Below are 230686 nucleotides of genomic sequence, written 5' to 3'. Positions count from 1 at the left end.
GGATAGCTTATCAACGTCCAGAGGAAATAAACAAATCTTACATTGTGAAACTTGAAGATAAAAGCAGATAGCAGTATCAAAATCACAACTGCTAAGCTATGAAGTAACAAATAAATAAAATTAATTTTGCCTCTTAATGCAGATTTCAAAAGTAACAATAGAGAATATAGAATAAATAGCAATACTATACTGCTGCCCAGCACTATCATAAAAACATCTGCACTTTTAGAATAAGCAAATACCATTACACAAAAACTGAAACTTATACCACATACCACTTTTAAGGATAGGTTTACAATCTCTTTCATTTCGCATCCCACTAATTGACTTATAAATATGTTACACCTATCTATTATAAAATTCAAGCCTTTATAAAAAATTTATCTCGAATAGGTGTAAAGATACTTACCACAGCAAAAGAATGTGCAAAAATACTAAGGAGAAGGTTATAAAAAGAATTGAGGCTGCCTCCATCCTGACATGAATATAATTAAAAAATGTAATCTCCCATTCAAAAGAAACATTCAAAAACTGCCAGGATGGGAGGGCAGCCTGCTATGAATATTATACCATATCACGAAATAAGAAAAATATCTCCCGAAAAAGCAAGAGAATTAGTTCGAAAAGTATTTGAGGCAAATAACAAAAACGTATAAAAAACTGCTAAAATATTAGGTGTATCAAGAGCTACTATAAGAAGAGCAATATATGGTCCCCTTGAGGATAAATCAAGAAAACCTAAAACTTGCCCTAAAAAACTTTCTTCTGAACTTGAAAAGCCTATTTCCCAAGAGGCTAAAAGAACAGGATTCAAGAATACAGACGTCTTTCACTTGAACACATGAAAAAATGCAATCTACCGTGTTATGAATGGAACATGATAGATGTTGCAACAAGAGCAAGCTTTACAGCTTACTCCTATGAACTATCATCTACTTTTGGCTTTATGTTTATATCCTTAGTTGCATTATGGTTAAGAACTCATAATGTAAGAAATCAAATAAAGATCCGATTAGATAATGGAGCAGAATTTTGTGGAGGAAGCGAAAAAAAGCTAAAGGAGTAGAATGAGATGCTGTCATTTCTTGGAGTAGAGCTTAATCCTATTCCACCTAAGGCAAAACATCTAATGGGTATAATTGAAAACTCACATGGAGCAGATGACGAGTATTTTTTAATGATTCATGCTGAAAGATGTAAAACAAAAGATGAATTTATGTTAAAAGCCCAGAGATGGCAGGATACATGGAATTTCTTCAGACCTCATAATGGTAAAGGAATGAATGGGAGGACACCATTTGAAAAATTCAAAGATTCTAAGACTTTGGTTTCCTCCCATGTATTTCAATTTCCTACTTTACTTCTTGAAGACTTACTAAAGAAAGTGGGAACTTTTTATTCTCTATTCTGTAATAAATTAGGTGGTAAATATCTCTTCACCATGTGCCTTCTAAAAAAAAAAATTTATAAACATCACTCCCACTCAATTGTAGCAGGAGGTTTAGAAGTGATGTCATAGACAACCCTATTTACTTTTCTTACGGTGTTTACAATCTCATTCGAAACCCTTTCTAACACATCGTAAGGAATCTTTGCCCAGTCGGCTGTCATCCCATCAATGCTTGTAACAGCTCTGAGCGCAACAGTGTAGTCATATGTTCTTTCATCACCCATGACACCCACACTTCTCATGTCAGTGAGTACTGCAAAGTATTGCCAGATGTCTTTGTCAAGTCCACACGCCTCAATCTCTTTTCTGAAAATCCAATCAACCTCTCGAAGTATCTCAAGCTTTTCTTCTGTAACCTCACCAATTATCCTTATTGCAAGACCGGGTCCAGGAAATGGCTGTCTATTCACAATTTTTTCTGGAATTCCTAATTCTATTCCCACCCTTCTTACCTCATCTTTGAAAAGCTCACGCAGCGGTTCAATTATCCTCTCAAACTTCATATGTTCTGGCAATCCACCTACATTGTGATGACTTTTAATCGTTGCAGCCTTTCCGACCCCACTTTCAACAACATCAGGATAGATTGTCCCTTGAACTAAAAATTTTATATCTCCAAGTTTTGAAGCTTCTTCCTCAAAAACGCGTATAAACTCCTCACCTATTATCTTCCTCTTTCTTTCAGGATCTTTGACACCAGAGAGTGCTTTCAAGAATCTATCTTTTGCATCCACCTTGATCACATTCATATCAAACTGTCCTTTGAATGTGTTTATAACTTCCTCCGCCTCTCCTTTTCTCAAAAGTCCATGGTCAACAAAAATACAGAAAAGATTTTTGCCTATTGCTTTGTGAACAAGCACTGCTGCAACAGAGGAATCAACACCGCCAGAAAGTGCACATACAACCTTTTGAGCACCCACAATTTTCCTTATCTCATTTACTTTTTCTTCTATGAACGAAGATGTCTTCCAGTCACCTTTGCATCCACAGACATTGAACAAGAAGTTTTTTATTATCTCTTGTCCATATTCAGTATGAACAACCTCAGGATGGAACTGAACACCATAAATCTTCTTTTCTTTGCTGCCAAATGCAGCAATACCACAATTTTCAGTAGAAGCCAAAACTTCAAATCCTTCTGGAAGTTTCTCTACAAAGTCAGTATGACTCATCCAACAAATTGAATTTTCTGGCAAGCCTGTGAACAAAGGAGAATTTGTATTGTATTTTATATGGGTTTTACCATACTCTCTAAAGAGTGCAGTTGAAACCTTGCCACCTAAAAGATGAGCAATAAGCTGATTTCCGTAGCATATCCCAAGAATTGGAATACCAATTTCAAATATCTTTTTATCCACAACAGGTGCATTCTCTTCATACACGCTTGACGGTCCGCCAGTAAAGATTATGCCTTTTGGATTTTTTTCAATTATCTTATCTAAGGGTGTGTCATATGGCCAAATTTCACAATAAACACCACATTCGCGAACTCTTCTTGCAATTAGTTGATTATACTGTCCACCAAAATCCAGTACAATAACAATTTCATGTTGCAAACTTAACCATCCTCTCTTTTGATTTTCTTAAATGTGATAATATATAAACACGAGTATAGGAATTGTCAACAGAGAAAAAAGTGTTGTAATAAATATTGTACGCGTCGCATATGAACTATCAGCTTTATACCTGTATGAAAGCACTGAACTTATAATTGCTGTTGGCATCCCCGTTTGCAGCACAATAATTAGCCTTGTAAAGTTATCTAAGTGCATATATTTTGTCATAAACATAAATAGCATCGGAAAAATCAGCATTTTAAACGCAACAATTCCATAAGCAGGATAGGTTTTAATTGTATCCTTAAATGAAACCTCTGCTAAAAGGCAGCCTATAAAAAACATGGACAAATAAATGGTTGTCTTTCCAAAAGGATTTAGTGCATCGTAAATAGTAAGAAAAAATTTGTTATAATAACTCAAAACCTCAGTTGGCAAAACTCCTTTTAATAAATACACCACAAATGCTGAGAAAATGGCAATTGAATTTGCGTTTATAAAACCAAATTTAGTTTTCTCACTGCTGTGCTTTGTTATTATCGAAAGTCCCAATGACCAAGCCAAAAAATCGTGCATTATGTTATAACTTGCGGCATAAAATACTCCTTTTTCACCAAAGATAGAATACAACAAAGGAAATGACAAAAAGCCTGTATTTCCAAAAGCTGAACAAAATATATGTGTGTAAAATGTTTTCCCTTGTAGTTTGAAAAGTTTTGCTGTTATGTACCCTGCAACAAGCAGTAGTATTATACCAACAAAAGCTGAGATTATCAAAGCAAGGACGCTTTTAACAACAGATGTTGAATAAGGTCTGCTGCTTATTGTGGTAAACAATAAAATTGGCGCAGTTACCTTTATTATCAGCTCACTAACAGAATCTTTCACTGTTGACGAAAACAGCCTTGTTTTTGTACCAATAAAGCCAATAGATATAACCGCAAATAGGTAAAGGATGTTTTTTAGAAGGATAAATACCTCTTGTTTCATAGTTGTCTAAACCTTTCATGGTTTAAGAAAAGATTTTAAGATGTACAAACTCTATTATATAAAAAAAAAGTGCCATTTTACAAGGCACCTTATTCACTGACTTCTATTTCCTCAATTTCCTGCTGGGCATTTGCAAGTGAATTTAGTTTTGCCTTCATTTTATCCATTACTTCTTTTGCCATCTCAGAAGAATACTTTTCCATTGCAAAAACAGGAGTTGTAGCTGCAGTTGAAGCTTTTACAATTCGAATAACTTTAAGTTGAGGTTTGTCTTGGGTTGTTGGTTTTACCTTTGCATTGAATAGTATATAATCTGCATATTCCTCTTTAAATACACCAATTACTACCTCTTCATAAGGCTGTGATGTAATCCTAAACCTCCAGTTGATTTGATATTCATTGGAATAACCTGTGTTTTTCCGTCTTTACCTGTTGTATATAGCTGGTCTAAGTTAGAAAAAACCACATTTGCTCCTTCAAAAGGTGTACCAGTTTTGCTGTCTACTACCATTATCTGGAGATAACCTTTAAGGTTATCTATTTTTGCAACCTCCTGTGTTTGGGTTTGTATACTTTTTGGTATTTCGGTAGATGTTATCCTGGTATTTTCTAAGCTTTTGTTTGAAATTATACCAACTAAGGCAATTACAAATATAGCCAAGATTGTGACAGCTAAGAACCGATTAGATACTTTGCTTAGCATTTTTCCTTATCTCCTTTGATAATTGTGTTTCTACTACAATATATTACTCAACAAAAATTTATATAACTTAATTTGTTTACAAAAAAATTTCTGGGGTATAAATATCTTTGAATACATTTGAAAAGTCTTTAAAAAGGAGAGTGGATTTTAAAAATGTATTTGAAATTGAAAGATAATGTATATTCTGTAGGAGTACAAAATCCTGATCTTCGCATTTTTGATATTATAATGTATACAAAATACGGGACAACTTACAACTCTTATCTGGTAATAGGTTCTGAAAAGGTTGCACTTATTGAAAATGTAAAGGATAAATTCTTTGAAAAATTTCTAAGTAATATTAAAGAAATAATTGATCCAGCTCAAATTGACTATCTTATAATAAATCACACTGAACCAGATCATTCTGGTTCTATTGGAAAGTTACTCGAAGTAAATCCAAAAATAAAAATATTTGGCAGCAATTCTGCTATAAGATTCTTGAAAAAGATATCAAACAAAGAGTTTGATTATCAAGTAGTAAACGATGGAGATCAAATATCCTTGGGTAACAAAACACTAAGATTTATCTCTGCTCCATTTTTACATTGGCCTGATTCAATTTACACTTACCTTGTAGAGGATAGCATACTCTTTACTTGTGATTCTTTTGGCTGTCATTATAGCACTGAAAACCTTGACATAAACTGGGTAATGGATAATGACAAAGAAGGTTTTATGGATGCGTACAAGTATTATTATGATGTAATCATGTCGCCATTTAAAAACTATGTCCTTCAGGCAATTGAAAAGATAAAAGACTTAAAGATTGACATAATAGCAACAGGTCATGGTCCAATCCTGACAAATTACAAAGATGAACTTATAGGTTTGTATAAATCGTGGTCAGAAGATCTTTTAAAAAAGCCAGAAAAGCCTTATGTTGTAATTGTCTATGTCTCAGCATATGGATATACAAAAATGCTTGCCCAAAAGATTTTTGAAGCAATCGAAAAAAGCGGCATAAATGTTATGTTGTATAATGCAATTGAGCATAAAATAGAAGACATATTGGAAAAGATATATAGAGCAAAAGGTGTGCTGTTTGGATCACCTACCATAAACTCAGATGCTCTTTTACCAATATATGAAATATTGATTAGGCTAAACCCAATAGTTCATGGAGGTAAGATTGCTGCCGCTTTTGGGTCATATGGCTGGAGTGGAGAAGCTGTTCCAAATATTGAAACACGGCTAAAACAGTTAAGGTTCAAAGTAGTTGAACCAGGGCTCAAGGTAAATTTCAAACCAAATGAGGAGGAATTAAAAAAGGCGTACGAATTTGGTATACTATTTGCTGAAAAGATAAAAGAGTAAAAGCTGGTGTAAAGCAATGGAAAAGTTTGACGTGTTGATTATTGGTAGCGGAATCGCTGGGTTAACTGTTGCGGAAGAAATACGAAAAGAGGATTCTAATCTTTCGATAGGCATTTTAAGCAATGAAAAGATCCTGCCTTATTACAGATTAAAGCTACCTTACTATATCTACAATCCTATTGATGAGAAATTCTTTATAAAACCAGAAAACTGGTTTAAAGACAGCAACGTAAAAATTTATTTAAACTCACCTGTAATTGAGGTTGATTTTGACCACAAGATTATATTTTTATCAGACAAGAAAATAGGGTATAAAAAACTTGTAATTGCTTCTGGTGCCAAGCCATATAACGGCGATGATGTGGTTGATATCAGAGCAAGAGATAATGTTTTTTCTTTGAGGACCTATGAAGACCTTATACGATTGAAAGAAATCATTCCCCGAGTCTCTGAAGTTGCCATTATAGGCGCAGGGCTTTTAGGAATAGAACTTGCTTCAACGCTGGAAGGTAAAAGTGTATTTCTGATTGAAATAGCAGAACGACTTTTGACTAAACAATTAGACGAAGTAGGTGCTTTGCTTTTTGAAGAAGAGATAAGAAGAAGAGGAATAAATGTGATTTTTAATAGCAAAGTTGAAAGAATAGAAAAAACAAACAACAAGTTGGTAATTTTTCTTTCAAATAACAAAGAGATTTTATCTGACATTGTGATTTTTTCTGCAGGTGTTGTACCAAATACAGATTTTGTAAATGATAAACGAATACTGAGTCCCAGAAAAGGCATTGGAGTAGATACCAGAATGCAAACCTCAATAGAAGATGTTTTTGCATGTGGAGATGTAGCCTATCTTGACAATCAAAATCCTGGCACATGGGCATTTGCAGTTGAAAGTGGCAAGGTGGTTGGCAAAAACATTCTTGGACAGAATATTGAATATCAAAGAAAACCTATCCCTTATTTTCTAAAGGCATTTGGAATGGAAATAGTCTCTGCTGGAAACATAATCGACGTAAAAGAATCAAATCTTTTTGAGTGTCTTAACAAAGAAAAGATGGTTTATAAAAAATTTGTGCTCAAAAACAAGAAATTAATTGGGTATCTGCTCATAAATGACACAAAAACACACAGTCAGATAAGTAAATTTTTGGGTCAGGAAGTCAATCTAAAATGGATAGAAAAATATCTTGAGATAAAGTAAAAAAGGGGCTTTACACCTTTCACTAAGCGGTGTAAATACCCCCTTTATTTTTTTGCATAAATCCTGTCTTTTAAAATCTCTTTCAAAAACATGCCTGTGTATGACCTTTCACACATTGCAACCTCTTCTGGTGATCCAAAAGCCACAACTTCACCACCTCTGTCTCCACCCTCTGGTCCTAAGTCAATAATATAATCAGCAACCTTTATGACATCTAAGTTGTGTTCAATCACAATAACTGTATTGCCCATATCTACAAGCCGCTGCAAGACATTTATGAGCCTATTTACATCATCCATATGAAGTCCAGTTGTAGGCTCATCCAAGATGTACAAGGTCCTACCTGTTGCTTTTTTAGAAAGCTCTGTTGCAAGTTTTACCCTTTGTGCCTCCCCACCAGAAAGTGTTGTAGACGGCTGGCCAAGTTTGATGTAGCCAAGTCCTACATCATAAAGTGTCTGAAGTTTTGCCCTAATCCGTGGAATGTTTTTGAAAAATTCAAGTGCTTCTTCAACAGTCATCTCTAAAACATCAGCTATTGTTTTGTCTTTGTATTTTACCTCTAATGTTTCTCTATTGTATCTTTTACCCTTGCACACCTCACAAGGGACATATACATCTGGCAAAAAGTGCATCTCAATCTTTATGATTCCGTCTCCACCACAAGCCTCACATCTTCCGCCTTTGAGATTAAAACTAAACCTTCCTGCCTTATATCCTCGCATTTTTGCCTCAGGTGTTTGAGCAAATATTTCTCTTATAAAGTCAAAAACACCCGTATAAGTTGCAGGATTAGAACGTGGAGTTCTTCCAATTGGCGACTGGTCTATATTGATTACCTTATCAAAATGTTCAAGACCAATTATTTCTTTGTACTTACCAGGCTTTTCCTTAGACTTATTTAGTATTGAACTTGCTGCCTTGTAAAGTATCTCATTTACCAGAGTGCTTTTACCAGACCCTGAAACTCCTGTCACACACGTAAAAAGCCCTACAGGAAAACTGACATCAATGTTTTTTAGATTGTTCTCACAAGCTCCTTTTATTGTAAGCCATCTACCATCGGGTTTTCTTCTCTCTTGAGGAATCTCTATCTTCTTTTTACCAGAAAGATACTGTCCTGTAATGGACTCTTCACAGGAAATTATATCTTCTAATGTACCAGCTGCAACAATTCTACCACCATGCTCCCCTGCTCCTGGTCCTATGTCTACTATATAGTCAGCAGCTCTAATCGTATCTTCATCATGCTCAACAACAATCAAGGTATTACCCAAATCCCTAAGTTTTTGTAACGTGTTTATAAGTCTGTGATTGTCACGTTGATGAAGACCAACACTTGGCTCATCAAGGATATACAAAACTCCTACAAGTCCAGAACCAATCTGTGTTGCAAGTCTTATTCTCTGGGCTTCTCCACCTGAAAGAGTACCGGCTGAACGTGAAAGTGTCAGATAGTCAAGTCCAACATCTATCAAAAAGTCCAGCCTTGCCAGAATCTCTTTCAAAATTGGTGCTGCAATAACTTTATCTTTGCCCTGGAGATTTAAGCTTTGTAGAAATTCTTTCGCCTCCAAGATTGTCATATCAGCAACATCTGCAATTGACTTTCCTTCAATTAATACTGACAATGCCTCTTTTTTAAGTCTTTTTCCTAAACAATCAGGGCATGTGAATGTACTCATATATTCTTCAATTTCTTGTTTTACATACTCTGACTGAGTCTCTTTATACCTTCTCTCAAGATTATTTACAAGCCCTTCATACTTTGCATAATAAACCCCTCGTGGAGTGTAAATCTTTATCTTTTCTTCTCCTGTTCCATATAAAAAGATGTCAAGAATCTTTTTGTCAAGTTTATTTACAGGAGTGCTTAAACTAAAATTGTATTCCTTTGCTAACGACTCTAAAACCATTCTGGCATATGAATTTGTTTCACTAAAATTCCATCCATTTATGGCAACCTGACCTATAGGCATTGACTTGTCAGGAATTAAAAGGTCAGGGTCAACCTTTTGCAAGTACCCAAGCCCCATACATGTTGGGCACGCACCATAAGGGGTATTAAAAGAAAAAAGACGTGGAGTTATCTCTTCAAACGAAACTCCACAATCCACACATGCAAAGTTTTGTGAAAATACAATTTCTCTGTCGCCAACAATATCAATAGTCACAATTCCGCCTGAGAGTTCTAACGCTGTTTCAATTGAACCTGTAAGTCTTGACTCTATTCCTTCTTTGATGACGAGCCTGTCAACAATAACATCAATATTATGCTTTTTGTTCTTATCAAGTTTTATCTCTTCTTCAAACTCATAGATTACACCATCAACTCTTACCCGTGCAAACCCACTTTTTCTAAGCTCTTCAAACTGTTTTTGGTACTCCCCTTTTCTCCCCCTTACAATAGGTGACATGACTTGAATCTTTGTTCCTTTTTGCAGCTTCATTATCTCATCTACCATCTGATCAACTGTCTGCTGTGATATGGGTTTGCCACAAATATAACAGTGAGGTTTTCCAATTCTTGCAAACAGAAGTCTTAAATAGTCATAAATTTCAGTAATTGTCCCAACTGTTGAACGAGGATTTTTTGAAGTTGTCTTTTGATCAATAGATATCGCCGGTGACAGCCCTTCTATATGATCTACATCTGGTTTTTCCATCATACCCAAAAATTGTCTTGCATATGATGACAATGATTCAATATATCTTCTTTGTCCTTCTGCATAGATAGTGTCAAAAGCCAAAGATGATTTTCCTGAACCTGAAAGACCTGTAAAGACTATTAGTTTGTCACGAGGCAGTTTTAAGTCAACATTTTTTAGGTTGTGCTCCTTTGCACCTTTTATTACAATGTACTCTTTAGACATTTTAATTTCTCCTCCGAAAATACATTAAAGCAACTTTTTGAGTTCAAAAATTTTATCTCTTATCTTAGCCGCCTTTTCAAATTCAAGTTCTATTGCTAATCTTTTCATCTGTTGTTCAAGTTCTTTTATATACTCTTCTATTTCCTGTTTGGACATGTTCTGTACAATGTCCTTTTCTATATTCTCGTACTTTTCTTCTTCAGCAACAGAGATAGTTGCTTCGATAATCTGTCGTATTCCTTTTCTTACAGTTTGAGGCACTATTCCGTGCTTTTGATTGTACTCTATCTGAATCTTTCTTCGTCTATTTGTCTCATCAATAGCTTTTTGCATAGCCTTAGTAATTTTGTCAGCATACATAATCACTTTACCATCAACATTTCGCGCAGCACGTCCAATTGTCTGAATAAGAGAAGTCTCTGAACGCAAGAAGCCTTCCTTGTCAGCATCCAAAATAGCAACAAGTGATACTTCCGGCAAATCAAGTCCTTCACGCAACAAGTTTATTCCTACTAAGACGTCGAACTTGCCAAGTCTCAAATCCCTTATTATCTGCATGCGTTCTATTGTGTCAATATCAGAGTGCATATATCTTACCCTTATACCAACATCTTTTAAATATTCAGTGAGGCTTTCTGCCATTCTTTTTGTCAATGTAGTAATTAAAACTCTTTGGTTCTTCTCAACTCTTTTTCTAATCTCGCCAATCAGATGGTCAATTTGGCCTTTCACAGGATGAACTTCAATTTCAGGGTCAACAAGCCCAGTAGGTCTTATGATTTGCTCAACAACTCTTGACGATTTCTTGAGTTCATAAGGACCGGGTGTAGCGCTTACAAATATAACTTGGTTGATTTTTTCTTCAAACTCCTCAAAGGTAAGTGGGCGGTTGTCATATGCAGATGGAAGCCTAAAACCGTATTCTACAAGCGCATCTTTTCTTGCCTTGTCTCCATTATACATAGCTCTTAACTGAGGAATTGTAACATGCGACTCATCAATGAACATTATAAAGTCTTTTGGAAAATAATCAAGTAAGGTATAAGGTGGACTACCGGGAGGTCTTCCTGTTAAATGTCTTGAGTAGTTTTCTATTCCTTTGCAAAATCCCATTTCCTGAAGCATCTCTATGTCATATCGTGTCCTTTGCTCAAGCCTTTGCGCTTCGACAAACTTGCCCATGCTTCTGAGTTCTTGAAGCCTTTGTTCAAGCTCCTCTTCAATGCTCTTAATTGCTCTTTTTAGTTTTTCTGAAGTTGTGACATAGTGTGATGCAGGAAATATTGCAACATGATTTCTTCTCCCAATTACCTCACCGGTCAAAACGTCAAACTCGGTAATTCTCTCTATTTCATCTCCAAAGAACTCTACCCTGATTGCTCTGTCTGTATTTGATGCAGGAAATATCTCAAGTACATCGCCTCGTACTCTGAACCTGCCTCTCCTAAAATCAATGTCATTTCTTTCATATTGCATTCTAATAAGTTCTTTTATTACTTCATCTCTATCTTTTATCATCCCAGGTCTTAATGATAATGTTAAATTTAAATAGTCCTCTGGACTACCCAAGCTGTAAATACATGAGACACTTGCTACAATTATTACGTCTCTTCTTTCAAATAAGGCAGAAGTTGCAGAATGTCGAAGTTTATCTATCTCTTCATTAATGGACGAATCTTTTTCAATATACGTATCTGTCTCAGGTATATAAGCCTCTGGCTGGTAATAATCGTAATAGCTTACAAAAAACTCTACAGCGTTTTCAGGAAAGAACTCCCTAAACTCACTACAAAGTTGAGCAGCCAGTGTTTTATTATGAGCTAAAACCAATGTGGGTCTTTGAACATTTTCTATTACTTTAGCCATCGTAAATGTCTTTCCTGAACCAGTAACACCAAGCAATGTCTGAAACTTTTCACCTTTTAAAATTCCTTCCGTGAGCATTTCGATAGCTTTTGGTTGGTCACCTGTTGGCTTGAAGTCTGAAACAAGCTTGAATCTTTTCATATCCTATCACCAAATCTTATTTTATACCATTGAAAATTGAATTTCAAACATATGTTTGGGAAAATTTGTGAGCTTTCTAAGCTCAATAGCTACCATTTTCAAATTCATTTTGATATAGTTTTTTGTATATCTCATAACTTTTAAAGACTCTTCTAACAAAATGGTTTGTCTCTTTAAAAGGAATTTCATCTACCTCAAATGTACTTCTATCTTTTTGATAAAGCCATTTATTTACATTTGTCATACCAGCGTTATAAGCTGCAACTGCAAGTCTTGTATCATTTTTGTAGTAATCTATTAGGTATTTTATATACCATGTACCAATTAAGATATTGTAGTCAGGGTCATATAGCTTCTCTCTACTGTACTCTAACTTGAGCTTATAAGCAACCCATTTAGCAGTAAGAGGTGACAGCTGCATAAGCCCTATTGCACCTTTTTTAGATATAGCAAATTGATTAAAGTTGCTTTCACTTTTTATTATTGCACAAATTAAATATGGGTCTACATTTATCTCTTTGCTATACTTCTTAATACTGTTTGCAAATCTCAAGGGGTACAACTGTTTTAAAATCAAAAAGTAAAATTGCTCAAAAAACAAAAGGAAAATTAGAAGCAGTACAATTATTGCAATCTTTCTTTTCAAACCAAACCATCCTCTTTGAGATATTTTCCTATGATAGTTTTCAAATTCTCAACGTCTACGTTGTTTATAATTACTCTATTTGCCAAGCCCTTGTATTTTTCAATATCTTTCTGCCTTTCTAAAAACTTTTTAACCTCTTCAACATCGTATCCACTTTTTCTAATTACTCGTTCAATTATAATTTCTTTTTCACACTCAATATACCAGATTACCGAACAAAGTTTATCAAGTCCAATCTGGAACAAAAGTGCAGCATCAATAACTACGCGTTTGTCTTTGTATTTTTCGGTAGTCAAAAATTTTACTCTTTCAAAAATAGTTGGGTGAGTAATGTGATTTAGTCGGTCCATATTTAAATCAGAATCCAAAACAATTTTTCTCAATTTAGCTCGGTCAATTTGATTATTTATCAAAATCTCTTCTCCGAATGTCTGCGCTAATTTTAATTTCAGTTCTGAGCTATTTTGTAGTAACCAATGGTATTCCTTATCAACATCTATAACCTCGAAACCATAGTGTTCTCTCAATATGCTACTGACAGTACTCTTGCCAGAGCCCATCTTTCCTGTAATTCCAAGAACTCTACTTTGTTTCATACCAGTTTGAACCTTCTTTCACTTCAACTACCAAGGGAACTTTCAGCGAAACAGCATTTTCCATCTCCGTTTTTACTATTTCTTTTACTACTTCCTTTTCCTCATAGGGTGACTCAATCAAAAGCTCATCATGAACTTGTAAAATAATCCTTGATTTTAAATTGTTCTCTTTTAACCTTCTATAAACCCTTATCATTGCTATTTTCATGATATCTGCAGCACTGCCTTGGATAGGTGAATTCATTGCTATTCTTTCTGCGTAGCTTCTAAGGTTTTTATTAGTAGACTTTATGTCCTTGATATATCTTTTTCTGTTAAAAAGTGTCAATACAAACCCATTTTCACGAGCAAACTTGACAACATTGTCCAGATATTCTTTTACTTTCGGATACTTTTCAAAATAGCGATTAATAAACTCAGCTGCTTCTTTTCTTGATATCTTTATATCCCGTGAAAGTCCGTAGTCTGAAATTCCATATATAATTCCAAAGTTAACAGCTTTTGCTTGGCTTCGCATAGTTGGAGTAACTTGGCTTACATCTACACCAAAAATCTCTGCTGCTGTCTGCGAATGAATGTCAAGGTTATTCTTAAAAGCATTTATTAGTCTTTCATCCTCAGAGATATGAGCAAGTATCCTAAGCTCAATCTGAGAGTAATCAGCATCTATCAGCACATAACCTTCCTCTGGAACGAACGCTTTTCTTATAAGCCTTCCTTCATCATATTTCACGGGAATGTTTTGTAGATTAGGCTCCGCACTTGCGAGTCTTCCGGTTGCTGTACCTGTTTGAATAAAATTTGAATGTACTCTTCCAGTTGTAGGATTGATTGCTTGCATTAGTCCTTGACAGTAAGTTGTCAGTATTTTCGTATACATTCTATAATCCAAGATAAGAGGTATTATCTCATGTTTGTCATATAACTCTTCTAACACCTCAGCGTCTGTTGAATATCCTGTTTTTGTCTTTTTAACAACTGGAAGTTTCAGTTTTTCGAATAATACATATGAGAGTTGTTTTGGTGAGTTTATGTTAAACCACTCACCTGCTATTTGATAAATCTGAAACTCTAATTTTAAAAGCTTGCTCTCAATCTCTTTTGTATATTCCTGTAAGGTATTTTTGTCCACCTTAAAACCAATTTTTTCCATTTCATATAAAATAGGAACAAGTGGGATTTCAATATTTTCATAGACGTATTGGCAGGAATTTAAATCTATGAGTTTGGATAGCTCATCCCAAAGATTTCTTAATAAAACTGTAGCACCAGCACATTTGTTTTCTTTTATTGCAGAGATATCAGTATTGAGATAAGAGATAAACAATGTCTCTAAGTCGTATGAACTACGTGTACTGTCTAAAACATATGAAGCCAACATGACGTCATTACAGTCTTTTATTTGATAAGCTTTATCAAAATCCACTTTATGGAGTATATTTTTTAAATCATACACTACCTTTTGAATACCTTGGACATTTAATAGCTTTTTAACAATTCCTTTGTCAGTAGTTGTAAAAATAGTCGAAGTTTGATGGTCATAGACGTAAAAAAGTCCTTCATCACCTGAGTATAACAAATAAATTTCTTTGCCCTTTATCTCTGAGATATCATACAGTTCTTTCATGTTAAATTTTGGAAGTTGAAGTGTTTGTTTTATCTCCTCAAGCTCCTCTGAGAAGCCCAATCTTTTTATGAAACTTTTGAACTCAAGCTGTAGCAAAAGCTGATATAGTCTTTTCTTGTCCCATTCTCTTGTTTTTAACTCTTCAAGAGTTACCTCAACAGGTAAATCACACACAATAGTTGCCAATCTTTTCGACAAAAATGCCATATCTTTACCTGCTTCTAACTTTTCTCTTAAAGAATCTTTGATGTTTTTCAGATTTTGGTATATATTTTCCAAGGTCTGATATTCTTCTAATAATTTTATGGCCGTTTTATCTCCAATTCCCTTAACACCAGGTATGTTGTCTGATGCATCGCCTACTAAAGCTTTGTAATCAACAACCTGATGTGCAAAGACACCATATTTTTCTTTTACATTTTCAATGGTATACAAATCTTCTGTGGTCTTGTCAAACTTCGTAGTAACTATTTTGACAATTACATTTTTATCAAGTAGCTGAAGAGTATCTCTGTCTCCAGTTATTATTACAATCTCTAAATCACGGTCTTTAAACCTATTCACAAGCGTGCCTATGACGTCATCAGCTTCATATCCTTCGTGTTCTAATATAGGAATGTTAAGAGCATTGAGTATCTCTCTTACATAAGGTATCTGAACTTGTAGAGAATCTGGCATTGGTTTTCGATTGGCTTTGTACTCTTCATATTCACTTTTTCGTGCAGCTCTGCCTTTTTTGTCAAATGCCACTGCCACATAATCAGGTTTTTCTGAATCTAAGTATTTTAAGAGTACATTTAAAAAACCATATATAGCATTTGTAGGGATACCCGTTGATGTTGTAAGTTCCGGCAACGCAAAAAAAGCTCTATAGAGAATACTGTTACCATCAAAAATAACTAACTTCATCTTTTATCTACCCTTTCAACAAGTTTAATTGAGTCCTCTTTTTTATATGAGTAGTTATTCATATAAAAATATCTCTCATTAAAATTATAATTCAAAATCAATAAACTTTTTAAGTCCTCCGCCATTTTCTGATAATCTAATCGTTCATAATATCTAAAAAGCTCTTTATAAAGCTCGTAACAAACATAAATTGTCATTATCTCCTGAGCATATAGCAAATTGTCAAACCTTGTCTCAAAATTTTCAATATTCACTAAGGTACTGTCAGAAAAAAATCTAAAAGGTCTTACAATTTCAAATTCAATCTCTTCTATTATTTTTTCAACCTCTGTAGTCGGTTCTTCTGAACCCAAATAACAAAGCTGAAAATACAAAAGTAAAATATAAGGTAGCTGATAATGTGTTTTTAGTTCAGTTAACATAATATTATTACGGTAAAAGTTATGATAAGCATTTTGACTCAAAATTACTTCTTCTATCTGTTTTTTGAGATAAATCAAGTTGTCTGGTGGTATTTTTTGAGATTTTACAAGGTTTAAATAATACATACTCGATACCTGCAATGTAGAGGTATAGGCAAAATAAAAATTAGTTTGGCTTTTAGGAAAATAAAGAAAAAATAATTTAAATATTCTACTTGGTACCGGTAAAGACATTTTAAATTTTTTCGCAACGTCCTCTTTTGAATATTTTTGAGTATCTATCACTTTAAGTAGATTTTTATATGATAATTGAAAAACTTCATATTTTATATCACAATACTTAACAACACTATTTAATTTCCAAACACAATCGTATAAAGAATTCCCATCAAAAATCTCAACTTCTACCCTAACCTTGGAGTCTTTTGGAACATATACAGATGTTAGTAGATTTTGGTAGTAAAAACACACATCGTTATCGTCTATCGCAAATGAATTAAAAAAACCAATATATAAAAGCTTATCTTTTACTTTTGTACAGAATCTGAGATATTTATTCTCTATATTTGACCATCCTGAAAGTTTTAATAAAAAATACTTTTTTTCTTTTCTAAAAACTACTATCTGAAAATTAGCATGTAAAAAGACAAGACCACTTTGACCCTTTTGAAGTTTTGGCATAAACAGAATTTCAAAATCTTTTATGTCTACTGTCACCACTATGTCATTTACATAGGCAGATTCTTTAAAATTTATATCTACACTCAAACCATTTTGAGAAAACAAAAATTCATATGAAACTTTATCAAGCTTTTCTCCTAATCTCTTTACTTGTCCATTAATTCCTATAAAGCTACGATTTTCAAGTACCATTTTTTTCTTTGTCCTTTTATCTGTTTATATTAACTATTATATACCATAAAAATGCCCTAAGTCATCAAACTTTAAGACGACTTAGGGCACAAGTTTCAAAAGCTTTTTTATTTTTTCTCAAACATATCCTTGCCAACGCCACAAATAGGACAAACCCAATCATCAGGTAAGTCTTCAAACCTTGTTCCTGGTTGAATACCGTTTTCTGGATCACCTTTTTGTGGATCATACTCATAACCGCATATTGAACATACCCAAATGTCCAATTTAGACCTCCACTCCTTGCTTTAAAATTTTTTGACACATTATTTATACCTCATTTCACCTACTTTTAAACAGGGAGGTCTAAAAAATTTCTTTGTCACCTATGTCAGTCCTGTAAAACATATTCTCAAAGTTAATCTTCTTAATTTCCTCATATACTTTTGTCTTTGCATCTTTGAGAGTATTGTCAATCCTCACAATGTTTAGTACTCTACCTCCTGCCGTTTTAATCTTACCATTGTCTAATTTTGTGTTAGCGTGGAATACAATTGTATCACTTTCAAGCTTATCTAAACCCTCGATTACAAAGCCTGTCTCGTACTTTTCAGGGTAGCCTTTTGAGGCAAGTACAACACAAATCGAATACTGGTCCGAAAATTTCGCCTCAACGCTTTTCAAGTTTCCTTCTGTAGCTTTTACCATAATTTCTAAAAGTTCACTTTTCATGCGTGGCAAAATAGCTTGTGCTTCAGGGTCGCCAAATCTGGAGTTGAACTCTAAAACCATTGGTCCTTCTTCTGTCAGAATTAATCCTCCATACAAAACACCCTTAAACGGTCTCCCTTCTTTCCTCATTCCATATATCGCTTTTAGCATGATATTCTCAAGGATGTCTTCAAAAAGCTTTTTATCAACAACCCTTGATGGAGAAAAAGCACCCATGCCACCTGTATTTGGTCCCTTATTCCCATCCAACGCCTTTTTATAGTCTCGTGCAACTGTCAAAGGCACGATGTCTTTACCATCTGAGATGACAAAAACTGATACTTCTTCGCCTTTTAAATAGTCTTCAATGACAATCTTTTCGCCTGCCTTTCCAAATACTCTTTCTTTCATCATAAGATTGATGGCATTTAAAGCCTCACGCTTGTCTTGAGCAATTATCACACCTTTGCCCAATGCAAGACCATCTGCCTTGATTACAAGAGGATACTTGTCGTTCTGATTCACAAATGCTAAAGCCTCTTCATAACTGTAAAACACATTATACCTTGCTGTCTTTATACCATACTTTTTCATCAGCTCCTTTGCAAACACCTTACTACTTTCTATCATTGCAGCATCCTTTGTTGGACCAAATGTTTTTATTCCAAACGATTCAAGATAATCAACAATCCCATCTGCAAGTGGATTGTCCGGGCCAACAATTACAAAGTCTATCCCTTTTTCTATGCAAAAGTCTTTTAGCTTGCTAAATTCATTTACCTTTATATCAACACAAGTTGCAATTTCACAAATCCCTGCATTTCCAGGTGTACAGAACAAATCTTTGTAACCTTCATTATAAATCTTCCATGCAATGGCATGTTCACGCCCACCATTTCCTACAACTAATATTCTCATTACTTAAATCACCTCTTTTCTTTTAATGCCTAAAATGTCTAATACCTGTAAATATCATAGCAATATTATACCTGTTTGCAGCATCAATTGATTCCTTGTCTCTAATAGACCCGCCCGGTTGAATAATAGCTGTAACTCCCGCTTTGCCTGCTGCTTCAACACTATCAGAAAATGGGAAGAAAGCGTCTGACGCAAGTACTGCTCCACTCAAATCAAATCTTGAACGTGAGATTGCATGTTCAACAGCCCAGATTCTATTTGTCTGTCCCATACCTATCCCCAATGTCATTTTGTCCTTTGCAATAACTATTGCATTTGACTTTACATGTTTTACAACTTTCCAAGCAAATATCAGGTCTTCCATTTCCTTTTCTGTCGGTTTTCTTTCTGTTACAATTTGGTAATCTTCATTGAACAACTTTCTGTCCTTTTCCTGTACAAGCATTCCACCATTTACTGATTTGAGATCATAATACACATTTTCCTTATCCAAAGTTGGAAGTTTCAATATCCGAAGGTCCTTTTTTGTAGAAAGCAAAGATAGTGCATCTTCATCAAAGTCCGGAGCAATCACTATCTCAAGGAATATTTTTTTCAGCTCTTCAGCTGTTTGTCTATCTATCTTCCTATTAAATGCTACAATTCCCCCAAATATAGACACTGGGTCGCATTCGTATACCTTCTTATATGCCTCAAAGATATTGTCACCTGATGCAACACCGCATGGATTGTTATGTTTTATTGCAACACATGTTGGCTCATCAAACTCTTTTAAAAGTTCAATAGCACTATCACTGTCAAGAATATTGTTATACGAAAGCTCCTTGCCGTGAAGCTGCTTAGCATTTGGTATATTGGACTTTTCAATAAACGGCAAAGTTATTTTATAAAAACTTGCCTGCTGATGAGGATTCTCACCATATCTAAGTTGCTGAACTTTCTCAAGTGGAACTGTAAGATAATCTGGGAAAGATTTGTCATCCCTCACATACTTGAAATAGTTAAAAATCATAGAATCATAGTATGCAGTATATTCAAATACCTTTGTTGCAAGATAAAACCTTGTATCAAATGAAACATCACCATTTTCCTTTATCTCTTTTAATACAAGTCCATAATCAGCAGGGTCTATTATGACAGTTGTATATTTGAAATTCTTGGCTGCAGCGCGAAGCATGGTAGGACCACCAATGTCAATATTCTCTATCACGTCTTCAAATGCTACATTTTCTTTAAAAATGGTCTCCTTGAAAGGATAGAGATTAACCACCACCATGTCAATTGACGATATGTTCAGCTCGTTTAATGTCTTGACATGCTCCTCGTTGTCCTTTATTGCAAGAATTCCTGCATGGATATTTGGGTGAAGTGTCTTTACTCTTCCATTTAAAATCTCTGGAAAATTTGTAACATCACTTATATTTATCACATCAATGCCGTTTTCCTTTAGGTACTTCATTGTTCCGCCAGTTGAGATGATTTCGTATCCAAGACTTTTTAGTTCTTTAGCAAACTCTAAAATACCATCTTTGTTATAAACACTCACAATAGCCTTCTTGGTCATGCTTCAATTCCCACCTTTTTTAAGATTTCTTTGTCTTTAATAACAACCTTTCTCCCAATGATTTCTATTTTATCCTCACAAAGTAGTTTAATTGCAAGAGGATATATCTTCCACTCCACCTCTTCTAAAACCCTTTTTTGCAAACTTTCAGGGGTGTCATCATATCTTACATATATGGCCTTTTGCAATATTATAGGTCCGCCATCTGTAGTAGAATCAACAAAATGGACTGTAGCACCCGTCACTTTCACTCCGTATTCTATCACACTTTTATGGACATTGAGTCCATACATTCCTTTGCCACCAAAGGCAGGAAGAAGAGATGGATGAATATTTACAATGCGATTTTTGAACTCTTCTACAAAATATTCAGAGAAAATATACAAAAATCCTGCCAAGATGATGTAATCAATTTCTCTTTCCTTCAGAAATTTGACAAGATACTTCTCATATTCAATTTCATTTGGAAAATCCTTTTTAGAGATATAATACGCTTCTATTTGGTTTTGTTTTGCCCTCTCAAGTGCATAGGCATCTTTTTTGTTTGAGATGACACACGATATTGTTGCACAAATCTCTCCATTTTTAATAGCATCTATAATTGCTTGAAGATTAGTACCTGAACCTGATACAAATACAGCTAATTTTTTCATTTTATGACAACTCCGCCTTCGCCTTTTTCAATTGTACCTATTACATATGAATTTATACCTTCTTCATTTAAAATCTCCATAGCAGTCTCGACATTATCTTTAGATACTATTAAAACCATGCCAATACCCATATTAAATGTAGAAAACATTTCATTCTCATCAATTTTACCATACTCCTGAATTAACTTAAATATAGGCAAAATATCCCATGAACCTTTTTCAATTACTGCTACAAACCCTTTTGGAAAAGCCCTTGGTATGTTTTCAAAAAATCCTCCGCCTGTAATATGAGCAATTCCATTCACCTTTACTTTTTCTAACACTTTTAAAACCGGCTTTACATAGATTCTCGTCGGCTTTAAAAGCTCTTCACCAAGGCTTAAACCCAATTCTTCATAGATCTTTGTAAGAATTTTAGGATTCTCATCTACTCCAAAAACCTTTCGCACAAGTGAATAGCCATTGCTGTGAACCCCACTTGAAGCAAGTCCAATCAAAACATCTCCTTGATTTACATCCTGACCACAAATCGCTAAGTCTTTTTTCACAATACCCACTGCAAACCCTGCCAAATCATACTCATCATCCTTATAAAAACCGGGCATTTCAGCCGTTTCTCCCCCAACAAGCGAACAGCCTGCAATTTTGCAGCCATCTGCTATACCTTTTACTATAGTTGCCACCTTTTCACTTTTCAGCTTACCACAAGCAATGTAATCCAAAAAGAAAAGAGGTTTTGCTCCATGGCACAAGATATCATTTACACACATTGCAACACAGTCAATCCCAACAGTATCATGCTTGTCCATGTAAAAAGCAATCTTTAGTTTTGTCCCAACTCCATCTGTCCCTGAAACCAAGATATAATCTGAATTATCTATATTTAACAAATACATACTTCCAAATGATCCAATATCAGTTATAACATTTGAATCAAATGTCTCTTTTGCTAAGTTTTTTATTAGGTCCACTGCTTTATAACCCTCTTCAATATTAACCCCTGCATCTTTGTAAGTTGTCATTTTCAAACACCCTCTTCGAAGATATACTTATTAAAACCCTCTGGTATTTCGGTAATGTACTCTCCACTAAAACAAGCTGTGCAAAAATTTTGCAGCTTATTTTCAAACACGCTATTTAAGCCCTCTAAACTTAGATATTCGAGCGAATCAGCACCTAAGATTTTGGCAATCTCTTGCGTGGTATAGTTTGCTGCAATCAATTCTTTTCTATCTGGTGTGTCAATTCCGTAATAGCAAGGAAATAGAACAGGTGGAGAGCTTATTCTAAGATGTACCTCGCGCGCGCCTGCGTCTCTTAACATTTTTATTATCTTCCTTGAGGTTGTACCCCTGACTATTGAATCGTCAATGAGCACAACTCTTTTTCCGGCTACATTGTTCTTTAGCGGGTTTAGTTTGAGCCTGACAGATATCTCTCTCTGGCTTTGTTCAGGTTTAATAAACGTCCTTCCAATGTACCTATTTTTTACAAAACCTTCTGAGAAAGGTATTTTAGCTTCTTCTGAAAATCCAATAGCAGCGGTTGTACCTGAGTCTGGAACTCCTATTACAATATCACACTCAACATAAGATTCTTTACAAAGTTGTTTCCCAAGTTTCTTCCTGATTTCATAAACACTAATACCGTCAAGATACGAGTCAGCTCTTGCAAAGTAGATAAATTCAAATACACACAAATGTTTGAAACTTTGTCTATATTTTGTACTCTTAATTCCATCCTTAGTTACAGTAACTATTTCACCTGGCTCAACATCTCTTATATATTCAGCGCCTACTGTATCTAAAGCACACGTTTCTGATGCAAAACAAATACTGTTGTTTATTTTACCCATCACCAGCGGTCGTAGCCCATATGGGTCTCTTACTGCAATTAGTTTATTCGGCGTCAAAATCAAAAGTGAATACGCGCCTTTTATCTCATCCATTGTTTTGAGTATGGCCTCTTCTATATTGTCCGATTTTATTCTGTTTCGCGAAATCAAATTAGCAATTACCTCAGAATCAATGGTAGTTTGGAAAATAGCACCTTCTTGTTCAAGCTTTTCTCTAATGATATGTGCATTTACTAAATTTCCATTATGAACAAGTGCCATATGACCTTTTCTGTATTTTACAACAAGTGGTTGGGCATTTTCTCTATCATTCTTTCCAGTTGTTGAGTATCGAACATGCCCAATTGCTGAGTGCCCTTTGAGGTGGTTCAAAACCACCTCATTAAATACTTCATTGACAAGTCCGTTATCCTTATGATACAAAATTGTACCTGTATCATTTACAGCAATTCCACTACTTTCTTGACCTCTATGTTGAAGAGCATAAAGTCCAAAGTAAGTTACTTTTGCTACTTCAAGTTTTTTATCAGGACAGTAAATTCCAAATATCCCACAGTGGTCTTTAAAGGATTCCTCTAACTCTTTAAAGCACATGGTATTGCCTCCTGATATATCCTTTCAACTTCATTTAAATTTAATTTTAATTTTTTGTCATTTATTTGCCCAAGTATTTCAAACTTGTCTGTTACTTCACCAACTATTTCTAATTCAATACCGTTTAAAATTTCCCTTATCTTTGGAAGATTCTCTTCTTTTAATGTGACTAAGAATCGCCCTGGTGTCTCACTAAACAGGTAGAAATCTTCTCTCAAAGAAGTATTTACTTTAATTGCTGCACCTTTTTTACCTCTAAAAGCACTCTCTAAAAGAGCAATTATAAATCCACCATCTGAAATGTCATGAACAGATTTAAACAAACCTTGATTGATACATTCTAACACCTTGTCACATGTTTCTTTGTGCCTTTTCAAATCAAGCTTTGGTACTCTTCCAGAAACAATTCCATGGTAGAAACTTAAATACTCTGAAGCACCTATATCATCTAAAGTCTTGCCTATTACTGCAATGATATCTCCCTCTTCCTTGAAGGATATATCTACAGCCTTCTCAACATCTTCAACAACTCCCACCATTCCAATTACCGGTGTGGGATAAATTGCACCTTCTTCAGATTGGTTGTAAAAAGACACATTTCCGCCTGTAACTGGTGTCCCAAAATATTCACATGCAACTTTTAAACCTTCAATTGTTTTTACAAATTGGTAGTAAATTTCTGGATAGAGTGGATTTCCAAAATTTAACCCATCTGTAATAGCAAGAGGTTTTGCACCAACTGCTACAATATTTCTATAACTTTCTGCCAAGACAAGCTGAACTCCTTCATAAGGATTTAAATAACAATATCGGCCATTACTATCAATTGTAACAGCAATACCTTTTTTAGTACCCTTGACTCTCAACAAACTTGCATCATTACCTGGTCTTATAACTGTATCAGTTCTTACCATGTAATCGTATTGCCTATAAATATATTCCTTGCTTGCAAGATTTGGATTGGAGATCATTTTTATGATTGCATCATTCAAGTCTTGAGGCTGAGGAATAGAATAGACGTCAAACTGTTGAGATACTTTTACAATCTCTGGTTCTTTCGTTTCCCTTACATAAGCTGGGGCGTGTGCAAGTGCTTTTGCAGGAACCTCTGCAACAACTTTTCCATTGTCAAGGATTCTTAACATCCCATCATCTGTCACTCTTCCTATCTTAACAGCATGAAGCCCCCATTTTTCAAATATTTTATAAACTTCTTCTTCCTTTTCTTTTTTTACAATAACAAGCATTCTCTCTTGCGACTCAGAAAGCATAACCTCAATTGGATTCATTCCCTCTTCTCTTTTCGGAACAAGCGCTACATCTATTTCAATTCCTGTTCCCGCTCTTGCAGCTGTCTCACATGTAGATGAGGTCAAACCAGCTGCACCCATGTCTTGAATTCCAACAACAGCATCTGTTTGGAAAAGTTCTAAGCATGCCTCAAGCAGCAGCTTTTCCATAAACGGGTCGCCAACTTGCACAGCAGACCTTTTTTCTTCTGACTCCTGTGTAAGGTCGGTTGATGCAAATGTAGCACCGCCTATACCATCTCTTCCTGTTGTATGCCCAACATAAAAGACAGAATTGCCAACTCCCTCTGCAACACCTTTTAAGATTTTGTCCTTTTTCATAATTCCAACACACATGACATTTACAAGAATGTTGTTCTTGTATACAGGATCAAAAGTTGTCTCTCCACCAACTGTTGGAATACCTACACAGTTACCATAACCTGAAATACCTGAAACAACTCCTTCAAACAAATATTTGGTTCTGGTATCTTCAAGTTTGCCAAACTTTAGCGAGTCCAAAAGTGCAATTGGTCTTGCGCCCATTGTGAATATATCGCGAATTATACCACCAACACCTGTTGCCGCTCCTTCGTATGGTTCGACTGCTGAAGGATGGTTATGGCTCTCAACCTTAAAACACACTGCATATCCATCACCAATGTCAACAATACCCGCATTTTCTCCTGGTCCTTGTAAAATATGTTCCCCTTTTGTAGGAAGATGTTTTAAAAGTGCTTTTGAATTTTTGTATCCACAGTGTTCAGACCACATAACCCCAAAAAGATTAAGTTCTAACTCATTTGGTTCTCTTCCCAAGATATCTATAATCATCTTGTATTCTTCATATGTCAGCCCAACCTCTTCATATAGATTCTTTCTCAAAATATCTCACCTCGACTTCAGATAGTTAATGATACTTAAAAATATTCTCTTTCCGTCCTCACAACCCAAAAGCTTTTCACTACTTCTCTCTGGATGGGGCATGAGTCCAAATACATTCTTTTCCTTGTTGCATATTCCTGCAATGTTCAAGATTGAACCATTCGGGTTTGTATCCTCATTTATATTACCATTTTTGTCACAGTACTGCAGCACTATTTGTTCATTCTTTATCATCTCTTGTAAAGTAGCTTCATCCACTACATAATTTCCTTCACCATGAGCAATTGGCAGGTTTATTACTTCATTCTTCTTATAAAGGTTAGTAAATGGAGTTTTGTTATTAACAACTTTAACATATTGGTCAGAACAAATAAATTTCAAGTTTTTGTTCCTGATTAGAGCTCCCGGTAGAAGATGACTTTCAGTTAAAATCTGAAATCCATTGCAGATTCCTATTACAAGACCTCCATTTTGAGCAAATTCTTCTATTCTCGGCATAACCTTTGAAAACCGTGCTATTGCTCCTGCTCTTAAATAATCTCCATATGAAAAACCACCGGGCAGAATTATGCAGTCAAAATCCAATTTTTCATTATAATCATGCCATATATATTCAACATGTTCGTTTATTACATCTTTGATAACATGATAGCAGTCACTGTCACAATTTGAACCTGGAAAAACAACAACACCAAACTTCATTTCTTACTCCTCCGAAATATTAAACTTGTACTCTTCCATTACAGGGTTGCACAAAAGCTTTTCGCACATAAGTGTTACTTGTTCTTTTGCCTTTTCAATGTCATTTTCATTTAAATACACAACGATATATTTGCCCATCCTTACTTTTTCAACATTTTCAAAGCCCAAGCTTTTTAAAGAGTTCAAAACAGCAATTCCTGGTGGGTCTGATATAGATTTTTTTAAATACACAAAGATCTCTGCTTTAAGCACTTTTTATTGTCTCTCCTTTCTAATAAAATAACTTTTATAATCCAAGTCTTTTCAAAACTTCTTTATAAGCTTCCTCGACATTCCCAAGGTCTCTTCTAAACCTGTCTTTATCTAATTTTTCTTTCGTATTTACATCCCAAAATCTACATGTGTCTGGTGAAATTTCGTCAGCCAAAACGATATTACCTTTATATCTTCCAAACTCAAGTTTAAAGTCAATTAAGTCAATATTTACTTCTTTGAGATACTCCCTTAAAACTTGATTTGTTTTGAAAGAATACTCCACAATCCTATCAACTTCTTCTTCTGTGGCAAGTTCTAAAGCCAAGATGTGATATTGATTTATCTGTGGATCATGAAGTGCATCGTTTTTGTAACAAAACTCTAATATTGGTCTTTTTAATACTATCCCTTCCTCAAGTCCAAGACGATTACAAAGCGAGCCTGCAGCAATGTTTCTTACTATGATTTCAACAGGAACTATCTCAACTTTTTTTACAGCAGTTCTTCTTTCATCAATCTCTTCAACAAAGTGTGTTGGAATACCTTTTGACTCCAAAAGTTTAAAGAAGTGATTTGAAACTTTGTTATTCACTATTCCCTTTTCTCGAATCGTTCCTCTTTTTGTACCGTCAAATGCAGTTGCATCATCTTTATATTCCATTATAACAATGTCTGGGTTGTCTGTTTCATAAATCTTTTTTGCTTTTCCCTCATATAACAATCCTTTTATTTGATAGCTCATAATTATAAAACCTCCTAAAGTTCTGCTGACAAGTGCTAGACTCTGATTAAGAGAATTTTAAAATGTATAATTATTCAAAACTCTGATTTTTAAAAGGGGAGCAAAAATGATGCTCCCCTTTTTTTTCTAATGAGCAATGACCATGAATCTTAAGATGAACAGAATAGCAAGCACGTAAGTAATTGGATGTACCTCTTTTGCCTTTCCTCTTAAAAGTTTAACCAATACATAGAATATAATACCTGCTGAAATACCATTCGCGATACTATAGGTAAATGGCATTATAACAATTGTCAAAAATGCTGGCAGAGCTTCTTCAAAATCGCTGAAATCAATCTTCTTGATTGAGCTAATCATCATAACACCCACAGCAATAAGTGCTGGAGCTGTCGCCTGGGTTGGAACAAGCCCGATAAATGGAGCGATAATAAGCGCAAGGATAAAGAGTATTCCTGTTACAAGTGAAGTAAGACCAGTTCTCCCACCTTCTTCTATACCTGCAGCACTTTCGATATATGTTGTCACAGTAGAGGTACCAAATATAGCTCCAACAATTGTTGCTATCGCATCTGACATAAGTGCTCTGTCCATATTAGGTATATCACCTTTTTCATCAAGCATACCTGCCTTGTCTGCAAGTCCTACAAAGGTACCAATACTATCAAACATGTCAATGAGCGTAAATGTCAGAACTACTGCAAATAAACTCAAAAGGACAGCTCCAATTCCTCCGCCTTGATTATGCGCAGAAAACAGTCCTGCAAAATCAAAGTTGAAAGCTGAAACTTTGAATGCTTCTAAACTAAATTTAAACTTTGAAAGGTCAACAATCTTCAGTGGAAAGCTTATTATTGTGGTAATTATAATCCCAATTATTATTGCACCTTTTACTCTTCTTGCAATCAAAATTCCAATTATCAAAAGTCCAATTACAGCAATAAGTGCACCACGTGAAGCTATTACACTCTTGTTTATATCAGGATTATTTGTAAAAGAATTGAATGCTGCAGTAAAATCACCAAACTTTGGCAGTTTCGAACCCGGGTCAAAAACCACTATCCCACTGTTGATAAACCCTATAAAAGCAATAAACAGTCCTATACCTGCAGTCATCGCATGTTTTAAAGGCTGGGGAATTGACTTTACTATTGCTTGTCGCAGACCTACAGCAGTGATGAGAACAAATATAATACCTGATATAAACACTGCAGCAAGGGCTTGTTGAGGAGTGTATTTCATCTGGAGGCACACTGTATACGTGAAAAATGCATTAAGCCCCATTCCCGGTGCCAAAGCAAATGGAAGATTTGCATAGAGTGCCATTATAAGTGTACCAACAGCAGCCCCAATACATGTTGCAAAAAACACAGCATGTTTGTCAAGCCCCGTTGTGCTTAAAATTGAAGGGTTAACAAATATTATGTAAGCCATTGTTATAAATGTAGTAAATCCTGCTATGACCTCTGTCTTGACATCTGTATGTCTTTCTTTGAGTTTAAATAGATTTTCTAACACAAATCATACCACCTTTCATCGAACATTTTTTTAATTATAAATCCGAATGTTTGGATATTACAAGTACATCTTATCAAAGTAGTTGGCTTTATGTCAATAATTAATTGTAAACAAATTTATAAAAGACAACTTAAATATTCGAAATAATTATCTACAAAAAAAAAGACCCTTGTCCTTTTAAGACGAAGGTCTTTTTTTTTGAAGAATTTGAGCAAAGTTCTAATTCATCTATTAATCGCTTGTATTTATTGGTGTACCAAGGGTTACCTTAAAATCTTTTGTCTGACCATCACGCAACACTCTGATAGTGATTATATCTCCAATCTTATGAGTAGAGAGTATAGATTGAATATCAGAAAATGTAGTTACTTTCTTACCATCTATCTGCAAAATTACATCTCCCTCTTTAAGACCTGCTTTTGCCGCACCTGTGCCTGGATATACTTTTGAAATATATAATCCTACAACATTTCCAGCTCTATCATAATATTCCATAACAGAGATACCTATTGTTGGTCTTAAAACTTTTTTGTATTTGATTAAGTCATTTACGATTGGCTTTACATAGTTGATTGGTATAGCAAATCCCATTCCTTCAACACCAGTTTGAGATATCTTTGCAGTGTTTATACCTATTACTTGTCCACTGCTATTTACAAGTGCTCCACCACTATTTCCAGGATTTATTGCCGCATCGGTTTGTATCAGAGGTATTTGCACACCATTCTCCATATCAAGTTTTCTATTCACAGCACTTACAACACCGAATGTAACAGTACCAGCAAACTCCTGACCCAACGGATTTCCTATTGCAATAACAAACTCACCAACTTTAACCTTTGAAGAGTCTCCAAGTGGTGCAACGGCTGTTACATATTTTGGATCAATCTTTACAACTGCAATGTCGCTGAGTGCATCTGTACCTACGATTGTTGCTGGTACTTCCTTTTCACCAGAGAGAATAACTGAAATGTTTTTTGCACCTGATACAACATGGTTATTTGTTACAATATAGCCGTCCTTGCTTATAATGACACCTGAGCCTTCACCAATTGTAATCTCTTGTTCTTCATCGGTCCACCAGTTGTAGGCTGTGCCTTTGTTCTTGATTCCAACCACAGCCGGACCAACTTTTTTGGCAACATCTGTGACAAATGAATCGTTCCCAGAATTCAAAACAACTGTCCTTGTGACAGGCTCTAAATTATTTGAACTTTCTAAGTTAAGACCGCTTATAGCTGAGTTTACATCGTTTTTGAAATTAGAGAAGCTTACCCCAAAATATCCCATAAATATAATAGAAACTAACAGCGCACCAATTAAGCCTCCTATAAAACTTGCAAGTAAATACTCTTTTATAGATTTCTTTTTCCTTATAGTCTTTGGAATTTCAAAAGTGATAGGGCTATATGATGGTTGATAATTTGGAGTTTCAAAGTCGAATTTATCAGACATCTTATCCTCACTTCTTGCAATTTATTTTTCAATTATAATTCTACCTCTTGAATTTGAAAAAATTATTAACGAACTGTTAACAAATAATAAAAATTATTTCAAATCCAGAGTAAAGGTAAACTTTGTTCCCACACCTTCTTCACTTTCAACCCAGATGTTCTGCTTGTGGAGCTTTATAATTTCCTTCACAATAGAAAGCCCCAAACCTACACCTTTTTCAAGGCTGCGTGACTTATCCACCTTGTAAAATCTTTCCCATATGAGTTTTTGAAGCTTCTCTGGAATGCCAATGCCAGTGTCTTCAATTGTAATATATGCTTTATCGTTTTCAACTTCGGAATAAATATAAATCTTTCCCCCAACTTTATTGTACTTTATCGCATTGTCCAAAAGGTTGTGAACCACCCTACTAATTAAATCCCTATCTGCTTTCACAACAAGATTTTCATCCACCTGTAAAAAGACTTCTATGTTTTTTTCTTCAATTCGCTGTTCAAACTTGATTAACTCCTCTGCCACAACAGAGTAAATCTTAAATGTAGTCAAGTTTAAATTTATCTTTCCCCACTCAAGCCTTGACAATTCTAACAGTTGATTTATTAAATTGTTAAGCTTGATGACCTCTTCTCTTACCAGGTTTAAATAGAAATCTCTCTTGTCATCAGGTATCGTCCTGTCAAGTATACCTTCAATAAACCCTCTTATAGAGGTAAGTGGAGACCTTAGCTCATGAGAGACATTTGATATAAAACTCTTTCTCATCATCTCTAAGTTTTCTAACTTCTCTGTCATGTAATTAAAAGAAGCTATAAGCTCCCCAATCTCATCATTGTTATTAACCGGCAGAGGAATCCTTTCTGAAAAATCTCCTTCTGCGATCTTTCTCGAAATACTTGCAAGCTTTTTTATTGGAGTGATAATTCTTTGTGTAAGAGCATATGTTATAATAAGAACCAATATTACCTCAAACAATGTAATAAGCCATATTATTCTATTATACATTCTTAGGGTCAGACGAATATCATCTGTTGATGTGATAAGCAAAAGCCCAGAGACCACTTGATTATTTATCACAACAGGATAGCCAATTATTAGATATTCTTTTTTTACAATACTTCCTATTAGTGTCTTTTCTACAGCGATATTACCACTGAATACCTTATCCCTAATTCTTTGAAGAATTGGATCATTTAAAAACACCTGTTCGTCTGAATTCAATACAACATTTCCATTTCTGTTTATCAACAATATTGAAGCATTTAAATAGTCACGTAAAAAGTTTATCTCAAATCTAAGCCTGTCCTTTTCTAAAAATCCTGTGATATACCACAGTGCAAGACCTGTGGCAATTTTCTCAGCTTCGCGAACAAGCTGAGTTTGTTTTTGCGAAATAAAATAATTTTCGGTGAGGTTGTTGAGTATTGTTCCAAAGATTAGAAAACCCATGACAATTATAATTGTGTAGATGATGACAAACCTAAAATATATAGATTTCAACTTGATTCACATCCCTAAAAAAAGGATTTAAATCTCAAATTTATAACCCACACCCCAAACAGTTTTAATACGCCAAGGATATTTGTCTTTTTCTATCTTCTCCCTAATCCTTTTTATATGAACATCAACAGTTCTGGTATCTCCCATAAAGTTGTAACCCCATATGTGGTCAAGAAGCTGCTCACGTGTAAATACCTTATTTGGATGAGATGCTAAAAAATATAAAAGTTCTATCTCTTTTGGTGGCATTTCTATAACCTTGTCTTCAAGCTTCACCTCGTATGTAGTTAGATTAATTGTGAGGTTAGGATAAACCACCACTTTTTCGTCGTTTACTTCACCTTGAGTTCTTCTTAACACAGCCTTTATTCTTGCAATAAGCTCTTTGGGGTCAAATGGCTTGACAATATAATCATCTGCTCCAAGCTCCAATCCCAACACTTTGTCAAATGTCTCCCCTTTTGCTGTCAGCATTATAATCGGAATGTTACTAATTTTTCTGATTTCTCTGCACACTTCATATCCATCTTTCTTAGGAAGCATTATATCAAGTATTACCAAATCAGGCATTTCTTGTTTGAACATATTTATACCGTCAGTACCATTATGAGCCATTACAACGTCAAAACCTTCCTTTTCTAAGTATAATTTAATTACCTCACAAATTTTTACATCATCATCAATGACAAGTATCTTCATCTTCTTTTCTACCCCTTTTTATACTACTTTGTAAATCTCATCAATTGGAAGCTTATCTATAAGAATACTCTCTCCATTTGAACTTATAAACTCTATCTTTGTGTCTTCAACAATCTCACCAATAACACAGCATCCAATTCCCTTTTCTTTAAGTTCAGAGATTAGATCATCTTCTTCACTGGTTGTAATTAACATACTTCCACTTGAAATAAGTTTATACGGGTTTAGATTAAAGAAAGAAGAAACTTTTTTAACACTGTTACTTAAAACAATTTTGTCCTCATAGATTTTTGCACCTTTTTTTGAAGCTTTACAAACCTCATAAATTGCACCAAAAAGCCCACCTTCGGTGATATCGTGCATAGAACTTGCATACTTTCTCGCAATCAAACCTTCTTCTATTACACTTAGTCTGTTGATATAATCTTCTATTTCGGATATCTCATGTGGGGTTAAAATTCTCCTAAGTCTCTCTTTTTCTTTATTATAAAGTATAAGTGTACCTTCTATCCCCAATGTTTTTGTAACAATAATTTTATCACCCACTTTTGCACCTTTTGTTGAGATGAGCATGTGCCGTTGTACTTTACCAAAACCTGTTGAGACAATTAAAGGTTTTGTAACAATAGGCGATACCTCACTGTGACCACCTAATAGCTGCACATTGAACCTTTTACAAGCCTCTTTTATCTCTTCCAAGATTTGAACAAACTCATCCTGACTGCTTTCTGGTGGCATGAGAATAGTAGAAAGCACTCCTATTGGCTCGGCACCTGCTGCTGCCAAATCATTGCAAACAACAACTACCGACAGATAGCCCGCCATAGAGCTTGCTGCTGTAATTGGATCGGTTGTAATAACAGCAATGTCACCTTTTATATCTACTGCTGCTGAATCTTCTCCAATATCCGGCCCAAGTAAAACATCGTCTCTTGCTGTTTTTAGCTCAAATATATGTTCATTCAATATCTCAATGGGTATTTTCCCTATTTCCAAACAAAAGACCCCCTTTATAGGAAAATTAAAATACTCTGTCTGGCAGAAAAATATCAAACATTCCAACTACAAATGAAGTTATCAAATTAGCAACAAACGGCACCTTTATTCCTGGGACTGACATATTAGCAAAGTACAGGGCACCAAATGTCACTAAAAAAGCAATAATTCCTCTCCCAATTGGTGTTCTGTAAAGTGTTGTAATCCTTTCGATTATATATGTTATCACAGATATTGCAGCAATTAAAGCTATTCCCATCATCCAGTTGCTAAAAACGAAGTTCGGATAGATTATCTGCATTAAAAGCATCATAAAAGAAGCCCCAACAAACCTCACAATAATACCGAGCCAGCTCGCGTACTTTCTTTCTGTCTTTTCACTCATAACAAAAGCACCTCCTATTTGTATTTTTTCACGTTTAACTATTTCTTATTCATCGGAGGTGCTCCTCAGCCTTCTATATTCGCTTAGATACTTCACAGTATATACTATAAGTGCAAATATTGCAAATATTACTGCTATTACTAAAATATAGAGTGACATTTCTAATTTTAAGAGAAGAGATATTATAGCAATGTAAAACAAAACAGTAGCAATCTTTCCGTATATGTTAGCTGAAACAACAATCTTTATTCTCCCGTATAAAATGGCTGAGCCAACAATCATAAAGAGTTCTTTAAACAGGACAATGTAAAAGATAATAGGAGAAATATAACCCTTATAGACAAAACACCATAAAACGGTAAGTATCATTAGTTTATCAGCTAAAGGATCAAAAAGTTTTCCGAATTTTGTAACAATATTATAACGGCGTGCAATAAAGCCATCCAAGACGTCAGTTAAGCCTGAGAACAAAAATATTCCTATTGCTATCATGTATCTGTATTTAAGGTTTGAAAAAAAGATTAACACAAAAAGAGGAATCAAGAAAAATCTTAAAATCGTAAGTAAATTGGGAAGGTTCAATAAATACACCTCTTTATTCTCTTTTGTCACTTTTTAAGATTTTATCACATTTTTATGAGAATATCTATATCAAAAAGCCTTCTTAAAGAAATTTCAGCTCTTTTGCCGTTCATTTTCAACCTTTTCAAGTTTGAATATAGACACTTCATAAGCAGTTCTTGTTTCAATTTCACCAGTCTCTAATCTCTTCTGATAGTCTCTGCTTTGAACCCTTCCCCATACCTTTATATTATCTCCTATTTGAAAAGTACTTGCATATCTTGCATTTCTACCCCACGCAATACAGGGAATATAATCTGATTTGCCATAAAGCCTGTTTACAGCCAGCAATATGTCAGTTATTTCTCTGCCCAGTGGAGTTGTTCGATACTGAGGCTTTTTACAAATATAACCATTTAAGAAGATCTCATTGATATTCTTGGCAGGGTCAACGCTTTCTGCATTCTTTATATCCCTTGCAAAAATGGTAAGGATAAGCCTATTTCCTATATTTGACGGATTGTTATAAGACCTAAATTGGCCAATGACTTCTATAAAGCTCCCCTCGTCAAGATTGATATTTATCAGAAGTCTATCAGACACTGTGACAACTAATATATCTTTTTGCTGAGAAAGTCTTGGTACTTCAAGTTTAAAGGTAAAAAATTTTTCACCATAACTTTCGTGACTAAAACTAAGAGGGGTTATTACCTTGCCACATAAGTAAACTCTATTATTGTCTAAAGGATTCTGAGGCATGGCAAATACCATCCTTTCGTATTTTTTTGCTTATTCTTATCCTATTCAAAAACTTGCGTTTTTAGACTTTCAAATTAATTGAAACAAAACTTTTAATGTAGTGATGAGAGGATAAACATACAAAAGTTCGGAATCTATTGAAGTACAATACACACCTTCTTCCTTAACCTCTTTTTCAACCACAAGATTTCCCTCAATATCTTCAACAGCTCTTTGGAAAAACAAGTTCATAGTTATTTTATTGTCACTTCCATAGTCTAAATGAGTAACAATCTGAATACAAAATGATATAATCAAAAAGTAATTTGAGCTGAGACTCTAATAACAGAAGATGTCCCTTTTTACCACTGATTTTTACTAAATCTATCTCTAATATTTTTTTACCCTTTTTTTTAATAGCATCAACAAAGCTATTTTTAAATATCTCTTTCAGTTGTTTACTATTAGACAGAACATATAACTTTGTCATAACACTTCACCGTCTAATGTTGAGTGTATATATTAGTGTGACCGGCTTTCTTCTAATTTATTTAACTTTATTTTCTAACTTTTGTTGTACACCCTGGTGGTCAATATAATAGTTGTTTTTGTATATCAATTCAGAGACTGTAACAAATTGATATCCTTGCTTAGAAAGTTCACCTAATATCTTAGGAAGAGCATATTTAGTATTTTTTGCATTGTTGTGAAACAAGATAATTGAACCACTCTTTGCTCTTTTTAGCACTCTTTTAGCTATCTCGTCTGCAGGCAAGTCTTTCCAATCAAGTGAATCAACATCCCATTGGATGACATAATAGCCTAAGGAAGTGAGTGTTTTGATAAGAGTATTGTTATAATCAACATATGGAGGTCTGAAGACAACTGGTCTTTTGCCAATGACCCTTGAAATCTTCTCTTCACAGGCTTTAACGTCTTTTACAATATCCTCTTGAGAGAGTCTTGACATGTGTAGGTGTTTGTCAGAGTGGCTGCCAATCTCATGTCCATTTTTATAAATCTCAACTACATCCTCAGGGTATCTCTCCACCCAAAAACCTACTAGGAAGAATGTAGCTTTTGCATTGTACTGTTTTAATATTCTGAGAAGGTCTTTTGTATCATCATTTCCCCAAGCTGCATCAAATGTAAGTGCAATCTTTTTATCATTCCTTGCAACACAATAAATAGGAAAGAAGTTTTTTTGATTCACAACCTCTATTGCAATTTCTGAATAGATGTAAATACAACTTACAAGAAGACTAAGAAACAAAAAGTAAAGTGATAATTTTACCATCTTTGAAAGATTAAAGATTCTTATCATTTTTAATTTTTTTTTTAAGACAATTTTTCTACAGTAAGTTTATGAAAAGCAGGTAAATAATATGCAAAAGAGGAGAGTCTATAGCTCAATCCAAACTCTCCTCTTCTCTTTCATTTTCGGTTTCATTTTCAAACTTACTTATCACAGACTGAAGTTCGCTTTTTATCCTTTTTATCTCTTCTTTTAAATTCTGTAATGTTTTTTCATGTTGTTCAATTTCCTCAAGCAATGCTTTCTTTTTGTTCTCTCCCTCTTCTATAGCTTTAGAAACAATACTCTCTGCTTTTTCTTGCGCAATAATTAATAGTTCTGCAATTTTAATTTTCTGCTCATTTAACTTTGAAAACTCTTCTTCGAGCTTACTTAGCTTCTTTTTTAACTCTTCATTTTCTTTCTGAAGCTCTGAAATAGCCTCTTGTTTTTCTTTTATTTCTTTTTCATATGTCCTCTCAAGATTATTGATATATTCAATTACAGAACTCGGCTTAAATCCTCTAAATGTTCTTGCAAATTTGTATGTATTCATTCTCCTATATATCCTCCATTTTTCAATCCTTTTTTGATATTTTAACACAAATAAACATCTAATTGTACAACAAATTTTCTACCATCCCAGTATGTCCTTCACAACCTCATAAGCCATCAAAAATCCTGCAACAGGTGGAACAAAAGAAATGCTTCCTGGAACATGCCTTTTTTGAGTTTTTTCTCTTAGAAATCTATAATCTGGCTTAAGTGGCTTTTCTTCTGAGTAGACTACCTTTAACTGTTTTACACCTTCTTTTCTAAGTGCACTTCTTATCTTTTTGGCAAGTGGACAGTTTTTGGTTGAGTAGATATCAGAAATCCTCAGCAAAGTTGGATTTAGTCTGTTCCCCATTCCCATACTACTTATGATTTTAATCCCTTTTGAGGTCCCAAATTTAATTAACGCAACCTTTGCAGCTACATCATCAATTGCATCAACTATGTAATCTATCTTGATATTGCCAAACAATTTTTCAACGTTATCCGGAGTGATTTCTTCTTTAATTTTAACCACATTTACAAAAGGATTTATATCCAAAGCTCTACTGTATGCAATATCAACCTTTGGTTTTCCTATATTCGACATAGTAGCTATCAACTGTCTGTTCAAATTTGAAGCTGACACATTATCTTTGTCCACTATAACAAAGTTTTGTATCCCGCATCTTACAAGTGCTTCAAATGCAAAGCTTCCAACACCACCAAGACCACATATTACAATGCATACTTTCGATAGTTTTTCAAGTTCTTCTTGACCTATCAACATCATTGTCCTTTGAAAGATATCAGTTGTGTTCACTTTGACTCTCCTTCCTGTTAAATTCAAGAGCACAGTTAAAAAAATAAAAGACCCATTTCAACTTTATGGGCCTTTTTGTGCTTCTTTTGCCAGGAACTCCACCATGCCGTCCTCAGGGAGTTTCCCAGACCCTGCCCCAACAGGTGGGTATCCTGCCAATAGCTTTGCATTACTTCCTGTTTGTCACCCAAGCAAAACCTTGGGTGGGAAGCCTATGCGCCACTATTGGACTCCGGATTCCCTTTTATGATGGTGTTGGCCTGGAACTTCACCATCTTGTAACGTACACGGCAGAGTTCCTTTTTAGGCTACTTTCTTTTCTAATTTAAATATATCACAGATTTTTTGACTTTTCAACATGGTAATTTTTGCTACTTGAGTATTTCTGGCATCTATCACCCCATGTTGCAACTAAGTTGTTATTGTTGTAAAATTCTACAACTTCACAATTATTAGAACACTCTTTGCATTCAAATCCTCTCGTTTCAAACTTGCTGCCGTTGATACAGTCAAATCCTTTAAAATTGCTAACAAGCCCTCTTGTTTTTTCTTTTGATAAAAGTGCTATACCTATGGCACACATAACATTAAAATATTTTGGCACAACAATCTCTTTTTGCAATACCTGCTCAAAAGCCTTTTTCATTGCATTGTTTGCGGCAACTCCTCCTTGAAATATGACAGGTTCTTCAATCGTCTTTCCCTTTGCTACATTTGAGATATAGTTTCTTAGGAGTGCCAAACAAAGACCAAAAAGTATATCTTCTGGAAGATGCCCAAGCTGCTGTTTGTGAATCATGTCAGACCCCGCAAATACAGCACATCTTCCTGCAATTCTCACAGGATTTTTAGATTTTATGGCTATCTCCTCCATCTTTTCAATCGGAATGTTTAGTCTTTCTGCTTGCCTGTCTAAAAATGAACCTGTTCCAGCAGCACAAATAGTGTTCATTGCAAAATCTACCACAGTTTGGTCTTTTATCAAGATTATCTTGAGTCTTGCACACTTATTTCAATTATTGTTCTCACATTTGGCACAAAGTGGATTGCTGCTTTTACATGTGCTGTAATCTCGTTTTTTACAATGTCTGCTCCAATCATAATAGCTGCAAGATTGCGACCAGACCCTGTTGTCCCAGCACCTGAGATTTTTAGTGTGTCACCATACTTTTGGTAAAGTTGTGTAAGCACCCTTTGCAATGTTTCAATTGGTCTGCCTTCTGTTCTTACGTATATACTTTCTATGACGTTGTTGTTTTTATCTAACAACACCACATTTGTACTAACAGAGCCTATATCAATTCCAAGAAAGCACTCTAAATTGTCCACTTTTATCACTCCTTGATTCAATTAAATCTAAAAATGCTTCCAAACGTGTTTTTAGCCCAACATCGCTCTCTACTTCATCTACCACAATATGCAAAAGAGGAATTCGTAGCTCATTTTTAAGATTAACAAGGACAGATTTTGCTACTATCTCTGGCATGCATGTAAGAGGAAAAACATGAACAACACCAGCAAAATTTCTGTCCTCAAACCATTTTGTGTAGGCAATAGTTTCTCTTGCGTGACCGCCAATTAAGTTCTCCATTACACCTTTCTATTTCTTTACAACAGGATCTTTCTTTTTTATCAAAGGATATATCAGATGATTATCAATCCAGTAGGAAATATACAAATTTCTTTCTACTTCATATCCCATATCTCCAATTATTTTTGCAATGTTGAGACCTGTGAAGTCATCTATGATAGTGTATATTTCTCCTACAATTCAATCTTTTTTATGTTCTCATCCACTACATACACATTGTCTAAAAGTACATCCGTAGTATCTAATAGCTTCTTCATCTGGTCGATGCCTTCTGTTTTTAAAGCTTCACTTTTAAATCGACTGTATATCTTATCAACACTTCCTTTTACCATCTCCCTTGGCCTCAAGAAATGCACCCTTTTCTCAATCTTGTCCACCATTTTTGCTAAACTATAGATTTTAGGCAAAATACCAATCAGGTTTTTCTTGGCAAAAAACTTCCCTGCCTCAGATAAAAATTTTTCAATTCCATAATAAGGGGGTTCAATAATAATCATCTGAACATCAAACCCAGCGTCTTTTAAAATCTCATTTTGAAGTGCTCCATAGTATCCAAACCTGCAGGGACCACATCCACCAAACATCACAATTGTATCAGCACCCATTTTAATAGCTTGAATAAAATTTCCTATATTGAGTTTAAAAGGCATACATATAAATTCTGGCGAGTATTCTTTACCAATTTCTAAAGTCTTCCTATTATTTAGTGCCGGAATAACTACTTCAAATCCGAGTTCCTCAAAAAGTGGTTTTGCAACTATATAGAGATTACCCATATGTGGAAATGTAATCTTCATCTTTTTCCCTCCATCCAATCATGTCAATGAAAGCTTCTATTCTTGTCTGAATTCCAACATTTGAGGAATGTTCATCTAAAGTAATGCACAGATAAGGTAAATCCAAGACCTTGCATTTTCTTCTGATCAGTTCTTCTAAAATAGAATCTATACCACAACCGAATGTCATAATTATATAACTCCGTCAAGTTTCAGGTTTTTTTGAGCCCACCAGAAGTATTCATATATATTTTGGGCAGTGGACCAAAAGAAAGGTTTTGGTAAGTCGGATACAATAGTATCAATTGAAATGTAGTTGTATGAAGGATAAAGTGGATTATAACCACCTGACTTTATAAGTTGTAAAATCCTCTTGTTGAGATTATTATCAAAGATAACATAACTGTGCCCTAAAATTAAAATATTTTTCTTCTCTTTTATAGTTAGAGGTAAATACTCAAAAAGATTTCTGCCACTAAAGTTTTTTACAATATTTCTCAATCGTCTTATGTCACTTATAAAATGTCTCCCAAGCTCTACTAAAAACTTGTCTATGCAAGAGATCCCATTTCTTAGGTTGAGCTCTGGTGAAATTATTCTCATGTGATTGTAATGTGCTTTTACCAAGTCAGGAATTCCAATAATTTTAGGACATGAATAGGTTTTGTAGCTGATTGAGGCAAGTCTTGGCAGCAAAAGGATATCAATGTCTGTGTTTTTTACCAGGTATTCAATATGGCCGACGAGCAACTTTGCAGGCATGCAAATTTCTTCTATACTATTTTGTATTCCAAGCTCTACCATCTCGTTTGTTGTAGGTCCAGAGAAGATTGCTTCTGTGCTTGCAGAAATTCTTGAGATAAAATCGGCTAAGAACCTTTCCATTCCCATATAACAAAAGCTATTCGGAATTCCAACCCTCATGGTCTTTCTTCTTTTATTGAGATTGGCTATTTACATATTATCTCCAATTTCGTCTTAAAAAATACAAAAAAATAGAGGCTGTCTAAAAAGATGAGGTGACAGTCTCTTTATTTTTACTGTATTTACATTGTAAGATATTTATGATATAATATCTCAGAAATGATTACATAAGGAGGATTAATATGCCACGCAAACATGATAAAATAGTCTTCAAAGAATATAACCCCAACCAATTAATAATGCCAATCGACCCTGAAGCCTTTATCCCTCAAACTCATCTAGTAAGAGCAATCGATAAAATCATTGATAAAATAGATATCTCAACCATAGTAGAGAAATACAAAGGTGGTGGGACTTCCAGCTACCATCCTTTGATGCTTTTGAAAGTACTTATCTATGCTTACATACAGGGGATATACTCTTCAAGAAAGATAGCAAAAGCACTTCAAGAGAATATAACCTTTATGTGGCTTTCAAAACTTCAAACCCCTGATTTCAGAACTATCAATAGATTCAGAAAAGAGATAATAGGTGATTGCATTGAAGAGATTTTCGCACAAGTTATTGAACTTCTTGTAAAACTGGGGTATGTAAACTTTGAGTATTACTACCTTGACGGGACAAAGATTGAAGCAAATGCGAACAAGTATACATTTGTATGGGCAAGAAGTACAAGAACATACAAAAAGAAATTAAGAGAAAAAGTAAGAGAAATTCTTAATGAAATAGAGAGGATAAATGAGGAAGAAGACAGAATTCTTGGCGAGTTGGATGTCAATTTAGAAGCTGATTATGATAGCCAAGAGCTTGAACAAAAAGTTGAAGAACTCTCCCAAAAGATAGCAGAAGCTAACTTTGGGAGCAAAAGGAAAGAAAGGAGAGTGAAAAAGCTTGTAAAAACTCTCCAAAACAACTGCGTATTAAGACTCAAGAAATATGAGTCTTATGAGCAGATCTTAAATGGCAGGAATAGTTTTTCAAAAACAGACAATGATGCCACATTTATGAGGATGAAGGATGACCATATGAAAAATGGGATGCTAAAACCCGGGTATAATGTACAAATCGGCACACAGAACCGATTTGTCATAGGTTTTAGCATCCACCAAAGTCCCACAGACACTGTCTGTCTAAAGGAACACCTTGAGCTTGTGACGAAGATAACAGGTTTCATGCCAAAGAACATTGTAGCAGACAGTGGCTATGGGTCTGAAGAAAACTACCTTCATCTGAAAGAATGTGGCATAAATAGCTACATTAAGTATAACACATTTGACTTGGAACAGACAAGAAGATTTAAGAAGGATATTTTCAATGTAAGGAACTGGGAGTACATAGCTGAAGAAGATGCATATATTTGTCCTGCTGGTAAGAAGGTGAAATACTTATATCCGAAGATAAGTGCAAATGAGAGAGGATTTGTAAGTTATGAGAAGGTATATCAATGTGAAGATATTTGTAATGGTTGTGAACACAGAGAAAAATGTTATAAAGGTAAGAGATGGAAGAAGAGATTTAGTATAAGACCGAGGTTAGAGAAATTGAAGGAAGAGGTGAGGCAAAGGCTGTTAAGTAGAGAAGGCGAAGAGATTTACGAAAAAAGGAAGATAGAAGTTGAGACAGTATTTGGGATAATAAAGAACAATAAAGGGTTTAGGAGATTCCTGCTCAGGGGTATGAAGGGTGTGAAGCTAAAGTAGAGTTTGGTTTGTATTGCCTATAACATAGAAAGATTGGCGAAGATAATAATAGGGGGTTGGGGCAAAATTGCCAGCCAACCCTCTTGCTTTTTACTGCATAGTTCAATATTAACATTAAATACCATCAAATGCTTGATTTTGGTTATTAAAAATTATTGTTTTTGGACAGCCTCTTGTAAAAGTCACATACATTATTGATAATGCACTGACTACAGTTTGGTTTTCTTGCTTTGCATACAGCTCTTCCATGATAAACCATGAGATTACTAAATATAGTGTACATATCCTGAGGAATTATTTTTCTTAATTCAAACTCTATTTTATCAGGGTCTTCGCTATTTACAAAACCAATTCTGTTTGAAAGTCTCATACAATGTGTATCAACAATTATAGAAGGTACTCCAAAGATGTTTGCCATGATAACATTTGCAGTTTTTCTACCAACACCTTTTAGTGTTGTTAGCTCTTCGATATTGTTTGGCAACATGCCATTGTACTTCTCAATAAGAAGTTTTGCTATTTCTTTTATACTTTTTGCTTTGTTTCTATAAAACCCAACAGATTTTATATCTTTTTCTAACTCTTTTAAATCAGCATTTGCAAAATGCTCAAGTGAAGGGTATTTTTTAAAAAGTGTTGGAGTTATTTTATTTACACGCTCGTCCGTGCTTTGTGCTGCTAAAATTGTTGCTATTAAAAGCTCGTATGGTTTATTATATTCTAAGGTACACTTTGGCTCTGGGTAGAGCTCTAAAAGTTTTTCTATTACGTATATCGCTTTTTGTGTCTTTGTAATCTCTATTCACTCCCTATCTGTTTTTTGAATATCTAAAAATAATTAACAAAGAAGGTACTATTTACAAATGATTATAAGAAAAGCAACAATCTCTGACATACCACACATCTTATCAATCTATAACTATGAAGTCTTAAACTCAACTTCAACATTTGACATTAGTCCTAAGTCTACCGAAGATTTTTTGAAATTATTTGATAGGCACAGTTCAAAATACCCAATTTATGTAGTTGAGGATAACTCAAAGCTCATAGTTGGGTATGGGTATCTCTCTCCTTTTTTCAGAAAAAGAAGGATATTTTCTTACTGCTGAAGATTCTCTATATATCCACCATCTTCACAGAGGAAAAGGTATTGGTAAAACGCTTTTAAAATTTTTAATTGAAAAAGCAAAGGAAAACAAAATCAAGAATATAATTGCCAAAATCTGTGCTGAAAACCAACCAAGCCTCAACCTACACAAATCCTTAGGATTTGCAGAGGTTGGAAAGCTGTGTCAAGTAGGCTATAAATTCGGTAGATACTTAGATGTGGTCATTTTGTAACTAAGTCTTTGAACTTGCTAAGCGCAATTTTTGAGTTTTCAAACAGCCATTTGACTTCATTGACTTTTAAAGTATAAATCACAATTGAGTATGAAATAGCTCCACAAAATATCTGGATTGCTAAATTTATTGTGCGTGTTAAAAATATATGCGGCGTTTGTATATAAACAAACCTTTTGACAACCGTTATAGTTATTACCATACATATTGAGGCAAAAATTGATTTTAAGAGCACAATAAACGAGTTTTTAAAATTTATCTTACCTATTTTCCTAATTAAACTTCTCAAAAGCAAGAAAACAGAGACATATGCAACAACACTTGTACCCAGAGCCAAGCCTTTGTGCTGCAAAAATCTAACAAGAATTATATTTAATCCAATATTCACAAAAACAGCAATTATTCCGTTTTTCATAGGTGTCAGTGTATCCTGGATTGAATAAAATGTTCTGCTAAGTATATCTCTCACCGCATACCCTAAATACCCTAAGGAAAAAAACATAAGAGCACCACTTGTAAGGTATGTAGACTTTTTATCAAATGCTCCTCTTTCATAGACAACTTGGACTATTTCAGTGTTAAGAATAAAAACTCCAAATGTTATCGGAATCATTATCAAAATTAGGGAGTTAATTGAAAGTATCAAATACTTTTTAAATTCTTCTTTCTGATTACTTGAAAAAAATCGTGATAGATAGGGGTAAATTACTGCTGAGATTGAGGCACTAAAAATACTATAAACCAACCCATTTAATTTCTCAGCATAGTTTAAAGCTGAAATACTTCCTTCTTGTAAATACGAAGCTAAGTATCTATCCACAAAAGAGTTTAACGAAATCACAGAAGAACCTATAAAAACTGGTAATACAAGTTTAAACATCTTTTGTATATACTCGTCCTTTATATTAAAATCAACTTCCAACTTAAAACCTTTTTTCTTGGCAAACGGAATTTGAAATAAAACCATCGAAAAATATCCTAAAACAAAGGCAGTTGCAACAGCGGAGATATCAAGAAAATCTTTGAGAAAGATTGAAAAAATGATTATCGCATTAAAAGGCAATCCTACCAATACCGGAACAACAAAGTTTTCATTTGATTGAAGAAAAGCCTGAAAGATATAATTTGCTCCCAAAAAGATTATATAAAAAAATGTTATTTGCATAAGGGAAGATGTAAGTACTTTTCTTTGCAAATCAAATCCTCTAAATATCAAATCAACTATAAAAGGTGAAAATATACAACCCACAACTGCAATAAAAAGAGCACAAGTCGAAATTAAAAAAAGAGACTTATTTACAAACTTGTTTGCCTTCTCTTTACCTTCTTTTACTACTATTTCATTATAAATTGGAATAAACGTTGTTGAAAACGAAGCTAGAATACTTGCAAAAAAAACGCCCGGCAGCAGCTGGGCAGCAATTAGCGAATCCAATTTATAACTTGTTCCGTAAACCGCACCTAATACAACCTCGCGCAAAAATCCAAATATCTTGGAAAGAATTGTTGCTAACACTACTAAAAAAGTAGCTTTTGTAATTTTCTTTGTATTGTCAGACATTCAAGACCGCCTTTCTTTGCTTTATATAAACTTGTCCAATTTCTTTTCTTTTAGCATTTCAACAATCTTTTTAACATCCTGAGCTCTATTCTTTGCACAAACCAAAACAGCATCCTCTGTCTCTGCAATAATAACATCCGATACATTGATTGTGGCAATGAGCCTGTTATTTCCATAGATTATGCAGTCACGTGTATCTATACCAACATGAAGTGCCTTGACAATATTTCCATCCTCATCTGGTGGGAAGATTGCACCTAATGAATCCCATGAACCTACGTCATTCCATCCAAAGTCTCCCGGTACAACCACAACCTCATCAGCTCTTTCCATTATACCATAGTCAATAGAGATATCCTGCAGGCTTGGATATATTTCACTCACATATTTAAACTCATCTTCTGTCCATAGACATTCATAGACAGAATAAAACTTGTTGTATATTCTTGGCAAAAACCTATTAAAGTTTTGGATAATTGTATCAAGTCTCCACACAAACATACCGCTGTTCCAAAGATAATTACCACTTTTTATATAAGCCTTTGCCTTGTCAAATGAGGGTTTTTCAACAAATTCCAAAACATCATATGCTTTATGGTCATACTTGTCATGAGAGTCTTTATCAAATTTAATATACCCATATCCAGTTGAAGGGAAGGTTGGATTTATTCCAATTGTTATTAATTTATCAGTCTTCTCTGCAATTTCAATACAAGTATTTAGAACTTCAGCAAACCCCTCGTTGTCCTTTATATAATGGTCAGAAGGAAATACACACATTATTCCATCTTTATGTAATTTTTTAATCTTGAGTGCTGCGTATAAAATGCACGCAGCTGTATTTCTACCTATTGGCTCATAGATGATGTTGTTCCTATCAACCTCGCTATCTAAAACCTTTTCTATCATTTCTTTTTGGTTTATATTTGTCACAACAAATATATTTTTCTTTGGAATTATCTTCGAAATTCTATCAATTGTCTCATTGATTAATATGTCATTCCCAGAGAGGTTTAAAAATTGCTTGGGCGATGAACTCCTTGACAAAGGCCAGAACCTTGTGCCACCACCACCTGCCATAACTACTGCGAACTTTTGCATTTTTAAACCCCTCCTTGTAAACAGAGTAATAAAGTTATCAACATTTATATTATACAATATTTTTCAGCTTTTAAACAGGGAAAAGTCAAAATAGAGGCGGAAGGGCATTTATCTTCTTCTTTCTTCTAATCTCTTGAATATATCTGTCCAATCCAAATCAAAATACGAAAGCAGAACACTCAAATGATAAATAAGGTCACTTACTTCATATATTATCTCTTGTTTTGATTCATTTTTTGCTCCAATTACCACCTCAGTAGCCTCTTCTCCTACTTTCTTAAGTATCTTGTCGAGACCTTTTTCAAACAAATAACAGGTATATGAACCTTCAACCTTGTTTTTCTTTCTGTCATTGATTGTCTCGATTAATCTAAAGAGAATATCAGCCTCACCTTTCTTATCCTGACCAAAAATGTTTGTAAAAAAGCAGCTTCTGTTGCCTGTATGGCACGCAACCCCTGTTTGTTCAACAAGTGCTAATATAACATCTCCATCACAGTCAATATACAATGCTTTTACCTTTTGAAAATTTCCTGATGTCTCACCCTTTTTCCATATTTTGTTCCTACTTCTGCTAAAATAGTGCATATATCCAGTTTGAATTGTAAGTTTTATACTCTCTTGGTTCATGTAAGCCAACATCAAAACCTCGTTTGATTTGAAATCCTGAACAACAACGGGAATAAGACCGTTTTGGTCAAACTTGAGTGCTGATAAATCCAACATTTTATGTTCTCACCTCAATATTATAATTTTTCAAAAACTGCTTCAAATCACTAATCAAAATCTCACCAAAGTGGAAAATTGATGCAGCTAATGCTGCATCAGCACCTACTTTAAAGATTTCTAAAAAGTGCTCAGGTTTGCCAGCGCCGCCTGATGCAATAACAGGAATATTGACCTCAGAACATATAGCTTGTGTCAACTCTAAATCATAACCAGCTTTTGTCCCATCTCTGTCCATTGAAGTTAAAAGAATCTCACCTGCTCCCCTCCTTTCAACCTCTTTTGCCCACTCTATAGCATCAAGCCCTGTGTCAATCCTACCACCGTTTATATACACGTGAAAACCGTCTTTGTGTCTTTTTGCATCTATTGCAACAACAATACACTGAGAACCAAAAATTTTGGCAGACTTTTCTATCAAATCAGGATTCTTTACTGCTGCTGAGTTTATTGACACTTTATCAGCCCCAGCTAACAGTAGATTTCGTATGTCCTCTATATCTCTTACACCACCGCCTACTGTAAAGGGAATGAATACTTTTTCAGCAACCTTTTTGACAACCTCAATCATTATATTCCTCTCTTCATGTGAAGCTGTGATGTCTAAAAATACAAGCTCATCTGCACCAAGCTGATTGTACTTTTGAGCACATTCAACAGGATCTCCTGCATCAACAAGGTTTACAAAGTTTATACCTTTTACCACTCTTCCTCTGTCAACGTCAAGGCATGGAATAATTCTTTTTGCAACCATAAACCATCTTCTCCTTCTTTATTGCCTTATTATATTATATTTACTATCTCTTTTAGCTTAATGTGACCAGTATAAAGAGCCTTGCCTATAATTACACCGTCAACACCAATATCTTTTAGTCGCAAAACATCATCCTTAGAGGAAATTCCACCTGACGAAATTAAAAATCCACCAAATAGGCTTCGAATATACTTTGCAGCTTCAAAGTTATGCCCTTTTAACATTCCATCTGTTTTTATATCAGTGTATATAAGTCTTTGAAAACCGAGACTTTTAATACGTAGAATTCCTTCTTCTACTGAAATTTTTGTTGACTCTTGCCAGCCAGAAAGTTTTAAATATCCATCTTCAAAGTCAAGTGAAGCTATAAACCTTTCACTTCCAAATTTTTCCAAGACATTTTCAACAAATTCGGAATTTTTGAAAATAATAGAACCCAAAATGATGTAGTCAATTCCTACCAAAAAGTAATTATTTATTGTCTTCTCATCTCTTATGCCACCACCACATTCTACAGTCAAACTTGTACTTTCTTTTATTCTCTTTATTACTTCAAAATTAACGGGATTTCCCCTCTTTGCACCATCTAAATCAACCACGTGAAGATATTTTGCACCCTCTTTTTCAAAGGACATTGCCTGCTGCACAGGGTCTGAGTTGTATTCTTGTACTCTATTATAGTCTCCTTGAGAAAGCCTTACACACCTACCACCAATTATGTCTATTGCAGGTATTATAATCATATCAATCCCCCGAAATTTCTCAAGATTTCAAGCCCAACCTCACCACTTTTTTCTGGATGAAATTGGGTTGCAAAGATATTTTCTTTTTCTATAGAAGAGTCAAACTCTATTCCATGTTCACACGTAGATGAAACAATTTCTTTATCCTTGTTGTCAACATAGAATGAGTGAACAAAATACACATACTGTCCATCTAAGCCTTTTAAGAGCTTTGATGTTTCCTTTACTTTTATTTTATTCCATCCCATGTGAGGAATCTTAATATTCTGTTTCTGTGGGAACTTTTTTACATCTCCGCTTAACACCTTTAGTCCTTCGCAATTCCCTTCTTCACTAAAGTCATAAAGAAGTTGATATCCCAAACATATACCAAGGAAAATTGCGTCATTTAACTTTTTTTTCAAAATCTCAATTAAACCCAGTTTTTCAAGGTTTTTGTAAGCTACGTCAAATGCACCTACCCCTGGCAAAACTATTGCATCATGTTTTTCAATTTCCTCTTTGCTTGATGTAATAATGGGAAAAAATCCCAAATACTCAAATGCTTTTTCTACACTTCTCAAGTTACCCATCCCATAGTCTATTATGCATATCCTTTTCAAATTCACAGCACTCCTTTTGATGATGGTATTTTATCGTCTACAATTGTACAAGCATCTTTCAAAACCCTGCCAAAAGCTTTAAAAATAGCCTCACAAACATGGTGGTCATTTTCACCTGATATCTTTTTTATATGAAGAGTAACCTTGGCAGAAGAAACAAACGCCCTGAAAAACTCAATCACCATTTGAGAGGTCATTTCACCAAGTTTCGGGAGTTTAAAATCCACATCAAAAGTCAAATAAGGTCTTCCAGATATATCAATAGCAACCATTATAAGTGCTTCATCCATAGGTAGAATTGCATGAGAGTATCTTTTTATACCCCTTTTGTCTGAAAGGGCTTTTAAAAATGCTTGTCCTAACACTATTCCAACATCCTCAATGGTGTGGTGGTCATCAATGTAAAGGTCACCTTTTGCCTCAATCTGGATATCAAATTTACCATGATGGGAAAATAGCTGGAGCATGTGATCAAAAAAACCTACCCCTGTCGAGATTTTGTATTCTCCTTGACCGTCGATGTTCAAAATTATCTTGACATCTGTTTCTTTAGTTTTTCTTTGTACTTCAGCAATGCGCGCGTTCATGTTTATTTACCTCTCTTGTAATTAATAAGACTTTCTAATATTATATCATTGTCCTTAGGTTTACCCAATGTAATTCTTAAAAGTTTTTTCATGCCTATATCAAATTTCTTAACTAAAATTTTCTTACTTTTTAGATAATCAAAGATGTAATCAATCTCATCATCTACTATTGATATAAAGTTTGCTTGAGATGGTAAAACAAAGTAAAAATCTTCTAAGCACTTTGTCATTCTTACCCTCTCGCTTTTTATGAGGTCAATGTTGCTTTTTAATTTATCAAGATTCCTCAACAAACTTATCGCAATTTGTTGTGAGAGTATATTCACATTATAGGGAGGCTTTACCTTATGTAAATTTTCAATAACCTTTTCATTTGCAATTGCATACCCACACCTTATCCCTGCAAATCCTATCTTAGAAAATGTCTTTAACAATATTACATTTTTTTCCTGGAGAGCTAAGTCTAAGTAATTAATATCACAATATTCACCATATGCGTTGTCAATTACAATTAATCTTTCCGGAAAGGATTCTGCAATCAGTTTGAGCTTTTCATACTCTAATGCTACACCGGTTGGGTTGTTGGGTGTATCAATGAAAATTACTTTAATTTTGTCATTTTGACTTATCTTTTCAATAACCTCGTCAGCATTAATTTCCCAATTTTGTGTAATGTCTAAAAAACTATGGTTTACATCAAATAGCTCAGCGGTAATCTTATACATAGCAAATGATGGATAGAGCGTGAAGATAAAATCATCCTTATCACAAGCTGCCTGGATAATGAGCTGGATGATCTGGTCCGAGCCGTTTCCTATTATAAAGTTTTCTTCTTTAAGGCCGTAAAACTTTGCAAGCTCTTGTTTTAAAGGCTGAGAATTTATCTCAGGATAAAAACACAAGTTTCTTACATTTTTCTTCAAAACGTCGGTTATAAGAACCTCTAAATCTTCAGGATAGTCTAAAAGGTTTTCGTTTGCATCTGCCTTTACAATATATTCAAAAACAGGAGTTGAGTAGTTTGAAAAATTTTGTAGTTTACTTCTGAACATCTTCCAACCTCACTTTCAAAGAGTTTGCGTGGAATAAAAACCTCTCTTTTTCTGCCATCTCAATTGCAAATGGAGCATCTTTGAAAAACTGTTCCTTTGAATATTTTATCACACTAATTCTCTTAACAAAGTCATATACACCAAGAGGTGAGAAAAATCGTGCAGTACCAGATGTAGGCAAAACATGGTTTGGACCTGCGATATAGTCACCAATTGGCTCAGGTGAAAATTCTCCAACGAAGATTGCACCTGCATTCTTTATTTTAAAGATTAAGTCTTCAGGTTCTTTGCAACAAAGCTCTAAGTGTTCAGGACAAATCATATTTGCAATCTGGGTTGCCTCCTCTAAGTCCTCAATTATTACTATTGCACCATTTTTTTCAATGGACTGAGAAGCTATCGGATTTGGATTTGCTTTTAACATTCCATTTATGTTTTCAACTACCTCAAAAGCAAGTTCTTTAGAAGTTGTAATTAAAATGCACCTTGCCATTGTGTCATGTTCTGCCTGAGATAACAAATCAGCTGCAACATACTTTGGATTTGCAGAGCTATCAGCAATAATCAAAACCTCGCTCGGACCTGCAATCGAATCAATGTCTACAACTCCAAAGAGGAGCTTTTTGGCAATGGCCACATAAATGTTCCCCGGTCCAACAATCTTGTCTACCTTTGGTATAAGCTCTGTCCCTATCGCGAGTGCAGCAATTGCTTGAGCTCCCCCAACTTTAAAAATTTTATTTATACCGCATATTTTAGCTGCTGCCAAGGTATACTTATTTACTTTTTTTTCTTTGTCTGGAGGAGTTACCATGATTATCTCCTTCACACCTGCTACTTTGGCAGGAATAGAATTCATCAAAACAGTTGATGGGTATGAACCATTGCCACCTGGTACATATATCCCAACTCTCTCTAAAGGTCTTATTATCTGCCCTAAGACTGAATCTTCTTTTGTATAAAGCCAAGTTTCTTCTTTTTGTTTTAAATGATACTGATAGATGTTTTCATATGCTATTTTCAATGCTTCTATAAATTTTGGTTCTTCCTCTTGGCACTCAAAATAAGCTTCTTCAATCTCATCTTCTTTAACAAGCAAATCTACAGGTTCCATCTCTTTACAGTCAAAAAGCCTCGTATACTCTAAAACTGCTTCATCTTTTCTAGAACTCACATCTGCAATTATTTTTTTCACTTTTTTTTCTATTTCTTCGACTACTCCATAACCAATGAAACTAATAGTCTCTAAGTATCTTTCCAATTCTTTCTTGTTTTCTATTATCCTCACTGCATTATCATCCTTTCTAAGTGATTTATAATTTCTTCTATCTCATTCTTTAGTTTCAGACTCGCTCTGTTTATAATCAAGCGTGCGCTTATATCATAGAGCTTTTCATAGACCTCAAGCCCATTTTCTCTGAGAGTTCTCCCACTTTCGACAATGTCAACTATCATATCAGAAAGTCCTAAAATAGGTGCAAGCTCGACAGAACCATTTAGTTTTATTATTTGAACATCCTCATCAAGGACATTCTCAAAATACTCTTTTGTTATATTAGGAAATTTTGTTGCTATCGTTTTTTCTGGTTTATTCAAAAGTTCTTCTTTCATACCTTTCGGACCTGCCAATGCAATAAAACACTTTCCTATCCCTAAGTCCAAAAGTTCATAAACTTTTTTACCCTGCTCAAGTAAAACATCTTTGCCTACAATTCCTATGTCAGCAATGCCATATTCCACGTAAGTTGGAACATCAAAAGGTTTTACCATCAAAAAACGCATATTATTATTCTCATCTTCAATTACAAGCTTTCTTGTCTCTTGCATAATATTGATACATGTGAGAGAAGATTTTATAAAAAGCTCTGCAGCCTCCTGTGCTAATCTTCCTTTTGGTAGTGCTATTGTTATCATCTTTATTCCTCCACTAAAAATCTTTTTATACCCTCTTCACAGACATAATAAAATTCATCTATTTTAAGTCCTTTAGCAATACGAGCAGCTTTTTGAAGGTCTATTGGCTCACTATAAAAGTAAACTTCATTTTCAAATTTCAAAAGCTCTCTTATTGCCACTTCAAAAAATCCTTTACTGTAGAACATTGCAGATTTGTAAAAACTTATTTTCAAATCGGTATTCTTTAAAAGCCACTTTACCAGCCTGTCAACTCCCAGTGCAAAACCAATAGCATAGAGCTTTTTACCAAACTTTTCGCATAAATTATCGTACCTTCCGCCATTTAGTATTGGATATCCTAACTTTGGAAGATAACCAGAGAATATTATACCTGTATAGTAATTTAAATGTTTTACCATACCAAAATCAACAGAAATGTATTTTTCATATCCTAATTTACTCATTTTTTCGTATATCTCTTTTAATCTATCTATTGCAGACTTTGATATTTCATTTTTAGCAAAATTATAAGCTTCATCTATTTTATCTTTTTTACCATAAAGTTTGGTAAGATTTCTAAAAATATCTATGACCTTTTCTGAAATTCCTTTTTTAATAAGAAAATTTTCTATTCCAATATAATCCTTTTTGTCTACTAATTTACATAGCATCTCAGAAGAAAAGTCATCTATTCCATAATCAGTTGTTATCCCTTTGAAAAAGTTAACTTCTCCAATGTCAATTGTGAAATTATCAAATCCAAGCTGCAAAAGACTCTCAACTGCTAAAATCAATACTTCTAAATCTATATAGATACTGTCTGATATATGAAAGTTTTCTATCCCTGCCTGAAAAAATTCTCTCAAATCTCCAGCATCATGCTGTAGAAATTGGTAAGCTCTTCCAAAATAACAATATTTAATCGGGTAAATCTCCTCAAATCTTTTAGCTGCAATCTCGGCTACTTTTGGTGTAAATTCGTTTCTTAATGCTATTATACTTCCATCAGCATCCATAAATTTTATTGTATTTTGCCCATCCAAACTTTTCGATTTTTCATAATCTTCAAAGGTAGAAGGTTCTACTAGTTGATATCCAAATTTTACAAATAATGATAAAGTCTTTTTTCTTATTTGCTCTAAAAGGTTAGCTGGTAATGGATAGTAATCCACGAATTTTTTATTCATCTTTTTCTTCCCTTCTTTACTTTATCATGATGAAGTGATAAACAGATATCACGATATATTATATTACACACATTAAAAAAATGCAATAAAAAAGTGGAGCATAAAAACTGCTCCACTTTTTCTACCTTTTGTCCATTACATCAGCCTTTTACCCTTAAGTTGCTTTTCAATGGCAACAAATAAAGGAAGACCCAAAACATATGTGGCAATTGCCTCACCCGTCCCAATAGATAGCATTGTAAAAAGATATCTTAAAACAGGATTTAAATGCTTCAACCATTCTATTTTAAGACTGTCAATAAAATAATACCAAATGTAACTTGAAACAACTACAGCATTTACAATTATTGTTGGCAGAGGCAAAAGTATCTTTTTTCTAATTTTAGTTGTTATTATAGCAGCAACTAAAGTTGCTAAAGAACCAAATATGACGTCATATATACCTGTTATATTAATCATCATTCCATATAGATTTGCTAAAAAGCAGCCTATAAAAAGTCCAACTGTTGCAGATACTGGCATTAAAGCTGGCAAAAGTGTCAAAGCCTCTGAAATTCTCACCTGAATAGGTCCATATGATATCGCAGGCAAAAACGATGTCAAAACAAAATAAAGCGCAGCAATAAGTCCTGATCTTGCAATAACTTGCAGATTAAGCTTTTTCATAAATTTGTATCCTCCTACTTTGTTTCCCAATCATGTTTGTGCATTCCTGTTATTTTATAAACTACCCATTCAGCAATGTTTGTAGAATGATCTGCAATTCTTTCCAAGTACTTTATAACAAGTAAGAACTGTACACACTGTGGAACAGCATCTGAATTTGTCTTCATTATCTGTTCCAACTCATCTATCAAGTTTTGATACATCTGGTCTACAATGTCATCCTTTTTTACAACAGATTTAGCAAGTTCTACATCAGAATTCACGTAAGAGTCAAGAGCATCTTTTAGCATCGAACGAGTGATTTCTGCCATTTTTGGAATGTCAACAAGAGGCTTTATATACGGCTCTTTTGCAAGCTTTATTGTTATCTGTGAGATATCCTCTGCATGGTCTGCAATCCTTTCAATATCTGTGGCAATCCTCATCGCAGTGATGATGAGTCTCAAATCACTTGCAAGAGGCTGCTGGGTAGCAATTACAATAGCGCACTTTTTTTCTATCTCTTCAGTGAGAGCGTCTATCTTGTCATCATTTTCAATGATTTTTTGAGCAAGCTCAATATCCTTGGTTTTTAGTGCATAAATTGCTTTGTCAATCGCTTCTTCTGCCATTGCACCCATTTTTAGTATGTCTAAGTGTATTTCTTTCAGTTCATTTTCAAAGGTAGGTCTCGTCATTTTTAAAAATCACCTCTCATCTTTTTTAATTTAACCTTCATCCGAATCTACCTGTGATGTAATCTTCGGTTCTCTTGTCTCTTGGTGTGTTGAAAATTGTAATAGTTTTATCGTATTCGATAAGCTCACCATTTAAGAAAAATCCTGTCCAGTCAGATATCCTTGCTGCTTGTTGCATGTTGTGAGTTACTATTACAATTGTGTAATTCTTCTTGAGCTCCTCTAAAAGCTCCTCTATCTTCAAAGTGGAAATTGGGTCAAGCGCAGATGTTGGCTCGTCAAGCAAAATTACTTCAGGTTCTACTGCCAAAACCCTTGCAATGCAAAGTCTTTGTTGTTGACCTCCTGAGAGAGAAAATGCACTTTTTTTAAGTCTATCTTTCACCTCTTCCCAAAGATATGCTTTCCTCAAACTGCTTTCTACAATCTCATCAAGCATCTCTTTTTTCTTAATTCCATGTATTCTGGGACCATATGCTACATTGTCATATATGCTCATCGGAAAAGGATTTGGTTTTTGAAACACCATACCTATCTTTTTTCTAAGGGTTATAACATCTATATCTTTGTAAATATTTTTGTTTTCAAAATAAACCTTCCCTTCTATTCTTACATTTTCAATAAGGTCATTCATTCGATTTAACGTTCTCAAAAACGTAGATTTCCCACAACCAGACGGACCGATCAGTGCTGTTATGGATTTTTCATTTATCTTTATGTTTATGTTCTTAAGAGCATGATTGTCTCCATAGTATAGATTTAAATCTTTTGTTTCTATAATCACCATCTCAAAACAACCTCTCCCTACCCATTTTAATACTACAACTTATAGATTATACACTTTTAATCTTAAAATTTTATTTAATGTATGTTAAAACTGTGTTAAATATTATATAATATTCTTTGTGCGATGTAAAAGCTTTTTATACTATTCTTCTCATTGAAGCAATGAGAGCTTTTTATTAAAATGAACTTTGGGACGAAACTTTAAAAAGGGGTTGTGAAGGAATTTGGAGTATTATACCAAAAGAAAACCAATTTTTTGTTCTCCTAAACAATGCAATTGAAAATGTTTACCAGTCAGCGGTTGTGTTAAATCAACTTCTTAGTAACCTTTCAAATATGAACAAATACATTACTGAACTTGAAAAAGCTGAAAATAGAGGTGATGATATTACACATTAAATAATTGAACTTCTCAACAGAACCTTCATTGCTCCTCTTGATAGAGAGGATTTATTTGCAATCATAAAAGAAATTGACAACATTGTTGATGCACTTGAAACTGTTGCACATAGATTCGAAATATATGGCGTAGAACAAATTAAACCAGAAGCAAAAATTCTATCCGAAATGATAATCAATTGTACAAAGGAACTAAAGAGTGTTGTTGAAAACCTGAAAGACTCAAAAAATACCAAACTTATTAAAGAAAAGATAATTGAAGTGAATAGAATTGAGGATGAAGGTGATATAGTCTACAGGAATGCAATAAAGAAACTTTTTTCAGAAAATAGGGACAAGCCTATTGAGGTAATAATTTGGAAAGAAATATTCGGATTTCTGGAAGACACCTTAGATGCCTGTGAAGACGTTGCAAATGTAATAGAAGGAGTTGTGACAAAAAATGCATAGTATTCCACTCAATCTTCTTTTTATAATCATCTTAGCCTTGACATTTGATTTTGTAAACGGTTTTCATGACACAGCAAACGCTATTGCAACATCTGTTTCAACCCGCGTTTTGACGCCAAGGACTGCAATATTCATGTCAGCAGTTTTTAATTTTTTTGGTGCAATGATTAACACAGAGGTTGCAAAGACTATAGGGCATGGAATAGTTGACCCAAAGTTTGTTACTGAATACCTTGTTCTTGCAGCTGTTATAGCAGCAATTGTGTGGGATTTGATTACATGGTGGTGGGGAATACCTTCATCTTCATCACATGCAATAATAGGTGGCTTAATTGGCGCTGCGATTGTCACAACAAAATCACTTTCTGATATAAACTGGATAGGATTTGTTAAAAAGATAGTGCTACCTCTTGTTATTTAACCTGTGCTGGGCTTTGTTTTTGAATATGTATTTATGACCATAGTATTTGCAAAGGTTCATCCTACTGTTGTTAATAAATACTTCTCTAAACTACAGATAATATCCGCAATGCGGATGGCGTATAGCCATGGTTCAAACGATGAACAAAAATCAATGGGGATAATTACAATGGCACTTGTGAGTGCAGGAATTTTAAATAACTTTGTAGTACCTGAGTGGGTAAAATTCGCATGTGCATTTGCAATGGCACTTGGTACCTCTTTTGGAGGGTGGAGAATAATCAAAACTATGGGAGTAAAGATAATAAAATTAGCACCAATAAATGGTTTTGCCGCAGAGACAGGAGCAGCACTTACAATCCAGTTTGCAACACATATTGGAGCACCTGTTTCTACAACCCATGTAATTTCATCTTCTATTATGGGTGTTGGTGCATGTAAAAATTCTCAGCAGTAAGATGGGGAATTGCAAAGAATATTGTTATTGCATGGATTTTAACAATTCCAATGTGTAGCTTTATTGGTGGCTTAATGGCATGGGTTATCAATTTAATTGTTTAGAATTGAAAACCGCAAAAAGGAGCTGTCTTACTTTTTTGGCAGCTTCCTTTTATATTACAATTGTAAATTCGCTTCCTTTACCAACTTCACTATTGACATATATTTTTCCGTTGTAAAGTTCAACTATATGCTTGACTATTGAAAGCCCCAAACCAGTCCCACCAACTTTTCGTGAACGACCTTTGTCTACTCTATAAAATCTTTCAAAAATTCTATCTATTTCGTTTTGCGGAATACCAATACCTGTATCTTTTACTTTTATAAGTATTTTGTCAGCTGATTTTTCAACTATTATGAAAACTTCCCCACCTTCTTTATTATATATGATTGCATTGTCTATCAGGTTTATAAAGAGCTGTTTTAACCAATCCCTGTACATTTTTATCTTAAGCTCGCTATCTACATCAAGATGTATCTTTATATCTTTGCTTTCAGCTTTAAGCTTCAAAAGCTGCACACATTCATCTACAACATCTTTTATATTTACTTCTTCTTCTTCTTCTTCGTTAATCTCTATCTTTGCATTTTCTATCTCAGAAAGATACAATAAATCGTTTATTAAACGAACAAGCCTTTCAACCTCAACTTCAATGATGTTTAGAAATTTCATAGCCACATCTTTGTCTTCAATTGCTCCATCTCTGAGTGTCTCCACAAATCCTTTTATAGAAGTCAGCGGTGTCTTCAGTTCGTGTGAGACATTTGCAACAAAATCAGACCTCATTTTTTCGAGTTTTTTAATAATAGTAATATCACTCACAATCAACAATATACCTTCTTTATTCTCCTCATATTTGATTCTTTTTTTAGTCACTTTCAGAATCTTGTTTTGACCATCAATTACTACATCAAATTCTTTTTCAAAAATTATTTCGTCGTATAAAAATTCAAAAAGTTCATAAATTCGAATGCATTCAAGTAAACTATCTCCAATTTTAAGCTTTGTTGCAAATATTTTTTCAGCCTGCTGGTTAAACATAATGATACGCTTTTTGTTATCAAAAAAAATTATTCCAACTTCGATAGAGTTGAGCAAAGAACTAAACCTACAATTTAGACTATTTACCTCATTAATTTTTTCTTCTAAAAGTTGGTACAGCCTTGTAAAACTGAGACTAAGCCATTTCAAATCCTCTTCTTCTTCAAACTCAGTTATGGCAAATTTCTTTAAAGCTTGTGTAATAAGAGAAATTAAATCTTTGAGAGGTTGATATAAAAGCGATGATACGCCAATTATCAGAATTAATCCTAAGACTATACAAATAAATGCAAATTTTAATGTTTGAATTAAAGCTCTTTTTAAAATTACATCAGTTTTGTCAAGCAATACTGAAACACGTATAAATATGGGATTATTATTAATTTCTACTTTCTTTGCTGCGTAGAAAAAAAAACTTTTTAGCGTTTTGCTCTTTTGTATCGAAAAACAAATCTCACCAAGCTTTTCATTTGCCTGTACAATCTCTGGTCTTTTTAAGTGATTTTCCATCTTATCTTTATCTGCTTCAGAATCATAAAGCACAGTTCCATCATTATTAACAATTGTAACTCTAAAAAAGCCTTTTTTGTACACTTTATCTAAAAGTTGAATACCAAAATTATTTATATATCTCTCAATCTCCTCTATCATAAACTCAAGCTGTCTTTTGTTCTCTTCAAGGTATATATTCTTATATACCTCATACGAGAAAACTCCCTGCAGAAAGCTTATAATTACTATAACTAAAATGGTATAAGCCAATATTTTTGTTCTCATTTCTTACTCCGACCCTTCTCTCAACCTGTAGCCAACTCCTCTTACCGTCTCAATGTACCGTGGATTTTTCTCATCGTCCTCAAGCTTTTTTCTTAGAAATCTTATATGCACATCAACTGTTCGAGTATCACCGTCAAATTCATATCCCCATACCCTTTGCAAAATGAAATCTCTATCCAAAACCCTTCCTCTGTTCTCTATCAACAGCTTTAAAAGCTCAAATTCCTTAAAAGAAAGAGCAATTTCCTTATTGTTCTTTTTTACGCTTCTTCTTGTTAAATCTACCTCAACATCACCAAACCTGATCTTCTCTTCTGCATCAGGCTTTAGGCTCTCAATCCTTCTAAAAAGCGCCTTTACTCTTACAACAAGTTCCTTTACACTAAAAGGCTTTGTTATATAATCATCAGCACCAAGTTCGAGGCCTAATATTTTATCAATCTCTTCTGACCTTGCAGAAAGCAAAATTACAGGAAGATTTCTTGTTTCTTTATTAAACCTAATCTCTTTTAAAACTTCATAACCATCTTTATCACTCATCATTATATCAAGGATTACAAGGTCAATCTTATTGTTTCTGATAATATCCAAGGCTGCGTTGCCATTTTCAGCTTCAAAAGTAGTATATCCTTCTTTATGAAGATTGAATCTAATTAGTTCCACAATATGAGGTTCGTCATCTACAATCAAAATATTTTTCATCATCTCACCATCCTCATAATAGCAACCATACTACCTAATTTCTCTGGAGTCCTAAAGTCTCTTCTATATGAAAAGAATAAATCTTCATTTTCATAAGTACACATTTCAGATATTATAATTTGTTCTTTTTTTACTCCACTTTCTAATAAATCCCTCTCAATAGATTTTTTTAAATCTACATAAAATCTCTCCTTGTTAGACATACAAATATCACCAGAAAACTCTTTTAAAAAAGCATCATATACATCTTTTCCTACCTCGAAATGATTTTTGCAAATCCCTGGTCCAATTGCTACAATGAGATTTGAAATGTTGCATCCAAATTTGAAATTTAGCACTTCTAACGCTTTTTTTGTTATATGCTGTAAGGTTCCCCTCCAACCAGAGTGTAGAAGCGAAATTATTCTCTTCTCTTGGTCAAAAATGTAAACTGGAATACAGTCTGCATGAAAGGTCATAAGCGTAATGTCACTTTTTAGTGTTATAAGTCCATCAGCTTCTATTTCTTGATTATACGCAAAAAAGTCAAATCCTTTTTCAACAACTATTATATCATTTTTATGTACCTGTTTTGCATAGTAAATATTTCTATGGTCAACTCCCAAATTCTTAAAGAGGACAAGAAAATTATTGTCAATTTCCTCCTTCGACCTTGCCCATTTATAACTCAGATTAAAATCATCTGAACCAAGATATCTTCTTGTTGTAAAAAATGCCTCTACACCATATGGCTTAAGTTCAGAAATTCTGATAATTTCAAGACCATTTATACATATCTTTTCAAAGGCCATTTTCATCCTCCAGTTGAAATTAAAAAAATAGCAACCTGCAAAGAGGTTGCCTTTAACTTTTCTTAGGTACCTTTTCCCAATCTTTTAAGAATCTCTCTATACCTACGTCAGTTAGTGCATGTTTTGTCATCTGCTCAAGTACCTTAAATGGAACAGTTGCAATATCTGCTCCTGCTTTTGCAGCCTCAATCACATGAATAGGATGTCTTATACTTGCAGCAATTATCTCTGTTTTTATGTCTGGATAATTTCTAAATATCTGAACTATCTCTTTGATAAGCTCAATTCCATTTTGGCCTATGTCATCAAGTCTTCCCACAAATGGAGAGACATATGTTGCTCCAGCCTTTGCTGCCAAAAGTGCTTGAGCTGCTGAGAAAATAAGTGTGACATTTGTCTTTATACCCTCTTTTGACAACACTGATACAGCCTTGAGCCCTTCTGCTGTCATTGGAATCTTAATAACAATATTTTTGTGAATCTTTGCTAAGTCTCTTGCCTCTTCAATCATGTCTTCAGCCTTGAGTGAAATAACTTCTGCTGAGATTGGACCATCTACAATTGAACAGATCTCATTTACAACCTCTTTAAAATCTCTACCTTCTTTTGCAATCAAGGATGGATTTGTCGTAACACCACAAATTATTCCCCAAGAGTAAGCTTCTTTTATCTCATTTATATTAGCGGTGTCAATAAATAGTTTCATCTTGAGCTAACACCTCTCTTAAAATTTTTTCGACTATTATTTTATACCAATTGCTATATAATTACAATAACTAAAAAATGCTTTTAAGATATGTCCTTGCAGGACCCACTAAATACAAAGACCCACAAATTAAAATGGCTGAATCTTCTTTTGCTTTTTCCAAGCTTATGTTAATTGCCTCCCTGAAATCTTCAATAAATTTAAATTGGTAATTCATAGCAACTTCCTTCGCCTCAGTAGTCGAAAAAGCCCTTTTTTGATATGGCACCAGTGTAAATATAACATCCGATGTTATCTCTTTTATCAAAGAAAGCATACTTTGATACTCTTTATCCTTGAGCACTCCTACCACAATACTAATTTTTTTTCCTTTTAGATACTGCTTACAGTTTTCAACAAGTGCCTTCATTCCATCCACATTGTGAGCGCCATCTAATATCACAAGAGGGGCTTTTGAGATAATTTCAAATCTGCCATTCCATTTAGTATTTAAAAGCCCTACCACAAGAGCATCAATACCTATATTAAACCTTTCGCTTAAATATTCAAATGCATATACACAGTTTAGAGCATTTTCAACCTGATGTTCACCTAAAAGCTTAATTTCGAGATTTTTATATATACCTCTTGGAGTAATACAATCAAATACAACTCCGTCAAGAGTGTTGCTTATAATCTTATAATCACTTTTTACTTCAATTAATTTAGCATTCTTTTGCTTACAGACATTCGAAATAACAGCAGTTGGTTCTTTATAACGCTGCAGCCCTAAGATTACAGTAGAGCCTTCTTTTATAATACCAGCCTTTTCATATGCTATTTGCTCAATTGTCTGCCCTAAGATATCCATATGGTCATAGCCAATAGAGGTTATAATACAAAGCTCTGGAGTCTCAACTACATTTGTTGCATCAAATCTTCCACCAAGGCCAACTTCTAGCACAACAAAATCCACATTCATCCTTTTAAAATACTCAAAGGCTATTGCAGTGACTATCTCAAATTCAGTCGGGTGATTAAACCCCTGAGCTATCATTAACTCTACCTTATCTTTTACAAACTTTGTTATTCTTGCAAGTTCATCATTGGAAATAGGAATGTTATTTATTTTCATTCTCTCATTAAAAAATTCTAAATAAGGTGAGGTGTAAAGCCCCACCTTATATCCAGCTTCAATCAAAACTTGATTAATAAAAGCACAGGTTGAGCCTTTACCATTTGTCCCAGCAACGTGGATAATTTTTAAATCCTTTTGAGGATTTCCCATAAGTTCGAGTAATCTTTTTATGTTTTCGAGACCAAGTTTCACACCAAACTTATATGTCCCGTGTATATATTCAAGTGCTTCTTCGTAAGTCATTGACATAACAATATCACCTTAAGCTTTTGATTCTCTCAAGCTGGTCTTCAACAGACTTTAGCATCTGTTTGTATCTTTCATACTTTTCTTTTTCCTCATTTACAACCTTTTGAGGTGCCTTTTGTAAAAAGTTCTGATTGCTAAGCAGCTTTTCAGACCTCTCAACTTCTTTTAAAAGTCTCTCTCTTTCTTCAGTAAGTCTCTTAAGCTCACTCTCAATATCAATTATCTCTTTTAGCTTAATATACGCAACACCCCAAGAGAGAACAAGCGAGACACTGTCTTGTGGAGCATCTTGAGCTACCACAACTTCTTCTATATTTGCAAGCCTTTTTACGTAAATCTCCCAAAGCTGTCTTTGCTGAAGCATACACTCATCATCAATTTTTATAAAGACCTTTGGCTTTAAATTTGCAGGTATATTTCTCTCGACTCTTAAGTTTCTGATACTCCTTATGAGTTCAATCAACTTTTCAACCATTGAAATATCTTGAGCATAGTTGTATCCTCTTGGCTCAGGCCACTTAGCTATAACAAGACTTTCCTCATCATGTGGGAGGTTTAAATAAATCTCTTCTGTTACAAAGGGCATAAATGGATGTAAGAGCTTTAAAACATTCGTGAGTACTGTTAGCAGAACATACTGTACTTCCTTGTTATTTTCTGCCTCTTTGTTGTAGAGTATAGGTTTTGACATTTCAATATACCAGTCGCAAAACTCATCCCAAATAAAGTCGTAGAGTTTTTGAGCTGCAATACCAATTTCAAACTTTTCAAGATTTTCAGTAACCTCTTTAATAAGGGTATCTAACCTTGACAGGATCCACCTTTCTGTAAATGTGAATTTACTCTCATCAGGCTTGTAATTTGTATCAATGTCAAGGTTCATAAGCACAAACCTTGCAGCATTCCAAATCTTATTTGCGAAGTTCCTGTTTGCCTCAACCTTTTCCATGTGAAATCTTGTATCATTGCCAGGAGAAATTCCTGTTACAAGTGTAAATCTAAGTGCATCTGCACCGTATTTTTCTATTACCTCAAGCGGGTCTATTCCATTGCCAAGTGATTTACTCATCTTTCTTCCCTGGGAATCTCTTACAATACCATGAATTAACACATACTTAAACGGTTCTTTGCCCATATGTTCAAGTGCTGAGAAAATCATTCTCGCAACCCAGAAGAAGATGATATCGTATGCAGTAACAAGAACATCTGTTGGGTAGAAATACTTCAAATCTTCTGTCTCCTCTGGCCAGCCCAATGTTGAAAATGGCCAAAGTGCTGAAGAAAACCATGTATCAAGAGTGTCCTCATCTTGATATACATTTGTAGAACCACATTTTGTACACACCTTTACTTCGTCACGACTTACCATCATATTGTCACAATCTCTGCAATAATATGCAGGAATTCTATGCCCCCACCAAAGTTGTCTTGAAATACACCAGTCTTTTATATTCTCCATCCAATTAAAGTATATCTTTTCAAATCTTTCCGGGATAAATTTTATCTTACCTTCCTTTACAATCCTTATTGCAGGCTCTGCTAATGGTTTCATCTTAACAAACCACTGCTTTGAAACGAGCGGTTCAATTACTGTTGAGCACCTATAGCAATGTCCTACATTGTGAGTGTAATCTTCTTCTTTGACAAGCAGGCCAAGATTTTTCAAGTTATTTACAATATTCTTTCTTGCCTCGAATCTGTCCTGTCCTGCGTATTTGCCAGCATTTTCGTTCATGTATCCTTTAGTATCAATTACTTGTATCATGGGCAGGTTATGCCTTTGGCCTATTTCAAAGTCATTTGGGTCATGAGCAGGTGTTATCTTTACAACACCTGTTCCAAATTCCATGTCTACATATTCATCTGCAATGATTGGTATTTCCCTGTTTACAAGAGGAAGCACAACTGTTTTACCAATTAAATGCTTATATCTTTCATCATTAGGATTTACTGCAACAGCAGTGTCACCAAGCATTGTTTCAGGCCTTGTTGTTGCAACAACTACGAAGAAAGAATTGTCCTTTGCAGGGTACTTGATGTGCCACAGTTTACCTTTCCTTTCTTCATACTCTACTTCAGCATCCGAAATTGTTGTTTTGCAAGTTGGACACCAGTTAATTATTCTCTCACCTTTATAGATTAAACCTTTCTCGTAAAGTCTTACAAAGACTTCTTTTACAGCATTAGAAAGTCCTTCATCCATTGTAAATCGTTCTCTATCCCAGTCGCAAGAAGCTCCAAGTTTTTTAAGCTGCTCAATTATCCTTCCGCCATAGACCCTCTTCCACTCCCATGCTCGCTCTAAAAACTTTTCTCTTCCTATCATCTCTTTTGTGAGACCTTCTTCTTTCATCTTCTCAACAATCTTTGCCTCTGTTGCAATACTTGCATGGTCAGTGCCAGGGAGCCAAAGTGTACAATATCCTTGCATTCTCTTAAATCTTATCAAAATATCCTGAATAGTGTTGTTTAGAGCGTGTCCCATATGTAGTTGCCCTGTAATATTTGGAGGTGGGATTACTATTGTAAAAGGTTTTTTTGACCAGTCAATCTTTGCATGAAAGTATTTTTTTTCAAGCCACATCTTATACAGCCTGTCTTCAACCTCTTGAGGATTGTAAACTTTTTGCACCTTATTTCTTCCTCCTTTCAAAGTTTTAATTTCACTTTTTATATTATTTCAAAATTATTTTTATTTCAAACTTTATGTTTCTGAATCTAAATTTGCGGGTATAAAGTAATTGTAATTGAAAAATTTAAATTTTACAAGGGAGGTCACTTCAAGATGGTTAAAAAAGGCAACGTTTATAAATGCGAAATTTGTGGGAATATTGTAGAGGTTCTATTTGCAGGAGGTGGACAATTGGTATGTTGTGGTCAGCCAATGACTTTGCTCGAAGCAAATACAGTTGATGCGAGTTTAGAAAAACATGTACCAGTTATTGAAAAAACAGAAGAGGGGATCTTGGTAAAAGTTGGAGAGATTCCACATCCAATGGAAGAAAAACACTACATTATGTGGATTGATCTTGTAGCAGATGATGTTGTGCACAGAAAATTCTTAAAGCCTGGTGATGAGCCAAAAGCTCTCTTTAATGTGTCTGCTAATAAGCTCGTTGCATATGAATATTGTAATCTCCACGGGCTTTGGAAAAAGGAATAAAAAAGAGAGGGCTGCCTTAAGTTTGGCAAAACAGCCCTTTTTTTAATTTACTTTTCTAATAATCTCTTTGTCTCTCTTGCAATCATTAGCTCTTCGTTTGTTGGAACTATTAAAACCTTTACCTTGCTCTCTGGTTTGTTAATTTCAAATACCTTGCCTTTTTCCGCGTTAAAGTTTCTCTCTTTGTCGTACAAGACACCCATATACTCTAAATCAGTTAGGCACTTGTCACGAACAATCGCATTATTTTCACCAATCCCTGCTGTGAACACTATTGCATCAACACCGCCTAAAACTGCAGCATACTCTCCAATATATTTCTTAACCCTATAACAGAACATATCGATCGCAAGCTGAGCTCTCTCGTTTCCTTCGTTTGCAGCTCTCTCTAAATCTCTAAAGTCACTGCTAACACCAGAAATCCCTAACACCCCAGATTTCTTGTTCAGCAAATCATTCATCTGCTTTACATCCATGTTCTCTTTCTCCATAAGATACAAAATAACAGCAGGGTCAATTGTTCCGCTTCTTGTTCCCATCGCAAGCCCAGCTAAGGGTGTAAAGCCCATACTTGTATCAACTGATTTACCATACTTTATTGCACACACACTTGACCCATTCCCAAGGTGACATGTTATAAGCTTTAATTCTTCTAATGGCCTTTTTAAGTACTCAGCTGCCTTTATCGCAACATATTTGTGTGATGTACCATGAAATCCATATTTTCTTATCTTGTACTTCTCATACATCTCATATGGAATTGAATACATATAAGCGTACTTTGGCATTGTCTGGTGAAAAGCTGTGTCAAACACAGCAACATTTGGCTTTCCCGGAATTTCTTTTTCACATGCTTCAATTCCCATAAGGTTTGCAGGATTGTGGAGTGGTGCAAGCTCAATACACTCTCTTATTGCTTTTTTTACCTCCTCATTAACAATCACGGCATCACTAAAATACTCCCCGCCATGGACAACTCTGTGGCCAATTGCATCAATCTCATCCATTGACTTTATTATCCCCATCTGAGGATGTGTTAACATCTCCAAAACAAGCTTTATTGCCACATTGTGGTCTCTTACATCTTGCTCTTTTATAATCTCCTGCCCGTTTTTTTGATGTCTTATAAACGCTCCTGGCAATCCAATTCTATCAACAACACCCTTGCAAAGGGCAACCTCTGTATCAGTATCAATAAACTGATATTTTAATGAGGAGCTTCCTGAATTTAATACTAATACCTTCATTATTATCCTACCCCTTTAAATTTTTATTTCGTCATTGCCTGAACAGCAGTAATAGCAACAACACCAACAATATCTTCTGTTTTGCAACCTCTTGACAAGTCATTTACAGGTTTTGCTATTCCCTGGGTAATAGGTCCATACGCTTCAGCTTTTGCAAGCCTTTCTGTCAGCTTGTACGCAATATTGCCTGCATCAAGGTCAGGGAAGATTAACACATTTGCCCGCCCTGCAACAGGACTGCCTGGTGCTTTTAGTTTTGCAACGGACGGTACAAGCGCTGCATCTGCCTGAAGTTCGCCATCTATCAAAAGGTTTGGCGCTTTTTGTTTTGCAATTCTTGTTGCTTCTACAACCTTGTCAACCATCTCTGATTTTGCAGAACCTTTGGTTGAATATGAGAGCATTGCAACTTTTGGAGTCTTTCCAACCAAGGCTTCAAAGCTTTTGGCAGATGAAATAGCAATATCTGCAAGCTCTTCAGCGGTAGGATTCGGATTTAGTCCCGCGTCAGCATACAACAACACTCCATTTTCTCCATATTCGCAATTTGGAACAACCATTATAAAAAAGCTTGAAACAAGTTTTACACCCGGTGCTGTCTTTAAAATTTGGAGTGCTGGACGCAGTGTATCGGCAGTTGAGTGAATTGCACCCGAAACCATTCCATCAGCTAAACCCTTGTACACCAGCATAACGCCAAAGTACATCGGGTCTTTCATAATTTTCCTTGCATCTTCAAGCGTCACACCTTTGTTTTTTCTCAGTTCATAAAAATCATTTACAAACTCATCAAATCTTTCAAAGTTGTCTGGGTCAATAAAGATTGCCTCGTCTACATTTGCACCAAACTTTGCTGCCTCTTTTTTTATCTCATCTTCTTTACCGATCAATACAATCTTTGCTATTTTTTCCTTTAAAACAATACTTGCAGCTTTTAAATTTCTTTCTTCATAGCTTTCTGGCAGCACAATTGTTTTCAGGTTTGACTTAGCCTTTTCTTTTATTGTATCGATGAATGACATTTTTGAAAGCCCCTTTCGTTTATTATTTAACATTTCACACCTAATATATTATAAACTAAATTGTATCTTGTATACAAGAATTAATTTGCAAAATTTTAAGGATCTATTTTTAAATAGAATGCTAAACAACTGTTTGAAGAATATTTGTTTTTGTGTTATAATTTATTTAAAAAATTTAGTATTGAAAAGGGGAAATTCGATGAAGAAGCAACTAACAAAAAAACAGCAAGAAATATTGGAATTCATAAAAAAGAGAATCAAAGAAAAAGGATACCCTCCTGCTGTGAGAGAAATATGTGAAGCAACAGGCTTAAAATCAACCTCAACTGTGCACGGGCATTTGACTCGCTTAGAGAAAAAAGGCTATATCAGACGTGACCCATCAAAACCAAGAGCAATTGAGATTGTAGATGATGATTTTTATGTCCACAGAAATGTTGTTCAGCTTCCTCTTGTTGGTAAAGTTACTGCAGGTGAACCTATCTTAGCTGTAGAAAACATTGAAGATACCTTAACTCTTCCCTACGACTTGGTTGGAACTGAAGATGCATTTTTGTTAAGAGTTAAAGGAGATAGTATGATTGATGCGGGAATTTTCGACAATGATATCATAATTGTGAAAAGGCAAAATGTTGCCGAAAATGGAGATATTGTTGTTGCCCTAATTGATGACGAAGCAACTGTCAAAAGATTTTTTAAAGAGAACGACCACATAAGGCTTCAGCCCGAAAACAAAGCAATGGAACCCATAATTGTAAAAGACGTGAAAATACTTGGAAAAGTTATAGGACTTATTAGGAGGATGTAATTTCTTACATCCTCCTAATCATTTCAATAGCCTTTAAAATTCCCACAACTCCTATTTCAAATGAAGAGCTACCTTGAAGATAAGCAACAAAAGGTTCTCGAACTGGTGCATCACATGAAAGTTCTAATGATGTGCCCTGTACAAAACCGCCTGCTGCCATTATCACTTTGTGAGAATACCCTGGCATATCCCAAGGCTCGGGTAGAACATTGCTGTCAACAGGGCAACCTTTTTGAATCCCTTGACAAAATCTAATCAGCTTCTCTTCATTATTAAACACAATCGACTGAATTATATCTGTCCTATGTTCATCGTACCGCGGAAAAACTTCATAACCCATTTTTTCCATAATGTAGGCTGCAAATACTGCCACTTTTAAACTTTCAGAAACAATGTGAGGGGCAAATAAAAGTCCTTGGAGTATCTCTTTATTAAATCCAAGTGAAGGCCCGACCTCTTTACCCATACCAGGGGTGTTGAGCCTGTCTGCGCACATCTCGACCAGATCTTTTCTGCCAGCTATATAGCCTCCACATGACGCAATTGTCCCACCAGGGTTTTTTATAAGTGACCCTGCTATTAAATCTGCTCCAACCTCTGTTGGTTCTTTTTCTTCTACAAACTCACCATAACAATTGTCAACCATCACAATTGTATCCTGGCTGATATCCTTTATAAATTGTGTTATTTGCTTTATCTTTTCAATAGAGACTGACCCTCTTAAAGAGTATCCTCGTGAGCGCTGTATGAAAACTGCTTTTACTTTTTGTCTTTTTAGTAGATTCTCAATTTTGTCATAGTCAAAGTTATCTTCTTTTAGCTCGACCTCTTCATATCTTACCCCAAACTCAAGAAGACTTCCACATCCTCCTCCTTTTATCCCAATTACTTTTTGCAAAGTATCATAAGGCTTTCCGCATATGGATAAAAGTAAATCACCGGGGCGCAAAATCCCAAATAACATGGTTGAAATTGCCTGAGTACCTGATATAAATTGGATTCTAACAAGTGAATCTTCACACCCAAATACATCAGAATATATTCTTTCAATTACGTCTCTTCCACTGTCTGAATAGCCATAACCATCTGTCTTGTTTAAATGAGTGTAGGAAAGCTTGTTTTTGTGAAATGCATTTAAGATTTTCAACTGATTGTGAGATTTCACTCTATCTATTTTCTCAAAAATCTCTTTCACATTTTCAATTGCTTGTTGTGCCAATGCTATTAGCTCCATATCAAAGTTATAAAATTTTTTTAGAGCTTCAAAATCGATTTCCAAACCATGCCACATCCTTTCTCTGTATAAACTTGTGTAAAAATTAAAGAAAGCTCATGAAGCTATATCGTTCATGAGCTTTCTTTAAAGCTTCTACTTTGATTCTTGATTTTGATTATTTGTCTGCTGAGTAGCAGCATTTTGTGTTTGCGAATTTTGTACTTGAGCCATGTAGTTTATTGGCTTTGATGGAAGAACGGAAGAAATTGCATGTTTGTAAATGAGCAATTGTTTATTATTGTCTGTTTCTACTACCAACGTAAAGTTATCAAAACCTTTGATAATTCCTTTTATTTGGACTCCGCTTAGTAAAAAGATTGTGACATTGACTTTTTCTTTTCGAAGCTGGTTCAAGAATAGATCCTGCAGGTTTAAATTCCCTTTTGCCACTTTATGTATTCCTCCCCAGACTTAAAAGTTTTTTATATTATAATTTTTATATGTTTTTCTTAAATTATACCACACTTTTGCAAAGTTCAAAACATTTTTTCACAACTTCTTTAAATTCAAGGCTACCTACATCCAAGTATATAAAATCTCCTTGGTATTTAAACCAAATACTCTGTCTCTTCGCAAACTGTCTTGTCCTCAGCTTCAGCTCTTCTTTTGCTTCATCCAAAGTAATTTTCCCTTCAATGTATGGTATCACCTGCTTATACCCAAGTCCCTGCATAGATTTTAAATCTTTTGAATACCCCATTTCAAGTAGCATCTTCACCTCATCAACAAGTCCCATCCTAAACATCTTTTCAACTCTTGCATCGATTCTTTCACGAAGAGCAGACCTTTCCATAACAAAACACAACGGCAATACATTATACCTTTCGGAACCCTTTTTTCTTACTTTATCCAAAAAATCAGTAGGCTTTTTGCCAGTAAGAAAGTAAATCTCTAAATACCTTATAACCCTTTTTACATTGTTTGGATGAACTGTCTGTGCAGCTTTGCTGTCAATATTTTTAAGCATTTCGTAAAGATACATGTTTCCCTTTTCTTCAAGCTCCTTATAAAGGTTATGACGCACCTGTTTTGAGTCACCCATTTCAGGAAACTCAATTTCATCCACAATCGATTTTATATAAAACCCTGTACCACCAACAAGAAGCGGAATTTTGCCTTTTTGGTAAATTTCATCTATTGCTTTTGTCGCGTCCTTTTGGAATAGCGCTACATTGTAATCTTCATCAGGGTAGACAACGTCAATCACATAGTGTTTTACTATTTCTCTTTGCTCTTTGGTTGGTTTAGCAGTTCCTATGTCCATATATTTATAAACACACATAGAATCTGCAGAGACAATCTCGCCATCTATCAGCTGGGCAAGTTCAATAGCAACATCTGTTTTTCCGGTTGCAGTGAGACCTGCAATTACTATCAAAGGAATCTTTTGCATCTTCTTGACTTCACCTTTTCCCTCAAAATCTTATTTTTTTATCAAACAATCCTTTTGAACATCCTTTCAATATCCTTTTTGGGAATTTCAACAACAACAGGCCTTCCGTGAGGACAATGAAAGATCTTTTTCTCAACAAGAACAAGTCTTACTATCTCCTCTTTTTCTAAGTCAGAAATATTCATTTTACCTTTAACTGCTGCTTTGCAGGCAATTTTTTTGAGCAGTTCCTCTGAAACCTGCATTATGTCTACTGATATTGATTCATTGTACACCATTTCAATTATATCAAGTATTAAATACCTATCAACTGAACCTTCCAACAAAAGTGGAATTGTTCTTACTACTATCTCATTTTTCCCAAAATCACCTATTTCAAAACCAAGTCTCTCAAAAAATTGGATATTTCTAAGAACAAATTCTTTTTGAGAAGGAGGAAGATCAACTATAATAGGAGAGAGTAATATCTGCTTTTGGATTTTATTCTGAATTACTTCTTCTTTAAAAAGCTCAAATAGTCTTCTTTCATGGACAGCATGTTGATCTATCAAATAAAGATTTTCATCTTTTTGAACAATAATATAGGTGTCAAAAGCATATCCAACTATTTTATAAGTTTCTACATCAAACGTTTCTGAAAATACACTTATAACATCTCTTATCTCTCTTTTTAGTTCTAATTCAGAAAAATCAAATTGTTCTTCTATCCTCAAAAACTCTCTCAAATCTTCGGGAAACCTTTTTTCTTCACTCTGTTTTTCGTGGACGAAAGACAAAGAAGGTTTTATACTACTCTTATTTTCTTGTATGCCTTGATGTAAATAAACACTATCCAAATCAGGTTTTGGAATTATTTTTTCTGACTGAAGTGCTTTCAAAACTGCCTTGTATACAGTGTTGTAAACAAATCTTTCATCTTTGAATTTTATCTCAAGCTTTGCCGGATGAACATTTACATCAACGTCAACAGGATCTATTTCTACAAATAGAAATACTATGGGAAACCTGCCAGTCAAGATTGAATTTTTGAAAGCTTCATCAATACAACTGGAAAGAAGCTTACTTCTTATAAACCTTCTATTGACATAAAAGTAATACCCACTTCTTGTAGATTTACTTAAAACTGGATTTACAAAATACCCCCACACTTTTAGTCCTTGTTCTTCAAGATAAAAATCAATGAGGTTCTTTAAAATCTCTGACCCAAAAACTGAAGCAATAGCAGATTCTACTTTACCATCGCCGGGGGTAAAAAGCTGCCTTTTACTATCCACTTGCATTCTAAAAGAAATCTCTGGATAGCAGATTGCAATCTTCTCAACAACCTCTGTACAGTATTTTTGTTCAGTAGAAGGTGACTTTAGAAACTTTAGTCTTGCTGGTGTATTGAAAAAAAGGTCTTCAATAATTATCTTTGTCCCTTTCTCAAAAGGATATACCGTTTTTGAAGTAAGTTTTCCTCCCTCAACCTCTACCTTGCAGCCTTGTTCTTGCTGGTAATGTCTTGAGATAAGAATGACTTTTGAGACACTTGAGATTGCACAAAGAGCCTCTCCTCTAAATCCCATTGTTTTAATTTTGAAAATGTCGTCAACTGATTTTATCTTGCTCGTTGTGTGTCTTTCAAACACATATTCTATATCTTCTGGATGAATACCCTTGCCATTGTCATAAACTTCGATTTTTTTTATACCACCTTTTTCTAATCTAATATCAATCAAAGTCGCTCCTGCATCAATAGAATTTTCAATAACTTCCTTTACACATGAAGCAGGTCTTTCAACAACTTCTCCAGCCGCCAAAATGTGAGTAATCTCCTCAGATAACCTATTTAACTCTTTCATAATAGTTGCCTCTCTTTTGCTTTAATTATTTCATGCTTAAGCTCGCTTAAAATGTTTAGCGCCTGAATGGGAGTTATATTTAAAATGTCAATATTTTCAATTTTCTCTATTATCTCGTCTTTTTTGTATGAGAAAAATTCAATCTGCTCAGTAAATTCCCTTTTTATCTCCCTTCTTAATCTTTTTGCCTCTTTACGATTTATATCTGCCTCTTCAAGCTTCTTTAAGATTTGTTCTGCTCTTTGTAAAACCTCTTCAGGAATACCAGCAAGCCTCGCAACATGAATACCATAACTCGAATCACAACCACCTCTCACAATCTTTCTTAAAAAAATGATGTTTTTCCCCTCCTCTTTCACATCAACCCTGTAATTTTTCACCCCTGGAATTTTTTCTTCAAGTTCAGTAAGCTCATGATAGTGAGTTGCAAAAAGAGTCTTTGCCCCTATCTTTGTCTTGTCAGCCACATATTCTAAAACAGCCCAGGCAATTGAAAGCCCGTCGTATGTGCTTGTACCTCTTCCTACCTCATCAAATATTATAAGGCTTTTGGGAGTTGCATTTTTCAAAATATTTGCAACTTCACTCATCTCAACCATAAACGTGCTCTGACCAGATGAGATGTCATCTGATGCTCCAATTCGTGAGAAAATCTTGTCAACTATACCAATTTGCGCTTCTTCTGCTGGAACAAAACAGCCCATCTGCGCCATTATGACAATTAGTGCCACCTGACGCATATATGTAGACTTCCCTGCCATGTTAGGACCTGTTATTATTAAAACTCTGTTCTGGTTATTGTCAAGTTCTGTATCATTTGGAACGAAATTGCCATGTCCTATCATTTTTTCAACAACAGGATGTCGACCATTTTTTATATAGATTCTGTCTCCCAAATAAACAGTGGGTTTTGTGTATCTGTTGTCAATGGCAATGTGAGCAAATGAGCAAAGAGCGTCAATTATAGCTATACAACTTGCTGTTTTCTGAATTCTATCTATCTGGCTTTCTACTTTGTCTCTTATCTCACAGAAAAGCTCGTATTCAAGCTCAACAAGTTTTTGCTCTGCATTTACAATCTCATCTTCTAACCTCTTTAGCTCTTCTGTAACATATCTTTCTGCGTTCGCAAGGGTTTGTTTTCTTATATACCTATCCGGAACAAGAGAGTAGTTAGATTTGGTTACTTCAATGTAGTATCCAAAAACCTTGTTGTAACCTATTTTCAAATTCTTGATACCAGTTAAATTCCTCTCTTTTTCCTCATATTGAATAAGAAGTTCCTTACTATTTTTTGAAATGTTTCTAAGCCTATCTACGTCTTCATTATAACCCTCTTTTATAATTCCGCCTTCTTTTAGGCTTACGGGCGCATTTTCATCTATTGAGGAGTGAATAAGAGTGTATATATCTTCTAATGTGTCAAGATTGTCATATAGTTCTTTTAACAAATGCGATTTAAACTCACCTAAAAGCTCTTTTAATCTTGGCAACACCTCTATCGACTTTTTTAAACTGAGCAAATCCTTAGCGTTTATACTTTTGTAAGCAAACTTTGAAGAGAGTCTTTCAATGTCATATATTCCTTCTAACAGTCCTTCAATCTGCATTAAAAGTGGAAAATTGTTGTAAAGTTCTTCAACTGCATCAAGTCTCCTGTTTATCTCTACAACATCAATCAAAGGCCTTTCAAGCCACTTTTTTATTAGCCTTGAGCCCATTGATGTTTTTGCTTCATCCAAAATTCCAAGAAGGCTATTTTTCTTAGAACGTGTAATAATGCTCTCTGTGAGTTCTAAATTTCTTTTTGTGTTAAGGTCAATTTGCAGATAATTCTGAACTTTGTAAAACTCAAACTTTTTTATATAATTGAATGAAATCTTTTGCGTTTCAACCAAATAGTTCAAAAGATTTCCCACAGACAGTGCTATTTTGTTATCTACAGTGGCAATTTGTACATGCGTATTTATTAATTCGTAGCATTTATCAATATCAATAAAGTCTATTTTTTGGATAAAAGTATTATAATTTTCTTTTACAACTTCATACATCTCTGTGTCTGATGAAGAAACCAAGATTTCACTCGGAGCATATTTGCCAATTTCGTTTATCAACTTCTGAACATCATTTTCAACTAAACATGCGTACATCTCACCTGTTGAAATATCCACAAACGTTAAAGCAAAACTATTTTCAACCCTTGCAACACAACAGATAAAGTTATTTGCTTTGCTAAAACTCTCGTCAATAAATGTACCTGGTGTGATAATTCTTGTAATCTCACGTTTGACAACACCCTTTGCAAGCTTGGGGTCTTCCACTTGTTCACAAATGGCTACTTTGTATCCTTTTTCAATAAGCTTTGCAATGTAGCTATGTGCAGAATGGTAAGGAACACCACACATAGGTGCTTTTTCATTGTTTCCGCAATCTCTTGCAGTCAGAGCTATCTCAAGCTCTTTTGAGGCAATTACTGCATCGTCAAAAAACATCTCATAAAAGTCTCCAAGCCTGAAAAATAAGATGCAATCCTTTACCTTCTGTTTGATTTCCATGTACTGCTGCATCATAGGGGTGAGCTCTTGCATAATCTAAATCACCTCACCATAAAGCCAGTGCTCTGTAGCCTTCAAAATTTTTACATTTACAAATTTATACATGAAATCCTCAGGACATTTTACATTTACCACTTTATTTGTTCTGGTTCTTCCAACAAGTAGGTTATTTTTCTTTGCGTACCCATCTATGAGAATTTCGTATGTCTTGCCAAGCATTTGCTGATTCTTTTTTAAAGCAATCTCCTCCACTAATTTTAAAAGTCTTTGAAATCTTTCACGTTTTACCTCATCAGGCACTTGGTTTGGCATTTGTGCTGCTTTTGTTCCTTTTCTCTTGGAATACATAAATGTAAAGGCAGAGTCAAATTCAACTTTTCTGACTACATCCAAAGTATCTTCAAAATCCTCTTCTGTCTCACCTGGAAATCCTACTATAATGTCTGTTGTAATTGCTATGTCTGGAATGTTATTTTTTAGCTTTTCAACAAGTTTCAGGTAATCCTCTTTTGTATAGTGCCTATTCATCTCTCTTAAAATCCTTGTTGAACCCGACTGTACCGGTAAATGTATATGCTCACAAACCTTTTCCAAGTCCCTCATTGCAAAAATTAGCTCATCTGACAAATCTTTTGGATGTGATGTCACAAACCTTATTCTCTCAATACCTTTTATATCATTTACCTTTTCGAGAAGCTTATAAAATGGAATCCCATCAGGTAAATCTTTACCATAAGAATTCACATTTTGCCCCAGTAGTGTTACTTCTTTTACGCCATTTGCTGCAAGCTGCTCAATTTCAAATAGAATCTCTTCAAGCCTTCTACTCCTTTCTCTCCCTCTTACGTAGGGCACAATACAATAGGAACAAAAGTTGTTACAGCCATAGATTATATTTACAAATGCACTGACACCTTCTCTTCGTGCGGTTGGAATGCCTTCAACAACTACATCTTCATCTTCTGCAACGTCAATTACTGTTCGTTGTGTAGTAATTGCTTTGTACAAAAGCTCAGGAAATCTATGAAGGCTTTTTGTACCAAAAATAATGTCTAAAAATGGAAATAACTTGGCAAGTTTTTGTGCAACTTCAAGCTGCTGCGGCATACATCCACATACACCTATTATCAAGTCCGGTTTTTTGTCTTTTAATTTTTTTAGAGGACCAATATTGCCATACACTCTTGACTCAGCATGTTCTCTCACAGCACACGTGTTAAAAATGATAAGGTCTGCTTCTTCAACATTTTGAGTCTCAACATATCCCATTGCATTTAGCATTCCTGCTAATTTTTCCGAATCATGGACATTCATTTGACATCCATAGGTTATAATGTGATATGTTCTGTTTTTTCCATTTTTAAAATAATACTCTGAGTTCATCTTTTCAATCTCTTCAATGAACTGTGCTTGAGAACCAAAATCTATATAATAAATACCTCTATTTTCCAAGTTTTATCCCCCTTAAAGTTTTTTATTCAACAAGCTTTATTATAACATTTTGTTCATGGAATTATAATATCATAAGGTTCCATTTTTTTCTTAATATTTTGCATAAAATCAGAACAAATTAGTATTGAAAAATCTAAAAATTACCTCAAACAAAAAGGAGGAAAAATTTATGCCAAGAAAGAAAAGACTTGTGCCAGAAGCTGTTCCTCAGCTGGATAAATTAAAACAAGAAACAGCCCAAGAGGTAGGCGTAACTCTTGACAACTACAATCCAAATATCACCGCAAAACAAGCAGGAACTGTTGGAGGATATATGGTCAAAAAGATGATTCAGGACTATCAAAACGGGGCAAAGAACCAGCAATAACAAAATAAGGCAGAAGGGACCTAACCCCTTCTGCCATTTAACCTTCATTAAAAGAAAATCTTTATAGAGAATAAACCTCATCTGCCGAAAGAATTTTCACATTGTTCTCTCTCAAGATACTCACAGCCTCATCACCATTTTCAACCTTCAAGATTACAAGAGCCTCATCAGTCACCTTTCCAACAAAAGCATACATGTATTCAATACCTATGTCGTTTTTATATAGAATATCAAGTACCTTTGCAAGACCACCCGGTTTGTCTTCAACAGCTATAGCAATAACATCTGTTGCAGAAACTGTAAATCCATTTTCTTTTAAAACCTGCAGTGCTAAATCAGGCTTGTTGACAATCAGTCTCAGGATACCGAAATCTGTGGTATCTGCAATCGATAGAGCTGAAATATCAATGTCATGCTTTCCTAAAATGCTTGTCACCTCAGCAAGTCTTCCTGACTTATTTTCTAAAAACACAGAAATCTGCTTTACGTACATTTTCAAAACCTCCTGAATTTTTTCAAACTCCTCTACTAATTATATTAATACCCATTTAGCCTATATCTTTCTTTTATCAATTACTCTTTTTGCCTTTCCTTCGCTTCGTTCAATTGTCTTTGGTTCAACAAGTCTTACCTTAACAGAAATTCCAAGCGTGTCTTCAATTGCCTTCGTTATTTTCTTTTCAAGTTGCTCTAATTTTTTAACCTCATCTGAGAACATTCTCTCAGAAACTTCAACCAAGACCTCTAATACATCAAGGTTATTGACCCTGTCCACAATTAACTGATAATGAGGTTCAACCTCTCCAAGTTCAAGTAGCACACTTTCTATTTGAGATGGGAAGACATTCACACCTCTTATTATTATCATATCATCTGTTCTGCCAATTACCTTTTCCATTCTAACAAATGTCCTGCCACACTTGCATCTTTCATAGTGAAGAACTGCTATATCCCTCGTTCTATATCTTATAAGAGGAAGTCCCTCTTTCGTTATTGTAGTAAATACAAGTTCACCATACTCTCCTTCACTTAATACTTCACCTGTCTCAGGATTTATTATCTCAGGAAGGAAATGGTCTTCGTTAATATGCATACCGCATTGATATTCGCACTCATAAGCCATACCTGGACCTATTATCTCAGAAAGATCATAGATATCATATGCTTTTATATTTAGCTTTGATTCGATTTCTTTTCTCATATTTTCAGACCAAGGCTCCGCTCCAAATACACCTGACTTGAGCTTCAATTGAGATTTGTCTACTCACATCTCTTCCATTGTTTCAGCAAGATAAAGTGCGTAAGATGGTGTACAAGCCAAAAGCGTTGTTCCAAAATCAATCATAATCTAAATTTGCCTGTTCGTATTACCAGATGAAATTGGTATGACAGATGCTCCTATTGTCTCTGCACCATAGTGTACCCCAAGCCCACCTGTAAAAAGTCCATAACCATATGCAATCTGAACAAACGAATGCTTGTCAGCTCCTGCTGCAACAAGTGTTCTTGCCATAACCTCAGACCAAATACCAATGTTATGTTTTGTATATCCCACGACTGTGGGTTTTCCTATTGTACCAGATGATGCGTAAATCCTCACAATCTCACTTAATGGTACAGCAAAAAGACTATAAAGGTAGTTATCTCTTAAGTCTTGTTTTGTTGTAAATGGTGGTTTTTGTAGGTCACTTAAGTCCTTTATATCCTCAGGGATAAGTCCCAACTCCTCCATCTTTTTTCTGTAGTATGGAACACTTGTATAAACTCTTTTTACTGTTTCGACCAATCGCTTTAATTTCTCGTCCCAATATTTCATCTTAAATCCTCACTTCACCTAAGTCTATATTCCTACCTATTTCAAATGCCTTGAGATTTATTGTGGCGAACTCCGGCTTTACATTATTTTCTATAGCCTTTTTAAAAAAGCTCTCTTCAATTCCTATAAACTTGCTAAACGCACCTAACATTATAGTGTTTTGAACACGCGGATTTCCTATTTGAGTAATCAAAGAGGGAATATCAATCTTATAGAACTTTACTCCAAGTTCGCTTATAATCTTATCAACATCAGAATACTTTATTGACACTATGTTTTCATTGATACTGTAAGGGTTTATCTCTTCTACAACTGAACATCCTATAGTTTTGCAAAGACTGAGAAGGTCAAGTTTAAAAGTCTCCTCTCCTCTAATTGTATATCCAGTTGCAGGATGGTCTTGATGGCCTGTCATTCCAGTTGTGGAGTTATCTAAGATTAAAACAAAAATATCAGATTTATTATACCCAGCATCAATAATCCCTGTTATTCCTGAGGGAACAAAGGTAGAGTTACCTATAACTGCAACAGCTTTTTTGCTGTTGTCTGATGCCTTTGAAATACCATGAGCCATTCCAACACTTGCACCCATATAAATACATGTATCCATGGCATTAAAAGGTTAAAGAGCACCTAAAGGTATAGCATCCTATATCGCCTGTGACGATAATGTCTTTTATTTTACTTAAGGCGTAAAAAATACCTCTGTGAGGGCAGCCAGGGCACAAAACAGGAAGTCTTGGAGCAAGTTCTTCATTTGGTCTGTAAGGACTCTCCATTTGGATTTTTTCAATTGCTGACTTTATAAACAAGAGCGAGTATTCACTTGTTAATTTAAAGATTTCTTTCCCAACTACATTTTTAACTCCCATTGCTCTTATATTTTCTTCTAAAAATGGGTCAAGCTCTTCAACAATATACACTTTTTCAAACCTGCTGCAAAAATCTTTAATTAACCTCTGCGGCAGAGGCCAAATCATACCAAGTTTTAAGACCCAAGCATCAGGATATACCTCTTTTACGTACTGATAAGCTATACCTGCTGTAATAAAAGCAAGATTAGTTTTTCCTTCTTCAATCTTATTTAAATCTGTCTCTTCTGCAAACTTTTTTAAATCATTTAAGCGCTTTTCAACAACTTCATGTCTTTTCTTTGCTATTGCTGGCATCATAACGTATTTTTGAATATCTTTTTTATACTCATAGGCTATTTCTTTTCTGATGCCTTCTTCAACAACTGATTGTGAGTGTGCCACTCTTGTTATAAGCCTTAAAATTACAGGTGTATCGTACTTTTCACTAATTTCAAATCCTTTTTTTTACAAAATCAATACACTCTTGGCTGTCAGCAGGTTCTAAAACTGGCACCTTTGCAGCTTTTGCAATATTTCTGGTATCTTGTTCCTTTTAGGAAGAGTGCATACCAGAGCCATCAACAACAGCTATTAAAAGCCCAGCATTTATACCTATATAAGAGGCAGTGAAAAGCGGATCTGCCGCAATGTTCAAACCCACATGTTTCATAGAACAAATTGCTCTTTTCCCATAGACAGAAGGTCTAATTGCAACTTCTAATGCTACCTTTTCATTTGGTGCCCATTTACAGTAAATTTCTTTGTAGTTTGATATGTACTCTGTAATTTCTGTAGAAGGTGTACCAGGGAAGCAGTTGCAACCCTAACTCCTGCTTCAAAGCAACCTCTGGCAACAGCTTCATTCCCAAGCATAAGTCGTCTCAAATGTGTCAGCCTCCAATTTGCTTTTTGTTTTTCAATTCGGTTTCCTCAAATCGATAACCTTTTTTGCTTTTCCTGTTGTTTTCTCTAAAATCTTTGGCTCTACTAATTTTACTTTTACATATAATCCCAACACAGTGTATATCCTATGCTTTATCTTATTTTCTAACTTTTCAAGTTCAGCATATCTTTCTGAAAGCTTGCCATCTACAAGCTCAGCATGTACTTCCAAATCATCTAAATAACCTTTTCTTGTAACAACCAACTGATAGTGAGGGCCTATTTCTTCAATTCCCATTAAAACACTTTCTATTTGTGAAGGAAACACGTTTACACCCCTGATTATAAGCATATCATCTGTACGTCCTTTTACAGATGTCATTCTGACGTTTGTTCTACCACATTTGCACGGTTCATAAATCAATGATGTAATATCTCTTGTCCTATATCTTATAAGTGGCATACCTTCTTTTGTAAGTGTTGTTAATACAAGTTCACCTATTTTACCCTTTGGTAAAATTTCGTCTGTCTCTGGGTTTATAATCTCTGGATAGAAATGGTCTTCGTTTATATGAAGCCCTTCTCGATACTTACACTCACCAGAAACACCCGGCCCGATAATCTCAGACAGTCCATAGTTTTCTGTTGCAAAGAGCCCCCATTTTTTCTCTATCTGTCGCCTCATCTCAACTGTGGAGTTCTCTGCACCAAATAATCCTAACCTAAGTTTTAGCTTTGACCTGTCAATGTTGAGTTCATTTGCAACCTCATCCATGTAAAGTGCATAAGATGGAGTACAAACCAAAACTGTTGCACCAAAATCTTGCATTACCATAAGTTGTTTTTCTGTATTGCCGCTTGAAATAGGAATTACAGTCGCACCGACTCTTTCTAAGCCCTGACGAAGTCCAAATGCTCCTGTAAAAAGCCCATAACCAAACGCTATCTGGGCAAGGTCATGTTCTCTTACACCGGCTGCTGTTACAATTCTTGCTACAACCTCTGTCCAGACCTCCATATCGTGTTTGGTGTATCCGACAACTGTAGGTTTTCCTGTTGTACCTGAGGAAGTATGAATTCTAACAATCTTTGAAAGAGGAACAGCAAAGAGTCCATATGTATAGTTTTCTCTTAAATCGTCTTTTGTTGTGAAGGGAAGAAGTTGGATGTCTTTGAGAGTTTTGATGTGATGTGGCTTTACTCCAATTTCATCAAATTTTTTACGGTAAAAAGGAACATTTTCATAGACCCTTTCTACCGTCCTTTTAAGCCTTTCAAATTGTAGCTCTTCATTATTGTTTTCTATTTAGTTTTTCATATTCTGACCAAATCATCCCAACCTACCATCCTTCCTGATTATGTACATTGTAGAATATAATAAATTGGAAATTACGAACTTTTTAAGCTATTATATTGTAATATTTGATGATTTTCAAGTAAAAAGACAAATAAAAAAAGGACTATCTCGTCTTTTTTGGCTCTTTCCGAGATAGTCCTTATTTTGTTATTACAAACTTGCCATCTTCAACGTCAACAGTAACACTATCTCCCTCATTAATAGTACCCTTTAAAATCTCTTTTGCAATCAATGTTTCAACATTTTTTTGTAAGAACCTCTTTATTGGTCTTGCGCCAAAGTTTACATCAAATGCATTTTCCATTACATACTCTTTTGCTCTTGGAGTAAGTACAATTGAAATCCCTTTTTCAATGAGCTTTTGTTGAATTTCAGCAACTCTCAGGTCAATAATTTTTATTACCTGATCTTTTGTAAGAGGTCTGAAGATTATTATCTCATCAAGTCTGTTTAGAAACTCGGGTCTAAAGTGAGCTTTTAGCTCTCTGTCTATGAGCTTTCTTGTATTTTCATCAATTTCACCATTTGAAATGTTTGCATTCAAAAGATATTCACTTCCCAAGTTTGACGTCATTATTATAATGGTATTTTTAAAGTCTACTGTTCTTCCTTTTGAATCTGTAAGTCTTCCATCATCCATTATCTGAAGGAGTATATTGAACACATCATGGTGAGCCTTTTCAATTTCATCGAATAATACAACAGAATAAGGCTTTGTCCTGACAGCCTCAGTCAGCTGTCCTCCTTCCTCATACCCAACATAACCAGGAGGAGCACCAATTAACCTTGAGACAGAGTGCTTTTCCATATATTCTGTCATGTCAATTCTTATCATGTTGTTCTCAGAATCAAATAATGCTTCTGCTAAGGCTCGTGCAAGCTCTGTCTTACCGACACCAGTTGGTCCTAAGAATAAAAAGGTTCCAATTGGTTTTCGCGGATCTTTTATCCCAGCCCGTGCTCTCATTATAGCGTTGCAAACAGCCTCAATAGCTTCATCCTGACCGACAACTCTTCTGTGGAGAATTTTGTCAAGCTCTAAAATCTTCTGTCTTTCTGTTTCAACAAGCTTTGCAACAGGAATACCAGTCCACTTTGACACAATCTTTGCAATTTCCTCTTCTGTAACCTCTTCTTTTAAAAGTCTTTTTTCAGGAGGTATCTTTTCTAACTCTTGACGCTTTTGTTCAAGCCTCTTTTGAAGATCTAACAGTTTTCCATATTTGAGTTCAGAGAGTTTATTCAAATCGTAGTTTCTCTCTGCTTCTTCTATTTGAATTTTAACATTTTCTATTTCTTCTTTTATTTGTCTTACTTCTTTGATAAGTTCTTTTTCATATTCCCACTGGGCAGAAAGCTTATTTGCTCTGTCATTTAGCTCAGCAATTTCTTTATCTATTTCCTCTAACCTCTGTTGTGCGCTGGGATTTTCTTCTTTTTGCAACACATTCTTTTCAATTTTCAGCTGCATAATCTTTCTTGTAATCTCATCAAGCTCGGTGGGCATTGAGTCTATCTCTGTTCTCAAAAGGGCAGCTGCTTCATCAATGAGGTCAATTGCCTTGTCTGGCAAGAATCTGTCTGTGATATATCTATCAGAAAGCTTTGCCGCAGCAATCAAAGCATCGTCCGTAATTCTGACACCATGATGAATCTCAAATCTCTCTTTGAGTCCTCTTAAGATAGAAATTGTATCCTCGACAGATGGCGGATTGACCAACACAGGTTGAAATCTTCTTTCTAATGCCGCATCCTTTTCAATGTATTTTCTGTACTCATCAATTGTAGTTGCACCTATACAGTGAAGTTCTCCTCTTGCAAGCATAGGTTTCAAAAGATTTCCTGCATCCATTGCACCTTCTGCTCTTCCGGCACCAACTATGTTATGAATCTCATCAATGAAAAGAATTATTCTGCCCTCTGATGCCGTAATCTCATTCAAAACTGCTTTTAGTCTTTCTTCAAACTCTCCTCTGTATTTTGCACCAGCTATCAATGCACCTAAATCAAGTGCAAAAATTGTCTTGCCTTTTAATCCCTCTGGAACATCGCCTTTGACAATTCTCTGAGCAAGCCCTTCTACAATAGCTGTCTTTCCGACACCAGGCTCACCAATCAAAACAGGGTTGTTTTTTGTCCTTCTCGAAAGAATCTGAATTACTCTTCTTATCTCTTCGTCTCTTCCAATCACTGGGTCAAGTTTCCCTTTTCGTGCAAGGTCAGTAAGGTCCCTACCATACTTTTTCAAAACCTCATATGTCTCTTCAGGATTGGGGTTTGTTATTCTCTGATTCCCTCTTATCTTGTAAAGTTGCTGTAAGAATTTCTCACGGTTAATTCCATACTTTCTGAATATAGTTTTTGTAGAAGGATGGTCATAATCTATCATTGCAAGATATACATGTTCAACACTGATATACTCATCTTTAAACTTCTTTGCCTCATCTTCTGCCCTCAAGAGTATTTCATTTAAGAATCTATTTACATACACAGCCGATGCCCCAGGACCATATACCATTGGTATCTTTTTTAGTTGATCTTCTGTATCTTTTTTGTATGCTTCTGTATTTATTCCCATATTCCTGAGTATCTTTGCAATTAGTTTGTCATCTTCATTGACAAGTGCGTAGTGCAAATGTTCTATTCCTATCTCCTGATGTTTGTGTAATATAGCAGTATTTTGTGCATCCAAAAGCGCAGTCTGCAGGCTTTGTGTGAATTTGTCCATATTCATATTTCTCTCACCTCACATTCAAATTTTAGCATAAAACAATCAGGGAAGGTCTTTACCTTCCCTGATTAATCTTTATTCGATGTCAATTGTTCTGACATTTGGTTTTGATGGTTTTTCTTTGGGAAGTATAATTTTCAAAATTCCGTCCTCGTATTTTGCTTTAATGCCATCCTCTTTAACGTTGTCAAGGTAGAATGTTCTGCTAAATGCACCGTACCTTCTTTCTCTTCTGATAAAGTTTTCTCTCTCTTCCTTTTCTTCTCTCTTGGTCTCTGCCTTTATAGTAAGTCTATTGTCATATAGCTCTATCTTGATGTCCTCTTTTTTGACTCCTGGAAGTTCAGCCTCAATGATATATTCATTTTCAGTCTCTTTAATGTCTGTCCTCATAAATCTTGCACCCTTCTCAAATGGTACAAAGAAATCCTCAAACCACTCGTCAATGTCAAAAAACTCTTTTTCAATTCTTCTCATGATGTCAAATGGTCTTCTTCCAAATGGAATAATGTCTCTTAACATTTTACATCACCCTCCTTTTGACTTTTTTTGACTTTGGAAAGGCTTTTGAAGTGGCGAAACATCGCCACTTGCAATTTGATTTTGACTATCTTTGACTTTCACTTACTATTATACATTTTTTCACATTCATCTCAACATTCAAATTTGTCCAAATTTCATGATTTTTTGAAGTTTTCCCGGTCTGATATTTATTTTTCTCAATCTTTCTCAAAATTATTCTATCTTTTCTGTTAAAAGTTTCTGAAGCTCTTCTATAAAGGTATTTATGTCTTTAAATTGTCTGTAAACAGAGGCAAATCGCACATAAGATATTTCATCAAGTTTTTTTAACTTTTCCATAACCATCTCGCCTATTTCTCTTGAGGAAATTTCATCTCTCATTGAGTTATAAATCTCATTTTCAATCTCATCAACTATTTTGTTCATCTGCTCAATAGACACAGGCCTTTTTTGACATGCTTTTATAATACCGTTGAGAATTTTGCTTCTATCAAATTCTTCACGGCGATTATCTTTTTTAATAACCAAAACAGGTTGCCTTTCCACTTTTTCGAACGTTGTGAATCTCTTTTGACATTTTAAGCACTCTCTTCTTCTTTTAATTGTCCTTCCCTCATCAGCAGGTCTTGTATCAACAACCTTGCTATCCTCATATCCGCAGTAAGGACATCTCATCCTTTCATCTCCATTTCCTGATCATAAATTACAGTACAATTCTTACCACTGCTTTTTGCATGATACATTGCAATATCAGCACATTTTATTAAGTCCTTAACATTATCGGCATGGGCAGGATAAGAAGCTATTCCAAAGCTAACTGTAACTTTTGTTTGTATAAGATTGTCTTCTATAGTTTCGTTTTCAATTGTCCTTCTTATCCTCTCAACAACCTTGTAAGCCTCCGAACTTTCAAGATGGTTAAAGACAATTACAAACTCCTCTCCCCCGTATCTTGCCACAATATCTCCTTTTCTAATCTTTTCTTTTGCAACTTTTACAATTGTTTGCAGTACTTTATCCCCAAACAAATGTCCATAGGTATCATTGAGTTTCTTGAAATTGTCTACGTCGAACAATGCAATGCTGATAGGGTACCTGCCTCTCGAACTTTCAATCTCAGTTTCTAATACCTCATATAAATAAATCCTGTTATATGCGCCGGTTAAACCATCAACCATTGCCATGCTTCTCATCTGTTGATATAAACTTGAGTTCTCTAACGCAATTGAGACCTGTGCAGCAATAGAAGTTAAAAATCTTAAATTGTCCTCTGTAAAGATATTTTCAAGTACATGTTCAAGCAAAATAATACCATATTTATCATTTTTAGTTGCTAAGGACGCATACATGATTGACTTTGTAGCTCTTCCAGTGAGAAAAGGACATTCTTTGGGATTTATTCTATTTCTATATCCATTTTCACAATTCAAAGCAACATTTTTAAGCCATTCAATATTCTCTTGTTTGAAACTCTCCTTTTGATCACTTTCAGGAAGATTTGAGTAGGCAACATACAGTTCTGTCTTGTCTCTATTAAAAAGTAAAATTGAACTCTTGTCAACTCCAGTCACACCAATTAATACATCATTAACGAATTTTAAAAGTTCATTAGTGTCTAAAATTTGAGTTATTATTTTACTGATTTCTTGGAGATTAAAGAATTCACCAAGTGAAACATTCAATCTTTTATTTATCTCCTTAAGATTGCTTATTTCCTTTTCTAATTCCTTTATTTTTATATCCTTAGCCTTATTTGACTCCATTAGATCTTTTAACTGTTCTTCCATTTTCTGTGTACGAGTTTCTAATTCAGAAATAGAAGCCTTGTCAATAACCTCAATTTTTTCAACATTGTAAATCCAAAAAATATAAAAAAGGGTGTAAAATAGATTTTTCAAGACCTCGATACTTATATTCTTTAATAAAAAATCGCGAAAAATGAAGAAAATATAAGAGACGATAAGGAATGCTATAACTTGCTTAATACTTCCTATTTTAACTTTTTGGAGATAGAATAAAAATATGAGAGACACAACAAACATAAGATCAAATAACTTTTCATATCCAAAGAAAAAGACAAGATTTATAACCTCAAAAAACTTGAGGTATTTATAAATCTCCTCACTGAGCTCAGTATCGCTTTTAAAGAGCCATACTTTAAAAAGGTTATAACCTACTGAAACAAACAAAAATATAAGGGGTACAAGCCAGTCAGAAAATGAAGAAAAGCCCGTCTCATTCGTAATTACAAGCTTGTCAAAAACTAAATAAACAACTATAGCTCCTATTAAAAACCATGAAATTTTTATGTATTCTCTTTCGATGGCCATTTTTTTAGCGTTCACAAAACTTCCTCCCGTTTTTAACAATCCATTACTTTGAAGTCCCAGTTTTTTTATCATAAATGTTATTTATTAACATTTAGCTAAAACACAACGCAATTATAAAGATGAACCTGATAAAAATTATATTACATCTTGCAACTACTGTCTACAAAAAAAACGCCCTTTCAAACGGGCATTTTTTTAAAGATTTCTCTATAAAAGTGTACAATTCTACATATTCAACATAAGTGAAATTTCCCTTTGAAGAGCTTCTTCAGTTAAGTTGACCCTTGCAATACCTTGGTCAATCGCCTTTCTTGCCACAGCTAAAGCAACCTCATATGGAACTCTTTTATCCAGCGCATTTGGAATTACATAATCTTCACTCAAATTTTCCTCTGCAATCTTTGCTATTGCCTCTGCTGCTGCAATTTTCATCTCATCAGTTATTTTTCTTGCCCTCACGTCAAGTGCACCTCTAAAAATGCCGGGAAAAGCCAGCACATTGTTTACTTGATTGTTAAAATCTGAACGGCCTGTGCACACAACCCTTGCACCTGCTTTTCTTGCTTTGTCTGGCATAATTTCGGGTATAGGATTTGCCATTGCCATAACTATAGCATCTTTTGCCATATTCTTTACATCCTCTTCATCAAGTACATTCGCAACAGATAGTCCAATAAAAACGTCAGCACTTTTAATCACATCATGAATAGATCCTTTTAAATGATTTCTATTAGTTATTTTTGCTATTTGTTGCTTATATTTGTTCATACCTTCTTCTCTGCTCTCATAAATTGCACCATATTTGTCACAAATTATAATGTTTTTTGCACCATATTTTATTAAAAGTTGAGCTACTGCAATTCCAGCTGCCCCAGCTCCATTAATGACTATTTTAACATCCGAGATTTTTTTATTTACAAGCTTTAAAGAATTTATCAACGCAGCCAATGCAACAACTGCTGTGCCATGCTGGTCATCATGAAACACAGGAATCTCAAGCTCATTTATGAGCCTTTCTTCTATCTCGAAGCAAGAAGGAGCAGCTATATCTTCTAAATTAATTCCTCCAAATGAAGGTTGAATAAGTTTTGTCACTTTTACAATCTCTTCCACATCCTTTGAATTAATACAGATTGGAAAAGCATCAACTCCACCAAACTCCTTAAATAAAACTGCCTTCCCTTCCATTACTGGAAGACCAGCATAAGTCCCAATGTCACCCAAGCCCAAAACAGCAGTTCCATTTGTAACAACAGCAACCCAGTTAGACTTTGATGTGTACTCATAAACAAGTTCTCTATCTTTTGCAATCTCTTTACATGGCTCTGCAACACCAGGAGTGTAATAGATGCTCAAATCATTGGCATCACTTATTGGCACCTTACTTTTTAGGGCTATTTTTCCTCTGTGCTCCTTGTGAAGTTTTAAGGCTAAACTTGCAATTTCCATCTTCTTTTACTCCTCTCGTTTTACTTGTACCTTTAGATGCATTAGTTAATTCAGTTACTATCTTCTTTTTTTAGCTTTTCCATGTACTCTTTTATATCCTTTTCTCTTCCCATTTCAGTAGGATAATAATATCTTCTTCCCACAAGCTCATCTGGTAAGTATTGTTGTTTTACCCAATGATTTTTATAATCATGAGGATAGAGATACCCAACCCCATGTCCAATTCTCTGCTCACCATGTGAAGCCATCCTAAGATGCATAGGTATGCTTTTGATAGGAATACTTTTAGCATCTTCAAGAGCCTTTTCAATTGCTAAATATGCTGAGTTACTTTTTGGAGCACATGCAAGATATATAGTAGCCTCAGATAAGATTATCCGAGCCTCCGGCATACCAACAAACTCGCAAGCCCATGCAGCAGCTGTTGCTACATTTAGTGCCATAGGATCTGCCAAACCAATATCCTCTGCTGCTAAGATTATAAGTCTTCTGGCAATAAACTTAATATCTTCGCCACTTTCCAGCATTTTTGCAAGATAAAACAAAGCAGCGTCAGGGTCAGAACCCCTGACACTTTTAATAAATGCCGAGATTGTATCATAATGCATATCACCTGTAGCATCGTATAAGCTAACTTTCTTGCTTGAAAGATTGCTGACCATTTCTTGTGTAATTACAATGCTCCCATCTTGCAGAGGTTTAGTTGAATACACACAGGCTTCTAAAATATTCAAAGCAACCCTCGCATCTCCATTTGAAAGTTTGGAGATAAACTTTTTGGTTTCTTCATCTATTTTAACTTTCATTTCTCCAAGACCATTTTCTTTATCCGTGATTGCCCTGTCAATTATCTTAATGATATCTTCTTGTTTTAAAGGATAGAGTTCAAACACAAGTGATCGTGACACCAGTGCTTTGTTTACCTCATAAAATGGGTTTTCGGTTGTTGCACCGATTAACACTATTGTTCCCTCTTCAACAGATGGTAAAAGTGCATCCTGTTGAAGCTTGTTAAACCTGTGTATTTCATCAATAAATAATATTGTCTTTTTACCATCTTGAGAAAATTCAAACTTTGCCTCATCTATAATCTTTTTTATATCATTTATTCCAGCAATAGTAGCATTTATTGATTTAAAATTCTTATTTGTAACATTGGCAATAACATGTGCAATTGTTGTTTTCCCCGTACCCGGCGGTCCATATAGAATTATAGAAGTAAGCTTATCATTTTTTATGAGATTATAAAGAGGTTTTCCTTCACCCAAAATGTGGTCTTGTCCGACAATATCTTCAAGTCGCTTAGGTCTTAACTTATATGCCAGAGGAGACTCTTTTTTTAGTCTTTTATTCCCTAAATACTGAAAAAAATCCATTTCAAACTCACCAGAGCTTCATTTTTACTCTTTAAATTCGCTATAAAGTGGATACTTTTCACACAACGCCTTAACTCTTTGCAATATATTCTCATCTGAATCAGAGTTTGTCAAAGCATCGTGAATGATGTCAGCAACTTCTACCATGTCCTCTTCTTTAAAACCACGGGTTGTCACAGCTGGTGTACCAAGCCTTATGCCACTCGTCACCATCGGGCTTTGAGTATCAAAAGGAATTGCATTTTTATTACATGTTATATTCAAACTGTCAAGTCTTTTTTCTGCATCTCTGCCAGTAATACCCTTGTTTCGCAAATCAACAAGCATCAAATGATTGTCTGTACCACCGCTAACTAATCTAAATCCTCTTTCTATTAGTCTTGAGCTGAGAGCTTTAGCGTTTTTAAGAATCTGCATCTGATAGTTTTTAAACTCTTCTGTCATTGCCTCCTTCAGAGCAACTGCTTTTGCTGCAATCACATGTTCTAAAGGTCCACCTTGAATGCCAGGGAATATAGACTTGTCAATCAGCTTTGCATATTTTTCTTTGCAGAGGATTAACCCCCCTCGAGGACCTCTAAGTGTCTTATGAGTTGTTGTGGTCACAAAATCAGCATATTCAACAGGTGATGGATGAAGCCCTGCAGCAACCAAGCCTGCAATGTGTGCCATGTCAACCATCAAATATGCTCCAACTTCATCAGCTATTTCTCTAAACTTTTTGAAGTCAATAACTCTTGGATATGCAGAGGCACCCGCCAAAATCAGCTTGGGTCTGTGCTCTTTTGCCAACCTTAATACTTCATCATAATCTATTGTCTCTGTTTCAGGGTTAACACCATAGGACACAATATTGTAAAGTTTACCAGAAAAGTTAACTGGACTTCCATGTGTAAGATGTCCACCATGTGAAAGATTCATGCCAAGTATGGTATCTCCAGGATTCAACACTGCAAAATACACAGCCATATTTGCCTGAGCACCAGAGTGTGGCTGCACATTCGCATGCTCTGCCCCAAACAGTTTTTTTGCTCTTTCAATTGCAATTGACTCAATAACATCAATGTACTCACAGCCACCGTAATACCTTTTGTTAGGATATCCTTCCGCATATTTATTTGTCAAAGGTGAACCCATTGCTGCCATAACAGCAACTGACACAAAGTTTTCAGAAGCAATGAGCTCAATCTTACTTTGCTGCCTTTTTAGCTCATTTTTAATTGCCTCAGCTATTTCAGGGTCAGTATCTTTTACCAAATTATAGAAATACATTTACATCTCCCTTTCCGAATGTTTTTTTTAATCTTTAATATACAATGTTCGCGATTTATGATTATACACCAAATTTGCTTTTTTGTATATTATATTTTAGCTTTGCTTTTAAAGTCAATCACCTTGGAAAAGTAGAGCATAAAACTGAATGTTCACAAGAAAGTTTAAATTACTATATAATCATATTATAAGTCTTTGAAAACTAAACAGAAAGGAAGATTTAATTCAAGATGATGACTCCAAAGGAACTTATTGAAGTTGCGCTGTTAGCTGGGGAGATCATGCTCAAAAATGGAGCAGAAACTTACAGAGTTGAAGATACAATGGTACGGATATGTTCAAAAGGAAATCTGAAATTCAACGAAAGCTTTGTCATCCCTACCGGAATTGTAGCAACAGTTGCGGATGAAAAGAACAATCTTTTGACCATTTCTAAGAGAATAAAAAATAGAACAATTGACTTAAACAAAATATCTCTTGTCAACCAGTTTTCAAGAGATTTTGAAAAGCATGATTTCACTTATGAAAAAGCTATTAAAATTTTGAATGATATACAAAACAAAAAGGGATATAGTAATAAGATAACCCCACTTGCAGCAGCTTTAGTATGTTGTTTTTCTACAATACTTTTCGGCGGAAAGATGTTGGATGCAATATCTGCCTTTTTTGTTGGCCTATTTACTCAAATAGTGCTCAACATTCTTAACTCAAAAAATCTTTCTTATTTTATTTCTTATATCATAGGTGGTTTTTCAACAGCTACCTTGGCTTTGATAACCGTTAATTTCCATCTTGGAATTAACTTAGATAAGATAATCATTGGCTCTGTTATGATCATGACCCCCGGTGTTGCAATAACAAATGCAATAAGAGATACAATTGCAGGTGACCTTCTTTCTGGTGTTGCAAGAGGCGTTGAAGCATCTTTGATAGCCATTTTCATTGCAACTGGAGCAGGAATTGCCCTAAGCATTTTAAAATAAAGGAGGTACAAAAACGTGGAACAAAGTATCTGGTTTCAACTTTTCTCAGCATTTTTTGTAAGTTTTTCATTTGCAATCTTAACAAATTCACCTAAAAAAACCCTGTTTTATTGTGGTATAATCGGTATGTTTGGCTGGCTTGTTAACATAATATTTTTACGGTTAAGCTTTTCTCCTATTATAGGGGTGTTTTTTGCTGCATTGACGGTTAGTAAATTGTCAGAGATTTTTGCAAGACTTCTTAAAAATCCTGTGCCAATCTTTCTTATACCCGGCATAATACCTCTTGTACCAGGCGCTGGAATGTATAATACAATGATTGCACTTATAAAAAGTCACTTTGACAGTGCAATAAAAACAGGCATCCAAACACTTTTGGTTGCTGGAAGTATTGCAATAGCCTTGATGCTTGTTACATCATTCAATTGGATTTTTAAGGTATTTCAAAAAGAAAAGTTCATTAAGTAAAAAATAAAAGAAAGCATAAGCCATTTTCTATGGTTTATGCTTTCTTTGTTATTTTGCCCTGCGCGAATATGTGACATTTAAAGCTTCTTTTCGAGAAAGTGCAATTCTCCCAAGTTTGTCAATTCCAATTACTTTTACTAACACCAGGTCTCCAACCTTCACAACCTCATCAACCGACTTTAATCTTCTGTTGTCAAGCTGGGAAATGTGTACAAGTCCTTCTTTACCTGGGTATATCTCAACAAATGCTCCGTAAGAAGCTGTTCGTGTAACTTTACCTAAGAAGAACTGTCCTACCTCAATCTCACGGCCTATGCCTTCAATCATGCTAATTGCTCTATTTCCTGAGATATCATCAGGTGCAGCTACAAATATTCTACCATCTGGCTCTATATCAATCTTTACGTTTGTCTCTGCAATGATTTTGTGAATCATTTTGCCACCAGGACCTATTATGTCGCGAATTTTTTCAGGATCAACTGTAGTTTTGAATATCTTTGGAGCATACGGTGAAAGTTCACTTCTAGGTTTGTCAATCACAGTCTGCATAAAATCTAAAATCTTAAGTCTTGCCTCTCTTGCTTGATACAACGCTTTTTCAATTATTTCTCTTGTAAGACCATGAATTTTTATATCAAGCTGAATAGCAGTGATACCTTCTCGCGTTCCAGCTACTTTAAAGTCCATATCGCCAAAGAAATCTTCTATCCCTTGGATGTCGGTAAGTGTGATAAAACTACCGTCCTCTTTTGTAATAAGACCAATTGAAATACCTGCAACAGGTGCCTTTATAGGAACACCCGCATCCATCAATGCAAGCGTACTACCACAAACGCTTGCCTGAGAGGTTGACCCGTTTGATGTCAAAACTTCTGACACAAGTCGTATAGTGTATGGAAACTCATCTTCTGATGGTATAACAGGCTCAAGTGCCCTTTCTGCCAAAGCACCATGACCTATTTCTCTTCTGCCGGGTCCTCTCACTGGCTTTGACTCCCCTGTTGAATATGGTGGGAAGTTGTAGTGATGCATATACCTTTTTGCCTCTTCTTCCTCAAGACCGTCTAAAAACTGCATTTCACTCTTTGTTCCAAGCGTTGCAACTGTTAGAACTTGTGTATAACCTCTTTTGAAAAGGGCAGAGCCGTGTGTTCTTGGTAAAATTCCTACCTCAGCATATAAAGGTCTGATTTCGTCAAACTTTCTTCCATCAGGTCTTCTACCTTCTTCAGCAATCATCTTTCGAACAATCTCTTTTTCTAAGTTGTAAAGAGCATCGTCAACCAAAAGAAGCGTGTCTTCTGATTCGCCTTCAAATGCTTTAAAAACTTCTTCTTTCAGTTCGTCAAGTTTTTTATCCCTCTCTATCTTGTCAGGTATCTGAATATATTGATATACCTTTTCATATGCAAGTTCTCTTACTTTCTGTTTTATCTCTTCAGGAACAATCCTTTTTTCATATTGCATCTTTGGTTTCCCAACTTCTTTTACTATTCCCTCTATAAACTCAACAATCTTTTTAATCTCCTCTTGAGCAGTCATTATAGCTTCAAGCATTATGTCTTCTGGAATCTCTTGAGCACCCGCTTCAATCATCATAACTTTATCTTTTGTACCAGAGACAACAAGATGCAGTTTGCTGACTTCCCTTTCCTTTGCTGTAGGATTAATTACAATCTTTCCATCAACATATCCCACAAGCACTGAACCAGTTGGACCTTCAAATGGAATATCAGATATTGATAGAGCAACTGATGATCCAAGCATAGCTAAAACATCAGGTGGATTGTCAGGGTCAACTGATAAAACTGTTGCAATGACAGATACATCATGGTAAAAGTCTTTTGGAAAGAGAGGACGTATCGGCCTATCAATTAACCTTGCAGACAAAATTGCCTTTTCAGAAGGTTTTCCTTCTCTTTTGATAAAACCACCAGGAATCTTCCCTACAGAATAAAGTCTCTCTTCGTAATCAACCGTTAACGGGAAAAAGTTTATACCCTCTCTTGGCTTTTCTGAAGCACAAGCGGTTACTAAAACAGCTGTATCACCATACCTTGCCAAAACTGCTCCGTTTGCTAAAAGCGCATACTTTCCAATTTCAAAACTAAGTTCTCTGCCGGCAAGTTCCATTTTGTAGATTTTACTTTCCAAACTCAATCACCTCTCTCTAAAATAATGGAGCGGCTATACCGCTCCACTTTTTTGTGATTTTACTTTCTCAGTCCTAATTTTTCAATTAGTTCACGATATCTGTTGATGTCATACTTCTTTAGATAGTTAAGAAGCTTCCTTCTCTGACCTACCATCTTCAAAAGGCCTCTTCTCGAATGAAAGTCTTTTTTATGAATCTGCAAATGCTCGTTTAGCCTATTTATTCTCTCTGTCAAAAGAGCTATCTGTACCTCTGGAGAACCTGTATCAGATTCATGAAGTTGGAATTTTCTGATTATTTCCTGCTTTTGTTCTTTTGTGAGCATTACTTTTCACACCTCCCTTTCCTTTATAAATGCCTGAATCTTTGTTAAAGGCTGGGAGCATCCTCTAACAAGGATTCAGGTTAACACATAGCATATTGTAGCAAAAATCTTCTTCGATGTCTATAGAGTTGCTTTGCAAAATAAAGCTTTTACATATTCTATATCTTTCTCAATCTGAGTTTTCAGCTCTTGCAAGCTCTCAAATTTTCTCTCCTCGCGTATAAAATCAATAAACTCTATCTTAATCTTTTTACCATACATTTTTTCCTCAAAATCCAAAACATGTGTTTCTATCTTTATACTCTGGGTTTTTGACACTGTAGGATTGAAGCCTACGTTTGTGAGGGATATATATCTTTTGCTGTCAATAATAGTATTTGTAACATACACTCCTCTTTTGGGTACGAGTTTGTTTTTGTCAAACCGTATATTAAGGGTGGGGAATCCTAACTTCCTGCCAATTCTATTCCCTTTTTTAACAATTCCATTTACGAAAAAATTGTAACCTAACATTGAGTTTGCAAGCTGAATATTCCCATTCATTATTAAATTTCGAATAAGAGTACTTGATACAACTTGGTCGTTGCATGTTACAGGGTCTACTACTATGCACTCTCTGCCATAGTCTTTAAGTTTTTTACAGAGATATTCACTATTTCCCTCTGCTTTATAACCAAATGTAAAATCATATCCCACCACTACTAAACCAGCATTTAGTTTTTCAATCAAAATCTCTTTAATAAATCTATCTTTATCTATTTGCATAAACTCCTTTGTGAATTCAATAAAATATACATCTTCGATCCCATGCTTTTCAAAAAATTCTAATCTTTCACTATTTGTAAGGATATATCTAAGGTCGAGTCCAAGCAGTTTGTCAGGGTGATTTTTGAATGTAAAAACAACTTTTCTACGCCGATTAGCATTTAAGTTTAAAACCTCAAATACTTTCTTGTGTCCTACGTGAAAACCATCAAAAAAACCTAAAGCCACTACTGGTGTATCATTTCTTTTTAGAATCCTGTTGTAAATATTCATCTGTTATTTTCCACCTTCAATAGATATTTAAACTTATCATCCACTCTTTGGTAAACGAAAAAGGTATCACTTAACTGTGTTTTGTAAAATTCTGCAAAAACTCCATTGCTTTGTCTTATTTCTTTTATATCTTTCAATGTTAAAGGATTGCCATTAACTACTTTTTTATAAGCACTTTCCTTTATAAATATCTCATTTGAAATCAAACTTTTCAAAGGAACCATAGTTTTTCTTGAAATAAGGTCCAATGTAAAAGAGGAGCTTACATCAAACCTACCACTTTTCACTCTTCTAAGCATAGTCAAAGTAGCAATAGTATCAAGTCTTCTTGCTATCTCTTCAGCCAAGCTTCTAATATATGTGCCGTGGCTACACTCAACTCTAAAGGTTAGATAAGGATAGCAATAGTTTATCATCTCTATATTATATATGATACTCTTCATCCTTGGAATTTCAATATCAATTCCTTCTCTGGCATACTCATATAGCTTTTTCCCTTTTACCTTTTTTGCAGAATAGAGAGGAACAAAAAGTTCAATTTCCCCTTTTAGATTCTTCAGCACAGTTTCAACTTCACTTGTCTTTATAAAGACATTGTTCTTCATCAACACTTTACCAGTTATATCAAGTGTATCTGTTTTCATTCCAAATTGCATTGTGGCTATATAGGTCTTTTTTTCTTGTGTAAAAAAAGATGAAAGTTTTGTTGCCTCTCCTATCAAAAGCACTAAAAGTCCTGTTGCAAATGGGTCAAGTGTTCCGCTGTGTCCAACTTTTGTTTTAAAGAGTTTTCTAACGTACTCAACAACATCATGAGAAGTAAGACCAACTGGCTTGTCAACTAAAAGTATTCCGTTCATTTAACATCACTTTTAAGCCTTTGTAGTAGTCTCTTCTTGATTTGACTTATGTCGCTACTGTTTATGCTAAAACCAGCTGCCCTGGGATGGCCTCCACCTCCAAAGTCTTTTGAAATTGCTGCAACATCCACATAGTACTTTGACCTAAGACTTACCTTTATTCTGCCATCCTCTTCGATAAACAGGGCAGCCACTTCAACACCTTCAATATTCTTTGCAAAATTTATAATATTTTCTGTTTCATCTCGCGAGGCATTGTTTTTCTCAAACATCTCTCTTGTAATTGTCAAAAAAGCTACTCTGTTGTTTTCAAAGAGCTCTAAAGTCTGAAGAGCATCTCTCAAAAGGTTAAACTTAGAAAGACTCATCTCATCAAATACTTTGTTTATGATATATACAAAGTCAATTCCCATATTTATCAAGTCACCTGCAATTTGGTGTGTTACTGATGTAGTATTTGAATACCTGAACCCACCCGTGTCAGTAAAAATGCTCGTATAAAGACAAGTTGCTATATCTTTGTCGTTATCAATACCCATAAGTTTTACTAATTGGTATATTATTTCACCAGTTGCTGCAGCTGATGAGTTTATATAGTAATAATCACCTATTCCTTCACTTGTTATATGATGGTCAATATTAATGAGTTTTTTATAACAATTTTGAACATTCTTAATCCCCGTTCTTTCAAGTTCTCCAGTGTCAAGAAGCACTAAAACATCAAATACCTCATAAATCTCCTCTTTGACTTCAATCTTGTCTGCAGCAGGCAGAAATGAAAGATTCTTTGGAACATTGTTTTTTAAAAACATTCTCGTCTCTTTGCCTTTCTTGGTGAGTGCCAAATAAAGTGCAAGCATAGAACCTATACAATCCCCATCAGGATTTTCATGTGAGACAATTGCAATTCTGTCTGAGTTCAAAAGGCAGTTTATAATCTTGCTCTCTATCAATTTTCCTGTTCACCTTCACTTTCATCCTCAAGTATTTCTTCTTCCTCTTCATTTTTTGAAATTTTCAATTGGTTTAGAATTTGCGATATTCTTGCACCGTATTCTATTGAATCATCTAACTCAAATGATATCTCTGGTGAAAACCTCAACTTTATCCTTTGAGAAATCTCTCTTCTTATATAAGGTTTTGCATTTTCTAAAGCTTTCATAGTACTTGTAATCTTTTCTTTGTCTTTGTCAAAGATACTGACAAAGACCTTTGCATGCCTCAAATCCTTACTCATATTCACCTTTACAATGCTCACAAGTTCTGCACAAATACGTGGGTCTTTTAACTCATGCTGAATTATATCACTTATCTCTTTTTTTATTTCCTCAGCAACTCTATCAGCCCTATCAAATTGCATATCATACCTTCACCTCTTTATACTATTAGCTTTCTACCTTTTGCATTTCGTATGCTTCAACAATATCTCCTTCTTTTATGTCGTTGAATTTTTCAAATGTCATACCGCACTCATACCCAGCTGCAACCTCTCTGACATCATCTTTAAACCTTTTAAGCGAAGCAAGTTTGCCCTCATAAACAACAACACCGTCTCTGATAATTCGTGCATTAGAAGTCCTTGTTATTTTACCATCTAAAACATAACAACCAGCAATAGTCCCGACAGATGATGATTTGAATATCTGTCTTACTTCAGCATGACCAATTATTACTTCTTTATACACAGGTTCTAAAAGACCTTTCATTGCCGCTTCTATGTCATTTATAACATCATATATGATTCTGTACATTCTGATATCAACCTTTTCTTTCTCTGCCAAAGACATCGCACCCACTTCTGGTCTTACGTTAAACCCGATAATTATTGCATCTGATGCAGAAGCCAGTGTGACGTCTGACTCTGTAATCGCACCAACAGCAGCATGAATGACCTTCACTGTCACCTGTTCATTCGAAAGTTTTTCTACGGCAGCTTTCAAAGCCTCTACAGAACCCTGTACATCCGCTTTAATTATAACTCTCAGCTCTTTAAGTTGTCCTTTCTGAATCCTCTCAAACAGCTCATCAAGCGAAATCTTAGACTGCTGCATCTTTTCTTCTTTGAGTCTATCTTGGCGAATTTGTGCAACTGTTTTTGCTGTTTTTTCATCCTTCACACAAACCAGTTCATCCCCAGCAGTTGGAACATCTTCAAGCCCTAAAATCTCAACAGGCATGGAAGGACCTGCCTCTTTAATTCTTTGCCCTTTGTCATCAATCATTGCTCTTACTCTTCCCCATGTACTGCCAACAACTACATAATCGCCTACTTTAAGTGTACCTTTTTGAACCAAAACTGTGGCAACAGGCCCTCTTCCTTTGTCAAGCTTTGCTTCTATTACTCTACCACGAGCTGGCCTGTTTGGATTTGCTTTGAGCTCAAGCAGGTCGGCAACAAGCAAAATCATTTCCAGTAAATGGTCTATACCTATCTTCTTTTTAGCAGAGACGTTTACAAATACAGTATCTCCACCCCATTCCTCAGGTATAAGACCATACTCAGAAAGTTGTTGTTTTACTCTCTCTGGATTTGCTTCTGGTTTGTCAATCTTGTTAATAGCAACTATAATTGTCACATTTGCTGCTTTTGCGTGATTTATTGCCTCAACCGTCTGTGGCATAACACCATCGTCTGCTGCAACAACCAAGACTGCAATGTCAGTCACTTGCGCACCACGAGCTCTCATAGCAGTAAATGCTTCATGGCCAGGTGTGTCTAAAAATGTAATCTTCCTACCGTTTACTTCAACAACAGATGCACCAATGTGCTGCGTAATACCACCTGCCTCTTTTTCCGTCACATTCGTCTTTCGTATCGCATCAAGAAGTGACGTTTTTCCATGGTCAACATGCCCCATTACAACTACAACAGGTGGTCGTGGTTGTAGTGATTCTGGTGGGTCCTCTTGGTCTTCTAAAAGTATCTCCTCTTCGCTCTTTATTATCTCTTTTTCAACCTTAAACCCATAGTCTTCTGCAATCAAAGATGCCACATCAAAATCAATTTCTTGATTAATATTTGCCATCACACCAAGCATTATGAGTTTTTTAATGACCTCAGCAGCAGGCTTTCCTATCAGGTTTGCAAAGTCACCAACAGTTATTTTTTCTGGAATTCTTACAATCTCTTCTTTCTTTTCCTCTTGTACAGTCTTTGTTTGAAGTTTTAATACTTCTTTTTGCTCTTTTGATTTTTTCTTGGGTTTTTCTTTTCTTCCACGCCTTACATGTTTTTCTTGTAAGTATTCCTCTTCTAATAAAGTGTCTTCTACCTCTTTATCAATTTTCTCAAGCTCTTCTCTATCAACCGGAACCTCTTCGTGGAGTAAGTCCTCAACATGAAATAGCTGTTTTTTGTGCTTTGGTGCCTTTTCAGTTTTCTGCTTGGTAGTAGTTTTGTCCTGATACTTTTTCTCAATCTTTTGTTCTTTTGAAACCTCATATTTAGGTTTTGCAGCCTGTCTTTTTTCAGGCTCTTGTGTAAATATTTCTATTACCTTGTGCTCACCAACAGTAGCTTTTTTCTCCTTTTTCTCAACAACTGCAGTACTTTCTTTCTGTGCTACATTTACTTGAGGTCTTTCTCTTCTGCTTTTGTCAAATCTTTGTCTACTTTCCTGCTGAGATTTTTGAGGCAGTTTTTGTTCAGCTCTTCTATCATGAGGATAAGACACTCTCTCCCCTTGTTGTTGATGTCTTTTCTGATCTTGAGTTTTTTGCGGCCTTTCTGCCACACTGCCTTCTTTATGAGCTGGCAACCTCTCTCTTTTTCTTCTTTCCCCTTGTTCTTTTTCCTTTTCTTGTAATATATATTCCAAAACGAGATTAACATCGTTTTCTTCTAAAGCACTCATATGATTTTTGTATTCGATGTTCAACTTACTAAGTATATCCATTAAATCTTTGTTTTGAATCTCTAAAAGCTTTGCAAATTCATATATCCTAAGTTTATTTGTCATTCTGACACCTCCGCAGATTTTTTATAATTTTCAGCAAAAAATTTATCAAGCAGGTCATAAAACTCCCTTGGTATAGTCGCTTTCAAAGACCTATCAAGTCCCTTTTTCTTTTTTGCAAGCTGTAAACACTCTTCATTTTTGCAAAGATATGCTCCCCTTCCAGGCAGCTTTTGTTTTTCATCTATGAAAATTCCCTTATCATTTTTTGCAATTCTCAATAGCTGACTTTTTGGTTTTATTTTTTGACAACCAACACATTTTCGATGTGGGATGTACTCTTGCACTTTTTGTCCCCCATTCATTTTATTTACCCTTTATATCTATTTTCCAACCTGTAAGTTTTGCGGCAAGTCGAGCATTTTGTCCACCTTTCCCAATAGCAAGAGATAATTGGTCGTTTGGCACAAGAACAAAAGCCTTTTTTTCAACCAAATTCAAATCAATATGAACAACTTCTGCAGGACTGAGCGCATTTTTGATAAACTCACCTATGTCACTGCTCCACTTTACTATATCAATCTTTTCATTGCCAAGATGTTTTAGCACATTTTGAATCCTTATTCCCTTTTCGCCAACACACGCACCAATAGGGTCAATTTTTGAGCTATTAGAATAAATTGCCACTTTTGATCTTGACCCAGCCTCTCTTGCAATTGCTTTTATTTCTATTATACCTTCTTGAATTTCTGGTACCTCGTTTTCCATAAGTCTCTTGATTAAATTTGGATGCGTTCTTGAAAGATAAACTATAGGCTCTTTCTCTTTTGGTGGAATTTTAACATCCACAAGATAAAATTTCATCATTGTTCCAGGCTTATACTCTTCGCCTGGTATCTGCTCTTCCATCGGAAGTATTGCTTCAACTTTTCCACCTTCTATCTCAACGATAACATTTTTCTTGTCTATCCTTTGAATAACTCCTGTTACAATATTGTCAATTTTAGCTGAATAATCTTCAAATATTATATTTCTCTTCTTCTCTCTTATCTTTCCTATGACTGTTTGTCTTACTGTCATTGCAGCTTTTCGACTAAAGTCAGAAATTGGTACCTCTATTGCAACAATGTCACCCACTTGATAGCGTTTATCAATCTTTCGCGCATCTTCTAATGAGATTTCGTTTCTTTTGTCTTTTACGTTTTCTACCACTTTTTTGTACTCAAAAATCTTTACATCGCCTTTTTCAGGGTCAATTGAAACCTTTACGTTTGAAAGATTCTTGTCCTTTATTCCTTTCACCTGCTTGTAAGCAGTCAAAAGAGCTGACTCTAAGACAGAATAAATATAATCTCTTTCAATCTTATATTCTCTTTCAAGCTCATCAATCGCAGAAAATAATTCCTGAAAATCCACAGTTGCAGCTTTTTTGGCCATTTCTATTAAAAGCCCCCTTTTCTTTTTTCAAAATTTTATTGCAAGCTTTACCTTCTTTATATTCTCAACTGGGATAGAAACGCTCTCTCCATCTACCATTATAATCAGACTATCTTCTCTCTTTTCTACAAGCTCTCCTGTGAGCTTGGTAGTCTTCATAAAAGGCTGTTTAAGAAAAACATCAACTAATCTCCCTTTATTCCTTATAAAATCTTTTTCATTTACAAGTGGTCTGTCAACTCCTGGTGATGAAACTTCTAAATAATAACTAAAAGGAATAGGATCAACAATATCTAATTTATTAGACAATTCTTCGCTTACAAGCTGACAATCGTCAATTGTAATTCCACCAGGCTTGTCTATATAAACTCTCAAAAAATAACTTTTACCTTCTTTTTTAAATTCAATATCTACCAAGTCAAAACCATATTTCTCCAAAATAGGCTTTACAAGTTCTTCTACTCTTTTAACTATCTTTGACACACTTAATCATTCCTTTCACATGAAAAATTTTTCTCTTAACAACATTAAAGAGTGGGGGACACCCACTCTTTTGCTCATTCACTTTATGTCAACAAAATTGATTACATATATTATACCATTTTAAATCTATTTTAACAAGAACCATAAAAAATTATTTGTTCAATTTTTCGACTGATTCCTTTAATTTTTTTATCGCTCTTTCTATATCTTCATTTTCAAATACATACGATCCAGCAACAATTACATTTGCTCCCGCCTTGACACATTCTATAACTGTTTGCTCATTTATACCACCATCAACTTCTATCTCAAAATCATAACCTTTCTTTGTTCTCAACTCAGACAAATTCCGAATCTTTTCTAAAGTATAGTGAATAAACTTCTGTCCACCCCAGCCGGGATTTACAGTCATAACTAAGACCATATCAACTACCCCAAGCACATTTTCTATAAGACAAATTGGTGTTGCAGGATTTATTGCAACACTTGCTTTCTTGCCAAAGCTCTTAATCCTATTCAATAAAGCATCCAAGTGATATGTGGTTTCTGCATGGACTGTAATATTATCTGCTCCACTTTCTATAAACTTCTCAATGTGTTTCTCAGGATTTATTACCATCAAATGAACGTCAAAAAAAAGATTAGTGTTCTTCCGTAAAGACTTTATAACCGGAGCACCAATTGTGATATTTTCAACAAAACACCCGTCCATAACATCTATGTGTACTAAATCAGCTCCACTTTTTTCAAGTTTTTTGACCTCATTCTTCAAATCCGAAAAATCAGCCGACAAAATTGATGGTGCAAGTTTTATGAACAATTTAAAAATCCTCCCTTTTAAATCCAATGTATTGCTTCTGAGTTTTTAATCATACTCTTTTTGTGCGGGAAGTTGCATAAATATTTCCTTGTAGCGCTCATATCTTTCAAAATTTATCTTTTTTTCATTTACAGCTGCCTTTACTCCGCATTCTGGCTCAAAGATATGATTACACCCCGGAAACTTACAGTTTTCATAATCATAGAACTCCGGATAGTAGTATTTTAGTTCATCTCTGAGCATTCCTATAATCTCAATTGAACTAAAGCCTGGTGTGTCCGCTATATATGTGTCTTCGGCTGCTCGCAAAAGCTCAACAACCCTTGTTGTATGTCTTCCTCTTTCAATCTTTTTGGAGATCTCTCCAACTTTAAGATTCAAACCTGGTATTAGGCAGTTCAAGATAGAGGTCTTTCCTACGCCTGACTGTCCAGCAAAAACTGATATCTTACCTTTGATATACTGTTTCAACTCTTCAATACCCTCTCCTGTTTTTGCAGACACTCCTATTACGTCAAATACACTATATTGGTTTTTTATAATTTCAAATGTTTTGCCATTGTCAAGGTCAATCTTATTAACACAGATAAGAGGTTTTACTTTTTCTTTTAAAACATTTACAAGTAATTTGTCAAGTGCAATGAACGAAACCTCAGGGGAAACTGAAGCTACTACCACAATTGCAATATCCACATTTGCAATCGGCGGTCTTATAAGCTGGTTTCTCCGTGGATGAATTTTATCTATAACATAAGCACCTTTTGCTTTTTCTACGATTGTTACATGGTCACCAACAAGTGGTGTTATCTCTTCTTTCCTAAATACTCCTCGTGCTCTGCATTCGTAAATATTCCCATTATGGTCATATACATAGTAAAAACCAGCAATTGCCTTTACAATCACACCACTTATCTCCATGGCTATTCTACCATCTCCTCCGATGAAAGTTGATCATTGATATACATTCTAATAGTTGAAGGACCTGTTATTGGCACTTTCACCTGTAGAGGAGTTTCTTCTCTTCTAACAACTCTATCAAATACAATACTCTCATTGTTGTTCGAAACAACAACAATTTTTACATTCGCTTCACTCAAATCAGAAGGCAGGATGACTGTTTTAATAACAATCTTGGCAGTGTTTTTTAGTTCAACCTTTTTGGCAACTATTAAATCAACGCTGCTACCTTTCTCAACAACAGTATTTGCAGCAGGCAACTGATCTAAAACAACTCCAGATTCCTTGTCAGTTACCTCTTTATACGTGATATTCCCCACATTTAAACCTGCTTTCTGTAAAAGTTCTTTTGCCGAAGCTATATCCATATTAGTAATATCAGGTACAGGTACTTTCTCAATTTTAGGTCCTATGCTTACTGTTAGCACTACTGTCCCATTTTTTTCAATAAACTCATTTGCAGCAGGCTGTTGAGAGATAACAGTGTCAACAGGTTTATCAGAATAATCTCTTTTTATCTCTACATTAAGTCCCACATTGTTCAAATCAATCTCTGCATCTTTCACATTCTGTCCAACAACATCTGGTACACGGACCATTTCTGGTCCTTTGCTAACTATAAGTTTTACAGTTGTATCTTTCTTGACTTTGATACCTGCAGCTGGTTCTTGGTTTATAACTGTGCCCTTTTCAGATTGGTCATTTTGCTCAACTATTGTAAACTTTAGTCCAAGCTCATCTAATTTGCTTTTTGCATCTTCTACTGAATAACCTACAAGGTCCGGTATGGTAATGTCGTCTTCTGGAGGTGTTAAGCTCTTTCCAATAGCATTATAAAATACAAGCCAGCCAATTGCAACAATAACTAAAGCAGTTAAAATACCAGCTACAACATATATCCAATCTTTTTTGGTTGCTTTTTGTTTTTTCTCAGGCTCTTTCATCAAATCCTTAGTTTTTAATTGTTCAAACTGAAATTGCTTTGTTGCAGCATTTTCATGAGTCTCAATCTTTACAAAATCACCCTCAGGATCAATTAATGAATTTTTTAAGTCTTGTATCATCTCCATAGCAGATTGGTATCTTAAAAGCACATCCTTTTGCAGAGCCTTTAAGATAATTGCCTCTAAACTTCGGGGAATATCTGGATTATAAAGTGTTGGACGAATTGGCTGCTCTTGTAAGTGTTTTAGAGCAATTGATATAGGTGTGTCACCATCAAATGGTAAAACACCTGTTACCATCTCATACAATACAACTCCAAGTGAATACAAATCAGACCTATTGTCTACATACCCACCTCTTGCTTGCTCTGGTGAAAAATAGTGTACAGAGCCAATTGTCAAGTTTGTATTTATGATTGTACCAGTTGAAACAGCACGCGCTATACCAAAATCTGTTACTTTAACTATCCCATTTTCGTCAATTAGAATATTTTGTGGCTTTATATCTCTGTGGACAATTCCTTTTTTGTGTGCATGGTCAAGCGCTCTTAAAACCTGTATTGCAATTGTCACTGCATCTTTTGTGCTAACTCTCCCTACTTCTTTCATAAACTCTTTAAGAGTCTTTCCATTTACATATTCCATTACTATGTAGTGCATACCTTCTTGTTCACCAACATCATAAATAGAGACAATGTTTGGATGTGAAAGCGAAGCAGCAGCTAAAGCTTCAGTTCTAAACCTTGTCAAAAATTCCTCATCACTTGCAAATTCGCTTCTCAATACTTTTATAGCAACATATCTGTTGAGAATCTTATCCTTCGCTTTGTATACAACAGACATTCCACCGCTTCCCAATTTCTCAATGACACTGTATCTATTGCCTATAACAAAATCATCCATTTTGACCCATCACCTTCTTAAAAAATTCTTTAAACTTCTTTCTTACTGGGTGGTAAAATAAAGTACTGTTATATTGTCAATCCCACCATTTTCAAGCGCCTTTTCAACCAAAACTTTGCCTATCTGTTCAAATGAAGTTTTCTCAAAAGCCTCTTTTATGTAGGACTCTGAAACCATGTTAGTAAGTCCATCTGTACAGAGCAAAATGTACCACCTTTCCCCTAATTCTTGAGGTTTAAGTTCATATACATCTACATCTACCTCTTTCCCTATGCCAATTGCCCGTGTAATTATATTTTTCTGTGGATGGGTATAAATTTCTTCTTTTGTAATCTTACCATTTTTGTACATTTCATAAACTAAGGAATGGTCTTCTGTGATTTGGAGCATCTTATCTTGATTAATAAAATAAACCCTTGAATCACCTACATTACTAATAATTACCTTCTCTTTTAGAACAAATACCCCGGCTAATGTAGTGCCCATTCCAAACCACAGAGGGTTTTCCATCTGAAGTTCAACTATCTTTTGGTTTGCATAAGAATAAGCTTCTCTTATAACTTGCTCTGCTATTTCATTTAATCTTTTTAGATTCACTAACAGATACTCAAGAACATACTTACAAGCAAAACTGCTTGCAATCTCACCAGCACTATGTCCTCCCATTCCATCTGCAATTAGAAAAAGAGTAAAGCTATCATCCTTCGTCTTAAACACTAAATAGTAATCCTCATTGTTTGTTCTTACGCTTCCCGTTTCTGAGAGTGCAATGTACTTCACGTTCACGCACTTCATCTCCTATTTATCAAATATATTGTAGTGGCGTGCTCGCAATTGACCACACGCTGCATCAATACTATTTCCTAATTCTCTTCTGATTGTTACTTGAATACCAGCTGATTCAAGGGTATTATAAAAATCTCTTATTCTCTCCCGCGACGGTCTTTTAAATTCTTTTCCATATACCGGATTTATAGGAATTAAATTAACATGAATAAGCCTTCCTGATAATATTTTTGCAAGTTCTTTTGCACATTCGATTGAGTCGTTTATATCCTCTATTAAGGCATATTCAAATGTGACTCTTCTATTTGTCCTTCTTATATAGTCGTCAACAGCTTTTAGTATCTCTTCAATAGGATATTTTCTATTTATTGGAACAAGTTTGTCTCGCAGCTGGTTGTTTGGAGCATGAAGAGAAATTGCAAGGTTTACCTGTTTTGGGTACTCTGAAAGCCTGTAAATTCCTTCTACGATACCAACAGTTGAAATTGTTATATGTCGTGCACCAATATTTTTCCCCTCTTTTGTATTTATAATATCTATAAACTTAAAGACATTTTCAATGTTGTCAAATGGTTCTCCGCTTCCCATTAAAACCACATTAGATATTCTTTTTTTTGTTACATTCTCCACATTGATTATTTGGTCTACCATTTCACCTGCGGAAAGATTTCTTACCATTCCGCCGATTGTCGAAGCACAAAACGCACAGTTCATTCTACAGCCAACCTGAGTCGAAATGCATATTGCATTGCCATAACTATATGGCAAAAATACAGACTCAATAGCATTTTTATCAACAAGCTCAAATAAAAACTTTATACTCTCACCGTCACTTTGGTATTCTACAACCTTCAGAGAATTCAAAACAAACTCTTCTCCTACTCTTTTTCGCAATTCAATCGGAATGTTAGTAAAAGCATTCACATCTGTTGCATTCTTCTTGTAAAGCCATTCAAAAAGCTGATGTGCACGAAAAGGTTTCTCACCTACTTCTTCTGCCCACTTTTTGAGCTCGTCTAAGGTGAAATCTTTAATGAGCTTCTTCATACTCCTACCTTGCCCTCTTTCTTGAGTTTTGCTATAAAAAATCCATCACATTGATATTCATCAGGAAAAATAGTCTTTTGATATACCACCGAAAAATCTTCATGTCTTTCCACAAAACTTGATACAGTATCCTCATTTTCTCTATGTCCAAGGGTACATGTACTGTAAAATATTATACCACCGTTTTTTACATATTTAGCAGCATTGTCAAGCATTCTTACTTGAAGCTCATGCAGACTTTCTATATCTTCATGGGTCTTATTCCATTTAATATCAGGTTTTTTTCTAATTGTTCCAAAACCAGTACATGGAAGGTCTGCAATTACGATATCAAACTTGCCTATAAAATCTTCATTCAAAACAGTAGCATCGCATTCCGCAGGTATAACATTGTCAAACCCAAGCCTCAATAAGTTCTCTCTCAAAAGGTCAACCTTTGACCTATTCACATCACATGAGACAACAAAACCTTTTGTTACTTCCGCACAGTTAAAAGTTTTTCCACCTGGAGCTGCACAGAGGTCCAACACAGACTTCGCATTTTCAAAATCGTTTCTGTTCCATTTTACAATAAGCGAAGAGGCAAGGTCTTGAAAATAAAAATAGCCTTCTTTGTAAAGGTCACTTTCTTTTATATTGCCACTAAGAATATAAACAATCTCACTATTTAGCTCGGGCAAATCATATTCATATCCATAAGCCTCAAGCTTTTTTAAAAATTCTTCTCTGCTTATCTTCTTTGTATTTATTTTTACACTCTGCAATGGTTTTGTGTTTAAGAATTCTAAAATCCTTATAGTTTTATCCAGTCCATAAGATTGTTCTAAATATTCAATCAAAAACTTCGGATATGAAAGCTTTATAGAAAGAAAATCTTTCAAATTTGTCTCCTTTATCCTCTCAAGTGCTTTCTCTATTTCGTCCTTTCTTCTAATCATGTTTCTGAGAACCGCATTGACAAAACCCTTTTGATGTCTGTTGACACTCTCAGCAAGATTACAAGCCTCACTGACTGTTGCATATTCGGGGATCTTGTCAAGAAATATGAGCTCGTATGTCGCTACTCTTAAAATGTTTAGAATTTTTTTATCTTTTATGCCTTTTGTTGCGACAAAGTTTATATAGTAATCAAGAAGGTTTTTAAACCTCAACACTCCATGGACAAGCTCAACAAAGAGTTTTCTGTCTTTTGGGTCTTTCAGTCTTTGATGGTACTTCTCCATTAAAATATCTGCATTAATGTTCTTTTTATTTTCAATTTCAGAAATGACCAAAAAAGCAGCTTTTCTTGTATTAATCTTTAATCATCCCTTCTTCTTTGAACTAAACTTAAATAATACAAAAGCTGAAGTATTGCAACCGCAACAGCTGCAACATACGTCATTGCTGCAGCATTTAAAACCTTTTTTACACCCTGTTCTTCAGAGGGCATAATTACTCCAGCAAGCTTTAAAGCTTGAATAGCCTTTCTGCTTGCATTTAACTCAACTGGTAAAGTAATCAAGGTAAACAAAACTGAAAGGCAAAATAGAAGTATTCCAAGATTTATAAAGATATCCCCATTTTTAAACAAAAGCCCTATCAATATTAGCGGAAATGCAAGGTTTGAACCTATGTTCACAACCGGTACCATCGTACTTCTTAAACGTAACCATGGATATTTTTCGTAGTGCTGTATAGCGTGTCCCGCTTCATGAGCGGCAACGCCCAATGCCGCAATGGAATTAGAATCAAATACACCACTTGAAAGTCTCAGCACTTTAAAGCGCGGATCATAATGGTCTGTCAAAAGACCAGGAACATATTCCACCTTAACATCATAAATACCATTTGCCCAAAGAATACTTTTTGCAACCTCTGCACCAGTTAGCCCTGAAAAACTTCTTATCTTCGAATATCTTGCAAAAGCAGATTGAACCATTATCTGGGCAAATATTGAAATTAAAAATGCAGGAATTGCAAAAATCAAATACATAGGGTCAAAATAGTAAAACATATTCTAACCCGCTCCCTTTTTACCTTAAAATATCACCTCTTTTTATTTTATACCCATTGACAAAATCTTTTGCACTTATTTTTCTGCCACCTTCTAATTGAAGTTCTTTTATCTTTATTGCACCGTCTTTCACCTTGATCACAATCCCACTATCGTCAATCTCTATAACTGTACCATTTTGCACATTTTCTATCTTCTTTTCATTTACAATCTCCATGTCATGGATTTTTAAGAGTTTACCTTTATAGGCGGTAAATATACCTGGCCAACCTTTTAGAGCTCTAAATCTATTATAGATTTCTATATTAGTCATATCCCAAGAAATCTGACCCTCACTTTTTTCAATTGGAGGAGCATACGTAGCTTTTGTCGAGTCTTGCTTAATTGGTGTAATATTTGAAATATTTTTTAAAGTTTTAATTAAAAGTCTCCCACCAAGCTCAGAAAGCTTGTTAGAAAGTGTTATTACATCATCATTTTTCTCTATTTCTATTTTTTCCTGAAGCAGAATATCTCCTGTATCAAGTTCTTCATCCATCTTCATAATTGTAATGCCTGTATAATTTTGCCCATCCATAATTGCCCTTTGAATTGGCGCAGCACCTCTATATTCAGGTAAAAGTGAAGCATGAACATTGATACATCCATATCTGGGGATGTGCAAAACTTCCTTCGGAAGTATTTTGCCATATGCCACAACTACAATTACATCTGGATTTATCTTTTTCAAGATTTCAAAAAACTCTTGGTTGCCTTTTAATTTCTCAGGTTGAATTACATTAAGATTAAATTTTAATGCAAACTCTTTGACCGGTGGTGGAGTTAGAATCTGTTTTCTGCCCACTGGCTTGTCCGGCTGAGTTACCACCAGTCTTATGTTAAATGTAGGATCTTCAATTAACTTCTGCAATATATTTACCGCAAACTCTGGTGTTCCCATGAAAACAATATCCAACGGCTATCCTATCTCCTTTCAGAAAATAGTTGTGTGTTTAGAACCATTATTCTAAGTCCATCTTTTGTCCCTTTGAACGTCTTTCTTCAATCTCTTCTTCTGTCACAAACCTTATCACCTTGTCAATAAACAAAACTCCATCAAGATGGTCAATCTCATGGCACAAAGCCCGTGCAAGCAAATCCTCAGCTTCAATTACAATCTCTTCACCGTATCTATTCTGCCCCTTTACGGTCACCTTTTTAGGTCTTTCTACTTCTCCCCACACATTGGGAACAGAAAGGCAGCCTTCAATATCTATCTGAGTTCCTTCAGAATGCTCTACAATGGGATTTACAATCTCAATTGCTCCATCGCCTATATCAATTACAATCGCTCTTTTTAATATCCCAACTTGAGGTGCTGCAAGTCCTATTCCGTTTGCTTCATACATAGTTTCTTTCATATCGTCAAGAAGGTCATGGAGCCTTTTATCAAATTTTTCAACAGTTTTAGATTTTTTCCGAAGTATTTCATCCTCATATGTTCTTATTTTTCTTAAAGCCATTTTGTGTTTCTTTACCCTCCTGTTACAGTGTATTCCAAGGGTTGACGTCTATTATAAGTTCAGCATTATTATAATTATATCTTTCTTTTATCTTATTTGCTACATCAATCATCTGCAAAGCCTTTTTAAATTTCACAAGAATATGATACCTATACTGATTCTCAACTTTGAAAATGGGGCTTTCACTTGGTCCATAGATTTTTGCATCTGCTGTTTTCGAATATTCCTCAAGCAATCTGTATACATTTTCTATTCCTCTTTGAGCATACTTCTCGTTTTGAGATACCACCACGAAATTTACTATGTATGCATAGGGTGGATACCCCATTGCTTTTCGCAGTTTTATCTCTTCTCTAAAAAAGCTCTCATAGTCGTGCTTTGATGCTGCAACAATACTGTAATCATCAGGATTGAATGTCTGAATTATCACTCTCCCTTGTTTTTCTCTCCCAGCTCTGCCAGCTACTTGAGTAAGAAGTTGAAATGTTCTTTCCTTACTTCTAAAATCCGGCATATTCAAAATAGTATCCGCATTTATCACTCCAACCAGAGTCAAGTCAGGAAAGTGGAGACCTTTTGCAATCATTTGGGTTCCAACCAATATGTCAGCCTCTTTACGCTTGAACCTGTTTAAAATTTCTTCAATAGCGTCTTTTCTGGTAGTGGTGTCTTTGTCCATACGTAAAATCTTAGCATCTTTGAAATACATTTTAATCTCATCTTCAATTCTCTGAGTACCACTTCCATACTGGCGCACATATTTACTACCACATTTTGGACATATACCTGTATACTTCTCTTTATAATTACAATAATGACATTTCAAATACCCACTTTTGTGATAGGTAAGAGAAATGCTGCAATTTTTACACATATACACGTAACCACATTCACGGCATATCACAACAGGTGAATAACCTCTTCTGTTTAAGAAAAGTAAAACCTGTTCTCCCTTCTGCAAGTTCTTTTCTATCTCAGATAGCAATAACCTGCTGAAGATAGATTTGTTACCTTCTAAAAGTTCCTTTTTCATATCCACTACAAATACTTCCGGCATTGTCATGTTTACTCTGCTCTTCAGGGTACAAAGAAGATACTTTCCTGAAATTGCCCAGTAATAGTGTTCGACCATTGGAGTTGCTGAACCTAAGACAACTGGAATGTTATTTATCTTTGCTCTCATCTGAGCAACCTCGACAGCATTTATACGGGGAGACTTTTCAGCTTTGTAGCTCGGTTCATGCTCTTCATCTACAATTATAAGACCTAACTCCTTTGCTGGGGCAAATATTGCTGACCTTGGGCCAATTACCACCTTTGCCTCTCCGCTTTTTAATTTCAGCCATGCCATCTGTCTTTGTAAACTGCTCATCTTACTGTGATAGACAACAACAGTAGTGTTTAATCTGTTTTTAACACTTTCAATCATCTGAGGAGTAAGAGAAATTTCAGGTACCATCAGGATTACACTTTTACCCTTTTCGATTACATACTTCATTGCTTGAATATACACTTCTGTTTTTCCACTTCCAGTTACTCCAAATAAAAGAATGTTTTTGTATACTCCTTCATCAAAAGCTGTCTTTATCACATCAAGAGCTCTATTTTGCTCATCAGTCAACCCGTATTGGGGTTCTGTCAACATGTTTTCCTTTTTATCTTCTAAACTTTTTAAAGGCTTTAATTCATATTTAAGTAATCCCTTTAAAAATAGACTTATAATCTTTTCTTTGTTCTCTTTTGCAAATTTTGAATTTGCCGAAATGGGTCTTTTTAAAATTTTCTTGTAAATCTCCTTCAATTCGCCCTCTAAATCTATCTCTTGGTCAGTCTTTGCAGAAATTTGGTATATATCTTTATTACTTATAAAAGGTGGAATAACCAATTCTAACGCCTGCCCCAATTTAAGAGCATAATAATCGCGGATAGAAAACGCAAGCTTTATTTGCTCCTCAGATACAACTGGGATTTTGTCAATTACACTAAAAATGCGTTTTAGCTTTTCCTTCTCAATATTTGTATCTTCTTTTACATTGACAATGAGTCCTTCTACAACCCTGTTCGAAACTCCAAAGTTTACATACACCCTTTTACCAACTTCGACAAGCTCTTCAAGATGTTCTGGTACCAAATAGTCAAATGTCTTATCCACGTTTGCATCTTGATAATTAATACACACCTCAGCAATCATTCTCAAAACTCCACCCATTAAAAGTATTACCTCTGCTCCTTTCTGCAGAGGTAATCCACTATGAAGTCAAATATTTTACTTGCCACTTCTCTTTTAGTAAGTTTGGAAAATTCCAAAATCTTATCCTTTGATATGAGTGTCACTATGTTCGTATCCACATCAAATCCAGCACCTTCTTGTAAAACATTGTTGGCAACAATTAAATCTGCATTTTTTTCATAAAGTTTTTTTTGAGAATTTTCAACTACATTTTCTGTCTCGGCTGAAAATCCAACAACAATTTGCCAATCTTTTTTAGTCTCTCCAGCATATTTTAAAATATCAGGGTTTTTTTCAAGTTCAATATGAAGATTTTGCCACTGGTCTTTTTTTATCTTTGACTCTTTAAAGTTTTTTGGTCTGAAGTCTGCAACTGCAGCAGAGAATATTAGTATATCATGCTCATCTTTCATCTTTTTTACTTCATCGTACATCTGAGAAGCTGTTTCAACATTGATTATTTTGATATCTGCATAGGTCTGAATGTTTACTGGACCTGATATTAGTGTAACTTTTGCACCTCTTTTATAGGCTTCTTCTGCTAACGCAAACCCCATTTTACCTGACGACCTGTTAGAAATAAACCTCACAGGGTCTAAGTATTCTCTTGTTGGCCCTGCTGTGATGAGAATGCTTTTGCCTTCTAAATCTTTTTTTTCAAGCAGTCTTTCAATTTCGATTATAATTTTCTGGTTTTCAGGATAACGTCCTTTACCATACACTCCACAGGCTAAAAGTCCTGCATCAGGCTCTAAAACATTTATACCCATCTGTTTCAGCTTTTGTATATTTGCCTGAACAATCCTATTTTCAAACATGTTCGAATTCATTGCAGGAACAACCAAAATGGGCTTATTGAAAGCCAAAAAGGTGGTTGATAAAAGATCATCGGCAATACCATTTGCAAATTTGCCAATGATATTTGCTGTTGCAGGTGCTACAATTAAGATATCTGCCCAGTTTGTCAAAGATATATGCTCTATATCATAGGAATACTCGCTTTCAAAGGTGTCAAGATAAACTCTGTTTTGAGAAAGAGTTTGCACAGTCAAGGGAGTTATAAATTTTTGAGCATTTTGAGTCATAATTATCTTAACATTAGCTTCAAGTTTTCTCAAAAGCCTGATTAACTCGCACACTTTATACGCTGCTATACCACCACATATTCCAATCAACACATTTTTATTTTTTAGACTCATTCTTTTTCACCGGCTTTATATACTTGTAGGAAATTTTGCCAGAAGCAGTTTCATTTACTGCCATTGTGACATATTTGTCAGAATTTAAATTTAAATCCATTTTTTTCTGAGCCTGTTCTAAAAGCTGTCTTGCACGTTTTGCAACAAGCACAGAGAGTGTATATTTATTGTCTACATACTGCAAAAGTTCATTAAGCCCAGGTCGAAGTAACATCCTATCTCACTCCTTTAAAAAACTTTGTATGTCAAATCTTCTTGTTTTAAGTTTCTCTACTTCAATAATCTTTTCAATTGCTTCAACAGCTTTATCAACATCATCATTTACAACACAATAGTCATACTTTGGCAAAAGCTTGATTTCACCTCTTGCAATATTCATTCTTGCCTCGATCTCCTCTTCGGTCTCTGTTGCTCTTTTCTTGAGCCTGTTATACAACTCTTGCATAGACGGTGGTAGCATGAATATGAGTACTGCATCTTCAAATTTAGACTTGATTTTCAACGCACCCTGTGTTTCAATCTCCAATATTACATCAAAACCTTTCTTCAATGTCTCTAAAACAAAATCCTTAGGTGTGCCGTAATAATTGTTGTTATACTCAGCATATTCTAACAAATTATCATTTTTTATATCATCTTCAAATTGTTCCCTGGAGACAAAAAAATAGCTGATACCTTCTTTTTCATCAGGTCTTGGTTTTCTTGTGGTCTTTGAAATTGAAAGTTTAATATTAGGATTTCTCTCTAAAAGTCTACCAACAACTGTACCTTTTCCAACACCTGCTGGACCTGATATAACGATTAAAAGCCCTTCTTTCATTTTTTGTCAACCTCATCATCAACATCAATATCTTCCTCAAAATCTTCTTCAGGCTCTATTACTCTGTGTGCAACAGTTTCTGGCTGGACAGCTGACAATATCACATGGTCAGAATCTGTTATAATAACAGCTCTTGTTCTTCTCCCGTATGTCGCATCAATTAGCATTCCTCTTTCTCTTGCTTCTTGGATTATTCTCTTTATTGGTGCAGAGTCAGGACTGACAATTGCAATCAGCCTGTTTGCTGAAACAATATTTCCAAATCCAATGTTAATAAGCTTTATATTACCACTGTTACTCAAAGAAACTCACCTCTACTCAATATTTTGAACTTGTTCACGGATTTTTTCAAGCTCATCTTTTAAGCTAACAACACAACTTGAAATCTCATAGATTATAGACTTTGCACCAATTGTATTTGCCTCCCTGTTCATCTCCTGGACAATAAAATCAAGCTTTTTACCAACAACTCCACCTTCTTCTATACACCCAACAAACTGATTTATATGACTTTTTAGCCTTACTAATTCTTCTGTGATATCACTCTTGTCAGCAAAGAGGGTTATTTCCAACATCAGCCTGTTCTCGTCTATGTTTTTTATGTCAAAGTATTCGCTTATTCTTTTATAAAGTTTTTCACGGTAATTCTCTACCAGGGAAGCTGAATATTGCTCTATAGTCTGAATTATCTCTTTTATCTTTTCAATTCTTTGTAATATGTCTTTTTTTAAATTTTCGCCCTCAGTCTTTCTCATATTATCAAGGCTTTTTACCGCATCCTCAATACAACTTAATAGCTCATTTTTTATTATATCACTGTCAAGTTCCTGATTTTCAATGACAAGTGCATCCGGAAGCTTTATGAAAGTTGACAAGCTAAAATCATCTTGAACCTCAGCAAAGTTCTCTCTAACAACATTTATCGCTTCTAAATACTGCTTGAGCAGCCCTAAATTAGGTATTATTCTGTAATCTTTTTCGCTAAAACTTTTAAAACTTACATAGACATCAACTTTTCCTCGCGAAATATATTTTGAGATAAGATTTTTTATCTCACTCTCAAACTTTACAAATTCTTTTGGTACTTTCAAGTTTATCTCTAAATATCTATGGTTTACACTCCTTATGTCAACTGAATACTCTCTTAGGTTTATAATCTGCTTTGAACCACCATAACCTGTCATGCTTTTAATCATTGCAGCAGAATCATTCCTTTCAAAATATTTAAGACAAAGTGCAAAAACTTTTTGCATTATCTATTTTAAAGTATTTTTACCCATAAAATCAAGAAAGGGTTATAATAATAATTGTACACCATCTTAAAAAGCAGGTGAATCTAAAATGATAATTGGTCTTGATGTGGGCGGAACAAATATCGACATTGTTGCAATTGAAAATAACAAAGTTGTTGATTATAAAAAATTTGAACTTGGCCATGACGTTCTTTCGTCTATATTGACAAGCTTAGAAGAATTTATAACAAAAGATCATATCTCAACTCTTAATCGTATTGTGCTCAGTACTACAATTACCACAAATGCAATTGTTCAAAACAAACTTGACAAAGTTGGAATGATAATCGAAAACGGTATCGGAGCAAATCCAGATTTTCTTATGTGTGCAGATGCTAATGTTTTGGTCGATGGTTACATAAACAACAGAGGTATTGAAGTTAAAAGTTTTTCTCCTCATACAGTAGAAAAAGCAGTCTCAGAATTTAAAAAGTTCTCAATAAGAAACGTAGGAATTGCTTGTAAGTTCTCTGTGAGAAATCCAAAACACGAGAATGAAATATATGATATTGTTAAAAAGCATTGTTTTGAGTTTATTTCCTTAGGCCACAGGATTTCTGGCAAACTGAACTTTCCGCGAAGAGTATTCTCAACATATCTAAATTCAGCTGTTTATAGCAGTTTTAAGCTTCTTTATAGTGCTATTTTAGAATTCTTGAAAGAAAAGAATTTACCTACTGAAATAGTGTTCATTCAAAAACCAGATGGTGGAATTATCAATTTAGAAAATTTAAAAGAATTTCCTATTTTCTCGATTCTGTCAGGACCCGCTGCTTCAGCACAAGGGGGTTATATCTTATCAAAACCCATCTCAAATGCAGTTATAATCGACATTGGTGGAACCACTACTGATATTTCATTTGTATGTAACGGCCAATTTGTCTTAGAGCAGTATGGAGCAACAATAGGAAATTATCCTACTTTAGTGCGTGCTATTTATTCAAGGTCTGTGGGAATTGGTGGCGACAGTATTGTAAAAGTTGAAGATTCTATCTCAGTTGGCCCTGAAACTGTAAAATCTTATGCAACTGATAGGGAAAACGTTGTAACCTTTTCTGACGTGCTACTGTACTCAACAAACTCTTCTTGTTTAGATAATAAGCTTCAAACTCGACTTATGAACTTATCCAAAAAAGTGAATATGTCCCTTACACTTTTTTGTAATGAAGTATTAGAAATAGCTTTAAATGCAATCTCCAAGAAAATAAAAGAAGGTATTGAGTACATTAACTCCGCCCCTGTATATACAATCCAAAAACTCTTATACGGTGAGAAATTTGCTCCAGAAAAGGCAATTGTGATTGGTGGGGCTGCTGATTTGATTAGGGAACACTTAGAAAAAAAGTTAAAAATCAGGGTAGAAGTTCCTCAATATTATATGGTGGCAAACGCAATAGGGTGCGCACTCGGATCAGTCTCAAGAGAATATAATTTGATTGCAGACACTCAGCAAGGAAAAGTTTATATACCTGAACTGAATAAGTGTGAAAGTGTTGATATAGATTTTACTCCTGCCCAAGCAAAGGATTTTCTGATAAATAAGATCATAGAAGCAGGGGATGCTCTTTCGGCTGAGGAGATAGAAATTATCGAGGAGAATTCATTTAACATGATTAGAAACCTTAGGTATTGTGGAAAGATAATTAAGATTAAAGCACAGCTAAAGCCCAAATTGCAAGAATTAAAATAAATGGAGGGGTTTAATAATGCAAAAAGCACAAAACAAACTTGGACTGATACTTTTTCCTGCCTTTGACTGGAAAATTACACCTACACATCCCGAGAGAGAAGAAAGACTTCTTTATACCATTGACCAAATTGAAGAAGAAGGTCTTTTTGACTATGAGAATATATTTGTGTACAATCCTGAAGTAATTGACGACAAATATATAAACCTTACACACTTTTGTATCCCTGACGTTGATTCGATTGTAACCATTTCACATAAAATAGCAGCGGGCAGTAGCATCACAATAGCTAAAAAAGTTTTGTCAAACGAGGTTACAAAAGGGTTTGCTTTGATTCGCCCCCCTGGTCACCATGCTCACAGAATAACATATGGTGACAGAGGATTTTGTATAATAAACAATGAAGCAATAATGGTCGAATATTTAAGGAAAGAGCATAAAACAAAAAAGATAGCAATCATTGATACAGATTGTCATCACGGCGACGGAACACAGGATATATTCTGGAACGACAAAGATGTTCTTTTTATATCCCTGCATCAAGATGGAAGAACACTTTATCCTGGAAGTGGTTTTACAAACGAAATAGGCGGCCCAGCTGCAATTGGGTACACTCTCAATTTGCCTTTGCCACCTTATACTTCAGATGAGGGATTTTTGTATTGTTTGGAAAATTTGATCCTCCCTATCTTAGAAGAATTTAAACCTGAGATTATCATAAATTCAGCTGGACAAGATAATCACTACTCCGACCCTTTGACAAATATGAACTTTTCAGCACAAGGCTATGCTAAACTCACCGAAAAATTAAATCCTCATATTTCGGTGTTAGAAGGTGGCTACTCTGTCGAAAGTGCTTTACCTTATGTTAATCTCGGCATAATATTTGCCCTTGCTGGTATTGATTACTCTAATATTAAAGAGCCTGACTATGACTACGAAAAGTTAAGGCAATCGACAAAAATAAGTGAATACATTAAAAGATTGTGTGAAAATGTATACACTATATGGAAAAACAAAGAGCAGACTGAGCATGATCTCAAGAAAAAATACCAGAAATATTTTACACGGAAAAAATCGATATACTATGACACCATGGGATTTTTAGAACAGCAGCTTGAGAGTATTAAAATTTGTAACAAGTGCTCAGGACTTATAACTATTGAATCATATTGTTTAAACTATAGGGTCTTTGCGATTACAATACCACATGATGCCTGTGATGAGTGCTATGATGAGGGATATAAACTTTTTGCTACTACTGACATTGGCAGTTTTTCTCACATAATCTTACAAGATAAAAGAAACTTTGAATTTCACAAAAAAGAATATTCAAAATAGTTTTTAGTTCATGCTAATTTTCTTTTTCTTACGTTTTCACCATTAATCAGCACTAAATCTCCAAGTTTAAAACCAAGTTTTTTAGCCAAGAATTCACATTTAATCTTGAGAAGATAAAATACATTGCCTTGAATTTCCTCAAACTCATCTATGGATTCAAAGTTTGCTTGACCTTTTGAGATTATAATATCAGCACTTAAGATTAATTGTTTAACTTGTGAAGATACTTTGTCCTTAGGAATACCCAAAATTCCTACTCCTGTATCAACAACATTTGCAATTTTGTCCATCCCAACTTCTTTTGCATCTTCCAATGTTGAATCATTCAGGATAGGCTTTGTCTTTACTATATAGTATACATTCTTGCCCATTTGGTTCAGTACTTCTACTAAAATCTTGTCAAAGACAATCTCTCCTGCGTTGTCTCCAGCAATTACAATATCTTTGCCGTCTTGAATCTTATTCTTTAACAAAAGATAGTCGTCTATTGAAAAACCAAATTCAAAAGCATGAGAAAGCTCGCTTTTAACATCAAAATCTCTTTTTATACCTAAATCAATTACATTTCCTGCTACAGCCGCCTTTAAAGCGTTGTAAAGAGGATCATCTGTATTGAAAACCCTTTTCTTTACATCTTCATAAAGCTCAAGTGCCAAGGCATTAGACTGCTTTTTAGCATAGTAGTATGGATCTTCGCTTTTTATAATTTCATACGTCTTAAGTAAAACAAGTGATGAATTATAAGCTGGTGATGCTTCAGGGTCCAAGGTTTTTATAAAATCCATAAGCTCATACAGTACTTTTCTTTTTTCTTCATCAGGTATATTTACCATCTCCATACATGAAATAGCCTGTTTTAAATAACAGTGAATACAATCTATAAGAGCTTCCATAAGTTTATAATCTCCTTTCTTCGAACCTGCGTGTTCGTAAATAATATTTAACATCTTAAATTAATACAATAACTCTTGATTTATTGTCAAGGAGAATATTATAATTTTATTGTACTTGCTCCATTAGCTCAGTGGCAGAGCGGTCGATTCGTAATCGACTGGTCGGGGGTTCGAATCCCCCATGGAGCTCCATGATGAAACTAAAAACATAAGAAAACCTGTCAGGTTGGCAATTAACCTGACAGGTTATCTTTTTAATGAGTTCAAAGCAACTAAAACACAAGCATCGTTAATAGGAACTATCCCAAGTTCTTTGCACATATTGATAAGTCTAACATCATCTGCACCTGGTTGAAACCAGATATACTCTACTCCTATGCTTGCTGCTTCCTTTATATATTTTTCACCCTTCTTTGGTGAGACAATCATACTCACACATTCAATTTTGTGAGGTACTTCTTCAAGGCTTTTATAAACCTTGTTCCCTTCGATATCACTATAGAAAGGATTTACAGCAAAAACGTTATATCCTTTTTCAAGCAATCTTTTGAACACTAAATAACCATATTTTTCTTTGTTTGGGGTTGCCCCACCACCGCCCAATTTTTAAGTTTGAGTGCTTTCTCAATTACCTGCTCCATCTTCAGCATCCTCATTTCCTACTCATAATAAAGTTATATACTATGTCCAAGCGCGTATCATCAAATTCGAAGGTGTCCTTGCCAATTGAAATTAAAAGCTTGTTCCCCACCACACTCATCTTTAAATCTTCGCCATATTTATCTTTGTACATCTTTTTTAAGCTAATCATAAACTGTTTTACATTTTCCTTCCTGTATTCAAATAAAAACTCATCTACTGCATCTACAATGTCATATTCTTTTACTACAACAGGATCACGCAATACCCCTTCTCCTCTAATTTCAACTAAATTAGCCTTTCTATCAACTATAATTTTAAACTCATTTGCTTTTGTTTCGAACATCAGTTCTTTAAAACTTTCAGAGACATTGTAAGTAATCACAGAGAAGAATCTATCAGAAGGATATATTATCCGGGAAATATCAACACAAGCTTCAATGATATTATTAATTAAATAAGCATCCATTTTTTCGGCTAAAGCTGCATCCTTGAATTTTGTTGCAAATTCGTTATAATCTTTATAAGGAATAATAGTGTATTTATCGTTTTCTAACTCCTTTAAATCGTCTACAAAAAAGTAGGCAAAACCTGCGTTTCCATTTTCGATGTCGTATTCTTCAAAGGAGTAGCCCATTATTACAGCGTATCTTTTCATGGCTCTCCCCTCCAATCTAAAAAACATTTCTTATATATTATATACCACTCAAACGCACATTTGTATTAAAAATTTTTTAAAAAATATTTTCGATCTTGAGTAAAGCCATGTCTTTTACATGATTAACATAAAACTTCAAAGTGCTAAGTTCAGACAAAAGTAAATCTTTATTGCCTTGTTCAAGTAGTTCTTTTGTTTTTGCTATCTGCTCTTCTATACTATCTATCTCCTGATGTTCAATCAACACAGCCAACTGCTTTTTATACTTCTTCCATTCTCTAATGGTATCACGAAAGCTTGATTTTGCAAGTGTATAATTGTTATAATCATGTATTCTTGTTAAATTACTTTCAAGTTGTTTCGTAGCTCCAATTATTATGTTAGTAGAGATAACTGTTAAAACAACAATCAAAACTATAAAGCTTATAATAATATACCATACTTTCATTCTATTCTATCTCTCCTTTTCTTGAACAAACCAATTACCCTCAGGGTCGATACATGCAAAAAATACTTTATCAATACTATTAATTCCTCTTTTCTGAATCTCTGATATTATCTGTTCTTTGCTAAGGTTTGTGTATTTTAGTACATCCTCTTTAATTTTTCCATCTACTACGACACTTACAGGAAGTCCCTCGTATTTTGTTTGTATACACAAATCTGCAGGTGTTACAGGCCTTTTTTGTGATTTTGGAAGCACTGAGATATCTCCATCTGTTTCTAATATGGCATACTCAATGTCATGAATATTGAAATATCCTTTAATTCTCAGCTGTTCCATTAAATCATTCAAACTGTATCGTGTCTTTCTGAGAGCATCTTCCAGTATTCTCCCTTTAGCAATTAATATTGTAGGACTTCAACAAACCAATTTTTTCATAAGGTCAGATTTCAATGTACTAAAGGTGATCAAGGTTTGTAAGAACAGTAGTGTCAGAATTGGAATAATTCCATTTAGAAAGTGGAACACCTGTATTTTGCATGGGCACAGCAGCAAGTTCAGAAATCATTATCGTAATTACAAGTTCAAATGGTTGAAGTTCACCCATTTGTCGTTTTCCCATCAGTCTCATCACTAACACAACCAAGACATACAAGATAAGTGTTCTTATAAATACTGTGATAATCAAAAAAATGCTCCCTTCTTTGGAGTATTTCTATTTACTATTTTTCCAAAGAATGAGGCACTTATTCTTATTTTCTTCCAGACAAGTTTTTCAACATTACATCCTTACATAGTTTCTTTGGTCTACAATTACCTACTGAGATTAAATATTTTTTATACATCTTCTTCTTAAAAGTTTCATTCTTTACTTTATTTTTAATTCCTAATAAACATTTATAAAGGTAAAACATCTTTTTGCTACTATTGATGTTATGATAAAAGGAACAATTACCTTTTTCAATAAGTTTCTTTGTCTTTGCTGAATCTATGATAATATTAAAAAGAACATACCCAATCTCTAACATTTTATATTCTAAGGTCAAAAGAAATATGTAAACAAGTGCCATTTCAGCAAAAGAAACTCTGTATGGTTTTGCTTTTTCTATCATTTTTAAAACGTACTCTTTTATTTCTTTTGTAGGAACACCATGCATATTTTGCAGCAGAGAAATAACAAAGGTGTCAAATTCTTCTTTAAGCTGAGTGTAGAAAACATAATCTTTTTCAAAATAAGCAAAGAGACTTATATAAAATTCTAAGATTGAAAACAGTTCTCCAATTCCCGCTGAATTTTCACTAAGGATGATATACGAAAGTCGATCTAAAATTTCAATCAAATCAGATTTTGATTTCTCACTTATCTTTATTTGTTTTTTTGAAAGCATCTCAAAAATTTTTTTCAACTGTTTTACCAAATACAAAACCTGATTAGCTTCCAGTCTTTGAATATTATGAGATATGAGGGTAAAATAATCTGTAATAAGCGTTTCAAAAATATCACTTTTGCTGCTTTGAAATTTGTCAAGCAATATACTCAAAAAATCAATTGTTTTTTTAAACTCTTCTGTCCTCTCAGACAGAAGAGCATTTTCTGTATTTTTGAGTAATATTCCTATTATTTCCTCTAAATAGCTATTATTTTTTTCTTGCTCAATAAGAAGTTGAAAAGATTTTGGATTATCAAGTACAGAAAGTAGCAGTGTTGAATCAAAGAACAGATTTGTCTTTCTAATAAATTCTTTTATGATTAAAAATTGTTCATTAACTCTTTCTACTTCCCCTGCTTTTGCAAAACCATTTAAATCCTTTAGCATTCTAATGAAAAGCTTTTTTGGTTGACTTATTGTATAAAAGATACAAAAATAGATGATTACTACCAAAATATCAACAAATGAAATAATTATATCAAAATTAACTCCTTTAACTATCCACTCTGAAGAATAATCAACTACATTTACTGAGGCAAGCATAAAGGTCGTATGAAGTAAAGACACACCTAAAAAGACTACTAAGATATCATTCCAGCAAAGGCTCAAAATGTAATTTGAAATCTTTGGTGAATATTTAACGCTCAAAAATCTGATTAGTAAGGAAATTGTAATTACTGACGAAAGAAAGATAAATATCTGGTATGATAAGAGCCAGCTCAAAAGTCTATTTGCACTGAACCTGTCATGTGAAAAAACATTAGGTGCTAAATAGTAAAGGGCTACTACAATTAAAATAGAGGAAAGCATTCGCCTTCCTCTAAAAAGCTTTATCTTTGCCATTCTTCTATCATCCTCGCAAATCAAATATGCGTTTCGTTTCTTCTCACTTCGTGGAAGTTCCCGATTCTACACATTCTACACAATATTATTTCAGCAGACACTCCAATTTTATTCTTAAACTCATGAAAAATTAATTCCTTCATTGAAGTGGTGTAAAATTCATCTTCAACTTCAACTTTTAATGTGAGCTTGTCTCGGAAATCCACTCTTTCAATAATAACCTGATACTCACTGCCAACACCCTTAATAGCCTTCAAAAAAGGTGTCTATTTGCGCTAGGAAAATGTTAACACCTTCTACCTTAACCATATCATCGGTTCTGCCAACTATTCTGTCAATTCTCGGATATGTAGAGCCACCTCGGCATACTCCAGTCATCTTGCGTGTAATATCTCTTGTTCTGTACCTTGTAAGAGGAGCACCTTCTTTTTGCAGGATTGTTATAACAAGTTCAACAAACTCACCATCTGGAACCTCTTGGCCTGTTTGTGGTTCAATCACTTCAAAGTAAAGATAGTCATTCAAAATAGTGAAGTCCCTCATGATATTTGCAGTCAATGGCAATACCTGGTTCATAAATTTCTGTAAGACCATATATATCAAACGTTTCTACTCCTAAATACTCTTCAATTGTTCTTCTTTGTTTTTCTCCCCATCTTTCCGAACCAAATATTTCAACCCTCAAGTGAATTTTATCTTTTAGCCCTCTTTTTACTACTTCTTCTGCAAGCAAAAGACCGTATGAGTCGGTATTATCATTGCACCTAAATACTCAGCCCCGAGCTGAAATCCAATTCCTGCTGTCCAAAGCCCATAGCTCGGTGTTACTTGTACCCTGTCAAGTTCGGTAACACCGGCGAAATTGATAACATCTTTTCATCATCTCTTTCCAGTCGTCCACATCTTTTTGTGTATAAGGTATTATTACCGGAAGTCAAGTTGTTCCTGACGATGAGTGAATTCGCATTATCTTTTTTTAATCTGTTGACATAAGTCCTAAAGGATAAGCTTCTCTTACTTCTTCTTTTGTAGTGAAAGGAAGTTTTTTTATATCATCTAGACTTTTAATACCATTTAAATTAATACCAACTCCTTCATATTTTCTTTTGTAGAAATGACTATTTTTGAAAACATTTTCGATTTGTCTTAAAAAAAGTTTTTCTCTTAACTTTCTCATCTCAACTTTCTCTATCTATCTCTTCTCCTCTCTTCTCATCTTTGTGGATTACTTTTATTTTAATATTTTTCATAAACCTTTTCAACCAAAAGTTTATTCATATCAACCATTTTTGGTGGTAACAGTTCACACAATGCTGCCCAAATTTCCTCTTTTTAAAAAGGCAACAGCAAATTTTTGCAAATCAAAGTAAGTATTGCAATGTTTTCTGCTTTTGGTACACCCAGTTCGACTGCTATATTATGTGCATCAAGTTGATATATATATGCTTAAAATGTTTTTCAAAAAACTCCAAAATTTCTTCTTCCTTCACATTCTTCGGACAGAAATTTGCACAAAGACCACATCCAGCGCAAAGTGTTTTGTCTATAAAGACGTTTTGGTTTGCATCCTCACTAATTGCCGGGCAACCTGTAGCCGTAAGACATGCCTTACAATTTATACATTTCTCATTTAGTCTGTAGTAGTAATTATATTTCTCCAAAGCTGCACATTTTCGTCTAAATATAATAACAGAGAGTTCATCTTTTTCTATAAACTGCTTAACTCCTTGAACACACAAATTAAAATTCTCATAAGGATCGATTACCAAAACATCTTTTTACCAATTCCCCTAACCAAATCAGCTGTTCCAACCTTCTTACCATCCTCTCCCGTTACCTTTTGGCCAATACCGGGATATGGCTGAAACCCTGTCATTCCAGTTGTTAGATTGTCTAAGATACAAATTGTGATGTTGTGTTTGTTATATATGCATTCACAAGACCTGTAATGCCACTGTGAAAAAATGTGGAGCCTCCGATAAAAGCAATTATTTTCTTTTTGCTCTCTATAAGTTTTAATCCTTGTGCTATTGTGATACTTGCACCCATACAAAAGCAGGTATGTATTGCTGAAATCGGCTTAGCAAAACCAAGGGTGTAGCAACCTATATCTCCTGTATAGATCACATCTTTACCTTTGCAAGCATTTTTAACTATCAAAAATGAATTTCTATGAGGACATCCTGCACAAAACTGTGACTGGCTTCTTGGTACGTCAGGTACTGTTACAGAGTTTTTTGCACTAAAAGAACTTCTTTTCTTGTAATGTCGAGAATTATTTTCTTTACCTTGTCAACATCAGGTTCTCCAGCAGATGGGACATAACCATTTCGCTTGCCATATGTAGGAATATACATTCTATTTTCAAAAAGCCCAAGTTTTGTCTCCTCTTCAATAACAGGGTCAAGTTCTTCTATAAATATTGGCATTCTTTTCCGTGTAGCAAAATCTAAGATTGTCTTGTCATCCATAGGATGTGCCACAGGTTACTTTTAGAATAGAAAACAAGTCTTCAAATCTTTTTATTGCTTCTTTCACGTAAAAATATGATACTTCTGAATTAGCAATTCCTGTTTCTCCATCTCCTTCAACAATATTCAATCCTTCTAACTCTGATTTCATCTTAGTGAGTTTATCTTCAAGTTCAATGTGTTTTATATAAGAAAGTCCGGGAAGTATCACACACTGAGTTTTTTTTGAAACCTGAAATCTTTTTCTTTTCCCTTTTAAATTCAAATTCCAATGTCTCGTTTGAATGGCAAACACGTGTGGTCATTCTAAAGATAACAGGCAGTTTATACTTTTCTGAAACTTCATATGCCACTTTTACAAGAAAAATGCTTCTTTTGGAGATGAAGGGTCAAAAACGGGCAAGTTGCAAAACCTCGCAAAATTTCTGGTATCCTGTTCTGTCTGAGATGATGAGGACCCGGGTCATCTGCAACAAATACAATCAAACCCACCTTCTATTCCAATAATTGATAGCGAAAGAAGTGGATCTGCGGCAACATTTAGCTCCACCTGTTTCATTGTCACAACACTTCTTGCTCCAGCCAAACTTGCACCCGCTGCAATTTCAAGTGCAACCTTGTCATTGACAGACCACCCAACATAAAAAATCATTATCTGAAAAGTTTTTGAGTGTTTCTATAACTGCTTCATTGCCCATTAAGATTTTTTCATACCTTTTATCACCTTTAAAGATAATGTTTTTTGTCTTTTTTATTATACAGAAATTTTAGTGCGTTGCAAAATGTCTTTTTGAATATTATTAAATAGAATATAAAAGAAGGTGGAAAAAATGAAAGAGGAGCTACAACTCAATAAACGCCGGTTTTTTCATTTTAGAAATATTCTCGAAAATTATATAAGAACCCAACGACATCTCGAAGAGTACAGTGAGTTGTTGACTTTTGAAAAAATTCAACAAATAATTCAAAAGCAAATAAGAAGAGAGGAACAAATAAACAATATTCAAAAAGCAATTTTGAAAGAACATGATAAAGAAACCGAAGTAAGGAATCTTGTAAAAAATTTTCTGTACACTGAAGGATATTTGCAACACTATATAGAAAAACTACCAAAATATATTTTAAACAACATTTTGAGACGTCAGTATTATAGAAAGATTCAGCTTGAGAATTTAATTAAAAAAGCTGACGATGAAGAATAAAAAGATCTTTTAAAGAATAACAACCAAGAGAATTATAAAAACTAATCATAGAAAATCTAAAAAGGAGTTGAAAGTAAAATGAAGGCAACAGGAATTGTAAGACGCATTGACGATTTGGGTCGAGTGGTTATTCCAAAAGAAATAAGAAGAACTCTTAAAATTAGAGAAGGTGACCCGCTTGAGATATATACAGATAACGAAGGTGAGGTCATCTTAAAGAAGTACTCACCAATTGGAGAGATGGGAGCATTTGCAAAAGAGTATGCAGAAACTCTCCATCAAGTAAGTGGACACATTGTAATTATAACGGATAGAGATAGAGTAATTGCTGTGGCAGGTGCCTCAAAAAAAGATTATATGGAAAAACCATTGAGCCAAGAACTTGAAAGAATTATGGAGGAAAATACTATTGTGTTTGTAAAATCTGAAAATGACATGAGTAGCGTGCCTATTGTTGAAGGAGACAACACAAGATATACTGCTCAAATTGTAAGTCCAATTTTGTCTGAAGGCACTGTGATTGGAAGTGTTATAATGTGTTCAACCGAATCAAATGTGAAAATGGGAGATTCAGAATACAAGCTTGTTCAAGCTGCAACATCATTCTTTGGAAAACAGCTTGAACAATAGTGGTTTTAAACAAATTTTTATTTTTTGGCTGTAGGTTTTTATGCCTACAGTTTTTTTTAATGTAATAATAGAGTATAATAGACAATGTGGCATTTATATCAGTTTTTAAAAAAATCCTAAGAATTTCAAAGGTAATAAATTAATCGGTTGGGGGTCATTAAATGTTTGGATTAACCTCTGATTTGACATCAGACAAGTCGTTGCAAAGAAGTCTTAATTTCGTCATTCTCGGAATTACTTTCGGAATTGTATTTTTCAATGTCACAATGGGTTCACCAGTTGCTGGCTTTGCCAAAGTTATTGGTTTTGGAGATTTAATGTATGGGATTATGCTGGCACTACCCGTTTTAGGAGGAGTTGCTCAGGTCTTTGCGTCATACATATTAGAAAAATCAAAAAAGAGAAAATCTATATTCCTGATAAGCGGTTTTTTACATAGGCTTCCGTGGGCTTTAATAGCAATTTTACCGCTTTTTTTAGGCAAAGGGTCTTATACATTGCTATTCTTATTGGTTGGGCTTATGACAATCTCTTCTATTTCAAACTCATTTACTAATGTATCTTTTTGGTCCTGGATGAATGATTTAATACCAGAACACATTAGGGGACGGTTTTTTTCAAGAAGGGCAACTATATCAACAATTATTGGAATGTTAAGCGGTCTTGGAATTGGAAAATTTTTGGACTCCCATAACACTTTAGCGGGTTTTTCGATTGTGTTTGTGTTTGCTGCAATAATGGGAATGCTGGACATTAGTTGTTTCTTTTTTGTAAAGGATCTGCCAATGAAAAATGAAGAAACTCAATTAGATTTAAAAAAGATGTTTTTATCTACACTCAATAACAACTATTTTAGAAAGTTCATGGTATTCTTTGTAATATGGAATTTTGGGCTTAATATTGCAGGTCCCTATTTTAACATGTACATGATAAAGGACCTGAAAATGAGCTACTTTGACATAATATTACTCACTCAGATTGTCAGCAACGTCGTTACAATTTTGACTTTGCCATACGTCGGAAGAATAGTCGATAAAATTGGAAATAGGCCTATGCTTCTTTTGTCAACAGGGCTTATATCTTTCCTTCCCATAATATGGTGTTTTACTAATGTAAACAATTACAAGTTTTTGGTCACAATTATTAGTATATTTGCAGGACTTTTATGGCCGATAACTGACATGGGAAATAACAATCTCATTTTGAAGTTGTCTGGCCAAAGTCAAACATCCATGTACGTTGCTGTCATCAATTTGTTCAACGCCATATTTGGAAGTGCTATTCCTATTATATTGGGAGGATATCTCATTGAAAACATAGCACCATTTGCAGTTGTTTTTCTGAAAAACCATTTAGGAATAAATATCGTCTCATATCATATAGCCTTTTTTCTATCAGGCTTAATTAGATTTTTTGCTGTGATTTACTTGAAAAAGAATGTGAAAGAACCTGGAGCAAAGAGCCTCAAAAATGTGATAATCAACAAGATAAAAAGAAGCTAAAAATACAAACAAAGATGCCCACTTTTTAAAACTGGGCATCTTTGTTTGCAGGAGTATAAATATGCGACCAGGTCTGTAAGCCGAGTTCTGTCGAGAACGGCTATTTCTCTGTGGGTCTGATGTTGCCATCAGACCTCATGCGACCAACCCGGGAACGCAGCGGGCCACTGCATTGTTCCCCTATTTGGTCTTGCTCCGGGTGGGGTTTGCACAGCCAGTTAGTCGCCTAACTGCTGGTGAGCTCTTACCTCACCTTTTCACCCTTACCACCCACCAAAACAGCAGGTGGCGGTTCTTTTCTGTTGCACTTTCCTTGGAGTCGCCTCCACCGGGTGTTACCCGGCACCCTGCCCTGTGGAGCTCGGACTTTCCTCACAAGGTGAAAGTATCTTCACCTTGCGCAGCCGTTCGACCTGCTCGCAGTATATTATTATAATCTCTCTGCATTTTATGTCAACTGCTATTTCTCCCTGTTTACCAAATAATTTGTAAGCTCAATTAGAAGTCCTGTTTTATCGTATTTCTCTATTATCTTAATAGCTTTTTGTGAAAAACTCTGAACATATTCTTGAGCTTTTTCAACACCATAGTAAGTCACAAACGTATTCTTCTTCTCTATTATGTCCTTTCCTGTGCTTTTACCTATTTTCTCACTATTACCTATTAAGTCTAAGACATCATCTCTAATCTGAAAGGCAAGACCTAAGTTTTTCCCATATTCTTCAAAATCTGATATTACCTCTTGAGGTGCTCCTGCAACATAAGCGCCACATACACAAGAGGCCTGAATTAGCTTAGAAGTCTTTTTAAGATGCATCTCATAAAGCAAGGTTTCATCTTCAATTTTTTTACCAGAGTTTATTACATCTATAACCTGTCCACCTATCATACCTTCTGTTCCTGAAGCCTTGAAAAGATATCTCGCCGCCTCGATAAAGTTAATATGTGCATTGTTTTTGAGTATCCACTCAAGGCAAACCTCTGCTGCCTTGTTCAGAAGCGCATCTCCAGCAAGGATAGCTATTGCTTCACCAAACACAACATGGTTTGTTGGCTTTCCTCGGCGCAAAATATCATTATCCATTGCAGGCAGGTCATCGTGAATCAAAGAGTATGTGTGAATCAGCTCTATTGCACAGGCTATGTCAAGTATCTTCTCATCAACTTCTTTGCCACTTAAAATCTCATAAGTAAGCAAACACAAAATTGGTCTTAGCCTTTTCCCGCCTGCAAAAACACTATATCTCATTGCTTCATATATAACTTCTGGAGAATTCTTTTCAAGCAGCCTGTCAAGATGCTTGTCTACCTTTTCTTGAGCATATTTCAAATACTCTATTAAACTATTAGTATTCATTCTTTTTGTCCTAAGCCTCCATATATATCATTTGTTATATCATCTTCAACATACTCACCGTTTAACTTTTCAATCAGAACAACTCTCTTTTCCACCGAACGCAGAATTTCATTACATAACTTTGAAAGCTTTATACCTTCCTCATAAAGTTCTATCGCTTCATCCAAAGATAAATTCCCTTCTTCTAAACTCTTTACAATTTCTTCCAAACGTTTCATTGCATCTTCGAATTTTATATCATTTCTTGGATCTGCACTCACCTATTCATCCACTCCTTCTTGAATCCAAAACACTCTTGACTTGATAATCCCGTCTGCAATATGCGTTACTATTTCATCACCTACATTTATCTGTTTTACACTTGTGATTACTTTTGAATTATGTATTGTAACCGAATACCCTCTCTTTAGAATATTAAGTGGATTCAATGCAATCAATTTTTCCAATTTAAGCTGCAACTCGAACTCTTTCGTTTTCCAAAAACTTTCAAAGGCTGCGTTTAGCCTTTTTTGTAATATTTCATAATGGTTTTTGGCATTTGTAAATCTAACATAAGGATTCAAGTCTGATAATCTCTTTTCTAAAACTCTTAGAGTACTTGATACATTGTGCAATTTTTTACTAAGCAAAAACGTAAGTTTGCCAGAAAGCAAATTTACATCCTGCGCAAATTTAGTAACTTTATTTGAAGGTGAATTTTGATATAGTCTATAAACTTTGAGTTTCAAATTTTCTGCACTTGACTCTATTTTTTTTAAAATTGATTTTTTCATCCTTTGTTGATATTCATCTAACTTTTCCATAGCCTTGTTTTGAAACCCGACAACAATCTCTCCTGCATTCGTCGGAGTTATAGCACGAAGGTCAGCAACAAAATCTGTCAAGACATAATCCCTCTCATGTCCTACCGCGGAGATTACAGGTATTTTTGACTCAAATATCTTTCTTACTACCATCTCATCATTAAAAGCCATTAAATCCTCAAAAGCACCACCGCCACGCCCAACAATTATAACTTCTACTGGCAAGATAGTGTTAAAATAATCTATTCCCTCACATATCTCGTAAGGAGCGTTTTGGCCTTGCACCGAACAGTTGAATATATAAACTTCTATATTTTCAAATTTAGAATAGATAGTGTTGAGAATATCTCTTACAGCTGCACCATTTTTTGAAGTAACAATGCCTATCTTTTTTGGATATCGAGGAATTTCTTTTTTATGTTTTTGGTCAAAAAGCCCTTCTTGCCTCAGTCTTTCCTCAAGTTGTTTGAGTTTTACAAACAGCTCACCAAGACCAATATCGGTAATTTCACTTACCTTTACCTCAATTATTCCCTCTTTCTCATAAAAGATGACACTACCCTTGATTAAAACCTTTGCTCCATGTCTTACCTCAACCTTTCTGTCAAACCAAAAATATACACACTTTACTTTTGCATCGTATTCTAAATCTTTAAGTTCAAAATACAAATGCTCACCTGATAAAGAAGGTTTAATGACCTCTCCTTTAAGGTATATATTCTTAAGTAGTACGTCCATTTCAACCTTTTTTCTCAGATAACTGGTAAGCTCATAGACACTCCATTCTTTTTTAGCCACAATATTATCAAACAACATCTTTTTACTCTCTTTTCACCTCATTTGCAGCAATACTACCAAGGATACCATTTACAAAACTTGGTGCTTTTTCTACACCAAAGATACTCGAAAGGTCCACAGCTTCATCTATTGCAACAGATATTGGAATCTCTTTTTCAAACAAAAGCTCATATACTGCAATTCGCATAAGTTCGAGTTCCACCATTGGAATTCTATTCAAAGGCCAATCTTTAGAATACTTTTCAATAAGACTGTCTATCAGCGTTTGATTTTGAACAACTCCTATCAAAAGCCTTTTTAAATACTCCTCATCTATCTCTTTAAAATTTTCATCTGGGCTTAATTCTTTGAATTTGTTTAGAAACTGAATGATATCGCCTTCATTGTTTTGAAATCTATATGCATATAATATCTTCATACAAAGCTCTCTTGTTTTTCGTCTTTTATGCATTGTTCTCCTCTTCCATCCCCTTTTTTACCATGGTAAATGTTTGTCTAAAAACTCTATTAACTTCTTCTTTTCAAAATAGCGACCACCAATGAATACACCCAGTGCTATGCATAAGAATATAAACAATGTCCTCCAAAAACCAAAAATTAAAACAAATATAGCAAAAATGAGACCTATACTTCCCCCAACTACCTCACCTACATGCTTTAAAACAAATTCCCATATTAATTTCATATCAACACCCCTACCTCAGATGAGTAATTGAAGTTTGAGGGGCAACCATATCTTTTACATGCAAATTCACACTTTTAACCGGAATACCTATCGCAGTCTCAACATGATTCTTTATAGCATTTTGAACCTCTTTTGTCAACTCAGGTATATTTACATCACTTACAACAAGGGCATCAATATGGTATTCAACACCATTTTCATCAAAGTCTATTTCAATTACTGCATCTTTTATTCCTTTTATATCTTTTATAGCGCTATATCCAGCTGATTCAAATGTCTTTGGTGATATGACAAGATTGCCAAGTTCATTTGCGTGAATTATACCAAGCCTTACTTTTTTCTTCTTAACTCCAGTAAACATTACAGCAAAGCCCATTATTATAATCAAAAGCGGTATAAGCCCATAAATAGGGTTGTTCACATATTCATAAACTGCACTTTGAACGCTATCGACGCTAAACACACCGAGAGGCAAAAGGATAGCAAAAACAGAAGCTACAATTACTACTAATGTAAATATTGTTAATAATATTCTCTCCCCAATCTTCATTTGTATTCTCCTCCCTACAAAAATGAGAGTAAATCTCTGGAAATCCAGAGATTTACTCTTCTGAACTTTCTTTTTGTTCTTCTTTTTCAAATTTTATTCCTTGAACGTGGATATTTACTTCAACAACCTTTAGGCCTGTCATACTCTCAACTGCATTCTTGACCCTTTCTTGTATCTCCCAAGCAACTTCTGGAATTCTGACACCATACTCTACAGTTATGTAGATGTCAATTGCTGCTTCCTTTTCGCCAACCTGTACTTTAACACCTTTTGCTAAATTCTTTTTTCCAAGTGCTTCTGTGATATTACCTGTCCAAGTCCCAACCATTGAGGCAACACCTTTTACTTCTGAGGCTGCAACTGCTGCAATAATTGCCACAACTTCTTCAGCAATTTTCACAACTCCACCAGTTGTTTCATTAATAACATTTTCTGACATTTTGAATTATACCTCCTTACATTTAAATAGAAGTTTTTCTTTACTATTCATATTATACCCTACAAATTTTTATTTTAACAGGTTTTATTAATTTTATTGAGAGGAAGATGTTATTCTGATTCTGTCTATTTTTACTCTAAACACATTCATCACAGTGCTTTGTATCTGAATTACCTGTTGCTTTGATAACTTTTTCTGCGTTATTACATAGACAATATCTCCAGAAAAAAGAACTGTACAGTCGCCAATTCCTTTTGAACTAAAGACATTTTCACAAATCATCTCTTTATTAGTGTTATCAACTATCTCAGAAATTTTCTTGTCAATCAGCTTTCGACTATCCTCATCTGCTTTTTCGTCACGAAGATTTTTTAAGGCATTTATTTCTTTTGAACGCTCAATCTCACGCCTTAATTTTATCTCATCTAAAACATTCTCACCACCTGTATCAACTTGCTTACTTACCTCTATTTATTTTTGAATTGGCAATACCAGCAAAGATTAGCAATATAACAAACAGAATCAATGCTATTTGTCTTTTATTGTAAACTTTTACAAAGATCTTCCCTTTCACTTTACAAACACCTCAACTTTATCAGGCGTTATTCCCAGAACTGCTGATGTAGCTTTTATAAGTCCTATGTAAACCTTTTTATCCCTCGCCCCTTAAGAGACAATTGCAACACCTCTTACTCTGGGATAAATCTTTTTTACAATAAAAGGTTTCGACTCATTTCCTTGTTGTACTATTACTACTTTACTATCAATCTCTTCTTCTGTGGAAATTCTATTTCCATCCTGTTTTTCACTTCTAACATTTTTGCGTGTCTCTGTTGCAACAATATATTCATAACAGTCATCAAAGGTTATCATAACAGAGACATTTTTTGTGGGGTCAATTTCTTTCAAAATTTTCTCAAGCTTTTTCTCTACCATCTCCTCATACATTTGCTCTTGCTGAATCTGGTTACTTTCCTTTACTACCTGTTTAGGTGACGCTGAAAATGTTGCCGAGACAACAAGTATCAAAAGCCCACAAACGCCTAAGAATATCAATATGTCCTTGTTCCTCAAAATCTTTTCCAGTAAATATTTAAGCTTATCTGGATTGATTATCATCTTTCTTCTTCACCTCTTCAAATTGTATCTTATCTTTACTAATGCCATATTGATTTTTTAAAATGTCAACAACATAGGCATTGTAGTTACCTCTAACCTTTATTCTTTGTATTTTGCCAAATTGTGACACTTTTAAGTCTTCATAGATTTGAAGCGATACAATCTCAACAGTTTCCTCAATCTCATCCCTTATTTTTTCTCAATATTTTCTTTTAACTTGTTTCTGTATTCTTTTACCAAACTCTGTTCATATAGGTCTTCTGAATATATCTTTTTTGCCTTAAATTCATCTTCAAGTTTCTTTATGCTTTCAATATATTGATACCTAAAATTTGTATATCTTTCTAAAATAGGCATTGATATAATCAAGGCTATACAAATTCCTAAAAAACTTCAATGTATTTTCTGTAATTTTATGGAATTAGAATCTTAAGAATTAAAACCACTATTACTACATAAAACAAGTTTGAGACTATTTGATTTTCAAAATCATGCATCATTTCACCTTCCAACCTGAACAATGAATAAAACTGTGGAAAATGTAACTACAAACATGAACAAAGAAACAAATACAATTGAAAAAATCAAAAGAACATTGTCAGCATAATCATCCAAAAACTGGGCAAAACGCGAATCTGAAATAATTCCAACAAAAGCTGCGGCAAGCCTAAATAAAAGCGAAATAATTAGGATCTTGAAAAGTGGGATTCCTACAACAAATAGCAACGTTAAAAGCCCCACTACACTTATTGTGCTTTTTATAATTCCAAGGCTGCTAGCTAATGTATCTGCCGCATCAGATAAAATCTTGCCGACAAAAGGTATAAAATTCCCTACAGTGTATTTGATTGACTTTGCAACAAGGTTGTCCACTGCAACTCCAGTAAAACCTTCTATTGAAACAATGCCAGTAAACATCACAAGCCCAATTACAATTGACCAAAGGAGAATTGTTTTTAGAAAATTTAAAAGTCGCCTCAAGTTAAATCTCCCACTATCTATATTTGAGAGAATACTGATTATAATGTAGATATTTACAAGCGGTGAAATAATATTCTTTAAAAACTCAGTGGAAAACACCAATGCAAAAATTATCTTAGGAGTAAGAGAAGCTGCATATGTAGCATATCCCATTGTCGCCAAAGTCGAGAGGAGTATAGGAAATAATAGCTTCTGCAAAGTTACTTCCTTTTTGGATAATATCATTTGCATATAATAGGACATCTCTTAAATTTTGAAGCACTAAGGCAGACAAAGTAAGGAAAAAAGCTAAAAAGGTTGCTTTCCCAATACCTTGATTTTTAAAACTATTTTGTAAGCTATACAAAAGAGTGTATATCAATGCTACTACCAAAATTGTAGTTATCTGTTTTAAAGTTACATCGGTCTCTAAAAAAAAACTTGTTTTTTATAATTCCAAGTGTATCAATCGTGATTTTCTTTCTATTTAAAATACATTATATGTAATCTCTGGTATCATTATCAGTAGTTTTATCTATTGCTAATTTTACCTTATCAATAAAGCTTTTTGATATTTCTGAAGCCTTACAAAGTTCCCATACCAAAATTAACAATACAAAAAATGCAAGTGCTAAAATCCTTTTTATATCCATTTTTAGCCTTTCCTTTTAATTTTATTTTAGAAACTTAGATATCACATCAAGCAGGCTTAAAATTAAAGGAAGAGAAAGAAATAATATTAATATTCTCTCTGCAAACTCTACCTTGGTAGCAATTGCTTCTTCTCCACTGTCCCTGCACACACTTGCTATATATTCTGAGATTAAAGCAATTCCTGTCATTTTCAGCAAGGTCTTTATATATGCATTTGCAAATGAGATTCTTGTACTTACCTCTGTTAACTTTTCTATAACATAAGAAAGCTTATCAAAAATTAAGCCAAAGACTATCATACCAAGTATTACAGTTAGTGCAATTGCAATTTCTTTTTGGATTGGTCTCAAAATACTTACTATAAACAAGGAAACCACGCAAAGTATAACTATGTTAAATATCTCCATCTTTACCACTCAGCTTAAAACAGATTAAACACAGACTTTACTGTATCAAAGAACCTCTTGATAAGAACAATAATCAAAAAAAGTACAATTATCACGCCCACCAAAGTTGTCATCATCGCAAGTTCCTCTTTTTCGGCTTTTACAAGTACCTGATTTACAAGGTAAAGTACTATCCCAATTATGGCTATTTTAAATATCAAGTCTATTCCATTTATTCAAAACTACACCCCAACACATTGTAAAAGTAATATGCAAATTGAAACTCCACAAAAAAACCCAAGTAATGTGAACATCTTTGAATTTTTGGTATACTTAGCCCGCGCACTTTCATAATGTTCTCTCAGCTCTCTAATACCTTCGTCTACTATTTTATTTATTTCGCTGATAGAAGAATAACCAATTGAGTTAAAAAGGCTTAGTACAAGTTTGTGCAAATCTTCATCAAGCTGATAGATATTTTTTACCTCTGAAGAAGTTCGTCCAATGTGTTTATAGTAATACTCTAACACATTGACATGTCCAGAAAATCCTTTTGATTTGAATCTATTTAAAATTTCAAAAAGTGTAAGACTTGTTGTCAAAATATCAGCCTTTGCAAAGCTAAAGAAGTTTATGAAAATGTTTATTATTCTGAGCTGTTTTTTCAGTTTCAAAGTTTGAGAGTATCCAATGAGGAGCGAAGAGAAGATTATAAGAATCGAACCAATTAACTTTAAAATCATTTTAATTATCACCCAGTGTTATTATTTCTTTTATTGTTCCTGGACAATCCTTAGAACTCAAAACTATCACCTTTTCGAAAACTTTTTGTTCAAGAATCTTTTTTGAGAACATTCTCATTTGAAGTTCATATAAACTCTCTGCATGCATAGTAGCAATGACTTTAACGCCCATCTTAGAAGCTTCTGCTACCGCCAAATAGTCTTGGTTGCTGCTAAGTTCATCCATAGCAATTATTTGTGGATTCAGACTTCTGACTGCCATGAATACACCATTTAATTTGTCAACACCATCTAATACAAACGTCCTCTTACCAAGTTTATTTTGTTCTTGGGCAATTATACTTAGCTTTGACCTCTCATCAATTACAACAACTCTAAAACCCCTACCAGGCAAATCCCTATTACCGTCACTTAAAAGCCTCACAACATCTCTGCAAGGTTGTCTTACCACAACCATGTGGCGAGACTATAAGTGTGTTGTAGATAGAGTTCAGCGAATTTACAATGTGCCCTATTACCTTTTGCCCAATACCCTCAATACTCTTTGCAACTCTTATGTTAAGACCAGTAATATAGTTTAGTGAAATCACTTTTTGTCCATCTGAGGTAAACTTTCCGGCAACACCTACTCTATGTCCGCCTTCTATTGTGAAGTATCCTTGAAGTATCTCTCTTTCGTAACTAAACAGAGAGTTGTTAGTAAGCATTCCAAGGCTCGAGTAAAGCAAATCTTTTGTTATTATCAGACTTTCAAAGATTTGTTCTTCTTTTCCTAACACAATGAGAGGACAAAAAAGGTTTATTCTTATTTCATTAATTTCATAAATTCTATTTAGAAAAAATTTTGAATAGTAGTACAAATTTCCATGGGCAGTCTTTCTAAAAGGGTATAGATAGAATGGTCAATGATTTTTACAATGTTGCACCACATCCTTCCTTATCTTGTTTTATAGTAAATAATTATTATGTTACCTTCAATTTTATGAAAAAAGATAAGAGGCTGCCGTTTTAACCTCACTCTCTCGCAGCCTCTTTGTTTTCCATCATCCCCTATTTTTTCTTCTTTTACTCTTCTAAAGTAAAGTTTATCCTATCAATAGAAATGGCTTTGCCGCTTACATCATCAATTTCAAAGACAATTCCATTAAACTGTGCTTTCCCTTTGGCTACTTCAAACTTGACAGGAAGCATAGTGACAAATTTCTGAATTACAATTTCTTTATCAACTCCTAAAACTGAGTCATATGGTCCTGTCATCCCAATATCTGTGATATACGCTGTCCCGTTTGGAAGAATCTTTTCATCAGCCGTCTGGACATGTGTGTGTGTACCATACACACAAGAAACACGTCCATCAAGGTAAAAACCTAACGCAATCTTTTCAGATGTCGCCTCAGCATGAAAATCTACAATTACTATTTTCGTGTCAAGTTTTTCTAAAATCTCATCACTTTTTCTAAATGGGCAATCAAAGTTTTCCATAAATACCCGGCCACATAGGTTTATCACTGCAAATTTAACATTATTTTTTTCAAAAATGTTGTACCCCCTACCAGGTGTTGTATGTTCAGGATAGTTTGCTGGTCTTACTATACGAGGTTCATTTTCAATAAATGAAAAGATTTCTTTATTAGCCCACACATGGTTACCCATTGTCATAACATCAATACCTATACTAAACAGCTCATCAGCGACCTTTTTTGTAAGTCCATTACCGCCAGCTGCATTTTCACAATTTGCTATGACAACATCTATCTTGTAATTTTCCTTGACTTTTGAGAGAGTATTTTTGAGAATATTCCTTCCTGGTCTTCCGACAACATCTCCTATTGCTAAAAATCTCATTCCAAACCTCCAAACTTTTTAAACTAAAAAAGAATTTATAAAAAGCGTGCTTTGTTCAAGCTTTTGAACAAAACACGCTTTTTTTCTCACTTTGCATATTCAACAGCTCTAACTTCGCGAATGACATTTACCTTTATCTGTCCAGGGTAATCAAGCTCACTTTCAATCCTCTTTACTATTTCTCTTGCCATTATAACAATATCGTCGTCACTCACACGGTCTGGTTTTACCATAATCCTTATTTCTCTTCCTGCTTGAATAGCATATGCTTTTTCTACACCTTCAAACGAATTAGCAATCTCTTCAAGTTTCTGAAGTCTTTTTATATACGACTCAAGAGATTCTCTTCTTGCACCTGGGCGTGCTGCTGAAACAGAGTCAGCAGCTTGAATCAACACATTGTAGATTGACCTTGTTTCCATCTCACCGTGATGTCCACCAATTGCTTCAAGGACATCAGGGTTTGTCTCTTTATACCTTTTTGCAAGTTCATAACCAATTAAAGCATGAGAACCTTCAATCTCATGGTCTACAGCCTTGCCAATGTCATGCAAAAGCCCTGCTCGTTTTGCAATGCTCTGGTCAAGCCCAAGCTCTGCTGCCATAATACCTGCAATGTTTGCAACCTCGATAGAGTGAGCAAGCACATTTTGACCATAACTTGTTCTGTATCTGAGTTTGCCAATAAGCTTTATAAGTTCTGGATGTAAGTTGTGGATACCAAGCTCAAATACAACCCTTTCTCCTTCTTCACGAATCTTGTTTTCAACCTCACGTTTAGCCTTTTCATACATCTCTTCGATTCGTGCTGGATGGATTCGACCATCCAAAATGAGCTTTTCTAAAGTGAGTTTTGCAATCTCTCGTCTTATTGGATCAAATCCTGAAAGAATTACAGCCTCCGGTGTATCATCGATAATTAGGTCAATCCCTGTGAGAGTTTCAAATGTCTTAATATTTCTTCCTTCTCTACCTATTATTCTACCCTTCATCTCATCGTTTGGCAGTGTAACAACAGATACTGTATTTTCTGCAACATAGTCTGAAGAGTACCGCTGAATAGCAAGTGCAATGATTTCTCTGGCTTTTTTATCAGCTTCTTCCTTTGCCTGTTGTTCAAGCTCTTTTATCATAAGTGCAACATCGTGTTTTACATCCTGTTCAACACTCTTGAGAATAATCTGGCGCGCTTCTTCTTGTGTAAGTCCAGAAATTCTTTGAAGCTCTTCCTGCTGTTTTTGTTTTAAAAGTTCTATTTCTTCTTGAAGTTTTTCTACATCCTTTATTTTTTGATTTAGCTGTTCTTCCTTCTCTTCAACAGAAGCCATCTTTCTGTCAAGCATTTCTTCTTTTTGAATTAATCTTCTCTCAAATCTTTGAAGCTCCGCACGCCTTTCTCTAACTTCCCTTTCAAATTCGCTCCTTGCCCGGTGAATTTCCTCTTTTGCTAAAAGCGTTGCCTCTTTTTTATATGCCTCGGCTTGTTTTTTTGCCTCCTCGACAATTCTCTGGGCTTCTTGTTCAGCACTTTTTATTGTCTTTTCTGCAATCTTTTTTCTATATAAATAGCCCAGGAAAAAGGCAACTATTGCACAAGTTATACTAATTGCTGCCGTAATTGCTAAGTTCAATGTGTCACTAATCTTTTGCACCTCCTTCTTATTTAGCTTGAAAGTTAAAAAGAAAGTTACACTTAAATTTTATTACTTTTTGCACAGAGTGTCAACAATAGTGATTTTTCAATATTCTAAGTATTCCTTAATTTTTTCCACAATTGCATTGTAATCATATCCTCTTGCAACAAACCACTTTATTATTTTTAAAACCTCTTTGCTATCATAGCGTTTAAGATGTTTCAACTTTTTTTGGAGGAGCTTATCAAGCAAAGTTAAGTCATTCTCGCTAGTGAGATTCAGCTGGGATATTGTAGAGTTTTTAAACCCCTTTTTCTTTAGGAGGTTTATTATCTCAAGAGAGGATTTTGAATTTTGATATTTCAAAGCAAGTTTTCTTGCCGCAGAAATCTCATCTATGTACCCCAACTTAACAAAATAAGCTACCGCCTCTGAAGCAGTAGCTGAGTCATATCCTTTATTAAGAAGATACTTATAATACATAAATTCAGACCTCATTGGATACCTTGTTATATAACTCACAAGAGCCTGCTTAGCCTTTTTTAATTTGTTCTCAAACACAAGCTGTTCTAAAGTTTTTTCGTCTATATCTTCAAGTTCATATACCTTTTTTTCAAGATAGATGTCCTTGTCTATTTCAACTTCTTTTCCATCTTCAAAAACTATTAAATACTTTTCCCCATGTAACTTCTTATCCAATATCCTCATTTATTTCACCACTTAAAATAAGGTCTTCTTCAGGTATCTCAGCAGTTGTCTTGATTTTCTCAAACGCAAGGTTTGCATTCTGTTTTATCTTCTCAATTATTTCTTGCATAATGTCAGGATTTTCTTTTAAAAACTGTTTTGCATTTTCTCTGCCTTGCCCTATTTTTTGCCCATTGTAAGTATACCATGTGCCACTTTTTTGGATGACATCAATGTTGACTGCAACATCCAAAACATTTCCTTCTTTTGAAATTCCCTCACCATATATTAAATCAAACTCAGCCTCCTTGAATGGAGGAGCGACCTTGTTTTTGACAACCTTTACCTTGACCTTTGTTCCTATTGGCTGGCCTTGCTGTTTTATAATCTCACCTTTTCTAACTTCAAGTCTGACCGATGCATAGAATTTCAAAGCCCTTCCACCAGGTGTTGTCTCAGGATTGCCAAACATAACACCAACTTTTTCTCTTAGCTGATTTATAAAAATAACAGTTGTCTTTGTCTTACTGGTAATTCCTGCAAGTTTTCTCAATGCTTGTGACATAAGCCTTGCCTGAAGCCCAACATGTGCTTCTCCCATCTCACCATCAATTTCTGCTTGAGGTACAAGCGCAGCAACAGAGTCAACAACTATTACATCAATGGCATTGCTCCTCACAAGTGTCTCAACAATCTCAAGCGCCTGCTCACCACTGTCCGGCTGGGAAACAAGGAGATTGTTTATATCAACACCAAGCCTTTTTGCATAAAATGGGTCTAAAGCGTGCTCAGCGTCAATAAACGCTGCCTCACCGCCCATTTTTTGGGCTTCTGCTATTATGTGAAGCGCAATTGTTGTTTTACCAGACGACTCAGCACCGTATATCTCTACAATCCTTCCACGTGGAACTCCTCCAACACCAAGTGCAATATCTAAAGAAAGTGCTCCTGTTGGAATTACATCAATGTTCTCTTTTGCCATCTCGCCAAGTTTCATAATGGCACCTTTGCCATATGCCTTTTCAATCTCCATAATTACTCTGTCCAACGCTTTTTTCTTATCTAAGTTTTCCATTTTAAACCTCCGTTCCTCGAACAAATGTTTAGAATTATTATATAATTTTGAAACAAACTTTTCAATAACTAATTAAGGTTCTTCTCAGAACATCTAAAGCAGCCTTTGAAGCAATTTCTTTGATTCTAAGTCTATCACCCGAAAATTTAAACTCGAAACTGTCAACATAATTCTTTGTGGCTATTCCAATATACACAAGACCTACTGGTTTTGTCTTTGTCGCACCAGTTGGTCCTGCAATTCCTGTTGTGGATATTGCAATGTCTGCTAAAGAATTATTTAGAGCACCTTGAGCCATCTGTTTAGCTACTTCATGACTCACCGCACCAAAATTCTTCAATGCTTCCTCTGAAACTCCCAGCTCTTTAACCTTTGCTTCATTTGAGTATGTTATAAAACCCCTGTCAAAGACATTTGATGCACCAGGAACATTTGTAATTTTATTGCATATAAGACCACCTGTGCACGACTCTGCTACTGAAACCTTAAGCCCCTTTTGCAAAAGCATCTCAACTATAACTTCTTCTAACGTTTGATTATCCACCCCGTATATATACTCACCAAGCAAAGACCTTACTTTGCTTTCTATTTGGTCAAGTAAATCTTTTGCTAAAGGCTCGCTACTTTTCTTTGTTGAGATTCTAAGCTCAACCTCAAATGGTTTTGCATACAAAGCAAGACTTGGATCTGACTGGTTTTGTATGAAATCTCTTAATCTTTCTTCAATCGATGATTCACCAATTCCGATGAATTTTAAAACTCTTGAATATATCTTTTCCTTAGAGAATTTTTCTAAATAAGGCACGACATACTCTTCGAACATAGGCTGCATCTCAAATGGTGGACCGGGTAGCAAAATTGCTATTTTGTTATTTTCTTCAATTATGAACCCTGGCGCTGTTCCGTACTTATTTTCCAATACAATTGCTCCTTCTGGAACATATGCCTGTTTCTTGTTAATATCTGGCATCCTTGCTCCGCGGTGTTTAAAATAATTCTCAATCTTGTTCAAAATTTCTTGGTCAAGTATAAGCTTTTTCCCAAGATATTCACATACAGCTTCTTTTGTTATATCATCAGAAGTAGGACCAAGTCCACCAGTAAAGATAAGTATATCTGCTCGTTTGCTTGCTATGTCAATTGCACTTTTTAGTCTATTCAAATTGTCCCCAACTGTTGTCTGAAAATACAGGTCTATCCCTAAGCTTGCCAGCTTCTGCGAAAGGTATTGGGCATTTGTGTTTACTATCTGACCAAGCAGAAGTTCTGTCCCCACACAGATTATCTCCGCCACCATTTTTAAAAATCGCCTCACTTATTGGTAAAGTCTATTATCTTCCAGTTAGCTTTTATATAGTCAAATCCTGAATAGATTGTAAGTGTTACAGCAATCCATAGAGCAATTTGGTCCAGCGGAAAGTTCAAAAACTCAAAAGGATAGTTGTCAACCAAAAGCAATACTATCGCAACAATCTGACTTATTGTCTTTAGCTTTCCCCAAATATTGGCAGAAATTACCACACCTTCTGCAGCAGCAACCATTCTGAGTCCTGTTACAATAAATTCTCGTCCGATGATTATCATAGCTATCCATGAAGAAATCTTGTTGAGCTCAACTAACCCAACAAGAGCTGCTGTAATTAATAGCTTGTCGGCAAGTGGGTCAAGGAACTTTCCAAAATTAGTTACAATTTTCTTAGAACGCGCGATGTATCCATCAAGGCTGTCTGTAATAGCAGCAACAATAAATATGGCTGCAGCTATTAATTTTGAATATGAGAGCCTGCAATCAAGTAAGAAAAACATAAAAAGAGGTATGAGTAATATTCTTATACTTGTAATCGTATTGGCAATGTTCATCAAATTACCTCTCCTACTAAATCATACTCAAAAGCATCCAAGATTTTTACAGTCACATACTCTCCTGGCAAAAGCTTTCGCTTAGAGAATGCTATAATTTTGCCGTCAACCTCAGGAGCTTCAAACTGGCTTCTTGCAATGTAAAAGTTATTCTTATCTCTGCCTTCTATTACAACCTCATACTTTTTGCCGATTCTTTTTCTATTTTGTTCAAGTGAGATCTTTCTCTGAAGATTTAAAATTCTTTCATATCTTTCGACTTTTGTCTCATCATCTATTTGTGGTAAAGAAGCAGCTGGTGTTCCCTCTTCCTGAGAGTACATAAACGCACCAAGTCTATCAAACTTTGCCCACTTGACAAACTCATAAAGCTCTTCAAACTCATCTTCTGACTCTGTTGGGAATCCAACCATAACTGTTGTTCTTATAACAACCTCATCAAATGCCGACCTTATCCTTTTAATCAGCTCTTTAATATTTTCTGATGAAGTTCTTCTGTTCATCAGTTTCAAAATTCTGTTGTTAATATGCTGAATTGGTATATCAAAGTATTTAACTACTTTTGGAAGGTCTTTTATAACATTTAACAGTTCATCGTCAATATCTTCTGGATAAGAATATAAAAACCTAATCCATTTTATGTTATCAATTTCACTTAACCTTTGAAGCAAGATTGGTAACATCTTTCTCTTGTATATATCTAATCCATATTTTGTTGTATCTTGAGCAGTAAGCACAATCTCTTTATAACCACCTTTAGCAAGTTTCTCTGCTTCTTTGATTATATCATCCATATATCTACTTACGTAATCCCCTCTAATCAATGGAATTGAACAATAGGAACATCTGTTATTACAACCTTCTGCTATTTTTATGTAGGCATAATACTTTGGGGTTGCAATAATGCGTGGTGTGGAACTTGTGTAGACAAATGTAGCCTTGTTGTCAAATACCTGGAGTTTACCCTCTCCCTCATAGAGTTTTTTGATTACCTCTGGGAGTTTTAGCATCTCTTTAACACCAAGGATCGCATCTATTTCTGGCATCTCTTTTAAAATTTCATCTTTATAGCGCTGCGTCAAGCATCCTGTTACTATCAAAAATTTGCATTTCTTGTTTTTGTACTCGGCCATCTCCAATATAGTGTCAATCGACTCTTGTTTTGCATCATTTATAAATCCGCAAGTATTGATAACAATCACATCAGCATCCTCTGCGTTTGGTGTTATTTCAAAACCTGCCTCTTTACAAGCACCCATCATTATTTCGCTGTCAACAAGATTTTTGTTGCACCCAAGTGAAACAAATCCAACCTTCACCAAATCAAACTCCTCCATCTTTTACTGTCTTTTATAACAATCCGTTTTGAAGAAGTGTTGCAAAGAGTGTGTTTTTCATAAGCATTGCAACTGTCATTGGTCCAACACCACCCGGTACTGGTGTTATGTAAGAGGCAACCTCTTTAACAACTTCAAAATCTACATCTCCTACTATCTTTTTTGAAGTCTCATCCCTGTTTATTCCAACATCAATTACAACAGCACCTTCTTTTACCATGTCAGCTGTTACAAACTTTGGTTTGCCAACGGCTGCAACCAAAATATCAGCAGTTTTGCAGATTTCTTTCAAATTCTTAGTGTGAGAGTGGCATATAGTAACAGTTGCATTTTCCCTCAGAAGCAAAAGTGCCAGAGGTTTTCCCACTATATTGCTTCGCCCTATTACAACAGCGTGTTTTCCTCTGATTTCTATATTCTCTCTTTTCAAAAGCTCTATCACACCAAATGGTGTACATGGCTTGATACTATATTCAAAATCTATGCCTGTTGTAAGCATACCAACATTCATGGGATGAAAACCATCTACATCTTTTTGAGGCAAAATCTTTTTACAAACTCTTGCTTCATCTAAGCCATTGGGTAAGGGAAGCTGTACTAAAATGCCATTAATCTTCGGATCTTGGTTTAGTCTTTCAATGAGATTCTCAAGGTCTTCCTGCGTTGTAGTACTGTCTAATGCATACTCTATTGAATTTATTCCAACTTCTGAACATGTCTTTTTCTTAGAATTTACATAACTTCGTGAAGCCGGGTCGTCACCAACTATTACAACAGCTAAAGTTGATTCAATTCCTTTTTCTTTCAGTTTTGCTATCTCAATTTTAACCTCGTCTTTTATCATTTGCGCTATTTTTCTGCCGTCTATTATATTTGCCGTCACTTTTCATACCTCCGCCGTGTTTTTTAGGTGGAATCAGACAGTTTTTTTCATATCCAATCAAGTCTTCCCTATTTGCAAGTTTTAATGCTTCATACACAAGGTCATAATTTTTAGGATTGTGAAAATGAAGCAATGCCCTTTGCATCATTTTTTCTTTTAGCGTCTTTGGAACGTAAACTTTCTCTAAAGTAAAAGGATTTAAACCTGTATAATACATAGTAGTTGAAACTGTTCCGGGTGTTGGATAAAAATCCTGAACCTGCTCAGGTATAAAACCGTTTTTCTTTAAGTAAAGAGCAAGTTCAATTGCATCATTTAATGTACATCCCGGATGTCCTGACATCAAATAAGGAATTATAAACTGTTTCTTCCCAAGCTTTTTGTTGGTTTTAAAATATTCTTCTACAAATTTTTCATAAACCTCTCTTTGTGGTTTACCCATATATTTTAACACATTATTGCAAATATGTTCAGGTGCAATTTTTAACTGGCCAGAAACATAATAGCGACATAGCTCTTCAAGATATTTTTTATAATCCTTGTCAAGTAAAAGATAATCATACCTTATTCCCGAACGAATGAACACTTTCTTTACACCCTTTATTTTTCTTATCTTCTCCAGTAGCTCAAAGTACTCCCTATGGTCCACAATCAAATTTTTACAAGGTGTCGGAAATAGACACCCTCTATCTTTGCAAGCACCTCTTTGCAGCTGATTAAAGCAGGCAGGATTTCTGAAGTTTGCAGTTGGACCTCCAACATCGTGAATATATCCTTTAAAATCAGGAAGCTGAGTCAGCTTTTTTACTTCTTCTAAGATTGATTTTTCGCTTCTTTTTTGAATTATTCTCCCTTGATGAAAATGCAGCGCACAAAAATTACAACCACCAAAACACCCTCTGTGTGAAACAATACTAAACTTTACCTCTTCAAGTGCTTTAATTCCACCATCTTTTTCATATATTGGATGGTAATTTCGCTCATATGGCAGAGAATATACATAATCCATCTCTTCTGTTGTAAGAGGTTCTGCGGGAGGGTTTTGAATAACGTATAAATTTCTGTGTGGTTGAACAATTATTCTGCCTGTAAAAGGATTTTGTTCCCTGTACTGGATGGCAAATGCTTTTGCGTATGCCACCTTGTCCTCTTTTACCTTTTCATAGCTGTCAATGATTATATAATCCCTTCCTTCAAGATGAGAAAGGTCTTTTGCAACATAACAGGTTCCTTTAACATCTTTAATGCTTTTTATATCTTCACCTTTTTTGAGTCTTGATAAGATTTCAAACAGGGGTTTTTCACCCATACCATATATTAGAAGGTCAGCACTACTATCAATCAGAATAGATGCTCTTACCTTGTCAGACCAATAATCATAGTGAGCAAATCTTCTAAGTGATGCTTCTATCCCACCAATTATAATTGGAATGTCGCCATATTCCTTTCTTATGAGATTGCAATATACAATTGTAGCCCTGTTCGGGCGCAAACCCATCTTCATTCCAGGTGAGTAATAATCCTGACTTCGCGGTTTTTTGAACGATGTATAATGTGCAACCATTGAGTCAAGGTTTCCGCTTGATACCAAAAAAGCAATACGTGGTCTTCCTAACACTGTTATACTTTTTGAATCTCTCCAGTCAGGCTGTGGAATAATTCCTATCCGAAAACCAAAATCTTCAATAATCCTCGAAATTATAGCATGTCCAAAAGAAGGATGATCAACATACGCATCTCCGCACACAAATACAAAATCAAGCTCGTCCCACCCACGCTTTTTCATGTCTTCCCTGCAAATAGGTAAAAAAGCCATTTTATTTTCTCACTCCATATTCATAAGCATCTCGTCAAACTGTTCTTTTGTGATTAAAACCTGGCGTTTTCCACTACTATCCATTCTACTTACTATTCCTCTTTCTTCCATTTGATCAAGTAGTCGTGCTGCTCGTGAATAGCCAATTCTGAGCTTTCGCTGTAAAAATGAAGTAGAAGCATTTTTTGATTCAACTACAATTTGAATTGCCTTTATTAGCAGTTCATCTGTCTCTTGTTCTTTTACATTTGAAATTTTATTGTTTATCTCCTCAATTACTTCTTGGTTGTATTCAATTTTGAAGTTCTGTTTTAAAAATTCAACAACTTTTTCAACTTCAAGCTCAGACACATATGCACCTTGCACTCTCATTGGTTTTGAAAGTCCCATTGGAAGATAAAGCATATCTCCTCTTCCCAATAACTTTTCAGCACCTGCTTGGTCAAGTATTGTTCGCGAATCTACCTGCGATGATACAGCAAATGCAATCCTTGAAGGTATATTAGCCTTTATAAGCCCTGTTATAACGTCAACTGACGGCCTTTGCGTTGCAACAACCAAGTGCATACCAGCTGCTCTTGCCATCTGTGCAAGCCTACAAATTGCATCTTCAACCTCAGCTGGCGATACCATCATAAGGTCAGCAAGTTCATCAATTATAATTACAATAAAAGGAAGTTTTTCTTGTTTACTTTCTTCACACCACTTATTGTAGCTTGAAATATCTCTCACACCTGCCTGAGCAAAGAGCTTGTAGCGGTTTGTCATTTCTGAAACAGCCCACGAAAGGGCATTTGCCGCTTTTTTAGCGTCTGTGACAACAGGTATTAAAAGGTGAGGAATTCCATTGTAGAGACTAAGCTCTACTACTTTCGGGTCGATTAAAATGAGCTTTACCTCATCAGGGGTGCACCTGTACAAAATACTGATAATTAGTGAGTTAATACATACACTCTTACCAGAACCAGTTGCACCCGCAATCAAAAGATGAGGCATCTTGGTAATATCACCAATTACAGGCTTACCTGCAACATCTTTTCCTATAGCAAAAGGAATCTTTATACTCGGGGTATAAAACAAATGATCCTCTAACAACTCTCGAATTAAAACTGGTTGGGGTTCTCTGTTAGGAATTTCTATTCCAATAGCTGACTTGTTTGGAATAGGTGCTTCAATCCTCACAGAAGGTGCTGCCAAAGCCAGTGCAATATCATCTGAAAGACTGACAATTCTGCTTACCTTTACACCTTGTCCAGGCTGAATCTCGTATCTTGTAATTGTTGGTCCTACATTTACCTCTGTTACCTGCGCTTCAATACCAAAATTCCTTAACGTCTCTTCAAGTTTTCTTACGTTCTCATTTATGTCCTTTTTAGAAACAGAAAGATTTTCAGTTGGTTTTTTTAGGTATTCAAGTGGGGGATATATGTATTCTCCTTCTTTGAGCTTATTATTCTTCTTACTTACAGGCTCATTATTTCTCAGTTTTGGCAGGTTTACAACTATCTTATTACTTTTTTTTTCTTGATTTTCTTCATACTCTTGATAATTATAAAAGCTTTCCATTTTTGGTCTGACATCTTCTTCGGCTTTCTTGTCTTGGTTATTTATACGTACATCTTTCGCCTTCCTGTTTTTTACAAAGTTTCTTATTGAAAAGCTAAACACTATCATGCTTAAAATAACCAATATTGAAATACACACTATAAGTGTACCAGTATAGCCAAACAGAGTAATAAAAGGGTATGTAAGTATACTTCCAAAAACTCCAAACCCTTTGAACTCTAACCCTGTGAAATATGAGTCTTTTATCACTTTTACAAACGAATGTGAAGAAGTATATAGTGATGCCTGGAAAAAAGTTGCCCCTAATATAAACGTAAGAAGTATATAGGTAAATAGTGTAACATCAGTTTTTGAAAATACTCTGGGTCTTTTAAGAATAGAATCAATAGAGACATATAGTAAAAACGCAAGTATTAATAAAACCCCAACTCCAAAACATCCTAATAGGACTTTTTTAATAAATTCACCGATTATACCTACTTTGTTCGTAAATATGGAAAAAACTAAAAAGACAAAAATAAAAAATAGGAAAGTTCCAACAATCTCAGCATTTAATCTGTCAAAAACTTCTTTCTTAATTCTATATCTCTTTTTTTTATTTGCTATCTTTGCTTTCATCAAGTACTCACTTCACCTTTAAAAGATATCCAAATAAATTTTCTAACTATATTATAGCCTTTTCCCAAAAAAATAAAACCCCTAAAATTGGGGCAAGGAGTTTTATATACTCTTTAACTTCTGGGACCAAGCAAGAGTGGTTGGATTTGTTTCCCAGAAAGTGCCTCTAAAATTGTTGGAATTAAAAGGTCATACTTAGCAACAAGCGAATTCGGTTTTGAAACAGGGTCATCTTGTCTAAATGGTACAAAGTATATATTTTTGGTGTTTATTAAAGTTGCAAGATTTTTACAATTTAACCCCAGTGCATTATTTGTAGATATAGCAATCACAACAGGCTTTTGATTTCTCAAAACAGCCTTTGCACACATAACTGGAGTTTCATCTATTATACCATTTGCAAGTTTTGCTATGAAATTTCCAGTTGCAGGTGCAACCACTAAAACATCAAACAGTTGTTTAGGTCCGACAGGTTCTGCTTCAACAATATTGGTTATCGATTTTGTTTGACATATGTTTATTATTTTGTTCATAATCTCTGTTGCTGTTCCAAACCGTGTGTTTATTGTCTGTACCTTTTCACTAAAAATTGGGGTAATTAAAGCTCCTTGTTGCTTAAGTTCTTCTATAATAGATATTACTTTATCAAACGTACAGAATGACCCTGTAAGAGCAAATCCAATCTTTACATAATTAAGACTCAATTTTATCCCCCTCCAACTCTTTCAATAAACTCACAAGCACCTCAACGATATACTGAGCTGCTTTTTTCGGTGAAACTTTCCCCGGAAGAGAAAGTGCATGGACCACATTTATCCCCTTTTGATTTGCATATTCAAAGGCAATCCCTCCTGGTTTTGAAGCAAGGTCAATGACAAGAGCATCTTCTCTTATATTATCTATAATTTCTCTGCCAATTACCTTTGCTGGAATAGTATTTACAATTAAATCTATTCTGTTAACGTACTCTTTCAACTTTGAAAGTTCAACTGGCACATATCCAAATGCCCTGCACCATGTCAAATCGGATGCTTTCCTTGCAGCTACAAATACATTACATTCAAATCCCTTTAGTATCTTTGAAAGTACTTTTCCTATTCTTCCATATCCCAATACCATCACATTTGAAGAGTAAAGAGTTATTGGCATCTTCTCAATTGCAATAGCCACAGCACCTTCTGCGGTGGGAATAGCGTTTAAGATTGCAAGTTCTTCTCTTTCGTATAAATCATAGTATTTTACATTCTTTTGTTCACAAATTTGTCTTGTAGCTTGGGGTACTACACTTGCCACAAGAGGTATTCCTTTTTGAGAAATGGTTTTTATTAGTTTTTCTATTGTGACAAATTCTTTTGAAAGAGGAGCAAATATATACTCGCCATCTTGGGAAAATGGAATAGGTCCTACAATTACAGCAGACTTTTCTACAATCTCTTCCAAACTTTTTGCAACCCTCAAGTTAAGCTTGTGGTTTTGAGGGTGTGTATCAGAGGCCTACAGCCAAACATCAAAACCTTTTTTACTCAAGATTTCAGCTAACATTTAAAATTCTCTGGTCTCCACCTACAAATCCTATAGTTTTCTTCATGTCTTTATTCCCTCTTAAACACCTTAAATAAAGCTATTATAATCTATGTCATTTACTAAAATATGGTGCTTGTCTAAATATCAAAGAAAAATAAAAATGCCTCCAGGATGACATAAATCTTTTCAGAAAATCACACTGGAGGCAATAGCCCTCAATATTCAATTTTTTTGTAGCGACATCTCTCTTTATCCTTTATCCTCTTACAATCTCCTTGCCAAGCTCAAATGCCATCTTCAAAATCTCTCTTCTATTCTTAACCGCGCCAAGTTCATTTAGCATATTATCGCCAATAATATCTATTACATCTATATTAAGAGCAAATCTAAAGAAGCCAGCTAAGTTATCCATCACTGCCTTGCCATTATCTCCACCACCTTGTGAATACACAAGAACACAGCTCTTACCTCTGGGCAAACGACAGTCTTCACCAATTTTCATCAGAGCATATAGCCTGTCTAAAAACAATTTAGTTTGAGCTGTAACATAGTCCATGTAAATTTAAGATCATTCAATCTATAAACTTCAATCTCAGCACCCGCCTGTTTTGATCCTTCTAACACACTCTCGACTAAGATTTGTGTATTTCCATCTTTCCGTAGACTGCTGATAATTCCTATAACTTTCATTTGTGAAATTTCCTCTTCTTTCTAAAAAGCATCTTGAATAAGGTTTATATCTATCACCTCATTTTTGGCATTCATATATACTTCAACAACATCGAATCTGAACATATAACCCTTGGCCTCTTTTCTTTGAGAAAAAAACTCAGCAACTTTTTTTAAATGCCTTTGTTTTGTCACAGTAACAGATTCAGAAGGATAACCAAATTTTAGACTTCTTCTTGTCTTTACCTCAACAAAGACAATCACATCGCCATGTTTTGCTATAATGTCAACTTCTCCAAATCTGCACCGAAAATTCCTATGTAAAATTTCATAGCCCATTTTCTTTAAAAACTCTAATGCTTTTTCTTCACCACTATTCCCTAGTTCTCTTTTGTTCATTGGTTTTTGTCTCCATTCTGATTTATTTTGTCTAAATATCCAATAAAGACTAAAATTTGTGCTACCACTTCATATAGGTCTTCAGGAATATATTGTTGCAGCTCTAAATTGAATAATTTCTCTGTTACATACTGGTCATGATAGATAGGAATGTTTTGTTCTTTTGCCTTCTCTAAAATCCTCTCAGCAACAAGCCCTTGACCTTTTGCAACAACCTTGGGCGCTATTTCCTTGATATCATACTTTATAGCAACCGCTTTTTTTCTTTTCGCCTCATTCATTATTTTACACCTTCATATCAATTTTTTGAATAGAAGCTTCAAATGTTAAAAAGTCCAATATTACACTTGCCGTTGAGGTATCTTCCATTTTATAGTCAATCTCAAGCTTATATCCTCTTTCTTTCAAGGCGGCGATGAGTTCACTCTCTTTATTTTTTATTAACTTCAAAGTAAAGAGCCTATCTGAGGCAATTACCGCTTTGAAGGTATTTTGTGAAACCTTTTTTACATAAATACCTATACAGCCTAAGGTTTGTGTGTTGATCCTTACCATTACTGAGCTCACTTTCATATTAATACCCTTTTTCCTGTTAACAAAAAGTTGGAGTTCAAAAGAATTGTTATCCATATTTAGCCTGAAATTAAAAATGTTTAAATAAAAGCTGCCAAAATCAAACTGGATATTTTCTTTCTGATTAAATCTCAAGTCATTCAATATCTGAACCACCTTTTGCTCAAAAGCTTTGTCCTCTTTATTTAGAAGTTTGAATAAAAAAAAGCCCTCTTTTGGATTTATAATCAAATTTTCTTTATCCAGAACCTGACCCTGATGCTTGTTAGCAAATACCTCATTAAGTCTGTCCAAAAATTTGCTAAGCTGGCTTCTTTCTTTCGTAAACTCTTCTTTTGTAATTGGCCTTTTTGCAAGTATCAGACTTAAAACAGCTAAAAAGTCCTTCTCTTCTTTTAACTCAATTTGATTATTTGATATAATGGATGAGATAATATTTTTAAAGCCTTTGTTTATAACCACTTCTTTGGGAACCAAAATAACTCCTTTTTCCTTGTCATATATGAATAGAAAAAGTCTATCATCTCTACTAAAAATTTTTCCTTCTTTTAGTTCTTTTTGTAAATAAAATGTATTCAAGTCATTCTCTATTTCAAAAGTCTGTCCTTCAATCTTTACAATTAATTTTTCAAAATCACTTTCCTTTTCCAACGCAATAATCCCCAAAAATACTTCATTTCTCTTGGCAAATTCTAAAAAAGGTCTTGGAATTTTATCCTCTTTAATATAAAAGAGGTTTTCTGGCTCTATGAACCTAATTAAATTCTCAATCCTATTTGAAATGCTGCTTTCAACTTCTGAATTTTGAAATTTTGCAAAGTCGATATTATTAGAAGTAATTTTTGTATCTTCAGATATCAACTTCACAACTTTAAAAGTCAATTTACCATCTTGGTACTTAGGACTGCTTAAATAGACTCTATCTCCTTCTTTGAACGAAAACGAAGAGTTGTTTGATGCAATAACGATTTGAGAGTTTATATTCAAAACCAAATTTTTCCCATTTACCTTTACAATCTCACCAGTTATCTGCCTTTCAGAATTGCCAATAAAATTTAAAATTTCTCTTGTAACATTTTGCCTATAGAGTGCTATATAGTTATTTATCTCATTCATCTTTAATCACCTGAGAATATTTTTCAAGAAGGATTTTCTGTGAATCTCACAGGGACCATATTCTAAAATAAGCTGTACATGCTCTTTTGTACCATATCCTTTGTGCTTTTCAAACTTGTAGATTGGATACAAAGAAGAAATTTGAGTAATAAACCTGTCTCTTGAAACCTTTGCCAAGATAGATGCACATGCAATAGAATATGACCTTCTATCACCTTTTACCAATGCTTTCTGAGGAAGATTTAACTCAGGAATCTCATAACCATCAACCAAAACTATGTCAGGGACAACCTCTAAAGCTTCTATTGCGTTTTTCATTGCTAAAAATGTTGCGTTGTTTATATTTATCTCATCAATTGTTTTGTTGTCAACCATCGCAACCGAATATGTGATACTCTCTTTCAAAATTTCTTCAAAAAGCTTTTCTCTTTTTTTAGGAGTTAGCTTTTTCGAATCTCTCACACCTTCAATTATTCTATTTCTATCCATTATGACAGCAGCAGCAAAAACAGGTCCTGCCAATGGACCTCTTCCTGCCTCATCAACTCCACAGATGAATCTATACCCTTCTTTTAGCAAGCTCTCTTCAAGTTCAAAATAATTTTCATCTATCCCCAATTTCATCAAGCGTAATCCTCCCAATTTTAGCCTTCCTCAAATCTTCTAAAAACAAACTAGCAGCTTTTAAGGTATCAATTCTACCTTCTTTCACAACACAGCCTCTTTTTTTACCAATCTCAGTAAGGTACTCATCTTCAGACATATTCAAAAAGTCAAGAGAGTATTTTTTATTCAAAAGTTCGCAATAATCTTTTTTGATAATCTCTATAGTTTTTTTTGCGACAAGTTCCTTGTCATATAGCTCATCCTTGATACTTCCTATAGCACAAAGCTTTATAGCAACCAAATCATCTTCAAGCTTTGGCACCAAGATACCAGGCGTATCTAACATCTCAAAATAGTCATTTATCTTTATCCACTGCTTAGACTTCGTAACACCCGGTTTGTCTCCAGTTTTTGCCTTAGAGGAGTTTGTTATTTTGTTAATAAGTGTAGATTTTCCCACATTTGGAATTCCGAGAACACCAAATCTTATTATTTTTCTTCTTCCTTTTTGCCTTGCCTCTTCAATTTTATCTTTTAATAAATTTTCGGCGATTTTGAATATATTTTTTACGTTTGTACCTTTTAAAGAATCAACACAAAGTGCTCTTTGGTTGATTGATTCAAAATACTTCAAAAATTGATTATTTTTCTTCTCATCAGCTAAGTCAGCTTTGTTTAAAAGGTAAATCTTGGGTTTGTCTTTTATAAGCGCTTCTAACTGCTCATTTCGTGAGCTTAAAGGTGCTCTTGCATCAAGCAAGATGAGATACAAATCTACGTACTTGTTAAGCTCAGAAATTTCTCTCTTTGCCTTCTGCATATGCCCCGGGTACCATTGAACAATCAAATTATAAAGCCTCCCTTTTTGTAAATAAAAATATAAAAAAGAGACTAAGCTTAACTCTAAGCATTAGTCTCTTCCTGAGTATTATCAGTATTTTCTTTTTGAGGTACTTCAATAAGCTCTTTTATCTTTGCATCTTTACCAATTTTCTCTCTGATATAATAAAGTTTTGCTCTTCTTACTTTACCTCTTCTTATAACTTCAATCTTCTCGAGCCTTGGTGAGTGAAGAGGAAATACTCTTTCAACACCAATACCGTATGAAATTCTTCTAACTGTGAAAGTTTCCGAAAGTCCTTTTCCTCTCCTCTTTATGACAAGTCCTTCAAAAGCTTGCACTCTTTCTCTTCCACCTTCAATAACTTTAAAATATACCCTTACTGTATCACCTGGTTTAAAATCTGGAATATCTTTTCTCAGCATTTCACTTTCAATTTCTCTAATAATATCCATCTATTATTTTCCCTCCTTCCACACAAAAATGTTCTTGCAAACCATGTTTGCAGAGGACCATCTATTTTCATTTGGGAAATAGCCCAAAATGAACATGTGTAATTATAACACATTTTTTTGACCCTCACAATATTTTATTAAAAATTCTATATCATCCTTTGTCAAATTAGCAGCACTTATAAGATCTGGCCTTGCTTTAATTGTCTTTAAAAGGCTTTGATACCTTCGCCACTTTTTTATTTTCTCATGATTCCCAGAAAGAAGAATCTCAGGCACTTTCAGCCCTCTGAATTCATATGGTCTTGTGTAATGTGGGTATTCCAAAAGACCATTAGAGAAACTTTCTTCTTCTACAGATTTCTTTTCAATAACACCTTCAACAAGCCTTGATATAGAATCAATTAAAACAAGAGCTGCATACTCTCCTCCGCTTAACACATAATCTCCTATCGAAATTTCATCTGTCACAATCAAATCAATAACTCTTTGGTCTATCCCCTCATAATGCCCACAGATGATGACAAGCTCCTCTTCTTTTGAAAACTCCTTTGCAACATCCTGTGTATACTTTTTCCCTTGAGGTGTAAGATAAATCACTCTGTGAGGTTTATCAGACTTTATACTCTCATATGCATCAATTATTGGCTGGGCAGCCATAACCATTCCATATCCGCCGCCATAAGGATAATCATCTGTTCTTTTATGTTTATCTTGTGTAAAATCCCTTATATTTATTGCCTCAATTTTGATTAAACCTTTTTCTTGTGCCCTTTTCAAAATACTGAAGTTTGTTGCTTGTAAAATCACTTCTGGAAACAGGGTCAAAACCTTAAATACCATCTTTAATCTAACAACCCTTCAATAACCTTTATTTTCATATACCCTTGTTCGATATTCACTTCTTTAACAATATCTTTTAAAGCTGGGATTAACAAATCTTTCTTACCTATATAGCTTTGGCAGATATACACATCATTGCTTCCCGTCTGCAAGACGTCTTTCACCTTGCCAAGCTTTCTCCCATCTAAATCATAAACCTCAAGCCCAATTATGTCGCATATAAAATAGGTATCTTCTGGAAGTTTTTTAGCCCTCTCTCTTTCTATCACTAAAAAACGGTTTTTGAGTTTTTGTGCTTCATCTATACTGGAAATCTCTTTAAACTTCATAATAACAATATTATCCTTCACTCTGTACCTTTCGATTGTAAGTTTTTGAGAAAGATTGTCTTCTAAAAGAACATAATCAAGCTCAGAAAATCTGTCAGGACTGTCTGTAAGAGGTATTACTTTCACTTCACCTTTAAGACCAAAAGTGTTTACTATCTTGCCCACCTGGAGGTACTTGTACATCTTCACTCACCTTTTTAAAAAAGAGTTAGGCAAACTTTTGCCTAACTCTTTTATTGTAAAATCTCAACAATAACTCTTTTGTTGTCCTTGCTTGCTGCAGCTCTGACAACTGTCCTTATAGCTCTTGCAATTCTACCTTGCTTGCCAATTACCTTGCCCATGTCCTCAGGTGCAACTTTTAATTCTATTATCACAGATTGCTCACCATGGATTTCACTAACCTTTACTTGGTCTGGGTTGTCAACAAGAGACTTTGCTATGACTTCAACTAAATCTTTTAGCATGTCAAGTTCTCCCTCCTTGTAAAAATGGATTATTCAATTACCCGAGCTTTTTTGAGCAAAATCTTTACAGTGTCTGTTGGCTGAGCACCATGTGAAAGCCATTTTCTTGCTTTTTCAACATCAATTTTGATATCAGCAGGGTTTTTGAGAGGATTATAATATCCTATTTCATCAATTGTCTTCCCGTCTCTTGGACTTCTTGAGTCTGCAACAACAATTCTATAAAATGGATTGTTCTTTGCACCCATCCTCTTGAGTCTAATCCTTACTGCCACACATATCACCTCCCCTATTCAAAAGTTATTATATATTACATGAAAGGAAATTTAAATTTTCCTTTCTTAGCAAAGCTGGAATTTGAAAACTGCTTCATCATCCTTTTCATGTCTTCAAACTGTTTCAAAAGTCTGTTTACATCTTGAACAGTGGTACCTGAACCCATAGCAATTCTTTTTTTTCTGCTGGAATTAATAATGCTTGGGTCTTGGCGTTCTTCTTTTGTCATGGAATTTATGATTGCTTCTATTTTTTTAAGTTCCTTCTCGCCAGCATCAAAATCCACATCACCTTTTAATTTAACGCCAGGTATCATGGAAATAATCTGAGATAAAGGTCCCATCTTTTTTATTTGCTTTAGCTGGTCTAAAAAATCTTCAAGAGTAAACTGCATACTTCTGAGTTTTTTTTCAAGCTCCTCAGCCTTTTTCTGGTCAATAGCTTCCTGAGCTTTCTCTATTAAAGTCAAAATATCTCCCATTCCAAGTATTCGGGAAGCCATCCTGTCGGGATGAAAAGCCTCTAAATCTTCCATCTTCTCGCCAACACCGGCAAACTTTATTGGTTTGCCAGTTATAGCTTTGACAGAAAGAGCAGCTCCGCCTCGTGTGTCACCGTCAAGCTTTGTCATAATAATTCCATCTATGCCAAGCTGCTCATTGAAAGCTGCAGCAACATTCACAGCATCTTGTCCTGTCATGGCATCTAATACAAGCAAAATTTCTGTCGGTTTTATTGCATTTTTGATTGCAACCAGCTCGTCCATAAGCTCTTGATTTATGTGAAGTCTTCCTGCAGTGTCAACAATGGCAACATCGCACCTGCTTGCCTTTGCAAACTCAATGCCTTCCTTTGCTATCTTAACAGCATCTTTGCTGTTGTAATCTGCAAAACATTTCACTCCAACCTTTTGTGCAACAACTTCTAATTGTTTTATTGCAGCAGGTCTGTATATATCACAGGCAACAAGCAAAGGGTTCTTGCCCTGCTTTTTTAAAAGCCCGGCAAGCTTTCCAGCTGTGGTGGTCTTACCAGAACCTTGAAGCCCTACCATCATATAGATAGAAAATCCGCTTGGTGAAAATGTAAGTTTTGTGTCACTTCCACCAAGAAGGTTTACCATCTCGTCGTATACAATCTTTATTACCTGCTGGGCAGGAGTAAGGCTTTCTAAAACTTCTTCTCCCACAGCCTTTTGTGTCACAGTGTTGATAAAATCTTTTACCACTTTGTAGTTTACATCAGCCTCTAATAGCGCAAGCTTTACCTCTTTCATAGCGTCTTTGATATCCTTTTCTGTGAGCTTGCCCTTACCTCTCAGCTTTTTAAATACATCCTGCAGTTTTTCAGAAAGACTACTAAACATCTTCTTGCCACTCCTGAATACTATTTATTATACTCATAATCTCTTCATCTTTGTATCTTTCGTATATTCTCCTTAGTTTCTGTAGAACCTCTTCAATTATGCTCCTGTTTTTATAATACTTGTCTGCCAGCTTGAGCTTTGCCTCGTACCTTTTTAAGGCTATTTCTGCTTTTCTAAATGCATCAAAAACACCCTGCCGTGATATGCCAAGTTCTTTTGATATCTCTCCCAAGGTTAAATCTTCATTTACATACAGCTCTATAATCTTTTTTTGTCTTTCGGTCAAAAAGTCCTTATAAAAATCGTAAAGAAGGCTCAAATATACCTTATTTTCTTGCTGCATTTTTAATTTCATCTCTCTGTAAAGCTTAAAAACTTGACACTATTATATGATAATAAACTTCTGATCTTTTGTCAAAAATTTTTTGTGTTCAACAACAAAAAAGCACCTTCGCCATTTTTGCTCGCAACTTTAAGGGCAAAGGTGCTACACTTTTTCAGGCAACTCAAGGCAAACTTATATGGAATTCAAATCTGTTATCTGGCAATAACCACTTTTAATTTCCTGCATACCTTCTTTTCCTCTTAAATAGCCAATTATAATTTGATTTAATCGGGGATATTCTCCCATATCCTTCTCAGTTCTTACTAAAACCTCACCGTCAAGCAAACCTATAACTTCTGCATCCTTCAAGTTTGCCATTGAAGAAACTATTCTGTGTTTTTGTTTAGCATCATCAATTGAATCGCAGTACAAAATTCTGCCATTTTTGATTATCGCAATATTTGTTGCATACTCTTCAAGTTCAAAAATCTCGTGTGAAGACACAATAACTGCTATATTTTTCTCTTGAACATATTGTTTTATAAGTTGTATCAACTCAAATCTTACAGTTGGGTCAAGGTTTTGAGTAGGTTCATCTAAAAGCACCAGCTCTGCATTTGTTGCCAATGCTAAGATAACAAGGATAAGCGTTCTTTGACCCATTGAAAATTTAGAAAGTTCTTGATTTGTACTAAACCCATAGCGCGAAAGAAAATTTTTGAAAAATAAATCATCCCAATTTGGATACAAGGCTTGATACATCTTATAGTAATCACCTAATGCCAACCTTGAAAAAACTTTTCTGTGCTCAGAAACAAATGCTATGTTCTTCTTTAAAGAAGGCTCAAAAGGCTTGCCAAAAATCAAAACTTCTCCGGTATCTCTGGAAGCTGCATTTATTATACACTTTAGAGTTGTTGTTTTACCAGCCCCATTTGGTCCAACAAGAGCCAATATCTCACCTTTTTGTACAGTAAAACTCACATCAGATAAAATTTGTTTGTCACCTATTCTCTTGCTCAAATTTTTGACTTCTACTACCATCATTTCAGTTCTCACCACCTTTTTTTACATATGCAAAATAAGCAAAAAAACAAATCAGAGCAGCATACAAAAAGGCTAAAATCATGCTTCCCTGCTTTGTAAAGCTTATTAAACTATATGGATTAAAATCAGCTGCATTCAAATTAGTTGAGCCTAAATCTCCCAGCAAAGCATCTGCAATTGTTATTACAATACTCCAAATAAAACCATCATGTCCTAATGTCGTGAATAACATACTTATCCCGTAAATTGCTAAAAGCGCAATGATTGTTTTTAAAATAACCAGTAACCCTTCTAAAATGGTCAGGTTATAGTATATTTTATCAGCTGCCGATGTTATTGAAATTATAAGAACTAAAAACATTAGATTATATAGGAAAAGCTCTCTTTTTGAGAACGGCAAAAAATACAAAAGCTCAACATTTTTATTCTTAATATCATTTACAAGCATTGCAGAACATAGAAGTATTATGCCAATAACTCTTATGGTAAAACTCGGTATAAACAATATTAGCGTGAAAAATAGTATTTGACCTGTTTTTTCTCTTGACTTTGTCAGTTTGAAGCTCAAAAAGCTTGGGAGGACTGGGATTGACAAAATATGGACCTCAATTTTGTCACTACATCATTTGCTAATACCAATAAATTCTAAGCCTTCCTCATATGTCATGAAGTTTTTTGGACCCTTTATCTTCATTACATTCAGTATATCTCCAGCTCCTCCCTCAATTCTTTGCTTTATCAAATATTTCTTCCCTTTTATCTCTATTTCAAAAAAGTTCATTGAATATATTGCTTCCATTATCCTTTCACTACTTATTCCTTTACCTTTTCTCCTCAAAATATATTCCAATGTCCTTTGCAGTAAAAATGCCAAAAAACATATCACAAAATGTCCTTTTATTCTGCTTTCTGTAAAGTGATATATCGGTCGCACTTCTAAACAGCTTTTCATTACTCTGAATGACTGTTCTATCTTCCATAAATCGTGATATGCTCCTAAAACCTCTTCTACATCCATATCCTTTTTGCTCGTTTGAATTGCATAATAACCGTCAAATTTCTCATCTCGTTTTATCGTTTCCTCATCCAATACATATTCTTCTGATTTTGATTTCTTCTTCAAATATTTCCTTGCACCTTTCTTTTCTAAGGCTGTTATGCTTCCTTTGTTCTCTAAAAGCTCTTTGGCTTTTCTTACCAATCTCTCTCTGTCTTCTTTGTCTTTCTTGGCTCTCTTGCTTGAATACGTTATTATCAAATTCTCTTCTATTTTGAACTCTTTACCCTCTTCATCCTTGACAATATTTGTTCTTTCCAATACCTTATATTTGAATTCATCACCATAAATTTCTTCAGCATTCAAACATCTTTTGCCATCAAGTCTTTTATATCCTTCTTCATTAAAAACTTCATCTAAAATTTCTTTACTTGCATTCTTTAATCTGCTTGCTACTATATAGTCGTACCCAGCTTCTTTTATCATCTTTAAATTTATTCTGCTGTTAAGCCCTTTGTCTGCTACTATTATTATCTTATCTATACTAAATTTTTCCTTCAGCTTCCTCAGTATCTTTACCATCGTCTTGCTATCTATCGTATTACCAGGAAAAAGTTCATACCCTATCGGTCTGCCTTCTTTGTCCACCAAAAGCCCTAATACAACTTGCACTTCATTTACCTTGTTGTCTTTGCTAAACCCAAAATTTTTAAGTTCATCCGCTCTACAACTCTCAAAGTATATTGTCGTCACATCATAAAACACTACATCAACTACCATCTTAAATAAGTCTTTATTTCTCTGATACAGGTATGTCTCTAAATCTTCTTTTACACTGTCAAGAAAATCTAAACACCTGTACAATTGATTCAAATCTATATCCTCTTCAAATCCAAAATATTTGCTTCTCTGATGATAAGTTCTTAGTTTGCTCATTGGCTCTATCAATCTCTGTATGGTCATTAAAAAACTTACTTTGTCTACATCAAATTTTATCTTTCTCTCTTTTGCTGCTTTCCCTTTTAAAAACTTATCAATTTCAAGCTCCTGCCATAACTTTCTGTATACAATGTATCCCCAGTTTTTTACAACTGCATCCGAAATATCTTCTTCAGATTCAATAGTAACAGCTTTTGCATTCTCAGTAGTTGTTTCAGCGACAATATCAGATAGTTTTTTTACAATGTTTTTAAAAGCGGGGTCATCTTTGAGAATATCAAGTCTACCAAAGTTAAATAGTACTCTTTGCTTTACTTTACCATTTTCACGGTAATTTTCGACTAACCTAACATACTGATAACCGCCAGCATTAGTAATTTTGACAAACATATGGCAACTCCTTGAAGATAGTTTGTTATATTGTACCACAAAATATTTAAAAAGTCAAGCAAATTCAGTATATATTAAGCTAAAATTTGTCCCTACATTTTTTAAAATTTTTTATTTTTCTCTTCTTGAAACCCGCATAAATTAAGACTTTGTTATTTTTTGTTAGCTCAAAAACACCTCTTAACTGACAAAGTCAAGATATCATTTACAAGCATTGCAGAACATAGAAGTATTATGCCAATAACTCTTATGGTAAAACTCGGTATAAACAATATTAGCGTGAAAAATAGTATTTGACCTGTTTTTTCTTTTAGTTCTTTTCCAATGTAAATATCCATTTTTGTTAGACTTTCTTCGATGTTAAAATTTAAAATTCTTGAAAATTCAAACCTCTTCATTTTTCCACACCTCCTCAAATAAAATCACGGCTGTGTAAAAATCTATTTGATGACTTTTAAGTTCCCTAACACACTCTTTTATTATCTCAATTATCTTTTTATCAACATCAATATCCTTCTTCACAAAATACCCAATCCCCTGTTCTGCTTCAATAAAACCTTCGGCTTTTAGTTTTTCCAGTGCTTTTAAGACTGTGTTTATATTCACATCAAAAATTGCCTGAAGTTCTCTTACAGTTGGAAGCTGTGAACCTTGCTGAAGATTTCCAAGTATTATCTCTGATTTAATCATGTTGACAATCTGCACGTATGCAGGAACACCGCTGTGTTTATCAACTTTTCTCAGCATTTTAATCATCACTCTCTTATAAGTTTTACATAACCTGAAGTTTTGGTTGTAACAGGTGCACTGTAAAGGTTATTGATTTTTACAATACCACCTGTTGCTTCAATGTTCAAAATGCCCTTTTCATTTTCGCTATTTAAAATATTAATTGATCCATTCAATCCTGTTGCATTAATATCAAACTCCTCAAACCTTGCTTTTGCCCTGATATTCAATCCTGTTGAATCAATTTCAATTTTGTCAAATATCAACTGTGAATTTATATCTGCTCCAGAAGAATTAACCTTCAAATGCTTCCCCTTAAAATCAGCTCTCAGCTCAAGCCCTGCACAGTCTATAGAAATATCATCTGTTGCTTCAATCTGCCCTTGAATAAAGCTGCCATCTGAATTTACTGTTAGATTTTTGAACTTCCCATTCCCTCTTGTTTTTAGCCCTCTACAGGAAATTTTCACATTTCTCAAAGATTTTGTACCAAGTCTTATTTCATATGTTGTATCAAATTCTGTATTTCTGTCAAAGACTTTCAAAGTTTTTCCTGAAACTTTTGTTTTGAGCACTGAAGGAAAATAGATGGTATCTTCATCATCAATGAGTTCTAAATCTATTCCGCCTGAACAGGTAATTACAATTTCATCAAAATTCTTAATTGACATATTCTGGTCTGGAGAATAAGTGATTGAATGATAAACCTCAATAAAGTCGCTGCTGGTAATCACATCAGAAATTATTTGTGAAATACTTTTTGATAACCCAGAAAACTTATAATCTTGCTTATCAGAAGAATAGTAGTGAAGTTGAGATATAATTAAACCAACAATAACCAATGTGACTAAGGCTACAGCAATAACCATTCCAAAAGAGGTTTTCTTTATTGGAAAAATACTAAATAAAAACAAAATGCAACTTAGTACAAATAAAACCTTTAATGCAGTCCATGGAAAAATCCATGCAAATAAAATTGACAACAGTGATAAAACAAGTCTCATTGTTTGGCTTGTGTAAAATTTTTTAATCTGAAATATGTTAGAGCTATTTTTGGATATAAGATAGAAAAGCCCAAGTACAATGAAAAAAATGACCACCAGCAAACCAATAAGTCCTAAAACATTTTGATTAAAATGCATAACCTACCCTCCTGTTTGATTTTTATAGTGTTATATAATTATATAACACTAAAATTTGATTCTGTCACCTGTATTTTTCGATGATTTTTAAAATTTTTAAATTATATATTCCGAGTACTTTTGATATGGATAAACGGAATTCTAAACTAATATTTCTAATAAATGTAATTATGATATAATGTATTATATGAAATTATTTCTATCCTGAGGTTGTTGAATAAAAGAAATAACCATGTTATAGTAAACGTAGCAACAAAAGAAAATACCCCTCTTGTGTTATAATTTTAATTTAAGAGAAAATCACAACAAAACACAAGGGGGAAAAATTTCAGAGAATTAAAATATCGAATAAACCAAGACACAGAGTTTAAAAGAGCAATAGGTATGGAAGAAAGTCCAAACTATTCATATTTTGCAAAGTTGTCAAGAACAATATAGAAAGAATGCATGCAAGATATAAAGGACATAGTAATAGCTGAAATAAAACCTGATATGAGTATAGCAAAAGTTGACTCGCCGTCGCTGAGAAGTGCCAAAAATGATTTAGAAGCAAAAATATGTATACATATTACAATAGGATTTTTCAGGGGATACAAATTACATCTTTTGTGTGCAGGTAAAGAAGAAGTAATACCACTTTTCTGAATTTTAGCAACAGCAAACGAACATGACTCAAGACAAAAAGAGCTTTTGTATAGGGCATGGGGCTTGAGTTGTGAGATTGTTTTAGCAGATGCGGGATACGATTGTAGCAGCTGATTTAATATAGCAAATAAGCTTAAAGTTAAATTTGTTGCTGGGATAAATAAAAGAAACAAGAAAAATAAAAACAATGTTAGCAATAGTTTTAGAAGCAAGAACATAAGATTTTTAGAAACTGAAGAGGGTAAAAAGCTATACAAGCAGAGAACAAAGATTGAAAGACTATTTAGCAAATTAAAAGGAGAATATAATCCTGAGAATGTGAGGCTCAAGGAATTTAGAAATCATAAAAGATTTATTGATTGGATATTAATTACTTTTCTATTTGAGCAACTTTTTAGAAAATTAGAAGGTAAGAAGTTTTCTTTTACTTATGAATGAAATCAAAAACTTTTGTTTATTTTATGTATTGTTGGTAATATTTATTATTCAACAACCTAATTGATTGTCCATAATAAATATCTACAACATTTTGTACAATAACATTTAACAAACTAATTTTGGTACTATAATCAATTATTCTTATCCCCCAAAATTCAGGACTTATTGCAGGGATTCTTCTGTCTATTAAGTAATAATGAATTTTGTTTTCAGGTATATTTCTTTCAAATTCTAACACATCAAAAGTACAAATATTGTCCATTGATTTCTTAATTCTTTTAATTCGTGAACCATAGACTACTAACAATTTATATTTATTACTATCCACCTTTCTCAGTTTTTCTAATAGTTTCTGGACACGATAGCTTTTATTTTTATCATACCCTAACACTAACAACATATTAACCTCATATTCTACAAAACTGCCTCGCCAAATAATTTTTTCTATTTCTTTGTCACTCTCTATCCAACCAATATAATAAGTTTTAACTTCAAAAGGTATAATAGGATATATATACCACCAAAAAAATAAACATACCTACACTGATTGTTAATATTGCCCAACAACCCATCCCTTTTTTGCTTTCACCCTTTTCCATCATAATTACTTATCACCTCTATCTCTACTAAAAATTTATCACACCAATATAAACATTTCATCCTTCCATTTCTATCTTTAAAATATATGACCTTCCTAACAGGTAATACTTTTATTCCGAAAACCATAAATAAAACACTTACTAATACCAATAAGTTAAGCTAAATACTTCTTAAAAGCTGAATTAAGTAAAATTTGAATGTTATTTTTATTTGGTATATTATATCCCCTACCTCTTGACATTCTGCTGTTTGTCTATTATACAAAATTATTTATAGTCTAATACTCAATCTTCATCTGAATTTTATTTGTACCGGAATAGATGAAGAGGAAAGAATCTCTTTGCTAAGATCTCTGTCACATTCAATCCCCCACACCCATACTGTTCCATCTTTTTTAAGCGCTACTGAATGAGTATCTCCTGCAGCAATTGCCACAACATTGTCAAGCTTTTCTACTTTTAAAGGAATTGTTGAAAATTCTATATTTCTTCTACCAAGCTGCCCTCTAATGTTTGAACCCCATACCCAAACAGTTCCATCTTTTTTCAGTGCCATTGAATGGTAATCCCCTGCAGCAATTGCTACTACATTGTTTAGACCTTTCACACGTACAGGAACAAAAGATGTCTCTCTTGTCCCATTCCCAAGCTGACCATAAGCATTATATCCCCAACTCCAAACAGTACCATCCTTTTTCAAAGCCAAAGAATGATATTTACCAGCCGCTACTTTTACTACTCCACTCAATCCCTTTATTTTAACTGGCTTTTCTGAAAAATTAAGATATTTCTTTTTATTATCTAAATTAGTATCACCCCATGACCAAACAGTCCCATCAGTTCTCACAGCCAATGAATGAAAGTAACCTGCTGCAATTGACCTCACATTTTTTATATTATCTAAACGTATTAATTTAGTCACAGAACTTACTGAACTGTCGGTAAATTTGCGAAAATAAAAATCATTACCACACCCCCATATGTTCCCATCTTTTCTTAAAACCAATATGTAATCTAATCCACCAGCTATTTCCGTAATATCGTTTAATTTTCCAATCTTTATTGGTAGTGGAGATAATATATCTTTAGTATTTTTTTCACTCCACACACTTTCAATAAATCCCCATACCCAAACAGTGCCATCTTTATCTACTGCTAATGAATGTTGAGATCCAGCCTCCACTAACACAGCATTATTCAGTCCCTTTACACACGTAGGAATATACGAAGATTTATAAGTCCCGTTACCAAGCTGACCTTTGTTATTAGCACCCCATGACCAAACTGTTCCATCTCTTTTTATTGCTAACGTATGAGAACCACCCGCAGCAATTGCTACAACATTGTCAAGCCATTTCACTTTATATGGAAGATTTAAAGAAAAGCTATTATTCTCTCTTCCCAGCTGACCAAAAGCATTATTCCCCCATGCCCAAATAGTACCATTTTTTGTTAAAGCAACTGAATGCAATCTGCCTGCGGCAACTGCTACAACGTTCTTTAAACCCTTAACCTGAACAGGCAAAAATGAATGCTCACCAACATTACTACCAAGCACACCATAAGAATTATGTCCCCATACCCATACTGTCCCATCATCTTTCAATGCTATTGAATGACGATAACCGGCAGCAATAGCTACAACCTTATTTAACCATCTTATACGTACAGGAATATATGAATTATCTATTTTCCCATTTTTCTCAATTATACCTCCACCCCAAATCCAAACAGCGCCATCTTTATTTAGTGCTATAGAATGAAAACCACCTGCTGAGATTGCTATAACATCAGATAATCCCTTTACACGGACAGGAACAGAAACAGTATAATCTTCAGTTGGTCTGTTCCCGAGCTCACCATCTTCATTATATCCCCAACTCCAAACAGTACCATCACGTTTCAGTGCCAATGAATGATAAAGTCCTGCTGAAACTGCTACTACATCTTTTAACCCTTTCACCTTTACTGGAACAGCTGATGGTTTTAAACTCCCAATTCCAAGCTCCCCATGATTGTTTATACCCCATGCCCAAACGCTTCCGTCAGAACCAACAGCCAATGAAAAATCCCACCCAGCTGCAATCGCAACTATATTTTTTAGTTCTTTTACCTTCACTGGTGTTGTAAAATCTCTATATACATCGCTTTTTCTCTGTCCATAGTTAGTATGACCCCAAATCCATACACTCCCATCCTTCTTTAACGCCAAAGAATGAAACGTCCCTGCTGATACTGCCACCACATCCTTGAGCCCCTTAACACGAACAGGAATACACGAATCTTTATATGTGCCATTGCCAAGCTGCCCAAAACCATTATATCCCCATGCCCACACTGTTCCATCATCTTTAATTGCCAACGTGTGAAGACTCCCGGCACCTGATGAAATAACCTTAAAATTTTCTCCCTGCAACTCTTTGCTGTTTTCTTTATTCTTTGAATTTGCATTTGATAAGGTCATACTTAGAAAACTAAAAATTAAAAACAATAATACTGCATACTTTATTTTTCTCATTTTCATTTTGCACCTCTACCAAAATTAATTATAGTTTTACCTTTTTATATTTTATATTACAACATTTTGTATAATAACATTCAGCATGCTAATTTGGCACTATAACCAATTATACTTATCTCCAAAGATCAAAATTTGTTGCAGTGATTCTTCTGTCTATTAAGTAATAATGAATTTTGTTTTCAGGTATATTTCTTTCAAATTCTAACACATCAAAAGTACAAATATTGTCCATTGATTTCTTAATTCTTTTAATTCGTGAACCATAGACTATTGCCAATCTATATTTATTACTATCCACCTTTCTCAGTTTTTCTAATAGTTTCTGGATACGATAGCTTTTATTTTTATCATCTCCTAACCTTAATAACATACTAACTTCGTCTTCTATAAGCTCGTCTCGCCAAATAATTTTTTCTATTTCTTTGTCACTCTCTATCCAACCAACATAATAAGTTTTAACTTCAAAAGGTATAATAGGATATATATACCACCAAAAAAATAAACATACCTACACTGATTGTTAATATTATCCAACAACCCATCCCTTTTTTGCTTTCACTCTTTTCCATCATAATTACCTATCACCTCTATCTCTACTAAAAATTTATCACACTTATATGAACATTTCGTCTTTCCATTTCTATCTTTAAAATATATGACCTTCCCAACAGGTAATACTTTTATTCCGAAAGGATTATACGAGAGTCCAACCGGCCTTGGAAAATTTTTGTGCCTTTTATAATTCTCTAATTGCTCGAGCTGTTCGTAAAAAGAACTCTGGTCTAAAGCAATTCTTGGAAAACATGTGCCCCCGAAAAAACTCAATGAACCATCAAACCCCTCTACTTTCTCAACATTCTGCGTTTCTAAAAATGCCTGTGCCACGTTACCAAGGGTAACTAATTTTTTATCTTTTTCACTTATTGTTGCTTTTGTGTCTATAGCATCAAGCAAACCATTATTGCAACTTAGCAGTACTAGTTCCTTTATTTTCTTTTCCTTTAATTTCCTTATTTCAGTTGCTAAATCATCATGTAGTGTCTTCCCGTCTGGATTGACTGTTAGGTTTTCTTTATCTGTTTTTTTATCACCATCAATGTCTCTATCATTATTTATCACTATAGCATAATACTTACCGTGAAAAAACAAAATTACGTTGTCAATCCCTTCATCTCTCATATTATTCCATTCCCTCACAAATACTTCCTCTGTTTCTACTTGGATGGCTTTAACCTGTTCTATACTCTTGTATCCATTTTTAAATCTAACCCATTTTCTCGCAAACTCTGCTTGTGATTTAAAGTTTTTTGGATCATAAAATATATAACTTATTCCCTTTGTGTTATTAAAAATACCCCTGCTAAAATCTTTGCTAAACATCAGTGGATCAACTTCTACTGGTCGCCCTGAATATCCGTAATTTACATCAAATCTAATATTATCTATCAACACAGCTGTCGTATATATGGTATCAACCGCATCTTTAACGCTAAATTTCAAAACTGCATTCTGCCCTCTGAATGGTGTTACATCAAATTCTGTGGTCTGCCAGTCTGTCATCCATACATCGCCTTTATCAAACACTATCTCAGGTGAAACATTTATTAAATTCCCACCGTTAGTTTCTGTCGCATTAAACATTGAAGCTATTTTATTTATGTCCAAATCTAAAATCTTAACCTCCTGCCCATTTTCACCCTCTAAGGTTATTGTTACAACAAATGGATCATCGTAGCGTGAACCTATCCATTCTAAAAATTCTTCTGATAAAACATTCCAATCAAATATTAACTTGTTGGCATATTCAGGTATAAATATTCTTTGCTTTAGCTCACCATGTTCTAACGTATAGCCTAAACCTGTTGAAATAATCCCCATCTTGCTCCATCTGTCGGCTTTACAAAGCCAAGCCCAGTTGTTACTCTCCCATCTCCGTCCGTTTGCCACCCAATAAGTTCATTTTCAAAACTACCATTAATCTTATTGTTAGCGTAATTGATTCATTCATACTATCCGAAATAACAATAGTTGCTTTTCCATCACTATTGGTCGTAACAGAACTTGGTGCAGTTGCATTGCCTGTAACACTTATTGAACAGATAACATTCGGTACTGGTTTGCCAAACTTGTCCACTATCGTAAATGATATTTTATGTTCAATATTGCATTCATATTCATTTCGAATTTGATCAAAAATTATATCTGTTTCTCTGTAAATTAAATCTATATCCTCTTTGCTACTCTGTACATTTAAAGTACTTCCTCTAAAAATTATTTTATTTCCCAATATCTTTCCTTTCAAAGTAAATATTCCCGAATAAATAGTAACAGTTCCTTTGGGCGCATAAATGATACCCTTTATATTAACCCAGAATCATTAAATGTAATATTACCTGTTTCAGAACAAATAACACTCCCATCTTTAAAGCCAATTTCACTTTTCACCACATTAATTGAAATATCTTTCGTTGCTATTATATAGTCATTAGTTGTAAATTTCGAACCATTTACAAAAATACTCCCATTAGCAATGATAGATTTCTCGAATACTATACTGTTCCCATGGTATTTCTGGTCAGCTTCAAATACCTCAGTATTTTCACTTGCTATTGTTTTAATCTCAGTAGTATAATCTGACATATCAATAATGGGTGCACATTCAATTTCTTTGGTTATTAAAGCTTTTGCATTCTTTGCACTCACTTTACCTGAAGCTTCACATACACCGTCAATAACAAGCTCTGAACCTTGACACACAAAGTCCGCATTAGTATGCACATCACCCTTTATGCTGATTCTTGAACCATTCAGTAATTATGCGCTCTCTCGACTTGCAGAAAACAAAGCATAATCAACAGCTTCCCGTCCAGACATCTGAACTTCACCATCAGCAGCAAACATATTGAACGGTAAAAATTGGAGTACCAAAAACATTGCTAAAATCATACTTAAAAACTTCTTATTTCTTGCATTCATTACACTTTCCTCCTCCAAATTTTAAAATTTAATTTAGCTTTTTGCAGAACGCTCAATATGAGCGTTATCAATCATTTAAAACATCTAAACAGTCTGGTCACTTTCCTCATATTTGTAATATTTTCTTGCTTCCTTGATACATAAACTAAATCTTCTTATTTGTCCACTTTCTGGACTTAATTTTATGCTAATATTTTATCCAAACATTTCATACTATGTCAACATCCATTTTTCGCTTTTTTTTACTCTTCATTTTTTAAATCTAGCTCCCCTACACGCTTTAATTTGCTCTTTATTTCTTTGAATTTCTGTGCAGTTTATGAAATTGAAAGTAAAAAATATTTATTTTCTTTCTCAAAAAATCAGCTCTCTCAACAGCATTTTTGTGTTATAATACAATCTGTTATAAACTAAACAACTTATAATACCAAATCAAAACGCAACTTAGCATGAAAGGAGTAAAAAGATGGTAAGAGTCAGATTTGCACCAAGTCCAACAGGTCAGCTTCACATAGGCGGTGCAAGGACAGCACTTTTTAACTATCTATTTGCCAAAAAACACAATGGAAAATTTATTTTGCGTATAGAAGACACCGACCTTGAGAGGTCAAGAGAAGAGTGGGCAGAAGGTATTATGAGAAGTTTGAGATGGCTTGGAATTGAATGGGATGAAGGACCTGACATTGGTGGAGAGTTTGGACCATATTTCCAATCTCAAAGGAAAGACATTTATATGGAGTACATCAATAAACTATTAGAAGAAGGTAAGGCTTACTACTGTTTTTGCTCCCAAGAAGAGATTGAAAAGGAAAGGGAAATTGCAAAGCAAAATAAGGTATCTTACAAATACAGCAAAAAATGCAGAAATATAAGTTTAGAGGAAGCAAAAAGAAGAATAAAAAATGGTGAAAAGGCAGTTGTCAGAATAAAGGCACCACAAGATGGTGTTACAGTAGTCCATGACATAATTCGAGGAGATGTTGAGTTTTCAAATGACCAGTTGGATGATTTTATAATATTAAAATCAGACGGCAATCCAACGTATAACTTTGTATGTGTGGTTGACGACTATTTTATGAAAATCTCACATGTAATAAGAGCTGAAGAACATCTTTCAAACACGCCAAAACAGCTTATTATTTATCAGGCTTTAAATCTAACCCCGCCCCAATTTGCTCATGTTCCAATGATTTTAGCGCCAGATAGAAGCAAATTGAGCAAACGCCATGGTGCAACTTCTGTGGAAGAGTTTTTTGAAAATGGTTATTTAAAAGAGGCTATTGTGAATTATCTTTTGTTGCTCGGCTGGTCACCTGGAGAAGATAGAACAATAATTGGACTTGATGAAGCTATTGAAAAATTTGAGCTTGAGAAAGTGTCCAAAAATGCTGCTATATATGATATAAATAAGCTCACATGGATAAATGGTCATTATCTGAAAGAGATTCATATTGAAGACTTGTATGAAAGAATGAAATATTTCTACTCTAAAAAAGGCATCGAAATTGAGAGGTTTGACAAAGAGTATGTAAAATCTGCTTTGAAACTTGTTCGTGAAAAGGTAAAGACTTTAGTCGAGGTTGTGGATGCAAGCACATACTTTTTTGATGATAGCTACGAATATGATCAAAAAGGAGTTGAAAAATACCTAACACCTGAAAATCTCAATATCGTTAAATCTCTTTCAGATGAGCTAAAAAACTTAGAACCTTTTTCAGCTCCTGAGATTGAAAGTCTTGTTCGTAAAAAAGCCGAAAGCTTAAATGTAAAGGCGGCAAACATTATTCATACAATTAGAGTTTGTATAAGTGGAAGAACAGTCACTCCCGGGCTTTTTGAGATGATGGAGGTACTTGGTAAGAAAGAGGTTGTAAAAAGAATAGAGAGAACTTGTGAAAAATTTTTGAATAAGTAGAATAAAATTGGCTTTGGTAAATGTTTTGCATGGTAGTAATAGTTATTTTTATCACTCCAAAAAATAAAAACCTCACCAGCTTTGTTCCCTGGTGAGGTCATTTTTTATATTTTCTCATCTGGTGCGGATGGGGGGATTTGAACCCCCATGGGGAGAGCCCCACAAGATCCTGAGTCTTGCGCGTCTGCCAATTCCGCCACATCCGCAAAAGCTTATAAATTCTTCTTTACATTATAATATTTTAAGCTAAACTCCCACCAGATGTCAACCAAAAAGATTTTCAATTTTTCCAAGATGCTTAAATCAGTCAAGCCTCTTTGAAAATCTCTTTATTGAAATAAAAAGAAGTACAAGCCCTAAAAATATTAACACCAAGACCTCATCCCACAGATATTCTATCCCGACACCTTTGAGAATGATCCCTCTTAATATTATCAAAAAGTAAGTAAGAGGAATAAAATTACCTATAAACCTTATCACAGCTGGCATTGCTTCGCGGGGGAACATAAAACCTGAAAGCAGCACACTTGGCAACAAAAACAAAAGTGCAAGCTGCATTGCCTGAAGCTGTGTTTTTGAGACAGAAGATATGAGCATTCCTATCATGAGCGCACAAATGACAAATTCCATCCCCAAGATAAACAGCAAAAGAATATTGCCTCTCACAGGTACATTAAACCAGAGTATTCCAAACAGGAGCGCAACTAAAAAGTCACCCAGTCCCAAGAAATGTATAAGGAACAAGTTTCGCTAAAATTAGCTCGATAGATTTTATTGGAGTTACTATTAACTGTTCCATTGTACCTTTTTCTCTTTCTCTTACAATTGCAAAGGCTGTAAGTATTATAGTTATATTTTGCATAATGAGCCCCATAAGGCCAGGAATTGTAAAAAGTTCACTTTTCATAGAAGGGTTGTATTTTACCCGTGTTCTGACATCAACAGTAGGTCTTGCAAAATAACTTTTCTGACCAAAGTTTTGCATTGTTAAAATACCACTTGAAAATACTGTCTTTGCAATTGTTGGGTCTGTCCCATCTACTATGAAAAGTACCTCAGGACTTTTGTTTTGTTTAAGAAGTTTTGTAAAGTCAGAAGGGATAATCAAAGCAGCTTTAATTTTACCACTGTCAAGACTACTTTCTATCTCTACCTGATTTTGTGCAAAAAAAGTTGGCTTAAAATACCTTGTATTTTGAAGCTTTTTTATAAGTTCTCTACTCTCCTGAGTTTTTGCCATATCAAGTATTCCTATGCTCACATTTTCGACATCTATCTTGACAGCATAGCCAAAGAGCATAAGCATAATAAATGGTGCCACAAATGCTATAACAAAACTTGCCTTATCTCTTTTAATTTGAATAAACTCCTTTTTCGCAATGGCAACAAATCTTCTTATTGAGAAACCATTCATTTTAAATCTCACCTCTATCTTAAGCAATCTTTTTACTGTGAGAATACCTTCACAAACACATCTTCAATACTATGTGACGAATACTTTGTCTTGACATTTGCAGGTGTGTCTACCTCTTTCAAAATCCCATTGAACATAAAAGCAACATAGTCACACCTCTCAGCCTCATCCATATAATGGGTGGTTACTAATACTGTAACGCCCGACTTTGCAAAAATTCTTATCATCTCCCAATACTCTTTCCTTGAGATAGGGTCAACTCCAGCTGTTGGCTCATCTAAGATTAAGATTTGTGGAGTGTGAAGTGTTGCACAAGCAAAGGCAAGTTTTTGTTTCATTCCGCCAGAAAGCGTGCCGACAAGCGATTTTTCTCTGCCTTCAAAACCAAAAAATTTAAGTAGCTTTGCCTTTTTCTCTTCAATCTCATCCTTAGAAAGGCCATATATCGCACCATAAAATTCAATGTTCTCTACAATTGTTAAATCCTCATATAGACTAAACTTTTGAGAGACATAGCCTATATTTTGCTTTACTTGTTCTGGATATTTTGAGACATCCTTTCCAAGTACTTCTACATATCCTTTTGTAGCTCTTAAAACACCGCAAATTATTTTAATTGTGGTTGTCTTCCCAGACCCATTTGGCCCAAGCAAGGCAAAGATGCTACCTTTGGGAATACTAAATGATATGTCATTTACCGCAACAAGCTCCCCAAACTTTTTTGTAAGCCCTTCTACCTTGATTGCATATTCCACCTATCATCACCTCAAATTTTTAAAAAACTAAATTTTCACGTCAACAAGCATTCCAGGTTTTAAAATATCTTTGTTTTTTGTTACTTTTATCTTGACCATAAAAACCACTTTTTGTTTTTCCTCTTTTGTCTCTACGTTCCTTGGTGTAAACTCTCCTTTATCAGAAATAAACACAATCTCACCATACGCTTTTTTGTTGCTATCTAAGATAATCTCAACCTTCTTACCAAGCGAAAGTTTTTGTAGCTGTGCTGAAGGAACATATATTTCAAGATAGTAGTCGCTTAAGCCTATTCGAGCTATAAACGTACCAATACCAACAAACTGTCCTTGGTCAACCCCTTTTGTTAAAACAATACCATCAACAGGTGAGGTAATTGTGGTCTTTCTCAGATTCAAATCAGCAATTTTTAAGTTCTGCTCTGCCATATTTACATAAGAGAGAGCTTGCAAATAGTTTCTCTTTGCAATGTCAACAGAAATCTCAGTAATCATTTTATCCTCATCTGTAACAGATTCGTTTTTCACCATTTCAAGTTGGTTTTCTAATGAATTAATCTGATGTGTCACACTACTATTTTGAGCCTTTAGGGAATTTAATTGCATTTTTAGCTCTGATAATAGCTTTATTGTGTCCAAATTAGCCATTTTCATCTTTTCTAAATTTTTTACGTTCTCTTCTAAAAATTCAATGTTATTTTCATTTCCTGATTTTATATCTTGTAGCTGTAGAATATTTTCTTTTATCTGATTAATCTGGTATTTCGATGGTTTTCTAGAAAGAAGCTGATATTTTAGCTTTGCTAATTCCCAATTTTGCTCAGCGATATCCGCAGACAATTTAGCAACTTCAAGGTTTGCCTGTGCTATATTTTTTTGAATTTCATAAAGGTTTGAATCAATCTTTGCTATTATATCACCTTTTTTAACCTTAGAGCCTTCTTCAATAAAGATTTTCTCTACTCTCCCAGCAATCTCAGTGTTTATATCAATAGTCGATACCTCTACAGTTGATGAGTACACATCTTCAGCATTTTCTTCTCTGCACCCTGTCAAAAAGAAAGTAAAAATTGAAATTAAAAAAAGGACAGTAGAAAATACCTTAAAGTTTTTAGATTGCAATATCGCCTTTATCATCCTTTTACTCCTCCCCAATAGACTTTTTTATCACATTTAATACATTTTCTATCTCCTCTTCAATCTCATCACTTGTTGTCTCAATGCCCAGAATATATTTTTGGAATAAAAAAGTAAGAAGAGTGCCTATCATCATTCTTGAAATGCCTTTTGCCATCTCTTTTGAAATATTCCCTTTTCGTATTAGTATCCTCTCAATCAAACCCTTTGCCTCACAGGTTTTAGGCACCATATTTTTTATAACCTCATTTTTGAGAGAGTCATTATAATTAATTTCTATTAGAATAATCTTAAAAAGGTCAATGTTTTTGTCCAGCATTTCAAGTCTTTCATTTATAATTGACCTCAAAAATTCAGAAGCTTTTAAATCCTTGTTCTTTTTGATATTTTCTTTAAAAGGAGAAAGAGCAATAGAATCTAAGATTTGTGTCAGGGCAACACTTACAACTTTATGAAGTAAATTCTCCTTGTCTTTAAAATACTTAAACAGTGTAGCTTCAGAAATACCTGCTTCTTTTGCTATTTGAGCTGTTGTTGTGGCAGCATAACCATTTTGTGAAATCAACTTTATGGCTGATTGAATTATTCTGTTCTTAGTATCTTCACTTTTCCTCAATTTTAATATCTTCTCCTCCCCTAAGTTTTTCAGTAAGTACTTACTTACTTTTTATTATAAAAAATTTTTGTATTTTTTACAACTAAAATAAAAAAGGGCTTTTAACAAAGCCCTTTTTGCTCATATTTTCTGTTTTGGTGACCCCGAGGGGATTCGAACCCCTGTTACAGGCGTGAAAGGCCTGTGTCTTAACCACTTGACCACGGGGCCATATCTTTAAATGTCCTCTTAACATAAAATGGTGGCGGCGAACGGATTCGAACCGCTGACACTGCGGGTATGAACCGCATGCTCTAGCCAACTGAGCTACGCCGCCATTCCCATTATATTTATATTTGGTTGCGGGGGGAGGATTTGAACCTCCGACCTTCGGGTTATGAGCCCGACGAGCTACCAGCTGCTCCACCCCGCGATATCTGGTGCCGGAAACCGGACTTGAACCGGTACGACCTTATTCAGGTCCCAGGATTTTAAGTCCTGTGCGTCTGCCAGTTCCGCCACTCCGGCATCGCAATTATATATTTTAATAGGGTTTTCAAGCATTGTCAAGAGTTTTTTTACTCGCAAAAACCACCAAACACCTTTAAAAAACTCATTTACCGAACAGGACTTTTAAGTGTTCTCAAATTAAAACATTCAAAAATCCTGTATGGTTTGTTCGTTATCAGTTTAACCCCAAAGTAAAGAATTCTCAATAGAGAAAATTTGTTTGAGTTTAATTGCTATCTGTTGCCATAACAGCATATCATAACATCTAATTTTATGCTTCAAAATATCGGCTAAAGGCAGCACGCAACAATGAACCTTCTTCAATTTCTTGCCCCTACACCTTGCTTTTGGCTGCTTCATGGCTTTACTTTCCTTACACTTGCTGCCAGAAATCAATTCTATATTTTAACATTGCACAAAAATGCTATTTTGTGCAAACATAAATTTACAACGTCACCTTATTTGTCTTACTATGCCATAGCTTTGGCTTTCCAAATGCTAATAATCATCTTTGTTGTAATTTATTTTCTTTTCTGTAAACTGCCCTATCTTCTTCATTACCAGTTACAAAATAACGCAGTTTGACCCTATTTTTCTAATTGAAAATCATTCTCAATTAGCCATCTCTCAAGGCTTGGATGTGTAAACCCAATACCCCACTAAAGTTTACTCATTTTGTGCAAAACGTTGCATTATGTTAACCTCATTCAATCCAGTCTTTTACTATCCCTGCCCAGTATTTTAACTGTCAACTTATGTAAATTATTTCAAGAATTTGCCAGCTTTTTATAACCTTCACACCTTAACATAAACAATTCAGTCTCTATATTGCAAATACCATTTTTCAACAAAACCTGAAAAGTCTTGATATTGCTTGTTTAGAAATAAATTGCCTTCTATTCCTTGATACTTCTAATCTCAAAGGCAATTTTTTAAGACAAAATCCTTTGAAACCGGTTTCTTTTGAACGAAAAACACAAAGGACGTATTTTGATACGTCCCTGCTAATTAATGCACGTTTTAAAGCCTTTTAGCACGTTATAAATTCCTCGCCACAACCACTACAAAGCCAGCCTTCCCATTTGTCGCTGCTAAACCATTTAAAACTTGCACCGCAGCGTGTACACTTGCTATTAGGGACAAGGTGTCCTGTTCCTAATGTTATGCGTTCTGCCCATTCTGTCACATCGTTTTCGATTTTAACGCCAACCACAAATTCAACTCTACCCGTTGTTTTCAAACACTGTAAGCAAACAAACCCCTTTTGCTGCCTTTTTTCGGCAAACTCAAAATCTATACCGTTACATGCAGGACACTTGACTTTTAGGGAAGTTTGTAGCTTTTCAATTTCCCATTCTCGCTGTGCACACTTTGCAAATTTTGTGTACAGCTGCAAATCATTTTCACTGGGAGTTTTCTTTCCAAACTCCTGTGATAGTCTCTCCATCATAGCCCAGAAATGCCCTTCCTTACTGCAAAGTTGCTTGTCATAAGCCTTCTTTTTCAGCTTTGCAAAGTAGGAAGGCTTTTGTTTTGTTACAACTTCCCTTATTTCAAGTTCAGTCATAAGCCTTATTGTGTGGTTAACTTGCTTACTTGCTGCTTTTACTGGGTTAACTTGGTTAACCAGCGTTATAGCTGCCTTGTCCATTATAACAGTAGCAACCAATGGACAACCAGCAGCAACGCCAACATTGTTTGCAACATTCTTGGACTCTTCAATTAGGGCAAGCCACTCCCACGGTCGCATACCAGCAACCTCCACCTTTTGCGTTTGCAACTTTATTCAAGCAGGGGAAAAGCATGTGTGTAATTTTTATTCATTCAGTTAGGGAAGGGTTTACCCCTTCCCTATTTATGTTTAAGTTTAAAAGGGAAAAACTCAGAATTTTCAAGGGTTTGCGTCCCCTAAAAGTCAGGTAATTACTCCCGCTTTTCGTAGGTAAATACTCCCGCTTTTCATAGGTAATTACTCCCGCTTTTCTTGCTGTGTGACTGTATAATTATACTTTTCAAGCTGTATATTTATAACATCCAGATGTTTTTGTGCTTTCTCGGTTATTTGCAGGATGATATTATCTTTTAGGTCAAAGTGGTAGCTAATCACTCCTAACTGTTGTAGCAAGGACAAAGCTTGCATGACTAAAGGTCTTGCTTGTTCTAATGGTTTTTCGGGGATTATGTCATTTATGAATGCTGCCTTGTTACGTTTGTGTGTATTGTTCTTGCGGCAACGACTTAAACAGTAGTAGTAAATTCGCTTTGCGACTTGGTTTTTGTTGATTTTTTCAATTACTCGATAATCGCCAAAAATTAGGTAACGCAAATTGATGTTTTCATTGATAGAAGGTGGAATGCTAACTTTGACCTTCTTGACGTACTTCCCTTCTTGGGTAGGCAGCCAGCTATCATTTTCTCCTATTTTGCGTTCTTCTTCTTTGTCTTCTTTGAGGATTTTGTAACAGTAACTTAAAGAAGTCAGCAAATAGAAGCTTTCTTTTTTCCTCTCTCCATTGGGACGATAAAACTCCTCTCTTTGGATTCCTGTTTGGAAAAGGGTATAAAGGGTCTCAAAAAGTTTCTGTTTATTCGCTTTGCAAACTTTAAGTCCTTTCTTTTTCAAAAGGTAGGTCAAGGGAATTTCAAAAGTGTTGTCGATAATACCATTCTCGACCTTATAGGTGAGGATAGCAAAGTAAATTTCTCGGTCAAATTCTGTTAGGGTACGCGTACTCATGCCTTTTATGATACCGCCTTCACTGGTTTTACTTTCCCAAAAGACTTTGCCATTTTGTAATGTTGCTGTTCCCCTAAAGGGTACAATTGGGTTGATGGCAAGGTTAATTTCGGCTATGAATTTACTTGTCAAAGCTTGGTTTTCTCTCACTGTTTTCAACCTCCTCGAATAGGTATATGCCACCCCAGAATCGCATTGTTATGTCATCCCCTATGCTGCCATATCTGTTTTTGACACAATTGAATTTGATTGTATAACCATTACCTTTGTAGTCATCGTGAATAGGTTTGTCGTCATCTCTTTTCATTAGGAAAGCGGCTGCTGTTCCATATTCAATTGAACCAGATTCTTTGAAAGCTTTTATATCATCGTCGTCATAGCTTTCCCTATTCAAGCTGCTGATAGCTACAACTGGGAGTAAAAACTTGTTTTTAATTTCAAACAACTCTTGCATTATCAGGTCAACTCGTTGCTTATCGCTTTGATATGGTTTTGCTGGTTGGAGAAGCTGTAAGTAATCAATGAACAAGATAGGTTTTTGTAATCGGTCAAGAATATAAGGTACATCGTCAAGCTTTTGTTCTTCCACAATATGCAGCTTGAAAGCAAATTTTTGGGTGTAATCTCTGACAACATTCATGTACTCTTGCATTTCTTCTTCTCTTGCTGTTCTTGTCCTGAGTTTGCGATAGAAGTCAAAAGCAGGGACTTTCACGTTTGCCTTTCTAAGCCCATATTCACGGCAAAAAATCCTTGTCAAAATCTCTTCTTTTGGCATTTCGGCAGATAGGAAGACACACTCATAACCTTGCTGTAAGAAGTTGTCTATAAGTTGCAACAAAAACGTTGTTTTACCAACGCTGGGCTTTGCACCAAAGACATACAGGTTTCCTGGTACAAAACCCCCATTTAACACATCGTCTAATTGCTTAAATCCTGTGGAAATAGCTTTGAATTTATCAGACTTGAGAAAATCAACATACTGGGCAGCAAAATTAATGAGTGCATAGGGATAAAAAGCCGCTTTAAGCTGCCATTTTAAAAACTTTATACACTCGTCTTGAGAGTTTTGCCAAAACTCGTTGATGTCTTTGTAAGGTGCACCTTCCCATCTACAAATAGCCACTTCATACTGTTTTTTCATCTTATCAAAAAGTTGTTTTGCTGCTTTGCTGCCTGCCTCGTCGTTGTCAAACAGGATAAAAAACTTCTTGTTCTCTGGCTTAATACGATTTAGGATTTGTACAAACTCGTTTTGATTTTCGCAGCCATTTAGTGCGATTGCTGGCTGTCCAATTGCTGCTTCAATTGTTAATGCGTCAAAAATTCCTTCAGTGATAAAAACGTTAGTTTGCAGGTCGTCTTTGAGTATGTCCAAATTGAAAGGTATCGCTTTGTGTCCTTTAGGGAATTCATAACGTGGCTTGTTATCATCAAGATTGCGACGCACATAGCTTATTATCTGCCCGTCTTGGAAGATAGGTAGTACAATTGCGTTATTTTCAACATCATATCCCAGCTTGTACTTCTCAATTAGGGTAGGTGAAATTCCCCTATCAGCGAAATAGTTTGTTAGTTTTGCACATTGTGAACATATTTCGACATATGCTACAATTTGGTCATGAGAAAGTTTTTGGTCTTGCGTAAAGTTTTCTGCTTGCTTATCACTAATAGGCAAACCTATTTCCTCGGCTAACATCTTAATTGCCTCCCCAAAGGATATGTTATGGTAAAGCTGGGCAAATTTGATGACATCACCGCCAACGCCACAGCCAAAGCAATGAAAAAACTGTTCGCTGGGCTTGATATAAAACGATGGGTTTTTATCTGGGTGAAATGGACAGATAGCCTTGTAGCTGCTACCTTCCTTTTGTAAGAACAAAAACCGTCCTATGTAGTCAACAATATCAATTTTTTCTTTGATTGCCTTTACAATGTCTTTAGCTTCCACTTTGTGCCCCCCCTTTTTTGTTTTGCTGATTTTAGACCAATTAAGCCGCCCTACCGGTAACCGAATAGGGCAGCGAAGGATTTTAAGAAGCCTTTTCAACCTTTGTAAAGTATTTTAGCGGCAAATAATACTGTTCCGTGGAATTGCCAAATGTACGCAAAATAGCTTTTTCGATAAACTTGTCAAAGTCAATTTCAAAGATATTTCCTGTATCTACCTCCTCAATCCGTATTAGCTTACAACCTCTTTCCTTGAGTTTTTCAACAACGCACTTTTCAATTCCATACGCATTTAGGACAAGTAACTTGCTGCGTGTAAAAACTTCTTTGTAAAAGACTTTTTCGCTGGAATTATAATCACCAGCTACAACCTCGCGTTGCAAAAATTTGTTGTAAACTTTCATTAACATTTTTGTAAACCCCCTTTCATTTTCAGAAAATTGCCTACTATTTTTTGATAACTCTTGACTTTTGGCTGTGATATAATTAAAATTAAATGGAGAATAAAATTGTTTCTTGTTTAAGTGGTTTTAAAAAAGAACCACTTTTTTTTTTATGCCGTTTTGCTGTCCACCACCTTTAGTGTGCCATCTGGATTTGCAATTTCTTCTATGGACACACCCAAAAACGTTGCCAGAGACTGCAATAATTTTGGATAAGGTTTTCGCCAACCCCTTTCGATTTGTGAAATTAGGTTAGGATTTACACCGATTGCAAGTCCTAACTTGCTTTGAGATAATCCCTTGTCTTTTCTAATTTTTTCTAAAACTGTCATAAATATCACTCCTTCTTTTTTTTTTATCACTACTTAATATATTCAAAGTAATGGGCAACATCAATATCTTGTTCTTTAAAAATTACTTCAACCTAAATATAGTGTAGCAAAAGAACTCATAGTTGTTAATAATTTCCCACTTTTATACTCACCTTACAATCATATTTTGCACAAATGTTTTAGTGCTTGAAAAAACTACTTTTTTCTTAAATTACTTTCTGATTTTCCTTTTAGAAGCTATAAATTGCCTCTAAAAATCGTGATTTTGCACAATTGTTACTTGAAAAAGATTAATCCTCAATCTCTTTCAACGACCCATCTTCATTAAACAAGTCATCTTCTGCCACATTGAAAAATTCGGCTAATCTCCTTTTAATTTTTGGATAAGCTTTTCTTTCCCCTCTCTCAATTGAAGTCAACAAGGTGTAATTAATACCAGCTGCCAAAGATAGTTTAGCTGATGATAAATTATGCTGTTTTTTCAAATATTCTAATTTTGTCATCTCAAAACAACCCCTTTCCTGTGTTTTTCAAAAATAAAAGCTGCCCCAAAGAAGCTTAAAACTTCTTCTGAAGGCAGCTTTTAAAAGTATTCACTTTTTACCCTTCTATATATTATTATACCACAACTCTTGCAAAACCCTTATTTTTTTAGCTATTATGTGAAAATTGCACTATATGCAAAACCTTGATACTGTTGAAATAAAAGGTAAAACAATGACTTATAGCAGTGAATACTTCATTTTTATTGTGCATTTTGCCATCAATTCAAATGCTTGGTATTGCTATTTTCTTTTCTTAATACCATACCCTATTAAGGTATACTCAAACATGTGTTCTACCTGACAAAGTTTACATAAAACAGGTTGCTTAAACTTGTGCATACAACTTTTTTGTCTCAGTATGTCATAACAACTTCTGCGTCTTCTTTTTCGTCCACTACAGCAATTACACCTGAAAGCTTGTCCTCGTCGGCATACACTCTTACAACACTACTTTGAAATGGTAACATTCCTAAAGCCTTATCAATCCCTTCTAATAGCTTAAACCTCGCTTTTATTCTTTTGTCTCTGTCAATTTTTCTGTTCACTTGAAGATAAACATTTTAAATGCCCATTTCCTCTAAAATTAAACAACCACCACCTGCAACCTGATTGTCTTTAAACACGTCACTGTAGCCAACAAAGAAGTCTATTTTGCTTTCCTCATCATAAAAATGGTATAACATCTTTAAACTCACTCTTTCTTTTTATTTTGATTTTTTATATTCCCAACCCTGTTTAAGGGTTGTTTTAGCAAAGTGTTAATCGGTGTTGCCTTTGCATGAATTTCTTGTAGGTCTTTCTGGGTAAAGTGGACGTACTTTTTTGTCATTTCCAATGTTGTATGTCCCATTATCTTTTGCAAACTCAATTCATAACCACCATTTTTGAGATACAGCAAAGCAAACATATGCCTTAAATCATATGGTCTTATTTTCACACCTAATTGTTTACTATACTCTCTCATTCTTTCATTCCATCTATACCTGTTTAAAGGCTTTCCTGATACTGAACAAAATACAGGAACGCTGTCATCCCATTGGGGATGTCTTGAAGAGATGAGTTTTTTTATTGCGTTTGCTGTTACTGGTGAGATTGGCAGCACTCTTGATACTCTTGTCTTTGCTACATCTGAAGGAATTACAACCTGCAAATTCTTAAAATCAAAATGGTCTTTTAGCAATGAAAAGGCTTCTTTAGGTCTTATTCCTGTGTCAAGTGTCAATAACATCAATGCATAATCACGTAAACCAGCAAATGTCTTTCTATCTGGTAACTGGAGTAGCTTTTGAAGTGTTTCAATGTCAATTTCAACAATTCTGTCATCTGTCTTTCTTGGCTTGAATTTAGCAATGGGATTTGACGGAATAATCCCTTCTTCAACACACCAATTTAAAAAGGCTTTTAAGTTTTTCATTCTCAGATTGTAAGTCACTGGTTTCATTGGTTGCGATAAATACTCAATCAAACACTTTCTTAACTTCTCTGTGTCATTAAAGCAATCTGGGTAACGTCTAAAAAATGAACTGATGTGACGTTCATAGTCCCTAATCGTTAAATCACTTCTACCTTGTGCTTTTTTGTAAGATAAGAAAAGCTGTAATGCGTCTTCCCAATCTGAATTTGAATTGTTGACTTTGAGTTGTTTAGGCATAATAAAAACCACCTCACACCTACTTTTATTCTTTCGGTGTTTGGTGGTTGCGTTTGGATAATACTTTGTTCTCCTGTTTTTATTTCATGACCATAACAGACCTTTTTACTCAATTGTGTAAATTTAAAATGTTCAAAGCCTTGATAATTCTTAGTTTCTAATTACATCCATATTTGGTAGTTTTAAGTCCTGTGCGTCTGCCAGTTCCGCCACTCCGGCATCGCAATTATATATTTTAATCTCTTTCCTTTCACTTGTCAAGAGTGTTTATCTTTTGGTGCGGGTAGAGGGACTTGAACCCCCACGGCTGTTGCCACTAGATCCTAAGTCTAGCGCGTCTGCCAATTCCGCCATACCCGCTTGTCTTTGCGTAATTTATTTTAGCACAAGGTTATTGCTTTGTCAAATGCAATAAAAGTTCTGAACACCCGCCATTTTTAAAATGAGAAGGTGTCTAATTTGGCAGGTGTTCAGGCTTCCCTATTATTGCTTTATATAGACGTAAATTTTTCTTCTTCTCGGACCGTCGAATTCACAGAAAAATACCCCCTGCCATGTACCAAGCATAAGCTCACCGTTTCTAATTATTATATTGACAGATGAGCCTATCAAACTTGCTTTTATATGTGCATCAGAATTTCCCTCGCTATGGCTATAACCATTATTTAAAGGCACTAATTTTTCAAGTTGCTTTTTAATATCACTAATAACCGAAGGGTCAGCATGTTCATTAATTGTAACACCTGCTGTAGTGTGAGGTATAAATACTGTCATAAGCCCTTCTTCAATATTTGATTGTCTTACAATCTCTTTGAGTTTATTTGTAATATCTACAAAGTCAATCCTATCCCTTGTCCTTATCTCAAGCTCTTTGAACATTTCATTTAACCCCCATTCTCCTAAAATAAAATTTACCTTTTGTATTGATTCCAATGTAATATGGAAGATAGTTCTTTTTTATTTCTTACAGGTTCTTCATCAGGGTATCCGATGCTAATTAAAGCACATAATTCTAAATGGTCTGGAACATTCAAAAGCCTTTTTACCTCCTCAGAGTGCTCTTTCTTATAACTTGCAACCCAACAACTACCAAGCCCCAGTGCTTTTGCTGCGATTAAGATGTAAGTCGAAGCTGCTGACATGTCTTCTAAAATATATTCAAACCCTTTTTCATATAAGACTGCAACACAACACGACGCATCTTCTATAAACCTTCCATAACGTGCCTTTTGTGCAATCTGTTTTTTTAGTTCATCATCTGTTACAACAACAAACTCCCATCCTTGGTTTCCGCGAGCTGTTGGCGCAAAGCGTGCAGCGTCAATTATCTTTTCAATGGTCTCTCTGTCAAGGGGCATATTCTTTTTGTATTTTCTAATGCTTCTTCTACTTTTTAGTATCTCTAATACATCCATTAAAATCATTCCTCCTTTTCTCTATATTGGGAGTTTACGTTTGTAAGATTATCTAAATATTTTTTAAGCTTCTGTTTTGAAAGCATTATAATCTCATCAAATTTTCTCCCTGTCAAAATCTCCATGGCTTCATCAATTGTTTTTACCGCCCAGATATGAAATCTGCCATTTTTAACATCTTCCACAATATCGTCACATAAAACTAAATTTTTTATATTCTGATATGGAATTATCACACCCTGCTTTCCTGTAAACCCCTTTTTCTTGCAAACATAATAGAATCCCTCTATCTTCTTTGTCACACCACCAACAGGCTGAATCTCCCCTTTTTGATTTACTGAACCTGTTACTGCAATTCCCTGGTAAATTGGAACATCACTCAAAGCAGAAAGAAGAGCACACAACTCAGCAGCTGAGGCTGAATCTCCTTCAATGCCAGAGTACAGCTGTTCAAAACATATGGTTGCATTTAGTGTAAGTGGCATATCTTGAGCAAACATTTCTGCAATATATCCTGAGATTATCATTATTCCCTTGCTGTGGGTTTTGCCAGACATCTGCACCTCTCGCTCAATATTTATTATACCACTTCTGCCGCTGCTGGTGGTAACTGTTATACGCGAAGGTTTACCAAAGACATAATCACCAACATCCAGAATTGCAAGAGCATTTATTTGGGCGGTTTTGTATCCATCCACATCAACAAGAATAGTTCCATCTTCAATCATTTCATTTATTTTCTCTTCATACTTTGAACTTCTATATTCCTTTTCACAAATTGCCTTTATTACATGTTCTTTTTTAACTACATCGCTTTTTTCAAGTTGTGCCCAAGTATTTGCCTCTGCCAATATCTCAACTATATCATTAAAGCGTGTTGAAAGCTTCTCCTGATTTTCAACAAGTCTACATGAATATTCTACTACTTTTTCCACTGCTTCCCTCGAAAACGGTAGAGCATTTTCCTTTTTGCAGAATGAACTTATAAATTGAATCATCTTATATACATTTTGTTGATTATATTCCATTTCACTATCAAAGTCAGCTTTAATCTTAAACAGCTTCCTGAAATCTTCATCGTAAGTATATAAAATGTTGTAAATATATTCACTTCCAATTAAAACTACTTTTAAGTCAACAGGTATTGGTTCAGGTTTTAAAGTGGATGTAATAAAAAGCCCATAAATATCTTTTAGATTTTCAATGACTATCTCACCCGTTTTTAGAACTCTTTTCAATGCTTCCCACGCTTGAGGATAGCTTAAAATGTCTTTCGCCTGAAGTATCAGATACCCACCATTTGCCCTATGGATTGCACCAGCTTTTATCTTGGTAAAATCAGTAACCAGAACATTCCCCATTTCATTTTCATATTCAATTTTGCCTATGAGATTGTAGTAAGTTGGATTTACCTCATACACGACTGGTGCTCCATCTAAGTCTGAGTTGTCTACAATTACGTTTACCTTGTATTTGTCTATGTTAGAAGTCTTTTTATACGGAAGAAACTGAAACGGCAAGTTTTGTTCATCATCGTCTTTGTCCAAAAAATCATCAAGATTCTCCACTATATCATTTGTAACACTATTAATAAAGTCAAGTACCTTTTGATTTTCTTTATACTTGTTTCTGATTTCATAAACATAATGGCTTATTGTGAACACTGCCACTTTTTTCTGAAGCTCTTTTATCCTCTCTTTTAACTCTTTTTCAAGAAGTTTTATCTTCTTTAAGACTTCTTGTGTTTCAAGTTGAAGTTTTTTAATCTTTTTTTCTATCTCATCTCTTATTGACTTTTCAAGTTCAGGATACTCAGCCTCTGAAATAGCTCTTCCATCCACAATTGGAATGAAATACACACCACTTGGTGTATACTTTATCTCAAATCCATATCTCCTTGCTTCTTCAGCTAAGTTATCTAAAAGTTGAGTTCTTTTTTCTTGATATTCATTATAGACATTATTTTTGTCATTTTCATACTCTTCACTTGCAAACACCTTTTTTAGGTCGTTAATAACTGCCTCTATAAAATCTGACATGTCTTTTTTAAACACTCTTCCCATTCCTTTGGGGAGGCTAATTGCAATTGGTGAGTCAGGATTAGAAAAGTTATATACATATACCCAGTCATTTGGTGCAGGTTTTTGTCTTGCAATTTCTCTAAGATAGCTTTCTGCGAAACTTGTCTTTCCAGTACCAGTCGGACCACACATATAGATGTTATATCCTTTTGTACTAATCTTTAGACCAAACTCAAAGGCTTTTCTCGCTCTTTCTTGGCCAATTATCGTTCTAAGTGGTTCTATTTCCTCAGTGGTATTGAAATTAAATTCAGACAAGTCTACATACCTTTTTAATTTTTCGGGCGTAACTTTCATTAATACCTCACTCCAGTATTTAATTCATCTTTAAGAATTTTATACCCATATTTTCTATAAATATTCCATAAAAAAATTGGTATTGAGCCTAAGCAGCAAAAATTGTAAAATAAATGTTATCATATTTTTATCTTGTGTCAAAAATTTATAAAGAAAAGTAAAAACTTTCAAAGGAGTTGAAAATACAATGGCTGATGAAAAGATATACATGATTCCTGTAAATGATGCATTCTCGGTTGATTGTGAATGTGCATTTTGTTATCTCGAAAACAACTTTGAAAAACAGTGTTTAGAAATTGTGCTCGGTGAGAGTGTAATGGAAGTCGACTCTCGTGTGGAAACAAACAAAAAAGGTTTTTGCTCAAGACACTTTCATATGTTACTTGAGCAAAAAAATAAACTTCCTTATGGTCTCATGTTAGAAACCCACCTTTACGAAATAAAAACCAATTTTGAAAAGATTCTTTCTTCGCATTTTATATCTTCAAATTCTCAAAAAAAAGAAGGGTTTCTAAAACGAATATTGAACAATAAGACATCTAAAGAAAATCTTCTAAAGGACCTGCTTAAGTTTTTCGAAAATACGAACTCTCAGTGCGTTATCTGTGAAAGAATTAATGCAAGAATGAAAAATTATTTTGACGTATTCTTTTTTATGTGGAAAACAAAAAAGGATTTTCAACAGAAAGTTCTCAGTTCAAAAGGGTTTTGTCTTTACCACTTATGCGACTTACTTAAGTTTTCTCAAAACCACCTACACTCAAGAGATCTTGATCACTTTGTTGAAAAGATTTGTAAGATTGAACTTGACGCAATCTCGCGCCTTTACCAAAACATTTGTGAATTTAACAAACAGTTTGATTACAGAAATGCAAATAATGTAATTCCTCATGAAGTTAGAAATTCTCTCATAAACGCAATTGAAAAATTGGGAAAGTATAAATGAAAATTTCTTCAGTTAAACCTGTACACCCTTTGCAACAAGATGAATGTATTCCACATTTATGGATGTATAATATTCTATTTCCTCTTTTATTTTTTCTTGAATCTTTTCAAGTTCTGATTTAATATTACAACCAAATTTCAATATAACTTCTACTTTTATATACAAAAGATTGTTCTTCATAGCAAAATCTATTGATAAGACTTTTGCTATATTTGGATTTTTCTTTAAAACATTTTTTATATAGGCAATTAATACATTCTCTGAAATTGTGTATTCACCAAAGTAACTAAATGTAGGTCTTACGATTGTTTTTTCAGCAATAATGTAGTCGTTGAGATTTATCCTTTTAAAAAGTCTCAAAGGATATATCAACAGCCCTGAAAAATCTTTTTTTATCTCGAATGTAGGTACTGGCACCACATGCTTTCCCTCTTTGTTCCTTGTTGTCATTGCTTTTTTAATTTCTATCTCACTTGAAACCTCATGAATATCAATAAATTTTTCTATTTTCCCAAGTTCTAAACGCTGGGCAATCTTTTGTGCCATCTGTTTTGAAGTAGCCAAAATTAGTATACTTTTGATTGAAAGACTCTTTATAGCTTCCTTTACCTCATTTGCATGCTCCTCTTCCATAAAAAGAGCTCTCCTTATAGAGGCTAAATATGTAGGTTCTTTTTTGGCTGATTTCCCTGCTATAAGCTTTGAATTGTACACCAAAATGCCATCATCGATAATCGCTTCTGCACCAATCATTTTAGCAACAATCAAGGCTTTGTAACTCTTCCCTGACCCACTTGGCCCAACCAGTGCATATACCTTCACTATCAAATTACCTCTTCTTCAAAATTTCTTAAAAGTTATTTTACTATTTTAAAAGTTGTTCAGCAATTGCCTTTGCAAAAATCATATCTTCTTGTGTAGTAATCTTAAAATTCAAGCCGGTACTCTCGACTATCTTAGGCTTTACCCCAATTGCCTCCACATATTGCAAATCATCAGTAAAACAAACATCTTTAAATTTTTCATATGCTGCGTAAATCAAATCAAACTTGAAAACCTGCGGAGTCTGGACTAAGTAAACATTCTCCCTTGGAATAGTATTTTGAATATATCCATCAGTAACATACTTTACAGTATCTTTTGCTGACACAGCTGGTGCAACTGCAAGACTATCTTTTACTTCTAAAACCAACTTTTCTATTAGTTGCAAGTTAATGAAAGGTCGGGCAGCATCGTGTATAGCCACAAAGTCACACATACCTTTTATAAGATCAAGACCTTTTTTCACCGTCTTTGCTCTTTCATCTTCTCCATAATTCCAAAAAAGAATCTTTTTGTACTTTTCTTTAAGTAGATTCCCAATTTCTTTATAACCGTCTGGAATTAAAATTACAACACCGTCTATAAAAGGTGAGGCTTCAAAAACAGAAAGTGAATATTCAATTATCATCTTATCTTTTAAAAATAAAAATTGTTTGGGGGTCTTGCCCCCAAACCTCTTGCCACTACCTGCAGCACATACAATAGCAAATGTAGTCATTTTAAGTCCCCCATTATTCCACCGAATCAGGATAGTACATTCTCCACGAAGTCCAGCCACCACTCATATTCAAACAGTCAAATCCATTTGCCTTCAAAATCAAACATGAATGGTATGACCTAAAACCAACTCCACAGTAAGCAATTATCTTTTTGTCTTTCGGAAGCTCATTTATCCTTCCTCTTAGCTCATCAACTGGAATATTCACTGCACCTTTAATGTGCCCAAATTCATACTCTTCTGGAGTTCTGATATCAAGTATAAAATATTCTTTGTTATCAAGAAGGTCATATACTTTATCAGGTAAGACATTCTTAACCTCGCCTCTTACGATATTTGCAGCTGTCATACCTGCCATTATAACAGGGTCTTTTGCTGAAGAGAAAGGCGGTGCATATACAAGGTCAAGATTTTCTAAATCAAATACTGTAAGCCCTGCATATATAGCAGTTGCAATTACATCTGCGCGCTTGTCCACTCCATCTTTCCCAACAATCTCTGCACCGTAAATTCTGCCAGTTTTGTTATCAAACATAAGCTTTATAGTTAGCTGTTTGCCACCTGGATAGTACCCTGCATGGTGAAGAGGATGAACAATTGTCACATTGTAGTCAAGCCCAAGTGATTTACATTCATTTTCGCTGAGCCCTACTTTCGCCAAAGCCCAATCAAACACCTTGATAATAGAGCTACCTACAACACCCTTGAATTCCAAATTACCACCTGCTGCATTACACCCCGCAACTCTTCCTTGCTTGTTAGCAGGACCTGCAAGTGGTATCCATACATTTTTGCCTGTTATAATGCTTTTGACTTCAACTGCATCTCCTGCTGCATATATGTCAGGATCAGATGTTTGCATTTTGCTGTTAACAACAATACCCCTGTTTACTTCAAGCCCTGCCTCTTTTGCAAGTTCCACATTTGGAATTACACCAGCTGTTTGAAATACTGCATCGCATTCAATCTCTTCACCATTTGAAAGTACCAATTTCTTTGCAATACCATTTTCAATTTTAACATCAATTACAGAAACCCCAGTTTTAACTTCAATTCCCTTGGTCTTCAGTGTATCCAAAATTAGGTTTGTCATCTCTTTGTCAAACTGTGGCAAGATTGAGTCTTTTAACTCTACAATTGTACATTCAAGCCCTATCTCACATAACTGTTCAGTAAGTTCCATACCAATATATCCTGCTCCAATTACAACAGCCTTCTTGACATGCTTGTTTGCGAGATCTTCTTTAATTCTATCTACATCATAGAGCGTAAAGCAGGTATAAGAGTTTTCACAATCCTTTAAAAACGGCAAAACAAAAGGCCTTGCACCAGTTGCTATAATCAGTTTGTCATAGTTTTCTTCATAAGTTGTATTATTTTTTTTATCTAAAACTGTAACTGTTTTTCTGTCTCGGTTAATTTTTATTACTTGAGACAACAATCTCACATCAATATTATATCGCTTTCTGAAGAGTTCTTCTCTTACCACCAGTAGACTTTCTCTTTTTGGAATTGTTCCTCCAACATAATAAGGAAGTCCACAGTTTGCAAAAGACACATATTCTCCTTGTTCAAAGAGAATAATCTCAGCATTTTCATTAGTTCGGCGCGCCTTTGTAGCAGCAGATGCTCCAGCTGCAACGCCTCCAATTATCACAATCTTCATTCTTTTCAAATCTCCTTTCTCATAGTATTTTTTATTTCTTTGATTTCGAATATGACATTTTTTTATCAAATAACCTTCTTATATTATTTTATCACTTTAGATATTTTTTGCAAATATAGAATGAAGCAGAAAAGGAAATAATGAACAAATTATGATAATCATCCACTCCAGAAATCCCAAGCAACTTACTTCAAATACTATACCCAGCTGTGGTATGTAAATTACCAGTAAAAATAATACAAATGATACAGTTACACTAAATAGTAGATATAAACTTCCATGCAGCAAGTTGAAAATGTTTCTTTTTGGGGTTGAACATTCAAATGAATAAATAAGTTGTGATAAAACAAGAGTTGCAAATGCTACTGTTCTTGCTGTTTTTATATCATATCCTTTCATAATAGGAAGGTAAAATGAAAGGCTTGCAAAAAAGCCAATTGCGAAACCTCTTAAAATTATCTCTTTTGACAGTCCCCCTGCAAAAATGCTCTCATCTCTTGGTCTTGGCTTTTGTCTCATAAAAGTATCATCACCTTTTGACATTGAAAGAGCTGCTGCGGGAAGACCATCTGTTACAAGATTTACCCATAAAATCTGCGTTGGCAAAAGTGTAATTGGTAGATTAAAAATGGAGGTAAAAAGCATTATCAGAACCTCTCCAATGTTGCAAGCAAGGAGGTATTTTTATAAATTTTCTAATATTGCTGTAAATAAGTCTCCCTTCCTCAATTGCATGAACAATAGTAGTGTAATTATCATCGAGCAAAATCATTGAAGCAGCCTCTCTGGTAACATCACTTCCGCTAAGTCCCATTGCAATTCCTATATCAGCTTCCTTTACTGCCGGGGCATCATTTACTCCATCACCTGTCATTGCAACAATGTTCCCTTTTTTCTTGAGAAGTCTCACAATCTTTAATTTGTGCAAAGGATCAACTCTCGCAAATACCGTAATCTTGTCAATCTTCTTTTCTAATATCTTTTCGTCTTTCTCAAGTTCTTCACCATCTACCACTTCGTCAAATGAAGAAACAATGCTCAAATCTTTTGCAATTGAAAATGCTGTCAGTTTGTGGTCGCCTGTTATCATAATAGTCTTGACTCCTGCTTTTTTTGCCTTTTCAATTGCCAATTTAACTCCTTTTTTCGGAGGGTCTATCATCCCCACAAGTCCTAATAATATCATGTTGTCAACAGTACTCGATTCAAATTTCATACACAAAAGTAAAACCCTCATAGAGGACATACACAACAACTCGTTCTTTTTTGTAATAACTCTCTTTTCATTATAACCAAGCTGCCTTATAGTGCCATCCTCGCACATATAGAACCTGCGCTTTTCAATTAGTTTTTCAAACGCACCTTTTACAAAAAGAATTTTAGCATTTTCGTATTTCACAAAAACTCCCATATACTTTCTTTGAGAATCAAATGGAATTTCTAATCTTCTTTCACCTTTGTTTAATGTTTCGCGATATTTTTTGGCAAGAACTAAAAGAGCTATTTCAGTTGGATCGCCTGAAACTTTATATTGTTTGTCTTTATAGTTACTAAATTCAGCATTATTACAGTTGATTGCACACATAACCAAATAATCAAGTACTTGATTTTTCACAATTCGCCCATTTAACAATATTCTTCCTTTTAAATCATACCCCGTTCCTTCGACTTCAATACTCATGTCAATGGTTTCTATTCTTTTAACAGTTATCTTATTTTCAGTCAGAGTTCCTGTCTTGTCTGAACAGATAATGTTTACACAACCCAATGTTTCAACCGCTGAAAGCTTTCTTATAAGCGCATTTTTCCTTGCCATTCTTTGAACTCCTACTGCCAAGGTTATTGTCACCACAGCAGGAAGACCCTCAGGAATTGCTGCAACTGCTAAAGAAATTCCTACCATGAACATATCATAGATGTTTTGCTTTCTTAAAATTCCTAATACGACGATAACAGCACATATGCTAAGACAAACTAAGGCAAGTTGTTTGCCAAGCTGGCTAAGCTTTTTTTGAAGAGGTGTTTTATACTCTTCAATCTCAGCCTGGGCTTTGGCAATTTTACCCATTTTCGTTTCAAGCCCAATTGATGTTCCTTTCATTATACCTTTTCCTTTTATAACATAAGTACCCATATACAGCCTATTTTCATTTTTTTCATCCTTTTCAACTGGCAGCGATTCACCAGTTAAAATTGATTCATTCACTGCTAAGGAAAAAGATCTTAATAAAATACCATCTGCCGGAATTTTGTCACCTTCTTCAATAATAACTATGTCATTTACTGTTACGAATTTGGTTTCTATTTCCTCTATATTACCATCTCTTACTACTTTTGCTTTATATGAGATGTAGTTTTTTAGTGATTCTATAGCCTTTTCGGCTCTAAACTCTTGCACAAACCCTAATATCCCATTTAGGATTATCAAAGAAAAGATGACGCCAGCATTCAAAAACTCACCAAGCAAAAATGACATTGCTGTAGAAAGTGCTAATATTACGACCAAAATGCCTTTAAACTGGTCCAAAAAAATCGAAAACGTACTTTTCCTCTTTTCGACTTTTATTTCATTTAGTCCAAATCTTTCAATATTCTTTTTTGCTTTTTCAGACAAAAGCCCTCTTTCATGAAATTCAAGAAGTTTAGTTATCATCTATAAAATTTTAATTCCTGTCAAGTATCTATAAACAATATTATTAAAAGACTCAAACTTTTATGATGAGCAAAGAGTATCTTAAAAAATTGAGCTAAATATTAAAACTCTTATATTTATTTTTAGATGTCGCAAGGTTACAATAGTATTGAAATTTCATAAAGCAAAAATTATAAAAACAAATATTGGTAGATGTTCTTCAGGTGGACAATCTAAAAAAATTTTGATAAAACGATACGACCAGATTTATTAAGATACGCGAAAAGTATTCAAAGCTAAACACAGCCACACAAGAGAACATAACTGGCATAAGGATAGTAAAGGCACTTTCACAAGAAGATTTTGAAATTGAAAAATTTTCATCAGCAAACCAAGACTAAAAGGAACAAAACATTCTTGTGGGACTTATCTGGGGAAGGTTCTTTCCTATGATTGAAGTTGTAACCTCTTTGCTTGTTTTGACTATTTTTGCATTGGGTGGTTTTATGGTGATAAACAAATCAATCACAATTGGTACTCTTATGACTTTTCAAGGGTATTTGTTGGGCAATTGTATGGCCTCTTATGTCATTGGGATGGATTATTTAGCATGGTAGAAAGAGCAAATGCCTTATGTAAAAGAGTTTTTGGACTTTTGCACACACCAATCAAAATCAAAGGAAAGCCTACCTCATATGAAGTCAAAGGGGGCCGGGTCAAGTTTGAAAACGTATATTTTAAACACTTTGGAAATCTCGTTTTAGAAGATATCAACTTTGAGATAAAACCTAAAATGAAAGTAGCTATCATGGGCCCAACTGGTTCAGGAAAATCATCACTTGTAAATCTTATACCTCGTTTTTATGACGTCTCAAAAGGAAGAGTTTTAGTAGAATGGATGAGGTAATAAAAGCTGCAAAGACCGTAAATGCCCATGAGTTTATAATGAAAATGGAAAATGGCTATGACACAGGAGTAAATGAAAGAGGAAGCAGACTTTCTATTGGCCAAAGACAGCTCATTGCCTTCGCGAAAGCTCTTTTAGCTGACCCAAAAATTCTGATATTAGATGAAGCAACATCTGCTGGGGATACTCAAACCGAGGTTCTCATTCAAGAAGCTATTGAAAGAATTACAAAAAACAGAACCTCAATAATTATTGCCCACAGGCTTTCAACAATTAGAAATGCTGATAGGATATTTGTAATTCACAATGGACAAATTGTGGAAGAGGGAAACCGTCAGGAACTCCTTGAAAAAAGGCTTTTATTATAATCTTTATACATCGCAGTTTAAGTACTTTGAAAAATGAAAAAGCCAAGATAAGTAAAAAGAGGCTGTTCTCAAAAAAATGAGTTTCAGCCTCTTTTTTGTCTTTTGTTTAAATTTTCTTGGCTTAAATCTTTAAGCCTGTCTTATGCTTGATATTTGTTGATTGAGAGCAAAAGTTCATCTTGCCACTTTTTATACAACGGAATCATATCATCTTTGTACTTTTTTAAAAGTTTTTCACTGTCAGGTTCTTTGTACAGTTCAAGAAGCTCTTCTAAACTCTTCTGTATTTCATCTTCTAAAGACATTGCACTTCGTACATCAAATTCAGTTTGAATTACTTTCAGGGCATTTGAAATACTCAAAAAAGCCTCAATAATATCGTTTAGAAGATAAAAAGAATCTTCAAACCTGAGCTCTGGAATCTGAACATTCACAATGTGGTCGAAAACCTCTGACATTGTAGATGTGAGCTCATTTACCTTTTGAATAATTTCTAAGTACTTTTCATTCATTTTTTTCTCAACCTTTCTTTTGATAATTTCTAAACTTACAATAAGGCCAATCTCATATGCTTTTATAATACCACAATCTCAGTAAAATTTCACCTCAAAATTGAAAAGGGCAGGAAGAAATCTCCCTGCCCTCTTTAATTACTTGAGCTCAACTTTTGCACCAACTTCTTCTAACTTCTTCTTAATCTGCTCAGCTTCGTCTTTTGAAACATTTTCCTTAATTGGCTTCGGAGCACCATCCACAAGGTCCTTTGCTTCTTTAAGACCAAGACCAGTAATCTCTCTTACAACTTTGATAACTTTAATCTTGTCAGCGCCAGGATCTGCCAAGATAACATTAAACTCTGTCTTCTCCTCAGCTGCTGGAGCTGCTGCCTGAGCACCTGCAACTGGAGCTGCTGCAACAGCAACTGGAGCTGCTGCTGTAACACCAAATTCTTCTTCTAATGCTTTTACCATTTCAGAAAGTTCTAAAACTGTCAGTGTTTTAATCTCTTCAATTAATTTTTGAACCTTTTCGCTTGCCATCTTCAAACAACCTCCCATTTTAAAATTTTTTTATTTATGTTAAGCACTCTGCTTTTTAGCAATAGCATCGAGTGCCAGAACAAGCTTTCGAATAGTACCAGAGAGTACATAAACAAGCCCAGACATAGGAGCATTCAAGCCACCAAGCATCTTTGCAACCAGTTCTTCTTTTGATGGAAGTTTTGAAAGTGCCTCAACCTCTTTTGCAGAAATAATCTTGCCTTCAATAAACCCGCCTCTAATTTCTAACTTTTCAAGGTCTTTTGCACTCTCTTTTAAAACTTTTGCCACTTTTACAGGATCATCATAAGAAAATGCAACAGCAATTGGTCCTTCAAAAAATTGCTCAAGCTCTGACAAATTATTCTCCCTAACTGCAAACGTAAAGAGCGTCTTCTTTACTACTTTGTACTCTATTCCAGCTTCTCTAAACTTTTTTCTCAAAGCAATATCCTGTTCGCTTGTAATTCCATGATTGCACACAATGACACCTGCTTTTGCTTTCGAAAGCTTTTCTTTGTACTCAGCCAGAAGCTGCTCTTTCAATTGCCTTGATTTTGGCAATAAACTCACCTCCTGTATCCATAAATTATTAAAGCCTCTTTAAGTTTACCTTAAAGAGGCTGTAATTATCCTGCCTTCGGCTAACAATAAAGATTAAACACATCTTGTTAGCCGATGGACGTAAAATAATTACAACCTCGGTAGGCAAACTTTAAGCAAAGCACTTTTTCATTAGTGCTTTGCACCTACTGTCTTCGGTTGTAGAATATTCACTTTTTTAGCTATTTTTTTCGAAATTACATTGGTTTTAATGGATTAATCTTTATTCCTGGGCCCATTGTAGTTGCAACAGTAATACTTCTTATAAACTGTCCCTTCGCTGCAGGTGGTCTTGCTTTGATTATCGCATCCATAAGTGTTCTGTAGTTCTCAAGAAGCTTTTCCTTACCAAATGAAACCTTTCCAACTGGGCAATGAATTATACCCGTCTTGTCAATTCTAAACTCTATTCTACCAGCTTTTGCTTCTTTTACAGCCTTTGCAATATCCATTGTTACTGTTCCTGATTTTGGGTTTGGCATAAGACCTTTTGGACCCAATATTTTACCAAGCCTTCCGACTGAAGCCATCATATCAGGTGTTGCGATACATACGTCAAAGTCTGTCCAACCTTCATTTTGAATCTTTGCAACAAGTTCTTCTGCTCCTACATAATCAGCACCAGCTTCTTCGGCTTCTTTTGCCTTGTCACCTTTTGCAAATACAAGTACTCTTACACTTTTACCTGTTCCATTTGGAAGAACAACCGTACCTCTTACTTGCTGGTCTGCATGTCTTGGGTCAACGTTGAGTCTTACATGCACTTCTACTGTTTCGTCAAATTTAGCATAAGATGTTTTTAAAGCTAAATCAATAGCTTCTTCTGGATCATATAACTTCGTTTTGTCAACAAGTTTTGCTGCTTCTTGATATTTTTTGCCTCTGAACATTCCTACTTCAAAACCTCCTTCGTTGTGGTATTTGCGGTTTTAAATAACCTCCCACTTTCTTCTCAAAAGCTGTGCGAGGACAAATTAGTCTTCCACAACAATTCCCATGCTCTTCGCAGTTCCTTCGATAGTTCTCATTGCTGCTTCTAATGATGCAGCTGTCAAGTCTGGCATCTTTTGTTCAGCAATCTTTCTGATTACATCTCTTTTCAAAGTAGCAACCTTTTGCTTGTTTGGTTTTGGTGAACCACTCTCAATTCCCGCAGCTTTTTTCAGTAAAACTGATGTTGGTGGAGTTTTTGTAATGAATGTAAATGACCTATCAGAATATACTGTTATAACAACTGGGATAATAAGCCCAGCATCCTTTGCTGTTCTCTCATTAAACTCTTTGCAAAACTGCATAATATTAACACCATGCTGACCTAATGCTGGTCCAACTGGTGGTGCTGGCGTTGCTTTTCCTGCCGGAATCTGAAGCTTAATTTGTGTTAAAACTTTCTTCGCCATTTTGAATCTGTCACCTCCCACCTTTTTGTCTATGTTAAAACTTTTCTACTTGGTGATAATCAAACTCTACAGGCGTCTCTCTTCCAAATAGATTCAGCATTACCTTTACTTTCTTTTTTTCTTTATTTATCTCAATTACAGGCCCATAAAAATCTGCAAATGGACCAGAGATGACCTTTACATTATCACCGACTTCAATATCAAATACCTCAATCACTTCTTCTTTTATACCCATTGCCTCAATTTCTTCATCGGTAAGAGGAGTGGGTTTAGATTCTGGTCCTACAAACCCAGTTACACCTCTTACACTCCTAATTGTGTACCAGATGTCATTGTCCATTACAGCTTTAATTAAAACATACGAAGGAAATTTCTTTTTTTCTTTTACAATCTTTTTGCCATCTTTAATTTCTGTCACAAGTTCAGTAGGAATCCTGATATCTAATATTTTATCAGAAAGATTTCTATTTTCAATTATCTTTTCTAAATTTGCTTTTACTTTGTTTTCATACCCAGCATAGGTATGAATAACATACCACTTTGCTTCCTTATCACTCATCTTGAAGGGCTAAAAGCCCGCCCTCCTTTTTCTTAATTGATTCTTCTACTGGAATTGCTATCTTACCTTAAGTAATAACTTAAAGATAAGCTGCTCGTACACGACGTCAGCCAGTAAAATAAATACTGTGAAAAATAACGTAAACGCTAAAACAACAATTGTGTGTTTCATAACTTGCTTTCGAGAAGGCCATACTACCTTCTTCATTTCAATTTTTACATCTCTAAAAAACTTTACTGTTTTTGTCCACCATTCTTTAAATGTTACTTTTTTTCTGTTAGAAACGGATTTTACAATTGGTTTTTCTACTTTTTTCTTCTCCACCATCATCCACACATCCTCTTTTTTTAACTACTTGGTTTCTCTATGAATGGTGTGCTTTCGGCAAAACTTGCAGTACTTTCTTAGCTCAAGCCTGTCTGGGTCATTCCTCTTGTTTTTTTCAGTGGTGTAATTTCTGTTTTTGCACTCTGAACATTCCAGATGAATTATCATCCTCGCCCCTTTTGCTGCCATTTTATTCTATTCACCTCCGCTACCCTAAAACCTTTTAAAATGACTGCTTTCTTTGTTTTCAGCTTAGATTTGTATTACCATCTCTTATTCAATTGCAAGCACAAAATTAGCAAAAAAAAATATGCCTTTTTTATTTGACTTTTTAAATCTATCATAAACAATTAAAATTGTCAACAACTAAAATGGAGCCCACGACCGGGATCGAACCGGCGACCTCCACCTTACCAAGGTGACGCTCTGCCTACTGAGCTACGTGGGCATTTATAAAAATAAAGGGGCTTTTTACCCCCTTTATTTTTAACTCCTGGAGCGGGTGATGGGAATCGAACCCACGCTACCAGCTTGGGAAGCTGGTGTTCTACCATTGAACTACACCCGCATCGTAATTATATTTTAATACTATTTTTTGAAGATGTAAAGAGTTTTTTAATCTAACAACCCTTTGCTTTTGAGATATTCATTTAACTCATCAACAAGCTTTTGAGCATCTATCCCATGCAAAGCACAAGCTTCTTCAATGCTCTCACCTTGTGCTGATGGGCATCCTAAACAATGAAGCCCATTGTTCAAAAATATAGGAATAGTTCCTCTGTCAATTTTGAGCACATCAGCAATAATTGTATCAGGAGTTATTCTCGGCATTTTCTTGCCTCCTTCATTTAGATATTGACATAATGATATTTACATCAATTGATATTATACCACAATTTCAATAGGAATTCTATCTTTTTTTCTGAAGATAAAATTTTGCTACCGTTAAATCAGAATCCTTGTCAACATCCTGTCCAATCTCAGGGTATGTAGAGATAATGGCCTTAGCTTTTACTTTGAACACCTTTGAAACTCTCTTTTCCACCCGCTGAATTGAAAGTTTCTTTGTTAAAAAGAGCAAAAGAATAGTTGGCCCTATCAACCTTGCCATCGCGATAGGGTTTTTCCGCTTTTCAACAAGTTTTTCAGCAAGCCTGTAGCACCTGTCGAATACTGATGGATTGATAATTATTGCATTCCCACCTGTAAATGTCCCCTCTTTTACTGTTCCATATGTTCTTTTCATTTGAGGATACTTTTCATCGTTTATACTTTTTTCGACAATAGGGTAGCAAATATCAGCACCTGTTTTTATTGACTCTTCAATAAAATGATCTATGGCTTCAGAAGTTATAAATGGTAAATCCGAAGTTAGAAACAATATTTTTTTATTACTATTTAGATATTCAATTGCTTTTTTTGCATTCTTCATGATTGATGTATCTTCTTCTATAAACTCTACCCTTGGATATTTTGCTTCTAATACTTCTTTAAGTCTTAGAGGCCCTACTACGACTATTCGTGAAACATACTTTGAATTGCACACGGCATCTAAGACATATTCAATCATGAACTTATCATTCAGTTTTATTAATGCTTTACATTCATAAGGGGTCCCTGATTTGCTCTTATCAGAGCCTGCTAATATTACAGCATTTACCATATTCTTCACCTTTTTGTTAAAATTTCAAGCCTTTAATTAGTTCTATCTCTTGATTTTTTATATGCTCTTCTGCCACCTTTTGTGCTTTGTCTGCATCTCCACTTAAGATTGCTTCTACAATTTCTTTGTGTTCATTTAATAGATTTTCACTTTTTCTGTATATCTCCTTTAGATATATAATCCTAAATCTTGTAATCTGTTCTCGCAAATTATTGATGATATGTTGAAGTTTTTCATTTTTTGCACCCACATAGATGATATCATGTAACCTAATATCATCGTTTATCATGCCTTCAATGTTACCCAGCTTAAAATTCTTTTCAAACGATGCCAGCACCTTTTTCAGCTCTTCTTTTTCTGATTTTGTCATCCTCTGAGCGGCAAGGCCTGCTGCTAACTTATCCAAAGCAGCTCTTATCTCCAAAACATCCATAATCTCTTTTTTAGAAATATCCGCAACATAAGCACCCTTACGGGGAAGCATTACAACAAGTCCTTCCAACTCAAGTTTTCTAATTGCTTCTCTGATTGGTGTTCTGGAAACTCCCAGCATCTCTGCAAGTTTTATCTCCATCAGTCTCTCGCCGGGCTTTAACTCACCATTGACAATCATGTCCCTGAGCTTTTCGAATACTATCTCTCTCAGTGGTTTATAGTTTTCTATCAAAAAATAATGCGATTCATTTTTCTCATTCATTTTTCTCACAACTCCTACTTTTGATTACTAAAAATTTAAATATCACATGTGGTAGTCAGGATTATCTCCTTAATAAAAACCTTTAGCCTGTCAACAGCTTTGAGAGCATCGTACTGGTTAGCAAATATCCCAAATACAGCAGGCCCACTTCCTGTCATGACAGTCCCAAGCGCATTGTTATTTCTCATAATGTCTTTAACTCTGTTTATTACAGGATACTGATTCACAGTAACAGTTTCTAAAACATTACACAAATTTTTGGCAATTTCTCGGACATTACCCTCTTCAATTGCTGCAATCATAGCATCTGTATTGGGCCTCTTTTTGATTTTGTTAAGGTCAAGAGCCTCATAAACTGCTTGAGTTGAAACATATACCTCTGGTTTTGCAATCAATATATTCATCTTTGGCACCGACTTTAGTTTTGTAACCTTTTCACCTATCCCCTCACAAAGGGCTGTACCACCAACTAAGCAAAATGGAACGTCTGCACCAATTTCTCTTCCAAGCTTGATTAGCTCATCTTGGCTTAAGTTTAGTTTAAACATTTCATTTAGTCCCCTTAAAACAGCTGCGGCATCAGTACTACCACCTGCTAAACCTGCTGAAATCGGAATATTCTTTTGAATATGTATCTTAACACCTTCTTTTACTCCAAAACGTTCTTTCACAAGAGCCGCAGCAATGTATGCATGGTTTTTGTTGTCAGTTGGAATGTTTTCACTTGAAGTTGTTACAATTATGCTATCTTCTTCTATCTTTTCAATATCGATTATATCATACAAATCTACTGTTTGCATTATCGTTTTGATCTCATGGTAACCATCATCTCTTTTTGAAATGACATCCAGTGTTAAGTTGATTTTTGCGTAAGCCTTTAATACCAATTCATTCCACACCTTTCACAATGATGTATTAACCAATTCAGAGATTGTATATTGTATTCTCCATTTAGTTATTTTATCAAAAAAAATTATAGAAATATTAGGAACATTTTCCTGAAATTCCCTTGAAAGTGTTATCTCTATATACAAGGTATTAACAAAAAAAGACCACTTTATTCATGGTCCTGCATTATCGTGCTCAATTATAATATTACACTATCTGTCCAAAAACTTGCAAGTCCTTTTAATGCGTTCTTTGCTACGAAAATTCCTAAAAAATTAATGGCGGAAGGGGTGGGATTCGAACCCACGGCCCGCGTAAAGCGGGTCACTGGTTTTCAAGACCAGCTCCTTAAACCACTCGGACACCCTTCCGCTTATTTTCAATTCTATTTTTTTCTCAGAGCAAGATTTATTATAAAACATCTTATCATATATGTCAATAACCCAAGGGGAATTAAAAATTTCAAAGTATTAGAAAACCTTAAATCACAAATTTGTTACTTGTTTAATATATTGTAAATGAAATTCTTTTTCAAGCTACGCACAAGGAAAACATCATGTGTGGAATTAGTGGCTGGATATGTTACTGGAAGGACATTTCAAACTGTGATGACATCATAAAAAATATGGCAGATGTACTCTTACACCGTGGCCCTGATGAAGGTGGTTTTTATCTTTCAAAAAATGCTCTTTTAGGTCACAGGCGACTTACCATAATCGATCCTGAAGGTTGGAAACAACCAATGGTAAAAGAGCACAACAATCAGAAGTATATCATAGTTTACAATGGAGAGTTGTACAATACCCCAGAGCTTAAAAAAGAATTACAAACTCAAGGTTATACATTCTCTTCTTACTCTGACACAGAAGTACTTTTAACATCATATATTCACTGGAAAGAAGAGTGTGTAAAACGTTTGAATGGGATATTTGCTTTCGCAGTTTATAACGAAACTACCAAGGAACTTTTTTTAGCTCGTGACCACTTAGGAGTAAAACCTCTGTTTTTCTCTCTAAAAAATGGTAACTTTTTGTTTGCTTCCGAAATCAAGGCACTCTTGAGACATCCTCTTATCTCTCCTGTAGTCGGCAAGGAAGGAGTATATGAACTTATAGGACTTTGTCCTGCAAGGTCACCCTTTTGTGCTATTTTTAAAGATATAATAGAGCTGCCTCCTGCACATTATGTCATATATGATCCAAAAGGTATAACAATAAAAGAATATTGGGAATTAAAGTTTCAAAGTATTGACAAAAATGTTGATTAAATAAAAGAGATGGTTAGAAGTCTTGTAATTGATGCAATTGAAAGACAGCTTGTATCTGACTTTGAAATTTGCTCATTCTTATCTGGTGGACTTGACTCTACAATTATTACAACAGTAGCTGCTAAAGCTTTAAAAAGAGAATGCAAAACGTTAAAGACATTTTCCATTGATTATAAAGAAAATAAACGGTATTACACCTTTAATATGTTTCAGCCCACGCTTGATACAGACTTTGCAAAAATAGCTTCGAAAGAAATTGGAACAGAACACACCATAATTGAAATTGACAACGATTTACTCTCAGAAAGTCTTTATCAAGCCACAGTTGCAAATGATCTTCCAGGAATGGCCGACATTGATTCATCACTTTTGCTATTTACAAAAGAAGTGAGAAAATATGCGAAAGTAGCTCTTTCCGGTGAATGTGGCGATGAGATTTTTGGTGGATACCCATGGTATTGGAACAGCATTTACAAAGATGTAAGTACCTTTCCGTGGTCGCCATCCTTGGATTTTAGGTTAAAACTCCTGTCTCAAAAATATTCAAAAGATGAGCTGAAAGAGTATGTAAATTCTAAATATCAGCAATCAATTTCAAAAATTATTTTACCAGAATCTGATCGGAAGAAGAACTAAGTCACAGGATCCTCTATTATCTAAATGTCAAATAGTTTATGCTCACTCTTTTAAACAGAAAAGACAGAATGAGTATGACAAACTCTCTTGAGGTAAGAGTCCCGTTTGCAGACTATAGACTTGTTGAATTTCTCTACAACATTCCGTGGAAAGTAAAATATCTTGAAAATGCAGAAAAAGGAGTTCTAAGAAGTGCATTTGAAGACTTAATACCTGAAATTGTAAAAAATCGCAAAAAGAGTCCTTATCCAAAAACCTATAATCCAAGATATTTGAAAAATGTAAGTGAAAAAGTCAAAAAGATCATAGAATCTCATTCACCAATTTTTGAAATTATCAATAAAGAGCAGCTCAAAGAAATTTTAGATAATCCTAACTTTACATTTGAAAAACCATGGTTTGGACAGCTCATGACACTTCCACAGTTTTTTGGATACATTGTACAACTCGACTTTTGGGCAAAACACTATAATGTAAATTTCGAATAAAAATAAAATTGTTGTTGTATTTTTATTCATTTTGAGATATAATTTTATCAGGCAATATTTAAGTATTGAAGTTACGATGTTATTTTGGTACTCTTATATACAAAAAGGTCAAAAAGGAGAATGAAAATGAAGAAAGCAATACTTGTTTTAGAAGATGGACTTACATTTGAAGGAATCTCACTTGGTGCAGAAGGTGAAACAATTGGTGAGGTTGTTTTCAATACATGTATGACAGGTTATCAAGAAGTGCTCACAGACCCTTCTTACAATGGTCAGATTGTCACGATGACTTACCCTCTAATAGGAAATTATGGCATAAACGATGAGGATGTTGAATCATACAAACCCCACGTTGAGGGTTTTATTGTAAGAGAAGCATGTAAAACACCTTCTAACTTTAGATCAAAAAAGACGTTAGACGAGTATCTAAAAGAACACGGTATAGTTGCAATTGAAGGTGTGGATACACGTGCAATCACAGAGCATATAAGAAACAAAGGTTCTATGCTTGGAATAATTTCAACAGAGACTGATAACAAAGAGTTTCTTTTGAATAAAATTGCAGAATATAAGAATCAAAAACCTCATTTAGTAAAAGAAGTCTCAACAAAAGAAATGTATAGAATAAAAGGAAATGGCAAGAGGGTTGCTGTGCTTGACTTTGGAATAAAGCAGAATATATTAAGAGAGCTATCAAAAAGAGGACTTGATCTGTATGTTTTTCCATACAATGCTTCACTTGATGAAGTAATGAAAGTAAATCCTGATGGATTTGTATTTTCAAACGGCCCGGGTGATCCTACTGATCTTGAAGAAATATTTGATACTCTAAAAAGTATTATAAGTCTCAAAAAACCTATCCTTGGAATATGTTTAGGACATCAGCTTTTGGGCCTTTGTTTAGGACTTAAGACATATAAGCTAAAATTCGGCCACCATGGTGGAAATCATCCCGTAAAAGATTTAACAACTGGCAAAGTCTACATTACCTCACAAAATCACAACTATGCAATTGAGTACAAAGAATACGACAAAATAAAGATAACCCATATAAATGTCAATGACAAAACTGTTGAAGGGTTTGCTCATTTAGACCTTCCAATTGTTTCTGTTCAATACCACCCTGAGGCAAGCCCTGGTCCACATGATTCAAAATACATTTTTGATCAATATATAAAGCTTTTGAATGGAGTGTAGCAAAAGATGCCAAAGAGAGAAGATATAAAAAAGGTTTTAATCATTGGCTCTGGACCAATAGTAATTGGGCAGGCTGCTGAGTTTGATTATTCAGGGACTCAGGCCTGCCGTGCTTTAAAAGAGGAAGGAATAGAAGTTGTACTTGTCAACTCAAATCCAGCAACAATTATGACAGACACTGAAATAGTTGACAGAGTGTATATTGAGCCAATTTCTGTTGACTATATTGAAGAAATAATAAAAAAGGAGAGACCACAGGGACTTTTAGCAGGCCTTGGTGGACAGACTGCTTTAAACATGGCATTTGAATTAGCTGAGGCTGGAGTGCTTGAAAAATACAACGTAAAACTTTTGGGAACATCATTAGAAACAATCAAAAAGGCTGAAGACAGAGAGCTTTTTAAAAAGACAATGCTTGAGATAGGCGAGCCTGTACCAAAGAGTATCATTGCTCATAATGTGGAAGAGGCTTTAGAATTTGCGAAAGAGGTTGGGTACCCTGTAATTGTCCGTCCTGCATATACTCTTGGTGGCACAGGTGGTGGCATTGCCTATAATGAAGAAGAACTCAAATACATCGCAAGTAAAGGTTTGAAACTTTCTCTAATTCATCAGGTTCTGATTGAGCAAAGCGTTCTTGGGTGGAAAGAAATAGAATACGAAGTGATGAGAGATAGTCAAGACAACTGTATTACCGTGTGCAACATGGAAAACATTGACCCAGTTGGAATTCACACAGGCGATAGCATTGTTGTCGCTCCTTCGCAGACCCTTTCTGATAAAGAATATCAGATGCTGAGAAGCGCTGCAATAAATATTATCAGAAGTCTCAAAATTGAAGGTGGCTGCAATGTGCAGTTTGCCCTAAATCCAAACAGTATGGAATATGTTGTTATTGAAGTAAATCCAAGGGTGAGCCGTTCTTCTGCCTTAGCATCAAAAGCAACAGGTTATCCTATTGCTCGAATCGCAGCAAAGATTGCAATAGGTCTTACACTTGATGAGATAATAAATCCAATTACTCAAAACACATATGCAAGTTTTGAGCCTTCTATTGACTATGTAGTCGTAAAAGTTCCACGTTGGCCTTTTGACAAGTTTGAAAAAGCTGACAGAAGACTGGGAACACAGATGAAATCAACCGGTGAGGTAATGGCAATCGGAAGAACATTTGAAGAAGCATTTCTAAAGGCAATAGACTCCTTAGATGTGAAAATCAATTACCAGCTTGGACTCAAGAAATTTGAAGAAATGCAGGATGATGAGCTTTTAGAGTATATAAAAATCCCCAATGATGAGAGGATATTTGCAATTTGTGAGGCACTGGCAAGAAACTATGACTGCAAATTTTTAAGTGAGCTTAGCAAAATTGATTTGTTCTTTATACAAAAATTCAAAAACATTGTAGAGATGTCAAAACAGCTCAAAAAGTATGACCTTGACTCTTTGCCATACGACCTTTTAAAAAAGGCAAAAAAACTTGGTTTTGGTGATTCTTATATTGCAAACCTTCTAAAAGAAGACGTAGATGATGTAATTGAAATAAGAGAAAAGTGTAAATTAAAACCTTCATTTAAAATGGTTGATACATGTGCGGGTGAGTTTGAGGCAAAAACTCCCTACTTTTACTCAACATATGAAAGTGAAACTGACCTTCAAGTTAGCTCGAACAAAAAAGCAATAGTTATTGGCTCTGGTCCTATTAGAATTGGGCAAGGCATTGAATTTGACTATTGTTGTGTGCACTCAATATTTGCACTAAAAGAAGAAGGTGTTGAGGCAATAATAATAAACAACAATCCTGAAACTGTTTCAACAGACTTTGACACATCTGACAAGCTCTTTTTTGAACCTCTTACAAAAGAGTGCGTACTTGATATTATAAAGCAAGAAAAACCTATGGGCGTAATTGTCCAGTTTGGTGGGCAGACAGCTATCAATATGGCTTCTTACATTGCTAAAAATGGAGTAAAGATTTTAGGAACATCAATGGAAAGCATTGACATCGCTGAGGACAGAGACAAGTTTTTGAACCTTTTAAAATCTCTTGAGATACCTCATCCTCAAGGCGGTTCTGCATACAACTTAGAAGATGCAATCAAAGTAGCAGAGCAGATTGGCTATCCGGTTTTGGTAAGGCCATCTTATGTACTTGGTGGTAGGGCAATGGAGATAGTCTACAGCAAGCAAGAGCTTGAAAGATATATTAAAGCGGCAATGGAAATTTCTATAAAGCATCCTATTTTGATTGACAAGTATATTGTTGGCAAAGAAGCAGAGGTTGATGGAATTTCTGATGGTGAGGACGTTTTAATCCCTGGTATTATGGAACACATTGAAAGAGCTGGTGTTCATTCAGGCGACAGCATGGCAGTTTTCCCACCTCATACGCTTTCAGAAAGTGTAAAAGAAAAGATTGTTGATTATACAATAAAACTTGCACGTGCCCTCAAAGTTGTTGGACTTTTTAACATCCAGTTTGTAATTGACAAGGATGAAAATGTATATGTCATCGAGGTAAATCCAAGAGCAAGCAGGACCGTGCCAATTTTGAGCAAAGTAACAGGAATTCCAATGATAAAGATAGCTACAAAACTGATACTTGGTAAAAAACTTAGAGACTTGGGATACAGAACTGGTCTTGTAAAAGAGCCTGACTTTTTTGCAGTAAAAGCACCTGTATTTTCATTCTCAAAACTCTCGAAAGTGGATGCGTATTTAGGACCAGAGATGAAATCAACAGGTGAAGTACTTGGAATTTCTAAAAATCTTAAGGTTGCTCTTTACAAAGCTTTTGTTGCATCCAATCATAAGTTTGTAAAAGAGGGTAGTTGTTTTATCATGGCACCTGAGAGCGAAAGAGATTCAATTTTACAAATTATAAGAAAATTATACGAAATAAATTATAGAGTATATATGCCTGAGAGTATGAAAAACATTGTAAAAGGTTTAAATGTTCAGTTTATAGACGAGAAAATTGCTGAAAAAATGCTAATGGAAGACAAATTTTCATTTATTATAAACATTCCATCAAAAGATTCAAATTACGAATTTGGGTTCAAAATGCGAAGACTTTCAGTTGAGTTTGGCATCACTACCTTGACCTCAATAGATACAGCAACTTACTATGTAGACGTGTTGACTTCACTTGATGAGCTTGAAAGAGATATTTACTGTTTAAATGACTTGTTCAAAGGAGAAAGGATGAAACAGTATGAGACATTTTCTTTCCTTAAATGAATTGACAAAAGATGAGATATTGTACTTGGTTGACCTTGCTTGTAGGCTAAAAAGTGAAGTAAAAAGAGGCTTTTTCTTTCCTTACCTTAAACACAAGACATTAGGTTTGATTTTTACTAAGGCTTCTACACGAACAAGGGTATCATTTGAGGTGGGAATCAATCAGCTGGGTGGATACTCGCTCTATCTTAGTAAAAATGATTTGCAGCTTGGTCGTGGTGAGACAATAGAAGACACTGCAAAGGTTTTGTCAAGGTATCTTGATTTGATTGTAATTCGAACATATGCTCAAAGTGAGGTTGAAGAATTTGCAAAGTATTCTTCAATCCCTGTTATAAATGGTCTTACAGATGACTATCACCCAACTCAGATAATAGCTGATTTTCAGACAATCTTTGAGGAAAAAGGAAGACTAAAAGATTTGAAAATTGCCTATGTTGGCGATGGAAATAATGTTGCAGCAACACTTTTGGTAGGTGCAAGTAAACTTGGACTTGATATAGCAGTGGCAACACCAAAAGGATATGAAATAAAAAAAGAAGTTGTTGACTTTGCTAAAGATGAGGCAAAGAGAAGTGGTAGCAATCTTATATTTACCGACAATCCAAGAGAGGCTGTAAAAGATGCAGATGTTGTCTACACAGACACGTGGGTTTCGATGGGGCAAGAAGAGGAAAAAGAAAAGAGGATAAAAGATTTTGAAGGTTACCAGGTAACTCAAGAGCTAATGAAACTTGCAAAAGAGGATGCAATATTCTTGCACTGTCTTCCCGCTTATAGAGGTTTTGAAGTTACTCCTGAGGTTATTGACGGTCCTCAATCCAAAGTTTTTGATGAGGCCGAAAACAGGCTCCATGCACATAAGGCTATTATGGTGTTTGTGTGTTTAGGGAGAATATGAAATAATTCTAAAAAGGGCTTCATATCAACAGCCAAAAAAATTGATATGGAGCCCTATTGTTTTTGTTTTCTATAAGACACTTCTAATTGCTTCTAAGAAACTTGCTAAATCTTCCTTTCCCTCATCAATCTTATTTATAATAGCACTTCCGATAACAATGCCGTCTGCTACCTCTTTAAACCTCAGCACATCTTCTTTGCTCTTGATTCCAAATCCTACTGCCAGGGGTGTTGAAGTAACTTTTTTTAGTTCACTTAATAGTTCATAAATGCTTTTGTCAATTTCGCCTTTAAAGCCTGTAACACCTTTTCTTGTAACACAGTAAACAAACCCTTTTGAAGTTCTTGCAATCATTTTTGCTCTTTCAATTGAGCTTATAGATACAAGGTCAATATAATGCACTCCATTTTCCCTGCAAGCATCCTTAAACTCAGCACTTTCTTCATACGAAACATCAGGTATAATCACTGCATCTGCGCCAAAGTCTTTGCAATCTTTGAAAAACTTTTCAATTCCCCTTTTGTAAACTGTGTTTGCATAAAGCATTATAGCAACAGGTTTGTCCTTTTTGAACTTTTCTATGCTGTAAAAAAGATGATCTAATTTCACACCTTCTTTCAAGGCTTTAACAGACGCTCTTTGAATAACCTCACCATCTGCAACAGGGTCAGAAAATGGAAAGCCGAGTTCCAAAATATCTACATAAGAATAGATAAGCTTTATATAATCAAGAGTTTCCTCCTTAGATGGATAGCCAAATGTTGTATAACCAATAAATGCCTTTTTCCCCTTCGATTTTAGATCCTCAAATTTCTTATCAATCAAATTCACCTTTAATCTTCCCTCCAAAATTGCAAAATAGTAGAAATATCCTTATCTCCTCTTCCAGAAAGATTTATAACAACCACATCGTCTTTTTTGAACATACCATTTCTTGCCCTTTTTACAACCTCTGCAATGGCATGAGAGCTCTCTAAAGCGGGGATAATCCCTTCCAGCTTACACAAAAGCAAAAATGCCTCTACTGCCTTTTCATCTTCTATCCCCACATACTCAACTCTTCCTATCTCTTTCAAATAAGCATGCTCAGGCCCAACCCCTGGATAGTCGAGACCTGCTGATATTGAATGTGTGTTTAAAATCTGACCATCTTCATCCTGCAACACATAAGTCTTTGCACCATGAAGTATGCCCACAGAGCCGCTGCAAAGTGTTGCAGCAGTCTTCCCAGTATTCACACCTTCACCTGCACCTTCAACACCTATCAGCTTTACCTCAGGCTCATCTAAAAAGGCTGAAAAAATACCAATTGCGTTTGACCCACCACCCACACATGCAAAAACATAGTCAGGTAGTCTTCCCTCTTGCTCTAAAATTTGCTTTTTTGTTTCATTGCCAATAACACTTTGAAAATATCTTACTATCCTTGGAAAAGGATGTGGGCCTGCAGCGGTACCAAAAAGATAAAAAGTGTAATCATATGTCTCACTCCAGTCACGCATTGCTTCGTTTATAGCATCTTTTAGCGTTTTGCTACCTTTGTCAACAACCCTCACACTGCTACCAAGCATCTTCATTCTCTGCACATTATGATACTGTCTTTTTGCATCCTCTTCGCCCATGAATATCTCACATTCCATGTCAAAAAGAGCTGCGACGGTAGCTGTTGCAACACCGTGTTGACCTGCACCTGTTTCAGCAATGAGTCTTTTTTTGCCCATGTGCTTTGCTAAAAGTGCCTGGCCTATACAGTTGTTTATCTTATGAGCACCTGTGTGGTTTAGATCTTCTCTTTTTAGGTATATCTTGACACCAAGGTGTTTACTCAGATTCTTTGCAAAGTAGAGTGGAGATGGTCTTCCAACATAGTTTTTGAGATAAAACTCATATTCAGATTTAAAATTTTCATCTTCGATTAGTCTCACAAACTCTTTTTCTATTTCTAAAAGAGCTGGCATCAATGTTTCTGGCGCATACATACCACCAAATCTGCCAAAATACTTATCCATTTTTAACTTCACCAACCTTGTATTTTGTTAATTTTTCTATGATAGTTTTCATTTTGTTAAAATCCTTAAATCCATTTGTCTCTATCCCTGAACTGATATCAATCCCAAGAGGATTGAGCGCAAGATATTTTTCAATATTTTCGGGTGTAATTCCACCTGCAACGATAAAATCAAAATCGGCATTTTTTGCAAGCTGAACTATATCTATCTCCTTCCCCTTTGGTCTGTCAAGAAGGATAAAGTCTACTATGTCCTTATAAATTTTTGATCTTTCAATGTCATTTACCTTCTCTACCTCGACTGCTTTAATAATCTTGAAACCTTGGCTTTTTAAGTATGTGATAAACTCGATACTTTCATTGCCATGTAGTTGTATAAAGTCAAGTTTTAAATCTTTACTTATACTTAAGACTTCGCTGAGAGTTTGGTTCTTGAAAACTCCAACCGATTTTATAGAAGGATTTTTCATAGCCAGCAGTCTCTTTGCAGTGTCTTTTTCAACTTTCCTTGGACTGTCGGCAAAGATCAAACCTATCATAGTTGGACTTAAGATGTTGCAGTACTCAACATCTTCTTCTCTTCTTATGCCGCAAAACTTCACTATCATATTCTCTCACCAATTATCTCAACAGGATTTTGAGTCTTCATAAAGGATGTTCCTATAAGACAGCCATCCACACCCAAAGAACGGATATACTCAAAGTCTTCTCTTGATTTTATCCCACTTTCGCTTATAACTGCTACATCTTTTGGAATATATTTCAAAAGTCTTTCTGTTTTTTTAAGGTCAATTGTTAAATCATCCAAATTTCTGTTATTAATCCCTATCAATTTAGCCCCGCAATTTAAAGCTTTTTCAATCTCATATTCGTTTTCAACTTCAACAAGAGGAACAATGTCAAGAATCTCTAACACCTTTATAAAAATGCTGAGCTGCTTCTCACTCAAGGCTTTTGTGATAAGTAAAGCAGCATCTGCACCGATTATTTTTGTCTGGTACAGTTGCCATATGTCGATGATGAAATCCTTCCTCAAAACAGGGAGAGAAGTAGCACTTTTGACATCCATCAAGTCCTGTTCAGTTCCCTTGAAAAAGTTCTTTTCTGTCAGCACAGATATTGCAAAGAACCCTAAGCTCTCATAAAGCTTTGCGATTTCTTTGACATCAACATTTTCAGAAATTATGCCTTCAGATGGAGATGCACGCTTTATTTCACCAATGATACAAAAATTCTCTTTTTTAAAGATCTCCTTGAACTTGTTTTCGCAAGATGTAGAAGTGCACTTTTCAATAGCTAATTTTTTCATTTTTGTAACTGGAACTAATTGTTTGCACTTTTCGACTTCTTTCTTCTTGACATCTAATATCTTTTCAAGTACACTCACTTTTTTAAGCCCCCACTTTATAGTGTTGTTGCAAATCTTTAAGCTTTAACATAGCATCACCTTTTTTTATTGCACTTTGGCACAAAGCAATACCTTCTTCAATATCATTTGCAACCTCGGCAATATAAAGAGCAAAAGCAGAATTTAGAACAACTGCCCAATAATAAGCAGAAACCTCGCCATTTAAAATACTCATCAGAATTTTTGCATTCTCTTGCGGGGTATATCCTTTAATATCATCAAGTGTGTACTCTATACCATACTCTTTTGGGTCTATGTAGTATTCTTTGACATTATCACCTTGCAACTCTAAAACTCTTGTTTTTTGTGAAACCGAAATTTCATCAAGCCCATCAAGGCTGTGGACAACGGCCGCTCTTTTTCTTCTTCCTTTCAAAACAGAAGCTATCTTTTCCTGTGCTTCACAATCAAAAGCACCAACAACTTGATAGTTCAAACTTACAGGGTTCAAAAGCGGACCTAAGATGTTAAAAACTGTTCTTATACCAAGCGACTTTCTCACATTTGCTACCTTTTTTATTGCTGGATGGTACACGGGTGCAAATAAAAATGCAAAATTAAGCCTTTCTAAGCCTTCTAAAATCTTTTGAGCTGATGCCTGAATATCTATTCCCAAATTCTCTAAGATGTCTGCAGAGCCAGAGTTGCTCGTAATACTTCTGTTACCATGTTTTGCAACCTTTAAATCAAAGCAGCTAAGAACTATCGCACTTGCAGTTGAAATATTGAATGTACCTTTGCCATCTCCACCAGTGCCGCATGTGTCTATGGTTTTTGGGTGACTATATTCAATCTTTTGAGCCTTTTCATAAAATGCGTCGACAAAAGCAGAAATTTCTTCTTTTGTTTCCCCCTTTGTTTTGAGTGCTGCCAAAAAAGCTCCAAACTTTATCTCATCAAGCTCGCCATCAAGTATGCTTTCCAAAAGTCTTTTTACTTGGACATAATCCAAATCTTTTTTTGCTGTTATAACCTCAAGCGCCTCTTTGAGCATCTTCTTTCACCTGCCCATAACACAAATCTAAAAAGTTCTGTAATATCTTTTCCCCATCAGGTGTCAATATTGATTCAGGGTGAAATTGAATTCCATATATTTTTAGCTCATCATTTAAAATTGACATAACCTCGTCATCTTCACTTACTGCGGCTATTTTGAGTCCCTGCAATGATGCTGTCTTTTCTACAACCAAAGAATGGTATCTGCCTGCAAAGAACCTGTCTGGCACACCTTTGTAAAGTGGACTTCTTTTACCTGCTTCTAATAAGTCTACTCGAGACCTCATTCCATGGTATATAGATTTTGCATGCACAACTCTTGCTCCAAAACATTCGCCTATCACCTGATGTCCCAAACATACCCCCAATATTGGGACTACCCCCGCGAACTTCTTTACTACCTCTGATGAAATACCTGCATCTTTGGGACTTCCTGGCCCAGGTGAGATTATTATTCCTGCAGGGCTTAGTTTTTGTATGGTGTCAATTGTAACCTTGTCGTTTCTAAAAACTACTACCTGAGTTTTGCTTGCAATCATCTGATAAATATTGAATGTAAATGAATCGTAGTTATCTATTAACAATATCATTCTCATCCACCTCCATAATTTTCAAAAAGGCTCTCAGCTTCGTTAAACACTCTTGATATTCATTCTCAGGAATAGAAAGATTAACAATTCCAGCTCCGCTCTGAAGAAGGAAAGTATTTTCTTTTTTGTCTTTTATGGCCATTCTGATTGCAATTGCCAAGTCAAGGGAGTCTTTATAAATATAACCTATTGCTCCCCCATAAAGTCCCCGTCTTTGACTTTCATATTTTTCTATAAGTTGCATAGCTCTTACCTTTGGTGCACCTGTAAGTGTTCCTGCCGGAAACACTGAAAGTATTGCTTTTATAAGATTTTTCTCTTCCAGCTCACCTGTGACAACTGAGTAGATGTGTATGAGGTTATAAAGCTTTTTTATTTGTAGATACTCTTCTACCTTTACCGTGCCGGCCTTTGAGATTCTTCCCAAATCATTTCTGGCCAGATCTACAAGCATGACGTGTTCACTGATTTCTTTCTTGTCTTTTAATATTTCTATCTTCTTTTGTCCAACATCATCACCATCATTGATTCTGTATGTGCCAGCAATAGGAAATGTCTTTACAATGTTTTTCTCCTTTTTAATCAGCGTCTCTGGTGAAAAACAAACAATCTGCTCATCTTTGGTATTTATTACAATAGAATACTCAGACGGATTCTTTTCTTTCATTTTGTAAAAGAGCTGGTTTGTTGAAATATCGCTTTTTATCTTTATCACTTGAGACAGTACAATCTGAAAAATTTCTCCATTTCTTATATCCTCTTTTGCTTGTTTGACTATGCTGATGTAGTAATCTTTTGGTGTGTTGTACAAAACTCTACTTGTTACTTTTTTGGTATTTTTATTAAATTTGACAAAGTCTTTGCCTTTGAATTCAAGCCCTTTAGGAATAACTACTTTGCTAATCCCTGAGATTTTGTCAACCAAAAAATTCTTTTTGTATACAGTGAATACGATATATGGCTCATCAGTAGAGTAAATATCTTCTATTAAATTTATGGCATGGTAATTAAACCGTGTTGTAATGAAGGCATTCTTTTCAATAAGATGCATTAAGATGTTATTGGTCTTTTCTAAAACTTCTTTGTACTCAATTATTTTAGTAGAACTATCTTCAAATTCAATTCTGTTTCCAAACACCTTAATGGACAAAAGAATATCATAACAGAATGCTACTATTTGAGAACTTTCGAAGTAAAAGTAATCTTCTTTTATTGACTCAAAATCAATATGAGATATGTCTATTGAATTGTTGGAATATTCCTCAAAGAAAGGAATATTATAAACTGCACCTTGATAACGAAAAAGCCCCGATGAGCTATCGGGGCGCACGTATGCCGCCTTCTTCATCTTGTAGCTCATCTCCTCTCCTCTCTTCTATTCTCATCTCGTCTCGTCTCATCTTAATTTAAAAACTCTGCTTTTTCTATTCCTTGTGTAATTTTATACTTTATCTATAAGATCTTTCTCACCTAACTCCAGTTAATTTCAGTATATCAAAAAATCTAAAATCTTGCAATGGGAAACTCTGGAAAATCGAAAAATTGTAACTTAGAGAATTATCAACTCTTTTGTAGAGCTTGTCAAAACCTTACACCCGTCTTTCTTTACAACTACCATATCTTCTATTCTCACACCACCCAAGTCTTCAATATAAATGCCTGGCTCAACTGTTACAATCATATTTTCTTCTAAAATTGTCTCTGACTTTGGCGAAAGCCTTGGAAGCTCATGTATCTCAAGGCCAACTCCATGTCCCAATGAGTGCCCAAACCTTTCCATGTAGCCAAAACATCCTATATAATCTCGAGCAATTTTATCTACCTCAAGGCATTTGAGTCCCTCAGTTATAAATTCTTCTGCTTTTTGCTGTGCTTCTTTTACAATATTGTATATGCGAATCATAGTATCATCAGGACTACCAACAAATATTGTTCTTGTCATATCTGACATGTAACCGTCATATATGCAACCAAAATCTATTATCACTGCATCCCTATATTCTATCTTTTTATTTGTAGCTGTACCGTGTGGGAGTGAACTTCTCTTTCCAGATGCAACAATGGGCTCAAATGAAAACCCTTTTGCACCATTTTTTAATATAAAATAGTTAAGCTCTGCAACAATTTCGTTTTCTGTAACACCCGGTTTTATAAAATTCAGAATATGTTCAAAAGCTTTATCTGTAATTTCAACAGCTCTTTTTATAAGCTCAATTTCATCTTCATCTTTAAGAGCTCTTATTTCATCAATGCTAAAGGAAAGAGGATAGATTTTTTCACCTATTTTTTCTTTCATCTCAGAAAATGTTGAATAGGTGAGGTTGTACCCCTCAAAATAAAGTGAGTCTATCTGATTTTGAGAGAGTATATCCAAAACAGTTTCAAAAAGCTTTCCTTTATAGTCAATAATCTCAAATCCACACGTTTCTTTTTTAGCTTGCTCTATATATCTGAAATCTGTGAGAAGATATCTTTTCCCATTTCTTGTAAGTAGTAAAAAACTCTCATCCCCTTTGAAGTTGCTAAGATATCTAACATTCTCTTTTTTTGATACAAATACTGCCTCAATTTTTTCATCTTTATCGAAAAGTTTTTCAATTCTGTTATCAATCACTTAATATCCCTCACCTTTGTATTTTAGTTGTCTCGATTTAAAATCTCTTTTAGCGCATACAGTGCAATTATATAGCTCTTGATACCAAAGCCTGAAATTTGCCCTATACATGCGGGTGCAATTACACTTCTTTTTCTGAACTCTTCTCTTGCGTGAATATTGGAAATATGAACTTCAATGGTTGGAAGGTTGACGGCCTTTATTGCATCGTGTATAGCATAACTATAATGAGTGTAGGCACCTGGGTTGATAATTATACCTTCTATATTCTCCTCAAGTGCTCTGTGGATTCTATCTATTATTTCACCTTCATGATTTGATTGAAAAAAAAGGACATCTAACCCGAGTTCACTCGCTTTTTTCGATATTATTTCTAATAGTTCATTATAAGTTGTTGTGCCATATATATTTTTCTCTCTAACACCCAAAAGGTTAAGATTAGGTCCATTTATAATCAAAATCTTTTTCATTTTATTTCTCCCATCCTCTTTTCTAATATTTCCAGGTATATCTTCTTTAGCACAATTGCATCTTCACTCATATAATCTTTTGACTCACAGATAATAACAGGCTCAAGCTTTAGCTCAACAAGGGCTTCGGCCAAAGGTTCAAAGTCAGGTTCATATTGTTTGTCTTCATAGTTCCAGTGTTTCTTTTCTCCTTGTGATGTGTATTCAATTCTGCTAAAATGGCTGTGAAATCTTTTCATTCTTTCATATCCAAGCTGGTCAATAAATTTTTTCAAAAGAATCACAAAATCTTCTTTAGTCTTTAAACTCCCACCAGTAAATGCATTTATATGTCCAAAGTCAACTGTCGGAAGAAGAATTTCGTCCAACTTGCATATTTCTATTATCTCATCCACACTTCCAAGGTTGTTTTTCTTACCCATTGTCTCAGGACACAAAAAAATTCCTTCTGCTTTCATTTCCTTGACTACATTTACAACCTCAAGTATAGCTTTTTTGGCTGTCTCAAAAGCAAGTTTTCTGTCAACCTTTGCACAAGAACCAGGATGAAACACAATCCGCTCAGCTTTCATTTCTTTTGCAATTTCAACACATTCATAAATATATTCTTTTGACTTTTGCAATTTTTCTTCCTCTTGACTGCCAAGGTTTATATAATAAGGAGCATGAATAGATATAAGTATATCATACTTTTTGGCTTCTTCTCCTATTTGCCTTGCTTTCTCCTTTGAAATGTTTACACCCTTATTGCATTGATATTCATAAGCTGAAAGCCCTATAGAATGAAGCCACTTTGGTGCTTCAACACTGGACTTGTATCCTGCATCGTAAAAGCTCTGGGAGTTACCTGCAGGCCCAAACCTTGTCATTTCCAACTCTCCTTTGCCATATGGATTGAAATTATCTTCTCAGCTACAAGATCAGGACTTAAGATATCTGTGTTTATCTCAAAATCACAGTTCTTATAAAACGGCATTCTCAGGTTCATAAGTCTTATAATGTTGCTAAGTTTGTCACCATTTTTCAGAAGCGGTCTTGTGTTATCATCTTTTAACCTTTTTAGAATACTTTCAGGAGATGCGTACAAAAAATAAATGACTCCATTTTTTCTTAAAAGTCTTACATTTTCAGGATCCAAAACAACTCCTCCACCTGTTGATATAACAACGTTTTCAAGCTTTGAAACTCTTTCAATAACTCTTTTTTCGCATTCTCTAAATTTTTTCTCGCCATGTATTTCGAATATCTGGTCAATTGTCAGCCCAAACTCTTTTATTATCTCAGAGTCGGTGTCAACAAGATCAATCTTCAATTTTTCTGCAATTAATCTCCCTATGGTTGTCTTGCCACTTCCCATAAATCCTGTTAGGACAATGTTCTTCATTTTAATATACCTTTCCTTTTTTAATAAGCCGTATAGTGTGAAAGTTTGTATTTATTATACCATAAAATCTTTATATTGAAAAAATAAAAAGACCATTCTTACAATCGAATGGCCTTATTAAAAATATTTTACTTTCTCACTTTCTATTGAGTCTTTATAATCTCAATGTAGTTCATAAAATCTTTGAGCATTGCCCAGCCTTGTAAGCCTTTTTCTGTTTTTATAAGGTACCAATCGTAAAGTTTATTGTTCTTCTTCGATTGATCTTTGAACCAATTAGATGTGTCGCACCCTACTATTTCTATCTTTTCTCCCTTTCTTGTAATTGTTAGTTTGCTGCTTTTTTGGTCTCTATAAGAGTACAAAACAAAGGGTTTTTTAACATATGCAAAAACACCAACATTGTACAACTCTTGTGGAGTAAGTTTTAAGGTCCGTACACCAGAAAGTGTCTGGCTTAAGACATATATTTCTCTTTTTATCCAAAAGTCCATATTTACTTCAACGATAACTTCTTTATTTCCAAAAATGAGCGGTTTTGAATCTGAGCTAAGAAGTTCTTTGAGCGCTTTACCTTTATGATAATCTAATATCACATACTTTTCACCCTTATTTGACTTATAATGAAACAGAACTTCTTTGTATTGATCACTGCTGTCTATATCTACTATTTCAGTTCCAATTACCTGTAAAATATTTTCTTTTGGTTGATAAAAGGCACTGTTTACACTCAACACATACTTTTTCTGGCTTTTATCCAGCCAAACGCTTATTGTATCTACCTGCGAGTCTGAGTTCAAATCCACCTGCTGCTGGAAAACCAATTCTTTTTGTATATTTTGCTTTACAGATTTTGACGCTTTTTGAACTGAAGCCGGCAATTTATTTAAATTTTTTGCACTTGCTGTCATAAACAAGCTTTCGATAATAAGGGCTATTATCAATGAAATTATAAGTAATATCAGGGCCTTTGCTATCATTCTCCTAAGCATTTTCGTTCATCCTTTACATAATGTCTGTCTTTCTAATTATAATCATACCCTATCAAAAAAAGGGTATCAATACTGGTAAGCAAATTTACAAGATTTCTTAATATTTTTGTAATCCAAATCACTTTGAACTTTTTTGTATCTCAGAACGCTTAATTTATAGCAGGAGTAATAAGCAGTAGATTGGAATAGATTAACAGAAGAGTCAACGAAAGAGAATAAAGATACTCTCCATAAGTTTATTGAACGTAATATAGAATTCTATCTGAATTTTGTAATGAAAATCTCTGCTGAATATCATCTTGTCTAAGATGTTACACAATAAGTCCTTTTAAGAGCTATCATAAACGTAAACAAGTTCTTATTCGACGTAAAGTTTCTGACATGGCCTCTAAGGACCTGTATTAACATATATAAAAGCTTTTTTATACTGACATAAGTACAAATATATTAGATGGAAGATAGGTATTGTTAAAAATATAACATTTACACAAAAAATAAAACAAACAAACCCGGCAGCCACCTACTTTCCCGTGCCGTCGCCAGCACAGTATCATCGGCGTTGCGAGGCTTAACTTCCGTGTTCGGAATGGGAACGGGTGTTTCCCTCGCTCTTTCGCCACCGGATTTGTTTGCTTCTTCTTACCTTTTTTCAGCAGCCTCGCAAGTGAATAGGGTAAGGCGCTATACCGGTCAAGCTCCTCGGGCCATTAGTACCGCCTTGCTCAACGCCTCACAGCGCTTACACATGCGGCCTATCTACCTGGTAGTCTTCCAGGGCCCTTACCACCCTTTTAGGGTGTGGGGTATCTCATCTTGGGGTGGGCTTCACGCTTAGATGCTTTCAGCGTTTATCCCATCCGGACTTGGCTTCCCAGCCGTGCCCCTGGCGGGACAACTGGTAAACCAGCGGTCCGTCCAACCCGGTCCTCTCGTACTAGGGTCAGCTCCCCTCAAATACCCTGCGCCCGCGGCGGATAAGGACCGAACTGTCTCACGACGTTCTGAACCCAGCTCACGTACCGCTTTAATGGGCGAACAGCCCAACCCTTGGGACCTACTTCAGCCCCAGGATGCGATGAGCCGACATCGAGGTGCCAAACCTCCCCGTCGATGGGGACTCTCGGGGGAGATCAGCCTGTTATCCCCGGGGTAACTTTTATCCGTTGAGCGACGGCTCTCCCACTTGAAAACCGCCGGATCACTAAGCCCGACTTTCGTCCCTGCTCGACCTGTCGGTCTCACAGTCAAGCCACCTTAACGCCTTTGCACTCCTACCGCACGATTTCCATCCGTGCTGAGGTGACCTTTGGGCGCCTCCGTTACCCTTTAGGAGGCGACCGCCCCAGTCAAACTGCCCACCTGGCAGTGTCCCATCACTCGGTTCAGAGTGTCTGGTTAGTGCCCCAGTGCACCCAGGGTGGTATCCCACCGGCGGCTCCAGGGAAGCTGGCGCCTCCCCTTCTCAGCCTCCCACCTATCCTGTACAGGGCACACCAAAACACAGTGCCAGGCTGCAGTAAAGCTCCACGGGGTCTTTCTGTCCAACCGCGGGTAACCAGCGTCTTCACTGGTACCACAATTTCGCCGGGCACACCGCCAAGACAGCGCCCAAGTCGTTACGCCTTTCGTGCGGGTCGGAACTTACCCGACAAGGAATTTCGCTACCTTAGGACCGTTATAGTTACGGCCGCCGTTCACTGGGGCTTCGGTTCGGAGCTCATCACCCCTCCCCTTAACCTTCCAGCACCGGGCAGGCGTCGGCCCCTATACCTCGCCTTTCGGCTTAGCAGAGACCTGTGTTTTTGATAAACAGTCGCTTGGGCCTCTTCCCTGCGACCCTGAAGCTCATCACCTCAGGGCACCCCTTCTCCCGAAGTTACGGGGTCAGTTTGCCGAGTTCCTTAGCGGTGCTTAACCCGTCCGTCTGTGGATACTCTCCTCGCCCACCTGTGTCGGTTTCCAGTACGGGCACCTGCCTTCGCCTACGCGACGCTTTTCTTGGCAGTGTGAAGCACGGCACTTCGCCTACTTTACCTTCGGCTCCCCATCACGGCTCACGGTTGTCGGGTGTGCGGATTTGCCTACACACCCCCGCTCGCCGCTTGGCCGGGGTCAACCAACCCCCCGGTTGCCTGCTCCTCCTGCGTCCCGCCCCGTAGGATAACCTCCGGCAGGTGGCTCA

General features: G+C 35.0%; 224 protein-coding genes, 10 tRNA genes, 2 rRNA genes, 2 other RNA genes, 14 pseudogenes and 1 other annotated feature (1 of these 253 running past the window's edge). Of the genes and pseudogenes, 27 read left to right on the top strand and 225 right to left on the bottom strand.

The genetic code is table 11. The features are described from left to right. Positions 1-557 precede the first annotated feature (557 nt). A pseudogene (locus OTJ99_RS06450) lies at positions 558-1519 on the top strand (IS481 family transposase). On the opposite strand, the gene guaA reads toward OTJ99_RS06450, so the two are convergent. The 3 genes from guaA to OTJ99_RS06435 form a co-directional block, all read right to left on the bottom strand. Beyond that, a complete protein-coding gene (gene guaA / locus OTJ99_RS06445; protein WP_045164798.1) occupies positions 1474-3009 on the bottom strand; it encodes a glutamine-hydrolyzing GMP synthase in 1536 nt (511 codons plus the stop codon). The pseudogene OTJ99_RS06450 and the gene guaA sit on opposite strands and share 46 nt — an antisense overlap. Positions 3010-3036: 27 nt before the next feature. Then, positions 3037-3999 (bottom strand): AEC family transporter, encoded by a 963-nt coding sequence (locus OTJ99_RS06440; protein ID WP_045164799.1) that lies wholly within the window; start codon positions 3997-3999, stop codon positions 3037-3039. Between the two features lie 343 nt (positions 4000-4342). After that, positions 4343-4702, bottom strand: a complete 360-nt coding sequence (locus OTJ99_RS06435) for a hypothetical protein (RefSeq protein WP_235374573.1) — start codon at positions 4700-4702, stop codon at positions 4343-4345. Between the two features lie 153 nt (positions 4703-4855). Between OTJ99_RS06435 and OTJ99_RS06430 the strand changes: the two genes are divergently transcribed. Both OTJ99_RS06430 and OTJ99_RS06425 read left to right on the top strand, forming a co-directional pair. Further along, positions 4856-6058, top strand: coding sequence for an FprA family A-type flavoprotein (locus OTJ99_RS06430; RefSeq protein WP_045164800.1), 1203 nt, complete (start codon positions 4856-4858; stop codon positions 6056-6058). Between the two features lie 16 nt (positions 6059-6074). Continuing rightward, positions 6075-7259, top strand: coding sequence for an NAD(P)/FAD-dependent oxidoreductase (locus OTJ99_RS06425; protein WP_045164801.1), 1185 nt, complete (start codon positions 6075-6077; stop codon positions 7257-7259). 44 nt (positions 7260-7303) lie between these two features. Here the strand turns inward: OTJ99_RS06425 and uvrA are convergent, their stop codons facing one another. The 35 genes and pseudogenes from uvrA to OTJ99_RS06250 form a co-directional block, all read right to left on the bottom strand. Next, positions 7304-10132 (bottom strand): excinuclease ABC subunit UvrA, encoded by a 2829-nt coding sequence (gene uvrA, locus OTJ99_RS06420; RefSeq protein ID WP_045164802.1) that lies wholly within the window; start codon positions 10130-10132, stop codon positions 7304-7306. Between the two features lie 24 nt (positions 10133-10156). Beyond that, a complete protein-coding gene (uvrB, locus tag OTJ99_RS06415; protein ID WP_045164803.1) occupies positions 10157-12139 on the bottom strand; it encodes an excinuclease ABC subunit UvrB in 1983 nt (660 codons plus the stop codon). An 82-nt stretch (positions 12140-12221) separates the two neighbouring features. Beyond that, positions 12222-12785 (bottom strand): lytic transglycosylase domain-containing protein, encoded by a 564-nt coding sequence (locus OTJ99_RS06410; RefSeq protein ID WP_045164804.1) that lies wholly within the window; start codon positions 12783-12785, stop codon positions 12222-12224. Next, positions 12782-13381, bottom strand: a complete 600-nt coding sequence (gene coaE, locus OTJ99_RS06405) for a dephospho-CoA kinase (RefSeq protein WP_045164805.1) — start codon at positions 13379-13381, stop codon at positions 12782-12784. Before coaE ends, OTJ99_RS06410 begins: the two co-directional genes overlap by 4 nt. After that, positions 13368-15917 carry a DNA polymerase I gene (gene polA, locus OTJ99_RS06400; protein ID WP_045164806.1) on the bottom strand — a complete coding sequence of 850 codons (2550 nt, stop codon included), beginning with the start codon at positions 15915-15917 and terminating at the stop codon, positions 13368-13370. Before polA ends, coaE begins: the two co-directional genes overlap by 14 nt. Continuing rightward, positions 15914-17212 carry a hypothetical protein gene (locus tag OTJ99_RS06395; protein WP_045164807.1) on the bottom strand — a complete coding sequence of 433 codons (1299 nt, stop codon included), beginning with the start codon at positions 17210-17212 and terminating at the stop codon, positions 15914-15916. Before OTJ99_RS06395 ends, polA begins: the two co-directional genes overlap by 4 nt. Before the next feature lie 107 nt (positions 17213-17319). Continuing rightward, on the bottom strand, positions 17320-17478 hold the full coding sequence (gene rd, locus OTJ99_RS06390) for a rubredoxin (RefSeq protein ID WP_045164808.1): 159 nt from the start codon (positions 17476-17478) through the stop codon (positions 17320-17322). Between the two features lie 79 nt (positions 17479-17557). Then, a complete protein-coding gene (gene purD / locus OTJ99_RS06385) occupies positions 17558-18820 on the bottom strand; it encodes a phosphoribosylamine--glycine ligase (protein ID WP_045164809.1) in 1263 nt (420 codons plus the stop codon). 22 nt (positions 18821-18842) lie between these two features. Next, the gene (gene purH, locus OTJ99_RS06380) at positions 18843-20384 is read right to left on the bottom strand and encodes a bifunctional phosphoribosylaminoimidazolecarboxamide formyltransferase/IMP cyclohydrolase (RefSeq protein ID WP_045164810.1); all 1542 of its coding nucleotides are present in this window, start codon (positions 20382-20384) and stop codon (positions 18843-18845) included. Next, positions 20381-21037 carry a phosphoribosylglycinamide formyltransferase gene (gene purN, locus OTJ99_RS06375; protein ID WP_045164811.1) on the bottom strand — a complete coding sequence of 219 codons (657 nt, stop codon included), beginning with the start codon at positions 21035-21037 and terminating at the stop codon, positions 20381-20383. Before purN ends, purH begins: the two co-directional genes overlap by 4 nt. After that, positions 21034-22059, bottom strand: a complete 1026-nt coding sequence (gene purM, locus OTJ99_RS06370) for a phosphoribosylformylglycinamidine cyclo-ligase (protein ID WP_045164812.1) — start codon at positions 22057-22059, stop codon at positions 21034-21036. Before purM ends, purN begins: the two co-directional genes overlap by 4 nt. Positions 22060-22061: 2 nt before the next feature. Next, the gene (gene purF / locus OTJ99_RS06365; RefSeq protein ID WP_045164813.1) at positions 22062-23486 is read right to left on the bottom strand and encodes an amidophosphoribosyltransferase; all 1425 of its coding nucleotides are present in this window, start codon (positions 23484-23486) and stop codon (positions 22062-22064) included. Further along, positions 23468-25660, bottom strand: coding sequence for a phosphoribosylformylglycinamidine synthase subunit PurL (gene purL / locus OTJ99_RS06360; protein WP_083943496.1), 2193 nt, complete (start codon positions 25658-25660; stop codon positions 23468-23470). The genes purF and purL overlap by 19 nt, the downstream gene beginning before the upstream one ends. A 6-nt stretch (positions 25661-25666) precedes the next feature. Continuing rightward, complete coding sequence (gene purQ, locus OTJ99_RS06355) at positions 25667-26362, bottom strand: phosphoribosylformylglycinamidine synthase subunit PurQ (protein ID WP_045164814.1); 696 nt, start codon at positions 26360-26362, stop codon at positions 25667-25669. Positions 26363-26365: 3 nt separating this feature from the next. Next, complete coding sequence (purS, locus tag OTJ99_RS06350) at positions 26366-26614, bottom strand: phosphoribosylformylglycinamidine synthase subunit PurS (protein WP_045164815.1); 249 nt, start codon at positions 26612-26614, stop codon at positions 26366-26368. A gap of 34 nt (positions 26615-26648) precedes the next feature. Further along, positions 26649-27359: a phosphoribosylaminoimidazolesuccinocarboxamide synthase gene (gene purC, locus OTJ99_RS06345; RefSeq protein ID WP_045164816.1), complete on the bottom strand. Its 711-nt coding sequence runs from the start codon at positions 27357-27359 to the stop codon at positions 26649-26651. Positions 27360-27485: 126 nt separating this feature from the next. Then, a complete protein-coding gene (locus tag OTJ99_RS06340; RefSeq protein WP_045164817.1) occupies positions 27486-28874 on the bottom strand; it encodes an NCS2 family permease in 1389 nt (462 codons plus the stop codon). A gap of 231 nt (positions 28875-29105) precedes the next feature. Next, positions 29106-30329 (bottom strand): S1C family serine protease, encoded by a 1224-nt coding sequence (locus OTJ99_RS06335; protein WP_045164818.1) that lies wholly within the window; start codon positions 30327-30329, stop codon positions 29106-29108. 93 nt (positions 30330-30422) lie between these two features. Continuing rightward, on the bottom strand, positions 30423-31826 hold the full coding sequence (locus OTJ99_RS06330; protein WP_045164819.1) for a sensor histidine kinase: 1404 nt from the start codon (positions 31824-31826) through the stop codon (positions 30423-30425). A 27-nt stretch (positions 31827-31853) separates the two neighbouring features. Beyond that, on the bottom strand, positions 31854-32525 hold the full coding sequence (locus OTJ99_RS06325; RefSeq protein WP_045164820.1) for a response regulator transcription factor: 672 nt from the start codon (positions 32523-32525) through the stop codon (positions 31854-31856). An 18-nt stretch (positions 32526-32543) separates the two neighbouring features. Next, the gene (locus OTJ99_RS06320) at positions 32544-33521 is read right to left on the bottom strand and encodes an AIR synthase family protein (protein WP_045164821.1); all 978 of its coding nucleotides are present in this window, start codon (positions 33519-33521) and stop codon (positions 32544-32546) included. Between the two features lie 25 nt (positions 33522-33546). Further along, entirely contained in the window at positions 33547-33906 is a 360-nt protein-coding gene (locus OTJ99_RS06315; protein WP_045164822.1) for a phage holin family protein, read from the bottom strand. 45 nt (positions 33907-33951) lie between these two features. Further along, the gene (gene pgsA / locus OTJ99_RS06310; RefSeq protein ID WP_045164823.1) at positions 33952-34488 is read right to left on the bottom strand and encodes a CDP-diacylglycerol--glycerol-3-phosphate 3-phosphatidyltransferase; all 537 of its coding nucleotides are present in this window, start codon (positions 34486-34488) and stop codon (positions 33952-33954) included. A gap of 93 nt (positions 34489-34581) precedes the next feature. Continuing rightward, positions 34582-35226, bottom strand: a complete 645-nt coding sequence (locus tag OTJ99_RS06305; protein ID WP_045164824.1) for a single-stranded DNA-binding protein — start codon at positions 35224-35226, stop codon at positions 34582-34584. Positions 35227-35295: 69 nt separating this feature from the next. Next, complete coding sequence (locus OTJ99_RS06300) at positions 35296-35457, bottom strand: hypothetical protein (RefSeq protein ID WP_235374574.1); 162 nt, start codon at positions 35455-35457, stop codon at positions 35296-35298. Positions 35458-35470: 13 nt separating this feature from the next. Beyond that, a complete protein-coding gene (locus OTJ99_RS06295; protein ID WP_045164825.1) occupies positions 35471-35695 on the bottom strand; it encodes a hypothetical protein in 225 nt (74 codons plus the stop codon). 57 nt (positions 35696-35752) lie between these two features. Then, a complete protein-coding gene (pdaB, locus tag OTJ99_RS06290; protein ID WP_045164826.1) occupies positions 35753-36529 on the bottom strand; it encodes a polysaccharide deacetylase family sporulation protein PdaB in 777 nt (258 codons plus the stop codon). A gap of 85 nt (positions 36530-36614) precedes the next feature. Beyond that, a complete protein-coding gene (locus OTJ99_RS06285; RefSeq protein ID WP_045164827.1) occupies positions 36615-37055 on the bottom strand; it encodes a DivIVA domain-containing protein in 441 nt (146 codons plus the stop codon). 78 nt (positions 37056-37133) lie between these two features. Then, the gene (locus tag OTJ99_RS06280) at positions 37134-37826 is read right to left on the bottom strand and encodes a tRNA threonylcarbamoyladenosine dehydratase (protein ID WP_045165532.1); all 693 of its coding nucleotides are present in this window, start codon (positions 37824-37826) and stop codon (positions 37134-37136) included. Positions 37827-37947: 121 nt separating this feature from the next. Then, a non-coding RNA gene (gene ssrS / locus OTJ99_RS06275) (6S RNA) lies at positions 37948-38156 on the bottom strand. A gap of 34 nt (positions 38157-38190) precedes the next feature. Then, positions 38191-39185, bottom strand: a pseudogene (locus OTJ99_RS06270) (acyl-CoA dehydratase activase). Next, a complete protein-coding gene (locus OTJ99_RS06265) occupies positions 39154-39447 on the bottom strand; it encodes a hypothetical protein (RefSeq protein ID WP_235374575.1) in 294 nt (97 codons plus the stop codon). Before OTJ99_RS06265 ends, OTJ99_RS06270 begins: the two are co-directional and overlap by 32 nt. A 173-nt stretch (positions 39448-39620) precedes the next feature. Then, positions 39621-40244, bottom strand: a complete 624-nt coding sequence (locus OTJ99_RS06260) for an acyl-CoA dehydratase activase-related protein (RefSeq protein ID WP_235374576.1) — start codon at positions 40242-40244, stop codon at positions 39621-39623. Beyond that, the gene (locus OTJ99_RS06255; protein WP_235374577.1) at positions 40216-40413 is read right to left on the bottom strand and encodes a hypothetical protein; all 198 of its coding nucleotides are present in this window, start codon (positions 40411-40413) and stop codon (positions 40216-40218) included. Before OTJ99_RS06255 ends, OTJ99_RS06260 begins: the two co-directional genes overlap by 29 nt. Positions 40414-40415: 2 nt before the next feature. Next, entirely contained in the window at positions 40416-41147 is a 732-nt protein-coding gene (locus tag OTJ99_RS06250) for an acyl-CoA dehydratase activase-related protein (RefSeq protein WP_235374578.1), read from the bottom strand. A 182-nt stretch (positions 41148-41329) separates the two neighbouring features. Between OTJ99_RS06250 and OTJ99_RS06245 the strand changes: the two are divergent. Further along, positions 41330-43045, top strand: a pseudogene (locus OTJ99_RS06245) (IS1182 family transposase). Here OTJ99_RS06245 and nth read toward each other — a convergent pair. Then, positions 42993-43643: an endonuclease III gene (gene nth, locus OTJ99_RS06240; RefSeq protein ID WP_045164828.1), complete on the bottom strand. Its 651-nt coding sequence runs from the start codon at positions 43641-43643 to the stop codon at positions 42993-42995. The pseudogene OTJ99_RS06245 and the gene nth overlap by 53 nt on opposite strands. Positions 43644-43710: 67 nt before the next feature. Here nth and OTJ99_RS06235 point away from each other — a divergent pair, with 67 nt between their 5' ends. Together OTJ99_RS06235 and OTJ99_RS06230 are read left to right on the top strand one after the other, a co-directional pair. Continuing rightward, the gene (locus tag OTJ99_RS06235) at positions 43711-43956 is read left to right on the top strand and encodes a GNAT family N-acetyltransferase (protein WP_235374579.1); all 246 of its coding nucleotides are present in this window, start codon (positions 43711-43713) and stop codon (positions 43954-43956) included. Further along, positions 43904-44188, top strand: a complete 285-nt coding sequence (locus OTJ99_RS06230) for a GNAT family N-acetyltransferase (protein ID WP_235374580.1) — start codon at positions 43904-43906, stop codon at positions 44186-44188. The genes OTJ99_RS06235 and OTJ99_RS06230 overlap by 53 nt, the downstream gene beginning before the upstream one ends. Here the strand turns inward: OTJ99_RS06230 and murJ are convergent. The 14 genes from murJ to pstB form a co-directional block, all read right to left on the bottom strand. Beyond that, positions 44178-45749: a murein biosynthesis integral membrane protein MurJ gene (murJ, locus tag OTJ99_RS06225; protein ID WP_045164829.1), complete on the bottom strand. Its 1572-nt coding sequence runs from the start codon at positions 45747-45749 to the stop codon at positions 44178-44180. The two genes, OTJ99_RS06230 and murJ, sit on opposite strands and share 11 nt — an antisense overlap. A 21-nt stretch (positions 45750-45770) precedes the next feature. After that, a complete protein-coding gene (locus OTJ99_RS06220; RefSeq protein ID WP_045164830.1) occupies positions 45771-46850 on the bottom strand; it encodes a mannose-1-phosphate guanylyltransferase in 1080 nt (359 codons plus the stop codon). Between the two features lie 108 nt (positions 46851-46958). Continuing rightward, positions 46959-47576 carry a bifunctional phosphoribosyl-AMP cyclohydrolase/phosphoribosyl-ATP diphosphatase HisIE gene (gene hisIE / locus OTJ99_RS06215; RefSeq protein ID WP_045164831.1) on the bottom strand — a complete coding sequence of 206 codons (618 nt, stop codon included), beginning with the start codon at positions 47574-47576 and terminating at the stop codon, positions 46959-46961. Position 47577: 1 nt separating this feature from the next. Then, complete coding sequence (gene hisF, locus OTJ99_RS06210; RefSeq protein ID WP_045164832.1) at positions 47578-48330, bottom strand: imidazole glycerol phosphate synthase subunit HisF; 753 nt, start codon at positions 48328-48330, stop codon at positions 47578-47580. 29 nt (positions 48331-48359) lie between these two features. Continuing rightward, the gene (hisA, locus tag OTJ99_RS06205; RefSeq protein ID WP_045164833.1) at positions 48360-49073 is read right to left on the bottom strand and encodes a 1-(5-phosphoribosyl)-5-[(5-phosphoribosylamino)methylideneamino]imidazole-4-carboxamide isomerase; all 714 of its coding nucleotides are present in this window, start codon (positions 49071-49073) and stop codon (positions 48360-48362) included. Next, a complete protein-coding gene (hisH, locus tag OTJ99_RS06200; protein WP_045164834.1) occupies positions 49070-49675 on the bottom strand; it encodes an imidazole glycerol phosphate synthase subunit HisH in 606 nt (201 codons plus the stop codon). Before hisH ends, hisA begins: the two co-directional genes overlap by 4 nt. A gap of 2 nt (positions 49676-49677) precedes the next feature. Continuing rightward, positions 49678-50262 (bottom strand): imidazoleglycerol-phosphate dehydratase HisB, encoded by a 585-nt coding sequence (gene hisB, locus OTJ99_RS06195; protein ID WP_045164835.1) that lies wholly within the window; start codon positions 50260-50262, stop codon positions 49678-49680. Positions 50263-50264: 2 nt separating this feature from the next. Beyond that, positions 50265-51314: a histidinol-phosphate transaminase gene (gene hisC, locus OTJ99_RS06190; protein ID WP_045164836.1), complete on the bottom strand. Its 1050-nt coding sequence runs from the start codon at positions 51312-51314 to the stop codon at positions 50265-50267. After that, positions 51301-52602: a histidinol dehydrogenase gene (gene hisD, locus OTJ99_RS06185; protein ID WP_052671461.1), complete on the bottom strand. Its 1302-nt coding sequence runs from the start codon at positions 52600-52602 to the stop codon at positions 51301-51303. Before hisD ends, hisC begins: the two co-directional genes overlap by 14 nt. Beyond that, entirely contained in the window at positions 52599-53228 is a 630-nt protein-coding gene (hisG, locus tag OTJ99_RS06180; RefSeq protein ID WP_045164837.1) for an ATP phosphoribosyltransferase, read from the bottom strand. The genes hisD and hisG overlap by 4 nt, the downstream gene beginning before the upstream one ends. Before the next feature lie 2 nt (positions 53229-53230). Beyond that, entirely contained in the window at positions 53231-54397 is a 1167-nt protein-coding gene (locus OTJ99_RS06175; protein WP_045164838.1) for an ATP phosphoribosyltransferase regulatory subunit, read from the bottom strand. Between the two features lie 135 nt (positions 54398-54532). Next, positions 54533-55063, bottom strand: coding sequence for a QueT transporter family protein (locus OTJ99_RS06170; protein WP_045164839.1), 531 nt, complete (start codon positions 55061-55063; stop codon positions 54533-54535). Positions 55064-55077: 14 nt separating this feature from the next. Then, positions 55078-55740 (bottom strand): phosphate signaling complex protein PhoU, encoded by a 663-nt coding sequence (gene phoU, locus OTJ99_RS06165; RefSeq protein WP_045164840.1) that lies wholly within the window; start codon positions 55738-55740, stop codon positions 55078-55080. Between the two features lie 37 nt (positions 55741-55777). Next, entirely contained in the window at positions 55778-56527 is a 750-nt protein-coding gene (gene pstB / locus OTJ99_RS06160) for a phosphate ABC transporter ATP-binding protein PstB (RefSeq protein ID WP_045164841.1), read from the bottom strand. A 398-nt stretch (positions 56528-56925) separates the two neighbouring features. Between pstB and OTJ99_RS06155 the strand changes: the two genes are divergently transcribed. Together OTJ99_RS06155 and OTJ99_RS13050 are read left to right on the top strand one after the other, a co-directional pair. Next, positions 56926-57375, top strand: a complete 450-nt coding sequence (locus OTJ99_RS06155) for a DUF47 domain-containing protein (protein WP_307735264.1) — start codon at positions 56926-56928, stop codon at positions 57373-57375. Further along, positions 57368-58356, top strand: a pseudogene (locus tag OTJ99_RS13050) (anion permease). Before OTJ99_RS06155 ends, OTJ99_RS13050 begins: the two are co-directional and overlap by 8 nt. A gap of 49 nt (positions 58357-58405) precedes the next feature. On the opposite strand, the gene OTJ99_RS06140 reads toward OTJ99_RS13050, so the two are convergent. The 6 genes from OTJ99_RS06140 to OTJ99_RS06115 all read right to left on the bottom strand — a co-directional run bounded on the left by OTJ99_RS06140 (position 58406) and on the right by OTJ99_RS06115 (position 66309). Continuing rightward, the gene (locus OTJ99_RS06140; RefSeq protein ID WP_045164842.1) at positions 58406-60112 is read right to left on the bottom strand and encodes a sensor histidine kinase; all 1707 of its coding nucleotides are present in this window, start codon (positions 60110-60112) and stop codon (positions 58406-58408) included. Between the two features lie 3 nt (positions 60113-60115). Beyond that, complete coding sequence (locus tag OTJ99_RS06135; protein WP_083943497.1) at positions 60116-60814, bottom strand: response regulator transcription factor; 699 nt, start codon at positions 60812-60814, stop codon at positions 60116-60118. Further along, complete coding sequence (gene pgeF, locus OTJ99_RS06130; protein ID WP_045164844.1) at positions 60814-61605, bottom strand: peptidoglycan editing factor PgeF; 792 nt, start codon at positions 61603-61605, stop codon at positions 60814-60816. The genes OTJ99_RS06135 and pgeF overlap by 1 nt, the downstream gene beginning before the upstream one ends. 52 nt (positions 61606-61657) lie before the next feature. Beyond that, positions 61658-62311 carry a fructose-6-phosphate aldolase gene (gene fsa / locus OTJ99_RS06125; RefSeq protein WP_045164845.1) on the bottom strand — a complete coding sequence of 218 codons (654 nt, stop codon included), beginning with the start codon at positions 62309-62311 and terminating at the stop codon, positions 61658-61660. A 70-nt stretch (positions 62312-62381) separates the two neighbouring features. After that, positions 62382-63677 carry a bifunctional folylpolyglutamate synthase/dihydrofolate synthase gene (locus OTJ99_RS06120; protein ID WP_333782724.1) on the bottom strand — a complete coding sequence of 432 codons (1296 nt, stop codon included), beginning with the start codon at positions 63675-63677 and terminating at the stop codon, positions 62382-62384. A 7-nt stretch (positions 63678-63684) separates the two neighbouring features. Continuing rightward, a complete protein-coding gene (locus OTJ99_RS06115) occupies positions 63685-66309 on the bottom strand; it encodes a valine--tRNA ligase (RefSeq protein WP_045164846.1) in 2625 nt (874 codons plus the stop codon). A gap of 153 nt (positions 66310-66462) precedes the next feature. On the opposite strand from OTJ99_RS06115, the gene OTJ99_RS06110 reads away from it, so the two are divergent. Continuing rightward, positions 66463-66840: a desulfoferrodoxin gene (locus tag OTJ99_RS06110; RefSeq protein WP_045164847.1), complete on the top strand. Its 378-nt coding sequence runs from the start codon at positions 66463-66465 to the stop codon at positions 66838-66840. 47 nt (positions 66841-66887) lie between these two features. Here OTJ99_RS06110 and OTJ99_RS06105 read toward each other — a convergent pair whose 3' ends face one another. Together OTJ99_RS06105 and pta are read right to left on the bottom strand one after the other, a co-directional pair. Next, entirely contained in the window at positions 66888-68087 is a 1200-nt protein-coding gene (locus OTJ99_RS06105; RefSeq protein WP_045164848.1) for an acetate kinase, read from the bottom strand. Between the two features lie 23 nt (positions 68088-68110). Then, the gene (pta, locus tag OTJ99_RS06100; RefSeq protein ID WP_083943498.1) at positions 68111-69142 is read right to left on the bottom strand and encodes a phosphate acetyltransferase; all 1032 of its coding nucleotides are present in this window, start codon (positions 69140-69142) and stop codon (positions 68111-68113) included. Positions 69143-69308: 166 nt separating this feature from the next. On the opposite strand from pta, the gene lexA reads away from it, so the two are divergent. Next, entirely contained in the window at positions 69309-69917 is a 609-nt protein-coding gene (gene lexA, locus OTJ99_RS06095; protein ID WP_045164850.1) for a transcriptional repressor LexA, read from the top strand. Between the two features lie 4 nt (positions 69918-69921). Here the strand turns inward: lexA and OTJ99_RS06090 are convergent, their stop codons facing one another. From OTJ99_RS06090 to miaB, 6 genes are all read right to left on the bottom strand, one after another. Beyond that, the gene (locus tag OTJ99_RS06090; RefSeq protein WP_045164851.1) at positions 69922-71208 is read right to left on the bottom strand and encodes a methionine gamma-lyase family protein; all 1287 of its coding nucleotides are present in this window, start codon (positions 71206-71208) and stop codon (positions 69922-69924) included. A gap of 78 nt (positions 71209-71286) precedes the next feature. Next, positions 71287-71583 carry an RNA chaperone Hfq gene (gene hfq / locus OTJ99_RS06085; RefSeq protein WP_045164852.1) on the bottom strand — a complete coding sequence of 99 codons (297 nt, stop codon included), beginning with the start codon at positions 71581-71583 and terminating at the stop codon, positions 71287-71289. Positions 71584-71647: 64 nt separating this feature from the next. After that, positions 71648-72586: a tRNA (adenosine(37)-N6)-dimethylallyltransferase MiaA gene (miaA, locus tag OTJ99_RS06080; protein WP_045164853.1), complete on the bottom strand. Its 939-nt coding sequence runs from the start codon at positions 72584-72586 to the stop codon at positions 71648-71650. A gap of 41 nt (positions 72587-72627) precedes the next feature. Beyond that, positions 72628-74430 carry a DNA mismatch repair endonuclease MutL gene (gene mutL / locus OTJ99_RS06075; protein WP_045164854.1) on the bottom strand — a complete coding sequence of 601 codons (1803 nt, stop codon included), beginning with the start codon at positions 74428-74430 and terminating at the stop codon, positions 72628-72630. Then, entirely contained in the window at positions 74427-77018 is a 2592-nt protein-coding gene (gene mutS / locus OTJ99_RS06070) for a DNA mismatch repair protein MutS (RefSeq protein ID WP_045164855.1), read from the bottom strand. The genes mutL and mutS overlap by 4 nt, the downstream gene beginning before the upstream one ends. Positions 77019-77021: 3 nt before the next feature. Continuing rightward, entirely contained in the window at positions 77022-78437 is a 1416-nt protein-coding gene (gene miaB, locus OTJ99_RS06065; RefSeq protein WP_045164856.1) for a tRNA (N6-isopentenyl adenosine(37)-C2)-methylthiotransferase MiaB, read from the bottom strand. Positions 78438-78606: 169 nt separating this feature from the next. Here miaB and OTJ99_RS06060 point away from each other — a divergent pair, with 169 nt between their 5' ends. Continuing rightward, entirely contained in the window at positions 78607-78804 is a 198-nt protein-coding gene (locus tag OTJ99_RS06060; RefSeq protein ID WP_045164857.1) for an alpha/beta-type small acid-soluble spore protein, read from the top strand. Positions 78805-78865: 61 nt separating this feature from the next. Here OTJ99_RS06060 and OTJ99_RS06055 read toward each other — a convergent pair whose 3' ends face one another. The 12 genes and pseudogenes from OTJ99_RS06055 to OTJ99_RS06000 all read right to left on the bottom strand — a co-directional run bounded on the left by OTJ99_RS06055 (position 78866) and on the right by OTJ99_RS06000 (position 93393). Next, the gene (locus OTJ99_RS06055) at positions 78866-79297 is read right to left on the bottom strand and encodes an ACT domain-containing protein (RefSeq protein ID WP_045164858.1); all 432 of its coding nucleotides are present in this window, start codon (positions 79295-79297) and stop codon (positions 78866-78868) included. A 60-nt stretch (positions 79298-79357) separates the two neighbouring features. Beyond that, positions 79358-80620: pseudogene (locus OTJ99_RS06050) on the bottom strand (phenylacetate--CoA ligase family protein). Position 80621: 1 nt separating this feature from the next. Further along, entirely contained in the window at positions 80622-81194 is a 573-nt protein-coding gene (locus OTJ99_RS06045; RefSeq protein WP_269015433.1) for a thiamine pyrophosphate-dependent enzyme, read from the bottom strand. A gap of 40 nt (positions 81195-81234) precedes the next feature. Further along, complete coding sequence (locus OTJ99_RS06040; RefSeq protein WP_235374583.1) at positions 81235-81876, bottom strand: indolepyruvate ferredoxin oxidoreductase subunit alpha; 642 nt, start codon at positions 81874-81876, stop codon at positions 81235-81237. 514 nt (positions 81877-82390) lie between these two features. Beyond that, positions 82391-83690: pseudogene (locus tag OTJ99_RS06035) on the bottom strand (phenylacetate--CoA ligase family protein). Positions 83691-83852: 162 nt separating this feature from the next. Beyond that, positions 83853-86447, bottom strand: coding sequence for an ATP-dependent chaperone ClpB (gene clpB / locus OTJ99_RS06030; RefSeq protein ID WP_045164859.1), 2595 nt, complete (start codon positions 86445-86447; stop codon positions 83853-83855). Between the two features lie 72 nt (positions 86448-86519). Further along, entirely contained in the window at positions 86520-86966 is a 447-nt protein-coding gene (locus tag OTJ99_RS06025) for an Hsp20/alpha crystallin family protein (RefSeq protein WP_045164860.1), read from the bottom strand. A 213-nt stretch (positions 86967-87179) separates the two neighbouring features. Next, on the bottom strand, positions 87180-87641 hold the full coding sequence (nrdR, locus tag OTJ99_RS06020) for a transcriptional regulator NrdR (protein ID WP_045164861.1): 462 nt from the start codon (positions 87639-87641) through the stop codon (positions 87180-87182). After that, positions 87638-89296 carry a sensor domain-containing diguanylate cyclase gene (locus OTJ99_RS06015; RefSeq protein WP_408612531.1) on the bottom strand — a complete coding sequence of 553 codons (1659 nt, stop codon included), beginning with the start codon at positions 89294-89296 and terminating at the stop codon, positions 87638-87640. Before OTJ99_RS06015 ends, nrdR begins: the two co-directional genes overlap by 4 nt. Positions 89297-89521: 225 nt before the next feature. Then, complete coding sequence (locus tag OTJ99_RS06010; protein ID WP_045164863.1) at positions 89522-90745, bottom strand: NAD(P)-dependent malic enzyme; 1224 nt, start codon at positions 90743-90745, stop codon at positions 89522-89524. Positions 90746-90795: 50 nt separating this feature from the next. Next, complete coding sequence (locus OTJ99_RS06005; protein ID WP_045164864.1) at positions 90796-92121, bottom strand: replication-associated recombination protein A; 1326 nt, start codon at positions 92119-92121, stop codon at positions 90796-90798. A 24-nt stretch (positions 92122-92145) separates the two neighbouring features. Continuing rightward, the gene (locus OTJ99_RS06000) at positions 92146-93393 is read right to left on the bottom strand and encodes a serine hydroxymethyltransferase (RefSeq protein WP_045164865.1); all 1248 of its coding nucleotides are present in this window, start codon (positions 93391-93393) and stop codon (positions 92146-92148) included. Positions 93394-93623: 230 nt separating this feature from the next. Between OTJ99_RS06000 and OTJ99_RS05995 the strand changes: the two genes are divergently transcribed. Together OTJ99_RS05995 and OTJ99_RS05990 are read left to right on the top strand one after the other, a co-directional pair. Next, a complete protein-coding gene (locus tag OTJ99_RS05995; RefSeq protein ID WP_045164866.1) occupies positions 93624-94376 on the top strand; it encodes a threonine/serine exporter family protein in 753 nt (250 codons plus the stop codon). Between the two features lie 15 nt (positions 94377-94391). Beyond that, the gene (locus OTJ99_RS05990) at positions 94392-94844 is read left to right on the top strand and encodes a threonine/serine exporter family protein (protein WP_045164867.1); all 453 of its coding nucleotides are present in this window, start codon (positions 94392-94394) and stop codon (positions 94842-94844) included. Positions 94845-94892: 48 nt separating this feature from the next. On the opposite strand, the gene OTJ99_RS05985 is transcribed toward OTJ99_RS05990, so the two are convergent. The 25 genes from OTJ99_RS05985 to OTJ99_RS05865 all read right to left on the bottom strand — a co-directional run bounded on the left by OTJ99_RS05985 (position 94893) and on the right by OTJ99_RS05865 (position 119438). Beyond that, entirely contained in the window at positions 94893-96998 is a 2106-nt protein-coding gene (locus OTJ99_RS05985; RefSeq protein WP_045164868.1) for a polyribonucleotide nucleotidyltransferase, read from the bottom strand. A 59-nt stretch (positions 96999-97057) separates the two neighbouring features. Beyond that, positions 97058-97324: a 30S ribosomal protein S15 gene (gene rpsO, locus OTJ99_RS05980; protein ID WP_045164869.1), complete on the bottom strand. Its 267-nt coding sequence runs from the start codon at positions 97322-97324 to the stop codon at positions 97058-97060. 120 nt (positions 97325-97444) lie between these two features. After that, a complete protein-coding gene (locus OTJ99_RS05975) occupies positions 97445-98362 on the bottom strand; it encodes a bifunctional riboflavin kinase/FAD synthetase (RefSeq protein WP_045164870.1) in 918 nt (305 codons plus the stop codon). Further along, entirely contained in the window at positions 98359-99222 is an 864-nt protein-coding gene (truB, locus tag OTJ99_RS05970; RefSeq protein WP_045164871.1) for a tRNA pseudouridine(55) synthase TruB, read from the bottom strand. The genes OTJ99_RS05975 and truB overlap by 4 nt, the downstream gene beginning before the upstream one ends. Then, positions 99219-100175, bottom strand: a complete 957-nt coding sequence (locus OTJ99_RS05965) for a DHH family phosphoesterase (protein WP_045164872.1) — start codon at positions 100173-100175, stop codon at positions 99219-99221. The genes truB and OTJ99_RS05965 overlap by 4 nt, the downstream gene beginning before the upstream one ends. Next, complete coding sequence (gene rbfA / locus OTJ99_RS05960; RefSeq protein ID WP_045164873.1) at positions 100172-100582, bottom strand: 30S ribosome-binding factor RbfA; 411 nt, start codon at positions 100580-100582, stop codon at positions 100172-100174. Before rbfA ends, OTJ99_RS05965 begins: the two co-directional genes overlap by 4 nt. 25 nt (positions 100583-100607) lie before the next feature. Further along, complete coding sequence (gene infB / locus OTJ99_RS05955; RefSeq protein WP_045164874.1) at positions 100608-103181, bottom strand: translation initiation factor IF-2; 2574 nt, start codon at positions 103179-103181, stop codon at positions 100608-100610. Then, positions 103178-103483: an RNase P modulator RnpM gene (rnpM, locus tag OTJ99_RS05950; RefSeq protein WP_045164875.1), complete on the bottom strand. Its 306-nt coding sequence runs from the start codon at positions 103481-103483 to the stop codon at positions 103178-103180. Before rnpM ends, infB begins: the two co-directional genes overlap by 4 nt. Before the next feature lies 1 nt (position 103484). Next, positions 103485-104555, bottom strand: coding sequence for a transcription termination factor NusA (gene nusA, locus OTJ99_RS05945; RefSeq protein ID WP_045164876.1), 1071 nt, complete (start codon positions 104553-104555; stop codon positions 103485-103487). Between the two features lie 27 nt (positions 104556-104582). Next, positions 104583-105038, bottom strand: a complete 456-nt coding sequence (locus OTJ99_RS05940; protein WP_045164877.1) for a ribosome maturation factor RimP — start codon at positions 105036-105038, stop codon at positions 104583-104585. A 151-nt stretch (positions 105039-105189) separates the two neighbouring features. Continuing rightward, positions 105190-105858, bottom strand: coding sequence for a ribulose-phosphate 3-epimerase (gene rpe, locus OTJ99_RS05935; protein WP_045164878.1), 669 nt, complete (start codon positions 105856-105858; stop codon positions 105190-105192). 45 nt (positions 105859-105903) lie between these two features. Continuing rightward, a complete protein-coding gene (gene rsgA / locus OTJ99_RS05930; RefSeq protein ID WP_045164879.1) occupies positions 105904-106776 on the bottom strand; it encodes a ribosome small subunit-dependent GTPase A in 873 nt (290 codons plus the stop codon). A gap of 2 nt (positions 106777-106778) precedes the next feature. Next, positions 106779-108662 (bottom strand): Stk1 family PASTA domain-containing Ser/Thr kinase, encoded by a 1884-nt coding sequence (pknB, locus tag OTJ99_RS05925; protein ID WP_045164880.1) that lies wholly within the window; start codon positions 108660-108662, stop codon positions 106779-106781. A 42-nt stretch (positions 108663-108704) separates the two neighbouring features. Beyond that, the gene (locus OTJ99_RS05920) at positions 108705-109457 is read right to left on the bottom strand and encodes a Stp1/IreP family PP2C-type Ser/Thr phosphatase (protein WP_045164881.1); all 753 of its coding nucleotides are present in this window, start codon (positions 109455-109457) and stop codon (positions 108705-108707) included. A 3-nt stretch (positions 109458-109460) separates the two neighbouring features. Continuing rightward, positions 109461-110495, bottom strand: a complete 1035-nt coding sequence (gene rlmN, locus OTJ99_RS05915; protein WP_045164882.1) for a 23S rRNA (adenine(2503)-C(2))-methyltransferase RlmN — start codon at positions 110493-110495, stop codon at positions 109461-109463. Beyond that, complete coding sequence (gene rsmB / locus OTJ99_RS05910; protein WP_083943499.1) at positions 110492-111793, bottom strand: 16S rRNA (cytosine(967)-C(5))-methyltransferase RsmB; 1302 nt, start codon at positions 111791-111793, stop codon at positions 110492-110494. Before rsmB ends, rlmN begins: the two co-directional genes overlap by 4 nt. 2 nt (positions 111794-111795) lie before the next feature. Then, positions 111796-112491 carry a zinc metallopeptidase gene (locus OTJ99_RS05905; protein WP_045164883.1) on the bottom strand — a complete coding sequence of 232 codons (696 nt, stop codon included), beginning with the start codon at positions 112489-112491 and terminating at the stop codon, positions 111796-111798. 19 nt (positions 112492-112510) lie between these two features. Further along, positions 112511-113431, bottom strand: coding sequence for a methionyl-tRNA formyltransferase (gene fmt / locus OTJ99_RS05900; RefSeq protein WP_045165536.1), 921 nt, complete (start codon positions 113429-113431; stop codon positions 112511-112513). 61 nt (positions 113432-113492) lie between these two features. Beyond that, positions 113493-113993, bottom strand: coding sequence for a peptide deformylase (gene def / locus OTJ99_RS05895; protein WP_045164884.1), 501 nt, complete (start codon positions 113991-113993; stop codon positions 113493-113495). Positions 113994-114015: 22 nt separating this feature from the next. Beyond that, entirely contained in the window at positions 114016-116184 is a 2169-nt protein-coding gene (gene priA, locus OTJ99_RS05890; protein ID WP_045165537.1) for a replication restart helicase PriA, read from the bottom strand. Positions 116185-116210: 26 nt separating this feature from the next. Continuing rightward, positions 116211-117422, bottom strand: a complete 1212-nt coding sequence (gene coaBC, locus OTJ99_RS05885; RefSeq protein ID WP_045164885.1) for a bifunctional phosphopantothenoylcysteine decarboxylase/phosphopantothenate--cysteine ligase CoaBC — start codon at positions 117420-117422, stop codon at positions 116211-116213. Beyond that, positions 117406-117636: a DNA-directed RNA polymerase subunit omega gene (gene rpoZ / locus OTJ99_RS05880; protein ID WP_045164886.1), complete on the bottom strand. Its 231-nt coding sequence runs from the start codon at positions 117634-117636 to the stop codon at positions 117406-117408. The genes coaBC and rpoZ overlap by 17 nt, the downstream gene beginning before the upstream one ends. Before the next feature lie 6 nt (positions 117637-117642). Continuing rightward, positions 117643-118242: a guanylate kinase gene (gmk, locus tag OTJ99_RS05875; RefSeq protein WP_045164887.1), complete on the bottom strand. Its 600-nt coding sequence runs from the start codon at positions 118240-118242 to the stop codon at positions 117643-117645. Then, entirely contained in the window at positions 118239-118526 is a 288-nt protein-coding gene (remA, locus tag OTJ99_RS05870) for an extracellular matrix/biofilm regulator RemA (RefSeq protein ID WP_045165538.1), read from the bottom strand. The genes gmk and remA overlap by 4 nt, the downstream gene beginning before the upstream one ends. A gap of 30 nt (positions 118527-118556) precedes the next feature. Further along, positions 118557-119438, bottom strand: a complete 882-nt coding sequence (locus OTJ99_RS05865) for a YicC/YloC family endoribonuclease (RefSeq protein WP_045165539.1) — start codon at positions 119436-119438, stop codon at positions 118557-118559. A gap of 145 nt (positions 119439-119583) precedes the next feature. Between OTJ99_RS05865 and OTJ99_RS05860 the strand changes: the two genes are divergently transcribed. Continuing rightward, on the top strand, positions 119584-121224 hold the full coding sequence (locus OTJ99_RS05860) for a hydantoinase/oxoprolinase family protein (protein WP_045164888.1): 1641 nt from the start codon (positions 119584-119586) through the stop codon (positions 121222-121224). Positions 121225-121240: 16 nt separating this feature from the next. Further along, positions 121241-122563, top strand: a complete 1323-nt coding sequence (locus OTJ99_RS05855; protein ID WP_045164889.1) for a histone deacetylase family protein — start codon at positions 121241-121243, stop codon at positions 122561-122563. A gap of 8 nt (positions 122564-122571) precedes the next feature. Here OTJ99_RS05855 and OTJ99_RS05850 read toward each other — a convergent pair whose 3' ends face one another. Beyond that, positions 122572-123456 (bottom strand): damage-control phosphatase ARMT1 family protein, encoded by an 885-nt coding sequence (locus OTJ99_RS05850; RefSeq protein WP_045164890.1) that lies wholly within the window; start codon positions 123454-123456, stop codon positions 122572-122574. 117 nt (positions 123457-123573) lie between these two features. Here OTJ99_RS05850 and OTJ99_RS05845 point away from each other — a divergent pair. Beyond that, positions 123574-123648, top strand: a tRNA-Thr gene (locus OTJ99_RS05845). Between the two features lie 54 nt (positions 123649-123702). Here the strand turns inward: OTJ99_RS05845 and OTJ99_RS05840 are convergent. From OTJ99_RS05840 to OTJ99_RS13140, 7 genes and pseudogenes are all read right to left on the bottom strand, one after another. After that, positions 123703-124059: a CoA-binding protein gene (locus OTJ99_RS05840; RefSeq protein WP_235374584.1), complete on the bottom strand. Its 357-nt coding sequence runs from the start codon at positions 124057-124059 to the stop codon at positions 123703-123705. A 49-nt stretch (positions 124060-124108) separates the two neighbouring features. Continuing rightward, the gene (locus OTJ99_RS05835; protein ID WP_045164891.1) at positions 124109-124753 is read right to left on the bottom strand and encodes a hypothetical protein; all 645 of its coding nucleotides are present in this window, start codon (positions 124751-124753) and stop codon (positions 124109-124111) included. Positions 124754-124829: 76 nt separating this feature from the next. Next, positions 124830-125201, bottom strand: a complete 372-nt coding sequence (locus tag OTJ99_RS05830) for a DUF4363 family protein (RefSeq protein ID WP_045164892.1) — start codon at positions 125199-125201, stop codon at positions 124830-124832. A 6-nt stretch (positions 125202-125207) separates the two neighbouring features. After that, a pseudogene (locus OTJ99_RS13045) lies at positions 125208-125886 on the bottom strand (DUF421 domain-containing protein). Between the two features lie 64 nt (positions 125887-125950). Then, positions 125951-127471, bottom strand: coding sequence for a hypothetical protein (locus OTJ99_RS05815; RefSeq protein WP_157841344.1), 1521 nt, complete (start codon positions 127469-127471; stop codon positions 125951-125953). Positions 127472-127478: 7 nt separating this feature from the next. Beyond that, positions 127479-128663: pseudogene (locus tag OTJ99_RS13040) on the bottom strand (phenylacetate--CoA ligase family protein). 220 nt (positions 128664-128883) lie between these two features. Then, positions 128884-130640: pseudogene (locus OTJ99_RS13140) on the bottom strand (thiamine pyrophosphate-dependent enzyme). A gap of 132 nt (positions 130641-130772) precedes the next feature. On the opposite strand from OTJ99_RS13140, the gene OTJ99_RS05765 reads away from it, so the two are divergent. The 3 genes from OTJ99_RS05765 (at position 130773) to OTJ99_RS05755 (ending at position 133276) form a co-directional block, all read left to right on the top strand. Further along, complete coding sequence (locus tag OTJ99_RS05765; protein WP_045164896.1) at positions 130773-131144, top strand: hypothetical protein; 372 nt, start codon at positions 130773-130775, stop codon at positions 131142-131144. Between the two features lie 78 nt (positions 131145-131222). Beyond that, positions 131223-131774 carry a stage V sporulation protein T gene (gene spoVT / locus OTJ99_RS05760; RefSeq protein WP_045164897.1) on the top strand — a complete coding sequence of 184 codons (552 nt, stop codon included), beginning with the start codon at positions 131223-131225 and terminating at the stop codon, positions 131772-131774. Between the two features lie 161 nt (positions 131775-131935). Further along, on the top strand, positions 131936-133276 hold the full coding sequence (locus OTJ99_RS05755) for an MFS transporter (RefSeq protein WP_045164898.1): 1341 nt from the start codon (positions 131936-131938) through the stop codon (positions 133274-133276). Between the two features lie 60 nt (positions 133277-133336). Here the strand turns inward: OTJ99_RS05755 and rnpB are convergent. From rnpB to OTJ99_RS05510, 50 genes and pseudogenes are all read right to left on the bottom strand, one after another. Beyond that, an RNA gene (gene rnpB / locus OTJ99_RS05750) (RNase P RNA component class A) lies at positions 133337-133696 on the bottom strand. Between the two features lie 40 nt (positions 133697-133736). Further along, the gene (locus OTJ99_RS05745; protein ID WP_045164899.1) at positions 133737-134633 is read right to left on the bottom strand and encodes a polyprenyl synthetase family protein; all 897 of its coding nucleotides are present in this window, start codon (positions 134631-134633) and stop codon (positions 133737-133739) included. Then, on the bottom strand, positions 134630-134893 hold the full coding sequence (gene xseB, locus OTJ99_RS05740; RefSeq protein ID WP_108720932.1) for an exodeoxyribonuclease VII small subunit: 264 nt from the start codon (positions 134891-134893) through the stop codon (positions 134630-134632). Before xseB ends, OTJ99_RS05745 begins: the two co-directional genes overlap by 4 nt. Then, positions 134894-136252 carry an exodeoxyribonuclease VII large subunit gene (gene xseA, locus OTJ99_RS05735; protein ID WP_045164900.1) on the bottom strand — a complete coding sequence of 453 codons (1359 nt, stop codon included), beginning with the start codon at positions 136250-136252 and terminating at the stop codon, positions 134894-134896. A gap of 4 nt (positions 136253-136256) precedes the next feature. Next, positions 136257-136685: a transcription antitermination factor NusB gene (gene nusB / locus OTJ99_RS05730; protein ID WP_083943500.1), complete on the bottom strand. Its 429-nt coding sequence runs from the start codon at positions 136683-136685 to the stop codon at positions 136257-136259. Between the two features lie 24 nt (positions 136686-136709). Then, positions 136710-136919: a DUF2273 domain-containing protein gene (locus tag OTJ99_RS05725; RefSeq protein WP_045164901.1), complete on the bottom strand. Its 210-nt coding sequence runs from the start codon at positions 136917-136919 to the stop codon at positions 136710-136712. Between the two features lie 10 nt (positions 136920-136929). Then, the gene (amaP, locus tag OTJ99_RS05720; RefSeq protein ID WP_045164902.1) at positions 136930-137469 is read right to left on the bottom strand and encodes an alkaline shock response membrane anchor protein AmaP; all 540 of its coding nucleotides are present in this window, start codon (positions 137467-137469) and stop codon (positions 136930-136932) included. Positions 137470-137521: 52 nt separating this feature from the next. Continuing rightward, positions 137522-137908 carry an Asp23/Gls24 family envelope stress response protein gene (locus tag OTJ99_RS05715; RefSeq protein WP_045164903.1) on the bottom strand — a complete coding sequence of 129 codons (387 nt, stop codon included), beginning with the start codon at positions 137906-137908 and terminating at the stop codon, positions 137522-137524. A gap of 93 nt (positions 137909-138001) precedes the next feature. After that, a complete protein-coding gene (locus OTJ99_RS05710; RefSeq protein WP_235374702.1) occupies positions 138002-138310 on the bottom strand; it encodes a SpoIIIAH-like family protein in 309 nt (102 codons plus the stop codon). A gap of 264 nt (positions 138311-138574) precedes the next feature. After that, the gene (locus OTJ99_RS05705) at positions 138575-139027 is read right to left on the bottom strand and encodes a hypothetical protein (protein ID WP_235374592.1); all 453 of its coding nucleotides are present in this window, start codon (positions 139025-139027) and stop codon (positions 138575-138577) included. Positions 139028-139216: 189 nt separating this feature from the next. Then, on the bottom strand, positions 139217-139396 hold the full coding sequence (locus OTJ99_RS05700; RefSeq protein ID WP_045164904.1) for a hypothetical protein: 180 nt from the start codon (positions 139394-139396) through the stop codon (positions 139217-139219). Positions 139397-139528: 132 nt separating this feature from the next. Further along, on the bottom strand, positions 139529-140239 hold the full coding sequence (locus OTJ99_RS05695) for a stage III sporulation protein AE (RefSeq protein WP_052671465.1): 711 nt from the start codon (positions 140237-140239) through the stop codon (positions 139529-139531). Beyond that, positions 140124-140369, bottom strand: coding sequence for a stage III sporulation protein AE (locus tag OTJ99_RS13035; protein WP_408612530.1), 246 nt, complete (start codon positions 140367-140369; stop codon positions 140124-140126). The genes OTJ99_RS05695 and OTJ99_RS13035 overlap by 116 nt, the downstream gene beginning before the upstream one ends. Positions 140370-140484: 115 nt before the next feature. Continuing rightward, positions 140485-140640, bottom strand: coding sequence for a hypothetical protein (locus OTJ99_RS05690; RefSeq protein WP_157841345.1), 156 nt, complete (start codon positions 140638-140640; stop codon positions 140485-140487). A 21-nt stretch (positions 140641-140661) separates the two neighbouring features. Further along, positions 140662-141048, bottom strand: coding sequence for a SpoIIIAC/SpoIIIAD family protein (locus OTJ99_RS05685; RefSeq protein WP_045164905.1), 387 nt, complete (start codon positions 141046-141048; stop codon positions 140662-140664). A 14-nt stretch (positions 141049-141062) separates the two neighbouring features. Next, a complete protein-coding gene (gene spoIIIAC / locus OTJ99_RS05680) occupies positions 141063-141263 on the bottom strand; it encodes a stage III sporulation protein AC (RefSeq protein ID WP_045164906.1) in 201 nt (66 codons plus the stop codon). Between the two features lie 6 nt (positions 141264-141269). After that, complete coding sequence (locus tag OTJ99_RS05675; protein WP_235374593.1) at positions 141270-141770, bottom strand: stage III sporulation protein AB; 501 nt, start codon at positions 141768-141770, stop codon at positions 141270-141272. Between the two features lies 1 nt (position 141771). Next, positions 141772-142549 (bottom strand): annotated as a pseudogene (locus OTJ99_RS05670) (AAA family ATPase). 286 nt (positions 142550-142835) lie between these two features. Then, a complete protein-coding gene (locus tag OTJ99_RS05665; RefSeq protein WP_045164907.1) occupies positions 142836-143615 on the bottom strand; it encodes a TIGR00282 family metallophosphoesterase in 780 nt (259 codons plus the stop codon). A gap of 86 nt (positions 143616-143701) precedes the next feature. Next, a complete protein-coding gene (gene rny, locus OTJ99_RS05660; protein WP_045164908.1) occupies positions 143702-145267 on the bottom strand; it encodes a ribonuclease Y in 1566 nt (521 codons plus the stop codon). Between the two features lie 87 nt (positions 145268-145354). Continuing rightward, positions 145355-145957, bottom strand: coding sequence for a regulatory protein RecX (locus OTJ99_RS05655; protein ID WP_045164909.1), 603 nt, complete (start codon positions 145955-145957; stop codon positions 145355-145357). Then, the gene (gene recA / locus OTJ99_RS05650; protein WP_045164910.1) at positions 145941-147011 is read right to left on the bottom strand and encodes a recombinase RecA; all 1071 of its coding nucleotides are present in this window, start codon (positions 147009-147011) and stop codon (positions 145941-145943) included. Before recA ends, OTJ99_RS05655 begins: the two co-directional genes overlap by 17 nt. A gap of 61 nt (positions 147012-147072) precedes the next feature. Further along, positions 147073-148308: a competence/damage-inducible protein A gene (locus OTJ99_RS05645; RefSeq protein WP_045164911.1), complete on the bottom strand. Its 1236-nt coding sequence runs from the start codon at positions 148306-148308 to the stop codon at positions 147073-147075. Between the two features lie 14 nt (positions 148309-148322). Further along, positions 148323-148871, bottom strand: a complete 549-nt coding sequence (gene pgsA / locus OTJ99_RS05640; RefSeq protein ID WP_045164912.1) for a CDP-diacylglycerol--glycerol-3-phosphate 3-phosphatidyltransferase — start codon at positions 148869-148871, stop codon at positions 148323-148325. Further along, on the bottom strand, positions 148871-150193 hold the full coding sequence (rimO, locus tag OTJ99_RS05635) for a 30S ribosomal protein S12 methylthiotransferase RimO (RefSeq protein ID WP_083943503.1): 1323 nt from the start codon (positions 150191-150193) through the stop codon (positions 148871-148873). The genes pgsA (OTJ99_RS05640) and rimO overlap by 1 nt, the downstream gene beginning before the upstream one ends. A gap of 28 nt (positions 150194-150221) precedes the next feature. Beyond that, positions 150222-151052, bottom strand: coding sequence for a bifunctional methylenetetrahydrofolate dehydrogenase/methenyltetrahydrofolate cyclohydrolase FolD (gene folD, locus OTJ99_RS05630; protein WP_408612529.1), 831 nt, complete (start codon positions 151050-151052; stop codon positions 150222-150224). Further along, positions 151033-152907 carry a YgiQ family radical SAM protein gene (locus OTJ99_RS05625; RefSeq protein WP_045164915.1) on the bottom strand — a complete coding sequence of 625 codons (1875 nt, stop codon included), beginning with the start codon at positions 152905-152907 and terminating at the stop codon, positions 151033-151035. The genes folD and OTJ99_RS05625 overlap by 20 nt, the downstream gene beginning before the upstream one ends. A 9-nt stretch (positions 152908-152916) precedes the next feature. Beyond that, positions 152917-155091, bottom strand: coding sequence for an FtsK/SpoIIIE family DNA translocase (locus OTJ99_RS05620; RefSeq protein ID WP_045164916.1), 2175 nt, complete (start codon positions 155089-155091; stop codon positions 152917-152919). A 113-nt stretch (positions 155092-155204) separates the two neighbouring features. Then, positions 155205-155795 carry a dipicolinate synthase subunit B gene (locus OTJ99_RS05615; RefSeq protein WP_045164917.1) on the bottom strand — a complete coding sequence of 197 codons (591 nt, stop codon included), beginning with the start codon at positions 155793-155795 and terminating at the stop codon, positions 155205-155207. Beyond that, positions 155785-156531 carry a dipicolinate synthase subunit DpsA gene (dpsA, locus tag OTJ99_RS05610; protein ID WP_235374597.1) on the bottom strand — a complete coding sequence of 249 codons (747 nt, stop codon included), beginning with the start codon at positions 156529-156531 and terminating at the stop codon, positions 155785-155787. The genes OTJ99_RS05615 and dpsA overlap by 11 nt, the downstream gene beginning before the upstream one ends. Positions 156532-156871: 340 nt before the next feature. Next, complete coding sequence (locus OTJ99_RS05605) at positions 156872-157171, bottom strand: hypothetical protein (RefSeq protein WP_235374731.1); 300 nt, start codon at positions 157169-157171, stop codon at positions 156872-156874. After that, on the bottom strand, positions 157135-157305 hold the full coding sequence (locus OTJ99_RS05600) for an NAD(P)H-dependent oxidoreductase (protein WP_235374598.1): 171 nt from the start codon (positions 157303-157305) through the stop codon (positions 157135-157137). The genes OTJ99_RS05605 and OTJ99_RS05600 overlap by 37 nt, the downstream gene beginning before the upstream one ends. 21 nt (positions 157306-157326) lie before the next feature. Then, complete coding sequence (locus tag OTJ99_RS05595) at positions 157327-157683, bottom strand: YraN family protein (RefSeq protein WP_045164918.1); 357 nt, start codon at positions 157681-157683, stop codon at positions 157327-157329. Continuing rightward, positions 157680-157964 (bottom strand): EscU/YscU/HrcU family type III secretion system export apparatus switch protein, encoded by a 285-nt coding sequence (locus OTJ99_RS05590; protein WP_045164919.1) that lies wholly within the window; start codon positions 157962-157964, stop codon positions 157680-157682. The genes OTJ99_RS05595 and OTJ99_RS05590 overlap by 4 nt, the downstream gene beginning before the upstream one ends. A 4-nt stretch (positions 157965-157968) precedes the next feature. Further along, entirely contained in the window at positions 157969-159372 is a 1404-nt protein-coding gene (locus OTJ99_RS05585; RefSeq protein ID WP_045164920.1) for a hypothetical protein, read from the bottom strand. A 6-nt stretch (positions 159373-159378) separates the two neighbouring features. After that, a complete protein-coding gene (locus OTJ99_RS05580; protein ID WP_045164921.1) occupies positions 159379-159996 on the bottom strand; it encodes a ribonuclease HII in 618 nt (205 codons plus the stop codon). After that, positions 159977-160825, bottom strand: coding sequence for a ribosome biogenesis GTPase YlqF (ylqF, locus tag OTJ99_RS05575; RefSeq protein ID WP_045164922.1), 849 nt, complete (start codon positions 160823-160825; stop codon positions 159977-159979). Before ylqF ends, OTJ99_RS05580 begins: the two co-directional genes overlap by 20 nt. 56 nt (positions 160826-160881) lie before the next feature. Further along, positions 160882-161274 (bottom strand): 50S ribosomal protein L19, encoded by a 393-nt coding sequence (gene rplS, locus OTJ99_RS05570; protein WP_045164923.1) that lies wholly within the window; start codon positions 161272-161274, stop codon positions 160882-160884. Between the two features lie 102 nt (positions 161275-161376). Then, entirely contained in the window at positions 161377-162114 is a 738-nt protein-coding gene (gene trmD, locus OTJ99_RS05565) for a tRNA (guanosine(37)-N1)-methyltransferase TrmD (protein WP_045164924.1), read from the bottom strand. Positions 162115-162116: 2 nt separating this feature from the next. Beyond that, positions 162117-162626, bottom strand: a complete 510-nt coding sequence (rimM, locus tag OTJ99_RS05560) for a ribosome maturation factor RimM (RefSeq protein ID WP_045164925.1) — start codon at positions 162624-162626, stop codon at positions 162117-162119. A gap of 50 nt (positions 162627-162676) precedes the next feature. Then, the gene (locus OTJ99_RS05555) at positions 162677-162910 is read right to left on the bottom strand and encodes a KH domain-containing protein (RefSeq protein WP_011917669.1); all 234 of its coding nucleotides are present in this window, start codon (positions 162908-162910) and stop codon (positions 162677-162679) included. A 29-nt stretch (positions 162911-162939) separates the two neighbouring features. Next, on the bottom strand, positions 162940-163185 hold the full coding sequence (gene rpsP / locus OTJ99_RS05550) for a 30S ribosomal protein S16 (RefSeq protein WP_045164926.1): 246 nt from the start codon (positions 163183-163185) through the stop codon (positions 162940-162942). A 35-nt stretch (positions 163186-163220) separates the two neighbouring features. Further along, a complete protein-coding gene (gene ffh, locus OTJ99_RS05545) occupies positions 163221-164552 on the bottom strand; it encodes a signal recognition particle protein (protein ID WP_045164927.1) in 1332 nt (443 codons plus the stop codon). Further along, complete coding sequence (ylxM, locus tag OTJ99_RS05540) at positions 164545-164895, bottom strand: YlxM family DNA-binding protein (RefSeq protein ID WP_013403635.1); 351 nt, start codon at positions 164893-164895, stop codon at positions 164545-164547. Before ylxM ends, ffh begins: the two co-directional genes overlap by 8 nt. A 174-nt stretch (positions 164896-165069) precedes the next feature. Further along, positions 165070-165924: an ABC transporter ATP-binding protein gene (locus OTJ99_RS05535; RefSeq protein WP_045164928.1), complete on the bottom strand. Its 855-nt coding sequence runs from the start codon at positions 165922-165924 to the stop codon at positions 165070-165072. Between the two features lies 1 nt (position 165925). Continuing rightward, complete coding sequence (locus tag OTJ99_RS05530; RefSeq protein WP_269015431.1) at positions 165926-166492, bottom strand: hypothetical protein; 567 nt, start codon at positions 166490-166492, stop codon at positions 165926-165928. Between the two features lie 54 nt (positions 166493-166546). Beyond that, complete coding sequence (locus OTJ99_RS05525; RefSeq protein WP_045164929.1) at positions 166547-168250, bottom strand: IS1634 family transposase; 1704 nt, start codon at positions 168248-168250, stop codon at positions 166547-166549. Positions 168251-168417: 167 nt separating this feature from the next. Next, positions 168418-168648, bottom strand: a complete 231-nt coding sequence (locus tag OTJ99_RS05520; protein WP_235374600.1) for a hypothetical protein — start codon at positions 168646-168648, stop codon at positions 168418-168420. After that, positions 168635-168997, bottom strand: coding sequence for a GntR family transcriptional regulator (locus OTJ99_RS05515; RefSeq protein WP_045164930.1), 363 nt, complete (start codon positions 168995-168997; stop codon positions 168635-168637). The genes OTJ99_RS05520 and OTJ99_RS05515 overlap by 14 nt, the downstream gene beginning before the upstream one ends. 8 nt (positions 168998-169005) lie before the next feature. Beyond that, entirely contained in the window at positions 169006-170121 is a 1116-nt protein-coding gene (locus OTJ99_RS05510; RefSeq protein WP_045164931.1) for a hypothetical protein, read from the bottom strand. Between the two features lie 321 nt (positions 170122-170442). On the opposite strand from OTJ99_RS05510, the pseudogene OTJ99_RS13135 reads away from it, so the two are divergent. Then, positions 170443-171204 (top strand): annotated as a pseudogene (locus OTJ99_RS13135) (transposase); the annotation flags it as partial. Positions 171205-171220: 16 nt separating this feature from the next. On the opposite strand, the gene OTJ99_RS05495 reads toward OTJ99_RS13135, so the two are convergent. The 7 genes from OTJ99_RS05495 to OTJ99_RS05465 form a co-directional block, all read right to left on the bottom strand. Beyond that, on the bottom strand, positions 171221-171595 hold the full coding sequence (locus OTJ99_RS05495; protein ID WP_235374601.1) for a hypothetical protein: 375 nt from the start codon (positions 171593-171595) through the stop codon (positions 171221-171223). A gap of 500 nt (positions 171596-172095) precedes the next feature. Beyond that, positions 172096-174321, bottom strand: coding sequence for an RCC1 domain-containing protein (locus OTJ99_RS05490; protein WP_235374602.1), 2226 nt, complete (start codon positions 174319-174321; stop codon positions 172096-172098). A 115-nt stretch (positions 174322-174436) separates the two neighbouring features. Beyond that, positions 174437-174694, bottom strand: coding sequence for a hypothetical protein (locus OTJ99_RS05485; RefSeq protein ID WP_045164933.1), 258 nt, complete (start codon positions 174692-174694; stop codon positions 174437-174439). Between the two features lie 185 nt (positions 174695-174879). Further along, entirely contained in the window at positions 174880-176202 is a 1323-nt protein-coding gene (locus OTJ99_RS05480) for a hypothetical protein (RefSeq protein ID WP_045164934.1), read from the bottom strand. A gap of 40 nt (positions 176203-176242) precedes the next feature. Further along, entirely contained in the window at positions 176243-176626 is a 384-nt protein-coding gene (locus OTJ99_RS05475; RefSeq protein ID WP_045164935.1) for an Ig-like domain-containing protein, read from the bottom strand. A 56-nt stretch (positions 176627-176682) separates the two neighbouring features. Beyond that, positions 176683-177102 (bottom strand): hypothetical protein, encoded by a 420-nt coding sequence (locus OTJ99_RS05470; RefSeq protein WP_157841346.1) that lies wholly within the window; start codon positions 177100-177102, stop codon positions 176683-176685. Positions 177103-177138: 36 nt separating this feature from the next. Continuing rightward, positions 177139-177300, bottom strand: coding sequence for a hypothetical protein (locus tag OTJ99_RS05465; RefSeq protein ID WP_157841347.1), 162 nt, complete (start codon positions 177298-177300; stop codon positions 177139-177141). A 466-nt stretch (positions 177301-177766) separates the two neighbouring features. Between OTJ99_RS05465 and gltX the strand changes: the two genes are divergently transcribed. Further along, on the top strand, positions 177767-179215 hold the full coding sequence (gene gltX / locus OTJ99_RS05460; protein WP_045164937.1) for a glutamate--tRNA ligase: 1449 nt from the start codon (positions 177767-177769) through the stop codon (positions 179213-179215). Positions 179216-179334: 119 nt separating this feature from the next. Here the strand turns inward: gltX and OTJ99_RS05455 are convergent. The 22 genes and pseudogenes from OTJ99_RS05455 to OTJ99_RS05345 all read right to left on the bottom strand — a co-directional run bounded on the left by OTJ99_RS05455 (position 179335) and on the right by OTJ99_RS05345 (position 195077). Continuing rightward, positions 179335-179421, bottom strand: a tRNA-Leu gene (locus tag OTJ99_RS05455). A gap of 97 nt (positions 179422-179518) precedes the next feature. Further along, a pseudogene (locus OTJ99_RS13030) lies at positions 179519-180629 on the bottom strand (ABC transporter permease). Positions 180630-180661: 32 nt separating this feature from the next. Continuing rightward, entirely contained in the window at positions 180662-181384 is a 723-nt protein-coding gene (locus OTJ99_RS05440) for an ABC transporter ATP-binding protein (RefSeq protein ID WP_045164938.1), read from the bottom strand. 27 nt (positions 181385-181411) lie between these two features. Beyond that, the gene (locus OTJ99_RS05435) at positions 181412-182521 is read right to left on the bottom strand and encodes an HlyD family secretion protein (RefSeq protein ID WP_045164939.1); all 1110 of its coding nucleotides are present in this window, start codon (positions 182519-182521) and stop codon (positions 181412-181414) included. Between the two features lie 4 nt (positions 182522-182525). Next, positions 182526-183137 carry a TetR/AcrR family transcriptional regulator gene (locus tag OTJ99_RS05430; RefSeq protein WP_045164940.1) on the bottom strand — a complete coding sequence of 204 codons (612 nt, stop codon included), beginning with the start codon at positions 183135-183137 and terminating at the stop codon, positions 182526-182528. Between the two features lie 135 nt (positions 183138-183272). Further along, positions 183273-183347: transfer RNA gene (locus OTJ99_RS05425), tRNA-Glu, on the bottom strand. Between the two features lie 29 nt (positions 183348-183376). Further along, positions 183377-183453: transfer RNA gene (locus OTJ99_RS05420), tRNA-Met, on the bottom strand. Between the two features lie 20 nt (positions 183454-183473). Next, positions 183474-183549: transfer RNA gene (locus OTJ99_RS05415), tRNA-Met, on the bottom strand. Between the two features lie 5 nt (positions 183550-183554). After that, positions 183555-183644: transfer RNA gene (locus OTJ99_RS05410), tRNA-Leu, on the bottom strand. Positions 183645-184656: 1012 nt separating this feature from the next. Continuing rightward, positions 184657-185391, bottom strand: coding sequence for a hypothetical protein (locus tag OTJ99_RS05405; RefSeq protein WP_235374605.1), 735 nt, complete (start codon positions 185389-185391; stop codon positions 184657-184659). Positions 185392-185595: 204 nt separating this feature from the next. Next, positions 185596-186513, bottom strand: coding sequence for a hypothetical protein (locus OTJ99_RS05400; RefSeq protein WP_045164943.1), 918 nt, complete (start codon positions 186511-186513; stop codon positions 185596-185598). After that, positions 186485-188314 carry a DnaB-like helicase C-terminal domain-containing protein gene (locus OTJ99_RS05395; RefSeq protein ID WP_045164944.1) on the bottom strand — a complete coding sequence of 610 codons (1830 nt, stop codon included), beginning with the start codon at positions 188312-188314 and terminating at the stop codon, positions 186485-186487. The genes OTJ99_RS05400 and OTJ99_RS05395 overlap by 29 nt, the downstream gene beginning before the upstream one ends. 82 nt (positions 188315-188396) lie before the next feature. Next, positions 188397-188723 carry a hypothetical protein gene (locus tag OTJ99_RS05390; RefSeq protein WP_045164945.1) on the bottom strand — a complete coding sequence of 109 codons (327 nt, stop codon included), beginning with the start codon at positions 188721-188723 and terminating at the stop codon, positions 188397-188399. Positions 188724-188866: 143 nt separating this feature from the next. Then, the gene (locus OTJ99_RS05385) at positions 188867-189088 is read right to left on the bottom strand and encodes a helix-turn-helix domain-containing protein (protein ID WP_045164946.1); all 222 of its coding nucleotides are present in this window, start codon (positions 189086-189088) and stop codon (positions 188867-188869) included. A gap of 290 nt (positions 189089-189378) precedes the next feature. Beyond that, positions 189379-189591 (bottom strand): helix-turn-helix transcriptional regulator, encoded by a 213-nt coding sequence (locus tag OTJ99_RS05380; protein ID WP_045164947.1) that lies wholly within the window; start codon positions 189589-189591, stop codon positions 189379-189381. 395 nt (positions 189592-189986) lie between these two features. Next, positions 189987-190178 (bottom strand): hypothetical protein, encoded by a 192-nt coding sequence (locus tag OTJ99_RS05375; RefSeq protein ID WP_235374606.1) that lies wholly within the window; start codon positions 190176-190178, stop codon positions 189987-189989. 15 nt (positions 190179-190193) lie between these two features. Further along, complete coding sequence (locus OTJ99_RS05370; protein ID WP_268748481.1) at positions 190194-190316, bottom strand: hypothetical protein; 123 nt, start codon at positions 190314-190316, stop codon at positions 190194-190196. 8 nt (positions 190317-190324) lie between these two features. Beyond that, entirely contained in the window at positions 190325-191284 is a 960-nt protein-coding gene (locus OTJ99_RS05365; RefSeq protein WP_045164948.1) for a tyrosine-type recombinase/integrase, read from the bottom strand. Positions 191285-191559: 275 nt separating this feature from the next. Beyond that, positions 191560-191644: transfer RNA gene (locus OTJ99_RS05360), tRNA-Leu, on the bottom strand. 123 nt (positions 191645-191767) lie between these two features. Beyond that, a complete protein-coding gene (locus OTJ99_RS05355; protein ID WP_045164949.1) occupies positions 191768-192163 on the bottom strand; it encodes a secondary thiamine-phosphate synthase enzyme YjbQ in 396 nt (131 codons plus the stop codon). A 32-nt stretch (positions 192164-192195) separates the two neighbouring features. After that, the gene (locus OTJ99_RS05350; RefSeq protein WP_045164950.1) at positions 192196-192699 is read right to left on the bottom strand and encodes a nitroreductase family protein; all 504 of its coding nucleotides are present in this window, start codon (positions 192697-192699) and stop codon (positions 192196-192198) included. A 5-nt stretch (positions 192700-192704) separates the two neighbouring features. Next, a complete protein-coding gene (locus OTJ99_RS05345) occupies positions 192705-195077 on the bottom strand; it encodes a Lon protease family protein (RefSeq protein WP_045164951.1) in 2373 nt (790 codons plus the stop codon). A 187-nt stretch (positions 195078-195264) separates the two neighbouring features. Between OTJ99_RS05345 and OTJ99_RS05340 the strand changes: the two genes are divergently transcribed. Then, on the top strand, positions 195265-196023 hold the full coding sequence (locus tag OTJ99_RS05340) for a DUF6062 family protein (RefSeq protein ID WP_045164952.1): 759 nt from the start codon (positions 195265-195267) through the stop codon (positions 196021-196023). A 12-nt stretch (positions 196024-196035) separates the two neighbouring features. Here OTJ99_RS05340 and OTJ99_RS05335 read toward each other — a convergent pair whose 3' ends face one another. From OTJ99_RS05335 to OTJ99_RS05315, 5 genes are all read right to left on the bottom strand, one after another. Next, positions 196036-196845: an Asp23/Gls24 family envelope stress response protein gene (locus tag OTJ99_RS05335; protein ID WP_045164953.1), complete on the bottom strand. Its 810-nt coding sequence runs from the start codon at positions 196843-196845 to the stop codon at positions 196036-196038. Positions 196846-196888: 43 nt separating this feature from the next. Beyond that, positions 196889-197563 carry a 2-C-methyl-D-erythritol 4-phosphate cytidylyltransferase gene (gene ispD, locus OTJ99_RS05330; RefSeq protein WP_045164954.1) on the bottom strand — a complete coding sequence of 225 codons (675 nt, stop codon included), beginning with the start codon at positions 197561-197563 and terminating at the stop codon, positions 196889-196891. Positions 197564-197576: 13 nt separating this feature from the next. After that, complete coding sequence (locus OTJ99_RS05325; RefSeq protein ID WP_045164955.1) at positions 197577-199229, bottom strand: FAD-dependent oxidoreductase; 1653 nt, start codon at positions 199227-199229, stop codon at positions 197577-197579. Positions 199230-199325: 96 nt separating this feature from the next. Then, positions 199326-199874, bottom strand: coding sequence for a cation transporting ATPase C-terminal domain-containing protein (locus OTJ99_RS05320; protein WP_235374607.1), 549 nt, complete (start codon positions 199872-199874; stop codon positions 199326-199328). Continuing rightward, a complete protein-coding gene (locus OTJ99_RS05315; RefSeq protein WP_235374608.1) occupies positions 199852-201882 on the bottom strand; it encodes a cation-translocating P-type ATPase in 2031 nt (676 codons plus the stop codon). Before OTJ99_RS05315 ends, OTJ99_RS05320 begins: the two co-directional genes overlap by 23 nt. Before the next feature lie 222 nt (positions 201883-202104). Here OTJ99_RS05315 and OTJ99_RS12495 point away from each other — a divergent pair. Next, positions 202105-203173: pseudogene (locus OTJ99_RS12495) on the top strand (ABC transporter ATP-binding protein); the annotation flags it as partial. 103 nt (positions 203174-203276) lie between these two features. Here OTJ99_RS12495 and OTJ99_RS05290 read toward each other — a convergent pair. From OTJ99_RS05290 to OTJ99_RS05220, 15 genes are all read right to left on the bottom strand, one after another. Continuing rightward, on the bottom strand, positions 203277-203648 hold the full coding sequence (locus OTJ99_RS05290; protein WP_045164956.1) for a hypothetical protein: 372 nt from the start codon (positions 203646-203648) through the stop codon (positions 203277-203279). A gap of 138 nt (positions 203649-203786) precedes the next feature. After that, positions 203787-204176 carry a 50S ribosomal protein L7/L12 gene (rplL, locus tag OTJ99_RS05285; RefSeq protein WP_045164957.1) on the bottom strand — a complete coding sequence of 130 codons (390 nt, stop codon included), beginning with the start codon at positions 204174-204176 and terminating at the stop codon, positions 203787-203789. Positions 204177-204215: 39 nt separating this feature from the next. Further along, positions 204216-204740 (bottom strand): 50S ribosomal protein L10, encoded by a 525-nt coding sequence (gene rplJ / locus OTJ99_RS05280; RefSeq protein WP_045164958.1) that lies wholly within the window; start codon positions 204738-204740, stop codon positions 204216-204218. Positions 204741-204758: 18 nt separating this feature from the next. After that, positions 204759-204956, bottom strand: a sequence feature (ribosomal protein L10 leader region). 20 nt (positions 204957-204976) lie between these two features. Beyond that, positions 204977-205669 (bottom strand): 50S ribosomal protein L1, encoded by a 693-nt coding sequence (rplA, locus tag OTJ99_RS05275; protein ID WP_045164959.1) that lies wholly within the window; start codon positions 205667-205669, stop codon positions 204977-204979. A gap of 84 nt (positions 205670-205753) precedes the next feature. Continuing rightward, positions 205754-206179, bottom strand: a complete 426-nt coding sequence (rplK, locus tag OTJ99_RS05270; protein ID WP_045164960.1) for a 50S ribosomal protein L11 — start codon at positions 206177-206179, stop codon at positions 205754-205756. Positions 206180-206213: 34 nt separating this feature from the next. Next, positions 206214-206738 carry a transcription termination/antitermination protein NusG gene (gene nusG / locus OTJ99_RS05265; RefSeq protein WP_045164961.1) on the bottom strand — a complete coding sequence of 175 codons (525 nt, stop codon included), beginning with the start codon at positions 206736-206738 and terminating at the stop codon, positions 206214-206216. Positions 206739-206795: 57 nt separating this feature from the next. Then, entirely contained in the window at positions 206796-207068 is a 273-nt protein-coding gene (gene secE, locus OTJ99_RS05260; protein WP_235374611.1) for a preprotein translocase subunit SecE, read from the bottom strand. Between the two features lie 21 nt (positions 207069-207089). Next, on the bottom strand, positions 207090-207254 hold the full coding sequence (gene rpmG, locus OTJ99_RS05255; RefSeq protein WP_045164962.1) for a 50S ribosomal protein L33: 165 nt from the start codon (positions 207252-207254) through the stop codon (positions 207090-207092). A 183-nt stretch (positions 207255-207437) separates the two neighbouring features. Next, positions 207438-207513, bottom strand: a tRNA-Thr gene (locus OTJ99_RS05250). A 46-nt stretch (positions 207514-207559) separates the two neighbouring features. Beyond that, a tRNA-Gly gene (locus OTJ99_RS05245) sits at positions 207560-207633 on the bottom strand. A 47-nt stretch (positions 207634-207680) separates the two neighbouring features. Continuing rightward, positions 207681-207896 (bottom strand): DUF1858 domain-containing protein, encoded by a 216-nt coding sequence (locus OTJ99_RS05240; RefSeq protein ID WP_045164963.1) that lies wholly within the window; start codon positions 207894-207896, stop codon positions 207681-207683. 79 nt (positions 207897-207975) lie between these two features. Continuing rightward, complete coding sequence (locus tag OTJ99_RS05235; protein WP_045164964.1) at positions 207976-208728, bottom strand: nucleotidyltransferase family protein; 753 nt, start codon at positions 208726-208728, stop codon at positions 207976-207978. A gap of 16 nt (positions 208729-208744) precedes the next feature. Beyond that, positions 208745-209425 carry a GntR family transcriptional regulator gene (locus tag OTJ99_RS05230; protein WP_045164965.1) on the bottom strand — a complete coding sequence of 227 codons (681 nt, stop codon included), beginning with the start codon at positions 209423-209425 and terminating at the stop codon, positions 208745-208747. A gap of 35 nt (positions 209426-209460) precedes the next feature. After that, positions 209461-210312, bottom strand: a complete 852-nt coding sequence (ispE, locus tag OTJ99_RS05225; protein ID WP_045164966.1) for a 4-(cytidine 5'-diphospho)-2-C-methyl-D-erythritol kinase — start codon at positions 210310-210312, stop codon at positions 209461-209463. 280 nt (positions 210313-210592) lie between these two features. Then, positions 210593-210684, bottom strand: a tRNA-Ser gene (locus OTJ99_RS05220). A gap of 185 nt (positions 210685-210869) precedes the next feature. On the opposite strand from OTJ99_RS05220, the pseudogene asnB reads away from it, so the two are divergent. From asnB to argF, 4 genes and pseudogenes are all read left to right on the top strand, one after another. Continuing rightward, positions 210870-212704 (top strand): annotated as a pseudogene (gene asnB / locus OTJ99_RS13025) (asparagine synthase (glutamine-hydrolyzing)). 126 nt (positions 212705-212830) lie between these two features. Next, positions 212831-213901: a glutamine-hydrolyzing carbamoyl-phosphate synthase small subunit gene (gene carA / locus OTJ99_RS05200; protein ID WP_045164967.1), complete on the top strand. Its 1071-nt coding sequence runs from the start codon at positions 212831-212833 to the stop codon at positions 213899-213901. 6 nt (positions 213902-213907) lie between these two features. Further along, complete coding sequence (carB, locus tag OTJ99_RS05195; RefSeq protein WP_045164968.1) at positions 213908-217141, top strand: carbamoyl-phosphate synthase (glutamine-hydrolyzing) large subunit; 3234 nt, start codon at positions 213908-213910, stop codon at positions 217139-217141. After that, on the top strand, positions 217116-218042 hold the full coding sequence (gene argF, locus OTJ99_RS05190) for an ornithine carbamoyltransferase (RefSeq protein ID WP_045164969.1): 927 nt from the start codon (positions 217116-217118) through the stop codon (positions 218040-218042). The genes carB and argF overlap by 26 nt, the downstream gene beginning before the upstream one ends. A 69-nt stretch (positions 218043-218111) precedes the next feature. Here argF and trpA read toward each other — a convergent pair whose 3' ends face one another. From trpA to OTJ99_RS05120, 14 genes are all read right to left on the bottom strand, one after another. Then, positions 218112-218873, bottom strand: coding sequence for a tryptophan synthase subunit alpha (trpA, locus tag OTJ99_RS05185; protein ID WP_045165546.1), 762 nt, complete (start codon positions 218871-218873; stop codon positions 218112-218114). 2 nt (positions 218874-218875) lie between these two features. Continuing rightward, the gene (trpB, locus tag OTJ99_RS05180; RefSeq protein ID WP_045164970.1) at positions 218876-220051 is read right to left on the bottom strand and encodes a tryptophan synthase subunit beta; all 1176 of its coding nucleotides are present in this window, start codon (positions 220049-220051) and stop codon (positions 218876-218878) included. After that, complete coding sequence (locus OTJ99_RS05175; RefSeq protein WP_045164971.1) at positions 220044-220658, bottom strand: phosphoribosylanthranilate isomerase; 615 nt, start codon at positions 220656-220658, stop codon at positions 220044-220046. Before OTJ99_RS05175 ends, trpB begins: the two co-directional genes overlap by 8 nt. Next, positions 220655-221437 carry an indole-3-glycerol phosphate synthase TrpC gene (trpC, locus tag OTJ99_RS05170; protein ID WP_045164972.1) on the bottom strand — a complete coding sequence of 261 codons (783 nt, stop codon included), beginning with the start codon at positions 221435-221437 and terminating at the stop codon, positions 220655-220657. The genes OTJ99_RS05175 and trpC overlap by 4 nt, the downstream gene beginning before the upstream one ends. A 4-nt stretch (positions 221438-221441) precedes the next feature. After that, positions 221442-222452 (bottom strand): anthranilate phosphoribosyltransferase, encoded by a 1011-nt coding sequence (trpD, locus tag OTJ99_RS05165; protein WP_045164973.1) that lies wholly within the window; start codon positions 222450-222452, stop codon positions 221442-221444. After that, positions 222433-223044, bottom strand: a complete 612-nt coding sequence (locus OTJ99_RS05160) for an anthranilate synthase component II (protein WP_045164974.1) — start codon at positions 223042-223044, stop codon at positions 222433-222435. Before OTJ99_RS05160 ends, trpD begins: the two co-directional genes overlap by 20 nt. Then, entirely contained in the window at positions 223025-224392 is a 1368-nt protein-coding gene (locus OTJ99_RS05155) for an anthranilate synthase component I family protein (protein ID WP_045164975.1), read from the bottom strand. Before OTJ99_RS05155 ends, OTJ99_RS05160 begins: the two co-directional genes overlap by 20 nt. A gap of 201 nt (positions 224393-224593) precedes the next feature. Then, on the bottom strand, positions 224594-225658 hold the full coding sequence (locus OTJ99_RS05150; RefSeq protein ID WP_045164976.1) for a M24 family metallopeptidase: 1065 nt from the start codon (positions 225656-225658) through the stop codon (positions 224594-224596). Between the two features lie 23 nt (positions 225659-225681). Further along, a complete protein-coding gene (gene aroQ / locus OTJ99_RS05145) occupies positions 225682-226128 on the bottom strand; it encodes a type II 3-dehydroquinate dehydratase (RefSeq protein ID WP_045164977.1) in 447 nt (148 codons plus the stop codon). Then, the gene (locus OTJ99_RS05140) at positions 226125-226997 is read right to left on the bottom strand and encodes a TIM barrel protein (RefSeq protein WP_045164978.1); all 873 of its coding nucleotides are present in this window, start codon (positions 226995-226997) and stop codon (positions 226125-226127) included. The genes aroQ and OTJ99_RS05140 overlap by 4 nt, the downstream gene beginning before the upstream one ends. Beyond that, a complete protein-coding gene (locus OTJ99_RS05135; RefSeq protein ID WP_045164979.1) occupies positions 226994-227512 on the bottom strand; it encodes a shikimate kinase in 519 nt (172 codons plus the stop codon). The genes OTJ99_RS05140 and OTJ99_RS05135 overlap by 4 nt, the downstream gene beginning before the upstream one ends. 143 nt (positions 227513-227655) lie before the next feature. Beyond that, positions 227656-228504 (bottom strand): hypothetical protein, encoded by an 849-nt coding sequence (locus OTJ99_RS05130; protein ID WP_045164980.1) that lies wholly within the window; start codon positions 228502-228504, stop codon positions 227656-227658. Between the two features lie 507 nt (positions 228505-229011). Then, a 5S ribosomal RNA gene (gene rrf, locus OTJ99_RS05125) occupies positions 229012-229128 on the bottom strand. A gap of 62 nt (positions 229129-229190) precedes the next feature. After that, positions 229191-230686, bottom strand: a 23S ribosomal RNA gene (locus OTJ99_RS05120) (it continues 1472 nt past the right edge of the window).

Origin of the sequence: Caldicellulosiruptor naganoensis, from assembly GCF_026914285.1 — a bacterium.
GTDB classification, from domain to species: Bacteria; Bacillota; Thermoanaerobacteria; order Caldicellulosiruptorales; family Caldicellulosiruptoraceae; genus Caldicellulosiruptor; species Caldicellulosiruptor naganoensis.
The sequence above is the reverse complement of the archived record's forward strand: the minus strand, read 5'-3'. Positions and strand labels throughout refer to the sequence as shown.

Bases quoted from the DNA above. Each gene is read 5' to 3' on its own strand.
- OTJ99_RS06440 (WP_045164799.1), bottom strand. From the start codon at position 3,999: ATGAAACAAGAGGTATTTATCCTTCTAAAAAACATCCTTTACCTATTT.
- OTJ99_RS06435 (WP_235374573.1), bottom strand. From the start codon at position 4,702: ATGCTAAGCAAAGTATCTAATCGGTTCTTAGCTGTCACAATCTTGGCT.
- OTJ99_RS06430 (WP_045164800.1), top strand. From the start codon at position 4,856: ATGTATTTGAAATTGAAAGATAATGTATATTCTGTAGGAGTACAAAAT.
- OTJ99_RS06425 (WP_045164801.1), top strand. From the start codon at position 6,075: ATGGAAAAGTTTGACGTGTTGATTATTGGTAGCGGAATCGCTGGGTTA.
- uvrA (WP_045164802.1), bottom strand. From the start codon at position 10,132: ATGTCTAAAGAGTACATTGTAATAAAAGGTGCAAAGGAGCACAACCTA.
- uvrB (WP_045164803.1), bottom strand. From the start codon at position 12,139: ATGAAAAGATTCAAGCTTGTTTCAGACTTCAAGCCAACAGGTGACCAA.
- coaE (WP_045164805.1), bottom strand. From the start codon at position 13,381: ATGAAACAAAGTAGAGTTCTTGGAATTACAGGAAAGATGGGCTCTGGC.
- polA (WP_045164806.1), bottom strand. From the start codon at position 15,917: ATGAAGTTAGTTATTTTTGATGGTAACAGTATTCTCTATAGAGCTTTT.
- OTJ99_RS06395 (WP_045164807.1), bottom strand. From the start codon at position 17,212: ATGGTACTTGAAAATCGTAGCTTTATAGGAATTAATGGACAAGTAAAG.
- purD (WP_045164809.1), bottom strand. From the start codon at position 18,820: ATGAGAATATTAGTTGTAGGAAATGGTGGGCGTGAACATGCCATTGCA.
- purH (WP_045164810.1), bottom strand. From the start codon at position 20,384: ATGACCAAGAAGGCTATTGTGAGTGTTTATAACAAAGATGGTATTTTA.
- purN (WP_045164811.1), bottom strand. From the start codon at position 21,037: ATGAAAAAATTAGCTGTATTTGTATCAGGTTCAGGTACTAATCTTCAA.
- purM (WP_045164812.1), bottom strand. From the start codon at position 22,059: ATGACAACTTACAAAGATGCAGGGGTTAATATTGAAGAGGGTTATAAA.
- purF (WP_045164813.1), bottom strand. From the start codon at position 23,486: ATGTGCTTTAAAGAGTTAGAGGAATCCTTTAAAGACCACTGTGGGATA.
- purQ (WP_045164814.1), bottom strand. From the start codon at position 26,362: ATGAAGTTTGGTGTTGTTGTTTTTCCAGGTTCAAATTGTGACAGTGAC.
- purC (WP_045164816.1), bottom strand. From the start codon at position 27,359: ATGAGCTATCAAATAAAAGGATTGTTATATGAGGGAAAAGCAAAAAAG.
- OTJ99_RS06335 (WP_045164818.1), bottom strand. From the start codon at position 30,329: ATGTCTGATAAATTCGACTTTGAAACTCCAAATTATCAACCATCATAT.
- OTJ99_RS06325 (WP_045164820.1), bottom strand. From the start codon at position 32,525: ATGAAGATACTTGTCATTGATGATGATGTAAAAATTTGTGAGGTAATT.
- OTJ99_RS06315 (WP_045164822.1), bottom strand. From the start codon at position 33,906: ATGAGTGAAAAGACAGAAAGAAAGTACGCGAGCTGGCTCGGTATTATT.
- OTJ99_RS06305 (WP_045164824.1), bottom strand. From the start codon at position 35,226: ATGCCTCAGAATCCTTTAGACAATAATAGAGTTTACTTATGTGGCAAG.
- OTJ99_RS06300 (WP_235374574.1), bottom strand. From the start codon at position 35,457: ATGAACTTGTTTTTCCAAAGAGCTGTTGAAGATATTGAGGGAAATCTT.
- OTJ99_RS06295 (WP_045164825.1), bottom strand. From the start codon at position 35,695: ATGACAAAGTTATATGTTCTGTCTAATAGTAAACAACTGAAAGAGATA.
- pdaB (WP_045164826.1), bottom strand. From the start codon at position 36,529: ATGATAAGAATCTTTAATCTTTCAAAGATGGTAAAATTATCACTTTAC.
- OTJ99_RS06285 (WP_045164827.1), bottom strand. From the start codon at position 37,055: ATGAATACATACAAATTTGCAAGAACATTTAGAGGATTTAAGCCGAGT.
- OTJ99_RS06280 (WP_045165532.1), bottom strand. From the start codon at position 37,826: ATGATGTTGATAGGTCAAGAAGAACTTGAAAAACTATCGAAAGTATGC.
- OTJ99_RS06265 (WP_235374575.1), bottom strand. From the start codon at position 39,447: ATGGAGAACTTAATTGGCGGTCACGCAAGAGAAACTATTGCCTACACA.
- OTJ99_RS06260 (WP_235374576.1), bottom strand. From the start codon at position 40,244: ATGAAGATTACATTTCCACATATGGGTAATCTCTATATAGTTGCAAAA.
- OTJ99_RS06255 (WP_235374577.1), bottom strand. From the start codon at position 40,413: ATGACATTCGGTTGTGGTATAGATTCTATTTTAGAAGAACTGATCAGA.
- OTJ99_RS06250 (WP_235374578.1), bottom strand. From the start codon at position 41,147: ATGAGGGTTGGAATTCCGAATAGCTTTTGTTATATGGGAATGGAAAGG.
- OTJ99_RS06235 (WP_235374579.1), top strand. From the start codon at position 43,711: ATGATTATAAGAAAAGCAACAATCTCTGACATACCACACATCTTATCA.
- OTJ99_RS06230 (WP_235374580.1), top strand. From the start codon at position 43,904: ATGGGTATCTCTCTCCTTTTTTCAGAAAAAGAAGGATATTTTCTTACT.
- murJ (WP_045164829.1), bottom strand. From the start codon at position 45,749: ATGTCTGACAATACAAAGAAAATTACAAAAGCTACTTTTTTAGTAGTG.
- OTJ99_RS06220 (WP_045164830.1), bottom strand. From the start codon at position 46,850: ATGCAAAAGTTCGCAGTAGTTATGGCAGGTGGTGGTGGCACAAGGTTC.
- hisIE (WP_045164831.1), bottom strand. From the start codon at position 47,576: ATGTTGGATTTATCAGCACTCAAGTTTGACCAAAACGGTCTTATTCCC.
- hisF (WP_045164832.1), bottom strand. From the start codon at position 48,330: ATGGTTGCAAAAAGAATTATTCCATGCCTTGACGTTGACAGAGGAAGA.
- hisA (WP_045164833.1), bottom strand. From the start codon at position 49,073: ATGATTATAATACCTGCAATAGACATAATTGGTGGTAGGTGTGTAAGG.
- hisB (WP_045164835.1), bottom strand. From the start codon at position 50,262: ATGAACGCGCGCATTGCTGAAGTACAAAGAAAAACTAAAGAAACAGAT.
- hisC (WP_045164836.1), bottom strand. From the start codon at position 51,314: ATGTTCAGAAGTAAACTACAAAATTTTTCAAACTACTCAACTCCTGTT.
- hisG (WP_045164837.1), bottom strand. From the start codon at position 53,228: ATGATAACAATAGCACTACCAAAAGGAAGATTAGCACAGGAGGCTGCA.
- OTJ99_RS06175 (WP_045164838.1), bottom strand. From the start codon at position 54,397: ATGAATAAAAAATTCGTGGATTACTATCCATTACCAGCTAACCTTTTA.
- OTJ99_RS06170 (WP_045164839.1), bottom strand. From the start codon at position 55,063: ATGAAAAAGCTTAATCTGCAAGTTATTGCAAGATCAGGACTTATTGCT.
- phoU (WP_045164840.1), bottom strand. From the start codon at position 55,740: ATGACGAGACCTACCTTTGAAAATGAACTGAAAGAAATACACTTAGAC.
- pstB (WP_045164841.1), bottom strand. From the start codon at position 56,527: ATGGTGATTATAGAAACAAAAGATTTAAATCTATACTATGGAGACAAT.
- OTJ99_RS06140 (WP_045164842.1), bottom strand. From the start codon at position 60,112: ATGAGAACAAAAATATTGGCTTATACCATTTTAGTTATAGTAATTATA.
- OTJ99_RS06135 (WP_083943497.1), bottom strand. From the start codon at position 60,814: ATGAAAAATATTTTGATTGTAGATGACGAACCTCATATTGTGGAACTA.
- pgeF (WP_045164844.1), bottom strand. From the start codon at position 61,605: ATGGCCTTTGAAAAGATATGTATAAATGGTCTTGAAATTATCAGAATT.
- fsa (WP_045164845.1), bottom strand. From the start codon at position 62,311: ATGAAACTATTTATTGACACCGCTAATATAAATGAGATAAAAGAAGCT.
- OTJ99_RS06120 (WP_333782724.1), bottom strand. From the start codon at position 63,677: ATGTCAATGACTTACGAAGAAGCACTTGAATATATACACGGGACATAT.
- OTJ99_RS06110 (WP_045164847.1), top strand. From the start codon at position 66,463: ATGGTTAAAAAAGGCAACGTTTATAAATGCGAAATTTGTGGGAATATT.
- OTJ99_RS06105 (WP_045164848.1), bottom strand. From the start codon at position 68,087: ATGAAGGTATTAGTATTAAATTCAGGAAGCTCCTCATTAAAATATCAG.
- pta (WP_083943498.1), bottom strand. From the start codon at position 69,142: ATGTTAAATAATAAACGAAAGGGGCTTTCAAAAATGTCATTCATCGAT.
- lexA (WP_045164850.1), top strand. From the start codon at position 69,309: ATGAAGAAGCAACTAACAAAAAAACAGCAAGAAATATTGGAATTCATA.
- OTJ99_RS06090 (WP_045164851.1), bottom strand. From the start codon at position 71,208: ATGTGGCATGGTTTGGAAATCGATTTTGAAGCTCTAAAAAAATTTTAT.
- miaA (WP_045164853.1), bottom strand. From the start codon at position 72,586: ATGCAAAAGATTCCTTTGATAGTAATTGCAGGTCTCACTGCAACCGGA.
- mutL (WP_045164854.1), bottom strand. From the start codon at position 74,430: ATGAAAGAGTTAAATAGGTTATCTGAGGAGATTACTCACATTTTGGCG.
- mutS (WP_045164855.1), bottom strand. From the start codon at position 77,018: ATGCAAGAGCTCACCCCTATGATGCAGCAGTACATGGAAATCAAACAG.
- OTJ99_RS06060 (WP_045164857.1), top strand. From the start codon at position 78,607: ATGCCAAGAAAGAAAAGACTTGTGCCAGAAGCTGTTCCTCAGCTGGAT.
- OTJ99_RS06055 (WP_045164858.1), bottom strand. From the start codon at position 79,297: ATGTACGTAAAGCAGATTTCTGTGTTTTTAGAAAATAAGTCAGGAAGA.
- OTJ99_RS06045 (WP_269015433.1), bottom strand. From the start codon at position 81,194: ATGGCTCATGGTATTTCAAAGGCATCAGACAACAGCAAAAAAGCTGTT.
- clpB (WP_045164859.1), bottom strand. From the start codon at position 86,447: ATGAATATGGACAAATTCACACAAAGCCTGCAGACTGCGCTTTTGGAT.
- OTJ99_RS06025 (WP_045164860.1), bottom strand. From the start codon at position 86,966: ATGTTAAGAGACATTATTCCATTTGGAAGAAGACCATTTGACATCATG.
- nrdR (WP_045164861.1), bottom strand. From the start codon at position 87,641: ATGAGATGTCCTTACTGCGGATATGAGGATAGCAAGGTTGTTGATACA.
- OTJ99_RS06015 (WP_408612531.1), bottom strand. From the start codon at position 89,296: ATGGCCATCGAAAGAGAATACATAAAAATTTCATGGTTTTTAATAGGA.
- OTJ99_RS06010 (WP_045164863.1), bottom strand. From the start codon at position 90,745: ATGGAAATTGCAAGTTTAGCCTTAAAACTTCACAAGGAGCACAGAGGA.
- OTJ99_RS06005 (WP_045164864.1), bottom strand. From the start codon at position 92,121: ATGGATTTTTTTCAGTATTTAGGGAATAAAAGACTAAAAAAAGAGTCT.
- OTJ99_RS06000 (WP_045164865.1), bottom strand. From the start codon at position 93,393: ATGTATTTCTATAATTTGGTAAAAGATACTGACCCTGAAATAGCTGAG.
- OTJ99_RS05995 (WP_045164866.1), top strand. From the start codon at position 93,624: ATGATGACTCCAAAGGAACTTATTGAAGTTGCGCTGTTAGCTGGGGAG.
- rpsO (WP_045164869.1), bottom strand. From the start codon at position 97,324: ATGCTCACAAAAGAACAAAAGCAGGAAATAATCAGAAAATTCCAACTT.
- OTJ99_RS05975 (WP_045164870.1), bottom strand. From the start codon at position 98,362: ATGAATATTTACAACAGGATTCTAAAAAGAAATGATACACCAGTAGTG.
- truB (WP_045164871.1), bottom strand. From the start codon at position 99,222: ATGAACGGAATACTTTTAGTTGACAAGCCAGTTGGTCTTACTTCTCAT.
- rbfA (WP_045164873.1), bottom strand. From the start codon at position 100,582: ATGCAATTTGATAGGGCTGATAGAGTTGCTGAGGAAATAAAAAAAGAG.
- infB (WP_045164874.1), bottom strand. From the start codon at position 103,181: ATGACAAATAAACTTAGGATATATGAATTTGCAAAGCTTTTAGAGATT.
- rnpM (WP_045164875.1), bottom strand. From the start codon at position 103,483: ATGAATGGGGGACAAAAAGTGCAAGAGTACATCCCACATCGAAAATGT.
- nusA (WP_045164876.1), bottom strand. From the start codon at position 104,555: ATGGCCAAAAAAGCTGCAACTGTGGATTTTCAGGAATTATTTTCTGCG.
- rsgA (WP_045164879.1), bottom strand. From the start codon at position 106,776: ATGGAGATAAGTGGTGTGATTGTAAAGGCAATTGCTGGTTTTTACTAT.
- pknB (WP_045164880.1), bottom strand. From the start codon at position 108,662: ATGGATGATTTTGTTATAGGCAATAGATACAGTGTCATTGAGAAATTG.
- OTJ99_RS05920 (WP_045164881.1), bottom strand. From the start codon at position 109,457: ATGAAGTGCGTGAACGTGAAGTACATTGCACTCTCAGAAACGGGAAGC.
- rlmN (WP_045164882.1), bottom strand. From the start codon at position 110,495: ATGAAGAAGCTCATTAAAGATTTCACCTTAGACGAGCTCAAAAAGTGG.
- OTJ99_RS05905 (WP_045164883.1), bottom strand. From the start codon at position 112,491: ATGTTTTACTATTTTGACCCTATGTATTTGATTTTTGCAATTCCTGCA.
- fmt (WP_045165536.1), bottom strand. From the start codon at position 113,431: ATGGGAACACCAGAGTTTGCGGTAAATATATTGCAGAAGTTAATTGAA.
- def (WP_045164884.1), bottom strand. From the start codon at position 113,993: ATGGCTTTAAGAAAAATAAGAACATATGAGGATGAAATACTTCGGAAA.
- priA (WP_045165537.1), bottom strand. From the start codon at position 116,184: ATGATTGCTGAGGTGTGTATTAATTATCAAGATGCAAACGTGGATAAG.
- coaBC (WP_045164885.1), bottom strand. From the start codon at position 117,422: ATGAGTCTAAAAAATAAAAATGTGTTGATTGGAATATGTGGTGGTATA.
- rpoZ (WP_045164886.1), bottom strand. From the start codon at position 117,636: ATGTTACTTCGACCTGGGCTTAATGAACTTTTGCAGTATGTAGACAAT.
- gmk (WP_045164887.1), bottom strand. From the start codon at position 118,242: ATGAAAGAAGGGCTTTTAATCGTTATATCAGGTCCAGCAGGTGTTGGA.
- OTJ99_RS05865 (WP_045165539.1), bottom strand. From the start codon at position 119,438: ATGATTAAAAGCATGACAGGTTATGGTGGTTCAAAGCAGATTATAAAC.
- OTJ99_RS05860 (WP_045164888.1), top strand. From the start codon at position 119,584: ATGATAATTGGTCTTGATGTGGGCGGAACAAATATCGACATTGTTGCA.
- OTJ99_RS05855 (WP_045164889.1), top strand. From the start codon at position 121,241: ATGCAAAAAGCACAAAACAAACTTGGACTGATACTTTTTCCTGCCTTT.
- OTJ99_RS05850 (WP_045164890.1), bottom strand. From the start codon at position 123,456: ATGGAAGCTCTTATAGATTGTATTCACTGTTATTTAAAACAGGCTATT.
- OTJ99_RS05835 (WP_045164891.1), bottom strand. From the start codon at position 124,753: ATGAAAAGATACGCTGTAATAATGGGCTACTCCTTTGAAGAATACGAC.
- OTJ99_RS05830 (WP_045164892.1), bottom strand. From the start codon at position 125,201: ATGAAAGTATGGTATATTATTATAAGCTTTATAGTTTTGATTGTTGTT.
- OTJ99_RS05815 (WP_157841344.1), bottom strand. From the start codon at position 127,471: ATGGCAAAGATAAAGCTTTTTAGAGGAAGGCGAATGCTTTCCTCTATT.
- OTJ99_RS05765 (WP_045164896.1), top strand. From the start codon at position 130,773: ATGAAAGAGGAGCTACAACTCAATAAACGCCGGTTTTTTCATTTTAGA.
- spoVT (WP_045164897.1), top strand. From the start codon at position 131,223: ATGAAGGCAACAGGAATTGTAAGACGCATTGACGATTTGGGTCGAGTG.
- OTJ99_RS05755 (WP_045164898.1), top strand. From the start codon at position 131,936: ATGTTTGGATTAACCTCTGATTTGACATCAGACAAGTCGTTGCAAAGA.
- OTJ99_RS05745 (WP_045164899.1), bottom strand. From the start codon at position 134,633: ATGAATACTAATAGTTTAATAGAGTATTTGAAATATGCTCAAGAAAAG.
- xseA (WP_045164900.1), bottom strand. From the start codon at position 136,252: ATGTTGTTTGATAATATTGTGGCTAAAAAAGAATGGAGTGTCTATGAG.
- nusB (WP_083943500.1), bottom strand. From the start codon at position 136,685: ATGCATAAAAGACGAAAAACAAGAGAGCTTTGTATGAAGATATTATAT.
- OTJ99_RS05725 (WP_045164901.1), bottom strand. From the start codon at position 136,919: ATGAAATTAATATGGGAATTTGTTTTAAAGCATGTAGGTGAGGTAGTT.
- amaP (WP_045164902.1), bottom strand. From the start codon at position 137,469: ATGAAGATTGGGGAGAGAATATTATTAACAATATTTACATTAGTAGTA.
- OTJ99_RS05715 (WP_045164903.1), bottom strand. From the start codon at position 137,908: ATGTCAGAAAATGTTATTAATGAAACAACTGGTGGAGTTGTGAAAATT.
- OTJ99_RS05705 (WP_235374592.1), bottom strand. From the start codon at position 139,027: ATGATAATCAATCCAGATAAGCTTAAATATTTACTGGAAAAGATTTTG.
- OTJ99_RS05695 (WP_052671465.1), bottom strand. From the start codon at position 140,239: ATGCAAATGATATTATCCAAAAAGGAAGTAACTTTGCAGAAGCTATTA.
- OTJ99_RS05690 (WP_157841345.1), bottom strand. From the start codon at position 140,640: ATGGATATAAAAAGGATTTTAGCACTTGCATTTTTTGTATTGTTAATT.
- OTJ99_RS05685 (WP_045164905.1), bottom strand. From the start codon at position 141,048: ATGGAGATATTTAACATAGTTATACTTTGCGTGGTTTCCTTGTTTATA.
- OTJ99_RS05675 (WP_235374593.1), bottom strand. From the start codon at position 141,770: ATGATTTTAAAGTTAATTGGTTCGATTCTTATAATCTTCTCTTCGCTC.
- OTJ99_RS05665 (WP_045164907.1), bottom strand. From the start codon at position 143,615: ATGAGATTTTTAGCAATAGGAGATGTTGTCGGAAGACCAGGAAGGAAT.
- OTJ99_RS05655 (WP_045164909.1), bottom strand. From the start codon at position 145,957: ATGAGGATATTGGATAAGAAGTTACATGGGGAAAAGTATTTAATAGTT.
- recA (WP_045164910.1), bottom strand. From the start codon at position 147,011: ATGGAAAACTTAGATAAGAAAAAAGCGTTGGACAGAGTAATTATGGAG.
- OTJ99_RS05645 (WP_045164911.1), bottom strand. From the start codon at position 148,308: ATGGTGGCGGAGATAATCTGTGTGGGGACAGAACTTCTGCTTGGTCAG.
- pgsA (WP_045164912.1), bottom strand. From the start codon at position 148,871: ATGAACATTGCCAATACGATTACAAGTATAAGAATATTACTCATACCT.
- folD (WP_408612529.1), bottom strand. From the start codon at position 151,052: ATGATAAAAGACGAGGTTAAAATTGAGATAGCAAAACTGAAAGAAAAA.
- OTJ99_RS05625 (WP_045164915.1), bottom strand. From the start codon at position 152,907: ATGGCTTTTTTACCTATTTGCAGGGAAGACATGAAAAAGCGTGGGTGG.
- OTJ99_RS05620 (WP_045164916.1), bottom strand. From the start codon at position 155,091: ATGAAAGCAAAGATAGCAAATAAAAAAAAGAGATATAGAATTAAGAAA.
- OTJ99_RS05605 (WP_235374731.1), bottom strand. From the start codon at position 157,171: ATGGACTATGTTACAGCTCAAACTAAATTGTTTTTAGACAGGCTATAT.
- OTJ99_RS05600 (WP_235374598.1), bottom strand. From the start codon at position 157,305: ATGAAAGTTATAGGAATTATCAGCAGTCTACGGAAAGATGGAAATACA.
- OTJ99_RS05595 (WP_045164918.1), bottom strand. From the start codon at position 157,683: ATGAACAAAAGAGAACTAGGGAATAGTGGTGAAGAAAAAGCATTAGAG.
- OTJ99_RS05590 (WP_045164919.1), bottom strand. From the start codon at position 157,964: ATGAATGAGGCGAAAAGAAAAAAAGCGGTTGCTATAAAGTATGATATC.
- OTJ99_RS05585 (WP_045164920.1), bottom strand. From the start codon at position 159,372: ATGAATGAGATAAATAACTATATAGCACTCTATAGGCAAAATGTTACA.
- OTJ99_RS05580 (WP_045164921.1), bottom strand. From the start codon at position 159,996: ATGAAATTGGGGATAGATGAAAATTATTTTGAACTTGAAGAGAGCTTG.
- rplS (WP_045164923.1), bottom strand. From the start codon at position 161,274: ATGGATATTATTAGAGAAATTGAAAGTGAAATGCTGAGAAAAGATATT.
- trmD (WP_045164924.1), bottom strand. From the start codon at position 162,114: ATGGTATTTAAGGTTTTGACCCTGTTTCCAGAAGTGATTTTACAAGCA.
- rimM (WP_045164925.1), bottom strand. From the start codon at position 162,626: ATGTACAAGTACCTCCAGGTGGGCAAGATAGTAAACACTTTTGGTCTT.
- OTJ99_RS05555 (WP_011917669.1), bottom strand. From the start codon at position 162,910: ATGCTAAAAGATTTAGTTGAAGTCATAGCAAAGTCTCTTGTTGACAAC.
- ffh (WP_045164927.1), bottom strand. From the start codon at position 164,552: ATGTTTAGTAGTCTTTCTGAAAAACTGCAGGATGTATTTAAAAAGCTG.
- ylxM (WP_013403635.1), bottom strand. From the start codon at position 164,895: ATGCAGCAAGAAAATAAGGTATATTTGAGCCTTCTTTACGATTTTTAT.
- OTJ99_RS05535 (WP_045164928.1), bottom strand. From the start codon at position 165,924: ATGATGGTAGTAGAAGTCAAAAATTTGAGCAAGAGAATAGGTGACAAA.
- OTJ99_RS05525 (WP_045164929.1), bottom strand. From the start codon at position 168,250: ATGTTTGTCAAAATTACTAATGCTGGCGGTTATCAGTATGTTAGGTTA.
- OTJ99_RS05520 (WP_235374600.1), bottom strand. From the start codon at position 168,648: ATGAAGAGGTTTGAATTTTCAAGAATTTTAAATTTTAACATCGAAGAA.
- OTJ99_RS05515 (WP_045164930.1), bottom strand. From the start codon at position 168,997: ATGCTGAGAAAAGTTGATAAACACAGCGGTGTTCCTGCATACGTGCAG.
- OTJ99_RS05510 (WP_045164931.1), bottom strand. From the start codon at position 170,121: ATGCATTTTAATCAAAATGTTTTAGGACTTATTGGTTTGCTGGTGGTC.
- OTJ99_RS05490 (WP_235374602.1), bottom strand. From the start codon at position 174,321: ATGAGAAAAATAAAGTATGCAGTATTATTGTTTTTAATTTTTAGTTTT.
- OTJ99_RS05485 (WP_045164933.1), bottom strand. From the start codon at position 174,694: ATGTTATTAAGGTTAGGAGATGATAAAAATAAAAGCTATCGTATCCAG.
- OTJ99_RS05480 (WP_045164934.1), bottom strand. From the start codon at position 176,202: ATGGGGATTATTTCAACAGGTTTAGGCTATACGTTAGAACATGGTGAG.
- OTJ99_RS05465 (WP_157841347.1), bottom strand. From the start codon at position 177,300: ATGAATGCAAGAAATAAGAAGTTTTTAAGTATGATTTTAGCAATGTTT.
- gltX (WP_045164937.1), top strand. From the start codon at position 177,767: ATGGTAAGAGTCAGATTTGCACCAAGTCCAACAGGTCAGCTTCACATA.
- OTJ99_RS05435 (WP_045164939.1), bottom strand. From the start codon at position 182,521: ATGATAAAGGCGATATTGCAATCTAAAAACTTTAAGGTATTTTCTACT.
- OTJ99_RS05390 (WP_045164945.1), bottom strand. From the start codon at position 188,723: ATGTTAATGAAAGTTTACAACAAATTTTTGCAACGCGAGGTTGTAGCT.
- OTJ99_RS05385 (WP_045164946.1), bottom strand. From the start codon at position 189,088: ATGACAGTTTTAGAAAAAATTAGAAAAGACAAGGGATTATCTCAAAGC.
- OTJ99_RS05380 (WP_045164947.1), bottom strand. From the start codon at position 189,591: ATGACAAAATTAGAATATTTGAAAAAACAGCATAATTTATCATCAGCT.
- OTJ99_RS05370 (WP_268748481.1), bottom strand. From the start codon at position 190,316: ATGTTATACCATTTTTATGATGAGGAAAGCAAAATAGACTTCTTTGTT.
- OTJ99_RS05365 (WP_045164948.1), bottom strand. From the start codon at position 191,284: ATGCCTAAACAACTCAAAGTCAACAATTCAAATTCAGATTGGGAAGAC.
- OTJ99_RS05355 (WP_045164949.1), bottom strand. From the start codon at position 192,163: ATGTTCAAAGAGCTTGAGATAAGGACAAGGGATAGGATTGACTTTGTA.
- OTJ99_RS05350 (WP_045164950.1), bottom strand. From the start codon at position 192,699: ATGGATGTATTAGAGATACTAAAAAGTAGAAGAAGCATTAGAAAATAC.
- OTJ99_RS05345 (WP_045164951.1), bottom strand. From the start codon at position 195,077: ATGAAAGTTACGCCCGAAAAATTAAAAAGGTATGTAGACTTGTCTGAA.
- OTJ99_RS05340 (WP_045164952.1), top strand. From the start codon at position 195,265: ATGGCTGATGAAAAGATATACATGATTCCTGTAAATGATGCATTCTCG.
- ispD (WP_045164954.1), bottom strand. From the start codon at position 197,563: ATGACTACATTTGCTATTGTATGTGCTGCAGGTAGTGGCAAGAGGTTT.
- OTJ99_RS05325 (WP_045164955.1), bottom strand. From the start codon at position 199,229: ATGAAGATTGTGATAATTGGAGGCGTTGCAGCTGGAGCATCTGCTGCT.
- OTJ99_RS05320 (WP_235374607.1), bottom strand. From the start codon at position 199,874: ATGCTTTTTACCTCCATTTTTAATCTACCAATTACACTTTTGCCAACG.
- OTJ99_RS05315 (WP_235374608.1), bottom strand. From the start codon at position 201,882: ATGATAACTAAACTTCTTGAATTTCATGAAAGAGGGCTTTTGTCTGAA.
- OTJ99_RS05290 (WP_045164956.1), bottom strand. From the start codon at position 203,648: ATGAATGAAAAGTACTTAGAAATTATTCAAAAGGTAAATGAGCTCACA.
- rplL (WP_045164957.1), bottom strand. From the start codon at position 204,176: ATGGCAAGCGAAAAGGTTCAAAAATTAATTGAAGAGATTAAAACACTG.
- rplA (WP_045164959.1), bottom strand. From the start codon at position 205,669: ATGTTCAGAGGCAAAAAATATCAAGAAGCAGCAAAACTTGTTGACAAA.
- rplK (WP_045164960.1), bottom strand. From the start codon at position 206,179: ATGGCGAAGAAAGTTTTAACACAAATTAAGCTTCAGATTCCGGCAGGA.
- nusG (WP_045164961.1), bottom strand. From the start codon at position 206,738: ATGAGTGATAAGGAAGCAAAGTGGTATGTTATTCATACCTATGCTGGG.
- secE (WP_235374611.1), bottom strand. From the start codon at position 207,068: ATGATGGTGGAGAAGAAAAAAGTAGAAAAACCAATTGTAAAATCCGTT.
- rpmG (WP_045164962.1), bottom strand. From the start codon at position 207,254: ATGGCAGCAAAAGGGGCGAGGATGATAATTCATCTGGAATGTTCAGAG.
- OTJ99_RS05240 (WP_045164963.1), bottom strand. From the start codon at position 207,896: ATGCCGAGAATAACTCCTGATACAATTATTGCTGATGTGCTCAAAATT.
- OTJ99_RS05235 (WP_045164964.1), bottom strand. From the start codon at position 208,728: ATGGTAAATGCTGTAATATTAGCAGGCTCTGATAAGAGCAAATCAGGG.
- OTJ99_RS05230 (WP_045164965.1), bottom strand. From the start codon at position 209,425: ATGAATGAGAAAAATGAATCGCATTATTTTTTGATAGAAAACTATAAA.
- carA (WP_045164967.1), top strand. From the start codon at position 212,831: ATGAAGAAAGCAATACTTGTTTTAGAAGATGGACTTACATTTGAAGGA.
- carB (WP_045164968.1), top strand. From the start codon at position 213,908: ATGCCAAAGAGAGAAGATATAAAAAAGGTTTTAATCATTGGCTCTGGA.
- argF (WP_045164969.1), top strand. From the start codon at position 217,116: ATGAGACATTTTCTTTCCTTAAATGAATTGACAAAAGATGAGATATTG.
- trpB (WP_045164970.1), bottom strand. From the start codon at position 220,051: ATGGATAAGTATTTTGGCAGATTTGGTGGTATGTATGCGCCAGAAACA.
- OTJ99_RS05175 (WP_045164971.1), bottom strand. From the start codon at position 220,658: ATGATAGTGAAGTTTTGCGGCATAAGAAGAGAAGAAGATGTTGAGTAC.
- trpD (WP_045164973.1), bottom strand. From the start codon at position 222,452: ATGCTCAAAGAGGCGCTTGAGGTTATAACAGCAAAAAAAGATTTGGAT.
- OTJ99_RS05160 (WP_045164974.1), bottom strand. From the start codon at position 223,044: ATGATATTGTTAATAGATAACTACGATTCATTTACATTCAATATTTAT.
- OTJ99_RS05155 (WP_045164975.1), bottom strand. From the start codon at position 224,392: ATGAAGAAGGCGGCATACGTGCGCCCCGATAGCTCATCGGGGCTTTTT.
- aroQ (WP_045164977.1), bottom strand. From the start codon at position 226,128: ATGAAAAAGATTTTGATTATAAATGGACCTAATCTTAACCTTTTGGGT.
- OTJ99_RS05140 (WP_045164978.1), bottom strand. From the start codon at position 226,997: ATGACAAGGTTTGGGCCTGCAGGTAACTCCCAGAGCTTTTACGATGCA.
- OTJ99_RS05135 (WP_045164979.1), bottom strand. From the start codon at position 227,512: ATGAAGAACATTGTCCTAACAGGATTTATGGGAAGTGGCAAGACAACC.
- OTJ99_RS05130 (WP_045164980.1), bottom strand. From the start codon at position 228,504: ATGCTTAGGAGAATGATAGCAAAGGCCCTGATATTACTTATAATTTCA.